Origin of the sequence: Sulfurimonas sp. NW9 (genome assembly GCF_051132275.1) — a bacterium.
In the GTDB taxonomy this organism is placed as follows: domain Bacteria; phylum Campylobacterota; class Campylobacteria; order Campylobacterales; family Sulfurimonadaceae; genus Sulfurimonas; species Sulfurimonas hydrogeniphila.
The window spans coordinates 681,603-912,288 of sequence record NZ_CP093236.1 but is presented as its reverse complement, the minus strand read 5'-3'; the positions used below and the strand labels follow the sequence as shown (position 1 = coordinate 912,288).

212 protein-coding genes, 5 tRNA genes, 3 rRNA genes and 17 pseudogenes (2 of these 237 only partly in view) are annotated in these 230,686 nt (G+C 36.9%); 68 read left to right on the top strand and 169 right to left on the bottom strand.

From position 1 onward, the window contains the following. Positions 1–800: the 3' portion of a chemotaxis protein CheW gene (locus tag MLC44_RS05245; RefSeq protein ID WP_418641267.1), read on the top strand. It extends 142 nt beyond the left edge of the window; the window shows 800 of its 942 coding nt (coding positions 143–942); the start codon falls outside the window, past its left edge; it ends in the stop codon at positions 798–800. 16 nt (positions 801–816) lie between these two features. Here the strand turns inward: MLC44_RS05245 and MLC44_RS05240 are convergent, their stop codons facing one another. From MLC44_RS05240 to MLC44_RS05195, 10 genes and pseudogenes are all read right to left on the bottom strand, one after another. Further along, complete coding sequence (locus tag MLC44_RS05240) at positions 817–1,983, bottom strand: sensor histidine kinase (protein WP_151900609.1); 1,167 nt, start codon at positions 1,981–1,983, stop codon at positions 817–819. Then, the gene (locus MLC44_RS05235; RefSeq protein ID WP_434658723.1) at positions 1,970–2,953 is read right to left on the bottom strand and encodes an ATP-binding protein; all 984 of its coding nucleotides are present in this window, start codon (positions 2,951–2,953) and stop codon (positions 1,970–1,972) included. Before MLC44_RS05235 ends, MLC44_RS05240 begins: the two co-directional genes overlap by 14 nt. A gap of 7 nt (positions 2,954–2,960) precedes the next feature. Further along, a complete protein-coding gene (locus MLC44_RS05230; protein ID WP_151900611.1) occupies positions 2,961–3,386 on the bottom strand; it encodes an STAS domain-containing protein in 426 nt (141 codons plus the stop codon). 9 nt (positions 3,387–3,395) lie between these two features. Next, a complete protein-coding gene (locus MLC44_RS05225) occupies positions 3,396–5,060 on the bottom strand; it encodes an EAL domain-containing response regulator (protein WP_434638050.1) in 1,665 nt (554 codons plus the stop codon). A gap of 19 nt (positions 5,061–5,079) precedes the next feature. Further along, positions 5,080–6,372, bottom strand: coding sequence for a methyl-accepting chemotaxis protein (locus tag MLC44_RS05220; RefSeq protein ID WP_151900613.1), 1,293 nt, complete (start codon positions 6,370–6,372; stop codon positions 5,080–5,082). After that, positions 6,344–6,829 carry a PAS domain-containing protein gene (locus tag MLC44_RS05215; protein WP_151900614.1) on the bottom strand — a complete coding sequence of 162 codons (486 nt, stop codon included), beginning with the start codon at positions 6,827–6,829 and terminating at the stop codon, positions 6,344–6,346. Before MLC44_RS05215 ends, MLC44_RS05220 begins: the two co-directional genes overlap by 29 nt. Positions 6,830–6,896: 67 nt before the next feature. Next, positions 6,897–7,601, bottom strand: a complete 705-nt coding sequence (locus MLC44_RS05210; protein ID WP_434658722.1) for a response regulator transcription factor — start codon at positions 7,599–7,601, stop codon at positions 6,897–6,899. Between the two features lie 274 nt (positions 7,602–7,875). Further along, positions 7,876–9,203 (bottom strand): annotated as a pseudogene (locus tag MLC44_RS05205) (sodium ion-translocating decarboxylase subunit beta). A gap of 4 nt (positions 9,204–9,207) precedes the next feature. Then, positions 9,208–11,020, bottom strand: a pseudogene (locus MLC44_RS05200) (biotin/lipoyl-containing protein). 8 nt (positions 11,021–11,028) lie between these two features. Further along, positions 11,029–11,271, bottom strand: coding sequence for an OadG family protein (locus MLC44_RS05195; RefSeq protein WP_193151606.1), 243 nt, complete (start codon positions 11,269–11,271; stop codon positions 11,029–11,031). Positions 11,272–11,466: 195 nt separating this feature from the next. Between MLC44_RS05195 and MLC44_RS05190 the strand changes: the two genes are divergently transcribed. After that, entirely contained in the window at positions 11,467–11,772 is a 306-nt protein-coding gene (locus tag MLC44_RS05190; protein WP_151900619.1) for a hypothetical protein, read from the top strand. A gap of 9 nt (positions 11,773–11,781) precedes the next feature. After that, positions 11,782–11,952, top strand: a complete 171-nt coding sequence (locus MLC44_RS05185; protein ID WP_188109962.1) for a hypothetical protein — start codon at positions 11,782–11,784, stop codon at positions 11,950–11,952. Between the two features lie 22 nt (positions 11,953–11,974). Here the strand turns inward: MLC44_RS05185 and MLC44_RS05180 are convergent, their stop codons facing one another. Both MLC44_RS05180 and htpG read right to left on the bottom strand, forming a co-directional pair. Next, on the bottom strand, positions 11,975–12,484 hold the full coding sequence (locus tag MLC44_RS05180) for a hypothetical protein (protein WP_434658720.1): 510 nt from the start codon (positions 12,482–12,484) through the stop codon (positions 11,975–11,977). A gap of 98 nt (positions 12,485–12,582) precedes the next feature. Further along, a pseudogene (gene htpG, locus MLC44_RS05175) lies at positions 12,583–14,472 on the bottom strand (molecular chaperone HtpG). Positions 14,473–14,599: 127 nt separating this feature from the next. Here htpG and MLC44_RS05170 point away from each other — a divergent pair. Beyond that, positions 14,600–14,914 carry a hypothetical protein gene (locus tag MLC44_RS05170; protein WP_346388599.1) on the top strand — a complete coding sequence of 105 codons (315 nt, stop codon included), beginning with the start codon at positions 14,600–14,602 and terminating at the stop codon, positions 14,912–14,914. Here the strand turns inward: MLC44_RS05170 and MLC44_RS05165 are convergent. The 4 genes from MLC44_RS05165 to MLC44_RS05150 are packed head-to-tail and all read right to left on the bottom strand — an operon-like array spanning position 14,911 to position 15,844. Further along, on the bottom strand, positions 14,911–15,135 hold the full coding sequence (locus MLC44_RS05165; RefSeq protein ID WP_434658719.1) for a hypothetical protein: 225 nt from the start codon (positions 15,133–15,135) through the stop codon (positions 14,911–14,913). The genes MLC44_RS05170 and MLC44_RS05165 overlap by 4 nt on opposite strands. Beyond that, on the bottom strand, positions 15,132–15,356 hold the full coding sequence (locus MLC44_RS05160; RefSeq protein ID WP_434658717.1) for a hypothetical protein: 225 nt from the start codon (positions 15,354–15,356) through the stop codon (positions 15,132–15,134). Before MLC44_RS05160 ends, MLC44_RS05165 begins: the two co-directional genes overlap by 4 nt. A gap of 37 nt (positions 15,357–15,393) precedes the next feature. Beyond that, entirely contained in the window at positions 15,394–15,609 is a 216-nt protein-coding gene (locus MLC44_RS05155) for a hypothetical protein (protein ID WP_434658716.1), read from the bottom strand. A 46-nt stretch (positions 15,610–15,655) separates the two neighbouring features. Continuing rightward, complete coding sequence (locus tag MLC44_RS05150) at positions 15,656–15,844, bottom strand: hypothetical protein (RefSeq protein ID WP_434658714.1); 189 nt, start codon at positions 15,842–15,844, stop codon at positions 15,656–15,658. 101 nt (positions 15,845–15,945) lie between these two features. Here MLC44_RS05150 and MLC44_RS05145 point away from each other — a divergent pair, with 101 nt between their 5' ends. Genes MLC44_RS05145 through MLC44_RS05135 form a run of 3 tightly spaced genes read left to right on the top strand, consistent with a single transcriptional unit; the run spans position 15,946 to position 18,743 of the window. After that, complete coding sequence (locus tag MLC44_RS05145) at positions 15,946–17,895, top strand: ABC-F family ATP-binding cassette domain-containing protein (protein ID WP_434581432.1); 1,950 nt, start codon at positions 15,946–15,948, stop codon at positions 17,893–17,895. Continuing rightward, positions 17,888–18,385, top strand: a complete 498-nt coding sequence (gene queF / locus MLC44_RS05140; RefSeq protein ID WP_434658713.1) for a preQ(1) synthase — start codon at positions 17,888–17,890, stop codon at positions 18,383–18,385. Before MLC44_RS05145 ends, queF begins: the two co-directional genes overlap by 8 nt. A 1-nt stretch (position 18,386) precedes the next feature. Continuing rightward, entirely contained in the window at positions 18,387–18,743 is a 357-nt protein-coding gene (locus tag MLC44_RS05135) for a hypothetical protein (protein ID WP_434658711.1), read from the top strand. Positions 18,744–18,827: 84 nt separating this feature from the next. On the opposite strand, the pseudogene MLC44_RS05130 reads toward MLC44_RS05135, so the two are convergent. Beyond that, a pseudogene (locus tag MLC44_RS05130) lies at positions 18,828–20,178 on the bottom strand (class II 3-deoxy-7-phosphoheptulonate synthase). Between the two features lie 120 nt (positions 20,179–20,298). On the opposite strand from MLC44_RS05130, the gene MLC44_RS05125 reads away from it, so the two are divergent. Genes MLC44_RS05125 through lysS form a run of 4 tightly spaced genes read left to right on the top strand, consistent with a single transcriptional unit; the run spans position 20,299 to position 23,848 of the window. Further along, positions 20,299–21,222 carry a GGDEF domain-containing protein gene (locus MLC44_RS05125; protein ID WP_151900629.1) on the top strand — a complete coding sequence of 308 codons (924 nt, stop codon included), beginning with the start codon at positions 20,299–20,301 and terminating at the stop codon, positions 21,220–21,222. Next, the gene (locus MLC44_RS05120; RefSeq protein ID WP_151900630.1) at positions 21,212–21,829 is read left to right on the top strand and encodes a CvpA family protein; all 618 of its coding nucleotides are present in this window, start codon (positions 21,212–21,214) and stop codon (positions 21,827–21,829) included. The genes MLC44_RS05125 and MLC44_RS05120 overlap by 11 nt, the downstream gene beginning before the upstream one ends. Positions 21,830–21,831: 2 nt before the next feature. After that, positions 21,832–22,317, top strand: a complete 486-nt coding sequence (locus MLC44_RS05115; RefSeq protein WP_151900631.1) for a Fur family transcriptional regulator — start codon at positions 21,832–21,834, stop codon at positions 22,315–22,317. Between the two features lie 16 nt (positions 22,318–22,333). Then, positions 22,334–23,848 (top strand): lysine--tRNA ligase, encoded by a 1,515-nt coding sequence (lysS, locus tag MLC44_RS05110; protein WP_151900632.1) that lies wholly within the window; start codon positions 22,334–22,336, stop codon positions 23,846–23,848. Positions 23,849–23,881: 33 nt separating this feature from the next. Here the strand turns inward: lysS and MLC44_RS05105 are convergent, their stop codons facing one another. The 17 genes from MLC44_RS05105 to MLC44_RS05025 form a co-directional block, all read right to left on the bottom strand. After that, positions 23,882–24,142 carry a hypothetical protein gene (locus tag MLC44_RS05105; protein ID WP_346388592.1) on the bottom strand — a complete coding sequence of 87 codons (261 nt, stop codon included), beginning with the start codon at positions 24,140–24,142 and terminating at the stop codon, positions 23,882–23,884. A 298-nt stretch (positions 24,143–24,440) separates the two neighbouring features. Next, complete coding sequence (locus tag MLC44_RS05100; protein WP_434658709.1) at positions 24,441–25,130, bottom strand: SAM-dependent methyltransferase; 690 nt, start codon at positions 25,128–25,130, stop codon at positions 24,441–24,443. Further along, positions 25,123–25,746 (bottom strand): ATP phosphoribosyltransferase, encoded by a 624-nt coding sequence (gene hisG / locus MLC44_RS05095; RefSeq protein WP_193151590.1) that lies wholly within the window; start codon positions 25,744–25,746, stop codon positions 25,123–25,125. Before hisG ends, MLC44_RS05100 begins: the two co-directional genes overlap by 8 nt. Further along, positions 25,740–26,378 (bottom strand): type III pantothenate kinase, encoded by a 639-nt coding sequence (locus tag MLC44_RS05090; protein ID WP_418641255.1) that lies wholly within the window; start codon positions 26,376–26,378, stop codon positions 25,740–25,742. The genes hisG and MLC44_RS05090 overlap by 7 nt, the downstream gene beginning before the upstream one ends. Beyond that, complete coding sequence (locus MLC44_RS05085; RefSeq protein WP_151900637.1) at positions 26,363–26,683, bottom strand: hypothetical protein; 321 nt, start codon at positions 26,681–26,683, stop codon at positions 26,363–26,365. The genes MLC44_RS05090 and MLC44_RS05085 overlap by 16 nt, the downstream gene beginning before the upstream one ends. 7 nt (positions 26,684–26,690) lie before the next feature. Beyond that, positions 26,691–29,021: an EAL domain-containing protein gene (locus MLC44_RS05080; RefSeq protein ID WP_434658708.1), complete on the bottom strand. Its 2,331-nt coding sequence runs from the start codon at positions 29,019–29,021 to the stop codon at positions 26,691–26,693. 6 nt (positions 29,022–29,027) lie between these two features. Further along, on the bottom strand, positions 29,028–29,240 hold the full coding sequence (locus tag MLC44_RS05075; protein ID WP_151900639.1) for a hypothetical protein: 213 nt from the start codon (positions 29,238–29,240) through the stop codon (positions 29,028–29,030). A gap of 17 nt (positions 29,241–29,257) precedes the next feature. Continuing rightward, positions 29,258–29,470, bottom strand: coding sequence for a hypothetical protein (locus tag MLC44_RS05070; protein WP_151900640.1), 213 nt, complete (start codon positions 29,468–29,470; stop codon positions 29,258–29,260). Between the two features lie 38 nt (positions 29,471–29,508). Continuing rightward, positions 29,509–30,009, bottom strand: a complete 501-nt coding sequence (locus MLC44_RS05065) for an HIT family protein (protein ID WP_151900641.1) — start codon at positions 30,007–30,009, stop codon at positions 29,509–29,511. Positions 30,010–30,333: 324 nt separating this feature from the next. Further along, positions 30,334–31,614, bottom strand: coding sequence for a TRAP transporter large permease (locus tag MLC44_RS05060; protein ID WP_434658706.1), 1,281 nt, complete (start codon positions 31,612–31,614; stop codon positions 30,334–30,336). Next, complete coding sequence (locus tag MLC44_RS05055) at positions 31,614–31,766, bottom strand: hypothetical protein (protein ID WP_434658704.1); 153 nt, start codon at positions 31,764–31,766, stop codon at positions 31,614–31,616. The genes MLC44_RS05060 and MLC44_RS05055 overlap by 1 nt, the downstream gene beginning before the upstream one ends. A 29-nt stretch (positions 31,767–31,795) precedes the next feature. Beyond that, on the bottom strand, positions 31,796–32,101 hold the full coding sequence (locus tag MLC44_RS05050) for a TRAP transporter small permease subunit (protein ID WP_434658702.1): 306 nt from the start codon (positions 32,099–32,101) through the stop codon (positions 31,796–31,798). Positions 32,102–32,110: 9 nt separating this feature from the next. Next, positions 32,111–33,556, bottom strand: coding sequence for a Mur ligase family protein (locus MLC44_RS05045; RefSeq protein WP_434658700.1), 1,446 nt, complete (start codon positions 33,554–33,556; stop codon positions 32,111–32,113). 13 nt (positions 33,557–33,569) lie between these two features. Beyond that, complete coding sequence (locus tag MLC44_RS05040) at positions 33,570–34,304, bottom strand: alpha/beta fold hydrolase (protein WP_434658699.1); 735 nt, start codon at positions 34,302–34,304, stop codon at positions 33,570–33,572. After that, positions 34,305–35,342, bottom strand: a complete 1,038-nt coding sequence (locus tag MLC44_RS05035; RefSeq protein WP_418641249.1) for a D-alanine--D-alanine ligase — start codon at positions 35,340–35,342, stop codon at positions 34,305–34,307. Positions 35,343–35,355: 13 nt separating this feature from the next. Further along, positions 35,356–35,925, bottom strand: a complete 570-nt coding sequence (gene ruvA, locus MLC44_RS05030; protein ID WP_151900647.1) for a Holliday junction branch migration protein RuvA — start codon at positions 35,923–35,925, stop codon at positions 35,356–35,358. A 2-nt stretch (positions 35,926–35,927) separates the two neighbouring features. Beyond that, positions 35,928–37,847: a flagellar assembly protein A gene (locus tag MLC44_RS05025; RefSeq protein ID WP_434658697.1), complete on the bottom strand. Its 1,920-nt coding sequence runs from the start codon at positions 37,845–37,847 to the stop codon at positions 35,928–35,930. Between the two features lie 100 nt (positions 37,848–37,947). Between MLC44_RS05025 and murJ the strand changes: the two genes are divergently transcribed. The 8 genes from murJ (at position 37,948) to MLC44_RS04985 (ending at position 47,041) form a co-directional block, all read left to right on the top strand. Further along, positions 37,948–39,354 carry a murein biosynthesis integral membrane protein MurJ gene (gene murJ, locus MLC44_RS05020; RefSeq protein WP_434658696.1) on the top strand — a complete coding sequence of 469 codons (1,407 nt, stop codon included), beginning with the start codon at positions 37,948–37,950 and terminating at the stop codon, positions 39,352–39,354. Beyond that, entirely contained in the window at positions 39,341–40,741 is a 1,401-nt protein-coding gene (gene cysS, locus MLC44_RS05015; protein WP_434658694.1) for a cysteine--tRNA ligase, read from the top strand. Before murJ ends, cysS begins: the two co-directional genes overlap by 14 nt. Then, positions 40,742–41,656 (top strand): class I SAM-dependent methyltransferase, encoded by a 915-nt coding sequence (locus tag MLC44_RS05010; RefSeq protein ID WP_346388582.1) that lies wholly within the window; start codon positions 40,742–40,744, stop codon positions 41,654–41,656. 6 nt (positions 41,657–41,662) lie between these two features. After that, entirely contained in the window at positions 41,663–43,912 is a 2,250-nt protein-coding gene (locus tag MLC44_RS05005) for an EAL domain-containing protein (protein ID WP_434658693.1), read from the top strand. 81 nt (positions 43,913–43,993) lie between these two features. Further along, the gene (locus MLC44_RS05000; protein ID WP_346388580.1) at positions 43,994–44,221 is read left to right on the top strand and encodes a DUF4492 domain-containing protein; all 228 of its coding nucleotides are present in this window, start codon (positions 43,994–43,996) and stop codon (positions 44,219–44,221) included. A 1-nt stretch (position 44,222) separates the two neighbouring features. Then, the gene (locus tag MLC44_RS04995) at positions 44,223–45,752 is read left to right on the top strand and encodes a cytochrome ubiquinol oxidase subunit I (protein WP_434658691.1); all 1,530 of its coding nucleotides are present in this window, start codon (positions 44,223–44,225) and stop codon (positions 45,750–45,752) included. Further along, complete coding sequence (gene cydB / locus MLC44_RS04990; RefSeq protein WP_434638029.1) at positions 45,753–46,874, top strand: cytochrome d ubiquinol oxidase subunit II; 1,122 nt, start codon at positions 45,753–45,755, stop codon at positions 46,872–46,874. Between the two features lie 8 nt (positions 46,875–46,882). Continuing rightward, complete coding sequence (locus MLC44_RS04985) at positions 46,883–47,041, top strand: hypothetical protein (protein WP_188109963.1); 159 nt, start codon at positions 46,883–46,885, stop codon at positions 47,039–47,041. 3 nt (positions 47,042–47,044) lie between these two features. On the opposite strand, the gene MLC44_RS04980 is transcribed toward MLC44_RS04985, so the two are convergent. The 5 genes from MLC44_RS04980 to MLC44_RS04960 form a co-directional block, all read right to left on the bottom strand. Then, positions 47,045–48,169, bottom strand: a complete 1,125-nt coding sequence (locus tag MLC44_RS04980) for an HD-GYP domain-containing protein (RefSeq protein ID WP_151900656.1) — start codon at positions 48,167–48,169, stop codon at positions 47,045–47,047. Positions 48,170–48,192: 23 nt separating this feature from the next. Further along, positions 48,193–48,699 carry a Rab family GTPase gene (locus MLC44_RS04975; protein WP_434658690.1) on the bottom strand — a complete coding sequence of 169 codons (507 nt, stop codon included), beginning with the start codon at positions 48,697–48,699 and terminating at the stop codon, positions 48,193–48,195. Then, on the bottom strand, positions 48,689–50,488 hold the full coding sequence (locus tag MLC44_RS04970) for an OmpA family protein (RefSeq protein WP_434658688.1): 1,800 nt from the start codon (positions 50,486–50,488) through the stop codon (positions 48,689–48,691). Before MLC44_RS04970 ends, MLC44_RS04975 begins: the two co-directional genes overlap by 11 nt. A 4-nt stretch (positions 50,489–50,492) precedes the next feature. Further along, a complete protein-coding gene (locus MLC44_RS04965) occupies positions 50,493–51,083 on the bottom strand; it encodes a hypothetical protein (RefSeq protein WP_434658686.1) in 591 nt (196 codons plus the stop codon). Positions 51,084–51,194: 111 nt separating this feature from the next. Further along, a complete protein-coding gene (locus MLC44_RS04960; RefSeq protein WP_151900660.1) occupies positions 51,195–51,755 on the bottom strand; it encodes a DJ-1 family glyoxalase III in 561 nt (186 codons plus the stop codon). Between the two features lie 90 nt (positions 51,756–51,845). Between MLC44_RS04960 and MLC44_RS04955 the strand changes: the two genes are divergently transcribed. The 11 genes from MLC44_RS04955 to MLC44_RS04905 all read left to right on the top strand — a co-directional run bounded on the left by MLC44_RS04955 (position 51,846) and on the right by MLC44_RS04905 (position 65,450). Next, positions 51,846–52,766 carry an ABC transporter substrate-binding protein gene (locus tag MLC44_RS04955; RefSeq protein ID WP_434658685.1) on the top strand — a complete coding sequence of 307 codons (921 nt, stop codon included), beginning with the start codon at positions 51,846–51,848 and terminating at the stop codon, positions 52,764–52,766. Further along, positions 52,688–54,754, top strand: coding sequence for an EAL domain-containing protein (locus tag MLC44_RS04950; RefSeq protein ID WP_434658683.1), 2,067 nt, complete (start codon positions 52,688–52,690; stop codon positions 54,752–54,754). The genes MLC44_RS04955 and MLC44_RS04950 overlap by 79 nt, the downstream gene beginning before the upstream one ends. A 28-nt stretch (positions 54,755–54,782) precedes the next feature. After that, entirely contained in the window at positions 54,783–55,844 is a 1,062-nt protein-coding gene (locus MLC44_RS04945; RefSeq protein WP_434658681.1) for a quinone-dependent dihydroorotate dehydrogenase, read from the top strand. A gap of 38 nt (positions 55,845–55,882) precedes the next feature. Beyond that, positions 55,883–57,133, top strand: coding sequence for a M16 family metallopeptidase (locus tag MLC44_RS04940; protein WP_434658679.1), 1,251 nt, complete (start codon positions 55,883–55,885; stop codon positions 57,131–57,133). Positions 57,134–57,256: 123 nt separating this feature from the next. Next, complete coding sequence (locus MLC44_RS04935) at positions 57,257–58,006, top strand: outer membrane lipoprotein-sorting protein (RefSeq protein WP_434658677.1); 750 nt, start codon at positions 57,257–57,259, stop codon at positions 58,004–58,006. Positions 58,007–58,008: 2 nt separating this feature from the next. Then, positions 58,009–58,386, top strand: a complete 378-nt coding sequence (locus tag MLC44_RS04930; RefSeq protein WP_434658676.1) for a hypothetical protein — start codon at positions 58,009–58,011, stop codon at positions 58,384–58,386. An 8-nt stretch (positions 58,387–58,394) separates the two neighbouring features. Next, positions 58,395–59,669: a hypothetical protein gene (locus MLC44_RS04925; RefSeq protein WP_434658675.1), complete on the top strand. Its 1,275-nt coding sequence runs from the start codon at positions 58,395–58,397 to the stop codon at positions 59,667–59,669. 14 nt (positions 59,670–59,683) lie between these two features. Further along, on the top strand, positions 59,684–61,990 hold the full coding sequence (locus MLC44_RS04920) for an efflux RND transporter permease subunit (RefSeq protein WP_434658673.1): 2,307 nt from the start codon (positions 59,684–59,686) through the stop codon (positions 61,988–61,990). Between the two features lies 1 nt (position 61,991). Continuing rightward, positions 61,992–63,740: a GNAT family N-acyltransferase gene (locus tag MLC44_RS04915; RefSeq protein ID WP_434658672.1), complete on the top strand. Its 1,749-nt coding sequence runs from the start codon at positions 61,992–61,994 to the stop codon at positions 63,738–63,740. Positions 63,741–63,785: 45 nt separating this feature from the next. Further along, the gene (gene dapA / locus MLC44_RS04910) at positions 63,786–64,679 is read left to right on the top strand and encodes a 4-hydroxy-tetrahydrodipicolinate synthase (RefSeq protein WP_346388571.1); all 894 of its coding nucleotides are present in this window, start codon (positions 63,786–63,788) and stop codon (positions 64,677–64,679) included. 3 nt (positions 64,680–64,682) lie between these two features. Continuing rightward, positions 64,683–65,450, top strand: coding sequence for an enoyl-ACP reductase (locus MLC44_RS04905; protein WP_434638003.1), 768 nt, complete (start codon positions 64,683–64,685; stop codon positions 65,448–65,450). A gap of 359 nt (positions 65,451–65,809) precedes the next feature. Here MLC44_RS04905 and serA read toward each other — a convergent pair whose 3' ends face one another. Genes serA through pheS form a run of 7 tightly spaced genes read right to left on the bottom strand, consistent with a single transcriptional unit; the run spans position 65,810 to position 75,032 of the window. After that, a complete protein-coding gene (gene serA / locus MLC44_RS04900; RefSeq protein ID WP_346388570.1) occupies positions 65,810–67,396 on the bottom strand; it encodes a phosphoglycerate dehydrogenase in 1,587 nt (528 codons plus the stop codon). Then, positions 67,397–67,876, bottom strand: a complete 480-nt coding sequence (locus MLC44_RS04895; RefSeq protein WP_346388569.1) for a hypothetical protein — start codon at positions 67,874–67,876, stop codon at positions 67,397–67,399. A 14-nt stretch (positions 67,877–67,890) separates the two neighbouring features. After that, positions 67,891–69,549 carry a 30S ribosomal protein S1 gene (locus MLC44_RS04890; RefSeq protein ID WP_151900672.1) on the bottom strand — a complete coding sequence of 553 codons (1,659 nt, stop codon included), beginning with the start codon at positions 69,547–69,549 and terminating at the stop codon, positions 67,891–67,893. 50 nt (positions 69,550–69,599) lie between these two features. Then, on the bottom strand, positions 69,600–70,430 hold the full coding sequence (locus tag MLC44_RS04885; RefSeq protein ID WP_346388568.1) for a 4-hydroxy-3-methylbut-2-enyl diphosphate reductase: 831 nt from the start codon (positions 70,428–70,430) through the stop codon (positions 69,600–69,602). Continuing rightward, positions 70,427–71,710 carry a 3-phosphoshikimate 1-carboxyvinyltransferase gene (gene aroA, locus MLC44_RS04880; protein WP_346388567.1) on the bottom strand — a complete coding sequence of 428 codons (1,284 nt, stop codon included), beginning with the start codon at positions 71,708–71,710 and terminating at the stop codon, positions 70,427–70,429. The genes MLC44_RS04885 and aroA overlap by 4 nt, the downstream gene beginning before the upstream one ends. After that, on the bottom strand, positions 71,707–74,043 hold the full coding sequence (pheT, locus tag MLC44_RS04875; protein WP_434637999.1) for a phenylalanine--tRNA ligase subunit beta: 2,337 nt from the start codon (positions 74,041–74,043) through the stop codon (positions 71,707–71,709). Before pheT ends, aroA begins: the two co-directional genes overlap by 4 nt. Then, positions 74,040–75,032: a phenylalanine--tRNA ligase subunit alpha gene (pheS, locus tag MLC44_RS04870; RefSeq protein WP_151900676.1), complete on the bottom strand. Its 993-nt coding sequence runs from the start codon at positions 75,030–75,032 to the stop codon at positions 74,040–74,042. Before pheS ends, pheT begins: the two co-directional genes overlap by 4 nt. Positions 75,033–75,132: 100 nt before the next feature. On the opposite strand from pheS, the gene MLC44_RS04865 reads away from it, so the two are divergent. Beyond that, positions 75,133–75,489, top strand: a complete 357-nt coding sequence (locus tag MLC44_RS04865; RefSeq protein ID WP_151900677.1) for a histidine triad nucleotide-binding protein — start codon at positions 75,133–75,135, stop codon at positions 75,487–75,489. Between the two features lie 13 nt (positions 75,490–75,502). On the opposite strand, the gene MLC44_RS04860 is transcribed toward MLC44_RS04865, so the two are convergent. The 34 genes and pseudogenes from MLC44_RS04860 to MLC44_RS04695 all read right to left on the bottom strand — a co-directional run bounded on the left by MLC44_RS04860 (position 75,503) and on the right by MLC44_RS04695 (position 109,458). Beyond that, complete coding sequence (locus MLC44_RS04860; RefSeq protein ID WP_151900678.1) at positions 75,503–75,967, bottom strand: OsmC family protein; 465 nt, start codon at positions 75,965–75,967, stop codon at positions 75,503–75,505. 3 nt (positions 75,968–75,970) lie between these two features. Further along, complete coding sequence (argH, locus tag MLC44_RS04855) at positions 75,971–77,353, bottom strand: argininosuccinate lyase (protein ID WP_151900679.1); 1,383 nt, start codon at positions 77,351–77,353, stop codon at positions 75,971–75,973. A gap of 113 nt (positions 77,354–77,466) precedes the next feature. Next, positions 77,467–77,802 carry a cytochrome C gene (locus MLC44_RS04850; protein ID WP_346388565.1) on the bottom strand — a complete coding sequence of 112 codons (336 nt, stop codon included), beginning with the start codon at positions 77,800–77,802 and terminating at the stop codon, positions 77,467–77,469. A gap of 100 nt (positions 77,803–77,902) precedes the next feature. Then, positions 77,903–79,717, bottom strand: a complete 1,815-nt coding sequence (locus MLC44_RS04845) for a menaquinone biosynthesis decarboxylase (protein ID WP_434658671.1) — start codon at positions 79,715–79,717, stop codon at positions 77,903–77,905. A 73-nt stretch (positions 79,718–79,790) separates the two neighbouring features. Beyond that, positions 79,791–81,350 carry a glucose-6-phosphate isomerase gene (locus MLC44_RS04840; RefSeq protein ID WP_434658669.1) on the bottom strand — a complete coding sequence of 520 codons (1,560 nt, stop codon included), beginning with the start codon at positions 81,348–81,350 and terminating at the stop codon, positions 79,791–79,793. Further along, on the bottom strand, positions 81,347–82,297 hold the full coding sequence (locus tag MLC44_RS04835) for a UTP--glucose-1-phosphate uridylyltransferase (protein WP_434637993.1): 951 nt from the start codon (positions 82,295–82,297) through the stop codon (positions 81,347–81,349). The genes MLC44_RS04840 and MLC44_RS04835 overlap by 4 nt, the downstream gene beginning before the upstream one ends. 231 nt (positions 82,298–82,528) lie before the next feature. After that, positions 82,529–84,697 carry an STT3 domain-containing protein gene (locus MLC44_RS04830; RefSeq protein ID WP_434581408.1) on the bottom strand — a complete coding sequence of 723 codons (2,169 nt, stop codon included), beginning with the start codon at positions 84,695–84,697 and terminating at the stop codon, positions 82,529–82,531. 45 nt (positions 84,698–84,742) lie between these two features. Next, positions 84,743–84,817 (bottom strand) — tRNA-Asn (locus MLC44_RS04825). Between the two features lie 55 nt (positions 84,818–84,872). Further along, complete coding sequence (locus MLC44_RS04820; RefSeq protein WP_434658667.1) at positions 84,873–86,603, bottom strand: polysaccharide biosynthesis protein; 1,731 nt, start codon at positions 86,601–86,603, stop codon at positions 84,873–84,875. A 238-nt stretch (positions 86,604–86,841) separates the two neighbouring features. Further along, positions 86,842–87,729: an MraY family glycosyltransferase gene (locus MLC44_RS04815; protein WP_434658665.1), complete on the bottom strand. Its 888-nt coding sequence runs from the start codon at positions 87,727–87,729 to the stop codon at positions 86,842–86,844. Continuing rightward, positions 87,726–88,535 (bottom strand): DNA ligase, encoded by an 810-nt coding sequence (locus tag MLC44_RS04810; RefSeq protein WP_434637987.1) that lies wholly within the window; start codon positions 88,533–88,535, stop codon positions 87,726–87,728. The genes MLC44_RS04815 and MLC44_RS04810 overlap by 4 nt, the downstream gene beginning before the upstream one ends. Next, the gene (locus tag MLC44_RS04805; RefSeq protein WP_434658664.1) at positions 88,532–89,422 is read right to left on the bottom strand and encodes an NAD-dependent epimerase/dehydratase family protein; all 891 of its coding nucleotides are present in this window, start codon (positions 89,420–89,422) and stop codon (positions 88,532–88,534) included. The genes MLC44_RS04810 and MLC44_RS04805 overlap by 4 nt, the downstream gene beginning before the upstream one ends. Continuing rightward, positions 89,423–90,565: a glycosyltransferase family 4 protein gene (locus MLC44_RS04800; RefSeq protein WP_434658663.1), complete on the bottom strand. Its 1,143-nt coding sequence runs from the start codon at positions 90,563–90,565 to the stop codon at positions 89,423–89,425. It lies immediately after the preceding gene. Next, a complete protein-coding gene (locus MLC44_RS04795; RefSeq protein ID WP_434658662.1) occupies positions 90,562–91,380 on the bottom strand; it encodes an SDR family oxidoreductase in 819 nt (272 codons plus the stop codon). Before MLC44_RS04795 ends, MLC44_RS04800 begins: the two co-directional genes overlap by 4 nt. After that, entirely contained in the window at positions 91,373–92,173 is an 801-nt protein-coding gene (locus tag MLC44_RS04790) for a glycosyltransferase family 2 protein (RefSeq protein ID WP_418641225.1), read from the bottom strand. The genes MLC44_RS04795 and MLC44_RS04790 overlap by 8 nt, the downstream gene beginning before the upstream one ends. Before the next feature lies 1 nt (position 92,174). After that, the gene (locus tag MLC44_RS04785; RefSeq protein ID WP_151900690.1) at positions 92,175–93,080 is read right to left on the bottom strand and encodes an NAD-dependent epimerase/dehydratase family protein; all 906 of its coding nucleotides are present in this window, start codon (positions 93,078–93,080) and stop codon (positions 92,175–92,177) included. After that, positions 93,070–93,477 (bottom strand): WxcM-like domain-containing protein, encoded by a 408-nt coding sequence (locus MLC44_RS04780; protein ID WP_151900691.1) that lies wholly within the window; start codon positions 93,475–93,477, stop codon positions 93,070–93,072. The genes MLC44_RS04785 and MLC44_RS04780 overlap by 11 nt, the downstream gene beginning before the upstream one ends. Beyond that, a complete protein-coding gene (rfbG, locus tag MLC44_RS04775) occupies positions 93,465–94,565 on the bottom strand; it encodes a CDP-glucose 4,6-dehydratase (RefSeq protein WP_151900692.1) in 1,101 nt (366 codons plus the stop codon). The genes MLC44_RS04780 and rfbG overlap by 13 nt, the downstream gene beginning before the upstream one ends. Positions 94,566–94,567: 2 nt before the next feature. Continuing rightward, a complete protein-coding gene (gene rfbF, locus MLC44_RS04770) occupies positions 94,568–95,344 on the bottom strand; it encodes a glucose-1-phosphate cytidylyltransferase (protein ID WP_151900693.1) in 777 nt (258 codons plus the stop codon). After that, positions 95,341–96,534 (bottom strand): glycosyltransferase, encoded by a 1,194-nt coding sequence (locus tag MLC44_RS04765; RefSeq protein ID WP_434658661.1) that lies wholly within the window; start codon positions 96,532–96,534, stop codon positions 95,341–95,343. Before MLC44_RS04765 ends, rfbF begins: the two co-directional genes overlap by 4 nt. Next, a complete protein-coding gene (locus tag MLC44_RS04760; protein ID WP_434658660.1) occupies positions 96,527–97,294 on the bottom strand; it encodes a class I SAM-dependent methyltransferase in 768 nt (255 codons plus the stop codon). The genes MLC44_RS04765 and MLC44_RS04760 overlap by 8 nt, the downstream gene beginning before the upstream one ends. 1 nt (position 97,295) lies before the next feature. Continuing rightward, complete coding sequence (locus tag MLC44_RS04755; RefSeq protein ID WP_434658659.1) at positions 97,296–98,783, bottom strand: lipopolysaccharide biosynthesis protein; 1,488 nt, start codon at positions 98,781–98,783, stop codon at positions 97,296–97,298. Then, positions 98,773–99,888 carry a hypothetical protein gene (locus MLC44_RS04750; protein WP_434658658.1) on the bottom strand — a complete coding sequence of 372 codons (1,116 nt, stop codon included), beginning with the start codon at positions 99,886–99,888 and terminating at the stop codon, positions 98,773–98,775. The genes MLC44_RS04755 and MLC44_RS04750 overlap by 11 nt, the downstream gene beginning before the upstream one ends. A 250-nt stretch (positions 99,889–100,138) precedes the next feature. Beyond that, the gene (gene pseI / locus MLC44_RS04745; RefSeq protein WP_434658657.1) at positions 100,139–101,161 is read right to left on the bottom strand and encodes a pseudaminic acid synthase; all 1,023 of its coding nucleotides are present in this window, start codon (positions 101,159–101,161) and stop codon (positions 100,139–100,141) included. Further along, a complete protein-coding gene (gene pseH / locus MLC44_RS04740) occupies positions 101,148–101,642 on the bottom strand; it encodes a UDP-4-amino-4,6-dideoxy-N-acetyl-beta-L-altrosamine N-acetyltransferase (RefSeq protein WP_188109967.1) in 495 nt (164 codons plus the stop codon). Before pseH ends, pseI begins: the two co-directional genes overlap by 14 nt. Then, positions 101,639–102,319 (bottom strand): PIG-L deacetylase family protein, encoded by a 681-nt coding sequence (locus tag MLC44_RS04735; protein WP_434581395.1) that lies wholly within the window; start codon positions 102,317–102,319, stop codon positions 101,639–101,641. Before MLC44_RS04735 ends, pseH begins: the two co-directional genes overlap by 4 nt. Beyond that, complete coding sequence (locus MLC44_RS04730; RefSeq protein ID WP_434581394.1) at positions 102,312–103,010, bottom strand: methionyl-tRNA formyltransferase; 699 nt, start codon at positions 103,008–103,010, stop codon at positions 102,312–102,314. The genes MLC44_RS04735 and MLC44_RS04730 overlap by 8 nt, the downstream gene beginning before the upstream one ends. Beyond that, a complete protein-coding gene (pseG, locus tag MLC44_RS04725; protein ID WP_434581393.1) occupies positions 103,007–103,876 on the bottom strand; it encodes a UDP-2,4-diacetamido-2,4,6-trideoxy-beta-L-altropyranose hydrolase in 870 nt (289 codons plus the stop codon). Before pseG ends, MLC44_RS04730 begins: the two co-directional genes overlap by 4 nt. Before the next feature lie 2 nt (positions 103,877–103,878). Beyond that, positions 103,879–105,192 (bottom strand): aminotransferase class III-fold pyridoxal phosphate-dependent enzyme, encoded by a 1,314-nt coding sequence (locus MLC44_RS04720; RefSeq protein WP_434658656.1) that lies wholly within the window; start codon positions 105,190–105,192, stop codon positions 103,879–103,881. Next, positions 105,185–105,952: a cytidylyltransferase domain-containing protein gene (locus MLC44_RS04715; RefSeq protein WP_434658655.1), complete on the bottom strand. Its 768-nt coding sequence runs from the start codon at positions 105,950–105,952 to the stop codon at positions 105,185–105,187. The genes MLC44_RS04720 and MLC44_RS04715 overlap by 8 nt, the downstream gene beginning before the upstream one ends. Further along, positions 105,949–106,857: an aldo/keto reductase gene (locus tag MLC44_RS04710; RefSeq protein ID WP_434658654.1), complete on the bottom strand. Its 909-nt coding sequence runs from the start codon at positions 106,855–106,857 to the stop codon at positions 105,949–105,951. Before MLC44_RS04710 ends, MLC44_RS04715 begins: the two co-directional genes overlap by 4 nt. Further along, entirely contained in the window at positions 106,854–107,981 is a 1,128-nt protein-coding gene (gene pseC, locus MLC44_RS04705) for a UDP-4-amino-4,6-dideoxy-N-acetyl-beta-L-altrosamine transaminase (protein WP_434658653.1), read from the bottom strand. Before pseC ends, MLC44_RS04710 begins: the two co-directional genes overlap by 4 nt. 1 nt (position 107,982) lies before the next feature. After that, positions 107,983–108,968: pseudogene (gene pseB, locus MLC44_RS04700) on the bottom strand (UDP-N-acetylglucosamine 4,6-dehydratase (inverting)). 133 nt (positions 108,969–109,101) lie between these two features. Next, positions 109,102–109,458: a MarR family EPS-associated transcriptional regulator gene (locus tag MLC44_RS04695; protein WP_151900715.1), complete on the bottom strand. Its 357-nt coding sequence runs from the start codon at positions 109,456–109,458 to the stop codon at positions 109,102–109,104. Between the two features lie 371 nt (positions 109,459–109,829). Here MLC44_RS04695 and MLC44_RS04690 point away from each other — a divergent pair, with 371 nt between their 5' ends. Continuing rightward, complete coding sequence (locus tag MLC44_RS04690; protein WP_434658651.1) at positions 109,830–110,078, top strand: ComEA family DNA-binding protein; 249 nt, start codon at positions 109,830–109,832, stop codon at positions 110,076–110,078. A 129-nt stretch (positions 110,079–110,207) separates the two neighbouring features. Here MLC44_RS04690 and MLC44_RS04685 read toward each other — a convergent pair whose 3' ends face one another. The 8 genes from MLC44_RS04685 to MLC44_RS04650 all read right to left on the bottom strand — a co-directional run bounded on the left by MLC44_RS04685 (position 110,208) and on the right by MLC44_RS04650 (position 117,574). Next, positions 110,208–110,756, bottom strand: coding sequence for a Uma2 family endonuclease (locus MLC44_RS04685; protein ID WP_434658650.1), 549 nt, complete (start codon positions 110,754–110,756; stop codon positions 110,208–110,210). A gap of 98 nt (positions 110,757–110,854) precedes the next feature. Next, positions 110,855–110,930: transfer RNA gene (locus tag MLC44_RS04680), tRNA-Phe, on the bottom strand. A gap of 586 nt (positions 110,931–111,516) precedes the next feature. After that, positions 111,517–112,290 (bottom strand): glycosyltransferase family 2 protein, encoded by a 774-nt coding sequence (locus tag MLC44_RS04675; RefSeq protein WP_434637933.1) that lies wholly within the window; start codon positions 112,288–112,290, stop codon positions 111,517–111,519. A 254-nt stretch (positions 112,291–112,544) separates the two neighbouring features. Further along, entirely contained in the window at positions 112,545–113,582 is a 1,038-nt protein-coding gene (gene mqnE, locus MLC44_RS04670; RefSeq protein WP_434658649.1) for an aminofutalosine synthase MqnE, read from the bottom strand. A gap of 169 nt (positions 113,583–113,751) precedes the next feature. Continuing rightward, on the bottom strand, positions 113,752–115,314 hold the full coding sequence (gene lsrK, locus MLC44_RS04665) for an autoinducer-2 kinase (protein ID WP_434658647.1): 1,563 nt from the start codon (positions 115,312–115,314) through the stop codon (positions 113,752–113,754). A gap of 190 nt (positions 115,315–115,504) precedes the next feature. Beyond that, a complete protein-coding gene (locus MLC44_RS04660; RefSeq protein ID WP_434658646.1) occupies positions 115,505–116,014 on the bottom strand; it encodes a transposase in 510 nt (169 codons plus the stop codon). 93 nt (positions 116,015–116,107) lie between these two features. Continuing rightward, entirely contained in the window at positions 116,108–117,283 is a 1,176-nt protein-coding gene (locus tag MLC44_RS04655; RefSeq protein ID WP_434658645.1) for a class II aldolase/adducin family protein, read from the bottom strand. Positions 117,284–117,286: 3 nt separating this feature from the next. Next, positions 117,287–117,574, bottom strand: coding sequence for a putative quinol monooxygenase (locus MLC44_RS04650; protein ID WP_151900724.1), 288 nt, complete (start codon positions 117,572–117,574; stop codon positions 117,287–117,289). 262 nt (positions 117,575–117,836) lie between these two features. Here MLC44_RS04650 and MLC44_RS04645 point away from each other — a divergent pair, with 262 nt between their 5' ends. The 3 genes from MLC44_RS04645 (at position 117,837) to MLC44_RS04635 (ending at position 124,370) form a co-directional block, all read left to right on the top strand. Further along, positions 117,837–120,350, top strand: coding sequence for an HD domain-containing protein (locus tag MLC44_RS04645; RefSeq protein WP_434658643.1), 2,514 nt, complete (start codon positions 117,837–117,839; stop codon positions 120,348–120,350). Between the two features lie 9 nt (positions 120,351–120,359). Continuing rightward, positions 120,360–122,174, top strand: a complete 1,815-nt coding sequence (gene glmS, locus MLC44_RS04640; RefSeq protein WP_434637923.1) for a glutamine--fructose-6-phosphate transaminase (isomerizing) — start codon at positions 120,360–120,362, stop codon at positions 122,172–122,174. A 348-nt stretch (positions 122,175–122,522) separates the two neighbouring features. Further along, positions 122,523–124,370 carry a GGDEF domain-containing protein gene (locus MLC44_RS04635; protein ID WP_346388523.1) on the top strand — a complete coding sequence of 616 codons (1,848 nt, stop codon included), beginning with the start codon at positions 122,523–122,525 and terminating at the stop codon, positions 124,368–124,370. 54 nt (positions 124,371–124,424) lie between these two features. On the opposite strand, the gene MLC44_RS04630 is transcribed toward MLC44_RS04635, so the two are convergent. Both MLC44_RS04630 and thiC read right to left on the bottom strand, forming a co-directional pair. Continuing rightward, positions 124,425–125,582 (bottom strand): Mrp/NBP35 family ATP-binding protein, encoded by a 1,158-nt coding sequence (locus MLC44_RS04630; protein WP_151900727.1) that lies wholly within the window; start codon positions 125,580–125,582, stop codon positions 124,425–124,427. Between the two features lie 211 nt (positions 125,583–125,793). Continuing rightward, complete coding sequence (gene thiC / locus MLC44_RS04625) at positions 125,794–127,194, bottom strand: phosphomethylpyrimidine synthase ThiC (RefSeq protein ID WP_434658641.1); 1,401 nt, start codon at positions 127,192–127,194, stop codon at positions 125,794–125,796. A 218-nt stretch (positions 127,195–127,412) separates the two neighbouring features. Here thiC and MLC44_RS04620 point away from each other — a divergent pair, with 218 nt between their 5' ends. Genes MLC44_RS04620 through MLC44_RS04605 form a run of 4 tightly spaced genes read left to right on the top strand, consistent with a single transcriptional unit; the run spans position 127,413 to position 131,109 of the window. Further along, a complete protein-coding gene (locus MLC44_RS04620; RefSeq protein WP_346388520.1) occupies positions 127,413–128,537 on the top strand; it encodes a bifunctional 2-C-methyl-D-erythritol 4-phosphate cytidylyltransferase/2-C-methyl-D-erythritol 2,4-cyclodiphosphate synthase in 1,125 nt (374 codons plus the stop codon). A 1-nt stretch (position 128,538) separates the two neighbouring features. Next, positions 128,539–129,426, top strand: a complete 888-nt coding sequence (locus tag MLC44_RS04615; protein ID WP_151900730.1) for a response regulator — start codon at positions 128,539–128,541, stop codon at positions 129,424–129,426. Beyond that, positions 129,404–130,594: a sulfate adenylyltransferase gene (locus MLC44_RS04610; RefSeq protein ID WP_346388519.1), complete on the top strand. Its 1,191-nt coding sequence runs from the start codon at positions 129,404–129,406 to the stop codon at positions 130,592–130,594. The genes MLC44_RS04615 and MLC44_RS04610 overlap by 23 nt, the downstream gene beginning before the upstream one ends. 8 nt (positions 130,595–130,602) lie before the next feature. Then, the gene (locus MLC44_RS04605; protein WP_151900732.1) at positions 130,603–131,109 is read left to right on the top strand and encodes a phosphatidylglycerophosphatase A family protein; all 507 of its coding nucleotides are present in this window, start codon (positions 130,603–130,605) and stop codon (positions 131,107–131,109) included. 124 nt (positions 131,110–131,233) lie between these two features. Here MLC44_RS04605 and MLC44_RS04600 read toward each other — a convergent pair whose 3' ends face one another. The 3 genes from MLC44_RS04600 to gdhA all read right to left on the bottom strand — a co-directional run bounded on the left by MLC44_RS04600 (position 131,234) and on the right by gdhA (position 134,622). Beyond that, positions 131,234–131,428 carry a YwbE family protein gene (locus tag MLC44_RS04600; protein ID WP_151900733.1) on the bottom strand — a complete coding sequence of 65 codons (195 nt, stop codon included), beginning with the start codon at positions 131,426–131,428 and terminating at the stop codon, positions 131,234–131,236. After that, positions 131,421–133,205, bottom strand: a complete 1,785-nt coding sequence (locus MLC44_RS04595; RefSeq protein ID WP_434581378.1) for a mechanosensitive ion channel family protein — start codon at positions 133,203–133,205, stop codon at positions 131,421–131,423. The genes MLC44_RS04600 and MLC44_RS04595 overlap by 8 nt, the downstream gene beginning before the upstream one ends. Before the next feature lie 67 nt (positions 133,206–133,272). Then, a complete protein-coding gene (gene gdhA, locus MLC44_RS04590; protein WP_434581621.1) occupies positions 133,273–134,622 on the bottom strand; it encodes an NADP-specific glutamate dehydrogenase in 1,350 nt (449 codons plus the stop codon). A gap of 181 nt (positions 134,623–134,803) precedes the next feature. Between gdhA and MLC44_RS04585 the strand changes: the two are divergent. After that, a pseudogene (locus MLC44_RS04585) lies at positions 134,804–136,154 on the top strand (methyl-accepting chemotaxis protein); the annotation flags it as partial. 46 nt (positions 136,155–136,200) lie between these two features. After that, positions 136,201–136,692: a CZB domain-containing protein gene (locus MLC44_RS04580; protein ID WP_434658640.1), complete on the top strand. Its 492-nt coding sequence runs from the start codon at positions 136,201–136,203 to the stop codon at positions 136,690–136,692. Between the two features lie 32 nt (positions 136,693–136,724). Here the strand turns inward: MLC44_RS04580 and MLC44_RS04575 are convergent, their stop codons facing one another. Next, on the bottom strand, positions 136,725–137,096 hold the full coding sequence (locus MLC44_RS04575; protein WP_151900736.1) for a hypothetical protein: 372 nt from the start codon (positions 137,094–137,096) through the stop codon (positions 136,725–136,727). Between the two features lie 78 nt (positions 137,097–137,174). On the opposite strand from MLC44_RS04575, the gene MLC44_RS04570 reads away from it, so the two are divergent. Then, positions 137,175–137,573, top strand: a complete 399-nt coding sequence (locus tag MLC44_RS04570; RefSeq protein ID WP_151900737.1) for a rhodanese-like domain-containing protein — start codon at positions 137,175–137,177, stop codon at positions 137,571–137,573. A gap of 129 nt (positions 137,574–137,702) precedes the next feature. Here the strand turns inward: MLC44_RS04570 and MLC44_RS04565 are convergent, their stop codons facing one another. After that, on the bottom strand, positions 137,703–137,936 hold the full coding sequence (locus MLC44_RS04565) for a hypothetical protein (RefSeq protein WP_434658639.1): 234 nt from the start codon (positions 137,934–137,936) through the stop codon (positions 137,703–137,705). A 314-nt stretch (positions 137,937–138,250) separates the two neighbouring features. Between MLC44_RS04565 and MLC44_RS04560 the strand changes: the two genes are divergently transcribed. Next, a complete protein-coding gene (locus MLC44_RS04560) occupies positions 138,251–138,958 on the top strand; it encodes a DUF445 domain-containing protein (RefSeq protein WP_434658638.1) in 708 nt (235 codons plus the stop codon). 4 nt (positions 138,959–138,962) lie between these two features. Here MLC44_RS04560 and MLC44_RS04555 read toward each other — a convergent pair whose 3' ends face one another. Together MLC44_RS04555 and MLC44_RS04550 are read right to left on the bottom strand one after the other, a co-directional pair. Further along, positions 138,963–139,169: an RNA-binding S4 domain-containing protein gene (locus tag MLC44_RS04555; protein ID WP_151900740.1), complete on the bottom strand. Its 207-nt coding sequence runs from the start codon at positions 139,167–139,169 to the stop codon at positions 138,963–138,965. Next, entirely contained in the window at positions 139,159–139,419 is a 261-nt protein-coding gene (locus tag MLC44_RS04550) for a GIY-YIG nuclease family protein (RefSeq protein WP_151900741.1), read from the bottom strand. Before MLC44_RS04550 ends, MLC44_RS04555 begins: the two co-directional genes overlap by 11 nt. Positions 139,420–139,578: 159 nt before the next feature. On the opposite strand from MLC44_RS04550, the gene MLC44_RS04545 reads away from it, so the two are divergent. Further along, positions 139,579–140,331 (top strand): response regulator transcription factor, encoded by a 753-nt coding sequence (locus MLC44_RS04545; RefSeq protein WP_151900742.1) that lies wholly within the window; start codon positions 139,579–139,581, stop codon positions 140,329–140,331. On the opposite strand, the gene MLC44_RS04540 is transcribed toward MLC44_RS04545, so the two are convergent. The 5 genes from MLC44_RS04540 to pepN form a co-directional block, all read right to left on the bottom strand. Next, positions 140,328–142,622 carry a hybrid sensor histidine kinase/response regulator gene (locus tag MLC44_RS04540; RefSeq protein WP_418641192.1) on the bottom strand — a complete coding sequence of 765 codons (2,295 nt, stop codon included), beginning with the start codon at positions 142,620–142,622 and terminating at the stop codon, positions 140,328–140,330. The genes MLC44_RS04545 and MLC44_RS04540 overlap by 4 nt on opposite strands. Positions 142,623–142,632: 10 nt before the next feature. Further along, on the bottom strand, positions 142,633–143,451 hold the full coding sequence (locus MLC44_RS04535) for a peptide deformylase (protein ID WP_434658635.1): 819 nt from the start codon (positions 143,449–143,451) through the stop codon (positions 142,633–142,635). Positions 143,452–143,508: 57 nt separating this feature from the next. Beyond that, positions 143,509–143,685 (bottom strand): hypothetical protein, encoded by a 177-nt coding sequence (locus MLC44_RS04530; RefSeq protein ID WP_188109968.1) that lies wholly within the window; start codon positions 143,683–143,685, stop codon positions 143,509–143,511. A gap of 15 nt (positions 143,686–143,700) precedes the next feature. Continuing rightward, positions 143,701–145,170, bottom strand: coding sequence for an NAD(P)/FAD-dependent oxidoreductase (locus MLC44_RS04525; protein WP_434658633.1), 1,470 nt, complete (start codon positions 145,168–145,170; stop codon positions 143,701–143,703). Positions 145,171–145,339: 169 nt separating this feature from the next. After that, complete coding sequence (gene pepN, locus MLC44_RS04520) at positions 145,340–147,901, bottom strand: aminopeptidase N (RefSeq protein WP_434658631.1); 2,562 nt, start codon at positions 147,899–147,901, stop codon at positions 145,340–145,342. Between the two features lie 210 nt (positions 147,902–148,111). On the opposite strand from pepN, the gene MLC44_RS04515 reads away from it, so the two are divergent. Further along, entirely contained in the window at positions 148,112–149,920 is a 1,809-nt protein-coding gene (locus tag MLC44_RS04515) for an EAL domain-containing protein (protein ID WP_434658630.1), read from the top strand. Here MLC44_RS04515 and MLC44_RS04510 read toward each other — a convergent pair. Beyond that, the gene (locus MLC44_RS04510; RefSeq protein ID WP_151900748.1) at positions 149,917–151,191 is read right to left on the bottom strand and encodes a DEAD/DEAH box helicase; all 1,275 of its coding nucleotides are present in this window, start codon (positions 151,189–151,191) and stop codon (positions 149,917–149,919) included. The genes MLC44_RS04515 and MLC44_RS04510 overlap by 4 nt on opposite strands. 157 nt (positions 151,192–151,348) lie before the next feature. Between MLC44_RS04510 and MLC44_RS04505 the strand changes: the two genes are divergently transcribed. After that, a complete protein-coding gene (locus tag MLC44_RS04505; RefSeq protein WP_434658628.1) occupies positions 151,349–153,199 on the top strand; it encodes an EAL domain-containing protein in 1,851 nt (616 codons plus the stop codon). Positions 153,200–153,278: 79 nt separating this feature from the next. Further along, a complete protein-coding gene (locus tag MLC44_RS04500) occupies positions 153,279–153,767 on the top strand; it encodes a DUF2062 domain-containing protein (protein ID WP_346388508.1) in 489 nt (162 codons plus the stop codon). Positions 153,768–153,851: 84 nt separating this feature from the next. Here the strand turns inward: MLC44_RS04500 and lgt are convergent, their stop codons facing one another. From lgt to MLC44_RS04470, 6 genes are all read right to left on the bottom strand, one after another. Beyond that, positions 153,852–154,637, bottom strand: coding sequence for a prolipoprotein diacylglyceryl transferase (lgt, locus tag MLC44_RS04495; RefSeq protein WP_434658626.1), 786 nt, complete (start codon positions 154,635–154,637; stop codon positions 153,852–153,854). A 1-nt stretch (position 154,638) separates the two neighbouring features. Beyond that, positions 154,639–155,922, bottom strand: coding sequence for a (Fe-S)-binding protein (locus tag MLC44_RS04490; protein ID WP_434658625.1), 1,284 nt, complete (start codon positions 155,920–155,922; stop codon positions 154,639–154,641). A 2-nt stretch (positions 155,923–155,924) separates the two neighbouring features. Continuing rightward, a complete protein-coding gene (gene hemN / locus MLC44_RS04485; protein WP_434658624.1) occupies positions 155,925–157,295 on the bottom strand; it encodes an oxygen-independent coproporphyrinogen III oxidase in 1,371 nt (456 codons plus the stop codon). Positions 157,296–157,413: 118 nt separating this feature from the next. Continuing rightward, positions 157,414–158,700 carry a 3-deoxy-D-manno-octulosonic acid transferase gene (locus tag MLC44_RS04480; protein WP_434658622.1) on the bottom strand — a complete coding sequence of 429 codons (1,287 nt, stop codon included), beginning with the start codon at positions 158,698–158,700 and terminating at the stop codon, positions 157,414–157,416. A 184-nt stretch (positions 158,701–158,884) separates the two neighbouring features. Beyond that, complete coding sequence (locus MLC44_RS04475) at positions 158,885–159,256, bottom strand: GtrA family protein (protein WP_434658621.1); 372 nt, start codon at positions 159,254–159,256, stop codon at positions 158,885–158,887. Further along, positions 159,246–160,178 carry a glycosyltransferase family 2 protein gene (locus tag MLC44_RS04470; RefSeq protein WP_151900756.1) on the bottom strand — a complete coding sequence of 311 codons (933 nt, stop codon included), beginning with the start codon at positions 160,176–160,178 and terminating at the stop codon, positions 159,246–159,248. Before MLC44_RS04470 ends, MLC44_RS04475 begins: the two co-directional genes overlap by 11 nt. A 71-nt stretch (positions 160,179–160,249) precedes the next feature. Here MLC44_RS04470 and MLC44_RS04465 point away from each other — a divergent pair, with 71 nt between their 5' ends. After that, positions 160,250–160,918 carry an acyltransferase gene (locus MLC44_RS04465; protein WP_346388504.1) on the top strand — a complete coding sequence of 223 codons (669 nt, stop codon included), beginning with the start codon at positions 160,250–160,252 and terminating at the stop codon, positions 160,916–160,918. Here MLC44_RS04465 and MLC44_RS04460 read toward each other — a convergent pair. Genes MLC44_RS04460 through MLC44_RS04450 form a run of 3 tightly spaced genes read right to left on the bottom strand, consistent with a single transcriptional unit; the run spans position 160,915 to position 163,554 of the window. Further along, positions 160,915–161,463, bottom strand: coding sequence for an acyltransferase (locus MLC44_RS04460; RefSeq protein WP_346388503.1), 549 nt, complete (start codon positions 161,461–161,463; stop codon positions 160,915–160,917). The two genes, MLC44_RS04465 and MLC44_RS04460, sit on opposite strands and share 4 nt — an antisense overlap. After that, positions 161,460–162,539 (bottom strand): glycosyltransferase family 4 protein, encoded by a 1,080-nt coding sequence (locus tag MLC44_RS04455; protein WP_434658618.1) that lies wholly within the window; start codon positions 162,537–162,539, stop codon positions 161,460–161,462. The genes MLC44_RS04460 and MLC44_RS04455 overlap by 4 nt, the downstream gene beginning before the upstream one ends. Beyond that, a complete protein-coding gene (locus MLC44_RS04450) occupies positions 162,529–163,554 on the bottom strand; it encodes a glycosyltransferase family 9 protein (RefSeq protein ID WP_434658617.1) in 1,026 nt (341 codons plus the stop codon). The genes MLC44_RS04455 and MLC44_RS04450 overlap by 11 nt, the downstream gene beginning before the upstream one ends. Positions 163,555–163,612: 58 nt before the next feature. Here MLC44_RS04450 and MLC44_RS04445 point away from each other — a divergent pair, with 58 nt between their 5' ends. From MLC44_RS04445 to MLC44_RS04435, 3 genes are all read left to right on the top strand, one after another. Further along, on the top strand, positions 163,613–164,353 hold the full coding sequence (locus MLC44_RS04445; RefSeq protein ID WP_434658615.1) for a lipopolysaccharide kinase InaA family protein: 741 nt from the start codon (positions 163,613–163,615) through the stop codon (positions 164,351–164,353). Beyond that, on the top strand, positions 164,343–164,666 hold the full coding sequence (locus MLC44_RS04440; RefSeq protein ID WP_434658613.1) for a glycosyltransferase: 324 nt from the start codon (positions 164,343–164,345) through the stop codon (positions 164,664–164,666). Before MLC44_RS04445 ends, MLC44_RS04440 begins: the two co-directional genes overlap by 11 nt. 134 nt (positions 164,667–164,800) lie before the next feature. After that, positions 164,801–165,115 (top strand): hypothetical protein, encoded by a 315-nt coding sequence (locus tag MLC44_RS04435; protein ID WP_434658611.1) that lies wholly within the window; start codon positions 164,801–164,803, stop codon positions 165,113–165,115. 193 nt (positions 165,116–165,308) lie between these two features. Here MLC44_RS04435 and MLC44_RS04430 read toward each other — a convergent pair whose 3' ends face one another. Next, entirely contained in the window at positions 165,309–166,274 is a 966-nt protein-coding gene (locus MLC44_RS04430; RefSeq protein ID WP_434658610.1) for a glycosyltransferase family 9 protein, read from the bottom strand. 190 nt (positions 166,275–166,464) lie between these two features. Here MLC44_RS04430 and MLC44_RS04425 point away from each other — a divergent pair, with 190 nt between their 5' ends. Then, positions 166,465–167,754, top strand: coding sequence for a glycosyl hydrolase (locus tag MLC44_RS04425; RefSeq protein WP_434658609.1), 1,290 nt, complete (start codon positions 166,465–166,467; stop codon positions 167,752–167,754). Between the two features lies 1 nt (position 167,755). Then, a complete protein-coding gene (waaF, locus tag MLC44_RS04420; RefSeq protein ID WP_434658608.1) occupies positions 167,756–168,730 on the top strand; it encodes a lipopolysaccharide heptosyltransferase II in 975 nt (324 codons plus the stop codon). Here waaF and MLC44_RS04415 read toward each other — a convergent pair. From MLC44_RS04415 to rfaD, 3 genes and pseudogenes are all read right to left on the bottom strand, one after another. After that, positions 168,727–169,302, bottom strand: a complete 576-nt coding sequence (locus MLC44_RS04415; protein ID WP_151900765.1) for a YfaZ family outer membrane protein — start codon at positions 169,300–169,302, stop codon at positions 168,727–168,729. The genes waaF and MLC44_RS04415 overlap by 4 nt on opposite strands. Next, a complete protein-coding gene (rfaE1, locus tag MLC44_RS04410; RefSeq protein ID WP_434658606.1) occupies positions 169,296–170,726 on the bottom strand; it encodes a D-glycero-beta-D-manno-heptose-7-phosphate kinase in 1,431 nt (476 codons plus the stop codon). Before rfaE1 ends, MLC44_RS04415 begins: the two co-directional genes overlap by 7 nt. Continuing rightward, positions 170,727–171,731: pseudogene (rfaD, locus tag MLC44_RS04405) on the bottom strand (ADP-glyceromanno-heptose 6-epimerase). It lies immediately after the preceding gene. Positions 171,732–171,843: 112 nt separating this feature from the next. Between rfaD and MLC44_RS04400 the strand changes: the two are divergent. Continuing rightward, the gene (locus tag MLC44_RS04400) at positions 171,844–172,131 is read left to right on the top strand and encodes a c-type cytochrome (RefSeq protein ID WP_151900768.1); all 288 of its coding nucleotides are present in this window, start codon (positions 171,844–171,846) and stop codon (positions 172,129–172,131) included. A 40-nt stretch (positions 172,132–172,171) separates the two neighbouring features. Here MLC44_RS04400 and ccoS read toward each other — a convergent pair whose 3' ends face one another. From ccoS to aroQ, 19 genes and pseudogenes are all read right to left on the bottom strand, one after another. Next, positions 172,172–172,414: a cbb3-type cytochrome oxidase assembly protein CcoS gene (ccoS, locus tag MLC44_RS04395; protein ID WP_151900769.1), complete on the bottom strand. Its 243-nt coding sequence runs from the start codon at positions 172,412–172,414 to the stop codon at positions 172,172–172,174. A 3-nt stretch (positions 172,415–172,417) separates the two neighbouring features. Beyond that, a pseudogene (locus tag MLC44_RS04390) lies at positions 172,418–174,756 on the bottom strand (heavy metal translocating P-type ATPase). A gap of 43 nt (positions 174,757–174,799) precedes the next feature. Next, positions 174,800–175,303: an asparaginase domain-containing protein gene (locus tag MLC44_RS04385; RefSeq protein ID WP_230973246.1), complete on the bottom strand. Its 504-nt coding sequence runs from the start codon at positions 175,301–175,303 to the stop codon at positions 174,800–174,802. Beyond that, positions 175,287–175,697, bottom strand: a complete 411-nt coding sequence (locus MLC44_RS04380) for a D-glycero-alpha-D-manno-heptose-1,7-bisphosphate 7-phosphatase (RefSeq protein WP_434658604.1) — start codon at positions 175,695–175,697, stop codon at positions 175,287–175,289. The genes MLC44_RS04385 and MLC44_RS04380 overlap by 17 nt, the downstream gene beginning before the upstream one ends. Continuing rightward, positions 175,673–175,798, bottom strand: coding sequence for a hypothetical protein (locus MLC44_RS04375; protein WP_434658910.1), 126 nt, complete (start codon positions 175,796–175,798; stop codon positions 175,673–175,675). Before MLC44_RS04375 ends, MLC44_RS04380 begins: the two co-directional genes overlap by 25 nt. A gap of 3 nt (positions 175,799–175,801) precedes the next feature. Next, on the bottom strand, positions 175,802–176,395 hold the full coding sequence (locus MLC44_RS04370; RefSeq protein WP_346388491.1) for a D-sedoheptulose-7-phosphate isomerase: 594 nt from the start codon (positions 176,393–176,395) through the stop codon (positions 175,802–175,804). A 120-nt stretch (positions 176,396–176,515) separates the two neighbouring features. Then, positions 176,516–176,631 (bottom strand): 5S ribosomal RNA (gene rrf / locus MLC44_RS04365). A gap of 213 nt (positions 176,632–176,844) precedes the next feature. Then, positions 176,845–179,736 (bottom strand): 23S ribosomal RNA (locus MLC44_RS04360). 285 nt (positions 179,737–180,021) lie between these two features. After that, positions 180,022–180,098 (bottom strand) — tRNA-Ile (locus tag MLC44_RS04355). Between the two features lie 285 nt (positions 180,099–180,383). Beyond that, positions 180,384–181,903: ribosomal RNA gene (locus tag MLC44_RS04350) — 16S ribosomal RNA — on the bottom strand. Together the 16S, 23S and 5S rRNA genes with 1 tRNA gene alongside form the textbook arrangement of a ribosomal RNA operon. Before the next feature lie 559 nt (positions 181,904–182,462). Further along, positions 182,463–183,487, bottom strand: a pseudogene (mnmA, locus tag MLC44_RS04345) (tRNA 2-thiouridine(34) synthase MnmA). Between the two features lie 20 nt (positions 183,488–183,507). Next, positions 183,508–184,392 carry a flagellar motor switch protein FliY gene (fliY, locus tag MLC44_RS04340; RefSeq protein WP_418641174.1) on the bottom strand — a complete coding sequence of 295 codons (885 nt, stop codon included), beginning with the start codon at positions 184,390–184,392 and terminating at the stop codon, positions 183,508–183,510. A 3-nt stretch (positions 184,393–184,395) separates the two neighbouring features. Further along, positions 184,396–185,495, bottom strand: a pseudogene (fliM, locus tag MLC44_RS04335) (flagellar motor switch protein FliM). Between the two features lies 1 nt (position 185,496). Further along, positions 185,497–186,183: an RNA polymerase sigma factor FliA gene (locus MLC44_RS04330; protein ID WP_151900776.1), complete on the bottom strand. Its 687-nt coding sequence runs from the start codon at positions 186,181–186,183 to the stop codon at positions 185,497–185,499. Then, on the bottom strand, positions 186,180–186,449 hold the full coding sequence (locus tag MLC44_RS04325) for a hypothetical protein (protein ID WP_434658602.1): 270 nt from the start codon (positions 186,447–186,449) through the stop codon (positions 186,180–186,182). The genes MLC44_RS04330 and MLC44_RS04325 overlap by 4 nt, the downstream gene beginning before the upstream one ends. An 84-nt stretch (positions 186,450–186,533) precedes the next feature. Then, a pseudogene (locus tag MLC44_RS04320) lies at positions 186,534–187,410 on the bottom strand (P-loop NTPase). Then, a complete protein-coding gene (gene flhF, locus MLC44_RS04315) occupies positions 187,407–188,687 on the bottom strand; it encodes a flagellar biosynthesis protein FlhF (RefSeq protein ID WP_151900779.1) in 1,281 nt (426 codons plus the stop codon). Before flhF ends, MLC44_RS04320 begins: the two are co-directional and overlap by 4 nt. Next, positions 188,684–189,171, bottom strand: a pseudogene (folK, locus tag MLC44_RS04310) (2-amino-4-hydroxy-6-hydroxymethyldihydropteridine diphosphokinase). The gene flhF and the pseudogene folK overlap by 4 nt, the downstream one beginning before the upstream one ends. Positions 189,172–189,179: 8 nt before the next feature. Then, on the bottom strand, positions 189,180–189,659 hold the full coding sequence (gene aroQ / locus MLC44_RS04305; RefSeq protein ID WP_151900781.1) for a type II 3-dehydroquinate dehydratase: 480 nt from the start codon (positions 189,657–189,659) through the stop codon (positions 189,180–189,182). 93 nt (positions 189,660–189,752) lie between these two features. On the opposite strand from aroQ, the gene mqnF reads away from it, so the two are divergent. Both mqnF and sppA read left to right on the top strand, forming a co-directional pair. Beyond that, positions 189,753–190,976 (top strand): aminofutalosine deaminase family hydrolase, encoded by a 1,224-nt coding sequence (mqnF, locus tag MLC44_RS04300; RefSeq protein ID WP_434658600.1) that lies wholly within the window; start codon positions 189,753–189,755, stop codon positions 190,974–190,976. Continuing rightward, positions 190,977–191,845: pseudogene (sppA, locus tag MLC44_RS04295) on the top strand (signal peptide peptidase SppA). It abuts the gene before it with no gap. A 10-nt stretch (positions 191,846–191,855) separates the two neighbouring features. On the opposite strand, the gene MLC44_RS04290 reads toward sppA, so the two are convergent. The 20 genes and pseudogenes from MLC44_RS04290 to nadA form a co-directional block, all read right to left on the bottom strand. Further along, on the bottom strand, positions 191,856–192,293 hold the full coding sequence (locus MLC44_RS04290; protein ID WP_434658599.1) for a hypothetical protein: 438 nt from the start codon (positions 192,291–192,293) through the stop codon (positions 191,856–191,858). Beyond that, the gene (locus tag MLC44_RS04285) at positions 192,275–192,454 is read right to left on the bottom strand and encodes a hypothetical protein (RefSeq protein WP_434658597.1); all 180 of its coding nucleotides are present in this window, start codon (positions 192,452–192,454) and stop codon (positions 192,275–192,277) included. The genes MLC44_RS04290 and MLC44_RS04285 overlap by 19 nt, the downstream gene beginning before the upstream one ends. Continuing rightward, positions 192,451–193,703: pseudogene (gene xseA / locus MLC44_RS04280) on the bottom strand (exodeoxyribonuclease VII large subunit). Before xseA ends, MLC44_RS04285 begins: the two are co-directional and overlap by 4 nt. 14 nt (positions 193,704–193,717) lie before the next feature. Next, positions 193,718–194,008 (bottom strand): type II toxin-antitoxin system RelE/ParE family toxin, encoded by a 291-nt coding sequence (locus MLC44_RS04275; RefSeq protein ID WP_434658595.1) that lies wholly within the window; start codon positions 194,006–194,008, stop codon positions 193,718–193,720. After that, positions 193,998–194,240, bottom strand: a complete 243-nt coding sequence (locus tag MLC44_RS04270) for a type II toxin-antitoxin system Phd/YefM family antitoxin (protein ID WP_434658594.1) — start codon at positions 194,238–194,240, stop codon at positions 193,998–194,000. The genes MLC44_RS04275 and MLC44_RS04270 overlap by 11 nt, the downstream gene beginning before the upstream one ends. 245 nt (positions 194,241–194,485) lie before the next feature. Beyond that, positions 194,486–195,220: a bifunctional demethylmenaquinone methyltransferase/2-methoxy-6-polyprenyl-1,4-benzoquinol methylase UbiE gene (gene ubiE / locus MLC44_RS04265; protein ID WP_418641168.1), complete on the bottom strand. Its 735-nt coding sequence runs from the start codon at positions 195,218–195,220 to the stop codon at positions 194,486–194,488. A 57-nt stretch (positions 195,221–195,277) separates the two neighbouring features. Then, positions 195,278–196,234 carry a bifunctional diaminohydroxyphosphoribosylaminopyrimidine deaminase/5-amino-6-(5-phosphoribosylamino)uracil reductase RibD gene (gene ribD, locus MLC44_RS04260; protein WP_434658593.1) on the bottom strand — a complete coding sequence of 319 codons (957 nt, stop codon included), beginning with the start codon at positions 196,232–196,234 and terminating at the stop codon, positions 195,278–195,280. Beyond that, a complete protein-coding gene (locus MLC44_RS04255) occupies positions 196,225–196,677 on the bottom strand; it encodes a ribosome maturation factor (RefSeq protein WP_434658592.1) in 453 nt (150 codons plus the stop codon). Before MLC44_RS04255 ends, ribD begins: the two co-directional genes overlap by 10 nt. After that, complete coding sequence (gene rbfA / locus MLC44_RS04250; protein WP_151900790.1) at positions 196,674–197,042, bottom strand: 30S ribosome-binding factor RbfA; 369 nt, start codon at positions 197,040–197,042, stop codon at positions 196,674–196,676. Before rbfA ends, MLC44_RS04255 begins: the two co-directional genes overlap by 4 nt. Positions 197,043–197,051: 9 nt before the next feature. After that, a pseudogene (gene infB, locus MLC44_RS04245) lies at positions 197,052–199,711 on the bottom strand (translation initiation factor IF-2). Continuing rightward, positions 199,695–199,958: a DUF448 domain-containing protein gene (locus MLC44_RS04240; RefSeq protein ID WP_151900792.1), complete on the bottom strand. Its 264-nt coding sequence runs from the start codon at positions 199,956–199,958 to the stop codon at positions 199,695–199,697. Before MLC44_RS04240 ends, infB begins: the two are co-directional and overlap by 17 nt. A 30-nt stretch (positions 199,959–199,988) precedes the next feature. Continuing rightward, positions 199,989–200,870 (bottom strand): homoserine kinase, encoded by an 882-nt coding sequence (gene thrB, locus MLC44_RS04235; protein ID WP_226068627.1) that lies wholly within the window; start codon positions 200,868–200,870, stop codon positions 199,989–199,991. Positions 200,871–200,878: 8 nt separating this feature from the next. Next, the gene (locus MLC44_RS04230; protein WP_151900794.1) at positions 200,879–201,337 is read right to left on the bottom strand and encodes a hypothetical protein; all 459 of its coding nucleotides are present in this window, start codon (positions 201,335–201,337) and stop codon (positions 200,879–200,881) included. Continuing rightward, positions 201,330–202,214, bottom strand: coding sequence for a UDP-3-O-acyl-N-acetylglucosamine deacetylase (lpxC, locus tag MLC44_RS04225; protein ID WP_151900795.1), 885 nt, complete (start codon positions 202,212–202,214; stop codon positions 201,330–201,332). The genes MLC44_RS04230 and lpxC overlap by 8 nt, the downstream gene beginning before the upstream one ends. 10 nt (positions 202,215–202,224) lie before the next feature. Next, a complete protein-coding gene (locus tag MLC44_RS04220) occupies positions 202,225–203,592 on the bottom strand; it encodes a M23 family metallopeptidase (RefSeq protein ID WP_151900796.1) in 1,368 nt (455 codons plus the stop codon). Position 203,593: 1 nt separating this feature from the next. Next, a complete protein-coding gene (locus MLC44_RS04215; protein WP_434658591.1) occupies positions 203,594–204,262 on the bottom strand; it encodes a DHH family phosphoesterase in 669 nt (222 codons plus the stop codon). A 29-nt stretch (positions 204,263–204,291) separates the two neighbouring features. Then, on the bottom strand, positions 204,292–205,344 hold the full coding sequence (gene flhB / locus MLC44_RS04210) for a flagellar biosynthesis protein FlhB (protein ID WP_346389548.1): 1,053 nt from the start codon (positions 205,342–205,344) through the stop codon (positions 204,292–204,294). A gap of 9 nt (positions 205,345–205,353) precedes the next feature. After that, positions 205,354–205,482 (bottom strand): hypothetical protein, encoded by a 129-nt coding sequence (locus MLC44_RS04205; protein ID WP_269138895.1) that lies wholly within the window; start codon positions 205,480–205,482, stop codon positions 205,354–205,356. Between the two features lie 12 nt (positions 205,483–205,494). After that, entirely contained in the window at positions 205,495–206,310 is an 816-nt protein-coding gene (gene nadC, locus MLC44_RS04200; RefSeq protein ID WP_434637856.1) for a carboxylating nicotinate-nucleotide diphosphorylase, read from the bottom strand. Then, positions 206,307–207,304 (bottom strand): annotated as a pseudogene (nadA, locus tag MLC44_RS04195) (quinolinate synthase NadA). The gene nadC and the pseudogene nadA overlap by 4 nt, the downstream one beginning before the upstream one ends. A 104-nt stretch (positions 207,305–207,408) precedes the next feature. Here nadA and plsY point away from each other — a divergent pair. The 6 genes from plsY to MLC44_RS04165 all read left to right on the top strand — a co-directional run bounded on the left by plsY (position 207,409) and on the right by MLC44_RS04165 (position 212,285). After that, on the top strand, positions 207,409–208,023 hold the full coding sequence (gene plsY, locus MLC44_RS04190) for a glycerol-3-phosphate 1-O-acyltransferase PlsY (protein WP_151900800.1): 615 nt from the start codon (positions 207,409–207,411) through the stop codon (positions 208,021–208,023). Between the two features lies 1 nt (position 208,024). Beyond that, entirely contained in the window at positions 208,025–208,357 is a 333-nt protein-coding gene (locus MLC44_RS04185) for a dihydroneopterin aldolase (RefSeq protein ID WP_151900801.1), read from the top strand. A 100-nt stretch (positions 208,358–208,457) separates the two neighbouring features. Further along, the gene (hsrA, locus tag MLC44_RS04180) at positions 208,458–209,129 is read left to right on the top strand and encodes a homeostatic response regulator transcription factor HsrA (RefSeq protein WP_151900802.1); all 672 of its coding nucleotides are present in this window, start codon (positions 208,458–208,460) and stop codon (positions 209,127–209,129) included. Between the two features lie 52 nt (positions 209,130–209,181). Further along, positions 209,182–210,483: a sensor histidine kinase gene (locus MLC44_RS04175; protein WP_346389545.1), complete on the top strand. Its 1,302-nt coding sequence runs from the start codon at positions 209,182–209,184 to the stop codon at positions 210,481–210,483. 79 nt (positions 210,484–210,562) lie between these two features. Continuing rightward, complete coding sequence (locus MLC44_RS04170) at positions 210,563–210,814, top strand: YfhL family 4Fe-4S dicluster ferredoxin (RefSeq protein WP_151900803.1); 252 nt, start codon at positions 210,563–210,565, stop codon at positions 210,812–210,814. Positions 210,815–210,818: 4 nt separating this feature from the next. Continuing rightward, positions 210,819–212,285, top strand: coding sequence for a Ppx/GppA phosphatase family protein (locus MLC44_RS04165; RefSeq protein WP_434658590.1), 1,467 nt, complete (start codon positions 210,819–210,821; stop codon positions 212,283–212,285). Here MLC44_RS04165 and bamA read toward each other — a convergent pair. Beyond that, positions 212,282–214,543 (bottom strand): outer membrane protein assembly factor BamA, encoded by a 2,262-nt coding sequence (gene bamA, locus MLC44_RS04160; RefSeq protein ID WP_346389543.1) that lies wholly within the window; start codon positions 214,541–214,543, stop codon positions 212,282–212,284. The two genes, MLC44_RS04165 and bamA, sit on opposite strands and share 4 nt — an antisense overlap. Positions 214,544–214,641: 98 nt before the next feature. Between bamA and MLC44_RS04155 the strand changes: the two genes are divergently transcribed. Further along, complete coding sequence (locus tag MLC44_RS04155; RefSeq protein WP_151900806.1) at positions 214,642–215,472, top strand: prephenate dehydrogenase; 831 nt, start codon at positions 214,642–214,644, stop codon at positions 215,470–215,472. On the opposite strand, the gene MLC44_RS04150 is transcribed toward MLC44_RS04155, so the two are convergent. The 9 genes from MLC44_RS04150 to MLC44_RS04110 form a co-directional block, all read right to left on the bottom strand. Beyond that, entirely contained in the window at positions 215,469–216,905 is a 1,437-nt protein-coding gene (locus MLC44_RS04150) for a BatD family protein (RefSeq protein WP_434658588.1), read from the bottom strand. The genes MLC44_RS04155 and MLC44_RS04150 overlap by 4 nt on opposite strands. 111 nt (positions 216,906–217,016) lie before the next feature. Next, positions 217,017–218,828, bottom strand: coding sequence for a VWA domain-containing protein (locus MLC44_RS04145; RefSeq protein WP_434658586.1), 1,812 nt, complete (start codon positions 218,826–218,828; stop codon positions 217,017–217,019). Beyond that, positions 218,825–219,757, bottom strand: coding sequence for a vWA domain-containing protein (locus MLC44_RS04140; protein ID WP_434658584.1), 933 nt, complete (start codon positions 219,755–219,757; stop codon positions 218,825–218,827). Before MLC44_RS04140 ends, MLC44_RS04145 begins: the two co-directional genes overlap by 4 nt. Further along, complete coding sequence (locus tag MLC44_RS04135; RefSeq protein WP_346389541.1) at positions 219,750–220,157, bottom strand: hypothetical protein; 408 nt, start codon at positions 220,155–220,157, stop codon at positions 219,750–219,752. The genes MLC44_RS04140 and MLC44_RS04135 overlap by 8 nt, the downstream gene beginning before the upstream one ends. Then, positions 220,158–220,988 carry a DUF58 domain-containing protein gene (locus MLC44_RS04130; RefSeq protein WP_346389540.1) on the bottom strand — a complete coding sequence of 277 codons (831 nt, stop codon included), beginning with the start codon at positions 220,986–220,988 and terminating at the stop codon, positions 220,158–220,160. A 10-nt stretch (positions 220,989–220,998) separates the two neighbouring features. Then, positions 220,999–221,946, bottom strand: a complete 948-nt coding sequence (locus MLC44_RS04125) for an AAA family ATPase (protein ID WP_151900811.1) — start codon at positions 221,944–221,946, stop codon at positions 220,999–221,001. 70 nt (positions 221,947–222,016) lie between these two features. Continuing rightward, positions 222,017–222,493: a hypothetical protein gene (locus MLC44_RS04120; RefSeq protein ID WP_434658582.1), complete on the bottom strand. Its 477-nt coding sequence runs from the start codon at positions 222,491–222,493 to the stop codon at positions 222,017–222,019. Further along, a complete protein-coding gene (locus tag MLC44_RS04115) occupies positions 222,490–223,008 on the bottom strand; it encodes an LPP20 family lipoprotein (protein WP_434658581.1) in 519 nt (172 codons plus the stop codon). Before MLC44_RS04115 ends, MLC44_RS04120 begins: the two co-directional genes overlap by 4 nt. After that, positions 223,005–224,006 (bottom strand): CsgG/HfaB family protein, encoded by a 1,002-nt coding sequence (locus MLC44_RS04110; RefSeq protein ID WP_346389538.1) that lies wholly within the window; start codon positions 224,004–224,006, stop codon positions 223,005–223,007. The genes MLC44_RS04115 and MLC44_RS04110 overlap by 4 nt, the downstream gene beginning before the upstream one ends. A 154-nt stretch (positions 224,007–224,160) precedes the next feature. Between MLC44_RS04110 and MLC44_RS04105 the strand changes: the two genes are divergently transcribed. From MLC44_RS04105 to MLC44_RS04090, 4 genes are all read left to right on the top strand, one after another. Further along, positions 224,161–224,236 (top strand) — tRNA-Lys (locus MLC44_RS04105). A 98-nt stretch (positions 224,237–224,334) separates the two neighbouring features. After that, positions 224,335–224,409 (top strand) — tRNA-Glu (locus MLC44_RS04100). 77 nt (positions 224,410–224,486) lie between these two features. Then, complete coding sequence (locus MLC44_RS04095; protein ID WP_346389537.1) at positions 224,487–226,082, top strand: Na/Pi cotransporter family protein; 1,596 nt, start codon at positions 224,487–224,489, stop codon at positions 226,080–226,082. 26 nt (positions 226,083–226,108) lie between these two features. After that, positions 226,109–226,279, top strand: a complete 171-nt coding sequence (locus MLC44_RS04090) for a rubredoxin (protein WP_434658579.1) — start codon at positions 226,109–226,111, stop codon at positions 226,277–226,279. 5 nt (positions 226,280–226,284) lie between these two features. On the opposite strand, the gene MLC44_RS04085 is transcribed toward MLC44_RS04090, so the two are convergent. From MLC44_RS04085 to MLC44_RS04070, 4 genes are all read right to left on the bottom strand, one after another. Next, positions 226,285–227,076 (bottom strand): energy transducer TonB, encoded by a 792-nt coding sequence (locus tag MLC44_RS04085; protein ID WP_434658577.1) that lies wholly within the window; start codon positions 227,074–227,076, stop codon positions 226,285–226,287. Positions 227,077–227,084: 8 nt separating this feature from the next. Beyond that, a complete protein-coding gene (locus tag MLC44_RS04080; protein WP_346389535.1) occupies positions 227,085–228,260 on the bottom strand; it encodes an ammonium transporter in 1,176 nt (391 codons plus the stop codon). A gap of 448 nt (positions 228,261–228,708) precedes the next feature. Further along, on the bottom strand, positions 228,709–229,047 hold the full coding sequence (locus MLC44_RS04075) for a P-II family nitrogen regulator (RefSeq protein WP_151900817.1): 339 nt from the start codon (positions 229,045–229,047) through the stop codon (positions 228,709–228,711). A gap of 81 nt (positions 229,048–229,128) precedes the next feature. Then, positions 229,129–230,439, bottom strand: coding sequence for an ammonium transporter (locus tag MLC44_RS04070; RefSeq protein ID WP_151900818.1), 1,311 nt, complete (start codon positions 230,437–230,439; stop codon positions 229,129–229,131). A gap of 198 nt (positions 230,440–230,637) precedes the next feature. Between MLC44_RS04070 and gyrA the strand changes: the two are divergent. Then, positions 230,638–230,686, top strand: a pseudogene (gyrA, locus tag MLC44_RS04065) (DNA gyrase subunit A) (it continues 2,432 nt past the right edge of the window).

Below are 230,686 nucleotides of genomic sequence, written 5' to 3'. Positions count from 1 at the left end.
CTAAAAATCATTTTTTGACACAGATACCCTCTGCTCATCCCTTGTTTGAAGGGACAATCGTTCTTCGGAACCTGCAAATACCCATTTTAAATCTTCCTGCATGGCTGGATGTGACATTAAATGAAAATGAAATTTCTCATTCCAAAATTTTAATTTGTGACTTTAACGGTATTATTATAGGACTGAGAATTATGTCCGCCTACAGAGTGATCAAAAAGAACTGGAATGAGATGCACGCACCGGACAGTTACAGACTCAAAGAAGACGGTGTAGTCATGAATGACACAAGGCTTGAAGATGGAAGCCTCTGTCTTATCCTGGACTATGAAAAACTTCTTGCTGATGTCTTACCGCAGGCACTTGTAAATGTAGACAAAGATATAGAATTTTTAAAAGATATTGTCATTCCCGATAAGCTGAAATACGGAACCGTCCTCATTGCAGAAGATTCAAAAACAGCACAGCGACACCTTATACAGCTTTTTCAAAAAGCAAACATCAATATCAAACTTTTTGACAATGGTAAAAAACTGATTGACTACATTAAAACGCTCGGCGAATCTGCAAAAGAGATACCGGCAATAATTACAGATATTGAAATGCCGGAAATGTCCGGTTTTACCGTCATTCAAAATTTAAAAGCCAATCTGCTCACAAGAGATATTCCTGTAATTGTCAACAGCTCAATGACAGGAGACAATAACAAAAGAGAAGCAGAAGATTTAGGCGCAAGCGGTTTTATAGATAAAACAAAAAGTCATAATGTCATCCCTTTGATTGTTTCGGTAATGGAATCATAAAAACAGTACAAGTTTTTCAGTTAGTCTTTTCTCTTAAATCTAGCATAAAACAAACTCCATCATCCCTGTTTTTAACAGTAAGTTTTCCGTTGTGATGTTCTTCAACAATTATTTTAGACATATAGAGTCCAAGTCCTGTACCATTTTTTTCACTCTTAGTAGAAAAATAAGGGTCAAAAATATTTTGTAGGATATTTTCTGAAATTCCCCCTCCATTATCACAGATTGAGAGTACTTTATTATTAACTGTTATATCAATACAAGGGTTTGAAATATTTTTTTCCCGAAAATTATCCTGTGCATTTTTTAAAATATTTAGAATAACCTGCATAATTTCGCTGTCATACATTTTTATTTTTTCTAAACGAATATAATTAAAAGTCACTTGAATATTATTATTTTTCAAAGATGCAAGAATGATATTTAATGATTTATCAATAACTTCTTCAAACGTGCATAAAATTGACTGCTTGTTTGGTTTATAAAAATTTCTGAAATCATCAATGGTATTTGTCAGGTTTTGAACAAGATTTTCAATAACATTTAGCTGTTGTAAAAAATAATTTTGACACGCTTCCTGCTCTTGTAAATTATTCAGATTATAAGATTCCAGCTCTATTTTCATAGATAAGTTAACAGATGTACTGGCAATGGCACCAAGAGGCTGTCTCCACTGATGTGCAATCATTGAGATCATCTCTCCCATTTGTGCCAAACGGGATTGTTGTTGGAGTTGCTGATCCTGTTTTCTGTTTTTCGCTACTTCTTGTTGAATCCGCTCTTCGAGTGTTTTGTTTAACTCTCTGAGTTTCTTCTCCTGCTGGACCCTTTGTGTAATATCTTCTATAATAAAAATCGTCCCGTCAAGCATCGCTCTCATTTTTATATTCAAAATTTTATCTTTAAAAGAAAACTGTTCTATATCAACGCTTAGTTGATTTTTCTGAATCATTTTCTCCACATAGATATCAATAATTTCCGGAACCTCAAAAAAAAGTTTTTTGTAATCTTTATCTATATAATTATGTAAATTTTCTTCGTTGATTTCTAAAATTTCTAATATATTACTGTTGAGCATACTAATTTCTGAATTTTCTGAAACAGTAAGAATCCCGTAGGGAATATTTGTAATGATGCCACTTAAATATTGATGCAGGGCGAGGGACTGCTTAGTTTCTGACATTGTTCTCTTCCCTCTTTACAGCTATTATCGTTGAAGCATCATCAAGATTATATTTATTGAAAATATCTGTTGCCAACTCTAAAGTTGATAAATTACAGACCTCTTTATTTAAAAAATCATTATACTCAATACCGTCACTTGCCAGTACAATACAAAACTGCTCAGGAAGCAACTCTTGTTGTACTGATAAATCTTCAGGCAATTTCAGGCAGGAAGCTTGCGTATATGCTTGAAATTTCATCTCAGGATAAGAGAGAATAAAACCATTTCCCAAAATCAGATATTCAAGTTTATCAGGCAACAAACGCAACAGCACAAGAGTGATATCTTCAAAAGCATCATTATTCGAAAGCATAAGGTTGATATACCTTACAATGTCTTTTAAGGGCAACCGGTACTCTTCCAACAGAAGTCCTTTTACACTTTGTACGGTTTTATATGCCGACAGATCATCTCCTTTGCCTTCAATAATAGCAAATAAACTTTTATCTCCATCATAATGTTTAATAAAATATGCATCACTGTTAAACTGACTTGCCTCTTTTTTTACAGAAACTGGAGAGTATTCATATGTAGGTTCATCAATATATTTTCTAAGAATAATTGATGTTCCGCTTGTATCACTTTTTTCAATCAAAAACTCATCAACCGATCTTTTTGCAGCACCAAGCCCTAATCCCAGACTGTCTTTTGCAGAAGAGTTACCATCTTGTAAGGAGTGTTGAATATTTTTTATACCTTTGCCTTTGTCTTCAATATAAACTTCCAGCCCTTTGTTGTTTTGTGTATATCTGCAACTTACTTTGACATCCTTTGCATAGCGAATACTATTAATAACAATCTCTGTAACTGCAATTGAAAACATGCCTGCATCAAACCGGGAAAAACCAAACTCTTTCGCTATTTCGTTTATTTGTCTTGCACACTGATAGGCTTCAATCTCATCTAAAATATGGAAAACAAGTGACATAATACAACTATTTTTCTGTTTTTATAAGTTCATACCCTGTAACTTTAAAACTCACAAGCAGTGCATCTTGCAAATTTCTGATTATCTGTATTCCGCTAAACTGAATATCTGTTTTTACCATCTTCTCTGCCAACTCTGCTTTAATACCGCATATAATAGGTTCAATACCCATCAGTTTAAGTATATTTCCCAATCTGTTTATATATCCGGCAACTGCTGTATCAATTGCATCAACATTGTATAAATCTAATATTACGCATACAATTTTGTCTGATTCACTGATTTTGGTTATTTTTTTTGAGACATCTTCTATACGAGCTGAATCCAACAGTCCAAATAAGCTTACATAAATACACTCATCTGTTAATTTGTTTGCAACCATAGAAGTTTCAAGTCCGATTTGCTTCTTGCTTAGTGCCATTTTTTTATCCATTTTTTTCTCCTAAATTATTTTTTCATTTGGTTCATAAAAATAAAAACCTTGATAATCATCCACCTGAAAAGATTTTAATATTTCAAAAATCTTTTTAGAGTGTACAAATTCAGCAATTACTTTTATATTGAGTTTATGAGAAAACTCCACTATCGCTTCTACAAGAATAAAAGATTTTTCATTTTTGTCAATATCTTTTATAAGCGAACCATCTATTTTAATATAGTCTGGTGCTATGTTTAAAATATTTTCAAAATTTGAAAATCCGCTGCCAAAATCATCAATGGCAAATTTTACACCATATTTCCTAAAACGATTAATAAATATTTTTATATCATCAAAATTTTCCATACTCTGACTCTCAGTAATCTCCATAACAACCAATGAACCGACATCAGGATTCTTTCGAATATAGTCCTCAATCTCATCGATAAAAAGTTTGTTTTTAATATCATTGACTGTAAAATTAATGCCAATAGGTGTTTGTATCTCTTTTATCTTTTTCAGACTCGTAAATATTACATACGAAGAGAGTTGCGGGTAGAGTCCTGTTTTTATTGCAATATCCAAAAAAAAGTAAGGAGAGATCAGCGTGCCATCCTCATCACGAAGTCGCATGAGTGCTTCATATTTGACTACTTTTTCTTCCTGATTGACGATACCTTGGTAAACTGTAACAATATCATTATTCTCAATTGCATTTTTAATCTTGTCTTTCCAGATAAGAATATCCTGTTTTGCAGATCGGTTATCAATAGTATTGGAATACATCATATACTGTTTTTTATGTTTTTTAGCATACTCCAATGCAATTGTTGCATATTCGTACGAATTATATTGTGAAGTTGATATACCTACAGTAACTTCTATGGAAATTATGTCCTGCTCAGTTACAACCCGAAAAGATGCAAACTCTCTGAAGAAGTCTTGTAGAAAAATTTCATATTTTTCAAAGTCAATATATTCACAGTCATCCAAAACAACAAACTCATCTGCAGAAATTCTATAGGTTTTATAGTTTTTACCTGCAGTAAAATGTTGTAAAAAATGAGCAAACTCTTGTAATACAAAAGAACCTGTCTCTGCGCCATAAATTTCATTAATAGATTTAAATCCATTGATATCTATAATAAAAATAATTGGTACCGTAATTTTTTTTAAATCTTCAAACAAAGCATAGCGGTTGCACAAACCGGTTAAATCATCAAAATATAGCTTATGCCTCAACTCCTGCGTTTGTTTTTTAATTTCTCTTTCAAGGTGTTCTTGATAATTTTTAGCAAGTGTCTCCAGGTGAATCTTTTCCAATGCTTTTTTTAAAACTGTAAGAAACTGTTGATAGATAAGCGGTTTTATAATAAATCCGTCAATCCCAAGCTGAATCGCTCGTAAAATATATTCTGCATCATTATAGGCAGATAAAATGAAGATTGGAATTTTTGTATCTTGTTGGCGAATTTGTTCTATCATATCAAGACCATTCATTACAGGCATATTTATATCTGTGATAATTATATGAAATTTTTCATTTTTAAATTTTTCTATTCCCTCCTGACCGTTTGTAACGACTGTAATATGGGTAAAGATATTTTTCAACATCTCAAATGTGCTTGTTCGCGCATCTAAATCATCTTCGACAAAAAGCAAGTGAAGTTCTTTGGCGTAATTTTTCAACTCCTGCAGTGGCACTATTTTACTCCTCTATCATTAAATCAAGTAAATTAAAAAGCTCATTACTTGCATTTTCCATAACAGTAAAGTTTTTGATAATCTCTTCTGTGTTTTCAGGGAAAAGAGCTGTTTTACTCTCGGCAAACTTCATGTTTTTTATGGCAGAGTCATGAACTGCTTTGTGGTGGGCATCAAGTTTGTTATACACTTTTGTTTTGCCAAACTGCTTTTTACCGTCATTAAGATACCATTTTCCAAAACGGCATGAAAGATGATCTGCTAACGGTTCCGAAATATTCTGACTTAAGAGTGTCGAATATGCTTTTGATTTAAAGACTATATGATCAATTTTTGCAACGGATACAAGGAAAATATTGTTAATATGATTTGCATTATCGGCAGTTTCTTTTGCTGATTTGTTAAAACTTTTCAGTGTCGTATATAAACTCTCCAGATATTTTTGAGACTCTTTTGCTAATTCATACATTGTCTCAGACTCTTCCGATATTTCATTGGTTTCTTGTTTTAGAGTTGAAATAGTCATAGATATCTCTGTCGTAGCTTTTTGTGTTCTTTCTGCCAGTTTTCTTACTTCATCGGCAACAACGGCAAAACCTCTGCCGTGTTCACCGGCACGTGCGGCTTCTATCGCAGCATTGAGCGCAAGCAGGTTTGTCTGTTCTGCTATATCTTGAATCAATTCAACAATGGTAGAAATTTCTAATGACTGTTGATTGAGGGCATCAATCCCTTTTACTGTTTCAGTTATGCTTTCATCAAGTTTTTCAAAATTCTTTTGAACAGATTCTATCGATTGGATACTGTCCTGCGATGCTTTGCTGGTATCTTTTGATGTTTGTAAAATTGTCTTGGATATCTCATTACCAAACTCTATATCTTTTTTCACCTGTAAAACACCGCCAACACTGCCGCCTCCGATTTCATTAAATTTTTTCGAAAGATTTCCCTGTGTTTTTAACTGTATTCCTGACTTAATACCCTCTAATGATTTATTAATCGGCTCAACTGAACGGGCAAATATACCTTTAAATCCATCTTGAAACATCACTATACTGTTATCACCATTAGTTGCAAGTTTTATAGCAGTTTCACTGTCACGCATGAATGCCTCAACCTGGTCTAATAAATTATTGTAATTCCATGCCATATTATAGTATTTAGAATCTTCCGGAATATTGGTAACTCTTTTTTCAAGGTTGCCGTTTGCCGCGTCTGCCATGACACTGTTTATCTGATCCAGTAGTGCTTCATCACTTTTTCTTTTTTTATTTTTGAAGATTGAGAATAAATTCATCGTAGTTTTTCCCTTCTTGTTGTAATTGTTTTTCCAATATTTTCAATGAAGCACTTATGCCGCCACTCGCTTCAGCTTGACGTAACTCTCTATAGAGTTTTTCAATTATATGTACACCTCTTGCAGAGGGAGCTCTTCTAACCGAATAGTAGCCTACAATATTTCCATGGACATCTAAAGATGCAGTAACATTTGCAAAAACCCAATAATAATCTCCGTTCTTTGTAAGGTTTTTCACATAAGCATTGATATACTTTTTGACTTGAATACGATCCCACAAAAGTTTAAAAATGACACGCGGCATATCGGGATGTCGCAAAATATTATGTGGAGCATTGAGTAACTCTTTTTCTGAATAACCGGATATTGAGATAAAATATAAATTACCATAAGTAATCCGCCCCTTCGTATCTGTTTTTGAGACAATAAGCTCATCTTGCTTCATTTGTATTTCCATAAAATATCCTAGTAAAATTCTATTAGAAAAATTATATTATTTAGAAGTGTCAAGAAAGTGTCAAAAACTAGATACTCAGAGAATAACCTAAATCTTTGTGTGTTTGTATTGAGGATGAAGGGATTTTTTTTCTAAGGCGCTTAATAAAGCTTTTTATAGAATCTTCCGAAAACTCTTTCGTGTCTTCAAAAAGATAAAGGTGTAGATCAATAGCAGAAAAAACAGTATTAGGATAGCTTAAAAACAGATCTAAAAGTTTAGTTTCATTGGCACTCAATGTAATCTCTTTCCCTTCCAAAAAAAGTTTTTTCAAATCTCTATTCCATAAAAATCCATCTTGAAAGGGGAGAATTGTTTCATATTCCTCTTTATAAAAAAGAGATACAGTAGTTAAAATATTCAACAGTTCTTGACGCTTAATAGGTTTTTGCAAAAACCCTATAACAGCTCCAGTATTAATAAGTTCAATAAAATAGCTTGTTTCATTATAAGCAGATATAACGATAAATTTTTGTTCTATATTTATAGATAATATTTCTTTTGTAAGTTCTATGCCGTTTAAGTGTGGCATCAAAATATCTGTGATTACAAGATCGATATTCGCAAGATTGTTCTTATATGCCGCTAAAGCTTCCCTCCCGTCAGATGCAGTATATACATGAGAGAAAAAATTTTTCAATAAAGCAGTTGTACTTTTTCTCATCTCTAGGTCATCTTCCGCATATAAAACAGTAAGTTTTTTTGTTGTAGATAATAATTCTGTATTTGTCACCTATTCGCCTGATTTAATTAGTTACAATTTATTATATTTTTATTCTATATAGTGAATATTCAAAAATGTAATTGTTCGATACAATTATGCGAATATTATTTGATATGTCAGCCAAACTTCATACTTATGCATAAATATTTTCAGCTGTTGTTTCAAGTTGTAACAGCAGTATTGGGGTTTAAGATAGTAGAAATTAAGAAGGAAGTGTATTCATAGTACGGGAAGAGGAGATAACGACGCAATTGCGCCGCTATTTGAATTTCGTGCCGATTAATTACTGAAAAAGTGAAATAAGCACACCAGCTGCTACTGCTGAACCGATAACTCCTGCCACATTCGGACCCATTGCATGCATTAAAAGCATGTTTGTACGGTCATATTCCATACCGACCTTATTTGACACACGTGCCGCCATCGGAACGGCAGAAACACCTGCTGAACCGATTAACGGATTGATTTTGTGCCCAGGGAAAAGGTTCATAAATTTCGCCATCAATACACCTGCTGCAGTTCCTACAGAAAATGCAATAATTCCTAAAACCATAATAAACAAAGTTTCAGGTACAAGGAACTGATCAGCTGCAAGCTTCGAACCGACACCAAGTCCCAAGAAAATAGTTGTAATATTGATAAGGGCATTTTGTAATGTATCATTCAAACGTTCAACAACACCTGATTCTTTTAAGAAATTACCGAACATAAATGCACCGATAAGCGGTGTAGATTCCGGTAAAACCAAAATTGCCAGCATCAAAACAAGGATCGGGAAAACAAGTTTTTCCAAACGGGAAACATGACGAAGTGTCGTCATCTTGATCTTTCTCTCTTTTTCGCTTGTCAGTGCTTTCATAATAGGAGGCTGAATAATAGGCACCATCGCCATATAACTGTATGATGCAACCGCAATAGCTCCCAAAAGTTCCGGTGCAAGTTTCGTTGCGATAAAGATGGATGTAGGACCATCCGCCCCGCCGATAATCGAAATTGCAGAAGCCTGCTGCAGGGTAAAATCAACAAAGCCGTAATGTGCAAGCGCAACAGCACCCACAAGTGTTCCAAAAATACCAAACTGAGCCGCTCCGCCAAGCAGTGCTGTTTTAGGGTTTGACAACAGTGGACCAAAATCAGTCATTGCCCCGACACCCATAAAAATGATAATAGGAAAAAGCTCATTTGAAAGTCCCATATTGTAAATTACACCAAGGAAACCATGTTCTCCTGCAATACCGGCTATAGGAATATTTGCCAGCAGTCCGCCAAAGGCAATTGGCAAGAGTAACAATGGTTCAAACCCTTTTGCAATTCCAAGATAAAAAAGCAAAAAGACGATAAGAATCATAATCACACGGCCCAGACCTTTATGAAAATCACTCATTTTTTGCCCTGTTGCACTCATTCATCATCTCTTGGACTTACAAGAGCGACAATTCCTGTTGATTTGAGAAAATTTACTATCATTTCACCCATTGGTTTTGGATGATAGTTTTCTTCTTTATGTGTTGATTGTGCTTCTTGAGCAACTGTTGCATGCTCTGATGCCATTGCATTTGAAAATGCAAAGAGCATTATAAGAGCTAAAAACTTAAGTACAATTTTTTTCATTCGCTTATCCTAATACTGCTACGACTTGACCTTCTACAACTTTATCGTTTGTAGCTACATTAATAGACTTAATAACACCACCGCGAGGCGCCACAACATCTATTTCCATTTTCATAGATTCTAAAATCATGATTACGTCACCTTCGTTAACACTTTGACCCGGATTTGCGACAATTTTCCAAACATTACCCGGAAGAAGTGCTTTGATTTCTACATCATTTCCTGACACAGCAGGTGCTGCCGAAGTTGTTGATGGAGCAGTGCTCTCACCATTTACTGCTGTTACCTGAATATCTGCATCACCCTCTGCTACTTGAACACTAAACTTTTGACCATCTACTACTACTGTATAATTTCCGCTTCCCATTGAACTTCCTTCACAATCTTTTTCTGTTTCTTTTTTCATTTCTGATATTTGTACGAACGTTTAACTCACCTTCACCTTTAAGGAAAGTGATTCCTTTTTCCTGGCATGCAGCCGCTATAAAAATATTTTCTTCTGTTATTTCTATACCTTCTTCTTTAAGTCTGTTAATCCAGTTCTCTAAAGATTTTGCAGGATCTGCATCTGCCAAATCAAGTGCTTTTTTTGTTGTCGGCTCAAGTTTTAACTGCTCTGAAGCAATTTTAACAATTTCCGGATCCGGTTCAACCGGAGTTTTTCCGAAGTATCCTAAAACCATTTTTCCGTAACCAGGGGCAATGGCTTTCCATGGTCCCTGCATTACATTGTTAAGCGCCTGTTGGAAATAAAACTGAGAAACCGGCGTTACCGATGTACCGTAACCGCCTTTTTCTACTACTTCCTGCATTGCCGCGATAACATCCGGGAATTTATCCATGATGCCGTTGTCGCGCATCATTTGCGTATTTGCAGTCAAAGCACCGCCAGGCATTGGTGAAAATGGAATAATCGGAGAAACCATTGTCGCTTCAGGAGGCATAAAATAATCACTCAGACATGACTGTAACTCTTTCTCATAAGTAAGAATTTTACCAAGTTCAAGTCCGCCAAGGTCATAATTCATTCCCTTTGTTGCATGAAGCATTGTCAAAATATCAGGCTGAGATGTTCCACCGCTTACAGGAGAAGCCGCCATATCTATACCGTCAACACCCGCCTCAAGCGCAGCCATATAAGCAGCTACAGAAACACCGGCAGTCTCATGTGTATGCAGACGTATGTGTGTATCTTCTCCTAAAAGTTTTCTTGCCATTGTAATGGTCTCAAAAACTTTTTGAGGATTTGATGTCCCGCTTGCATCTTTAAAACAGATACTGTCAAACGGAAGACCGCTGTCCAGAATATCACGAAGTGTTTTTTCATAAAACTCGACATTATGAGCACCGTGACATCCCGGTGGTAAGTCCATCATAGTGACAACCGCTTCATGTTTCAAGCCGTGATGTTTGATTCTTTCAGCAGAATACTTCAGGTTTTCCACATCATTGAGTGCATCAAAGTTACGGATTGTCGTTGTTCCGTGTTTTTTAAACATTTTTGCATGCAGGTCTATCAGTTCTTTTGAACCGGTATCCAGCATTACAGTATTTACTCCGCGGGCAAGTGTCTGCAAATTTGCATCCGGACCTACAATTTTACGGAACTTGTCCATCATTTCAAATGCATCTTCTCTCAAATAAAAGTATAATGATTGAAATCTTGCTCCCCCACCAAATTCAAAGTGGTTAATCCCTGCCATTTTTGCGGCTTCTACTGCCGGAAAAAAATCTTCCATCAATACACGTCCGCCAAATACTGACTGGAAACCATCCCTGAAAGTTGTATCCATTACATCTATAAATTTCTTAGCCATTATAATCCTTAACCTTGTTTATGGTGTGCAATTGCAGCTGTTATTGCTGCAATTATCTTTTTTTTGTCTTGTTGTTGCTGTGTTGCATTCCCAGAAACAGTCTCTTCAGCTGCCTGTGGTTCAGGAAAAAATTTATGTATTATCAATGACATCAGATTGACTGAAAGAATCATTATAATTAAAAATACGAACACTGTTCCCATTCCTAAAAACATAAATTTAACTCCCTCCATAATGAGGTTTGCTTCCATAAAATTACCCTTTATTCATAATTTGTGGGCTTAGTATAGTATAAAGATGTTTAAATAAAGTTGTTGAAAAAACTTTATTTTTAAATTACTGCACAATTGTTACTTTTTGGTGACTTAATTTCATCACTTAAACTAAACACTAATTGTTTTTAGCTAAAATGTTTTTGACAGATAAAATATTAGGATGTTTTTCAGATGATAGCAGGTATGTACGAACAGAACTTCATGGCTTATATAATTTTTGGTCTTATCTTGAATTTTGTATTTTCAATTATGTTTGGAATATATTTAAGTAACAATATCGGCATGAAAGAGATGATAGAATCCAAAGGAGACAAAGAACAGCCATTACTCATACGCTTAAGTCTTTTTATTCCTTATGCAAAAATGCTTGTTACTCTTTACAGAGTTACAATTTTACAGCTCTTTTTTCTCAACAAAGGATATACACACAAAGAGTTTTGGATTTATATGACGAATGAGCAAAAAGAAAACTCCTAAAGGAACAATATGAAAGATTTTAAGCTTAAACTTGTCCTTACTGCTTTAAGCGCAATTGTTTTCTCATTTATATTTATACTTTTGGCATTTGCCTTGCCCATACACAAAAAAGAAGAAAAAATATCCATCAAGCCAAAAGGGAAACTTGAACAGATTTCTCATTCCTTAAAAAACAGATAACTATGTCAAAGACGCCCTTTATTTATAAAGAACTTTTCACTTCAATAAGCTTGAGTGTATCATAAGCACACTTTGGACTCAGTTTGATGGCGCAAACCTTTAAAGCCTCCAGACAGGCAAGCAAATAGTCCAGGTTGTCTTTTTTCATTAATTCATAAAGAAGTATTTCTGCATCTTTTATGCGTAAATTTCTTGCGACACCGAGATTTTTATGTGCCAATTCTCTCAATGGGGTGTAATCCAAATTGTCATGATTGTCCTGTGAATCCTGAAGTGCAGCCAAATAACTCTCAAACTGCACAATTGCCTTGATTACCTGAGCAACATAATCATCAACCAGTTGAGAGACCAACTCTGTGTCTAATCCTAATTCGCGTACGGCAATCGAAATATCATACCGGTAACCGTCAATTTCCAAATCACGCAATACCCCTGTTCCCAGTAAAGTGCATACCCGTTTGGCTTCATGCAGCAGTTGATCAACAGATTGTCTGTCCGATGGTTTTAAAAAGAATTTTAATTTTTTTAACATAATCATAAGATATCATATAATTTGTGTGAAACAGATAAAAAAGAAAAATAAAAGAAGAGAGTTTGGAGGAGTGCTACGATTGCACTCATCCAAAAAAGTTATAATGCTTTTGCTATAATTCTGTTGAGTCTCATTGCAAAATCTGCAGTATCATCAAGTTCTCTGCCATCAAAGAGTTTTGCCTGATCAAACAATACATGCGCTGCATCTTCAATCAGATTCTGATCACTCGAATCTTTTAATTTTGCAATCAATTCATGTTTAGGATTGATTTGTAAAATAGGTGCCGGCTCAGGCACTTCACCGCCCTGTCCCATCTGTTTCATCATCTGTGCCATCATGTAAGAAGGGTCTTCTTTGTCTGTTTTTAAAGCAACAGGAGATTCTGTCAACTCCGTTGTCACTTCAACTTCTTTTATAGCTTCACCCAGTGTCTCTTTAAACTCTTTTGCAAGGCCTTCAAACTCTTTTTCAAGTTCTTTTTTGCTTTTTTCTCTTCTTCACTCTCTTCAAATTTCGCATCTGATGCAGGAATAAGTTTATACTCTTTATATTCTGTCACCATCGGGAAAATGATAGTATCTACCTCTTCATTTAAGAGAAGCACATCGATACCGCGCGCCTTGAATTTTTCGAGCACAGGAGAGTGTTTGAGCATGTCAACAGAGCCTTTGTTCGCAAGATAATAAATCTCTTTTTTCTCTTCATCGACATTTTTCACAAACTCTTCGATAGTCGTCATTTCATCAGAATTTAACGTATGGAACTTGAGTAATTCTAAAATCTTTTCTCTGTTGGCAAAATCATTGTAAAGTCCTTCTTTAAGTACATTTCCAAACTCTTTATAGAATGTGTCATATTTTTCAGGCTCTTTTTTCATCATTTTAGCAAGTTCGGAAAGCACTTTTTTCACCGAAGCGTTTTTGATTTTTGCCATCACCGGATTTGACTGTAAAATTTCACGACTTACATTTAACGGTAAATCTTTTGAATCAATCACACCGCGTAAGAAACGCAGGTATGTAGGCATTAACTCTTTGTCATCATCTGTAATAAAGACACGGTTAATATAGAGTTTGATACCAGGCTGATAATCAACTCTGTAAATATCCATCGGTGCCTTGCTTGGGATATAAAAGAGTGTCGTGTACTCTATAGCACCCTCTGCTTTATGATGCATCCATTTTAACGGTTCTTCGTTTGAGTGTGCAAGTGTTTCATAAAAAGCTTTATAGTCTTCATCTTTTAATTCACTTTTGGCAATCGTCCAGAGTGCATTTGCAGAGTTAATTTGTACATTTTCTATTTCAGTGCGTGCAGGCTCTGTCTCTTTGCCCTCATCATCGGTAACAGCCGGAATATGCTTCTCTTTGTCCATAAAAATCGGGAACGGAATATGGTTGGAGTATTTTTTTACAACAGCCTCTATGCGATACTCTTCCAAAAACTCCTCTTCACCCTCTTTTAAATGAAGAATAATTTCTGTTCCGTGTCCCTCTTTTGTTGCTGCTTCTACTTCAAATTCACCATTTCCGGTACTCGTCCATTTGTAAGCCTGCTCTTCCCTGCTTTTTTCGTGATGACCTCAACGCTGTCAGCCACCATAAATGCAGCATAAAAACCGACACCAAACTGACCAATCAGGTTAGAGTCTACTTTTTGATCCCCTGTCAGATTCTCCAAGAATGCTTTTGTTCCTGATTTTGCAATTGTTCCGAGATTATTCAAAAGATCTACTTCGTTCATACCGATTCCGGTATCTGAAACAGTCAAAGTTTTTTCTCTTTGTCTCTTTTGATATCTATTCTCGGATCAAACTTTATGCCTTTGTATGCTTCATTTGTTAAAACGAGCATATTCAGCTTGTCAAGTGCATCCGATGCATTGGAAATAAGTTCACGAAGGAAAATCTCCTTGTTGGAATAAAGTGAATGAATCATAAGTTGTAAAATCTGATTTGCTTCTGTTTGAAATTGATGTTTAGCCATAATAGTAATCCTTTTTTAAAATTTGACAGTATTTTACCAAAAAAAGTTAATAGTTGCAAGTTTTATCAATATTCTTTAGTCATTTTAACTCAAGTTTATAATATTTTTATTTTGCTATAATAACTTTATGAAAAATGATTATATAGATTTAATAGAACCTACTCCTGTTCTAAAGACAAAAAAATGTCAAATCATCGCTTTTTTACTAAAATTTTTATTGCAGTTTACTCCTGTGTTTACTGCTCTTATCGTCTGGTACATGTATGATTATTTTATAGCAGGCGCTACTTTGTTGATTACATTTATAGTTGTTGGCATTGTAAGAGCTAAAATGAGAAACAGTGTCATCCCTCTTTCTCAAAGAGAATATCACTATAATGATGAAGGGATAGCAAAATGGTTTACGGCAAAAGAATTATGCCCGAAAGAGAAAGATTATTAAAGCATTGCGCGAATCATAATTGCATAATGCAGAACAAAAAGATTTAAAAAAAATATGAGCAGGGAAGTTCCGCGTGACAAAATATTTTGTATTTTCGTTCGCTCTTTCCCGTTTGTGCGAAATGCAATAAAAAAATGAACTATTGTTGCCACGATTATAACAGCTACAATTATGAGTTTTTTGCGTAACTCCTGGACTATAATATTATCATCATGGGTCAAAGCATATGGTACAAACCATTATCTACAATCATCACAGTACCGGTCAACAGTAAAACAACAATGGAAACCAATTCAAAGTAACCGAAAATAGGCCCTATTACCGGATAAACCTGTTGTTGTTTTTCTTTATCAAGCAGTGTAATACCCAAAATAAACATAAATATGGAACCGCCTATCCAGGCAATGGCAGCAATAAGATGAATATGTATAAATAAACCCAAATAAAATCCTTTAAATGAGTCCGTATAATATTATAATTTAAATAACGAAGTCTTGATATACAACAATATTTTTTAAATTATTCTCTAAAGCATCTTCCAATCTGCAAAACAGTTCATATATCATATTTGCATAATCTTTTGCTTCATATTCTTTAGAGTGAATCGTACTTATATAATAGTCATTATTTGAGTTTAGATGCAAGAGATTGTAGTTTATATTTTCGGCGGCTTTGATATAATGTTCCTCATCCACAGAATCCTGAATGATACAATGAAGTTTATCATTTAAGGTAATAAATTTATCGGTACTTCTTAATCTTTTTTAATTCGTTAAAATCTATTGCAATTTTACATTCACAATATATTGCAATGAAGGAAAACTCACTGCCATATCGCTCTTTTCTGTAAAAGAACTCTTTTCCTTCTTCTTTAAGAACTTCCATATACTGATGTTCATTTTTTCTTATTTCTGCTATTACCTGTAACATGATTCTACTCCTATGACATACAAGATTATAATCTATTAAAATAAATAAGCCCTTATTAATGACCAAAATGCTATTATCTCTATTAAAAAGTAAACTATATTATGGCATTAATTGATCTACAAAAAATCAGCAAACACTATTCGGCACAAAAAATTCTCACTGAGGTTGACTTTCATGTGGATGCAGGTGAGCGTATAGTCATCATCGGAAAAAACGGCAGTGGAAAATCCACCTTGATGAAAATACTCAACGGGACACTCATACCTGATGGCGGACGCCGTATCATCAAAAATGATTTGGAAATCAAAATGCTGGATCAGCGTCCGGCATTTGAAGAAGGCCACACTGTCCGTCAGGCAGTTGAAGCAGGTCTCAAAGAGCTCAATGCCGCAAAAGAACGCTATAATGAACTCTCACTGCTTTTAAGTGAAGATTTTGAAAACAAACTGCTTTTGGAAGAACATGAAAAACTCTCTCGCTATATTGAACATCATAATGCCTGGAATCTGGATGATAAAATAGAGCGTATCATTGGGCATTTTCAGCTCAAACCTTATGAAAACAAGCCTGTTATGCTCTTAAGCGGAGGCGAACAGCGGCGTGTGGCACTTGCTTCACTCCTTTTGCAAAAACCGGATGTCCTGCTTCTTGATGAACCGACGAACCACCTTGATGTTTACATGGTTGAATTTTTAGAAGAGCTGATTCTCAAAGAGAAATTCACTCTTGTTTTTATCTCGCATGACCGATATTTCATTGACCGAATTGCGACAAAGAGTGTTGAAGTCGAAGACTGCATTTTGCGTGAATACAAGGGCGGATACAATGACTACCTCACACAAAAAGAGGAGTACCTAAGAACCCTGCAAAAGCAGCATGACAATCTGCTGGGCATTCTAAAAAGAGAAAACGAGTGGTTTGCCAGAGGGGTGCGTGCAAGGCTCAAACGAAACGAAGGGCGCAAAGAGCGTTTGATGCAACTGCGCGAAGAGGCGAAAACAAATCCTGCCAAAATCAGAAAAATGTCTGTAGAACTCCAAAGAGAAACAAAACATTTTAACCGTGACAAAAGCGTCAACAAACAAAAAATGCTTTTTGAAGTCGAAGATCTGTCTCTCAAACTCGGTGACAAAGAGCTGTTACACGGCTTTACAACACGCATACTCCAAAAAGATGTCATCGCCATTGTCGGGCCCAACGGCAGTGGAAAATCAACACTGCTAAAAGCTCTGCTTGGACGCATAGAGCCGACAAGCGGCAAGATAAAACGCGGAGAATTCAAAGTAGGCTATTTTGACCAGCACAGAGAGATGCTTGATGATGACAAAAACCTCATAGAGACTTTTTGTCCGCACGGCGGAGACCGTGTCAATGTACGAGGCAGTGATTTACATGTATACGGCTACCTTAAAAACTTTCTCTTTCCGCGTGAATTTTTAGACAAAAAGATAGGTGTACTCAGCGGCGGCGAGAAAAACCGTGTTGCCCTTGCTCTGCTTTTTACACAGGATGTTGACATCCTCATTTTGGATGAGCCGACCAATGATCTGGATATTCCTACGATTAATATTTTGGAAGAACAGTTGACAAATTTTCCCGGTGCCGTCATTATTGTATCGCATGACAGATATTTTGTTGACAAAATCGCCAAAAAACTCTTTATTTTTAAGCCTGATAAAACCATTGAAGAGTCACATCAGCAATACTCCGAGTATCTGGAGATAGAAAAAGAGCTGCAAGAGCTGAACACTATGGAAAAAGAGGCGACAAAAAAAGAGGAAAAACCGCGTTTACATGTAACGCAAAAACCAAAAACACTCAAACTTACTTTTAAAGAAAAAATAGCCCTGGAAAAACTTCCGGCCGAGATAGAAGAACTAGAAGCAAAAATAGAAGAAAAAAACACCTGTTTATCCGATCCGAAATGTTATGAGGAGACAGGTCTGAGCAAACTTGCCAAAGAGTTGGCAGATATGGAAGCGTTGTATGAGCAAAAAGTTGAAGAGCTTTTAACAATTCAGGAAAAAGAAGAAGAGATTAACAATGGATGAACAAGAGTATAAAGAAAAACGCGCCCAAGAGGTCAGCCAACTCGGAGCCGGACATACAGAGTACAAATATGAATATGCACCCGAGCTTTTAGAAACTTTTGAAAATGTTCATCCTGAAATGGACTACTGGGTGACACTCAATGCAGACGAATTCACATCACTTTGCCCTAAAACAAATCAGCCGGATTTTGGAACACTCATTATCAACTATATTCCTGATGTAAAAATGGTGGAAAGTAAATCACTCAAACTCTATCTTTTTAGTTTTATCAACAGTGGTGAGTTTCATGAAGACGTCGTCAATAAAATAGGCAAAGATTTGGTCGCCTTGATGCAGCCGAAGTATCTTGAAGTTGTAGGTCTGTTTTACCCACGAGGCAATATCAGCATCCATCCGACTTTCAGTTATGCAAAAGAGGAAGAGAAGTACAAAGAGATAGAAAAACACAGATTTTTAAACAGAAATCTCAATCCGCAAAGAGTAGGATAATATGCAATTAACACCTTTACATGTAAAAGAAAATACAGGCATACAGTATATGTCTCGTGAACTTCTGTTTCTGGCACACAGCGGACAGCCTTACAGAGGAACTGTTTACATCAACTTTACCAGCAGTGGTGAGACCTTTGATTTACGTGATTTTAAAAGATACCTGACCTCACTCAGAGACAAAAAGTTTACTGCCGAAGATATTGCTTTTGAAATCTATGAGACGATTACACAAAGTATACAGACAAAAAATCTGGGTGTAGTAGTTGATTTGAGCGCACGCGGAGGTTTGCAACAGCGACTCTGTTACGGAGCAGACTTTATACCTGTAAAAAAAGAAAATATCTTTCAGGTATGATAAAAAAGACGCACAGCCCAGACTGCAGTGACTCTTCGGAATCGGCACTTCCGTGCCGACTGTTCCAACTTAGGGAAAAACTCCTTATTTATTCGCATCCTGTAAAGAATCAGCGATTAAAAATGCCAACTCTAATGACTGATCAGCATTAAGACGCGGGTCACAGTGTGTATGATAACGAGAACTTAAATCCTCTTCTGTTACAGTAAATGAACCGCCGATACACTCCGTAACATTTTTTCCTGTCATCTCCAAATGAACTCCGCCGGCAAATGTACCCTCAGCCTTATGTACCTGGAAGAACTGTTTCATCTCGGTTAATATAGCATCAACAGGACGTGTTTTATAGTTGTTGGATGATTTTATAGTATTTCCGTGCATTGGGTCACATGACCAGACAACGTTGAGTCCCTCTCTCTCAACAGCACGAATCAATGCAGGCATATGCTCGCCGACTTTGTTCGCACCCATTCTCACAATGATATTGAGACGCCCTGCTTCATTTTCAGGATTTACCGCCTGAGCCAACCGTACCAGATCATCCGGGTTCATAGTAGGTCCTGCTTTAATGCCTATAGGGTTTTTAATGCCTTTCATATACTCAACATGCGCACCGTCAAGCTGGCGTGTTCTATCTCCTATCCATACCATGTGTGCTGCAGTATTATACCAGTCACCTGTAAGAGAATCCTGTCTTGTAAAAGCCTCTTCATACGGTAAAAGCAGTGCTTCATGGGAAGTGAAAAAAATCTGTTTCACGCAATGTTCTGTATGTTTTAGAAGTTACACCACAGGCTTCCATAAACTTTAATGATTTTTCTATATCCTCTGCCAATGCTTCGTATTTCTCACCCACTTCACTTTTATGGGCAAAATCCAGGTTCCACTTACTGACCTGATGCAAGTCAGCCAATCCGCCTGATGCAAAAGCACGGAGCAGATTTTGTGTAGCCGTTGCCTGGTTATAGGCTCTTATCATACGTTCCGGATCCGGTGTACGTGACTTTTCGTCAAAGTCTATACCGTTAATAATATCCCCACGGTAAGAGTCAAGAGTAATATCCCCTTTTGTTTCCGTATCTGAGGAACGCGGTTTTGCAAACTGACCGCCGAGACGTCCTACTTTTACAACAGGAAGTCCGCCGGCATAGGTCATAACAACCGCCATTTGCATCAAGGCTTTAAAAGTATCGCGAATATTATCTGCATGAAATTCACTGAAACTCTCGGCACAGTCACCGCCTTGCAGTAAAAAAGCCTTTCCCTGTGACACATTGGCCAACTGTTCTTTCAATGAACGTGCTTCTCCTGCAAATACCAATGGCGGGTAGCTTTTCAACTCTTTTAAAACAGCTTCAAGTTTTGCTTTATCAGGATATGTCGGTTGTTGTAATATCGGTTTTTCTCTCCAGCTAGACGGGCTCCAAGTGCTCATTATCAGACCTTATATATTATTGTTTTTGGAATTTTATCAAAAAATAGCTAAAATTGCTATGAGAAAAGCTTTTTTTATGCTTAAATTAGTATAATTGTGAATATTTTTATTTGGAGATTTATGACAAAAAGTGACTTAAAATCATTAGTAACTCAAATGTATCATGAGCTGCTTGAAAATATTGACACACAACAAGAGCCTAACAAGGAACAGGTTATCACCTATTTGCAGGATGCTGTGATGACTATTCAAAATATAAATGACGGGGATATAGACTCAGTAGAACATGCAAAGCTGGCATTCACCAACACTTATAAAGAAATTGCAAATAAAACACTTTTATCATATCAACATACAAACAACAAATTTGCCAAACTGACTCAAATTCATGAAGAGACTATTCACAGCTATGAAAATCAGCTCATAGATATGCCTTCAATAAAAGAAAAGTTTGATGAGATTCAAAATCACATGGCAAAAGAGGTACAACGCGCAAATCAGGTTATATCAGAGTTAAGCACACAGGTAAAAAAACTTGAAGAGAGCTCAAACCTGGATTCTTTGACAAAAATATTCAACAGACGGGCACTTGATACATACCTTCAAAAACTCTGTGCAAAAAAAGAATTAGAGTATGAACTGCACATACTTCTTCTGGATATAGATGATTTCAAACATATCAATGACAAATACGGACATATTGCAGGTGATAAAATACTGATTTTTGTTGCCAGACTTTTAAGAAAAACATTGCGTGACGGTGATAAAGTTTTTCGTTACGGTGGCGAAGAGTTCTTGATTATACTCAATAGAATAGATGCACAAACCTGCCAAAAAATTGCAAGAAGAATTTTAACGCTTATCAGTTCAAATCAACTCTTTTATCAGGGAAAATCTTTGAAAGTAACCATGAGTCTGGGTGCGACAATGTACTATCCTGGCGATACGGCGGAAACACTTATAGAAAGAGCTGACAAGGCACTGTACAAATCCAAGCAAAACGGAAAAAATCAAATGCATATGGAAGTGAAAAATGGAATTTAACTATTTTGACATTATTGTAGGAGTTGTCATTCTGCTCCTGGGTTTAAAAGGAATACTGAACGGGTTTTTTAAAGAAATTTTCGGACTCATTGGTATCATAGGCGGTATATTCGTAGCATCCAGATTTGGTGATGATGTCGGACTGTATCTGAGTAATACGATATTTAAATTTTCAAACGAATCGGCTATAAGTTTTACAGGTTTTCTGGTAACACTGGCACTTTTTTGGCTGGTAATGGTTCTTATAGGGTTTGCATTTAAAAAGTTAAGCGCAGTAAGCGGTCTTGGTCCGATAGACAAAATTTTGGGATTTATCGTAGGTTCAAGCAAGTTTTTTCTTATAGCAGCAGTTATTGCTTATGCGGTTTATAATGTCAAGGCAATAAGAACGACACTTGATTCTGCACTCAAAACAAGTATACTCTTTCCTGTTTTAGTCGAAACAGGAAAATATATTATGAAAATAGACCCTACGGATATCTCAAATGATATCAATACAACAATCTCACAGGGCAGTGCTGATATGCAACAAAAAATTGAAGACAACATCTCAGCAGCAGCCTTGCAGCAAATTGACACTATTAAAAACCAAATAAAAGAGAAATAATTATGATACATGTAACGACAAACTTCAACAATAAAACCATGGAATATGAAGAACTGCTGAATGATTTCAAAAAATTATTAAAAAAGAATAATCTCAAATTTACGATTCAGCGTGAAGTGATATTGGAAACTCTGTACAATTCGGATGAACATCTGACTCCTGAAGATTTACATCATCTCCTGCAAAACAAATACCCGGAACTAAAAACAGGTATAGCAACTGTTTACAGAACACTTTCGCTTCTTGAAGACTCCCAGGTTGTTACCTCACTTTCATTTGGAGCACAGGGAAAAAAATACGAACTTGGTGTAAAAATACATCACGACCACCTCATCTGTACAGAATGTGGAAAAATCACAGAATTTTTGGATGATGAGATAGAAAAGCGCCAACATATAATCACAAAAAAATTCGGTTTTAAAATGACTGACCACTCTATGCAGATATATGGCGTTTGTAAAGAGTGCCAAGAAAAAGAAAACAACTAAGAAAGAAGGAAAACTATTGATTTTTGAAAATAAATACATACAGCAAAGAATAGAAAAAGCAAATGCATTAAAAGATGCAGGGTACAATCCTTATGCAAATGATTCACAAAGAAATACAACTATCGAAAAATATTTGAATGTCAACTCTGATGTGGCCGAGATGGAAAACAAACGTGACGAAAAGCGTCACTACATTGTAAGCGGGCGTATAAAGTTTCTTCGTATTATGGGAAAAGCAAGTTTTGTAAAGATTGAAGATGAAAGCGGTATGCTACAGGTTTATATTACACGCGACAATCTTCCTGAGGGTTTCTACAACACTATGTTTAAAAAAAACATAGAAGTCGGAGATATCATTGAAGTCGGCGGTTTTCCTTTTGTAACAGGACAGGGAGAACTCTCTTTGCATGTAGACAGTTTCAAACTCCTGACAAAAGCCATCTCACCGCTTCCTGAAAAATTTCACGGTATTACTGACAAAGAGATTCGTTACAGAAAACGCTATCTTGATCTGATTATGAATGCGGAAGTCAGAAAAACTTTTCAAATCCGTTCCCGCGTTATCTCTTTGACACGCCGTTTCTTTGAGGACAAAGGTTTTTTGGAAGTGGAAACACCTATGATGCATCCTATTGCCGGCGGGGCCAATGCCAAACCTTTTGTTACACATCATAATGCACTCGGTGTTGACAGATACCTCAGAATTGCACCGGAACTTTACCTTAAAAGGCTCATTGTCGGCGGTTTTGAAGCCGTTTTTGAAATCAACCGTAACTTTAGAAATGAGGGGATGGATGCAACACATAACCCTGAATTCACCTCTATAGAGTTTTACTGGGCATACAAAACATACAAAGATTTAATCGAAATCACAAAAGAGTACTTCCAGTACCTTTTTGAACATTTAAATCTGCCGACACTCTTGCCTTACGGTGATTTGGAAGTCAATTTTGCAAACTTCCAGGAGATTCCTCTTATAGAGTCTTTAACAACGATTGGCGGAGTTCCTGCAGATGTTACAAAAGACAAAGAAAAAATCATTGCCTATTTGAATGAAAAAGGTATTACGGTTAAACCCGGAATGAATTTGGGGCAGCTTCAGGGTGAACTTTTTGATGAGTTTGTTGAGAAAAAACTGATAGACCCTACTTTTATTACAGAGTATCCTGTTGAAATTTCTCCGCTTGCTCGCAGAAGTGATGCACATCCTGAAATTACAGAGAGGTTTGAACTCTTTATAGCAGGCCGTGAAATTGCCAATGCTTTCAGTGAGTTAAATGACCCAATAGACCAACTTGCACGTTTTGAAGGACAGATGGCTGCAAAGGAGAGCGGAGATGATGAAGCCCATGAAATGGACAGTGATTTTGTTGAAGCACTCAGCTATGGCATGGCACCAACAGCGGGACAGGGAATAGGAATAGACAGACTTGTAATGTTGCTGACAAATGAGCACAGCATAAGAGATGTTTTACTGTTCCCTGCTATGAAGCCTGTACAGGAAGAAAACACAAAAGAAGAGGAAGAGTAAAAATACTCTTTCCTCCTCCCCCTCTTCTGCTGATTACAGCTTTTCTGGAGTCAGCCCTGCACTCTCTAAAAAATGACGCAGTTCTACCACTATCTCTTTTGAAATATTTGTATCTTGATGAGGAAGAGGCATAACATACTCTTTGTCATTTAAAAATATTTTTACATGATGATTTTTTGTCATCTCTGTTTTTGCACCATAATGTTCTAAAGCATGTATTAGTTTTTTATAATCAATATTAGATGAAAGCGGATGCTCAAATACTTTTTCTATTTTTGCTTTGTGTTTACTCATGGGTAAATCCTTTTCTTTTTTATTTATAGTGCTATTATAACATGCAGACAGAGAAACTTTTGCTACTTAGTTTGCATTTTTTTCTAAGTCATGCTTTAACACAGAAAGTCCGGGTTCCAAAATATTCCGGAATCGGTACTTTAGTGCCGACTGTTGTTACATCCTTGTCACTCTCAGCCCACCCTAAAGGATGGATTCCAGAAAATAATATGCTTTTTCCCAACCTAATGCATCAAGACTGGAGTCCGAGGGTTCCGAAATATTCCGGAATCGGTACTCTGCTTTTCCTCCTTCTTTGCTACTCTGTTCTTTTTTTAAAGATAAGCAGTGTTTTGTCTTGTGTATCATAAAGAGAAAAAGTCTGTTTTTCTACAAGTTTGAGTTTTGAAAGTTTTTGAAATATCTGTATTTTATGAAAGTACTGCACAATTATATCTTGCTGTTTTGTATAACATCCATCTTCTTTTTTTTTAAAAAGTGTGAATTTTGTATGCAGTTCATTGTTTTGAAATATGGCATCGACATTTAAAAACTCTTTCTCGTTTTCACTGCTCATCGTCCCTTCAGCCACATCACTGAAACCATAAAGCGTATTGATATCAGCGATAAAAACACCCTCATCATTGAGTTTGTCCGCAACCGATTCCAAAAAAGAAAGAAGACTCTCTCTGTCCATAAAATTTAAAACATCAAAAATACTTACAATGGCATCAAATTTGCCATCAACCTCTTTTATATCAATGCACTCGGCGTCAAATCCCCGCTCTTTACATTCAGCAACCATTACAGCACTCAAATCAATGCCTTTACATGTAACACCGTCGCTACTCATTCGCTGCATAAATCCGCCACGACCGCATCCAACATCCAGCAGTGTTTTTACACTATATTCATCCAGTTCCGAGCGGTATAAATCATAGAGTGCCTCTGTAGCCTCTTCTATACCTAAAAGATGTTCTGCCTTGGCATAAAGATCAAGATTAGTCATTTTCTGCTTTTATAACTTCATTAATTTTTTCGTAAATATCCAAAACTTCATCTTTTTTGGCAATATAACTGTTCTTGTTTGCTATTAAATAGGTCGAACTTGTCATAATGTCCTGCACAACTTCCAAGCCGTTTTGTTTCATAGTCGTTCCCGTTTCAACAATATCTACTATCATATCTGCAAGACCGATTAACGGGGCAAGTTCTATAGAACCGTAAAGCTTTATAATTTCTACACTTACAGCCCGTTCTTCAAAGTAACGCTTTGTAATGTTGACCATTTTGGAGGCTACTTTAAGCTCAGGTTTTGTCAAATCAAACTTTTCACCCTTTCTCATGCCTATCGCCACTTTACAAATGCCACGACGCAAATCGAGCAGACGGACAACATCAAGTCCCTGTTCTTCCAGGGTATCAAGCCCGACAACCCCAATATCAGCTGCCTGATGGTATACATAGGTTGCCACATCTTGATTACGCACAAGTAAAAAACGAAATTTCGGCGTCTCAAGAATTAGTTTTCTGTCATCAAATTTAAAACTGTCACCAAAAATAGTTTCAAAAATTTCCAAAGTTTCTTTGGCTATACGACCTTTTGGCAGTGCAACTGTTAGCATAGTCTATCCTCATTCTGTAATATAATCTTTTTCATAGAGTTGAAAATCAGTTTTTCATCGACTTTTGCATCTCTAAATATCTTTTTAAATTCCAAGGCATCGCCACCTGTCAAGATGACCGGCAGGTTATGGGACATTACTTCACTATAGAGTGTTTTTAAATATCCGTAACTTATGGCATCTTGTGAATTTTTTGGCATTATATCCAAGTCACACTCAAAGTTAAATGAATATGCCAGCGCAGGAGAAATATTCTCATAGGTTTTTTGCATTGCTTTAATTCCCGGGTAAATAAAACCGCCCATGAATTGTCCGTTTTTTACAACATCAACAGTCACAGCACTCCCCGCATCAATAATAATACCGTCGGAAACAGACTCTACGGCAAAAATTCTGTCAATTCCCATAGTCTGATAATATTTTTTTTTATCAATATATTCAGATAAATCTATCCAGTTTGACAAAGACCGCAAGTTTACATGCAGAGCCTTGTTCACACAAATATAATAGACTTTTTCTTTTATACAGGAGGGGTCAAAACTCTTTACATGTTCTTTATAGTCTCTGTTTTCATCATAAAAATGATAGGAAGTGTTGCCTATATCACACAAAAGCATTATTGGATTTTCCATCCTGCTTCTTTAAAAGCTTTTTGGGCTTTTGAGCATAAGGGTGCATCTATAAACAAAATCTTATGTTTAAAATTGTGTTCACAGTAGAGTGTCAACTTTGCATAAATCTCTTCAAATTTATGCACATCTTTCATCAATATTCTGCTCTTTTGGCTCACAGCAAAAATTGCCCAAAAATATCCGCGTATATCTGTTGCCTTATAAATTTTTATCTTATTTCTTATACCCAAATCTTTTGGAGAAATCTCCTGCATCTTTTTAAATATTTTACCCTTGTGTCTCAAAGAGTCTACAATCATTTGCATAGAAATACTATACTCCTTTGTTTTTTGCAATTATAAATGCTTCACATTCATCTACAGGTAACGGCTTGGAGAAAAAATACCCTTGAATGTCATAACATCCCTCTTGTACTAAAAAGTCCAGTTGTTCTTTAGTTTCAACACCTTCAGCTATTATTTGCAAGCCTAAATTTTTTGCCAAAGATATAATTGTTTTGACAATTGCAACATCATCTTTGTTTTTTGGAACATCTGTAATAAAACTACGGTCTATCTTGATTTTGTTTACCGGCAGTTTTTTCAGATAGGACAATGATGAATATCCTGTGCCAAAATCATCTATAGAAACGGAAATACCCAAGTTTTGTATTTTATTTAAAATATCTATAGATTTTTGAGGATCTTTCATAATCTGACCTTCAAGAATTTCAAGTTCCAAAAGAGCTGTATCAAACTGCAAACGCTCAACAGTATAAGCAAGCTCTTCAATATAATTACCGCTTTCTATCTTTTTAGTAGACACATTTACAGAAACCTTTCCAAATTCAAGACCCTTTTGCTGCCATTTCAGTATCTGTTTTATTGAGTGCGTCAGCATGTATTTGTCAATTTCGAGAATTAAGCCTGTTTCTTCACAAAACGGGATAAAATCATTTGGATTAATCAAACCTTTTTGCGGGTGTATCCAACGAATCAATGCTTCTAATCCTACAATTTTTCCGTTTCTTGCATCTATTTTCGGTTGAAAATAACTTACAAATTCTCTGTTTTTCAAGGCTTTGCGTATATCTGCATCGAGTTGAATTTTCTGCAGTGTCATCTCTGTCATTTTTTTCTCATAAAACTGATAAGTGTTCTTACCGCTGTCTTTTGCTTTATACATGGCAGTTTCGGCATTGCGTAAAAGCTGGCTCGCTTTTTTGGCATCTTGAGGATACAGGGCTACACCAATACTGAATGTAGTATATATTTCTATATTTTTTATATTAAACGGTTTTTTCATCTGAATCAAGATAGATTCAATCAGATTTATTGTACTGAAATGAGTTGTATTTCTGTGCAATATGGCAAACTCATCTCCGCCAAGCCGTGCCAGAGTATCATCATTTTTTATACACTTTTGCAGCCTTTTGGTAATTTCTAACAGCAATTCATCGCCTACTTCATGTCCGTAGGTGTCATTGACATCTTTAAAGCTGTCTAAGTCTAAGAAAAATATACTCAACTGTTCGCCGGTTGCTTTGTAGTGTTTTATAGCCTCTTCAATTCTGTCTAAAAGTAACACTTTGTTTGGCAGTTCTGTCAAATGGTCATGATGCGCAATAAATCGCAAAACATTTGACTGCAGTTCCAGCTCTTTGGTTTTTTCCTCTACACTTTGTTCGAGTATCTCATTTTGTTCTTCTATAAAGCGTTTGTAATTTACATTATAAGCATAATACAAGAGCACAATGATCAATAAAAAAATGAGCAGTGTTACTTCCAAAATACTGTTTTTAGCCTGTTCAATATCTGAAAGATCAATCAGTCTCAAATCTTTTGCAATGATAAAATAGCCCATGGATTTTGCATTCAAATCCGGCAACCGGAAGGTTGTAATCAAAAGAGAATGCTCTTTGTCTACTCTATATTCAGGAATATCAAGGTATTTTGTAATTGACGAACTTTTGACTATTTCAAGCAGCCTGTTGCTCTTAAAGGGATTGACTATATAATAATTTTCAACAAAAGTATTTGAATAGGCTTCACTCAACTGCTTTTTATAACTTTTGTCAACAACTATCAGCAGATCATTGCCACTGCGTTTCATTTTTTCACTTATGGAGTCAAATTTTGCGATAGTCTCAACAATACCTATGAACTTGCCTCTTTCATAGATCGGCACCATTGCTTTAAAAGTCATATCAAATTTTCCGGTACTGACGGTGGAGATAACTTTAGGATCATGAATAGCCTGCTTTACATCCTGTCGCACAAAAGAGAGATCATCTCCTCTTTTGTCACTCCAGCTTCTGTAAATACTTCTCCCGTCGGGTGCGATAAACTGTATCCAGATATTTTTTAAAGAGGAGTAGCGTTGCAGAGTTGTAATTAAATTATCAAGATAAAGACTGCTGTGATTTTTCTGTTCTAACGCATTTTTTATATTCTGATTTGCAGAAAGTGCCAAAGTCACCAGCAAAATCGCCTCAGATTTTTCTTTAATCAGACTCTGCAGTTCATTTTTCATATCTTTACTGACTTCAAAATACTTTTCATTTTTTAAAGTCTCTACTTTATTGGTCACATAAAGATAGCTTCCTGTCAAAAAAACTGTAATTAACAATACAGCTATGACAATGATTCTTAAAAACTGCGTCATAAAAAATTATTTACTCAAACCTAATTCTGCAAATAAAACTTCAAAATATTCACTGATATTCAGAAGCTCTTCCATAAGCGTTCCAAATGCTTTATCCTCTTCTATCCACTCTTCAATTCTTTTGACACTGTCACTTTTTTGGCTCTCATCCAGCTTGTCACTGTTGACAACTGCATCTTTGATTTTTTCTAAATGTTCTTTGTGTTTATGTGCGCTCATTTCTTTTTCCTTTGTAATTAATAATTTTCGTATTTTCCGGCTTTTACATCTTCTCTAAGCTGTTGAATCTTTTTTTCCATAATATTTAAAATAATATCTGCCGCCTCTGTATCATCCGCTTCAGGAACATCCCAGTCTGTTATTTTCATATTCATTTTAAACAGTAATTCCAACTCTTTTTCTATTTCAGCCTTTCTTTCCGCCAATTCCTGTATAACTGCATCTGACATTTTCAATCCTTACTTTTTCTTTTAGTATACATCAAATTTTATTTAATATCTATATACTTTGGAATGAAACTTTTGATTTTTTTGTAAATCCTTTCAAAATCTGTTGAGTAGACTCTTGTATGAGCAACAGCAGTGATAAAGTTCGTATCTCGCTCCCATCTTGGAACAAGATGCATATGAATATGCTCGGCTATTCCGGCACCCGCTGCCTTGCCCAAATTCATACCGATATTTACGCCGTTTGCACCTAATCCTTCTTTGAGCAGTTTGACACTCTGCTGTGCAAGTTTTGACATATTCAGCCAAACTTCACTCGGCAGCTCTTCAAGTTTGTCCGTATGCATATGGGGGATAATCATAAAATGCCCCGGAGTATAAGGATATTTGTTCATCACCATAAAACAGTGTTCATTTCTGTAGAGTACATGTAAAGACGCATCCTCTTGCGGGTGTGTACTGATATGGCAAAAAACACACCCTTTTATTTTTTCCTGTGTAACATATTCATCCCGCCAGGGAGCATATAAAATATCTTCCATTCATTCTCCTTCAAAAATTATAAATTGCTATGGCAACAGTAATAAAACCAGCCTAAAGCCCGCACTGAAGTACGGGTTCCGAAAAAAGCACAGACTCACCCGGAATCAGTACTTCAGTGCCGACTATTGCTACTTTCTTGCCACTCTCAGCCCGCACTGAAGTACGGGTTCCGAAAAAAAAACACAGACTCACCCGGAATCGGTACTTCAGTGCCGACTATTGCTACTTTCTTGCCACTCTCAGCCCGCAGTGAAGTACGGGTTCCGAAAAAAATACAGACTCTCTAGGAATCGGTACTTTAGTGCCGACTGATGGCGACAGCATTACAAAAATGCAAAAACCAGATCAGGAAAAGCCACGACAAGCCCCAGACCTAACAACTGCAAAGCGATAAAAGGGATAATACCTTTGTAAATATCCATCGTTGTAACACTGTTGCCTGCTGCCCCTTTTAAAAAGAAAAGCGAAAGTCCAAACGGCGGTGTTAAAAATGATGCCTGCAAATTCATGGCTATTAACACGCCAAACCAGATGGGATCTATTCCAAAAGCAGCCATAACAGGGACTAAAATAGGTACAATAATGAAACTTATTTCTATAAAATCTATAAAAAATCCGAGTATAAAAATACTCAGCATTGCCACAGCTATAAATACCCAAACATTTCCTATGTCTTGCGAGAAAAATTCCAAAATCAAATCAGTTCCGCCGAGTTCGTTAAAAACAAGACTAAAAGTTGTCGCACCGATTAAAATCATAAAAATCATACCGCTGAGCTTCATCGTCTCAAACAGAGCATATTTTATCATTGCAAACTTAAGTGTTTTGTTATATGCCGATAAAATGACGCCACCGAGTACGCCAAAAGCCGCTGATTCTGTCGGAGAGGCGATACCTGCAAATATACTTCCAAGAACGGCAAACATCAACAAAAGCGGTGGGATAATGGCAGTTACAACATCAGTCAGCGTTGTTTTTTCATCGCTCATCAGTGCCGGGGCATCTTCTTTGTTCACGAAAGCACGAATGAGAATATAGGCTATATAGAGTGAAACAAGTGTCAGTCCCGGCAAAACCGCACCTTTGAACAAATCACCGACACTGACGCTCATCACATCTCCCAGCACGATAAGAATAATCGAAGGCGGTATAATCTGTCCAAGCGTTCCGCTTGCCGCTATAGTTCCGGATGCCAGACCTTTGTTGTACCCGGCACTGAGCATCAAAGGCAGAGCGATCACGCTCATCATCACCACAGAAGCCGAAACTATTCCCGTAGAAGCTGCCAAAAGTGCGCCGACCAGAACAACGCTTACACCCAAACCGCCGCGAACACTTTTAAAAAGCGCACTCATCGAAATCAGCAGCTTTTCCGCCATACCTGACTTTTCGAGAATCAGTCCCATCATAATAAAAAGCGGCACTGCCATAAGCGTTGTATTGCTCATAATGCCGTAAATTCTAAAAGGCAGTATATTAAAAACATCAAATCCCAAAGAAGGAATGAAAAAGGCAAAAAACATTGCCACACCGCCAAAGGCAAAGGCAACAGGGATTCCCCAAAGTAAAAGTGCAAGCGCCACACCAAACATTACAAATGCCATTAGAGTGATTTCCATTTTTCAATATCGCTTACAAGCTCTTTGAGTGCCTGCAACACCAAAAGAACAAAAGCAAACGGCATCAAAGATTTGACAATCCAACGGTATTGCAAACCGCCCGGATCTGAAGAGGCTTCATGCTGCACAAAGCTCATCTCTACAAATCCTATTCCTATATAAATAATCAAAATTGAAAGAGGGAGTACAAAAAAGAGAGCCGAGACAATATTATGAGGGCCTGTGTCTTTGGCGAAAATTTTTCATAAAAAATATCAACACGGACATGGGCATTATGACGCAGAGCAAAGGCAATACTGAGTAAAATAACCACATCAAAAAAATGCCACTCCAACTCCTGCAGTGCCGTAGAACCGTGAGAAAAAAGATAGCGGCTTGTTGCATCAAATACAACCAAAACAACCAGTAATGCCAGAATCACTGCAGTCAAATAAGATATATACTTCATAAATTTATCGACAGCATTTAACATACAAAAATCCTATATAAAATTCGGTGCATCATTGGCAAAGAGTATGATGTCGCCTGATTTTGTCTGACTGGCCAAAATGTCAACCATTGATGCTTTGTCTTTGAGTATTATTTTGTTCTTTACATGTAAATGCCTGTCAAAAAGATCTGCATTTAAGGAGCCGGTAACAATCACTATGTCAAAGACTTTGTTGATTGCTTCAATCAGCTGCAGATTCAATTCATCCGTACTTTCAACAAGTCCCGGTGTAACGATGACTTTTCTGCCCTCATGCAGTGAACACAAACGTATACCCTCAAGCATACCGTCAATATTTCCGTTATATCCGTCATCAAGAATGATTTTTCCACCGGCTTTTATGAGTTGGAGTCTATGCTCAACCGGTTCGAGGTTTTTGACAGCCTCAACTATCTCTTCATCACTCATTCCAAAACTTTTTGCTATTCTTACCGCTACGGCAATATTCATCGTCTGAAAAGCACCCAGAATATCTGTATGCAGTTGTAAAGTTCTCCCATCTGATTCAAGTTCAAAATCAGTACCTTCGAGCGTTGCCTGTACGTTTTTTATCTCATCACCGAAAAAAGTCACCTTTTCATGCGGTTCATCTGTCACAGAGGTATGAATAAATGCCTGTTCCAACCTTGGTGATTTAATAATTTCGAGTTTTGTAGCGATAATATTTTTCAAAGATTTAAAATACTCTATATGTGCCTCACCCACACGCCCGACCACAACTCTCTGCGGTTCCAGAAAAGTTGTAATTTCATAAATGTCTCCGCGCTCTCTTGCGCCTGCTTCACATACATATATCTGTGTATCTTCAGAAAGATTATTGTTTATATCCGCAACAATTCCGCCTAAAGTGTTTACACTTCTTGGTGTTGCATAGACATTAAATTTATACGAGAGAATCTTGGCTGTAAAGTTTTTGATACTTGTTTTGCCGTAACTACCGGTAATGCAGACAATCTCTAAATCCTTCATAGATTGCAACTTTTTCTTCGCCTCTTTCATATAGACTTTGAAAAGAAACTTCTCTATTATATAACTGCCGATATAGGCAAGTGCCAAAGGCATAAAAACACCGTATGTTGCACAGCCCTCTTTAAGCGTACACAGTACATCCTGAAAGAGTGTCAGAGAAACCAAAAGAATCAAAAATCTTTTGACACGCCATGTCAGAACCAGCTTTTTATCAAGCTTTTTATACCAGATAATAATACTCGGGACAAAAGCAAATATAAAAAATATAATAAAGAACTTCCCTGTTGTGTAATAGGCGATAAAAGGAATAATAAAATACAAAATATGCCAATGCGGTTTGTGATGTCTGAAAATCACTCTCTCAATTTTATAATCATACCACTGCAGGTTTGTAATAAGGTACCAGCCTAAAAGTGTGACAAAAAGAACATTGGTTACAAAGGCCAGCAGTGTTTCATACTCTTGCATTGCATACTCCCTTTTAGTGTTGCATTGTTTCTAAAAACGCAGTTTGAATTTTTAAAGAAATATCCTCTGCATTTTTCATAAAAAAATAATGATCGCCATTATATACTTCCAAAGCAGAATCATTGATAAGCTCTTGGATTTTTCTTCCCGAATCAAGTGGTGTGGCACTGTCCTCTTTACCCCAAAAAAGCAATGCTTTTTCTTCAAATCTTGAAAATTCATCACTAAAATCTTCATTGACCACATTTTTAAAAGTCTGATACATGTATTCGCTGAGTTGCTTGGCATCATCTGCCACAAAGAGCGAACGGAATTTAGACAAACCAAGAACTTTCAATGTCTTAAAAAGTGCTATTTTTGCCTGTACTTTAAAAGGCTTTGGTATATAAATACCGGCACTTGCAACCAAAACAAGCAGTTTCGGCTCCAGCAACAAAGCAACTTTTCCGCCAAAAGAGTGCCCCATTACAATATCTTTTGAAGCATTCATATAAATCATCAGCAATTCTACAATTCTTGCTACATCAGCAGTTGTTAAAGCATCATTACATGTAGAATTACCAAAACCCGGCAAATCTATATAGATGTGGCGAAAAGTGTCCATATAGGGAGAAAATGTCTGTTTCATCAGATTTTTATTGCTTCCCCAGCCATGTAAGACTATCAGGTCTATCTTGGCATGAGGATTCACTATTTCATAACTAATGTCAAAAGTATGCTGATTATACTGTATTGACTTTACCGCCATCTATTTGCCTTTGGCCTGAGAAATAGAGTGAATATAATCATAAGTCACTTTTGGACGTTTTGAATGAGGCAAAGAGGAGGCAAGTTCTTCAAGAGAGGCTGCAAAATCTTCAAAAAGATAATTTGCCATAGAACCCGGAATAGGGTTGATTTCATTGAGCAATACTTCATCATTGAAAACAAAAAAGTCACATCGTATCAAAGCACCTTCAAACAAACCACGATAGACTTTTTCAAAATTTGTTTTCAGACGCAGTGCCAACTCTTCACTGACATCCGCCTGAAGCACCTGTTCACTTCTTGAAAAATCCATATACTTTTTCTCAAAGTCTAAAAATTCTTCTTTTTTCGGTTCTTCGACAATGGAGTAATGCATCATACCGTTTGCGTAATATCCTGCCAGATTATACTCTTTGACACCCTCTAAAAACGGCTCTGCAATGAGTGTGTCATCAAATTCAAAAGCAACATCGAGTGCATAATCAAGTTCACTTTCATCTTTGACTACACTTACCCCGATTGAGCTGCCAAGAGAAGCAGGTTTGACTATAAAAGGATACGGTATCGTTATATTGCAATGTTCATTTTTATGAATAACTTCATATTTGACATATTTGACACCTGTGGCTTCACACAAATATTTTGTATAACGCTTGTCATAAGAGAATGTACAGGCATCCACACGCGGACCGATGTATTTTACAGAGTAAAAATCAAACAGTGCGGCTATTGTCCCGTCTTCTCCATCCGCCCCGTGAATTAAATTTAACACGATACTGTTGTATTGACTCTTTGAAAACATGCTTTTTTGTACAAAAGAGCCCTGTGCGAGTGTAAGGAGAGGCATCTTTTTATATGCACCTTTTGAAAAAGTGACTGCTTTCATTTTTGCAGGTTCTATGAGATAAAAAGTATGATCACTGTCACAAAATACAAATGTCAAATCAAAACCTGCTAATTTCTCTTTTAATGTTATGGCACTGACAATGCTTATTTCATGCTCGAAACTTGCACCGCCAAATAAAATTGTTAATTTCAATAGATATTTCCTTTTAAATTGTTTGGAGTTGTTTAAGGGCACCTTTTACAAGTGAAGCGGTATCGTCTCCCTCACATGCGCTCAATGCCTTTGCTATTTTATCTTTTTTAAAGCCTAAAGCTTCCAGTGCTTCACTGGCTTCGTTAAATGCCTGTGAGGCCTGCGGTGTTGCATTGTCACCGAGTATTTCAGCATCAAAACCGTTAAGTTCCACTAAAATTCGCCCGGCACTTTTAGGTCCTATTCCGGGTACCTTTTTGACACCGTTCACATCTTTGTTATTTATAATCGCAGCAAACTGCGAAGGTGTATAGGTAGAACAGATTGCCATAGCAACCTTGGGACCGACGCCGTTGATTTTGATCAAACGGGAAAACATTTTTTTCTCTGCCATATCCATAAAACCAAAAAGCAGCTGTGCATCTTCGCGAATGATGTGTGTTGCAAACAAAGAAACATTTTCTTTTGGCAAAGCAGAAAATGTGTGTAAAGAGATAAAAACCTCATATACAATTCCCTGTACGTTTACATGTACATATTTTGGTTCTTTATATTCAATTTTTCCGTGTAAGCCTACTATCATATTTATTTCATTTCCTCTTCATTTATAGGACGTATGGCATATTCGCCTTCGTCCAGTTCAACGAGTCCAAAAACCTGTTCACGGGAACCTTCCATAGGTTTATAAACCAGTTCCACAGGAGGGTCAACCAGTTTAAATCTAATTTCGTTGTACCCTATCCACCTGTCTCTGTTTATAATCCTTGCATCAAAAATATTTTCTTGAAAAGAAGAAGTTTTTGTTGTTAAAAGGTTTAACGCATCCTGTGTCACTGAAACTTCGGTCTTTAAATTCTTTACATTTTCCTGCATGACCTGAAACTGTTTGTATTTTTTTACAAAAGAAGCAGGCATTTTCACTCCGTTTTTTTTGTAATGCAAAAGTCTTTTTTTAATTTCTATAAAAGCCGGTGTTGCTTCTTTGAGCAAATGCATCTGTTTTTTTAATTCTTCTCGTAATTCTTTGAGCTGCAGCTCCAGTTTTTCTATTTTTTGCTGATTCTCGTCCAGGCTTTCTTTGGCTTCTTTTTGCAACAAAGGATCAATCGTAAAAATGTTTTCACTGCCCTGAAGTTTTTGAATTTCAATGCGTTTTGTTGCAATTGCTTTGACATGAGAAGTACAAATTTCTATATCTATTTCCCGGCCTCGAATTATACCACCTAAAGCTTGTGCAACCTTTACCTGCTCACCGTCAATTTCACCATGTTCGAGTCTCGTAACCCGGATATTTTTCCCATAGGCTTTCCCCTTATGGACATTTATTTCCAAGTTGTCTGCTTTGATAACAGCAGTTTTATGCGTTTGTCCGTTTACAGTAGCCTCTTTTGCTATAACTTTTGCATTGGAGCCGACATTTCCTTCAATTTTTATTTTACTTACCTCAACAGTCATACCTGTTCCAACAGCATCTTTGACGGCATCTGTCTCTTTTACAGACATCTCCACATCAGAGTCCACACCGCTTTTGATAGATCCTGTCGTTTTGAAACTGACTTCTCTTACATCAACGTCATTTTTTATCACATAAGTATCGTTTTCAAAAGCAATATAGCCATTTTCATTGGCAATATATTTTATTGATTTTTCATCTTCAACGACTCGTATCGTACTGTCAACTTTAAAAGTCGGTTCATGTTTGACGACAGGCTCGGCAGGTTTTATATATTCGCCACGACAGTTACGCCCGGGTTTTCCGGGTTTTGGTTTGATATACTCTATAAGCACTTCATCTTTTTTGACACTTTGTATAAACCCTCTTAACGCATAATCAATTCTCTCATTTTCATCAAGCTCTTTATTTTTTTCAAAATAGAGTATCAAAGCATCATTTGTTGTAGGTGTCGGCTCAATCCCTTCTGCTATCAAATGTGTTTCATTTTGCAAAAATTCAAGGTGCTGCGCCACTCTGACTCGTGCAGAGATTTTTGAGACCACATCAGGAAGCATCTCATCAAAAATATGCACAAGAATTCCTGCCCGTATTTTTTTCTTATTTATAAGATCCAAAAAACTGTCTTCGAATCTCGGAGAATACTCAACACTTGATCCCGCTGCAATACTCAGATACACTTTACACTTTGTAGCATTGGCCCCAACTGCTGTTTTAAAATTTTTACAGAGTTCATCTTCATCCAGCCTTTTGGAAAAAATTTCCACCTCATATGTCTGTTTAATCTGAAAGTCAGGGTTTAAAAAGCTCTCTTCATTGTTGAGTTCACGCAGGGCTTCGGGTGTGACTTCTTCCCATTCACTCTCTTCTTTGTCTTTTTTTATTCTCGTATAAGTCTGAATATCAAGTATGTTAAAATCCAGCAATTCCGGCTTTATATCGTATGATTTTGCAATGTTAAAAATCTCTTTTGCAACATTTTGCGTTCGTACGACAGTCGGACGAACTTTTCTCACTGTTTTAGTCTTTTTATCAGAACCAAATAATGCCATAATGAAATTACCATACTTTTTTTAATTTTTTTTATGAAAGATTTTAACCAAAGATTTGTTAAAATTATGTAAAACTTATATTATATCGACAAAGAAGCCTATGTTTAAAGCAATTTTCACCAACAGTTTTGGAATTCTCATCTCCCGTGTATTGGGATTTTTCAGAGACCTTTTAACCGCATCCGCACTTGGTGCAAACATATACAGCGATATATTTTTCATCGCCTTTAAACTCCCCAATCTTTTTCGCAGAATTTTTGCAGAAGGTGCTTTCAGTCAGGTTTTTATACCTGCGTTTACACGAAGCAGACACAAGGCGCTCTTTAGCATCAATATACTCCTTGTTTTCACTTCTGTCATACTTATACTCACCCTTCTTGTCAATCTCATACCGCAGCTTTTTACAAAAGCAATCGCCACAGGTTTTGATGCGGACACCATTGCCCTCGCCGCTCCCTATGTTGCCATCAATTTTTGGTACCTTCCGCTTATATTTTTTGTCACATTTTTGAGTGCTATGCTGCAGTACAAACACCATTTTGCAACCTCGGCATTTGCAACCGCCCTGCTCAATCTTTCACTCATTGCTGCTTTGTACCTCTCTCATGACAAAAGCCAAAGTGAAATTGTTTACTATTTAAGTTACGGGGTCATTATTGGCGGAGTGTTGCAACTCGGCGTCCATCTGCTGGCCATATACAAACTCGGACTGGCAAAACTGCTTCTTGGCGGCGTGAAGTATTTTGGAGTCAAATCTAAAAATATAAAAGAGGATACCAAAAAATTTCGCACAAATTTCTTTCCGGCGGTCTGGGGAAACTCTACCGCACAGGTTTCTGCTTTTTTGGACACTTTTTTAGCCTCGTTTTTAGTCACCGGTTCTATCTCCTATCTTTACTATGCCAACCGCATTTTTCAACTGCCTTTGGCACTTTTTGCCATTGCCGTATCTGTTGCGCTGTTTCCAAGAATCGCACGCTATTTAAAAAACAATGATGAAGCAAAAGCGCTTGCAAATCTGCAAAAGGCTTTCTGGTTTTTGGCATTTCTGCTTACATGCAGTACTCTTGGAGGCATCATCCTTTCTCATGAAATCATCTGGCTTTTGTTTCAAAGAGGTGCCTTTGACGCCCAGGATACCCAAAACACAAGTGCCGTACTGCAAATGTATATGCTCGGACTTTTACCTTTTGGCATACAAAAACTTTTTGTTCTCTGGCTCTATGCAAAAGAGATGCAGGCAAAAGCCGCAAAAATAGCGACTGTTTCTCTTGTCGCCTACATTACTTTTGCCTTGGCTTTTATTGGCCCTTTTGGCGTGGCAGGTTTGGCACTGGCAAGTACCATCGGCGGCTATGTGAGTCTCTTTTTTACCCTCAAAGTTTTTGGGATAAAAAACTTTTTTGCTATACTTCGTTCAAAAAATCTCATCTATCTGGCTGTAAGTTCTGTTGTACTTATCGCATTACTACTCTATTTAAAGGAAATTCTCCGTGCATATATTTGATTCTGTACAAAAAACAAAACGAAAATTCATTCCGCTCAAAGAAGGAAAAGTCACACTCTATGTCTGTGGTCCTACCGTTTATGATGATGCCCACCTCGGACATGCAAAATCAGCGCTTGTGTTTGACTTGCTTACGCGTGTTTTGGAGGCAAACGGATATGAAGTCATCTATGCACGCAACATTACCGACATAGATGACAAAATCATCAAAAAAGCGATAGAGCAGAAAAAAGAGATACAGGAGATTACAGACTTTTATACAGAGGCATACCACAAAGAGATGGAAGCTATCGGTGTAAAAAAACCGACACTGGAGCCAAAAGCAACACAAAACCTTGAAGCGATGGTTGATTTGATACAAAAGCTCATAGACAAAGGACATGCCTACACAACACCTGATGGCGATGTCTATTTTGATACGGCAAGCGACAGTGAGTATCTGACGCTTTCACACCGCAGCCAAAACGAAGAAGACAAGCAGGAGCGGGTCGCGAGTTCTAGCTACAAAAAAAATCATGCCGATTTTGCCCTGTGGAAAAGTGTCAAGGACAACAGTGTTACCTTTTCTTCTCCTTTTGGTGCAGGTCGTCCGGGCTGGCATCTGGAGTGTTCTGCCATGATAGAAAAGCATTTGGCCTACAAAGATACGCCTTTTGCCATAGACATCCACGGAGGCGGAGCTGACCTGCTTTTTCCCCACCATGAAAATGAAGCGGCACAGACACGGTGTGCCACAAAACATGAACTTGCCAACTACTGGATGCATAACGGATTTGTCAATATTGAAGGCGAAAAGATGAGCAAATCACTGGGCAACAGCTTTTTTCTCAAAGATGCCCTCAAAGAGTATGACGGCGAAGTATTGCGGTTTTACCTCTTAAGTACACATTACCGCAGTAATTTTAATTTTAACACGCAGGATCTGGAAGCTTCCAAAAAGCGTCTTGACAAACTCTACAGACTGAAAAAACGTCTTTTTGGTTTGTCTGCGTGTAATGATGAAACACCCTTTAAAAAAGAGCTTTTAAAATCTCTTAATGATGATATGAATGTCTCAACGGCTCTGGCCCTTATTGATGAGATGATAAGTAAAGCCAACGAAACACTCGACACTGCAGGAAAACACAAACTGCTCAAGCGTGAGACTCTGGCAAATTTGGCATACATAGAAGAAATTTTGGGCTTTGGTGTACAAAATCCTTTTGAGTATTTTCAGTTTGGCATAGATGACAATACAAAAGAGAAAATAAATACCCTCATAGAACAAAGAGACAGCGCAAAAAAAGAGAAAGATTTCGCGCTCTCGGACAAGATTCGAGATAAAATTCTTAGCCTTGGTGTTCATCTAATGGATACCCCGCAGGGAACTTTTTGGGAAAAAGTATAAATGACACTCAAAGAACTCCAACAGCATCTTGAGAAAAACGCCCTTACATGTAATGAAGAGTTTAAACGCCTGTTTCATGGTCGTGGCGGACTTTACGAGGAGTGGAAGCATCTTACAGTAGACTCCATTGACACTATTTTAAGTATTGCTTTGTATTTTGAAAAAAAGAATGAGACAGAACTTTTAGAGATGCTCAAAGCCTTTACATGTAACACGCGATATACAACACTTGTAATACAAAGACGATATCTTAAAGATGCACCGAGTGAAGTGATTACAGGAGAAATTCCGCAGGATTTACATGTAACAGAAAACGGCATGCAACTCAAAATCAACCTTCTCTCCAACAAAAACAGCGGTTATTTTCCCGATATGAAGAACGGGCGTGCCTTTGTACGCGAAAATGCCAAAGGCAAACACATTTTAAATCTCTTTTCCTATACCTGTGCATTTAGTGTTGCGGCAAAGCTCGGAGGTGCAAAGAGTGTTGTCAATGTCGATATGAGCAAAGGTGCCCTAAAAACAGGAATGGCAAACCATGCTTTAAACAATCTCGACCCAAAAGGTGTGAGCTTTCTCTCATACAACATACTCAAATCATTCTCTTCACTCAAAAGAAAAGGTCCTTACGATATGATTATCATCGATCCGCCGAGCTTTCAAAGAGGCAGTTTTGAAGCGACAAAAGATTATGAAAAACTCATAAAAAAACTGCCGCAGCTTGCAAGCCAGAACTGCATACTTTTGGCATGTCTGAATTCTCCTGAGTTGGAAAGTAACTTCATTATAGAGATGATAGAAAAATTCGCACCGAGTTTTACATTTGAAAAACGACTGGAAAACCTGCCCGAATTTGCAAGTAATGACGAAGAAAAAAGTTTGAAAAATCTTGTTTTTACAAGAGTTGCTGTATAATCAGTTATGAAAAAAGAGAACCAAATCAAATATGAACTGATGCGACTGATGGCATTGGATTCTTATGCCTCTTCTGTTTCATTGCTTTTTATAGTTACCGTAGTTGCCGCTCTTTTTTGGCAAGAGACAGCACTGAGGGTTCCGCTTGCTGTTTGGTTGCTCTCTCTTTATACTGTTCTTATAATCAGAAGCTACTATGTAAGACAGTTTTTACATAATAAAACAAACCTTCAAAAAGCACAAACAATTTTTAATTTTTCCACCATTTTTTCAGCTCTGCTCACCAGTGCAGGTTTTTTGTTTTTATTTACAGTTGCTGATCATGTGCATCAGACATTTATTATAATTATTATTTCCGGAACTTCAGCCGGTGCTGTCATTACACTCTCTTATTTCAAAAAACTGAGTATCAGTTATTTGTTTGTCCTGCTGCTTCCGCTTGTTTACACTCTTTTGACACATAAATCGAATGCTTTTAATGCACTAAGCTATCTTATCATTTTGTTTTTGGTTATGCTCTCCATTTTTTCGGCAAAATACAATAAAAATATTGTAACAACATTAATAAGCAAATATAAAATTTTAGCAACAAAAAAAGCACTCGAAGTTTCAAAAAACAATTTTGAATCAATTTTCAAAGAACTTCCTATCGGTGTTTTCACCTACAGCAAAGATCTTGTGCTGACCCAGGTGAACAAAGCATTTGCAAAAATTATACAGGTTCCTCAGGAAAAACTTTTCAACCTTGACATGAAAACACTCAAAGACAAATCTATACTAGAACCCCTGCAAAAAGTTTTCAAAAATGAAAAGGCAGCTTATGAAGGCACTTACCATACAACACTCACAGATTTGGATTTGTGGATACGCCTCCATGCAATTCCCATGTACGATACCCAAGGCAATATCATTTCCGGACTGGGTATGCTCGAAGACATTACAACAGAGGTACAGAATCAAAAAAAACTGGAGTACCAGGCTTTTTATGATTCTCTGACCGGTTTAACCAACAGAGCCTCTTTTCGCAACTATTTAGAGCAGTTTATGAAAAAAATTCACCGCTCAAAAGAGTATGGTGCCCTGCTGTTCATTGATCTGGATGACTTTAAGAATATTAATGATTCTATCGGACATGATGTCGGTGATTATGTATTGCAGATATTTGCACAAAGAATCAGAAAAGTTCTCAGAGCAGAAGATATTTTTGCCAGACTCGGAGGGGATGAGTTTGTCATTCTCCTTTCGCAAACTGATGCAAATCTTGCAAAGATGCATGAAACAGCTCTGTACTTATCGGAAAAAATTCATACAACCCTCAAAGAACCGATACACAAAGAAAATGAAACACTCTATATATCACTCAGTATAGGCATAAAAATACTCACACCCGAAGAGCTTGATACTACCACTATACTCAAACATGCAGATATAGCCATGTATGAATCAAAAAAAGGAGGAAAAAACAAAACCTCTTTTTATGACAGTGCAATGAGCAGACAGATACAGGAGCAACTGCTTTTACACAATGAACTCAAAATTGCCATACAGGAAAAACAGTTTGAACTCTACCTGCAGCCTATTGTAGAGACAAAGACAGGTAAAATTGTTTCTGCCGAAGCATTGATACGATGGAATCACCCGACAAAAGGGCTTCTGTTTCCAGATGCTTTTATAGAGTATGCAGAACAGTCCAGCCTTATCATCAACATAGGCAGTTGGGTGATAGAGAACGCTTTTGCAATGTATAAAGAACTCGAAGATACGCTTGAAAATATTGCTGTAAATATCAGCTTGAAACAGTTTTCCCAGGATAATTTTGAAGAACTTTTGCTTGCGAGTGCAAAAAAACACAATGTACATCCTCGCTGTATCAAACTTGAACTTACAGAATCTGTGATGCTAAACAATCTGGAAAAGACCATTGACAAAATGCTCCATATCAAAGCGCACGGATTTGCATTTTCCATGGATGATTTTGGCACAGGCTACTCTTCACTCTCCTATCTGAAAAATCTGCCGTTTGACTATCTCAAAATCGATCAAAGTTTTGTACGGGATATGCTTGAGAATGAAAATGACAAAAAGCTTGTCAAAATTATTATTGATGTGGCAAAACAGTTTGATTTTTCAGTAATAGCCGAAGGGGTAGAAACAGTCGAGCATGCTCACTTTATAGAGGAAAACGGATGTGACTACTATCAAGGCTATTTGATATCCAAACCTGTTCCTTTGGCAGAATTTAAAAAACTCCTCTAAAAGACTTATTATTATGTAAGTTAATAAAATTAATAACTTACATTTATTAATTGTTAATGCTGATTGGAATAATATTCCGCCATGAAAACACATATCACAAACTTTTTTCGATCCGTTTTCTATCTGTACTATGATGGTTTTGTAAATATGAGAACAGGCAAAACCCTTTGGATTCTCATAGCTGTAAAACTATTTGTTATGTTTGCCGTTATAAAATGGCTGTTCTTCCCAAATATATTGCAGGAAAACTTCAAAACTGATACACAAAGAAGTCAATATATTTTGCAACAACTCACAAAGGAAAAATAATATGGAACACACTGACGTGCTTGTTGACTGGTCACGGGCGCAATTTGCTCTTACAGCACTCTATCACTGGCTTTTCGTACCGCTTACACTTGGTCTGACATTTATCGTTGCCATTATGGAAACTCTTTATGTCAAAACCGGCGATGAAAAATGGAAACAGACAACAAAATACTGGATGGGACTTTTAGCCATTAACTTTGCCATAGGGCTGGCTACCGGTATTATTATGGAGTTTGAGTTTGGTACCAACTGGTCGAACTACTCCTGGATTGTCGGCGATATTTTCGGTGCACCGCTTGCTATTGAAGGGCTTATGGCATTTTTCATGGAATCGACATTCTTTGCCGTTATGTTTTTCGGCTGGGACAAAGTCAGCAAAAAAATGCACCTGACCTCCACATGGCTTGTTGCGATCGGTTCAAACCTCTCTGCACTGTGGATTTTGGTAGCAAACGGCTGGATGCAGCACCCTGTTGGTATGAAATTCAATCCCGATACGGCAAGAAACGAAATGTTGAATTTTTGGGAAGTATTTTTCAACCCGAATGCAGTCAGCAAGTTTTTGCATACAATAAGCAGCGGTTATGTACTTGCTTCACTTTTTGTTATAGGAATCAGTGCCTGGTATCTGCTTAAAAAACGCGATACACAGTTTGCACGACGCAGCATTATTGTAGCCTCAAGCTTCGGGCTTATTACCTCACTTTTTTTGTTAACCACAGGTGATGAATCAGCCCACCAGGTAGCCCTCAACCAGCCCATGAAACTTGCCGCTATGGAAGGTTTGTATGATGGAGAAAAACGCGCCGGAATTGTTGCCTTTGGTGTACTTGATACCGCAAAAGAGATAGGTGACGACTTAAATCCCTTTCTTTTCAGTTTTGAAATCCCGGGTGCGCTTTCTTTCCTTGGCTACCATGATTTGAATGCTTTTGTACCGGGTATAGACAACCTGATGCAGGGAAGCGAGAAATACGGCATTATGTCCATACCGCAAAAAATGCAAAAAGGAAAAACTGCCGTGGCCGCTTTAGGCGCCTATAAAAAGTTCAAAAAAGAAGGCAATCTCGTTGAGGCTGAAAAAGCACTCAAAACTTTTGAAGCAAATCAGGCTTATATGGGCTACGGTTATTTGAAAAAACCGCAGGATGCTGTCCCCGATGTTGCACTGAGCTTTTACAGTTTTCACACAATGGTAGGGCTTGGCACATGGTTTTTGGTTCTTTTTATGGTGACCCTTTATTATGCCATGACCAACGAAATGCACAACAAAAAGTGGCTGCTCTACCTCGCATTGGCAACCATTCCGCTTGGATATATCGCACAGGAAGCCGGATGGATAGTAGCAGAAGCAGGACGTCAGCCCTGGGCTATTCAGGATCTGCTTCCGGTAGGCATGGCAGCTTCCAACATTGCCTCAACAAGCGTTATGATTACTTTTTGGCTCTTTGCAGTGCTTTTTACAGCACTCTTAATAGCCGAAGTAAAAATCATGTTAAAACAGATAAAAATCGGGCCGGAGGGACATTAAATGTTTGACTTACTCACTTTACAACAATACTGGTGGTTCTTAATCAGTCTTTTAGGAGCACTCTTTGTCTTTATGACCTTTGTACAGGGCGGACAGACACTGCTGTATACTCTGGCAAAAACAGAAGATGAAAGAGATGTTTTAGTCAACTCTTTAGGGAGAAAATGGGAACTTACTTTTACAATGCTTGTCATGTTCGGCGGTGCGCTTTTTGCCGCAATGCCGCTTTTTTATGCAGTAAGTTTCGGCGGTGCCTATTATGTCTGGATGGGCATCCTTTTTTGTTTTATTATTCAGGCTGTCGCGTATGAATACAGAAAAAAACCGGACAATTTTTACGGGGAACGTTTTTATGAGACCCTGCTCTACATCAACGGCTCCCTCGGGATATTTTTAATCGGTGTGGCAGTGGCGACACTCTTTAGCGGCGGTAATTTCATTGTCAATGAAAACAACCTCTCACACTGGACGATGCAGAGCTACGGGCTTGAAGCACTTTTAAACCCTTTTAATGTTGCCTTTGGATTGATGCTTGTTTTTCTTTCACGATTTCAGGGTGCTTTGTATTTTTTAAATAATGTCGATGTGCCGACTGTTACGGCAAGAGTCAAAAAGGTTGTTATTGTAAACTTTGGAATGTTTCTGATTCTTTTTCTTTATGTTTTGGCAACAATATTGTTTATGGACGGTTTGCGTTATGATCCTGATACCCTTGTTGTCAGTGTTGAAAGTATGAAGTTTTTACACAGCTTTATGGATATGCCGGCTTTAGCAGGTTTACTGCTTGTCGGTGTTCTCACATTGTTATACGGAGTAGTTATCGCAGTAACGAAAAAAGCACAAAAAGCCATCTGGTTTAGCGGATTGGGCGTTATACTTACAGTGCTTGTATTGTTTTTGATTTTGGGACTGGACGCTTCGGTTTTTTACCCGTCACTTGCAGATATACAAAGTTCACTCACCATACAAAACAGTTCAGGAAGTCACTACACACTTGAAGTGATGAGTATTGTCTCTGTCCTTGTTCCGGTTGTCCTGCTTTATATTATATTTGTATGGCGTTCAATGGACAAATCACAAATCACAATAGATGAAGTCAAATCTGACCCGCATCATTACTAGGAGAAATTATGGAATATTTAGCAGAATCAATTTGGTATTTAAGCTGGCCGGTCATTATTTATCTCTCATATAAATTTGTCAGTCTCAACCTGCATCACTACAAAAAGATGGAAAGACTCGAAGAACTTGAAGAAATACATACTGAGAACTCACTAAAAATCTCTTGATTTTTAGGAGTGTTCCAGCATACCTTTTTCTTTGTTTTTGTAACGCTCTTGAATATCTGTAAAAACTTGTATATTTTTTAAAAAATTTTCCACTAAAAATGGATCAAATTGTTTTGCTTTACCAGATTCAATATAATTCAAAATTTTATCAAGTGGCCATGCTTTTTTATACACTCTGTCATGTCCCAATGCATCAAAAACATCTACTATTGCTATAATACGCCCATAAATATGAATGTTTTCGCCTTTTAGACCTCTTGGATATCCGCTTCCATCCCATTTTTCATGATGTTCATATGCAACAATTGCTGCAGTTTGTAAGAGTTTTTGTTGAGAACCGCTTAACATTTCATAACCCAGTAAAGAGTGTTGTTTCATAATTTCAAACTCTTCTTCTGTAAGTTTTCCCGGTTTGTTTAAAATAGCATCTTCAATCCCTACTTTTCCAATATCATGCATTGGTGCTGCCATTCTTAGTTCTTCTGCTTCTTCAGAAGAGAGTCCAATTATTAATGCCAATGCTTTTGCATATTCACCGACTCGTAAAACATGATCACCCGTCTCCTTTGATCGTGTCTCACCAATTGCTCCCATCGTTGCAATAACCTCACGTTGTGTTACAATAATATCATTTGTGAGACGCACATTTTTTTCAACCTCTTTTTCAACCAGTTCTGTTATATGTTTATTGTATTTTGCAAGCATTCTATTCGCTTTATCAAGTTCCAAAACAAGCAACTCTTTATCGTTTCTGTCTTGAATAGATTTCTGTTGCATCTTCACAAAGTCAGTCACATCTTCAAATAAAATAATAATTGTTTCGATTGCTTCAAATTTGTTTTTTCTTCCTGCTTGAACACTAATGGTAACATAATCACCATTCTTGTAAATCAATGGTAGTTCTAAATTTGCTCTTTCTCCTTTTCCTATTTGCATCAGTTCTTTCTCTAAACCAATCAATTCAGGAATAAGTTTCATAATACTGACATACATTTGTGAAGCTTCTTCTATATCAATATATTTTATAACTTTGTCAGAGAATTCAATACATTGCATATTCATATCTGCCACTATATATTCATACTGATGCCGTTCATAAATAGCATTAAAGACCTCTTGTATATGCATTTGAACCTCCTTTTTCAACTCTATTATTTTAGTATAGCTTTACTCAGTGAGAGAAAAAGTTCTTCCACATTCCTGCCATCTTTTGCAGAAGTTTCAAAAATTTCTTCTACTTTTTCAAGAGAGTCGCGAAGTTGTGAAACTGTACTTTTTATTTGAGTATTTTCTATAAGCAAATCAGCCTTATTCAAGGCTACAACAGCAGGAACATTTTTCAGTAAATTTTGTGCTAACTTTAGATGCAAAGATATGTTGTCTATACTTGATTGGCGTGTAATATCTCCCACAACAATCACACCATGTGCTCCTAAGACATAGGCAGGATTTGTATCTTTTACATCTGTCCGCCCTTCAATATCCCAGATCATAAGCTGTAACTCTAATTCTTCTGAAACTTGTACATATTTTTTAGATATTTTAACACCTATAGTTGTAAGGTAATCATCACTGAACTGGTTATCAACATAACGACGTATTAAACTTGTTTTTCCAGTTGCAAAATCGCCGATTAAGACTACTTTTTTAGTTATCATTTTTTATCCATTTAATCTGCACTAAGCGTCCTTCATGATTTTTTTTATTCTCCATCTCTGCTAAAGGAACAGGCGAAGCAATAAAACTTATCCTACTAGACGGTATCCCTTTTTCTATAAGATAATTATACACATTTTTTGCTCTTTCTTGCGCATAATATATATTTTTTGAAGAAACACCTCTTCCATCTGAGAAGCCCATTACCAAGAGATTTAAATCATTATAAAGTTCTAAAGTTTTCTTCATTTTTGAAGACTTCATCCATAAATCAATAAGCTTCATCTTTTCCTGAGTCAACTTGGATTGAGAAACCCCATAATAAATTTTCAGTTCATCTTGGGAAAAACTATACTCAATATCTGAAATAATTTGCCTAATACCTTTTATAGAACTTACTTCTTTTAATAAATCATTATAGCTTTTTTTATTTTTTATTATACCACGTATCATAAGTATACCATTATGGAATTTATATCTCAATCTGTTTCCACTGTCCAAATTAAGCATTGCAAATGCAATCGACAACTCTTTATTTATTTCTTCTTCGCTTAAAGGTGCATGCGCTAAAACAATTTTATCTTCCAATACTCTTCTTGTCAGAAGTGGTTTGATTGTCTGTAAAATATTTGTATGAAGACTTTCATAAGGAATCTTACCTTGAACTAAGACGTTTTTGTAGTTGACATCCACGTTGATATTATAAAGATTAAGATAAGGATTTTTTTGCAAATTTTGTTCAATTTTCTCTTGTAATACTTGATTACTGTAATTTATGTAAGAATATAGAGATAATCCGGCTAATGCTGATATTCCTACTATCCAAAGAAAAGTATAACTTTGTTTTTTTTCTTCTTCTTCCAATATTTCGCTTTCATTTTCAAGCAAGGTATCAAGCTGTTCATTAATCTCATCAAGATTGAGTTTATCCATATCTCCTTCAAAATGCATAATTGCATCAGAATGTTTTTTGACTAAGAATTCCAAAACAGATGTAATTTTGTCTTGTAACTTACGATTACTTGTACCGCTTAAAACAACAGCCAGATAACAACAACCTGCCACCTCTAAATAAATAGTATAATTTCCAAACTCTATTTCATTTAACTCTAAACTATCACTGTTCTTAGAAATCCAATCATTCACAAAACTTCGAATCGCACTCAACATTGAAGCGACCATCTCAGGTTCTATAGATTCATGATTTTTAATGCTTCGTTCACTAACTAAAAGTCCACTCTCCTTATGAATTAAAAAAACACTCTCTACTTTATTTAATTTTGTAGAACTTTGCAGAAGCAATTCTGTCTCTGATATACCTTTAATTTTAGCAACGATTTTTCTTTTGAGTGTTTCATATGAGAATGTTGTTTGTACTTTTGTATTTATCTCATCAATCATATCTTTAAAAGATTGTGAAACAAACTTACTAATCATATTACCAATAACAGGATAAAGTGCATCTACTATCTCATCTTTTTCATTTTTAACTTGATCTTTAATTGCCAGGGAAATTATAGGAGACATTACTTTTGCTATTTTATCACTCGAGTCTTGAATGGTGCTCTGTAACATATCACCAATAAGTGGAGCAAAAATAGCAATAAATTCAGCTTTATTTTTTTCAATGGTTTTTGAAAATATATCACTTAAAAGTGGTGAAATTTTTTCAACAATAACAGTAGCATCACCACTTTCTTTGATAGCCTTCTGAAGAAGCAGTTCAAGTTCATCTATTTTATGGCGTTCTTCTTCAAACAGCAGCTGTTTTAGTTTTTCGTAATCATTCATCTAATTACTTACTTTTTTCTTCCTCTTTAGGTATGCTCTCTTCTATCATCATGTCAAAATTCTCTGCTATGGTTGTATCTTTTACCTTCATGGCTAAATCAAAAAACATACTTGAAAGATTATCTTTTGAAACTTTTGCGCCCTCGAGATTTTCAACCTGTTCTTTAAGAAGTTTTATAATAGATGTTTCAATTTCTTTTAGTTCATTATGAAGTTCTTCTTTATTTTGGATATTTTCTCTTTTCATTGCATCAACTTGTGACTCAAATACTTTTTGAACGTCATCAAGCGCATTGTTTGCTTTTCTTTCTTGGCGAACAAGCTGTTCTTTTAATTCAATACTTTCATCCTGCAGTGCGTTTGATACAGTTTTAATCTTTTGTTCCAGAAGTTGCACATTTGAAGCATGTTCAGCAGTCAGTTTTTTCTCTAATAATATTACTTTTTGACTTAACTCTTTAGCAACAACATTCATATTTTCTTGAAGTTTGCTCAATTCTTCTTCAAATTTACGAATTTGCGGACCAAACATAAGCTCTCTTATTTGATCCATATTTCCTAATTGCCCTATTGAATTTTCTATTTTCGTTGCCATTTTCTAAACCTTTCATTTCTTCAGTTGCACCATAATAACATAATACATATAAAAATGTAATATCACTAAATATTTACAATAAAGCTTTTAGATACCGGGCAACTTTAGAGTCTAATTGCAGTAAGTTGCCAAAAGCCCTGCTTTGAGTGCATTGTACGTCTCTTCTCCTTTGAGTTTTTTCACGATTTTCAGACCAAAGCACAACGCCGTACCCGGTCCGCGTGAGGTCATCACATTTTGATCTTCAACGACCATTGCTTTGTCTCCCATATATCCTTCTTGGCGTATCTGTTCTTCTACAGACGGGTAGCAGGTATATTTTTCTTTTAAAACACCCGCTTTGTTCAGGGCAAACGGGGCTGCACAGATAGCTCCGATATTTTTTCCTTTGGCATCCATCTCACGCAAAATTCTCTGTACATTTTCATCATCAGCCAGAGCATAGGTACCGTCCCATCCGCCAGGCAAAACGACCATATCAATCATGTCGGCATTGACATCCTTTACATGTAAGTCCGCTTGAATGACAATATTGTTCGCTCCTTTTACAAGCATCTCATCACTTAAAGATGCAACCAAAACTTCAATCTCTGCACGTCTTAAAACATCTATGATGCTCACCGCTTCTATCTCTTCAAATCCGTTTGCCAACGGGACTAAAACTTTACTCATAAACTACTCCTTTCCCAAGAACTTTTTATTATTCTAACACGACTTCAGTAACAAAAAAATTAAGTACAATCAAAGGTCAAAGAGATTAAAATGTTCACTAATAAAAGTTATAATGTGTTAATATTAAATACTGGAGATATTTTGACAAAATCGCTGCTTATACTGTTACTGCTTCTTTTGAGTGCCTGCTCTTCAAAACCACAAAAGCAGATTGTCATCTCTACAAATCAATGGATAGGCTATGCACCTTTGTTTTATGCCTATGAAACAGGAAAACTTGATTCTTTGAACATAAAAATAGTTACCAGCGTCTCTCTTGCAGAAGCAGCCGATTTGTACAGTATCGGCAAGGCGGATATGGTCACGACTACACAGCATGAATACAATGTTTTAAAACAAACCACCCATGATATCAAAGCGGTTATTTTGATAGACCGCTCAAACGGCGGCGATATGATTTTGTCAAACAGAACACTTGAGGCACTCAAAAAAAGTACAAAAATAGATGCCTATCTTGAAGTTGATTCCATCAATCAGGAAATTTTACTTGATTTTCTCAAAAAAAATGCCATCAGTAAAGAGAAGATAAACTTTATAAACAAAGATCAGCGGCAAATCCAGGATGTGGAAAATGACCCCCAAAAAGCCATACTCATTGCCACCTACACGCCTTATGAGATTGCTTTGAAAAAAAAGAATTTCAAAGAGGTTGCCTCAACAAAAGATATTAACAGTATTATTGTCATAGATGCACTGTGTGCAAGAGATACTCTTGTAAAAAATGACAAGCAGAGGCTTATACAACTCAAAAAAGTGATAGACAAAGCTATAACAACCATAGAAACAAATCCAAAAGCATCCTATAAAGTTATTTCCAAATACTTTTCACATGTAAGCTATAAAGAGTATCGTCACTCCCTGAGTCTTATCAAATGGATAAACAAGCCCTCACAGGAGCTTTTGGAATATATACAACAGTATGGATACAAAAAGGACGATATCATTTTATGAACTCCATTTCCATAAAGAGTTTTATTCTTTCGATTATATTTGTTGCGTTTGCACTCGAAGGGTATATTTTTTATAATTTTTTTGAAAATTCAAAAGAGACGATAAGCAAACTGCTTCAGACAAGCATACAGACCGATGTTTTAAATCTCAAGCACTTTATGGAAAAAAATTTAAAACAAAAAGACATCAACTTTATTGCCTCTCATATTGACAATATTATTATCATTAATCCCACTGTCAAAGATATACATATTCTTGACAGCAACAAAAATATTATTTACCATGCAAATATCAGATATGAAGATTACAATCACTCAACACAAAAGTGTCTCCCGATTTCCAAAATTACAAATACGAATATTTTCACACAACAGTGTTACTCTTTTTCCATTAAAACTTTTCATGGACTCCAGGCAAAATATTATTATGCAAATGTATATATTGATGAAGCCTATACGCATGGACTCATTGCACAACAGATAAGAAAAATTCTTGTCGCCTTTCTTGTAAGCGCTTTTGTCTTTATACTGTTTTTATGGGTATTGTCAAAAATCTACATCATCACACCTCTTGAGAAACTGCGCCAGTATGCCTACTACAGTCGAAATCCTCCAAAAAACTTTTTTGTCAAAGAGATAGAAAGTATCCGCTACTCCCTCAATATGACATTCAAAAGGCTGCAGCAGGAACAGGAAGAACTCTATAATTTGTCGACAAAAGACCCTTTAAGCGGTCTGTATAACAGGCTGAGTCTTATAGAAAAAATCAATTGGCTGATTGCAAAAAGCAAAAGAGACAAAAAAGAGTTTGCCATTATATTTTTGGATCTGGATAATTTTAAAAATATAAATGATTCAAAAGGACATGCCTTTGGTGATAAAATTCTTTTGCACATTGCTCAGGTTCTTTTAAAAACAACCCGGGAAAATGACATTGTCGCACGTCTGGGAGGCGATGAGTTTGTAGTAATTCTGCCTGATTTTTCAAATGAAAATACAATTATAGAGATTGCCCAAAGACTCAAAGAAAAACTCTCATTGCCTTTTAGGATTGAGGATGAGGAGTACCAGATCACTGCCAGCATGGGGATTGCCATCTATCCCAAAGACGGCAGGGATGTTCAGACACTGCTAAAAAATGCAGATATTGCAATGTACAAATCAAAAGAGCTCGGAAAAAACAATTTCCAGTTTTTTACAAATGCCATCAACAAGGCGGTTCAGGAAAAAATACATATGCAGCAAATCATAAAAGATGCTTTGCAACACAATCATTTCAAACTCTATTATCAGCCAAAAGTAGATATAAAAACCAAAAAAATAGTCGGATGCGAAGCACTTATCAGACTTATAGACCCTGTAGAGGGAATCATTCCTCCTTACAGGTTCATCGGTATTGCTGAAGAAAACAGAACGATTATTCCTCTTGGAGAATGGATTATTCAAGAAGCTGTTGCTCAAATAAAAAAATGGGAGCAGACTCCTTTAAAAAATATAAAAATCTCTGTCAATCTGTCTGCTGTGCAATTCCAAGACCCAAAACTCTTGCAAAAGATACAAAAATATACACAGGACATAGACAGAAGCAAATTTGACATAGAATTGACAGAATCTGTCCTTATACAACATTTCAAAGAACGGTTAAATATTATCAAAAATATTAAAAAACTGGGAATCACTCTCTCTTTGGATGATTTTGGCACCGGCTATTCTTCTTTGTCTTATCTCAAAGATATTCCTTTTGACACCCTTAAAATAGACAAAGCATTTATAGACAATATCTACACAAAAGATGATTTGACTTTTATCAATATGATAGTGGGTATTGCCGATGACCTGCATCTCAATGTCGTCGCCGAGGGTGTCGAGACAAAAGAACAGCTCAAACTTTTAGAAGAAATCAGCTGTAAAGAGTACCAGGGATATTTGTGTTCCAAACCGGTACCGCCAAAAGAGTTTGAGAAGTTATTTAGCTTAGATTGTGTATAATAATCCAATTTTATACAAGTGGACAGTTATGTTAAGTTATGAATCTATAAAACCTTATCTTTTTAAATTCCAGCCGGAAACTGCACATCATATTGCCGAATGCGTTTTACGCCTGCCAAATATTTGTCAGATTCCCTTTAACTTCTTTTTGGAATCTCATTTCATCAATGATGCAAGTCTGAAGCAGGAAATTTTCGGACGTACCTTTTACAACCCGGTAGGACTTGGCGCCGGCTTTGACAAAAATGCAACAATGATACGCGGTATGCAGATTTTGGGATTTGGTTTTACCGAGATCGGTACAGTCACCCCAAAACCCCAGGCCGGCAATCCGAAGCCAAGAATGTTCCGCCATGTGGAGGAACAAAGCATTCAAAATGCCATGGGTTTTAACAATGACGGCGCCTATAAAGTCATAAAACGCCTCAAACAACGCACTCCGTTTACTACACCCATTGGTATCAATATCGGAAAAAACAAAACAACACCTGAAAAAGAGGCTCTTAATGACTATACGCATCTTATCAAAGCTTTTGACGGGTTGGGCGACTATTTTGTAATTAATATTTCCTCACCAAATACACCCGGATTACGGGATTTGCAAAATGAAGCGTTTATTACAAACCTTTTTACACAGGCAAAAAAACTCACACAAATGCCGATCCTGCTAAAAATTGCACCGGACATGGAAATACAAGACGCCGTAAATTTAACAAAAATGGCAGTTCAAGCCGGAGCTGACGGTATCATAGCGACCAATACAACTATAGACTACTCACTTGTCAAACATCCAAAAAATATAGGCGGGCTCAGCGGTGCCGTCCTTAAAGAAAAAAGCTTTAAAATCTTTGACGCTATTGCAAACGAACTCTATGGAAAGACAGTACTTATTTCCGTCGGCGGTATTGATTCTGCGGAAGAAGCATACAAACGCATACGGGCAGGCGCATCACTGGTACAGATTTTAAGCGGATTGATTTTTCACGGTCCCGATATGATTATGAATATAAACAAAGAACTCATACAACTGCTCAAAGCAGACGGTTTTGACAATATTGCACAGGCCGTCGGAGCTGACAGAAAACAATGAAAACATTACTTACACTACTCTTAACACTAGGAACACTTATGGCGACATCACTCCCAAAATATGAAACAAAAATACTCAAAAACGGACTGCAGATTGTAGTCATCCCTTTGAAGAACCATTCAAATGTCATCAGTACGGACATTTTTTACAAAGTCGGCAGTCGAAATGAGGTCATGGGCAAAACAGGCATAGCCCATATGCTTGAGCATATGAACTTTAAATCCAGCAAAAATCTCAAAGCCGGCGAATTCGATAAAGAGGTCAAAAGCATCGGAGGGGTGAACAATGCCTCTACAAGTTTTGACTATACGCACTACTATATCAAATCAAGCACAGACAATTTAAACAAATCCATAGAACTCTATGCCGAACTGATGCAAAATCTCAATCTCAAAGATGATGAGTTTCAACCCGAGCGTGATGTTGTTACAGAGGAGAGACGCTGGAGAACTGACAACAATCCTTTGGGATATCTCTATTTCAGACTTTTTAACAATGCCTACATTTACCACCCGTACCACTGGACACCTATCGGGTTTATGAATGACATCAGAACATGGACCATCAAGGACATAAGAGATTTTCATGCGACCTACTATCAGCCGCAAAATGCCATTTTAATGGTAACAGGGGATGTCGATCCAAAAGAGGTCTTTAAAAGTGCAAAAGCCGCTTTTGGCAAAATAAAAAATCATGGGAAAATCCCAAAAGTAAAATTTGTAGAACCGAAACAGGACGGTGCAAAAAGAGTGATCGTGCATAAAGAGAGTGAAGTGGAAATGCTCGCTATTACTTTTCATATTCCTGATTTTAAAGACCCTGACCAGGTCACACTCAGCGTTATTTCCGAAATTCTCTACTCGGGGAAAAGTTCACGGCTCTATAAAGAACTTGTAGACAAAAAACGTCTTGTCAACTCTGTCTATGCATACAATATGGAAAACACCGATCCCGGACTTTTTATCTTTATGGCTACATGTAACCCCGGTGTCAAGGCAGAGACGGTAGAAAAAGAGCTTATCAGACAGATAAATCTTATGAAAGAGACAAAGGTGACAAAAGCAGAACTTGAAAAAGTAAAAATCAACACAAAATCAGATTTTATCTATTCGCTTGAGAGTTCTGCCTCTGTGGCTAATCTTTTTGGCAGCTACCTTGTACGGGGAGACATTGAACCCCTTTTACATTATGAAGAAGAGGTCAATAAAGTCACAGCAAAAAAGGTCCAACAAGTTGCCCAAAAGTATTTTAATTTTGACAAATCGACAACCCTTATTTTAAAGAAATAATAAATACTTATAACATAAAGTTACATAAAAGTAATTCTTTTGTAACTTTATCAAAAAAATATCACAAAAAATAAGTTTCTGTGCTACCATTAGTAAAAATAATACTATGCAAGGTTCTTATTCGTGTCAAAAACTCTCTTCTTTCTCCTTATTTCATCCGCTCTTTTTGCCATTTCAAACCAGGAAGTTGCCAACAAATGTGAAGCTGTTATGAACGGTTTCAAAGACTCCTCCTCAACTATGAAAATGACGCTCATTAATGCCAACAATCAAAAACGTGAACGTCATATGAAAATGATCATTCTTGAAAAAGCATCCGGAAACAAATCACTGATGACCTTTCTTTCGCCTGCGGATGTAAAAGGAACAAAGTTCCTCAATTATGAGCATATCAACAAAGATGATGACCAGTGGCTCTATCTGCCGGCATTAAAACGTGTAAAACGGATCGCTTCAAAAAACAAATCGGGCTCTTTTATGGGTTCGGAATTCTCTTATGAGGATCTCAGCTCTTTTAGTGCGAAAAAATACACTTTTACAGGTGAAGCCAAAGAAGAAATGCTCAACGGCAAAAAATATTATGTCGGCAAAAGAGTGCCTGTGAGTAAAAACTCAGGCTATACAAAACAGATCTCATGGGTGAATGCAAAAACATTTTTGATAAAAAAAGTGGACTATTACGACAGAAAACATGAACTGCTTAAAACAGCTTTTTTTGATGACTATAAAAAAATCAAAGGCGTGTGGCGTGTAGGCATGATGAGAATAAAAAACCATCAAAACGGCAAGAAGACCATTTTAGTCTGGGAAAACGAAAAGATAAAAACCGGACTCAAAGAGAGAAATTTTCATAAACGCGTCTTGAAAAAATAATTATGAAACTGCTTTTTTTACTGCTTGTTTGCATAAGTATCCTTTATGCAAAATCTGATGATACCTGCTACTCCGTACAACTGACAAGTTTTAAATTCAAAAAGAATTCGACCTATGATTTTGCAGCACACAATTACCCAAAAACATGCAGACTTATCTCTTTTAGCAATATCAACAGTGTACGCTGCGGGTGTTATGAGAAATACCGTGATGCCACAGCAGCACTCAAAAAACTCTCAAAAAAATATCCAAAGCCTATTATTGTAAATACATATAAATACAGATTTCAAAAGTTGAAAAAGTTGAAAAAGTTGAAAAATTACAAAAAAATTACAAAAAAATTACAAAAAAGCCGCAAAAGAAAAATATTCCAAAAATAAGTCCGGTGTTGCATGAGCCTTTGCGTGTAAGCGAAGAAGTAATACAAAAAGAAACAGCAAGTTTCCTCGATGACATCAGCTATCAGGGCAATATCAACCTGACACTGCAGTCCTATATGAAAGCTCCTGCAGGCAAAGAGAAACAAAATGCACTGCTGTCTGCCAATTTTGAAGCAAAATACATCAAAGAAAACTTTACAGGGTTTGCAAAAGCCAGAGTACAACAGGATTATTATGATTTGCAAAAAACAGCGAAACATACCAACAGAAGTTTTATCCGTTTGGATGAACTTTACGGCAGTTATGATTTTGAAAATGATTCCATCCTTCTTGGAAAAAATATTTTGTTCTGGGGTGCACTTGAAGTACGCAATATTGTCAATGTTTTTAATCCTGACGAACTGCGGTCTGACCCTTTTTACACAGACAAACTCGGTGTCATCAATGCCGCTTATACGCATTACACAGAGAGTGGAGAGTTTTCTGCCATTATAAAACTGTATGAACAAAACAGGAAAATGCCTGCCTATCCTTATGTCTATTACTATTTTCCCGCTACACTCAATGTAGCGCCAAATGTTACTCTGCCTTTGGTATATAAAGAAAAACTCAGAACAAAAGCCAGCCCCTACCGACCAAGTATTTACCTGAAATATTCAGACAGCACAGACACCCAATATGCACTTGATTATGCTTTTGTCTTTGAAAACGGGTACGACTCCCAACGCTACTATACACAAACACTCCAGGCTGACAATACTGTTACAACAGAAGAAAATGCCTATTTGGTTAACAAGTTTATGACCTATGACACGCTTGTAATAGGCGCAACACTCTACAAGCTTGAAGCCACCTTTGCCGACATTCTTGATGATACACTTGTTTCTGATTATATACATGTAGGCATTGGTGCAGAACATACGCTCTCGCAGGTTTACAAAGAGGCTGATCTGGGATTGCTTGTGGAATACTACCGTTATATTACACTGCAAAGCGGAAAAAAAGATGATCTGGCACTGTTTGAACTTTTTCAAAATGACCTTTTTTTAGGGCTTCGTTACAGTTTCAACCAGGGCAACGATGCAAGTATCGTCGGCGGCGGCATATTTGACCTTGATTATAATGAACAGGTCTACTATATGGAGTATCAAACCCGTGTTATGGATACTTTCAAACTTAATTTTGACTACAGATACATATCTCCGTCAAAAAATTACAATACGGCTTTTAAACTGATGGGTGCGCATGAACGCATCAGTCTAAAACTCGGTTATTATTTTTAATATAGAGGAAAAAAATGAAAAAATTTGTAGATTTCATCATCAGATTTCGCTGGTTTATTGTCACACTGATTCCGCTTATTACTGTTGTCCTTGCCTATCAGCTCAAATATGCACAGTTTGACGGCTCCTACAGAATCTGGTTTGGCAAAGAGTCACAAACACTCAAACAGTATGATGCTTTTAAAAACACCTTTGGCAATGATGACTCCATCATCATAGTTTTTCGCGATGAAAACGGTATTTTTAACAAAAACGCGTTACATGTAATAGATCAGCTCACCCAAAAACTCTGGCAGACAAAATACATAGCAAGAGTAGATTCGCTTACAAATTACCAATATGTCCATCAAAACCCGCAGGACGAAGATGACATTCTCATAGATAATTTTATAGAAGATATAGACGCTTTACATGTAAATGATTTACAGAAGAAAAAAGCAATTGCTTTGGATGAAGATTTGATTGTCAACCGTATCATATCAAAAGATGCCAAAACTACCATGATAGTCGGGCGTTTGACACCAAAAGCAGGCAACACCATTGGGGCTTCCAAACATATTATGCAGGATATAAACAGATATATCCAGGAGGAAAAAGAGAGCGGTTACAAATTTTATCTCGCAGGCGGACCTGTTGTCAATACAACATTCAGTTCCCTCGGTCAGTATGATGTCAAAACCTTCACTCCGCTTGTTCTTTTGATAGCTATGCTTCTGCTGTGGATTATTTTTCGTAAAATTTCCGGTGTATTTCTGACAATAGCCGTTGTTGTTTTTACCTTTACTATAGTTTTGTCACTGCAAACAGTTTTTGGCTACAAACTCAACAACTTTACGGCAAATATGCCCGTATTTATCATTGCTATCGGCATTGCCGATGCAATGCACCTTTTTTGGATCTATCTGCTTGGCAGAAAAGCAGGACTTGACAATTATGCGGCAATTCATGATACTTTGGAGAAAAACCTCCTGCCTACTTTTTTAACCTCCATAACAACCGCTGTAGGTTTTGCTTCTTTGGGTATTTCAGATATTGTTCCCATCAAGACCTTAGGTCTGGCAACAGCAAATGCCGCCATATTGGCCTTTGTCATTACGATACTTTTTGTTCCCGCAGCCCTGGCAATTTTAAATATAAAGGTCAAAGTCACGCAAAAGACGGCTGTCCAAAACAGACTCGGTTCCTTTGCCAAAAAATATGCAAAATTCATCATAAAGCATGACAACAAAATTATCATTGCCACACTTTTGCTCTTTAGCTTTATAGCTTTTGGACTGACAAACCTCAAAGTGGATTCCAATGCGGTCAGATATTTCAGAGAGGATGTTCCCTTTCGTCAAACAGTCAATGTGATAGAAAAAAACCTTACCGGTCCTATGAGTTACGAAATTGTCATAGATTCAAAAATCACAGACGGGATTAAAAATGCAAAATTCATGCAAACAGTTGACAGATTCTCACAGGCGCTCAAAGAAAAATTTCCTGATGCCAGACATACCTCTTCGCTTGTAGATGTTGTCAAAAAATTCAATGAGGTCATAGATGCAAACAAAAGCATTCCAAACAACAACAATCTTATTGCCCAATATCTTCTGCTGTATTCACTCTCACTGCCGCAGGGTATGGAAATAAATGATAAAATGGATGTCAACGAACGGCTGCTCAGACTCACTGTATCTATGAATGTCGTTGATACCTCAAAAGATCTGCAGATGATAGAGTGGATTGAAAAGTGGTGGCAAAACACGCCTTATACTGCACAGGTTAACGGTCAGACCCAAATGTTTGCACATATGCAGGCTGATGTCACAAAAACTCTTATTGAATCTATATTGCTTGCCATTACCGCTACTTCTCTGCTTATGTTTTTTATTTTTAAAAATATAAAAATGATACCGCTCTTTTTAATTCCCAATATCTTGCCTATTGTCTTGGTCATAGGTGTTATGGGCTGGCTCAACATTAACATAGATTTGGGTGTAGCCATCTCAGGTGCCATCATTCTCGGTATAGCCATAGATGACACAATTCACTTCTTAATCAAATACAAAGAAGCGAGAAAAAAAGGATTTGATTTTGAAAATGCCCTGGCCTATGTTATGCAGTATGCAGGTTTGGCAATGGTACTGACCACTGTCGTTTTAAGCAGTGCATTCATAGTCTTCCGTCTTTCACAGTTTATGCTCAATGCAAATTTCGGACTCATTACAGCCATTGCTTTACTCATCGCCCTGCTGGTAGATCTGCTCTTATTGCCGGCACTTTTGAAAAAGATTGACGGCAAAACAAGAAGCATACTTATAGAAAAGGAGAAAATATAATATGTTAGACATAGAAAAAGCCTACAAAACAAATTTTAAAAAAGCCGTAAAATACCTGCCGGCATCTGTTAATAATTTTTTTATACAAAGACTCAAAAAAATATTTCATGAAGAAAAATATAATGAAATTCATGAAAAAAACCATTATCTGCATGGACTGGAGTTCGTTGACAGCATGCTTGAACTTTTGGATATAGACTATACCATCAAGCCAAAGGAACTTAAGAACATTCCCTCAACGGGCAGAGTACTGGTTGTCGCAAATCATATCACAGGGGCCTCGGATGCCTTTGCACTGGTGCAACTCATCGCCAGTGTAAGAGAAAACAAAAAAGTAAGACTGATGGTAAACGGCATGCTTATGGGAGTGACACAGGCAAGTGACATCATCATTCCCGTTGACAACATTACAGGAGCCATTACAAAAACAAGTATCAAAGCCATCAATGAAGCTTTGGCAAACGAAGAGGCGGTAATCATTTTTCCCGCAGGTGTTGTCAACAGATTTTCACTCAAAGGGATTAAAGATACCCCGTGGAAAGCCAGTTTTTTAAAAATTGCAAAAAGAAATAAAACACCGATCCTGCCGGTAAGAATCGAGGGTCGCAACAGCTTTTTATTTTATTTTGTCTCGCTGATACTTCCCAAAAAGCTCAGCGGTCTGTTAATGCTCCCGCATGAATTTGTCACAGCAGGAGATAAAAAACCGCTAGTATTTAACATAGGCAGAGTTATTCCTCTCAGCTCTTTTTCTGATGAAAATATCAGCATTGCCGAGTATCTCAAACTTTTCTACCGGCATCTTTATACCCTTGGAACAAAAAAAGAATGTGTATTGCAAACTGAGACTACCATTACGGCGGCACACAACAAAATGCTTCTGCGTGCAGAGGTAAACAATGCCGAAGTTTTGGGACATACACTTGACGGCAAAAAAATCATTCTCGCCCAGGCGGATGAAGCACCCTTTTTAATGCAGGAACTCGGACGCGTGAGAGAAATTTCTTTTCGTGCAATCGGCGGCGGGACAGGCACAGCAAAAGACAATGACCTGTATGACAACTACTACAAACACCTGATACTCTGGGATGAAGAAGATCTTGAAATTGTCGGAGCCTACCGCATAGGAGAAGTCGCACAAATCATAAAAAACCGTGGTATGAAAGGACTGTATACCTACAACCTGTGTGATTTCAGTAAACATTTTCAAGACTACTGCAACAACTCTGTAGAACTCGGACGCAGTTTTGTGCAGCCAAAATACTGGGGCTCACGGGCACTTGACAATCTGTGGCAGGGCGTCGGTGCCTATTTGGCAAAAAATCCGCATATCATTTATACCTATGGCACAGTTACCATTAATGCAGACACACCAAAACAGGCCGTTGCGGCACTCGTTTACTTCTACTCTCTGCATTTTTCCTGCAATACCGATATGATGAGTGCAAAAACACCCTATTTTATGAGCTATGAACAAAAACAGGAGTTTGACATGCTTTTTAAATACAGATCCTACAAAGAGGGGTTTGTTGTTTTAAAAAAATATCTCAAAGAGTTGGGAACGGCTGTGCCGACTTTGTTTAAACAGTATGCAGAACTGTATGATGAGGGGGCTGTCCGCTTTTTCGATTTTAGTGTCAATGAAGGACTCCATGGTGTGGTCGAAGGATTTATCATTGCAGACAATTCAAAAATGAAAGAGGCGAAAAGAAAACGCTACATTAAAAACTTCGAATCTGAAAAAATTTAATACTTTTTAGCTATAATTAGCCATTATTTTTAAAGGCTATTTAGAATGAATTTAGTAACAGGTTCTTCAACCGCACTGATAACTCCGTTTAAAAACGGAAAACTTGATGAACAGACCTATGCTGCGTTAATACAACGCCAAATAAACAACGGTATGAATGCAGTATGCCCTGTCGGAACAACAGGCGAAAGCGCCACACTGACACATGATGAACACAAACGCTGTATAGAAATTGCCGTAGAAGTCTGTAAAGGCACGCAGACAAAAGTTTTGGCAGGAGCAGGCAGCAATGCAACACATGAAGCGATAGAAATTGCAAAACATGCGCAAAGCTGTGGAGTCGACGCTATCTTTTCTGTTTCGCCTTACTACAACAAGCCTTCGCAAGAGGGTCTGTACCAGCACTATAAAGCTATAGCAGAAGCTGTCAGCGAACTGCCGTTTATGCTTTATAATGTTCCCGGACGTACAGGTGTGGACATTTCTGCAGACACGACTATCAGACTTTTTGATGATGTCAAAAATATTTACGGAGTCAAAGAAGCGACAGGCAGCCTGGAGCGTACTGTAGAACTGCTTTCGCGCAGACCCGAATTAAAAGTATTTTCAGGGGATGATGCGATTGACTATCCTATTTTGGCAAACGGCGGAGCAGGAATCACTTCAGTTACATCCAATCTTATGCCTGACCTGAAATCAGAACTCGTCAACAAAGCGCTCAGCGGTGATTTTATAGGGGCAAAAGCCATCAATGACAAACTCTACCCTTTGAACAAAGTGATGTTTTGTGAGTCAAATCCTATTCCGATAAAAGCGGCAATGTATATAGCAGGACTTACAGAGACACTCGAGTACAGACTGCCTCTTGTTGCTCCAAGCAAAGAAAACATGAAAAAGATTGAAGAAGTAATGAAAAATTACGATATTAAAGGACTCTAAAGTATGAAAAACAAAACTCTCTTTGTAAGCGGCGGAACTCGCGGAATCGGCAAGGCAATTGTGTATGCTTTTGCAAAAGAAGGCTGTAATGTTGCCTTTACCTATGCTTCAAGCGCTGATACCGCAAATGAAATTATTAAAGATATCGAGACAAATTACGGAGTAAAATGCCGTGCCTACAAACTGGATATATTAGAGCCAAACACATATAAAGATGTTTATAAAGATTTTGACGAAGATTTTGACAGACTTGACTACTTCATATCCAATGCAATCATCTCAGGACGTGCTGTAGTCGGCGGATTTGGACCGTTTATGCGCCTCAAGCCAAAAGGTCTCAACAATATCTATACGGCAACAGTTGATGCCTTTGTCGTCGGTGCGCAGGAAGCTGCCAAAAGAATGGAAAAAACAGGAGGCGGCAGCATTATTTCCATGAGTTCTACAGGAAACCTTGTTTATACGCCGAATTATGCAGGTCACGGAACAAACAAAGCTGCTGTTGAGGCTATGGTACGTTATGCCGCAGCGGAACTCGGTGAGAAAAACATTCGTGTCAATGCCGTAAGCGGCGGACCGATTGATACCGACGCACTCAAGGCATTTCCAAACTACGAAGAGGTAAAAGCTGAAGTTGTCAGACGCTCTCCGCTTTCTCGTATGGGTGTTCCTGAGGATTTAACAGGTGCATGCAAATTTTTGTGTTCAGATGAAGCATCCTGGCTGACAGGACAGACAATAGTCATTGACGGCGGAACTACTTTTCAGTAAACACTTACGGCTTATGAAACTCTAAAGAGATCAAGCCCGTACTTTAGCATTAAGAGTACAGGTTCAGAAGAACATATCGGAATCGGTACTTCAGTGCCGACTGTTAAAACATTCCTGCCACTCTCTGCCCACCCTGAAGGATGGGTTCCAAAAAGCCATACATTCCTCGGAATCGGTACTTCAGTGCCGACTGTTAAAACATTCCTGTCACTCTCCGCCCACCCTAAAGGATGGGTTCCAAAAAGCCATACATTCCTTGGAATCGGTACTTCAGTGCCGACTGTTATTACTTACTTTTACGCCACTTTCAGCCCGCACTAAAGTACGGGTTCCAAAAATTTGTAAAAGAGAAGAAAATTTTACAAACGAGCGTAGTTAACACTTATGCAGGCATCTAAAGATGCCAATTCATTCAAGGTAGTATCATTTACCGCATTGTCTACCAAAATCACAGCAAGCGCTTCTGACTGCTCGTTTCTTGCCAATGAAAAATCTGAAATATTTACATTATTGTCTGCAAGTATAGTTCCTACACTGCCAATGACACCGGGAACATCAGAGTTTTTAAACAGAACCATATCACCCTTGAGAGGGAATTCAATGTCAAAACCGTCTATTGCAACAATACGCTGTACTCCGTCTTCAAAAATTGTAGCCGAAATTGATGTTGTCCCCTCATTTGTTGTGATTTTCACAGTGATAAGGTTCTTGTAAACTTTTGAGTCTCCCAAATTAACCGCTTCAACTTCAATAGCTTTTTCTTTGGCAACAAAGTCTGCATTTACATAATTTATAGTCTCTGAACTGTGGCTCAATGCCCCAACCGTCACAAAAGTTGCAAGAGAATCAACATAGTTTGCTATTTCTCCCTGCCCTTTTACTTTTATAGAGATGATTTTAGACTTATTAATCTGAGACTCCAGAAAACCGATTTTTTGTCCCATTTCCAAGAATGGCTTTACAAAAGGAGGTATTTTACTCTCATCTATCGGCAAATTCATCGCATTAGGATAGGCTATTCCTTTCGCCGCGGCAATTGCATTTTGTGCCGCCTGTGTTCCGATATTGTACTGAGACTCATAAGTATTTGCTCCCAAGTGAGGAGAAACGACAATATTGTCCAAATCAAGCAGTTTATTGTTAATTGCAGGCTCTTTAACAAACACATCGATGCCGGCAAAACGAATTTTACCGGATTTCAGTCCGTCATACAAAGCATCTTCGTTATAGAGTCCGCCACGTGCACAGTTGACAAGCACAACGCCGTCTTTCATTTTTGCAATTTCTTCTTTATCGATAATATTAATTGTCTCTTGGTTTTTCGGTGTATGTATCGTGATAACATCACATGCCAAAATATCATCAAAGTTCTTGGTGTAGGTCATGTCCAAATCAGTTACCTTTGAAGGGTCGATATACGGATCATAGGCAACTATATCCATCTCAAATGCTTTTGCGCGTTTCGCAACACGGGAACCTATATTTCCAAAACCGATAATACCAAGTTTTTTACCTTTAAGTTCATATCCGTACCACTTTTCACGCTTCCAGATTCGCTGGTTTTTCAAATGGTCATGAGAATACGGAAACATTCTCATACATGAAAGCATATGTGTCATAGTAAGTTCTACCGCAGCAATTGTATTGGCAGTCGGTACATTCATTACAATGATTCCTTTTTTGGAGCACTCGGGAATGTTGACATTGTCAACACCGACACCAGCACGAACAATAGCTTTCATATTTGTTGCATGTTCTATAAAAAATTCATCAACGTCCGTTGAACTTCTTGTGATGGCAACATCTGCTTTTGGAATAATTGTTTCAACAAGCTCTTTTTTATCCACATCCGCTGCCATGATGAAGTTGATATTTTCATCTTCTTGAAGCATTTTCAAGCCGGCTTCATGGATATGGTCACACACAACTACTGTATATTTCTGCATTTAATCTTCCTTTTTATAAGGCGTAACAGTGGCCTTAATTTTATAATTTTTTAGCACTTTTACCAATTTGTTTAATTTATCTACATTTTGTGAATAAATAAGTAAATCTATACCTTTAGTATCTTTTTTTAAAAAATACTTTAATTTATGTCTTTTCAACTCTTCTTTGAGACAAAAAAGCTGATAGGGATCTAAAAGTTTTGCTGACAGTTTATAGGTAATAGTTTTAGTTATTTTTTCATTCAAATCAAGTGTAATATACACTTCATTCACAGGATAAAAATAACCGAGCCTCTCAGATTTTGAAAAATGATTCAGCCACAGTTTTTCCGGTTTTTTAAAAACAGTTTCATTTTTTAAAACCAGAGGTTGCGTATCTATCACTTCATCCTGTGAGTTTATAGATACTAGAAAAAAGACAATAAACACGGCTACCCCTAATGCTAAAAGCGGGGCAAACCATTTAATTATCTTTTGCATTTAAAAGCTTGAGCTTATTTAAATTTATCTTTTATCAAGTCACCGAGAGAGTGTGATTCTGTATCATTAATCTCTTCAAGCATTGCCTGATTTTTGATATAATCCAATTTTTTAACAGATAAACGGATACGGTCACGACGGGTATCAATGTTTGCAATTGCAGCTTCTATTTCCTGACCCGGCTCTAACTCTTCTTTTACCAGTGGCGCCAAATCTTCATCACGAATAAGTGCATCAACACCGTCTTCGAGAGAAACAAATACACCAAAGTCTTTAATGTCGCGAATAGTCCCTTTGACTACAGAGTTTACTTTGTGTGTTGTGGCAAACTTGTCTATAGGTGACTCCAAAAGTGTTTTACGGTTTAAAGATATTTTTTGGTCTTCTTTGTTGATTTTGGCAATTTTTACTTCAACTTCTTCACCGGATTTCAAAACATCTTTTGCTTTTGTATTTTTGTCCCATGAAATGTCCTGATTGTGTAAAAGGCCTTCAACACCGTCTATACGGACAAATGCACCAAAATCAGTTAAAGATGTAACTGTACCGGTCACCACATCACCTTCATGATATTTTTTAACAAATTCATCAAATGGTTTTGGTAATAGTCTTTTTAATGAAACACGAAGTTTATGTGTTTTAGAATTGATTTCTATTACTTCAACATCGATTTCCTGTCCAACTTCCAGATAATCATTTGGATTTTTTACATTTTTGTTCCATGTGATTTCTGAAATATGCAAGAAACCTTCTATATCATTTCCAAGATCAACAAAAACACCGTATGCTTCAATATTTGAAACAGTAACAGTAATTGTGTCGCCCTCATCCAGTTCACTTTCAACTTCTGCCCAAGGGTCAGGCTGAACAGCTTTGATAGATAAAGAAAGATGACGCTTGTCTTTGTCATAAGAGATTGCTTTGACAGTTACAACATCACCCTCTTTATAAAGTTTTGACGGATTTACCGGACCTTTATAAGAGATTTCATTGTAGTGTACCAAACCGTCAACACCGCCGACATCTACAAACATACCGTAACTGGTGATTTTTTTGATAGTCCCTTCAACAATAACATCTTCAGCCATGAGCTGGTCAATGATTTCTTTTTTCTTTTTGCGCTCTTCATTGAAAAGTTTACGACGTGAAAGAATAATCGAATTTTCAGCCGGATCAATTTTCACAACCTGTGCTTTGATTTTACGCCCTACAACATCGTCAGTCTCTTTGAATGCTGCTAAAGAACGCGGCATAAAGAATGAAACTGCATCAGCCTCAACAACATATCCGCCACGATTTTTCTTCGTAATGACACCTTCAACAACCAGGTCTTCAAAATCCTCTTTGTGTGCATCAATAAACTCTATAGTTTTTTCCTGCTCTAAAACTTTCTTGTATGATATTTTGGGACGCTCATTGTAGTACCCCATTTGCATAACTTTAATTTTATCACCGGTATTAAACTTCAACTCACCGTTTTCATCACGGATTTCGTCAAGGCTTAATATACCTTCGAGTTTATCACCTACACTTACTAATGCTCTGTTCTCATCAGCCTGTATCTCTACTATTTCACCTTCTACGATGCGACTTGTTTCTTGCTTTTTTTCGCTTGCTGCGAACATCTCTGCAAAATTTTCTTCTTCTTCAAATGATTCGTTATCGAACGCCATTGCCTATCCTCTGTTACATAAAAATTGTCGTGATTATAACAAAGTTATGATTAATTTATACTTTTTTCAATCGAATTGATAACATTTTGTATAATCCAGTCCGGAGTGGAGGCACCTGCAGTAACACCACAATGTTTTTTATCCAAAAACCACTCGCTCTCTAATTCGTTTTCATCTTCAATATGATGACTGTTTGGACAGTTTTCATAAGATATATTAAAAAGCTGCTTGGTATTTGATGAATTTTTTCCACCGATGATTATCATGACATCTGCTTTTTTAGAAAGTTTTCTCACAGCTTCCTGATTTTCAAATGTTGCATTGCATATCGTGTTAAAAACACGTACCTCTTTGTGGCGGGGAATCAGATAATTTGCAATCTCCATATAGTCTTCGACTTTTCTTGTTGTCTGGGCAATCAGTGCTATACGTTCATGAAACTTCAGATTCTGTAACTCTTGAACGCTTGTAACAACCGTTGCACCGTGTGTTGCATAAGACTTTACTCCTTTTATCTCAGGGTGTGACTCATCCCCGAAAATGACAACATCATACCCCTTTTCACTCATCTCCTGAGCTATCTCCTGTGGCTTTGTCACAAACGGACAGGTGGCATCCACCACTTCAATGCCATTTTCTTTGAGTTGCGCAAGTTCATCTTTGACTATACCGTGTGTCCGAACGATTGCTTTATCTCCCGGCTTGAATGTTTGAAAATCTTCAACGAGGCCTACTTTAAAATCTTTATCCAGTCTTGCTATCTCTTTAGAGTTGTGAATCAACGGACCATAGGTTGCTGCATTTGTATTTTCTTCTGCAATTTTAATCGCCCGTTTCACACCAAAACAAAAACCGTAGTTTTCTGCAAGCTCTATTTTCATTCTGTAAACTCCGTTTCAGTTATTTTGCTTAAAAGTTCAAAAAAGTTTGGAAAAGAGGTGTTTATACACTCCAAATCACTCACTTCCATCCCGCATTTCACTCCTGCAATAATAAAACTCATAGCAATCCTGTGGTCTCCGTCACTCTCAACCTTGGCTTTTTTCAATGCTCCGCCAGTAATTTTGTACCCGTCTTCATATTCGTCAACTTCAATACCGCAGGCTCTCAGACCTTCAACAACCGTAGAAATTCTGTCAGACTCTTTGACCCGCAACTCTTTGGCATTTTTGACAATACTCTCGCCATTTGCAGATGCCATAGCTATGGAGAGTGCCGGCAGTTCATCAATCAACCATGAGATATTTTCCTCAATGACAATTGAGTGCAAAGGCGCATACTTTACATGTATATTGCCAACAGGCTCATACCTGTCATCTGTTAATTCGTAAGAGATATCCGCTCCCATACGTTCTAATGCCTTAAAAGCTTCTATTCTTGTAGGATTTAGTGTAACACCTTCAAGTATTACCTGAGAACCCGGAACAATCGCAGCCGCAACTGCAAAGAAAAAAGCAGAGGAAGGATCAGCAGGAACTCGAATTTTTAAAGGTTCAAGAAGTTTTTTTAACGGCGTAACAGTCGTTGTCAAACCATCTACTTTGATATCTGCCCCCATACCTTTGAGCATTCGTTCTGTATGGTCACGTGAAAGTTCCGGCTCGCGATACCTGCACACCCCGTCTGCCCGCAGTGCTGCCAGAATCATTGCACTTTTCACCTGTGCTGAGGCAATTTTACTCTCATAATCAAAAGCTTTCAAAGAGGCGCCGCGAATTGAGAGCGGCGCTAAATCTCCGTTTTTTCTGCCGTCAAGTTTTGCACCGATGCTCATCAATGGTTCCGTAACACGTTTCATCGGGCGGCGACGAAGATATTTGTCTCCCGTAAGAACAAAATGTCCGTTTGCAGAACTTAACAGTCCGCAAAAAAGGCGCATACCTGTTCCCGAATTACCGCAGTCAAGTATTTCAAACGGTTCCTGTATGCCGTTTGAGGATATTTTAATGATTTTTCCGTCATCTTCGACATTTGCACCAAGATTTTTTACAATTTCCAAAGAGTTCATCGTATCTTCGGCCCGTAAAAAATTTTCTATCTCACTGACACCTTTGCTTAGCATTGCAAACATAACACTTCGGTGTGAAATAGACTTGTCCGGGGCAATTTCTGAAATTTTCAGAGAAAAAGACTCAGCAGGAGAAACAACTACCGTACTCATCGCAGACCAATTCCAAGTTTCTTGTTTAATGCATCGAGGATAGAATCCATTGCCGCTGTGATATCTTCTTCTTCCAAAGTTTTTTCATCAGACTGCAGTACAAAGCGCAGAGAAAGGCTGATGTTCTCACCCAATGATTCATCACTGTATTTGTCAACAGGATAAAAGCGCACAACTTCTTTGCGCGCATGTGTATGAATCACATCTTTGACTCTCTCATAACTCATATCTTTTGGCATTATGATGCTCAAATCTCTAAAAGAGGCCTGATATTTTGATCTCTGCTGTGCGGTTTTCAATGCATAAGGAATTTTTTGCAAATCAAGTTCACACATATATGTTCTATGCAGATCATAGGCTTTTTCAACTTCAGGATGCACTCTGAAAAGTTCTCCGATCACTGCATTGTTCAACAAAACCTCTGCTGACTGATAGGTATGGGAAAGGGCATGTTTTGTCGTATACTCACGCAACTCTATATCACCAACTACATCCGCTATCTTCTGCACAAAAAAGGCAAAATCGACCTTTTCAGGCTTACCGCTGTTGGCAAGATTTTCATTCTCTTTGTCCCCGCTGAAAACAAATGACATTTTGTAAGACTCTTCCCTGGTCGGTGTAAAAACAGAACCTATTTCAAAGAGCCTGACAGAAGCGTAGCCATTTTTAATATTTGAAGATGCTGCTTTGAGCAGACCTGTTAAAAGTGTAGGACGCAGAGTGTCTAAAGTCTGTACAATCGGGTTTAAAAGTTCAAGGTCTTTTTTTGTTGTTTCAAATCCGTAAGACTCTAAAATCTTTTTCTCATCAAAAACAAAATGAACAGATTCAAAAAATCCGCTCTGTGCACACCTGTGTCTAAAGACAGAACGCTTTTTGTATTCAAAATAGTTGTCTTCAAGTCTGTTTGCTTCTTTGAGAAGAAAGGGCTTGGAAGGGATATTGTCTATCCCGACCATCCGTACAATTTCTTCTACAATATCCTGCTTGTTTGTAATATCGTGACGAAACTGCGGTATGGAAATTACAAACTTGTCAACTGATGACTTGGAAACATCAAAACCTAAATTTTTCAAAATCTTTGTAATAACGATTTTGTCAATATTTGCACCAATTATCTCATCAATTTCCTGCTTTGTGACAATCACATTCTTTTCTCTGAATGACGTAGACAACTCTATACTGCCGCTGAATGTTGATGAAACAGAGTTTGATTCTATCAGGTCAATACAGTATGAAAGTCCGCCATTCAACTCTGGTTCACTGCCCCGTGATGTTTTGTAAAACATTGGACCTGATTCAATTTTTTTCTCGGCCATTTTTTTAGAAATAATATCAGGCGGAATATAACTGGCTTCCAAAAGAACAATTCCCTCGTTTTTTGTCACTTTGGATTCATCTTTTTGAATAATACCGACTATGGAAGCAATTTGCCCCTCCTGTGTTTTGATACAGGCATATCCGTTTTCATCTTCGCCAAGAATAATCTTCGCCATCACTTCATCATCTTTTGTAAAGAACTCATGTCTGTAGGCTCTCAAAATCACACCTGTAGCATGCGTCACATAGAGTGTCATTGCTTCAACATCACATTTTCGGGACTCTTCTATCTGCCCAAGACGGAGTTTGACAACAAAAGGCAGAACCAGTTCTTTTAAATCTATGGCTTTGTAGCGCAAATTTACATCCAAATCTTTTTCATGCGTTAAAGAGAGAATACGTCCTATTCCTCTTTTTTCATCATTGTCAGTTTGTTCGTACTCTTTTACAGGTCTGTCAAACGCAGCGCTCAAGTCTCTTGCAACACCACGAATACTTAAACAGTCTCCACGGTTTGCTGTCAATTCTATTTCAATCAAATCATCATTGAAAAGAGGATTTTCATTGACTTCCTGTCCAAGCGAAAAGGTTCCTACACTTGCATCAAGTTCAATAATACCTTTGCCCAAATCAGGCAGACCGATTTCTGACGCCGAGCATATCATCCCCTCTGAATCTACTCCGCGAAGTTTGACAGGTTTTATCACAAGTCCTGACGGCATTACAGCCCCAATAGTTGCCACGACTACATGTAACCCTGCTCTTACATTTGAAGCACCGCATACAATTTGACGGATACACGACCCTATATCAACCTGGCAGATATTGAGTTTGTCTGCATCGGGATGTTTTTCACACTCTAATACTTTTCCAAAAACTATTTTTGCAGGTACACGATATTCGTGAATCCTGTCAACCTCCAGACCGATAGCGTTAAAAGTATCAGCGAGTTCCTTTGTCGAAATTCCTTCCAGGTCAATCCATTCGTTTAACCAACTCTTCGTAACTATCATTGAAACTGCTCCAGTAACTTAATATCTCCCTCAAAAAGTGAGCGAAGGTCACCTATGTGATGAATCAGCATTGCAAAACGCTCTACTCCCAAACCAAAAGCATACCCGCTGACATTTTTGTAATTGACCGCTTCAAATACATTTTCATCTACAATACCACAGCCAAGTACTTCCAGCCATCCCGTATGAGAGCAGACACGGCAGCCTTCTCCCTGACAAAACACACAGGAGATATCCACTTCCGCAGAAGGTTCCGTAAAAGGGAAAAACGAAGGGCGAAAACGAACCTTCACATCACCAAACATATACTTTAAAAAATCTTCCAGAATGAACTTTAAATTGGCAAAAGAGACTTTTCCCTCTTCATCAACAAGCAATCCCTCAACCTGATGAAACATCGGGGTATGTGTCAAATCATAATCGCGGCGAAAAACCGCACCCGGTGCGATCATACGAATCGGCGGTTTTGACTCCAGCATTGTTCTGATTTGTACAGGTGAAGTATGTGTGCGTAAAAGCATTTCGTCTTTAAAATAAAATGTGTCTTGCATATCTCGTGCCGGATGGTATTTTGGAAGGTTGAGTGCTTCAAAATTATGAAAATCATCTTCAACAATCTGCCCTGTTTTTACAGAAAAATTCATACATGAAAAATATTCTACAATTCTGTCCATTGTTTCCATCACAGGATGCAGTGCCCCTGCTGAAGATTTTGTGCCAAACATTGACACATCTATGGCCTCTTCTTTCATAGCACGTTGCAACTCTTGCGTTTGCAAGGCAATTTTTTTTGCAGTAAACTCATTCATCAATGCACTCTTGTGCTTGTTTAAATCTTTTGCGATTTGAGATTTTTGCTCATTGGGAGCATCTTTCATTTTAGCAAATTCGGCAGCTAATATGCCTTTTTTTCCAAAGACAGCAATTCGAATCTCTTCTAAAGCTTCTACACTTGGTGCTTCTTTTATTTTATCATACCACTCTTTCAATAGAGTCTCCGTAGTTATTTAATTTTGTAGTGATTATACTGAAAAATTTGTTATAAATAGCTTTTATGTGCTACAATAATAAGAAATGAAGGAAAGAATTATGTGTCTTTTTTGTAAAATCGTAAATAAAGAAATACCCGCAAATATTGTTTTGGAGAATGAAAATTTTTTAGCTTTTCATGACATCAATCCTAAAGCACCTGTGCATATTTTGGCAATACCAAAGTTGCATATAGACAGCTTTAACGAAGTTACCGGTGAGACTATGGCAAAGATGACAGAGTTTATTCAGGAAATTGTCAAAGAGGTCAAGATTGAGACCTCAGGATACAGAGTCATTACAAATGTAGGAGAGAACGGCGGACAGGAAGTCAAACATTTGCATTTTCATATTCTGGGTGGAGCAAAACTCAAATGGGGCCATTTCAGTGATGCCGATCCAAAAGATTTTTTATAGCTAGAGAAACTCTCTAGCTTGGGCAAGACTCGATTTCGCCCATATCTATTTTCGCTCCGCCGCCGCTGATCATTTTTTCATTTTCACGAATCAGCTTGCCGTTATGTGTGATGGAGTAGGAAATCTCTGTTGTATCTCGAATAGTGTTGATAGTAGAACAATACGTTTCAACCGAAGCCATTACCCATCTTGCCGCTGTTACATCATCTGCATCCGAATTAAAACTGTAGGTCAAATGCAATTTTACAAATTTACGAGGATGATCCTCCGCACGAACCACATCACCGTCTACCACTAAATCAGTGACTGTTTTTCCCTGATTTTTCGGTATCAGTATCAAGTCAGTTGCACTGCATGTAATGATACCTGCCAAGAAATACTCAACAGGTGAAATTACCGGACAGTCTATAATAAAACTGCTTTTCTCGGTTTTTGCCTCAAACTTCATTCCTTCTTTGTGTGATACGCTTACTTTCATTTTTTATTGCTCCTCCAAATATTTTTTAAAATAGTCCAGTTGTTCCTGTGTTCTTAGTGTTGCCGTACCGCCTTGGGATTTTCTGGCATTCATAGAATTTTCCAGCACAAGAAAATCAAGGACATCTTCAGAAATTCTCTCATCAATTTCCTGCAAATATTTTAATGCAATTTCACTTAAATCAATGCCAAGTTCTTCACTTTTGGCCACTGCTTTTCCTGTAATAAAATGGGCTTCACGAAACGGAATATTGCATTTTTCAACCAAATAGTCAGCCAGGTCTGTTGCCGAGAGATGCCCTACCTTACAGGCAGAATGCATATTTTGCGATTTTACCTGCATTGTTTTTATCGCTTCTTTTAAAATTTCCAAAGAGATTTCAGCCGTCTCTACTGCGTCAAATACACCCTCTTTGTCTTCTTGCGTGTCTTTGTTGTAGGCAAGAGGCAGACCTTTCATAACCGTCAAAAGTCCGACCAGTGCACCATAAACACGGCCTGTTTTTCCGCGAAGCAGTTCTGGAACATCCGGATTTTTCTTTTGCGGCATTATTGAACTTCCTGTGGAATATTCATCACTCAGTTCTATAAATCCAAATTCATAAGAGGACCAGAGAACCAACTCTTCACTCAAACGGGAAATATGCATCATCATCGTCGATATATTAAAAAGAATTTCAAGAGCAAAGTCTCTGTCACTCACGGTATCGAGACAATTGACACTCACACGTTCAAAACCCAAAAGTTCTGCGCTGTATTGTCTGTCAATATTATGCGGTGTTCCCGCAAGAGCGGCACATCCAAGCGGTGACACATTGTTTCGTTCATACGAACTTTCAAACCGCTCAATATCACGTTGAAACATTGCCAAATACGCTCCAAGATGAAACGCAAAGTTAATAGGCTGTGCATGCTGCAAATGTGTCATACCCGGTAAAAGCGTCTCTGTATGTTTTTCTGCGACACCCACAATCTCTTTCATTAAAAGTTTCACAAGTTTCGCAATTTCAAGATTTTTTCGCAGAACATAACGACGAAAATCAACAGCAACCTGGTCGTTTCTGCTTCTTGCTGTGTGCAACTTCTTCCCGGTATCTCCTATAATTTGCGTCAGGCGTTTTTCTATGCCCATATGCAAATCTTCGTCAGAAATATTCCACTCAAATTCGCCTGACTCAATCTCTTTTTTTACCTGAGCCAAACCTTCTTGAATCTGCCTTAGTTCATCTTGCGTTAATATACCCTGTTTTGCAAGCATCTGGGCATGTGCAAGGGAGCCCTCTATATCTTCACGGTATAACTTCCGATCATACATTATCGAGGCATTAAATTGATCTAAAAGATTTGAAGCAGATGCCGAAAAACGGCCTGACCACATTTTTTCCATAGTTTTTCCTTCGTTTGTTTCATAAATAATATTAAAAAGTTTGCTATTTTATCTAAAAAGAAGAGTTTTACAAAGAGAGAAAAATAAAATGAAGCGATTATGCTTCATTTTATTTAGTTACAGGCAGGAACATTCCCGCTGTCTTTGGCATATTCAACTAAAAACTGTTTCAAATGTTTTGATTTTCTGGCATATTTTTTACTCTTAAAATATTTCCATGATTTTTTGGCTTTTTCACTTTTCAGGTGGATTTCTGCCAAAGCTTTGCCTTTCTTTCGCATAAGCTTTTTCCATTTTTTCATTTTATACTTTGCAACAAAATTCTGTCCGGAGTCATGACACTTTAAACATTTTTTAATAAAAACACGCTGCCCTTTGTAAATAGCAGCATTTGACGAAGAAAGCGTCAAAAAAGCCAAAGAAAGTGCAATTAATAAAATTTTTTTCATATACTTTTCCTGAAGTGAAATATCTTTCATTGATATTACATTAGAAATTATTATATATTCCTTACAGTGATAAAATTTATCACATAAAACACAAAAAATTCTATAATTGAAACTTACCGACGAGTTTTTCGTCCAGACTCCAGACTCCTTTTTCTTTTAGCTTTTCAACAACACTCTGTGTACATTCGACATCATCAGGCCATTCTCTTGTAAAATTATCCAAGGAATTTTTATTTGTACCGTCAATACCTACCATGAGTCCCGATGTATATACATCACGCAGTGCATCCATATTGTTCGTGACACGCCAAATCAGCATATAAGAGTTCCGTATGTCATTTTTTTCAGCATCAACAAATACAACCACTCTTACATGTGTACTCAATACCAGCAAATCATCAAAATACTCTTTTACATTTCTTTTTTTATCTACACTGATGACTGTAACAGGGTTGTTTGTGCGCTGCATAAACTGATGCAAATCTACAACATCAGGAATGAGCTCTTTTACTCTATTGAGAAGTTCTGCATCTCCCAAAAGCTGAGGCGCTTCAACGCTGTCTGCACCAGTAGCATCTATGCCAAGCTTTCCGCCTACCAAAGTCTCAGGAGATGAGTGGTCAAGCGCATCCAGGATACCTTCTGTAATAAATAGTGATTTAGGAGTAAAACGATTCAGAACATATGTGGCAAAAGCTTCATAGTTCTCCAGTTTTGGTGCTTTTTCATCAACAAAAATGGCATGTTTGACAAAGCTCATCTGTCCGGCACCCCAAAAAGCATGCATAAACTGTTTTGCATGTCCTTTGTAAAGTGGCTGCATTTTTGCAAGTATCAGGTTGTGAAAACCTGCATTTTCCGGCATGTGGTAATCCAGCAAATCAGGAGCAGTTGTTTTAAGCAAAGGAAAGAAAATTTTTCCTGTTGCCCAACCCATATATTTGTCTTCAAGCGGCGGTTTTCCGACAACAGTAGCTAAAAAAGTTCTTTTTTGCTTCATCGTTATCGCTGAAACTTCCATCACAGGGTAAGGTTCTTCCAAAGTGTAGTATCCTGTATGGTCACCAAACGGACCTTCAATTTTCAGATTATCAGGATCAACCCAGCCCTCTATTACATAATCCACATCTTTGGGAATATACAAAGGCGTTGTCAAAGATTTTACAAGCTGTGCAGGCTTTTTGGTAATCAGTCCATACATTAAAAGCTCATTCACGCCATAAGGAAGCGGTGCCGTTGCGCACCAGGTATACAAAGGATCTCCCCCTACAGCTATACTTACAGGCATTTTTTTGCCGGCTTTTTGATACTGGTCAAAAAAGTGTGAAGAATCCTTATGTATCTGCCAGTGCATGCCCAAATGATTTTTATCATATACCTGTAATCTGTACATACCAAGGTTTGCCATTTCGCCGTCAAGGCTTTGTGTATAGACCTGACCCATTGTTATAAATGGTCCGCCGTCTTGTTCCCAGGTTGTCAGGACCGGTAATTTATATAAATCTATTGCATCTTTTAAATATTTTATCTGCTGGCATTCTCCCTCGCCTTTGAGACGTTTTGGAAAAATATTTTTGAGTGAAAAAAGTTCACTTGCCATAGAAATTTTCTCTTTGAAGCCTACGGGCGGTTTCATATGCAGCAGTTTTGTAATTTCATCTGCCACAGACTCAATAGTTCGTCCAAAAAGCAGCTCACAACGCCTGTAAGATCCAAAAAGGTTCATCATGACCGGTTCTTCAAATTTTTTACCGTTTTTTTTATCAACAACATTGGTAAAAAGCAGTGCTTTGCCGCCGTCTTCTTTTTTTACTTCGGCATAAGCCAGATGCGGAATTTCAAGATATATATCGAGTTCAGTATCTATTGTTGTGAGTTCATCATTTTTTTGTAAAAGTTTTATTGTTTTTTGCATATATCCTACTCAAATATTTTTTCCTGATTGTAGCATATAAAAACTGAGTGTATAAAAAATCAGCCTCTTGTTTTTATTGCAAGCTGTCATCATTTCTGTCTTGTTTTAATTTTTTTTTCAAAATAATTTTGCCGTTTTCAACACCGGGTTGATTGTAGGCATCAATATACATCAGTTTTGCACACAGGGAAGTCAACAGTTCATATTCATACATCAAAGCGGCAATGGCACTTTCACAAACACCGTCTATTGTTATCACATCACACGGGATGTCTTTTTGATTGTTTATTGATTCTATCGTTGCATCCGCCTGTTTGTTTATCAATTCGGAAAAAGGAATATTATTAAGATATTGTAACTCTTCAAGCCCTTCCAGTTTTACATCCGGAATTTTCAAATCATTGTCAAAATTTTCCACCTTGATGACAGTTACCGTTTTATCTCGTCTGCCTTCGATGATAAGCTGTAAAAACGAGTGCTGATCAATCGGACCGATAATACCGATAGGTGTCAATCCCTGACGTGTATTGTTTATATCAATTTTACCGAGACTTTCTCCCCAAAGCTGAATATACCACTTGTTGAAACCTTCAAGGCGTGAGGAGTAGGAAAAGACTACATTTATGTTGTAATTGTATTTGTATTCGACTAAAAATCGGGCTTTTTTTAAAAGGCGTTGTTTAATATTTATGCCATTGTCAGCCGGCACTGAAGTACCGGTTCCGGAGATATTACCTGTGTCATCTTTGTGGAGAGGCACTGAAGTAGCGGTTCCGGAGATATTACCTGCGTTATCGTTGTGGAGGGGAACTGAAGTAGCAGTTCCGGAGATATTGCCTGTGTCATCGTTGTGGAGGGGAACTGAAGTAGCAGTTCCGGAGATATTGCCTGTGTCATCGTTGTGGAGGGGAACTGAAGTAGCAGTTCCGGAGATATTGCCTGTGTCATCGTTGTGGAGAGGCACTGAAGTAGCGGTTGCAGAGGTACCCTGGAACCCGTACTTCAGTGCGGGCTGCTCTTTATGAGTCCCAAAAAACTCATCATGTACTTTTCTCGCACCGGACAACAATGCATCTATGTCTATACCCACTATCGCCAAAGGTAGTAAACCGACTGCACAAAACACAGAAAAGCGTCCTCCCACATTTTTCGGAATCTCAAAAATCTTCATGCTGTGTATACGGGCATAATCACTTAATTTGGAATCGTTCTCACTGACAATCACGCTGTTTTCTCTGTTACATGTAACCAAAGAGTTTATATACTTAAACAATGCAATTGTTTCCAAAGTTGTCCCGGATTTTGAAATCACTATAAAAAGTGTATCTTCCAAATCAATATTTTCAATCTTGGACTTTATATCAATAGGGTCTGTAGTTTCAAGAAAAAAAAGTTTTTTCCTTAAATCTTTTGAGTGTTTTAAAAATTTATAAACAGCATAGGTACCAAGGGTACTTCCGCCGATACCGATAACGGCTATATTAGTTTGTTTCACTGTTTTGGCATACTCTTTATAAACAGATGTATCTTGAAGCGGCAGTGTATAATAGCCGATAGAGTTCTTTTCTTTTACAATTTCAGCAAAAACATCTTCATCTGAGATAGTCGGATTGAAATTATGACTATAGTTCATGAACAACTCTTGTTGTAAAAATAATTTGTAGCTGCAACAAAACCGTCTACACTGCCACAGTCAAAGCGTTTTCCTTGAAATTTATAGGCAATTACTCTGCCTTGTTTCGCCTGTTGCAGCAGTGCATCGGTTATTTGAATTTCTCCGCCTTTACCCGGTTTTGTTTCACGCAAAATATCGAATATATCCGGAGTAAGGATGTACCTGCCTATAATGGCCAGATTGGACGGAGCGTCCTGCGGGGATGGTTTTTCTACCATATCTGTAATTTTAAAAGCGTTATCGCCCAGACTAAAGTCTGGGTTCCGTATCTCACCTTCAATATCCTTGTCGCCCAGACTAAAGTCTAGATTCCTTGTCTCACCTGCATCTGATTCATCTTCCCGGAACCCGTACTTCAGTGCGGGCTGCTCTTCTATTGCTACCACACCGTATTTGTTAGTATCTTCATAAGGTACTTCTTCGACAGCAACGATAGAGCACTTGTATTTTTCGTAAAGTTCTACCATCTGTGCCAAAACACTCGCACTCTCATTATCACACAAATCATCCGCAAGTATGACGGCAAAAGGTTCTTTTCCGATAAGAGTTTCACCTGTCAGTATGGCATGTCCAAGCCCTTTCATCTCAACTTGTCGCGTATAGGAAAAGGTGCAGGTTGTTATTACTTTTCTTATCTCTTGCAAATAACTCTCTTTTGCAGTACCTTTAATCTGATGCTCGAGTTCATAAGAAACATCAAAGTGATCTTCAATTGCACGTTTCCCACGCCCCGTAACGATTGCCATAGTAGTAAGCCCCGCTTCTATTGCTTCTTCCACCCCGTATTGAAGAAGCGGTTTTGTAAGGACGGGGAGCATCTCTTTTGGTATCGCTTTTGTAGCCGGCAAAAATCTTGTCCCGTAGCCTGCCGCCGGAAAAAGACATTTTCTGATTGTTGTTTGCAAGAGAATCCTTTGTTTTTAGTGAAATGATTATAGTAAACCTTTGATTATATTTACTTAAATTCAGCCCGTACTGAAGTACGGATTTCGAAAAAGCTGCACATCTCCAGGAATCAGTACTTTAATGCCGACTGTTGTTGCTTACTGTCACTCTCAGCCCACCCTAAAGGATGGGTTCCTAAGTACTGAATACTTCCCGGAATCGGTACTTTAGTGCCGACTGTTCTTTAATTCTTATATTTTCAATTTATATACTTTAGCCTGTGGTGTTAATATCACAGGTTCAAAAAGTTTTTTATCATAATTTTCCAGCACCATCAGTTGTATATAGAGTGAATTATATGTCTGTTCATCCACTATTAAAAAAGTATTATAGTTTTTCATAAAAATAATATTTAAATTTGAGGAAAGATTAACAACCTGTACCTGTTTGTGTAGTTTCATATTTTTGTCATAGTAAGTTTGCACAAAACGTCTTATCGGCAATGTTTTATTTCCAAGAGTAAGCTGCAGATTTCTTTTGTCTAAAAACACATTTTGTGCCAATTGAATTTTGTTGCCAATATCTTTAAAATTCCTGCTTACAAAGAAAAATGGCTGCCTGCCTTTGTCTCCGTTCATTAAATTCAAATTTGAGAAAAGTGTTACCGTCGGATAAATGTTTATCATTCTGAAAGGCAGATAAAAGTAGATATCTCTTGTTTTTTTCGGCAGTTTAATATCAGACTGCAAACTCTTTAAAAATTCGTTTGTATCTTTGTATCCGTAATCTTTTGTCATCTGTTCGATATTTGAAAAAACTGTAATATTTTTGTCTTCTATCTCTTTCTTGTTTTTATCTCCAAAATCGTATGTTTTTTCCGTATACTCTACATCAAGCCGTGCCATTTTTGCAGCCTCTTCCTGTGTGTGCGTCAGCATAAAGCTTAGTGGAAAATTCACGCTTCCACTGTGTTTTCCGCCATCGGCCAAAGTTTTGACATCTGCATAGTATCGAATTGGATAGCCATAGTCCCACCATGCTACAACATAATCTTCACGACTTGCTTTTTTTCCCAGGGTAGTTAAAACTTTCACTTCATTCGCATTAAAAACAGTAGGTACTTTATACGCCTCTATATGTTTATAGTTTGGATACAGTGCCAGCAGAGTAAAAGCACTCATGCTTAAAACTTTCAACTTCTGCGTAGGCATTTTTGAAGCAATCTGCGTAATTAAAAAGGCAATGCCGAAAGCTAAAATCGGTACGGCATAGATTGTAAAACGAAGTCCACCGACATAGGCTAAAAATCCAAGCCCGACAAGAGGCAGTGAAAAGAGCATAATACGGTGTTTGTACAGCAGATACATGTAACCAAGCAAAGAAATGACAAATGTAACAGTATTGCCACTGATACGATTTGCAAAAGTCTCAAAAGGAATATGCCCTGCTTCTCGGACTGTTTGCATTACCGTGAAAAAATGAAGTCCCAGTCCTTTAGTCCCCGCACTGACACTCTCTCTAAAAATATAGCCTTTTAACTGCGACCAGATCGGATCAAATCCACCGGTTGCAAAAAATGCAATAATTGAAGTCCCTAAGATATAGTAAATATACTTATCATATTTTTCCTGCTTAAATGTATAAAAAGCGGCTAAAACAAAACCCAGACGAACCAATCCGTCTGTATTCATCATAGCAAACAGCATAATGGCAAGCAGTTTATAATTAAATACATTTTTTCGATCAAACACCAAAGTATAAAAAAGAATCAATCCGAAAAATGAAAACTCCAAAGAGTAAGACTGAGGGTACCACCATCTGTAAACCAGGATATCTAAAGCGGTAAAGAGCAGATATATGTCTTTATTGGTTTTAATCGCCCAAATAACAGACCAGAGCAAAAACATAGGAAGCACAATGTTGAGCATATCGGTATCATAATACCCTGCCATTGTACGGTTATAATAACTCCATGCAACAGATGCAAATATTGCGGCAATAAACCCCATCTCAAGATTTTTCAGCGCTTTAGCTATCAAAATGATGGGAATAACGACAAGAGAACTCAAAAATACCGGTAAATAAAAAATAACACTCTCAAAAGAAAAAGGCAGGATTTTTGCAAAGAATGCTGTAAGTTGGGAAGCAGCACTTGAAACAGGTGAGAGGTCATGCAACTGATGAAATTTATCAAAATACTCTTTTGCATCCGGATTTGTTCCGGTTCCGGAAAGTAAATCACGAGCACCTTCCGCCCAAACATAACCATCATTGGTATTAATCATAAACTGCCCGTTAAAATAAAACGGTGCATATCCGTTAAAATGATATACCCAAACAAGGCGCATACCAATAGAAAAAGCAAAAGCTATAAAAATATAAAGAAGTGTTAATTTTGTTTCATGGGAAGTATCTGTCAAGTTTTAGTCCTCTAAAAAGTTGAGGAATTATAACATAAAAAGAAGTGGCTCCGGATACTGGATTCGAACCAGTGACCAAGTGATTAACAGTCACCTACTCTACCGCTGAGCTAATCCGGAATGTATGGCAGAATTCTATCCAAACAATTTTAAAATAACCTAAAATTTTGATAATTTAGGAATTTGTTTGATGATTAAACTCCGGCACTATCTCTTTGAGTTTTTTCAGCGTATCATTACATGTAAGCAGTGCTTCTATATCTTCATTCAATCTTTTCAAATCATACGGTGTAGGTTTTCTCACGGTTATGGATTCATATTCTGTTTTTGTGTCACTCTCGTCTATCAAAAGCTCTTCATAGAGTTTTTCACCCGGTCGTAAACCTGTATATGTAATGTCAATGTTTTGACTTCCGCTCAGGTCAATCATTTTTTTTGCCAAATCAACTATCCTTATCGGTTCACCCATATCAAGTATGAAAATCTCACCGCCGCTTCCTATAGCACCTGCCTGCAAAACCAGTTCACAGGCTTCGGGTATCAACATAAAATATCGTGTGATATCAGGATGTGTTACGGTAACAGGTCCGCCTGCTTCTATCTGTTTTTTAAATTTTGGAATAACACTTCCGCTAGAGCCTAAAACATTACCAAACCTCACAGCGACTATGTCTGTTCCCTGTCCATTTGAATTTTGGGCATACAGTTCGCAAATACGCTTAGTCGTTCCCATAACATTTGTAGGACGCACTGCCTTATCGGTAGATATCATCACAAACTTTTGCACGCCATGCTTTATAGACGCATCTATAACATTTTTAGTGCCTATGACATTATTGACGATGCCTTCATATATGTTTGATTCAACAAGCGGTACATGTTTGTATGCTGCGGCATGTATAACTATCTGAGGTTTATACTTTTGAAATGTTTCATCTAAAAGTTCCGAATTTACTACACTTTGCATAACAGGTACAGCATCCACATTCTTAATCTCTTCCAAAATAGCATACAAATTGTATTCGCTGTGGTCTAAAAGTATAAGTTTCTTCGCTCCGTATTTTTCACATTGACGACATATTTCACTCCCGATGCTCCCACCGGCACCTGTAACCAAAACAGTTTTGTCTTTTATGAATGCTTTTATCTTTTTTTTGTCCAAATCTTTTGGATGGCGTGCAAGCAAATCTTCTACAGAGAGATCTTTTAACTGTGTCGAAAGATTTTTTCCCGTTAAAATTTCATCAATAGAAGGAAGAATCTGAATAACTTCAAAGTAATTTGAGAGATTGTCATATATCGTTCTGATACGCTCTTTTGGAACAGACGGCATGGCAATAACAAGCAAATCATACTTTTTATCTTTCATAACTGTTTTGAGCTGTTGCTCAGAAAGTATATTTACAGAATCTACAGAACGGTTTTGCAAAGCCTTGTCATCATCCACAAAATATTCTATTTTATACTTAGAATCATGAAACTCGGATGCCAGTTTTATTCCAGCCTTCCCTGCACCGTAAATTACCACTGATTTTGTCTTCTTTACTTTTGATTTGTTGGTAAAATAATAATATGCATACATCAAAAAATTAATGCTAAAAAGATATAAAAAGAGTTCTGATGCCAAAAATGACAAACGAACCTTGCCATAGAATATAGGCACATAGACAAAAAATGCGGCGAAATAAACAACACTTTTAATAAGAAAAGTCTTTTGTGAGGCTTTTGACCAAGAGAGAGAGTAGTCTCGCAGTATAAAGCGTGATGCAAGCATACGAATGACGATGACGCTTGCCACAACCTCAAACTCAAACGGCATATGATAGATAAAAAATGTCCACCAAAACGTAATAAAAGAGAGTACTATAATTACTAAAAAGTTTAATATTTTTTTATCTATTCGCACTGTTTATTATTCTCTGGATCTTTAAGTTTTAATACGCTCATACTATACTTTCCTCTCTTATTATAAACATCATTATAACACATTTGTAAACTCACAGTTTTCACTCTATATGTGCAGCGCACCATAAAGAGTGGGTTCCAAAAAACTGTACACATTCACAGAAATCGGTACTTTCCTGGCATTCTCGCCCGCACTGAAGTACGGATTCCAAATGCAACAATTTCTCGGAATCGGTACTTCAGTGCCGACTGATAAAATACGCCAAGACAAATAAAACCATATTCGCCCCCATAGCCATAAACACAACTCTGTCATGGGAAAATCCGGCCTGCGTCAGCCTTTGGTATAGATGCTTTTTATGTGCCACCAAAAGCCTTTCTCCATTGAGGTACCGCTTGACTAAAGTATACGTCGCATCAAACCAAAACACGCCAAATAAGATAATCCATATCCATAAATTTACAGCATCTTGATTTGCATAATATATAGCAAAAATCGCCACAGTATACCCAAGCAAAGTACTCCCGACATCTCCCATAAATATCTTCGCTCTATGCCAGTTCCAGACCAAAAATCCTAACACAGACACAATCAAAACTAAAAAATGCACCCCGCCAAAAAGTAAAAAACCGGCAACTCCAAGAAAAACGGCTTCACTTCCGGCATAGCCGTCAATTCCGTCTAAAAAATTGTAAAGATTGATAAACCAGATAATCGCCACAAAAGCAATGATATTAGCAACCAGTTGATTTTCAATGCTAAAAAGCCAAAAGTCCAAGCTACCTAAACCACCCAGAGCCATTAACCCACCAACAGCGACACTGCTCTGTGTGACAAGCCTTACTTTAGGAGAAAGTTCATACAAGTCATCCAAGTAACTTACAACAGCAAGCACAACCCCCACCATTAAAGCATAATACAAAGATGAAACAATCTCTCCCCTGAAAAAAAGATAACTCAACCCCATAAACCAAGTAACAGCTATAGCAATCCCCCCACCATGAGGCGTAGGCACCGTGTGAGAACTCCGTTCATTTACCTCGGCAACCAAGGATTTTTCAATGGCATAATTCTTGATAAAATAAGTGAGCATAAATGACAATAAAAATAAAAATATATAGATCACAGATCGCTTCCTTTATATCTAACTCTCAAAAACACAGGAAATCTTGGCTTTTTGTATTTTGTAAACTCTTGGTACTTAAATGTTACAATATCACCGACTTTAGGAGGATCCATTCTCTCTTTATTTGTAAATCCACTGCCTATTTTAAAGGTTGCGTTGTTATCTAAACGACAGGTTAGCGATCCCATCATATTTGCAAGTTTTCCTTTACCATGGTTGACAGCGACAACTCTGCATTCGGCATCTTTAAATGATTTTACTTTTAAGGCTTTTGATGTTCTTTTGTCTATATATGCCATATTTGGGTCTCGCACCACAACACCCTCACCGCCTTTTGATTCTACTACGGATAAAAATCTAAAAAGTTCATCTTTTGAATTCACCTCTCTTTGAACTATTACATGTAAGATATCACTTTCATATGGTTTTACTTTTTCTAAACGCTTCAAAAGACCTTCTTTTGCATGAGGTACTTCAAAAATGTAATATGTAATTTCTTTCCATTTTTCAGATGGTACTTTATCTCGCACTATAGAAGATATATTTTCAAAATCATCCCTTTTGCTCCACAACTCCCCATCTAATTCAAAAGGGGGGAAATCTTTTATAAAAAACTTTGGAGCATAAATATGCTTTCCTCCACGACTTATAAGTTGTTTCCCATCCCAGTAAGCACGGATTCCATCAAGTTTTTCACTCATTACCCAATTTGTAATATTTTGATCTTTATAGACTTGCAAAAGTAAAAGTTGTGGTTTTTGCGCAAACAGTACAAATGGCAGGAGTAATATTAGGTACAGTTTCATATCATTAAGTCCTTTAAACTTTTCTCACCGTTTATCATAAAATCAATCCCTTCTTCCGCACCAAACGGAAGCGATGCTTCAGCCTTGCCAAAAAGTTTTTTCATTGCATCCTTATTGTCAACTTCCAAACTCCCATAAAGCCTCTTATGAAACGATGGCTTTAAAACCTTCAACAAACTCTCAAAAAACGGCACCCGAACAAGATAAACTTTTTTTCCTAAATTTTCAGCTATCAGCTCTATAAGTTTTATGGTACTAAACGGTTTATCATCGCTCACTAAAAATATGCCATCTTTTTGTCGCTCAATGACAGCATCCATAAAAAAACATAAATTCCCAATGTAGATCATACTGCGTCTGTTCTCAATTCCTCCAAAAGGCAACACAGGCACTTTGCGAACCAAATTAATAAGATTTTTTATGTTAGCTTTCACCCCATACCCATAAACAATAGGCGTTCTTATAATAGAAACAATAAAATTATCATCTTCGATTTTTTGAAGTTCCTGCTCGGCTTTTAATTTACTTTTACCGTATTCATCCTGAGGGTTACATGGTGTACTTTCTGTATAACAAACATCACTCTCTTCCCCATATACTTTCACACTGCTCATAAACACAAAATGCTTCACGCCAGATGCTTTTGCTTTTTTAGCCAGATCCAAAGTTTGCGTAACATTTATCTTTTCATACGCCTCTTTACTCGCTCCACCCATCTGATGTACCAAAGCAGACAAATGTACAACAACATCAACGCCCTTTACATGTAGAGCATCAAAATTCTCCTGTAAAAAAGAAAAAGTTCTTATCTTATAGTGTTGAGAATATTTTAACTGGAAATAACTCCCGATAAAACCTCTTACCCCTGTTAATAAAATAGTTTTCATCTATATATCCATGTCTAGTTTCTTTAACTCACCTAACAGTTCATTCCAAAAATATTTTTGATCATATTTTTTGACAATACTATCTCTTACATTGCATCTAACAAAATTGTAAAATTTTTCATCTATAATAAATTTTTCCATTGCATGGAACAAAGCTACTTCATCTTTTTTCTTTACCAGCATTCCATTTATATTGTGTTTTATTACTTCATTACACCCATTTATATCAGTTGCAAGCAGTGGTATATTAAAACTACCTGCTTCTATGAGAACATTTGGCAGTCCCTCCCTGTATGAAGGAAGAACAAATAGGTTAGTAATGCAAAGATATTTTCTTATATCATCCTGAAATTCTATATATTTTACAGAATAATTTTCTTTTATTATTTGATGGCTTTGTTTAGAAATCGGGTCTGATTCATTTTTATAATCACCTATCAATAATAATTTAATTTTAGAATATTTATTACTTAACAAATCAAATACACTTAACAACTCATTAATACCTTTATCTTTTACAATTCTTCCTACAAAAGTTATTATAAAGTCATCTTTCTTAAGCTTTAAATTATCCTTGATTTTATTTTTTTGACTCTCCGAAAACTTATCTTTAAAAAACTCGGTATCAACACCGTTAACTGAACCATTTCCAATTATAGCAACCTCTTTCGCTGTCATGTTTTTAACTGTTGCAGTCAAAATTTTGCTATTACAATATATTTTAGAGGAAAAAAAATATGTAGTCTTTTCTGTTATTGTCAATATTTTTTTTCTTATTCCTGTCGCTTCCAAATGAGGAAGGCCCACAACACTGTGCAGTCTATGCGGAACTCTAGTTATCCATGATGAAATCATTCCAAGTAATCCGGCTTTTGGAGTAAGTGTATAAACAATCAAAGGCTTCTTTTTTAACAGATACCCTGTAAGCTGTATCAAAACTTTTAAATCTTTAAAAATATTAATTTTTCTATTAAAATCCACTATTTTTACAGATACATTTTCATACTCTTTAATACTTTGGATTTTATCTGAATATGATGTAACTATTTCAACTTCATAATAATTAGATAAAAATTTTGCCTGTCCTTTTAGCCAAGTTTCCAAAACAACAGGAACAGTAACCATTATTACAATTTTTTTCATAAATTAAATTCTTGTTGTAAATATTCTTTCACATTGATAAAATCATTTTTTTGAATTACTTCAACCAGTAATCTTGCATCAGAGGTTGAAACTTTTAACTCATCTCTAAATATATTGCTTGTTTTAATTTCGATCTGATTATTTGACAAAAATTCCAAGATCCCTTTTATTGAACTGCCAAAACCAGTACCTACATTAAGTATTTTAATATTTTGTATCTTTAACAGTTTACTATATATAAAAACCACATCATCAATATGTATAAAATCTCTAATGGCATTTCCATTGTTTACTATTTTTATTTCTTGATTGTTTTTATGAGCATTTATAATTTTACTGATAACAGAAAATTTATCATTTCCGCCATACATGTTAAAAATCCTGGTAATCGTATAGTCTATCTTATACTCATTACAATATTTTTCAATCAATTTCTCATTTGCAACTTTTAAAGAGGCATGCAAGTTCATAGGTTTTAATTCATCTGATTCATTACATAAAATATTATTTCCATATACAGAACTGCTACTTGTGTATATTATTTTGTTGATGTCTGCATTTTTAAAGTAATCAAGCACTAAAGAAGTAATTAAAATGGCATTAGTGATGTAATTACTACTGCTATCGAAATTATTTAGCTGTGTTGCAGGTTGAAAGTTATTAAAAATAATATTAATTTTTTGATTTTTATACTCTTGTAAAATATTTATATTTTCCAATATTTCTCTTGAAGACAGTAATATGGAATTATCTATATACCTATTCATTCTTTTAGAAAGATTACTATTTTTCCCAATAATTAAATTTTTAGGCATAACTGTATCTCTTAAAAATAATCTTACAAATTTGTAACAAAGAACTAAATACATAATGTCTCATCGGTATCTCTTTTTTTAAAAAAATCAATGAAAGCAAATACAATGCTTTTCTGTAACCTATATCTGTCTCTCTGTTTGAAATTGAAGCATTATGAACTCTATAATTCAACAGCTTTTCTTTGAGTAAAACAATTTTTTTTTCATTTCTAATTAATTTTATCCAAAGTTGCCAATCTTCTACCGCAATCAAATTTTTCTCTTCTTCAAAATTAACTAAAGCACTTTTTTTTAACAATACAGAATTTACATTTATATAATTGATATAATAAATAATATTTTTCATACTTATAACAGTTTTTAAAAAATTAACCAGTTTTTGATTATCAAAATTTCCTTGTAATTCAGATTTTTCATCAATTTCATATGCCAATGTATGGACTACGTCAGCATGATTGTTTTGTAAAAATGCTAATTGTTTTTCTAACTTTTCCGGTAACCATACATCATCAGAATCCAAGAAAGCTATATATTCACCTTTTGCAATTTTTAAACCCTCATTTCTAGGATAAGCGGGTCCGCCTTTGTTCATATTCAAATTTACAACCTTGATCCTTTTATCTTGCTGCTGATATTCCTCAATAATAGAAACACTTTTATCTGTTGAATTATGATTTATAAGCAGTAGTTCAAAAACCTCATAAGTTTGCTTCAACACTGACTGTATTGTTTCATCTAGATAATTTTCTGCATTATATATTGGAATAATGACACTAATCAAAGGATTTTTCATATTAAATTTTATCCTTAATATATTTTTTCAAACCACTTTCCAAAGAAATATTCACTTTATAATTCAACTCTTTTTGCGACATTTCTATATCTGCACATGCTCTGATTGTATCAATTTTACGACTTTTATTCGCACCCCATGCAATATTTGCTTTTTTATTTGTAATACTTTCTAAAGTCTTTACCAAATCTCTTATTGATATACATTTTCCTGTTCCCACGTCATAGTCAATTTTAGAAGCTTTAATATTATTAAAATCAAGAATAAGGTTATAATAAAGGTTTACAACATCATCTATATGTACAAAATCCAATATCTGCTTACCATCACTCATATTAACAGCCTCATCCGAGTCTAGAGAATCTATAGCATAATCAATAATCTTTTTATTGGCATTTTTCTTTCCATAAACTGTAAACAAAATCATATTTAAAAATTTAAAAGAGTTCTTTTTGGCATAGTACTCAATTATATATTTTGCAGAAGTTTTTGTAGCAGAATAAAAATATGTTGGGCTTATTATATTGTTGATATGATATTCGGAAAAAGAACCTGTATTTATAAACAATTGCAACTTGCAACCTGATAATGCAATTAACAGATTAGAGGTAAATACAATATTTGATTCTATTAGCTTAACTATATCTTTTGGTTCATCTGAACTTGTTGAATATGCAGCCAGATGAACTACAATTTCAGGTGAAAATTGTAAAACACTGTCATTAAACTCAGTTAGGTTATTACATTCGATATATATAACCGCATTCCCAAACATTTTTATGGCACTTTTTGAATCTCGAACAACCAGTGCAATTTCTATGTTATGATTGATTAAAAGTTTATTCACAAGATCTGAACCAACATAGCCGGTTCCGCCAGTTACAAGAACTCTTTTTTTACCATTCATAGTTTATCTCATTAATATCTAAATTTATTGCTTCGTCTGGATTATGCTCAATTGAAGCGATATTTAATAACATACTGCTTTCGCTTAAACCTTTAAAAGCCATCCACAAATTTGGTTTTACAGTAAGTCTTTGGTAATTTTTTTGAGAAAGTTTTACACTAAAAAACTCTTTATTTATTTCATCATACACAACAAATTCTATTTCTCCAACAACCACTACAAGATTTAAAGTCATTTGAGTATGTTTCTTCCATCCCTTGATATCATTTAGGTATATAGTTGAAAAATAAGCTTCTCCAAATCCATCAAACCCCTCATCACTTTTTTTCATGGCATGAAAAATATCACCTTTTGGATTATAAATCTGTTTTAGCGGTGTTAAAATTACTCCGTCCATTGCAAACCTCGCGTTTTTGCCATACTTTCATATTCATTTATCTGTTCCAAAGTTTTTTCTAAAATATTGTTATTATTGTTATAAAAGTCATAATACCACTCACTGGTAAATCTAATAGTATCTTTATACTCTAAATTTGCCTGCCATTTCAGATAAAAGAGAGCTTTGTCACAATTGAGTTTTAGCAATCCTGCCTCATGAAAAGGTATGTTCCCTGTAATAGTAAAAGCATCTTTGGCATTTGTAAAATGCCAATACTGACTTAAATCTGCAAGCAATTGTTTAACTGTGTGATTTTGTTCTGCCCTTGGTCCAAAGTTAAACGCTTCCCCATGCAAAGAGTTGTTTTCATACAAAACCTGCCCTAGATTTAAATATCCACTTAAAGGTTCAAGCACATGCTGCCAAGGTCTCGTAGCTTCTGGGCTTCGTATCTCCACACTTTGATTTTTACTCCAAGCGTGCATGCAGTCAACTACAATCCTGTCTTTTGCCCAATCTCCGCCACCTATAACATTTCCGGCTCTACCAATGGCTAACTTAACATTACAATTGTCTTTTTTAAAAAATGAGTGATAATATGATTTTATAATAAGCTCAGCAGCACCCTTGCTACCACTGTAAATATCTTTACCACCCATTTTATCATCCTCTTTGTAGCCCCATACCTGTTCTACATTGGCATACGCTTTATCACTTGTGATAATTATAACGCTGCATTTATGATTTGAGTTTTTAAGAGCTTCTAAAATATTTGCCGTTCCCATTACATTTGAGGATATTGTGTCAATTGGATTTTCATAAGATGTTGAAACTATCGGCTGTGCTGCCAGATGAAAAAGAAACTCCGGCGCTTCTGCGGCTATAATTTCATTCATTTTAGATAAATTTCTTATATCCTCTTGATAATGCTTTATCTTTTTTTGTAGCTGTAACTCTTCAAACATTGAAGGATTTGTCGGAATATCTTTTGAGATGCCTATAACTTTTGCCCCAAGTTTTAAAAGCCACAGAGTAAGCCATGTGCCTTTAAATCCTGTATGCCCGGTAACAAGTACTTTTTTATCTTTGTATACATTTTTGAACATTGCTATTCCCATACCTTCCAAGGGGCAACACCTTCATCCCAAAGTTTATTAAGATCATTTTTATCTTTTAAGCTATCCATCGGCTTCCAAAAGCCTTCATGTTTGAAAGTAAATATTTCTCCATCTTTAGCAAGTTTTTGCAGTGGTTCTTGCTCAAAAACAGTTGCATCTCCACCTGTAATGTAGTCAAAAACTTTCGGTTCGCAAACAAAAAACCCTGCATTTATCCAACCACCGTCACCCTTTGGCTTCTCTAAAAAATCTGTTACCTGATGTGATTCAGAGATATTAAGTGCACCAAAACGTCCATCTGGTTGAGCAGAGGTCATAGTCATTGCTTTACCGTGTTTTTTATGAAATGCTACCAATTCTTTTATATTTACATCACTTACCCCATCTCCATAAGTGAGCATAAACGCTTCATTACCAATAACTTTTTGTGCCTGTTTAATTCGTCCTCCTGTCATAGAGTTCAGCCCTGTATCAAGCAATGTTACCTTCCATGGTTCACTTGAATTATTTAACACTTCCATTTTACCATTTGACATATCTATAGTTATATCACTTTGATGTAAAAAATAGTTTGCAAAATACTCTTTAATATAATAGCCTTTATATCCTAAGAGAATAACAAAATCATTAAAACCATACTCTGAATATATTTTCATAATATGCCATAAAATAGGCTTACCCCCTATTTCAACCATAGGTTTTGGCCTTATGTCTGTCTCTTCACTGAGTCTTGTTCCAAAACCGCCTGCTAACAGTAATACTTTCATTTGTCATCCTCACTATATAACTTGAAAAGTTTATCATTCATATTCTTAATAGAAAATTCACTTTTGACTCTTTCATAGGAAAAATCTACAAAGGCATCTCGTTGATTTGTATTAAAAATCAAATAATTTATTTTTTTAGCCAAATCATCAATATCATTTTTATCAAGAAGCAAACCACCTTTATTCTCAATAATTTGTTCTGATATGCCACCTACATTACTTGCAATAACAGGAACCTTATAAGACATTGCTTCACTTACTACATATGGTAGACCTTCTTGATCTGAAACAAAAACATTTATATCTGAAAATAGATACACATCCATAGCATCCTCAATCCAGCCCAAAAAAACAACTCTTTCATTCAAAGATAAATTATTTACTAAATTTTCTATTTTTTTACGATTCGGTCCATCCCCTGCTATTATAAGTTTTACATTATCATCAAGTTTTTTTAAGGCTTTTACCAAAATATCTTGTCTCTTTGTTGAACCAATCAAAGCAACCATAGAAATCCAAATATAATTCTCTTTTTTAATAGTTGTATTAGCAAAATTAAGCTCATTTTTTTTATTTACAATAGCGTCAACATCCACACCTGTATAAACCACATATATCTTTTTTGAATTTATCTTTACTATTGATATCAATTCAAATTTTATTTTTTTACTATTTGGAATATAAAAATCTATTAAATCATCACAATACAAATCAATAATATGTTGAAAAAAACGAAATATCCTATTCTTATAATTTGATGATGGTGAGCTTAAAATAGATAATCCGACTTTTTTAAATCCGACTTTTGAAGATGCTTTTACAGCAGAAAATGAACTTAGTGCTGCAGGATAACCGCCATTTATAATCATTATATTTTCATACTCAACCAAGGAACTAAAAACTTTTTTTAACTTAAAATAATTTGGCACAATAGAGAAATAATACATTATGAAATTAAATAATTTTATAAAATTATTTAAAAAACTGTTTTTTATAAAACTTAATTTTATTTTACTTAATTTTACTGCACTATAGTCAATATTTCTTTTTTTAGCAAAAGTTATTATCCGATCGTTTTCACTATTTACCACTATATGAATATCAAATTTACTATTATCAGCAAAATCAAAAATAAATCTTTCTAGCCCTCCAGGAAAATAGTTTTCAGTATATAAAACTAATTTAATCATTTTTTACTACAAATATTAAATAGCTTGAAATATATTTATTTTTTATATTAGAGAAAATTATTGACAGTGCTTTACTACTTACCTTTAATATAAATCTAAGAAAAATATTTTCAACTTTATTAATATTAAACAATGCAGGTTCAAAGCCACCAATATAATCCAGATAAACTAATTCTTTTTTAGAAGACTTAATCATCTTTTCCATCAGTACTTTATCCATCATTTTAATATTATGGTTCTTTATAATACTGCTTCCTGAAATTCTATCAATAAATAGTTGAAGATAATAGTTGATACCTCTGAAGTTTGGAAACCCTGTAACTACATATCCATTTTTTTTGCAATATTGAATATGTTTTTGATATATATCATCATAGTTTTCAAAGTGTTCAATAAAACCAAAAGACATCACCAAGTCATATTTTGGATCAGGTGATTGAGTTAAAAAATCAGCAGTGATTACATTGAATCTGTTTTCTGGAATATGACAAAGTTTGAAATTCTCTTTTGTTTTTTCTGCTGCCACATCAACATATTCAAAACCATCAATATCATAATTTAAATTTTCATAAACCAATGTCAGCCACTTTCCTGGAGCGCAGCCTATTTCTAATGCTTTTTGATCATTATCAACTTTTGGAACAAATTTTAAAATTGTTTCTGCAATAACTCTATCATTTTTAAAACTAAAATTTACTTTTTGTGGTAATAGTATTTCTCCCCAATATTGTTCCCAAAAACTTTTTTCTGTTATTTTCATTTTAACTCTTTTTAAACATGTTTTTTAAATTAACATTATTCTTACTCAATCCAAAAAGTATCGGCACAGTTAATGTTGTAACTATAACTAAAAATGTGTATAACACACCTGATAATAAAAACTCCATAAGTTTATTTTCGAATTTCAGCATAACTGTATTTGTCAAATATGCTAAAAGAACAAAAACAAAGAGTGAAAAGATTTGATGATATACAAATTTACTGAACTTCAAATTTAAATATTTACTGTTAAAATAAAGTTGTATATTTACACTTATAACTTGAATAACAACCATTTTCCAAGCTAGTCCTACAGCATTCAGTTTTAGATAATATATCAATACTACAGTTATAAAAAAACCTATTAATGTTGAAAAAATCCCTATATTCCGTACAAGTTTAGTTTGATCTGTGACATAAAACACAGACCCGCTCAATTGTCCATAAGTTTGATGCATTGGGTAAAATGCCATAATAATTAAAACTGGATATGCTTCTTGAAATGTTTCACCTGTAAAAATCATCAATAAATTTTCACTCTCAAAAGATATAAAAACCCCGAAATAAGCTGCTACTGAATATAACATGGGTATATATTTAGAAAATAATTTCTTCATCTCCTTCAAATCGTGTTTTTCATAAGATTTAGCAAACTCTCTTGTAACTATAGGGGTCATAGAACTAGTAAACAAGAAACACATAGCCGCAATAGAATAAGCTAAACCATAAAAGCCAACTTCTTTTGAACCGCCTATTTTTTGTAATAACCAAATATCAAATAATCCAAAAACAGTGGCAACGACATTAAATACAAAAAGTGGTGATGAAAAAGTATAAAATTCTTTAATTAAACTTTTTAAATTAATCGAACTACTAAATATAGAATATGTCAATATATTTTTTCTTACAAATAAATAAATAATAAATAAAATAAATATTATTAAACTAATATAGTAATAGTAATAGTAATTAGACAAATCAAAAGACAAATAATTGATAAAGACAAACAGTAAGAATAAAGATAAAATTTTGTGAATTATTTTAAATGATTCTACTGACACAGTTAAAGCATGTGAATCGGATATGTAAACAAAAATAGTTGTAAACCATATCAAAAAAGAAAAACCAACTGCCAAATATATATATTTTTTCGATATACCAGGAAATATATAAGACAAAAGTTCTAAGTTGTCTAAAAAAAATATACAACTCAGTAAAAATACTAAAAGTGTACCTGCATAATAAAAATAAAATTTTATTAATTCTCTTCTAAAAATATTTTTTGAAAGTTTCGTAAAAAAAGCAGTGGAGGTTCCTGCATCCAAAAAACCTATCAATTGCGTAAAAAATTGTTGAAGATAAATAAATTGACCATAAGCTAAAGGTCCTAATGCTCTAGGCACTATAGCAACCATTACCATATTAATTATACCATTAACAATATTTGCCAAAAGTTTAATTGCATATCTCTTTTTTAAACTATCTTCCAATTAACAACTCTTTTTCAATAATTTCAAATACTTGATCAGTTTCATCCTTATAGGTTAAATAATTATACTTAAAATAACTATATTTATCTGTGTTAAGTAACTCTTCTTCTATCAATTCTTTATTTATATTTCCTAAATCATCGACATAAAATATTTTTTTTCCAAATTCTTTAGCATAACTACATGTTGTTTCCAGAAAAAAACTAGTCTCTTGCATCGTGAAAAAAAACATTGGTTTATTAAAATAAACTGCAAAAGAAACAGCAGTTGTACCCTCACTGAATACAAAACTACAATTTTTCACTAAAGCAGCAGAATTATTATGTACAACCTTAAACCCATTAAAATTATCTCTGTTCTGTAATATTCTTGATTTTGGATGAGCAGAAATAACAACATCCATATACATAGTGTCTTCCAAAAATTTGAAAAATTTTATTAATTTTTTATAATAATTATCTATTTTTTTTTCTGCTTTGTTTTCAAATATCACATAATCACTGGCATTAATAATATCAGTATCTAAAAAGACACAATACTTTTTTTGGTGAATATTGCCATCTACATTCTTACATACTTCATAATCACGGGAATGTGTATATATCTTTTTTGTATTTTTCCCTATTAAACATGGGTATATAATTTCATCTTTTGGTGCCCCGAATGCAATAATGTCAGTTTCAAACTTTTTATCAATTATAGATTTAACGATAGGTCTAATTTTTGCTTTAAGTCTCTTCAGTAATCCACATGGTGATGATGTGGCCGGAACACTTCCACTTATATATGTAACAAATGTCGCTTCTGTTACTTTCCTGATGTTATTTAATAAATTAACAGCTTCTTTCCCACCCAGATAATAAAAAATATAATCATTTTTTGACAAACTGGATAAAATATTAAGTAATTCTTCCATGGTATGTGGTTCTAACATATTTTGATAGTTATAATAACTGATGTTAACCTGTATTTTATAATGAGGAAGAAGAATATTATGAGGTGCTACAACTGAAACATCATAACCTTTTGCATGAAAATACTCTACCCCTAGCATTTGATAGTCTCTATAAGTTAAGGGCAACATAGGCATAAAAACTATTTTCATTTATTTTTCATTTATAACAATAATATTTTGTAGATAAAATAAACCATTTTTTAGATTATTTTTATCCAGTACCTTTTTATTTAAACACTTTTGTTTATAAACATTTAAATATAATGCAGCCTGATTGAAAAACATTCTAACTAGACTTATAATATTTATTTTGATGTTCATTTTTTTTAAATTGCTTATAATCAGAATTAATCTTTTACTCAAAAACTTAAATCTAATACCAACTATATACAATATTCTTTTATTCAAATCTATCTCCAAACTTAAAATCCCTTTCAGCCACTTTACCTAAAATATCCTTCAGATATTTAGGATGAATTCCGTACCCAGGTCTAACACTCCGTACATTCTCTTGAGTAAACACCTCACCTTTTGTTATATCTTTTGCAACATAAAGACTTCTAGAAAACTGTCTCGATTTTTTCTTTTTTTCTGTCATTGTATAGTTAATTTTACCTAAAAGCTTTTCAGTGTCTCTAACAGCTTGCACCATAGCTTTAAATTCTTCTTTATCCATAGAAAATCCAGCATCAGCACCTCCAATAGCTTTATTTAATATAAAATGCTTCTCTATAACTTTTGCACCTAACGTTACGGCAACTATAGGTGCTGTACTACCAAGAGTATGATCTGAAAAACCACTGACAACATCAAATGTTTCTGCAAGGTTTGGTATCATTTTTAAATTGGCTTCATCTGGTGGTGCTGGGTAAGCAGAAGTACATTTCAATAAAACTATATCTTCATTTCCTTCTTCCCTGCAAATATCCACAGCATCCTGAATCTCATCTATTGTTGCTATCCCTGTACTTATAATAACAGGTCTGCCCGTAGAAGCTGTATAGCGTATAAGTTCGTAATCTGTTATCTCAAAAGAAGCTATCTTATACGCTGATGGATTAAACTGTTCTAAAAAGTCAACCGCCGTTTTATCAAAAGGAGAAGAGAAGATGTCTATACCTATCGCTCTTGCATATTCAAAAAGTTCTTTGTGCCACTCCCATGGGGTATATGCTTCTTTATACAAATCATACAGTTTTTTTCCATCCCAAAGAGTGCCACCTTTTATGATAAAATCTTCTTTATCTGAGTCTAGTGTCATACTATCTGCTGTGTATGTTTGAAGTTTAATAGCATTTGCACCTATCTCTTTTGCACCTTTAATAGTATCAAGTGCATTTTGTAATACACCATTATGGTTTGCACTAAGTTCTGCTATTATATAAACTCCATCTTTTTCTAAATCAAAACTACCTATTTTCATTTTTCAACTCCATACAAATTACATCTTTGTTATGCACTATTTTTACTCCAACTTCTTTAAAATTGAATTTTTTATATAAATTTATAGCTTTTTTATTATCTTTAAAAACTTCAAGTTTTAGTTTTTTAAACTTTAAGTTTTTAAAGACATAATTAATGCATAATTGTTCTAAAACTTGACCCACCCCAGCTATTTTTTCAAAAGGATTAGCATATAGTCCAAAATAACATTCTCTCTTTTTATAGTCAATATCGGTAAAATAAATTACTCCAAGAAAGATATCATTTTTTTTGACTAAAAAATACTTATCCTTTTTTTGTTCTAAGAGGTTAATATGTTCTAAATGTTCATATAAAGAAATCTCTGTATTACGATACATCCATTTTTTTACATCCAAATGATTCCTCCACTGCAAAACCATTTCTTTCTCTAAATCTGATAAGTCAGGAAATGAAATTAACTGATAGCTACCCATCTTCATCGTATATTCCTCACACATTTAAAAGCCTCAACATACTCTTTGCCTATTCTCATACCTCGATGCTTAGCATTTAGTTCAATTCCTTCTAAACTCCTGGGATGAGGATATTTACACAATTCGGAATCATACGCTTTCATTGCTTCTATTTTTAAACTTAAAGTCGTTGAGATATCATAAAAAGTATCAGGACTAAAAGAAAGTGGATAGTTCCATTCAGTGGAAGATAAAACCTCAAAGCTATATATCTCCTTAACAGATTCCTCTTCCATAGGTCTAGTAGCGGTAATGACAGTTTGATAGGTTATTCGATGGTCAATATTTAAATCATTTTCATAATGAGTAAAGATAATATCTGGTTTAATATCTTCTTTAACTTTAGAGACAACCTTGACAATATCTAACAAATCAACACTATCAAAACGATTATCCGGAAAACTTTCAACAAAAACTTTTTTAATACCTATAATGCTATTTGCTTTTTTTATTTCACTATTCAGTACCCATAACTCATTTTTTTTATTTTCTATCTCTCTTTTTTTATCTCTACTTGTTTTTCCCTCTCCAAGAATAAGTGTATATGCTTCATATCCTTCTTTTATAAGTCTTGCAACTGTTCCAAAACAACCCAATACTTCATCATCAGGATGCGCTGCTATAATTAATATCTTTTTATTCATTTTCTTTTACCTCAAACCTTCCGACCAGTTCATTCTTTTTTAAATGAACTTCACTAAATTCAATTTTTAAATTATTTACCTCTATATATGCTTTAGGATAGCCTTCAGCATCCAACATCCTTATAAAATCATACATTTTTTTCATAGTTGTAATTTGTTCATTAAGTATATTACTCTGGTTGGGAGTTCTTCTTTTAAATGTTGTTATTTTACCTTTTTGTGGTATTGATTTTATTGGATGATTCAAAAATTGTGGAATCATTTTATTAAAAATAATATTAGACAATTCTATAAAATTTTCTTCTGCACTTCCAAGGGAGATATTAAAAGGTTCTTTTAAATAAATATTACCTGTATCAAGACCTTCTTCAACTCTTATAGCAGATACTTTTGTTTCATATATTTCAGATATTATTAAATTTTGGAAAGGACTTCCGCCTCTTCCAAACGGTAAATCAGTCATATGAAATAAAATTGATTCAAAATTTTCATATATCTCTTTAGGTATTAACCAAGACCAATGAGGGAAAAATATATATTTAGGCTTTATTTTTTTTAACTCTTCATAGTTAAGCTCTTTGGGTGTTGTTATTAACATAAAATCAAATTTATTTTTATATTTTTCTGCCAAAAGAAAGTATTGTTTAATATTCCATTCCTTAATAGTGGCAATGATAATTGTATCTTTCATATCAATCCTTTAAATATGTCTATATTATCAATAGTTTTATATCCATTACTTTTAAGATAACTATAGATTTCTCCTTGATTATCAGCCGTCTTTATAACCACAAAATCAACACCTAAAAAGTATACTTCATTCACCGTTACACTAGGAGTTATTATAGCTAATTGACTCTGATTCATAAGCTTTGCTATCCTCTTTGAGTTTATGAAAAGTGAGATATTTACTTTATCTTTAACATACTCTTGTAACTGGGTTAGATTTTTATTCGCAGTTGTTGTAACAAGTGCCACTTTTTTATCTTTTGGTAAAATTTCTAAAATTTTTATATTTAGATTAGCTGTATCTGCTCCACCCATTGCAATAAAATACTCATAAATTTTTTCTCGTTTTATCTTCTTTTCTTCTATAAATTCATCACGCAAAAGTGTATAGTCAGCCCCACATCTTATCTCACAAAAAGAAGGAACTAAACTTTTATATCTACTTTCATCAGCACTTATATTATGATTTAACAGTATATCACAATAGTGCTTTTCATAAGTATCATCAAACGAAAGAATTTTTAATGTTGGATTTTTGGTTTTTAATGCTTTTTCAGATACTTCATCTATTTCATAATGATCAATAACCAACAAGTCTATTTTTAACTTTTTGATCAAACTGTGTAATTCATTGAGCGTATTAGATTTTAAAAGTTCTATGGCATATCCTGCCTCTTCTATTCTTTCATTTGCATTCCCTTCCAGGTCCAAAGTGGCAAAAATAATATTGGCATTTTTATACTGCTGTGCCAATACTAAATCACGCATAATATGCCCTGTTCCTATGTTTGAAGATGAATCTACACGAAAGAGGATATTTTGATTCATACTTAATTCAACCTTTTGAATCCGCTGTGACAGACATCAGTTTCTAATAAATTTTTAATTTTTTTATTTCCCAGTTCACACTCTTTGATAATCTCAAAAATCGGTTCTAATTTCTCAAAATATTCATTTACAATATCCTTTGTATGTGCAATGGAAGCATAAAAAACATTAGAAGCTAAAAATCCTTTTTTTAGCATCTCTTGTGTAATATAGGTTTTATATTCTAATGCATCACTGCTCTCTATCATAAATCCACCCAACGGTTTAATACCCCAAGTATTTATTTCTAACTCATATTTTAATGCTAAATCTTTCCATCTTGTTGTAACATCTGAACCAATCTTGCTAATCTTCTCCCAAGATTTTTCTTTTTCCATAATTTCAAGTGTTTTTAGTGCTGCTGTTGGACCAATTCTTTCTGTCCAAAAAGTACTGCTAATAAAAGTATCTTGTGTGGCTGTCATTATTTCTTTTTTACCGATACAAGCTGAAATAGCATAACCATTTCCAAGAGCTTTTGCAAAAACTGCCATATCAGGTTCAACACCAAAATTTTTATGAAGCCCTCCATAGCTCTCCCTGAATCCTGAAGTACACTCATCAAAAATCAAAACAATATTATGTTTAGTTGCTAAAGCTCTCACTTTATGTAAAAAACTGTCATTAGGACCTTCATTTCGTGAAACTTCCATTTTAATAGCTGCAATCTCATTTTGATTTTCTAAAATGATTTTTTCTAAACTTTCAATATCATTATAATTAAAAGGTAATGTTGTTCCGACCAATCCTCTTGGAACTCCACTAGGTTTTAACCCTGGAAGGAGATGTCCATCCAGGTTCTTATCACTGCTAAGATTTGTAGAAAGGTACCAGTCATGCCAGCCATGATACCCGCAAATAGCTATTTTATCTCTACCTGTAGCACTTCTTGCTATCCTAATAGCTATTGAATTTATTTCACCACCTGCTCGTGCAAATCTTACCATATCTGCCCAAGGATGAAGATTTATGAGTTTTTCTGCCAAATAAACCTCTTCAGGACAATTGAAAGTGGACATATTACTTTTATAAGTTACTTCTCTTACAGCTTCATCAACTTCATCATTTGCGTATCCCAAAGTATTTGTGCCAATACCCATAATAGACATATCTATATATTTTTCATCATCTAAATCCCAAACTTCACACCCTTTTGCTTTGCTGTAATATGCGGGCCATAGATCGGGTAAAAACATCTCTGGTCTTTTTGAAAGAAGTTGTGTTCCTCCTGGAATATACCGTTTTGCTTTTTTGTATAATTTTTGAGATTTACCCATTTTTTTGATCCTCTTGTAATGATTTTAAATAGCCCTCATTACGATTAATTTCACTATTGAGTTCTAAAATATCTAAATTATGTTCCAGAAATAAAATCATTTCTTCAAATGTAAAATCATTTGTTTTGAAATGATTATAAATTTTCTCTATAACTGTAAAATCACTTGGTTCGTCTACTGTTAAACGCCAATTATTATAAATAATATCTTTTTTTAAATCCATAACCTTGAATTTACCGCTATTCCTAATATAAGGTGTTACATGCTCTTTTTGAGATATTTTAGTTGCTTCATAATATGCTTGTTTTAATGTTTTAAAAGTAAAAACTTCAGCATCAAGTCCATCTGGATAGATTGGTTTTACACAATTTGCCATATAATCACAATCAGCTATTAAAAAAGCATCTATTAATTCATCTATAATCTTAGCATCATGTACAGGACAATCTCCTGTTAGCCTGACAACAATATCGCTATCTTTTAAATCTAACTCATTACAGCATTTATAAAATCTCTCTAAAACATTATTTTTTGAACCACGATAAACTGAATATCCAAATAATTGAACTGTTTTTGCCAATTCATCATCGTTTTTTTCCAAACTCGTTAACAATATTAATTTATCTATTAATTTAGATTTATCTGTTCTTTGCAACTGATGAATAATCATAGGTATACCCAAAAGAGGTTTCAATACTTTTTTAGGTAATCTAGTAGAATCTGTTCTTGCTTGTAAAAGTGCAACAATTTTTCTATTCATTGCATATTCCATCTACTTGGATTAATTATATTTTCTGGAATATTTGAAAAAGCTCTGTTTATATTATTTAAAATTTCTTCCTTTAATTTAGGTAATTTACTGTAAGTTTCTATATTTTCTTTTGCCTGAGTTAAGCTGTCACATCCAAATAAAACAACAGCATCATCTGCTATACTTTCTACATATGCCATTGCAAAGTCTGCTATAGACAAACCCAGTGTTTCTCGCATACTATTCATCTGCTTTAAATACCCCTTAGCTTCCATAAGTGTCCCTGTTAATTTTTCTATCTCCATAAAAAAAAGACCCTGGAGAAATACAGAACGAATAAAAATCAATTTGTTAGCCTCTTTTGCTTTTTGAAACCAACTATTATTATTTGCCCTTTGATCAAACAGATTAAAAGGAATTTGAATAATTTCTATTGAAGTATTCTCTATTGCCAAATCAAATTCTTCATTGGTATAAATAGAAACGCCAAAGTGATTAATTAGATTATACTTTTTTAATCTATCAACTTTATCTCGATATTCATCTCTCCATCGAAAAAGTAACTCCCCATCATGTAGCATAAAACCAAATAACTTTGAAGAACCTAATCTATCCAGTGAGCGAAACAGTATCTTTTCCACATCTGAAAGAAAAATATCTGATTTTACTTTTGAAACAATGTGACAACTTTTTTTTTGATTTAATGCTTTGCCTAAAACGATTTCACTATCTCCATAAGCAACAGCTGTATCAAAACAATTAATACCACTTTGTGTTACAAATCCAACAATATCATTCACCTCATCTTGTTTCGGTTTACCACTACTGTTTGAAATACCATAATTCAGTCCAAATTGAACTGTACCTAAAGAGAGTTTGGAAATTTCATTCCCATTGAAATTTATATATTTCATTTTAACATCTCAAACAAATTCTCTATAATATATTCTTGTTCATCATCACTCAGTTTAGGAAACATTGGTAAAGAGAAACACTCTTTGTAATAGTTATCCATATTAGGCGTGTATTCATCTCCATAACCTAAACTTTGATAATAAGGTTGCTTATTAATGGGCATATAATGCAACTGAATACCAATATTTTTTTCTCTAAGCCTATGAAACAATTCTTCTTTTGAAAGAGTAAGTTTTGAGAAATCAACTTGCACTACATAGAGGTGATACGATGACTTGCCATCAAAAAAATAAAGAGGCTTGATAATACTCTCTTTAAAAGCTTCGTCATACCTTTTTACTATCTCTGTTCGCCGTTCTATAAAGCTATCTAGTTTATTAAGTTGAGAAAGACCTAATGCACACTGCATATCGCTAATACGGTAGTTAAATCCAAGTTCCCGCATCTCATATTCCCAAGGTTTCATATCGGGGGTTTTAACCATTCCATGACCTCGCAATGTAAGCATCTTTTCATAAAGCTCTTTTGAATTTGTAGTAATCGCTCCACCTTCAGCCGTAGTCAAATGCTTCACAGGATGAAAAGAGAAGATAGAAACATCAGAGTTTGTACAACTCCCTGCTTTGATGCCATTATACACGGCTCCAATAGCATGAGCATTGTCTTCTAAAATTCTAATACTGTAGGTATCTTTTAGATATTTCAACTTCTCTTGATTGACCATGCGACCTGAAAAGGAAACAGCATATATGGCTTTGATAGAACTGTCTTTTTTAAGCTCCTCTTCACACAGATCCAAATCAATATTCCCGTCTTTTGCAATATCGACAAAAATTGGTTTAGCCCCTGCATACAAAATAGCATTGGAAGTAGCCAAAAATGAGTTTGGTGTAGTTAAAACTTTTTCATCCTTATTTAATAAAACCAATGAAGCCAAATGTAAAGCAGCGGTACCATTAGCAACAGCAATACAATATTTCGCTCCACAATAATTACTAAGAGCCTTTTCAAATATTTTTACTACCGGACCCGTTGTTAAATAGTCTGATTTTAATACATCTACGACAGCATCAATATCATCTTGCTCTATAAATTGTTTACCATAAGGAATAAATTGTTTCATCTTATAAACTTTGTTCCATTGCTAAAAACTCTTTTTTACTTATCCATTGTGTATTGTTTAATGAGTTATACTCAAACCCTATACCTATATCTTTACCTTCCTCACCCAAAGCATTAGCTGTATAATCAACATGATGGTTAAATTGAATTGTTGGGGTAATAACATAATAGGTTTCATATTCGACTACCCTGTCATCAGCTGTTATCATCACCTCATGCATCTTCTCCCCGGTCGAATACCTATAATCTTATGTGGCAAATTTGGAGCTAATGCTTTGGCTAAATCAGTCATCTTCATTGAAGGAATTTTAGGGATAAATATCTCTCCTCCATGCATTCTCTCAAAATTATTTAAAACAAACTGTACACCATCTTTAAGGGTAATTAAAAATCTTGTCATATCGGCATCGGTTATAGGTAATTCAGATGCACCTGTCTCAATAAGATTTTTAAAAAAAGGAACAACTGAACCCCGACTTCCAACAACATTCCCATAACGAACTACTGCAAATCTTGTTTTTCGTTTTCCTACTATATTATTTGCAGCTATAAAAAGTTTATCAGACGCCAGTTTAGTTGCTCCATAAAGATTAATTGGACTCGATGCCTTATCCGTAGAAAGTGCTATTACTTTTTCAACCTCATTTTTAATAGCAGCATTTATCACATTTTGAGCACCATCAATATTTGTTTTAATACACTCTGTTGGATTATATTCAGCTGCAGGAACATGCTTTAAAGCAGCCGCATGAATAACATAATCAACACCATCCATAGCATATTCAACACGCTGTGCATCGCGAACATCCCCTATAAAATACCTCATGCAATCATCATTAAAAGATTGTGCCATTTCATACTGTTTTAATTCATCACGACTAAAAATAATTATTTTGTTAGGTTTGTACTTTGCAAGTATCATTTCTGTATACTTTTTCCCGAAACTACCTGTTCCGCCTGTGATTAATATATTTTTATTGTTAAACATTTTGTTCCTTTGTTCTCATAATATTAAATTACATATTTGTATAGTTTACTAAGAGTTTTTCGTATTTTTTATAAGAGCAGTACTCAGTATATCTAAAATTTGAATTGTAGTAAAAAATTTATTTCTTATTATCTTAAAAGGTGAAAAATTTTCTGTTAGTATTACATAATCTGTTTTTTCTATTGCTATTGTCATAGACTGTTTCCAACTCTCTTTGCAGTTCTTCATACTCAGCTTTTTTTCTGGCGATAAACTTTTTTGTAAGGTCTATTTTGGTTTTTATGCCATCTTCTGTCAAGAGGTATTTGTACTGGTTTTTATGTTTGTTAGCGAAAAAGTTTTCGGCTTTTACCAAGCCTTTTTCTATGAGGGCTTTAAGAACATAGTTTACTTTTCCTACACTGTATCCCAATTCATCAGCCAAAGATTTTTGACTTCTTGAGCTTTCTATCTTTCTAAGTACATTCAGTATCAATTCATCATTTTGCAATACGGTATTCCTAAAATTCAATTTTTGAATTATAATCTTTTTTTACTTATATAGTTATAAAATGTTCTCTTTCATTTCAATTTTTCTGGAATCTGTACTTTCTATGCTAAAACAAACTACAGAAAAAAACTAAATTTTTTTCTGTAGTGCCGACTGTTGTTTTTGTCATGCCACTCCCAGCCCACCCTAAAGGATGGGTTCCAAAAACAATAGCTTCCCGGAATCGGTACTTCAGTGCCGACTAACAATTCCAGGTTACAAAAATACCCATTACTATTAAAAGCACACACAATATTCTGACAATTTACAATAAAATTAGCTAAATAATATTTTTTTATGTACACTGTATTCAAATCAAAAAAAGGATTTCCATGAAATTTTTAGCTATATTAGCCATAAGTGCTACACTGCTTTTTAGTGCAATAGATATAAACAATGCAAGTAAAACAGAGTTGACAACACTAAGCGGCATCGGTGCGAAAAAAGCTGAAGCAGTTTTAGCCTACAGAACAAATCACTGTTTTAAAAATGTAGATGATTTAACAGCAGTCAAAGGTATAAGTACTAAAACTGTAGAAAAAAACAGAGCTAATTTAACAGTCGGAAAGTGTAAAAAATAATTTAATTCTTAGATTAAGAATATTGGCTAATAAACCATACAGTCTCAGCTGTTTGAACTTTTTTGCCACTCTCGCCCGCACTAAAAGTACGGGTTCCCAAATACTGTGAAATCGGTACTTCAGTGCCGACTATTTCCAAATTTTACTAAAATCAAACGGCAGTTCTTTGTTGCATTCATCAATTTTAAATGTCACAATCCCATCGCTAATATCACACATTTTTATATATTTGCCATTTTGAAGCTGGTACACTTTTGCATTTTCTTCTTGAGGATCAACCATGATGTAGTAGTTCACCCCCTCTTTTTCATACAAATCATATTTTATGCCTCTGTCTTTTTTGGCAGTTGCCTTGGACAATACTTCAAAAATAATTTTTGGCGCCTGTGTAATGTAAGCATCATTTTTGGGTTCATGGCATATCACACTGTTGTCTGGCTGAACAACAGTATCTTCTGCAATTTTCCAATCAACAGGAAGCAAAACCTGACATTTTGGACAGTCTTGAAAAATACTTTTCAATTCCCATCCAATATTATTACTTATTTTCTGATGTTTAATCATAGGAGCAGGAGACATAGCGTACGGATACCCAGCTATCAGTTCCCACTTTCCATCCCATAATTTATAATCATCATACGTATATCGTGGTATTTCTTCTACTTTTAAAGCACCCATAATAAATCCTTGTAAAATTATTGTTCATTATAACAAAGTTTTACTTTTTATTTGAATGAGATATTGATAATATTTATTTTGTAATGATGTTCATGAGGTGGTGGCCTGTCTCGGAATCGAACCAAGGACACAGTGATTTTCAGTCACTTGCTCTACCGACTGAGCTAACAGGCCTTTGTGAAAGAGTTGGAATTATAGTCATACTTAACTGAATAGTTGCTTAGTATGAAGCTCTTCAGCGGTTTTTTTCTTTTTTCTTTGTCCCAACAGCTTTTGTATAGTTTTTTTAAAACAATATTTCTGTATTTATCCAGATCTTTTGTAAATACACACTGGCATTATCTTCTACATATTTACCGTTGCTTACCAACTTTCTTGCTACTATCTCAACCTACCCTGCAGGATGTGACATTCGGAATCGCTACTTTCTATATTAAAGCATGACTTGTGAGAAAAAAACTTGATGTTTTCTTGGAACCTAGGTTTTAGTCTTGAAAGACACAAAGCCCGCACTGAAGTACGGGTTCCGAAAAAGCCGCTTAACTTAATGGCATTGCCCTAAAGGATAGGTTCCGAAAAACTGCACATCTCTCGGAATCGGTACTTCAGTGCCGACTGTTTCCAAATCTTGCTAAAATTAAACGGCAGTTCTTTGTTGCATGCATCTATTTTAAATACTACAACCCCGTCACTTACATCACACATTTTTATATATTTGTTATTTTGAAGCTTATACACTTTTGCATTTTTTTCCTGCAGGTCAACTGTGATGTAGTATTTTATGCCTCTGTCTTTTTTGTTGCTCTAAAATTTTTCCATCTAACTCATACTGAATTAAAAGCCTTTTTTCTTCACTATTACATGTAAGCAGCAGTTTTTTGAGCACTTTTATTCTGTATACATCCATATTTTTTCGAAATCCGAGTTGTGCATCATGCCCGGCATATTTTATAATAAGTGTTTCATCTATAAGCCCTATTTTATGCTTACATGTAATACGAAGCCACAGGTCATAATCTTCACAGACTTCTAAATGCTCATCAAAAAGTCCTACTGTTTCGAGTAAACTTTTATGAAGTATTACGGATGACGGAGCAATATTACAATATGACAGATTTTCTAAAAAAGCATCTTTTCCTATTTTTCTATATTTTTTAGGTATTTTTACCGTAATTCCGTTTCTCACCCATTTTTCGTGCGTATAACTCATTAAAATATCCAGATTATGTGTATGAAAATCTACTTGTTTTTGCAGCTTTTGAGGGCAGAATTCATCATCTGAGTCCAAAAAAGCTATCCATTCGCTTTTGGCGATTTCTATACCTTTGTTCCGGGCAGCAGAAACTCCACTGTTTTTTTGGTAAATGTATATAATGTTTGGAAAATCATTTTGTATGTTACATGTAGTATCGGTAGAACCGTCATCTATCACTATAATTTCTTTTGGTGTGTATGTTTGAGCGAGTACTGATTTTATGGCTCTTTTTAAAAGTTTGTATCGGTTATATGTTGGAATGATTACCGATATGTCCATTTTTCACTCTCCTGCCACTCTCGCCCGCACTGAAGTACGGGTTCCCAAATAACTGCATATTCTTCGGAATCGGTACTTTAGTGCCGACTGTTGTTTCTGTCGTGCCACTCTCAGCCCACCCTAAAGGATGGGTTCCAAAAACAATAGCTTCCCGGAATCGGTATTTTACTCTCCTGCCACTCCCGCTCGCACTGAAGTATGGGTTCTGGAATAACTGCATATTCTTCGGAATCGGTATTTTAGTGCCGACCAGTTTACCAGACCTTTATCTCATTATACACACTGTCACGCTCAACAGGAATAAAGCCAGAATTTGTTATCAATCCCGTAAATTCTTTCACATCCACCCCATTGGCACTCGCGGCTCCTGCTGCAGAGTTGATGGACTCTTTTTCTATCGTCCCATCCAAATCATTTGCCCCGAATTCCTGTGCGACAAGTGCAAGATTCACAGTCGATGTCACCCAGTACGCTTTTAAATTCGGCACATTGTCAAGAACCAGCCTTGCAATGGCATAGGTTTTGAGTATTTCATTTGCCGTAATCGGTTTGTCAATATTAAGGTAATTATTTTCTGTCTGATAGACAAGCGGTATAAAAGCGTTAAACCCACCCGTTATATCTTGCAACTCACGAATTCGCATCATATGATCTATACGGTTTGCACGAGATTCTACATGTCCAAAAAGCATAGTAACATTAGATTTTTTCCCGCGTTCATGCCATTTACGATGAATTTCAAACCACTGATCTGATGTCACTTTGCCTTTACAGATGTAATCTCTGACCTTTTCATCAAAAATCTCCGCTCCCCCGCCGGGCATAGAATCTACACCGTTTTCTACCATCAAATCAAGCACTTCATCATATGTAAGTCCATGATGACGAGACAAGAAGTCCACTTCTGCAGCAGTCAATGCCTTTACATGTAAGGCTGGATACTTCTCTTTGATTTTTGTAAAAATACCCAAATACCAATCGAGCGTTACATTAGGATTATGGGCAGAAACTATGTGAACCTCTTTTGCATCATGTGCCACTATGTTGTCGACTATATTCATAATTTCTTCATGGCTCATTGTATACTGGTTAGGATTTTTGCGTGTTGCCGAATAGGCGCAAAATTTACAAACATCTGCACAGACGTTTGTAGGGTTTATATGCCGGTTAATATTAAAATATGTCTTTTTACCATGTAATTCCTGACGCTTTGCATCGGCAAGTTCACCAAGTTCAAAAAGGTCTCTTTCATAAAGTTTTATTGCATCTTCAAAATTTATTCTGTTATTCATTCTTTTACCTGTTTTTTTAGCGCTTGCAGCCCACTCCAAGAATGGCTCCGGAATCGGTACTTCAGTGCCGACTGTTTGAACTTTCTTGCCACTCTCGCCCGCACTGAAGTACGGGTTCCAAAAGGCAGAAACTTCTCGGAATCGGTACTTCAGTGCCGACTTTACTTCTTCAAAGTCCGGGGGCTTTCCACATTGAAGTCGTGATATTATCATCAACTAGCTTTAATTGCACTTCATACGCTTTTTGCCATCTTTCTTTTAACTTTGCATAAACTTCTCTATTCTTCTCGTTGGGCATATATTTTTTATCCCAGACCACCAACTCTTTTGCCGCTTCTGCTAAACTTTTATAAACACCGACACCTACACCTGCTGCCATTGCCGCACCAAGTGCGGTTGCCTCGGTCACTTTTGGAATCTTCACCACACAGCCCGTTACATCCGCTAAAATCTGTGCCCACAGTTTTCCTTTGCTTGCCCCGCCTGCAAAGACAATCTCTTTTATTTTTATACCGCTGAATACCTCTATATTTTGCAAATTAATGCTTGAAACAATGGCAGCATTTTCCTCCAAACTCCGAAACATTGAGATATGATTATATTTCTCGGCATCAAGTCCGAGATTTAAAAAACTCGGCGCGGCATGGTACCACTTGCCGTATTTCATCACATCTGAAAATATCGGTAAAATATCATAAGAACCTGCGGGAATTTTCTGTGCTTTTTCTTCTAAAACTTCATAAACATCTTTACCACACAGACTTGCCTCTTCTTTTTCCCTCTGACAAAAAGCGTCGCGAAACCAGCGCATAACAAGCCCAGAAAAAAATGTTATGCCCTCCGCCTGAGAAAGCCCTTCTATAACATGCGGATTGACGCGTATACTCATATCTTTTGGCGGTTTGACACTGCTTGGAATATTGACCACCTGTTGCCAAAAACTTCCACCCAAAACTGCCACATCACCCTCTTTGACAACCCCGAGTCCGGCAGAACCAAGCTGCACATCTCCTCCGCCCATCACAACTTTCGTCAACGGGCTCAGTCCTGTTTCATCTGCAACTTTTTCACTTACATTGCCAAGAATCGTTCCCGTTTCCAATACAGGAGGAAATATCTCCTCTTTTATACCGACTTTTAGTGCCATCTCTTTTTCCCAAGTACGAGAAGCAAGAGAAAAAATTCCTGTAGTGCCGCCGTTACTCGGGTCAACGGCTATTACTCCGCTCAAACGTGCCAAAATCCAATCACCTATCATAGAAATATTTGCCACTTTTTCATAGATTTTTGGTCTCTTGTTTTTAAGCCACAGCAAACGGGGCAAAGCACCTAGAGCAAAGGTCTGTCCGCTTTTTTGGTAAAAATCTTCTTCGATTTCCGGAAATTTTTCTTTTAAATATTTTACTTCTTTTGAAGCACGGGCATCAACATTGGCAACGCCCCAGAGTTCCTTGCCGTTTTTGTCATACAGGACAATTCCCTCACGCATACTTGTAGCACTGAGTGCCAAAATATCTGCAGGATTAATCTTTGATTTTGCAATGACATTTTTGATACAGTTACATGTAAGCAGCCAGTTCTTTTCAAAATCAAAAGCCATGGAGTTTGCTACACCCTCTTCTTCTAAATGTGTCCATTCTTTTTGCTCTGCGGCAATTTGCTTCCCCTGCGTATCAAAAAGTACAGCACGAATACTTCCTGTACCTGCATCTATTGCTAAAAGATATGCCATATTTTTCCTTTTCATTAACTTTCCTACCACGCTTGCCCGCACTGAAGTACGGGTTCCAAAATGCAGTGTCTCCTCGGAATCGGTACTTCAGTGCCGACTCTTTGAACTTTTTTGCCGCTCCCGCCCACCCTAAAGGATGGGTTCCGAAAAATAGTGACTCCCGGAATCGGTACTTTAGTGCCGACTTTTGTTACTCATATTTACTAAAAACCCGCTCATCTGTGAATCCGGCTTTGAGAGGGTTATTTTTTATGTAATTATAAACTTTTACATAATGTTCTTCATCTCTTATAAGTTTGTCATAATACCCGTCTGCCCAAAATTTTCCTGATTTTTGCAAAAGTTTATTGAGTGCAACCGCACTTTTACCTTTGATATATTGCATAATTTTACCTAAATCCTCATTTTGCTTGAATAACAAATGAATATGATTTGGCATAACTGCCATCATTTCCACATCATAAAGTTTTTCGTCTTCTTCCAAAATTACATCTACAAAGACATCAATAGCTTCATCAAACAAACAGGCACCATTTTTTGACATGTCCAAATAACTGTCTATTTGAAATTGTTTTATATGTTCTTTTTCATCATTTGCCAGAATTTTTTCTACATAAGCATCTACGCTGTCTTGTGTACGAAATGTTATAAATTGGTAATGTTCTTTCAGACTGATATGATGCAGTTTTGTGTGGTTCATTTTTTATTGTAAAGCCCTCTTTAAATTTTTACTCAGTTTAGCCCGCACTGAAGTACGGGTTCCGGGATAAATTACGCTTTCGTGCTGCCTTTGTTACTTTTTCAATTTCGCCTGTTCCAGTTCCCAGTACTCCATCGCAAAGCTCTCTTTTTCACTGATGCTTTGGTAGCCGCCTAATTTGTCTGCCCGCAATACTGCCAACATGGTATGGTTGACTATATCATTGATAATTGCCGCTTCTTTTCTGTCTTTTCCAAAAGAGATGACTGCAAGATTTTTTATAATCATATAATTGGGTGCAGGATTCAGCATCACCTCATCAGTGGCATATTTTTCAAAATAGGATTTATACTCTTGCATATATTTTTCCACTGCTGCTTCCAAATTTGTATCTTCCATCACAAGCGGTACTCTTTTTGTGCGTATGATATGCTCAGGAGTCAAGACACCGCGCGATGCAAACTCTTTTAAATTCGGCTGTGACGCATAATATGCTGCCAAAGGCGACTGATTGATATTGATAGAGACTTCATAGCCTTTCGCGGCAGAAAGTACCTTTGTTATTTTTCCGATATCACAGTCACTGTGGACATAATTATGTTCAATATGCACAACAGCCTGTTCGTCCAAAAAATTTTCTGCTTTTGTGACGGCTTCTATCATTTTGTCATAAGATTTTTTGGCATCATTGTCGAAAGTAAAAATCCCGTGATGATGCAAAATGATGCCGTCTATACTCTCCCAGTCCAAATCTTTTGTCATTTTATAAATTGTATGTGCCAGTTCAAAGCCCGGCATAATATAATCAACAATTAAAAAATTTGGAAAAAGCTTGACAATATGCTCATCCCCGTTCACTGAATTTGAAATCGTTACAATAGCATCCGCATGGGTATGGTCCACAAATTTGTAGGGAATCAGTGCATGCAGTATCGCTTCCACCGAAGGATTCGGCGCAGATTTATCCGTCATCGCCTCTCGTTGCAGGTGTACCATTTCACTGTCACTCAAATGCTCACGTTTTGCCATTTCTAAAAGTACATCCAGTTTCACAGGTGCAAAACCTTCTGCTTCTATGCTTGCCAAGTCCCAGCCACTTCCCTTTACATGTAAGACATCTTCGCCGTTTATTTTGCTTTTGAGTGAGGTATTGCCGCCTCCGTGCAGTACCAGTTCATCATTTTGTCCCAACAGGTTTGAGCTGTATACCCTCAAATCCAAATCACTTTTACATGCAGCCGCTTTTTTTTCATTCCATAAATTGTCCATGATTTAGCCCAACACTTCTAATTCATCTGTGTATTTGTCTTCACAGTATGGCTCGTATGAAGATTTATATACTTTATAATGGGCAGAGGCTTTATGCCCGTTCAGTGCAGCTTCATTTTCCCAGGTCTCAACTGCCATAAATCTTTTTTTATCGTTTTTGTATTGAAATATTTCATAAAAAATACAGCCTTTTTCTGCCTTGCTCGGTGCTACCATTGCAGACAGCAGTTCTTTCATTTTTTCTTCACAGCCCTCTTTTGCTATGAATGTTACGCTTTTTGTAATTGTCATTTTATTTTCCCTTTTTATTTTTACTGCCGCTCTCAGCCCACCCTAAAGGATGGGTTCCATTAAGTTAAGCGGCTTTTTCGGAACCCGTACTTCAGTGCGGGCTTTGTGTCTTTCAAAACTAAGGCCTAGATTCCGAAAGAATATCGAACTTTTTTTCTTAACCTAACGGCATTGACCCTCCAAAAATAGGTTCCATTGCCGGCTGTTTTTGCTTTTTTAAATTTTAAAGATAAATTATAGCAAAAATTCAATATAATCAATTATGAATTTACTTTTAGAAATAGAAAATGTATTAGAAAAAAAAGGCTCAGACTTTGAGCTGTCCAAACTTTTTAAACAATACATAAAAGAGTATAAAGAGTCCCTGCCGGAACTTTTTACAAAAAACCAGGGCAAAGACTTCCTTGTCCGCCATACAAAAAAACTCGACTCCATCATCGAACTGATGTATAAAACTGTCCTGCGTCGAGCCTTTGGCAACTACCTGCCTATGCGCAGTTCCATACCCATAGCCATTATAGCCCTTGGAAGTTATGGCAGAGAACAGCTCTGTGTACACAGTGATATTGACCTGCTCATCGTTTACCAGGATGTTGAAGGGTACAACTCTGAACTCATTATCGAAAAACTGTTTTATCTTGCCCTTGATGCAGGGATGAAACTCGGACACAGAGTCCACGAGGTTGACGACCTCTTTAAAGCAAGCATACAGGATATAACCATTAAAACCTCTTTAATGGAATCCAGGTTTATCACAGGATCTCCCTTTACCTGGCATGCAACGCAGAGAGAACTTGGCAAAATTCGTCTGCATGAACAAAAAGAGTTTCTCCTTGCCAAAATAGAAGAAGCACAAAAAAGAAGAAAAAAATACCCGACTTCTATGCAACCAAACATAAAAGAGAGTGTTGGAGGCTTACGGGATGCCCACCTCATCTACTGGGTAGCCAAAACAATTTATGGCATTAACAGTATCAAAGAACTCAGCGGTACTGTTTTCAGTGATGAAGAATACAAAGAGTTCCGTATAGCCCTTGAACTCCTCTACAGAGTCAGAAGCGCCCTGCACCTCATAGCAAACAAACAAGAAGACAGACTGCTTCTTGAGTATATTCCTCAAGTGAGTAAACTATTAGGCTTCAAAGACCAAAAAAAACTTGCCGGTAAAGTTTTGGAAGCCGGATGGCGTATCAATAACTTCACACAGATTTTTGTAAAAAAAATGGTACGTCCGTATATCTATGATGCCAAACATATAGCATCTTTCAAACGAAACAGGCTCAAAAAAGGTTTTTATCAGTACAATGCAAGGCTTTATGCTTCCTTCAAGCTGCCTCAGCAAAAAATTTCCGATTTACTGCAACTGCTTCTTGACCTGGAAGACAAAGACTACCGTTTTGATGCCGGCTTTTTGCATCAGTTTACTGTTGCAAAAGTTTCCCATCCACTGAGTGAAAAAACCTATTTTCTCATAAAAAAACTCTTTACAAAAGCCCATATAGCTTCCTTTTTAAAACTTTTTTATGATGCGGGAATCCTTCCAAAAATTTTTCCGAATTTTCGAAAAGTCATGCATCTGCCACAGTTTGACGGCTACCATCACTACCCTGTTGATATTCATTCCATCAAATGTGTCCAAGCCCTGGAAAACATTACAGAGCCTTTTTTGCAAAATCTTTTTGATACACTGAGCGAAGAAGAAAAACTGATTCTCAAAATTGTCGTATTTTTCCATGACAGCGGCAAGGGAAGAAGACAGGATCACAGTGAAGTCGGCGCAAAACTTGTTGTGCAGTTTGCAAAACATATTCATTTAAATGAAGAGCAGACAAAAAGAGCGGTCACTCTTGTTCGGCAGCATATTCTTATGAGCAGTGTAGCCTTCAAAGAAAACATACACAATGAAAAAACACTCTATAAATTTATGTCAAAAGTGGGCGATGCCAAAAACCTTCAACTGCTTTACATCCTCACCTATGCCGATATCAGCGGTGTCGGCGGAGATATCTACAACGCTTTTAATGCAAAACTTTTACATGATTTGTATTTAAGTGCTCTTGAGATTGCCCAAAACACTGGAAGAATTACCGATGCAAAAAAAAGACTGCTCATAGAAGCAAGAGTCAGAAATCTTGACGAGTTTAAAGAACTGCCGAGTCTGTTGCAGAAAAAAGTTTTAACAATAGAATCCAATCTTTTTTTCTTTAAACATGCACCCCAGGACATTATCAGTATTGCCAAAATTGCAAAAGAGACAAAAGAGTACAGTTTTCGAGTCAAAAACATCAACTCTTTGAGTATAGAAATTTATCGTCGTATCCCTTTAAATATCGGTTATCTTCTAGCTACCCTGGCACATCTCAATGTTGCTTCGATGGAGATTTTCACTCTCTTTGACGACATTAAATATTTTAAAATCGAGTTTATACAAAATGTAGACTCTAATGTACTCGTTGAAATTCAAGACACCATTGACAATGCTTTTGACATGAGTAAAGAGGTCAAACTCAAAAAAATTCACATTAAAAGAGAAGAGATTGCCATTGACTGTGAACACTCAATGACGCATGCCGAACTGACAATTCATACGGCAAACCAGATAGGGCTTTTGGCCTATGTCATGCACAAGTTTGAAGAGCTGCATATCAATATCATCACAGCAAAAATCCACTCAAGCAAATACAAAGTCCGAGACAGTTTTTTAATGGAAAAACAAAATAATATATGTAATAATGTTGAAAAAATCTATGAATTATTATCAGAAAATACAAAATAAAGGGTCTGCATGTGCGGAATTGTCGGATATATAGGAAACAAAAATACAAAAGAAATTTTATTAAACGGTTTGAAAGAGCTCGAATACAGAGGTTATGATTCTGCCGGGATTGCAGTGTTGAGTAATGGAGAATTTTCCAATTTCAAATCCGTAGGCAAACTTGTCAACCTTGAAGAAAAAACAAAAGATTTTGTGACCGACAAATTTGCAGTCGGTATCGGACATACCCGCTGGGCAACACACGGCAAACCAACAGAACTCAACGCCCATCCCCATACCGGAATACACTCTTATGTCGTGCATAACGGCATTATAGAAAACTATGCGGAGTTAAAAAAAGAACTCCTCAAAGAAGGTAGCATTTTTTTAAGCCAGACAGATACCGAAGTGATTGTACATCAATTTGAAAAAAACCTGAAAAATACCAAAAATGCTTTTGAAGCCTTTGAAAAAACAATTTTTGAACTCAAAGGGGCCTATGCGATTCTTTTAGTCACGAAAGAAGAAAAAAATAAAATATTTTTTGCAAAAAACGGTTCTCCCATGCTTGTAGGCATCAACGAAGCAAATGAAAAATATTTTGCATCCTCGGACACACCGCTTATCGGACAGTGTGGTGAAGTCAATTACTTTGAAGACGGTGATTACGGCTATGCAACACATGATGAGCTTGTTATTTTTGACAAGAACCGTGAAAAAAAAGAACCTCATTTCATACAGCTTACAAACAACAAACTCTCCGCACAAAAAGAGGGATACCGTTTTTTTATGGAAAAGGAGATATATGAACAGAGTTCTGTTGTTGCCGATACGCTTTTAGGACGTTTGAGTGATGATGCAATCATTTTTGATGAACTGGGAAAGGATTTTTTCGAAGGTATCAACGAGATAAAACTATGTGCCTGCGGTACTTCATACCATTCGGCCCTGACAGCCTCCTACCTGTTTGAACGCTATGCAAAAATAAAAACTTCTGTTGAAGTTGCTTCAGAGTTTCGCTACCGTTCACCTCTCATGAGTGAAGATACACTCTTTGTTGTTATATCACAAAGCGGTGAGACTGCAGATACACTTGAGACACTCAAAATGGCCAAAAAAGCAGGATTAAAAACGCTTGTTATATGTAATGTTGACAACTCTTCCATGGTCCGCATTGCCGACAAAACGATACTCACGCGGGCAGGCATTGAAAAAGGAGTGGCTTCGACAAAAGCCTTTGCAACTCAGGTCACGGTTTTTTGGATGCTTGCTTTACATGTAGCACAAAGCAAAAAAACACTCACCAAAGCTGCAATAGCACAACATATACACCATCTGCGCAGCATTCCTGCAAGTGTAAAAGTCAGTGATACCCTGCATGAACGCATCAAACGGTTGTCAAAACGCTACTTGCACGGACACGGTTTTTTCTTTATCGGCAGGGATGTCTTTTTTCCATTGGCCCTTGAGGGTGCTTTAAAACTCAAAGAGATCTCTTATCTGCATGCCGAAGGATATCCAAGCGGAGAGATGAAGCACGGACCTATTGCTCTGGCCGATCCGGAGCTCTTCACCATTGCCCTGCTTCCGCAGCATATGCTTTATGAAAAATCAAAAAGCAATGCTGAGGAGCTGAGTGCAAGAGATTCTACTATCTGTGCCATCAGTCCTTTGGAATTTGACAAGGCGGATGACTTCATCCAGACAAAAAAACATGAACACTATATGCTGGAGTTTTTTGAAATGATGGTTGTTTTACAACTCTTATCCTTAGAAATTTCGATTCGTCTTGGAAATGATGTTGATATGCCAAGAAACCTTGCAAAAAGTGTTACGGTAGAATAGATATTTCTTGAAATCGGTACTTTCTCTGCCTGCAAGCCCGCACTGAAGTACGGGTTCCGAAAAATAGTGACTCCCGGAATCGGTACTTCAGTGCCGACTCTTTGAACTTTTTTGCCACGCTTGCCCACCCTAAAGGATGGGTTCCGAAAAATAGTAACTCCTCGGAATCGGTACTTCAGTGCCGACTGTTGTTACTTTTTTGCCACTCTCAGCCCGCTCTGCATTGGTTCTTCAAAACCTCTGTTTTATCACTAAAATGTAACTTATAGACAAAAATAACATTTTTCACTTTAAATTAATTTGTTTCTGGCTAATATATTAAAAACAATCCTATTATAAGTGAACACTATGCAAACAAAATCAAAACTCCTACTCTTTGTCGCTTTAATGCTTTTGGGTCTTGGCCTGGCCACTATCGTAAATGTCTCTTTAAATTTCAGGGAATACAGTATAAAAGATGCCACACAAAAAGCTACAATGGCTGCAGCTATCGTCAAAGACGGGTTGACAGCACATATGGTCAACGGTATTATGGACAAAAGAAGTTATTTCCTCAACCAAATCAGCTCCAACAATGATAAAATAAAAAACTTGTGGATTGTCCGATCTGATAAAGTCATCAAACAATACGGAAAAGGCTTTAACAGTGAAACAGTAAGAGATGCGATTGATGAAGAAGTTTTAAAAACAGGAAAGATGGTTCAAAAAATTTCAGAATCGACTGAAAACTCTATGCTTAGAATTACTATTCCCTATAAAGCCACAGTTGCAAACGGTCCAAACTGTCTCTCCTGTCACAATGTTCAGCGAGGAGATACACTCGGAGCCATCAGTATGGAGTTTGACATTACAGATATGCGTAATGCAGGGATGTTTACCATTTTGAAAATACTTGGAATAAATCTTCTTTTCATTGTCATTGTATTACTGCTGATCAACCATTATGTAACACCCTATATGGAGCTTTTCTCCAATATGCAAAAAGGAATAAGAAAAGCCTACAAGGGAGACTTTTCCTATGAATTTACCACAAAAGTGAAAGGTGATGCCAAAAACATTGTCGATCAGCTTAATACGCTCTTTAGAAAAATGCAAGAGACCTTTGGCGACATAAAATACAACCTTGCAACATTTATTCCCCAGGGATGTGTCTCTTCAAGTGATCCTCTTCAAGAGGCAAAAACCATCATCGGAGAACTCTCAGATATATATAAATTTAAAAAGACGATTGAACATGATCTTACAAAAGAGATAGTCTATCAAAGAATTGTAGATGTACTGAGTAATAAATATGAGCTTTCGCATTTTGCATTTTATGAAATAGATACACTCAAGGCTGCAAGAAAGCTTATTTACATCTCCAACGGCAAAAGTGTCTGCAATGACAAAGTGGACGAAGATGCATCATTATGCAGAGCACACAGAACAAATACGGCAGTAATCTCAAGTGAATTTGTCAATTTATGCCGAGAATGCAGTTGTGAAGGATTGGAGTATATATGTATTCCTTTTACCATTAATGATGAAAACTCCCTTGTCATTTCTATTACAACCAAAGAAAAAAATGAATTAAACAGAGTCAATAGTTTTATTAAAAGTATTGAAAACTATCTTGAAGCGGCTAAACCGGTTATAGAGAGTAAAATTTTAATGTCCAAACTCCGTGACACCTCTCTCAGAGACGCAATGACAGGACTTTATAACAGAAGATTTCTCGAAGAGTTTATAGACACTTTTGCAAATCAGGCAAAACGGGACAATACAACATACAGTGTTTTAATGCTTGATGTTGATTTCTTTAAAAAAGTCAATGACACCTACGGGCATGATGTAGGAGACAAAGTCATTGCCAAAATAGGAGAAGTACTCCGCAGCAGTATCAGAGAATCAGACCTGGCTATTCGATACGGCGGAGAAGAGTTTGTTGTCCTGCTGCACAATGCCACAGATGAAGGAACAAAAATGATCGCTTCAAAAATTCACTCTGAATTTTCAAAACTTGTTTTTGATGTCGGCAACGGAAAAACCATACAAAAAACCATGAGTATAGGTATATCCAAGTTTCCCAAAGACGGTGATACTATTTGGAAATGTATCAAATACGCAGATACTGCTTTGTATGTGGCAAAAACGACAGGAAGAAATAAAATTGTTGAGTATAAACCGGAGATGTCAGAGGATGAGCACTTACGATAAACAGATATAGAGGAAGCTTAAGCAACGCAAAAAGCGTTGCTTGTTTATAAGTTTTTAGCTACAGCCGCATCCGCCGCCGCTTTGCTCTTTAGGTGCAGAAGCAGCACCTGTTGAACATGCACTTACACCCGGTGGTGTTGTCGGCTGAACAGACTGATTGTCCACTCCGCCGTTTGCATTGATCTCTTCAATTGTACTCCAGATAGATTCAGCAGCTTTCATATAACGTTTTGCTGTTTCTGATGACGGGTCTGCAAAAATAATTGGTTTTCCTTCATCTCCACCGGTACGGATAGCCGGCTCAATTGGGATTTCGGCAATTATTTTCGTATCAAACTCATCCGCCATTGGCTGAGATGTGCCTTTTCCAAAAATATCATACTCAACACCGGTATCAGGTGCAATAAATCCGCTCATATTTTCAACAATTCCGGCTATAGGAATGTTTAATTTTCTAAACATATCAAGTGAACGGCGTGAATCATCAAGTGAAACAGACTGTGGTGTTGTTACAGTCAGACCCGCAGTTACAGGCACAGCCTGTGCAAGTGAAAGCTGTGCATCACCAGTTCCCGGCGGCATATCAATCACTAAAACATCCAGTTCTGACCATAAAATATCACGCAAGAACTGCTCTATCGCTTTCATAATCATAGCACCACGCCAGATTAACGACTGCCCTTCTTCCATGAGTGAGCCCATAGACATAACTTCAATACCGTATGCTTTCATCGGAAGCACTTTATTTCCGGTTACTTCCGGTTTTTGATCAGAAATACCTAACATACGAGGGATATTCGGACCATAAATGTCAGCATCCAAAAGACCTACTTTTTTGCCTTGTTGCGCAAGTGCAATTGCAATATTTACAGCAGTAGTTGATTTTCCGACACCGCCTTTACCTGAACTCACCATCAAAAAGTTTTTGATTTGCGGTGCGATGTTTTTGCCTTGAGACGAACTTTCTTTTGGCATTTGCGGTGCTTTTATATTTACAGTAACATTTTCTGCCCCTGCTGATTTTAAAGCTTCTGTAGCTTCATCTTTAATTTGTTGTGCTACTTCCGGAGCTGATGATGTAATTTCAACAGTGAAACTTACATCATTTCCGTTTATTGCTATATCTTTTACAAAACCAAATGTTACGATATCTTTGGTAAATCCTGGATACATAACTTTTGAGAGTGCCGATTTTACAATTTCTTCAGTCATTCGTTTTCCTTTAATTTATTTAATTTTTTTGCCATTCTCAGCCCGCACTAAAGTGCGGGTTCCCAAAGAGTCGCTTAACTTATTGGCATTGACCCTAAAGGATAGTTCCGACTATTTAAACTTTTTGACAATTTTTGCTTTAAAAGTGTACTATATCTAAATAAGATAAATATTGTCTTGTTTAAAATCAATTTCTTTATTAAGCCAGACTTTAAACTAAAGCTTCTGCTTCAGCCTCTGCCGCTTCTTTATCTTTGTTGTCTTGAATAATTCTTTCTATTCCTTCAGGGTTGTCCATAATTTCCTGTGTAATTTTGTATGAACAAAATTTAGGCCCGCACATAGAACAGAATTCTGCTTCTTTAAATACATCCTGAGGCAGTGTTTCATCATGGTATTCGCGAGCGCGTTCGCTGTCAAGTGCCAATTCAAACTGTTTTTCCCAGTCAAATGTATAACGTGCATCGCTCATAGCATCATCAATATCACGGGCACCTTTACGGCCACGGGCGATATCAGCAGCATGTGCCGCAATTTTATAAGCGATAATTCCCTCGCGGACATCATCGGCATTTGGAAGACCAAGGTGCTCTTTTGGTGTTACATAACAAAGCATGCTCGCACCGTGCCATCCGCCGACAGCCGCACCGATTGCAGAAGAGATATGATCATATCCTGCTGCAATATCAGTGACCAACGGACCTAAGATATAAAAAGGTGCTTCGTGGCAGAGTTCTCTTTGTATCTTCATGTTACGCTCAATCTGGTTGATTGGAACATGTCCCGGACCTTCAATCATAACCTGTACATCTTTTTCCCAGGCACGAAGCGTTAAATCTCCAAGCACTTTGAGTTCACCAAGCTGTGCTTCATCAGACGCATCTGCCAGACAACCGGGACGAAGAGAGTCTCCTAATGAAAGAGAAACATCATACTTTGCGCAGATATCCAAAATATCATCAAATGCCGTATAAAAAGGGTTTTCTCTGTGATAATGCATCATCCAGGCAGCCATTAAAGATCCCCCGCGAGAGACAATACCCATTTTACGCTTTGCAACTTTAGGCATAGTCTCAAGCAGGAAACCCGCATGAATTGTAAAGTAAGAAACCCCTTGTTTTGCCTGACGTTCCAGCACTTCAAGCATAACCTCTATAGTCAAATCTTCGATTTTATTCCCGACATCATGCAAAATCTGATAAATAGGCACTGTTCCGATAGGAATCTTTGAAGAAGCAATAACAGCTTTTCTGATTTCATCCAGGTCGCCGCCGGTTGAGAGATCCATTGCTGTATCTGCCTTATAGTGTTGAGAGACCTCCATCTTTTCTACTTCACCCTGTACATCAGAGGCAATGGCAGAAGAACCGATATTTGCATTTATTTTACATTTACTTGCAATTCCGATAGCCATTGGTTCCAATGAAGTATGATTTATATTTGCCGGTATAATCAGTCTACCGCGTGCTATCTCGCTACGAACCAGTTCAGGAGACAAATCTTCTACTTTTGCAACATACTCCATTTCTTGTGTGATGATGCCTTTCTTTGCGTAGTGCATCTGTGTTCTTACAGAATCACCCTCTCGCTCTTTTACCCATGAAGATCTCATAAGTTACTCCTCAATATTATATTTTCATTCTTTATATATGATGGAAATATAATCAAATAAAGTTAATCTAACATAAAGTGAAACAATTGATGAGATTATTTATGTAAGTGCTTAGTCAAAAAATGTGAACATAAAAATGACAAATTTACACATTCAAGATAAAAAAAAGCTTTCTATGTGTATAATTTCGTAACACTTTTATATATGTAGGAGACTATTTGTCTGATTTAACGCTTGTACTATTGTCAGCCGGTAGTTCTAGTCGCTTTGACACCTCTGTAAAAAAACAGTGGTTGCGGATACAGCACAAACCTTTATGGCAGTTTGTAGCAGACAGGTTTGCTCACAGCGGGCTTTTTTCAAAAATTATTATTGTTTCATCCGAAGAAGATATTGCCTTTATGCAAAACTATGCCGATTACTCTTTTGTAAAAGGAGGCAGTTCCAGACAAGACTCTTTGCAAAATGCCTTACTACATGTAAAGAGTGAATATGTTCTTGTCAGTGATATAGCAAGAGCCTGTATCAGCGAAGATTTGCTTCAAAGAATACTTGCGCAAAAAGAAGAAGCTGACTGTATCGTTCCTTTTTTACCCGTAACAGACACCATAGTATATGAAAATACGACAATAGACAGAGACAAAGTCAAAAAAATCCAAACACCCCAACTCTCCCGCACTAAAATACTTCAAAAAGCCCTGCAGACACCTACTGAATTTACAGATGAGAGCAGTGCCATTGTTGCCTACGGAGGAACCCGCACCTTTGTTGCAGGGGATGAAGATGCCTGCAAGATAACTTTTACCCATGATTTAAACAGGCTTCCATGCCTCGAAGCACCATCAAGTGACATTTTAAGCGGCAACGGTTTTGATGTCCATGCTTTTGACGAAAAAGGAAAAATGTTTCTTGGTGGTGTAGAGATAGATGCTGATTACGGATTTAAAGCCCACAGTGACGGAGACGTTGCTCTGCACGCACTTATAGACGCCCTTTTAGGGGCTGCAGGCATGGGTGATATAGGCATGCTTTTTCCGGACAACAACAGTGCCTACAAAGGTATAGATTCAAAAGAACTGTTACGGACAGTCGTGACAAAAATCTATAACTACGGTTTTGAAATTGTCAATGCAGACATTACAATAGCCGCACAAAAACCAAGACTTGCAAACTATAAAGATGCAATGAGAAAAACTATTGCAGAAATACTCAAAATCGACAAAGCAAGAGTCAATGTCAAAGCAACAACCACAGAGAAACTTGGTTTTATAGGCAGAAGTGAAGGTGTTGGAGTCATTGCCAATGCAAATTTAAAATATTTTAACTGGAAGATAATAGGATAACATGAAGATATTAATTATAGAAAATGAAGTGTATTTAGCCCAGAGTATTGCAACAAAACTAGGTGAACTTGGTCACACATGTGAAATGTGTACATCCACCAGAGATGCCATCGGGAGCAACAACTATGATGTTGTTTTACTCTCGACAAACATCAACGGACAGGATTTTAACCCGCTTATAGAAACATTTAAGAACTCTATCGTTATTTTAATGGTTTCCTACATTAGCAATGACACGGTTTCAAAACCACTGAGTGCCGGGGCAAAGGACTATATCCTCAAACCTTTCATGATTGAAGAGCTTGTACGGAAAATTGACCATTATCAGGATTATGAAAAACTCAAAAAACGCACTGAAGCCTATGAAAAATATCTTGCACACACATTTTCCAATACAAAACATGAACAGAATTTGGATGAAATTGAGTTGCCGCTTTTCGTATCATCCAATTTTCAAAAATATGCGGATGCATTCGCCTTTGAATATGCCCAAAAGAAAAATCTTCCCATACATTTTTTATCATTAAGTGATTCAAAAGCATTAAATGAGATAGCTTCGCTGCCACAAAATTCAATTATATATATCATTGATTATCAGGCACTCAAAAAAAGTGATAAAAAACGTTTTTGTGACCTGATACAGGGGAAAAAAGCCATTATCGCCAGCAGCGATAAAATTGAGGAAGTCGCCTACCCTGTTATAGAGATAAAAAGTGACAGCAATGTTTTTGACAAAGGAGAAATCCTGCCAATAGAAGATTATGTCAAATTTATTGTTTTAAACTATCAAGACAAATATCCGGATACAGAATTGTCAAAAAAACTTGGGATAAGCCGCAAGAGTTTATGGGAAAAAAGAAAAAAATATGACATCATCAAGAAAAAATAAAACAATTTATATAGACAAAGAGGCTGCTTCTGTTCTTGAACTCGTTGCAGAAGGCCTTTTGGCCCCTGTAACAAAACTTATGAATGAACAGGAATCCAAGGAAGTCCTGCAAACCGGTCTTGTAAACGGTCAGTCTTTCCCCTTCCCTTTCATATTGGCTCCTTCGGGCAAAAAAAATGAAAAAATCATTCCTACCTTGGAGCCGGGCGAAGAAGTTACTATTATCTGCAATGGTAAAGAGTTTGCTGTGCTGTGTGTCGAAGAAACTTTTCAAATTAATCCCAAGGAACGGGTAAAGCATATTTACGGCACTGATGACCTCACCCATCCGGGTGTCATGGCCACCATTAAAAGAATAGGCACCTGGGCACTTAGCGGAAACTATACCATTCTCAGTAAAACAAAACACAAAAACAAAATAAAAATTCAAAAAGCAAAAGAACTCATAGGAGCAAAACACACCTCCTCTTTGATGATGGGAGTCAACCCGCTTCACCGTGCCCATGAAAGGCTGATTCGCCAAACACTTGAAAGTACCGATCTGCTTGTTATATTTTTACTCAAACCTTATGACAATGCAAATTTAAAGTATGAAGTACGAAAAGAAGCATTAGAGTATTTTATCAATAATTTTCTTCCTAAAAACCGGGTAATTATTATTCCTCTTGAAAACAGCTATATCTTTGCAGGCTACAATGAAATTATTGTCGATGCAATTGTCGCAAAAAACTATGGCTGCGACAGACTGACCATTGGCCGTAATCATGCCGGTTTGGGCATGTTTTATGACTGTAATTCAAACAAATCGATCATAGACAAAGTTACAGGCATAGATATCGAGATTACCGTTGCAAGTGAGTATGTGTACTGTGATGAGTGCAAAACGCTTGTGAGCAAAAATACCTGTCCTCACGGACAGCATCATCAGATCTCTTACCATGCGGACTCAATTTTGGCACTTTTGGAGGCAGGACTTTTACCTCCTGCTGTTCTTATACGGAAAGAAATTTCATCATTTTTACTTTCTAAACTCTTTCCGAACAGGTTTAAAAATCTTGAAAAACTCTATTATGACACTTTTCCGGTAAAAGGTTTGCTTGAAGAACATACAGAAAAAGATTTTTATCTTGAGTTAATGAAACTCTATCAAACAACATCACTGACATAAGGAAAACAATGAACTGGTTTTTTCTCACTTTAGGCTACAGCGGACTCTCTCCTAAAGCTCCCGGAACTATGGGAACACTGGCTTCACTGCCGCTTGGTATGGCAATACTTGTCTACTTTGATGCAACTACACTTTTTTTGGCGGCACTGCTTATTTCGATTATAGCCATTAAAGTTATTAACAAATATGAAGATGAAACAGGCAATCATGATGACCAAAGAATAGTGATAGATGAACTTGCCGGGATGTGGTTTGCACTCAGTGTTGCACCCGCTGTCGGTGTTGCAAGCACTGAGATAACGGATCTTCAAAATGGGTTTTTGGTGCAGGCACTTCTCTCTTTTGTTCTTTTTCGATATTTTGATATAACAAAACCCTCTATTATAGGGAGAATAGACCGTGAAGCAAAAGGCGGCGTCGGCGTGATGGGAGATGATATTATTGCAGGTTTTGCGGCCGGAATCTCCTCAGCTGCGCTTTGGCAGGGATGGCTCTACATCAGTAAAATGATATAAAACATCCCCCGTCAATGCCATTAAGTTAAGCAAATCAATACTTTCTCGGAACCGGTACTTCAGTGCCGGCTGTTACAATAGTCTTGCCACTCTCAGCCCGGACTAAAGTCCGTGTTTCGAAAAATCAATATATCTCCTTTACCCGTCCTACTTCGCCACTCATCAAACGGACTTTAATACCGTGAGGGTGTGTTGCAGATTTTGTAAGAATATCTCTGACAATCCCGTCTGTTAAATAGCCGCTTTCCTGATCCTGCTTTAAAACAATGGCAACAGAAGCACCCTGTTTGATATCTGCTCTTTTCGTACCCTTATTCATGTTCATCCTTTGTTTCATTATAAATTGAGAGAGACGGAAAGGCAAATTCTAAAGAGTTTCTTTCAAAAATTATCATTATTTTTTCCATAACATCCTGCTTCGTCTTCAGCCACTCTTCCCACTCCACTGATTTTGAAAAACAGTATACAAGTATGTTAATGCTTGAATCTGCAAACTCGTCAAGATACACAAGCAGTGTCTTTTTGACACCTTCAAGATCATCTTTAGAAACAAGTTTTGCTATATGTCCATACTCAATCTCATGCTCATATTTTGTATTTTTTGTTGCAATTTTCGGATGATTTTGCAGCATTTCTCTGATTTCTTTGATGGCATTTTTAATATCTTCCTGTTTGGAGTCATATTTTACACCCAGTTTCATCTTTATTCTGCGTCCAAGTTTTCTTTTGTTCCAGTTTTTTATATCTTTGGATGCAAAGGTGCCGTTTGGAATGGCAATAAGAGCATTATCAAAGGTTCTTAGTGTTGTCACACGCAAACCGATTTCAACAACAACACCCTCTTTGCCGTCAACTTCTATCCAGTCGCCTTGTGAAAATACATCGCTGAAAAGGACAGAGAGTGTTCCAAAAAAGTTTGAAATTGTATCTTTTGCTGCAAAAGCAACCGCAAAACCACCAATTCCAAGACCAGAAAGTACAGCGGTCAAGTCAACACCGGCAAAATACAGAACAATCAGCAAACCGATAATAACAATAAAGAAATTGATAATTTTCAATCCGACATTAATCAGTTCGCTTTTTATATTTGATTTTTCTTTTTCAAAAGTATTGAGCTTGATAATGGCTGCCGTATTGACAATAATATAAATAATATATGTAAAATAAAAGCCGTATATCATGTTAAATATACGACTTACTTCCTCTATGGAGCTGAAATTATTGTAAACATATATGACCATGTTTACATTAATAATCAGGATGAGGATCTCTATACTTTTACGCAGTTTCTCAAGAATCTGTTCAGAGTATCTGCTTAAAAAGTCTATTTGAAGAAACAGTTTTTGCAATGCGATATAAAAAACTTTTCTTAAAACATAAATTACCAAAATCAGCAAAAAGATAATAATAAGCTTCACAACACTCAGTCCGTACGACTCTAAAAACCCATCTACAGCTTTCACCACCGTAAAGGAGTTAATAAAAACAACAGGCTTGATTATATGGTATTTGACATATTTGTTCAGTCGGTAGAGTTTATTCTCTGCTTTGTATAAAAAGGCTATAAAATCACTGTTTATCTCCTGCAGCGCATAGTATTCCTCTATATTTTTTTTTGCCGCTTTTAAGATGGGAGAAGGATCTTTGAGTGCCAAAATATGTTTATAGTCTTTTGCTGTAATTTTACTCAGGGCTTCTTGATTCTGTGCCGTATAAACATTTAATTTTTCTTCAAAATCCTGAATATTCGGTACATCCAACGACAAAAGTACATTTTTAATCAATATGTTCTGATTTTTGACAATTTCATACGACTTCAACTGTGCCTCATCTCTGATTACGGCATATCCGTTACCCAGCCGTCTGTTAATCGCAATGATTTTTTTCAGTGAAAATATTTCCTTGCTGAAATCCTGCACATTCTCAATATACTGCTGTTTGTTTGAGATGATAGTATTGAGTTCCTGATCATACATGTACTCCTGTTTTTGCAGTAAATTTTCTATCTGCTCCTGGGAGAGATTTGCATCATTCATCTGATACACCAGCTGTAACTGTGCATCTATAAACTCTGAGTATTTTACCTTTGCACTCAATGTGCCGGCAAATATAAAAACAAAAGCCAGTAAAATTAATTGAACTTTTTTAATTGGAAATCCTTTATTATATACCTTCAGCTATCATAGCATCAGCTACTTTTTTAAATCCTGCAATATTTGCACCATCAACATAATTCCCCTCTACGCCATAGTCTTTTGCCGTAAGCGCCACCCGTTTACAGATCATCTGCATCGTCTCTTTTAATTTAAAATCTACCTTTTCATAACTCCATTTACTCATAGAAGCATTTTGACTCATCTCAAATTCACTCACAGCCACACCCCCTGCATTGGCCGCTTTAGCCGGTGCAAAGCATACTTTATGCGATTGCAGCAAAGCAATAGCATTTGGAGTCGATGGCATATTTGCACCCTCAGAAACACTCACACAGCCGTTTTCTATAAGATTTTGCGCATCCGCTTCAAAGAGTTCGTTTTGCGTAGCGCACGGAAAGGCCGCATAACACGGAATATTCCAAACAGCATGCTCCCCTTCAGGGTACTCTGATACAGGCGTATATTTTGCCTCTGTATGTGTCTGTACATACATTTCCAAAGAATTGCTTCGATTCAGTTTTAACTCTTTTACCAGAGCCAGGTCAATCCCTCTTGGATCATACACTGTCCCGTGAGAATCCGAACATGTCACTACAACAGCACCAATCTCCTGCAGCTTTTCGATTACATGTAAAGCAACATTTCCCGCACCGCTGACTGTGCATATTTTCCCCTCAAGCGGTTCTTTGTTTTCAATTTCAAGCATACTCTGTGTAAAATAGACCACCCCGTAGCCTGTTGCTTCGGGACGCATTAAAGAACCTCCGAAAAAATAGGGTTTTCCGGTCAAAGCACCTTCGTATGAAGATGTAATCTTTTTATACTCTCCAAAGAGATAGCCGATTTCCCGGGCACCGACTCCAATGTCACCGGCAGGGACATCTATGCGCGGCCCGATATATTTATGCAACTCTGTCATAAAGGCTGTACAAAACTTCATAACTTCAAAGTCACTTTTTCCTTTTGGATCAAAATCACTCCCCCCTTTGGCACCACCTATAGGTAAACCCGTCAGTGAGTTTTTCAAAATCTGCTCAAAACCCAAAAACTTCAAAATCCCTTCATTCACACTCGGATGAAAACGGAGTCCTCCTTTATAAGGTCCGAGTGCGTTGTTAAACTGTACTCTGTATCCTGTATTTACCTGTATTTGATTATTGTCATCCAGCCAGGTCACTTTAAACTTTATAATCCTGTCAGGAACGACCAATCTGTCTAAAATTCCGAATCTGCTGTATCTCTCATCAGACTCAAGCAACGGGGCAATCGAGTAAATCACCTCCTCCATCGCCTGGTAAAATACATTGTTTTCAGCACAGTTACCATGCTCAAATTTTTTAATTTCTTTCTCTGCTATCGACAAAAAGAATCCTTTATAAACTACTATTGTGAAGGAATTGTAGCACAAGCTGGAAAAAAAGTAAAAACTATTGAAAAAAGTCACAAATTTATCATAAAAGCCCTTGCTTTAAGTCAGTCATAATATATAACATATTATTATGTGACAATCTTGTGATTTACTTATAAGGAACATATTCATGTTTAGAAACAAAAGCATAAAAGAACTGATGTGGCTATTAACAATAGTTATTGTTGTATCTCTCGTCGGTGCAGCCGGATTTACATATTATGCGCTTAACAGCATAGAAAAAGAGTTCAATGAGATAAAAGAGAGTTCCATTGACACATCTCTGACTATCTATGATATAGAAAAAAGAATGAACTATATCAGCAGAAATGACAGAGATGTTATGCTCGGCGGTGATATTGAAAAAGACAAAAGAGAGCTCAGAGAAAATATCAGTGCAATTGCAGAAAATTTCAAAAAACTTGAAAAAGTTTCCAAAAACAGTTCCAACGAAGCACTTCTGAAAAAGGCAAAATATTCAACGCTGAAATTTATCAATGAAGCCTACAAATATATAGATTCTTTAAGCACTGATGATATTAAAAACAACAAAGAAGGCATTTACCACGTATATCATCAAAAGCTTTCACCTTTGGCTGTTGAGTCACGAAAATATTTTAAAACATTTGTAAAAAACAAAAAAGAACAATTTATAAAAGATATGAAGGCCATGAGAAGCGCCATAACATTTTACAAATTATTTGTACTTGGTTCAAGTCTCCTTATTATCATTATATTATTTTTGCTCACTACAAAAATCAGAACTTCCATAGTTTCGGGTATCAACAGATTCAGATGTCTGATAGAGACTGCTTCCAATGGTGATTTCAGCAAAAAGAATGAAATCAGAACACAGGGAGACACCGAACTTGATGCTATGGGCAAAGCACTCAAAATCCTTATAGAACACACTGAAAATATGATTCATGAAGTAAATACTGCTATAACAAATGCCTCCCAGGGTGACTTTTCCAAACCTATCTCTACTGAAGGAATGCACGGAGAGTTCCTGGTTGCTATCAGAAATGTCAGTAAAAGTATAGATTTTATGCGTGAACAGTATCAAAAAGCACAAAGAGACTCTTTTAACTCAAAACTGAGTGTAAAAAGCGTCAATGTATCCGAATCTCTTACCGTTATTCAATCTGATTTAAAAACAAATATAGAAAAAATCAAAGAAGTAACACATGCTACAGATTCTGCTGCAAAACTTGCAAATGACTCTCGGGCAAATATCAACACTGTTGTCAATGGGCTGCATGAACTCAATGAACAGGTAGGTACAAACCATTCAAATATAGACGAACTTGCTTCACAAACAAATAATATTACATCAGTTATCGAGCTTATTACCGATATTGCCGATCAGACAAATCTTTTAGCTCTTAATGCTGCCATAGAAGCAGCCCGTGCAGGTGAACATGGTCGAGGATTCGCAGTTGTAGCAGATGAAGTCAGAAAACTTGCAGAACGTACGCACAAGGCTACAAGCGAAATTTCATCTCTATAAAATCACTCCAGCAGGGTATGAGCGAAATTCAGACAAGTTCTGAACTGATGAAAGAGACAGTAGATGCCTCTACCGCTAAAATAGAAGAGTTTGAAACGACACTCATTGAACTGAGTGACTCCTCAACAAAAATTGTAGACCAGTCATACTATATGGAAAACAGTATATTTATTGTACTGGCAAAAATAGATCATATTTTATATAAATCACGAGCATATAACTCTTTGATTTCTTTGAAAAAAGTACTCAAAGCAGTCTCTTCTCATGAATGTAATCTTGGAAAATGGTATGATCATGAAGGAAAAGAACGATTTAGCAATACTTCGGCTTATCCGCAAATAGCACAACCTCATAATATTGTCCATGAAAATGCAAACAAAATCTTGCATTCCTTGATAAAACAAACGCGCAAGAAGAGGTATTGGAACATGCTCAGGATATTTTACACAACTTCGAAGATATGGAAAAAGCATCAGAAGAACTCTTTATACTTCTTGACACTATGCTGAGTCAAACACAAAGAGAAGAATAAGCTCTTTGTTTACTCCCACTCCTCATATTTGGAGTGAGAGTGCTTGTCTTTTTTATACCGTTTGGCATTTTTACTTTTCTCCAACTGGTTTATACTGTAAAGCAGTTCTTCTTTAATATTATCAATATCTTCATCAGAATCTTTATAGCCTATCATTTTTTTTACGAGCTGTTGCAGATCCTGCAGTTCACCCTTGTACAGTTGCACCTCTTCCACCCGATTGAGCAGTTTCAGCGCATTGTCAATCTTTTTATTGTACTTTTCATGGTCCAGGGCATCGCTGTTTAGCAAGTAGGACAAAATACTTTTTTTAAATCTTTCCAGTGCTCGGATATACCGAAGCCTGTTTGCATTCTCGATTGCTTTTTTTGATGCTGCCATTGTAAGCCTATTATTTATTTATGAGTATAATTATACAAGAGATTTCTAAGAACTCGAACAATATTTGGAGAAAATACCATGAAAAAAGCAATTTTACTGCTGATGCTCTTTGCTCTGTCCTTAGCAGCAGAAGTAAAAAATGAATATATTTCACAAGAATTACTCAAGCAAAATATTCCTATTGTAGATATCAGAACACCGGGAGAATGGAAAGAGACCGGTCTTTTAAAAGGTGCAATTCCTATCATGTTTTGGGATGCAAGAGGAAACTATGATGTAAGAAAATTTTTAAATGAATTACATAAAAAAGTTGACACCACAAAACCTTTCGCCCTTATCTGCCATACAGGCAGCAGAACTTCCATAGTCGCGCCGTGGCTTGCAAAAGAGTTTGGGTATAAAGTAATCAACCTCAAGGGTGGAATGGAGTATGCAACCAAAGGGTTACATCTCAAAACAGTATCCTACAGGCAATGAGTCGATTAAAAACAGTTTTAAAATTTCTTCTTTTTCTGACACTCCGAATTGTGATAACATTCGGAGTGCTTGGATTGCTGATTTTTCTTCTCTGGGGTGCTCTTTATCTTATTTTTTACTAAATCCGAATCAGAGTAATGATTTTATAACATTACTGACCCCTTGGTGCAGATTATAATTGGCTATTGGAAAGTCCAGACTTTCATTTTCCAAGTTCACCGTATACCTGCTTAAATATGTCCCTAACTCATTCAAGTCTATCGGTGTGTACTGCTCACATTTCTCCTCTTCAAGTTTTGTCCGTACTAATTTATTTGCCTCATTAGAGTGTGCAAGGGTAAAAGCCAGTGTTTTCAAACTCAAAAAATCACTCCATCGAAGAAAAATTTCGGGAGTCAACGTCTCTATATACTCTCCTTCCGGTGTAAACAACAGATCATTGTCCCGCAAAGGAACCAGTACCGATAAAATTGCACGTGAAAAGGGGCCACTTTATCACTCCAAAATGGTGACTCATTTCTTGTTTTGAGCTCTTTTTCAATTTCATTTACTATCGTATCTAGACTTTCATTTTTAAAAAGTTCATATGTTTTTTGTTTCATACCCTCATCCATGTAATATTTTTTATAATCATACACTTTTAGTATATAATTTCACATTTAAAAAGGAGCAATAGTATGAAATTACATAAAAGTTTTATCACAAACCTCACTGCGCTGTTTCTTGTTGGAATATCTTTTATAGTGCCTTTATACAAAGAAGCTTTATTATATGCAGGTCTGTTTGCACTCTCTGGTGCCTTGACAAATCAGTTGGCAATTCACATGCTCTTTGAAAAAGTACCTTTTTTGTATGGTTCCGGTGTTATCGTAGAGAGATTTGAAGCATTTAAAAGTGCTATAAAAAATCTTATCATGAATGAATTTTTCACAAAAGAACAGCTGGAAAAGTTTTTTGCCAATGAAGAAAAAAAAATAAACCTTGTACCTATCATAGAAGAGACAGATTTTACACCTGCTTTTGATGCTTTAAGCAAAACAGTAATGGAGTCCTCTTTTGGCGGCATGTTAGGGATGTTCGGCGGAGAAAAAGCCTTGAGCACTTTAAAAGAACCTTTTACAAACAAACTCAAATCAGCAGTCATAAAAATAGTCACATCCAAAGCATTTAATGACACCCTGCAACACCACCTTAGCCATTCATCCTTAAATGACGATATGATACAATCAATCGAACGGGTTGTAGATGCAAGGCTGAGTGAACTGACGCCTCAAATGGTCAAAGAAATCGTACAAAAAATGATACATGAGCACCTTGACTGGCTGGTTGTATGGGGTGGCGTATTTGGAGGAGTTATCGGACTACTGAGTTCTTTTATACTATAGAAGTTTAAACAACTTCTATAGTTACATCATCACCTACACTCAACACATCGCCTGCTCTTATTTTGGCTCGTTTACGCAGTTCAACTTCTCCATTACGGGTCACATATCCATCAGCTACAATCATTTTTGCCTGTGCGCCGCTGTCTACAAGATCTAACACTTTTAATAATTTATACAACTCTATATACTCATCTTTTAACTCAAATTTCATCTACTCTCCTCTTTATAATTTTCAGTTTTTCTGACCGTGATAATTTTTTTATTTCATATTCACGCTTTGAAGCACTGCTTCTGTTTGTATGTTCTTCATTATATACCAATCTTACCGGTCTTCTGATTTTAGTATATTTTGCACCTTTTTCTGAATAGTTATGTTCAGAAACCCGTCGTTTCAAATCTGTTGTTATCCCTGTATACAGGCTATTATCACTACATTGTAAAATATATACATAATATACCATTTATACGTCCTTTCATCAAACTATATCATAACTACAGTATCATTTTGTAACAATTTCTTAAAAATATATGAATTTAGTTGTAAATAACAAAAAGTTATAATATAATAAAGACTTAATTTATCACAAATTGGTCACTTTTTTTTAATATAGGAAAAGAACATGGAAAAACAAAAAGTAATAATAGTCGAAGATGATGAAATCACATCACTTAACTTAAATATGTCTTTACAAAAGCACGGATACAGTGTGGTGGCGATGTGTGATAATGCTCCTATGGCAAAAAGTAAAATAGCTACACACAATCCGGATGTCATTATTATTGATATCTCTTTACAAGAAAGCAATGACGGAATCGAACTTGCAAAAACTATAAAAGAAAAATATGATATTCCTTTTATTTATCTCACTTCGTACAGTGATGATGACATTATTGCCCAGGCAAAACTTACTGAACCTTATGGATATATTGTAAAACCTTTTGACCCCGGATCTCTGCATGCAACTATTCAAATGGCTTTGTTCAAATACCAACAGGAAAATGAGAGAAAAGAGAATATCAATTCACTCAAAGTAGATAAACTGAATCTGGAAAAATTACTCTATTCCAAGCGTTCACAAGACAAACCAATTGTTCCGTTCGGGGGTGGTGATTACCATCTTGACATCAGTATATGCGAAACCTTTTACAAAGGGAAAAAAATCAAGCTTACAAAAAAAGAAAATGCTTTTTTACGCCTTCTTGTTGCCCAACTTGGTTTGGTTGTATCATTTGAGCAGGCAATGAACTATGTCTGGGACGAGCACGGTGCTACAGAAAACAGCGTCAGAACACTGGTTTGGAGACTGCGGAATAAACTTGAAACAGACATTATAAAAAATGCCTCAGGAATTGGCTATTATATAGAAGATTAATTTATTTTAATGGATGCAATCTTTTCTTCTATTTCTTTCAGGGTTTGCTCATAATTATAGTCTGCATTTTCAAGTTTTGCCATTCTTTCCATTTCAGTTGCATTTTTTTGTAAAATTTCAATTCTGAAATTTCCACTTGACCCTTTAATACTATGAGCCAGAAGTGCTGTTTTTTTATAATCTCTTGCAGCAACCGCTTTTGCCAAGTCACTCAGGGTCGTTTTCATTTTTTTGATAAAAAGTGTCAAAAGCATAATAAGTTCATCTTCATTCAACATCAACTCTTTCATCAGTTTCTTCGCATCCAACCCTGTAATCTTTTGGTTGTCAGTGGAAGATATATCTGTTTTATCTTCCTGTATAACACTGTAGGAATCCAGTTTCAGATATGCCATAAAAACACGTTCCAATTCTTTTAAAACCAGAGGCTTCCCTAAAAATGTGTCAAATCCGTTCAGTAAATCTCTCTCTTTACTCCCCTTTAACACATTGGCCGTCAGGGCAGAGATTGGCGTATGACTTAAACCGTTTTTTTCCTCGTATTCGATAATTTTAATGACGGCATCTGTTCCGTTCATAACAGGCATCTGTTCATCCATAAGAATCAAATCATATTTGTTTTTTTGATACAGTGCAACCGCTTCTTTTCCATTGTGAGCCAAATCAAATGTCAAGCCATATCTGTTGAGGACAATCTTCATTAATTCCTGGTTTGCCTCATTGTCCTCAGCAACCAGGATATGTCCCTTAAATCTATTGGATATTTTTTTATTATGAATTAATGATAATTCAGGGTTGAGCAGCTCATTGAAATGTTTATGAATTTTTGAACAATACAGAGGAAAACTCATCGCTTTGATGTGCGCATAGTGTTCATATGTATCATACTCTTTGCTCATAAGTGCTATATATTTTTTCCCAGAGTAGATAATCTCTTTTTGTATGTTTATGTCACATGTCTCATGTACAAATATACATATGTCAAACTCGCAGTCCAGCGTCTCTACAACACTGATGTTCATCGCAAAAATTTCAGCATACTTCAAAAAGGATTCATGTCGGAAATCCAAAACTTTGTCTTTTGCATAAAGTACCATTTTTAGTTTCTGAAAATCGCTGATATCTTTAAATACCTGACACTCATTATTTTGCACTGCAACAGGAATATCCAGCCAAAAGGTACTGCCCTCTCCCACCTGTGATTCTACATGAACACTTCCATTCATTAACTCTGCAAGCTGGTGTGATATACACAGACCCAGACCCGTTCCCTCTTTGTTGTTGTTTTGGCTAAACTGTGCCTGTGTAAATGCTACAAATATACTTTCCATATCTTTTTCGTTTATGCCGACTCCGTTGTCTGTTACACTGATTTTCAGTTGGTTGTCATGACAGCTTGCTTCAACCTTTATCACACCGCCGTCGGGTGTAAATTTTATGGCATTACTTAAAAAATTTGAGACTATCTGTTGAATTCGAAGGACATCGCCAAACAACTCTTTTGGAATACGAGGATCTATAAATGAAGTAATGGTAATATTTTTTGAATTTGCACTGGCTACAAAAAGCTCCATCGTATGGCTCAGCTCTTCATGCAGAGAAAAAATCTTTGGTTCAATCGTAAACTCACCGCTTCTCAGTTTTGAAAAGTCCAAAATATCATTGATAATACTCAGTAAGTTTTCGCCGCTGCTTAATATAATATCTAAATAATTTCTGTGTTTATTGCTTATATCTTCATCCATCAAAAGGTTTACAAACCCTAAAATAGCATTTAAAGGCGTGCGAATTTCATGAGACATATTGGAAAGAAAGTACTCTTTTGCCTGAGAAGCACGCAGTGCTTCCTGTCTTGCGTCAATAAGCTTTTGAAAAATACTGTCTGTATAATACTTTAAAATACCTTTAAAATTTTTATCAAAAATATAAGAAATCTCTTCAAAGATCTCTTTTGAATTTATTTTCGCATCATAAGTGAACTCTACCATAGAACGACGAAAATTACTGCATATCTCAAACAGCTCGTCAGCACTGATTTCACGATGTTTCAAATAGGCCAAAAACTCCTGCATAACAGGACAGTCACCGATATCTCTCTCACCCGCGATTACACCCATAAAGTAGTCAAATACACCGCTGGCATATTTTTCTATAAATTCTTTTTCATCTATCTTATGTAAATGAAGGATCTCTTTTACAGAAGCATACAATATCCATTGCTGTAATATATCTGACTTTGAAGATACAAATACGCCTTTTACTGCTCTTAAATGGATGCTGCCTTCTTTCATTGTTATACCATTATCCTACATGTAACAAAAAGTATGACGCAACTGTAATGACAAACAGTTTCACCAAAGATATTGCAGTTGTTCCGACAATATTGCCCAATTGGCAACTACTGCATGCGACATAAAGTTTTCCTTCATACTGAGCATAAAAAAAGTAAACTATGTTTAACCCGAGGACTCCGTATATCGTATAAAGTTGATATGTCCATAAAGTCTGTAACGTCTGCTCCTTATCAATAAAGAAAGATGCTACAAGCGGAAGAAGCATAAAAAACATAACGACATTTATGAGTTTCAAAATTTTGTCTCTGAAAAAGACCGTAGGACAGTAATCGGCATTTGTAGTATTTATACCATTTTCTAAATTTTTTTCAAACTTCTCTTTTTCTTCTTTGGACATTTTTTGCACAAAAGTAGCGCCAAAGGTATAGTCTATTTTTCGCTGAATTCTTACAGAAAAATTTCCACTTGCCTGCAGTGATTTATCATTTCCGTTTCTGTCTTGATAAACAACGCTGATAGTTTCAAACCGTTGTATCTGTGCTGTTTTTCCAGGATAGTACAGCGTTGATTCTGTAGCCGTGACAGTACCCTTATGGTTTATCAACCGGGGGTTTATCATCTCTATCAGCTTCCCTTCATCATCTTTTACAATAATCAGGTTATAGTAACTCCCTATCTGATAAGCACTCAAAGCATCCAAATTATTTTCATTGATAGTATCTTTGAGATCTTCTATCAAGGCAAACAATTCATCATCAAATTTTCTTATGTCTACAGCGTATTCTATACTCAGGGGCGTAGGATGCGTTATAATCTCTCTTACCATTATTTTTTATACCTTATACACGAAAGAGTCTTGAATAAAATTTCAAGACTCTTCTTGTTAATGACTTTTACCTACAACTATAATCATTTTTATATTGATTATTATAAATCTGATAAACTGCCAGATTACACACGTACGCATTTTTCTAGCAAATGCCCCCGGTATCATTGTTAATGTAAACTGATCATTCTTTTGAAAATTTACCTCTTCTTCAACATGTTTTACTTCGCTCATAATATCTCCTCTTTTTTATTCTGGAATTAATGTCCAACCTGGATTTAGTTTTGCTTTATAGATAAACAGATAGTGTAAAATATGTTTAATCCAGTGTCCAGCAAGACCTATTTCACCAAATGTATAGTCTGTATCACGCCCTGTTCCCGGATATTTTTCAAAATCAGGAACAACAGGATAGACTGTCATAGCAGCCGCAGTCCCGTCAAACAAACCTTTTCCGGCACTTGCAACACAGGCAGCACCCATTTCAGCCATTGACGCTTCATGCAGGTGGGCATTTTCGCCTTTTGTAATCATATCACAAACAGAGTGTGCAACCGCTTTTCCGATAATACCAGAAGGCATACCCGTTCTTGGAGGCGTCGGATTAATCGGTGTTCCGTTTGGTGATTTCATCGGTTTAGAGATAAGATGTGGCGGAGCAAAAGCAATACCTGCAGCAAACATATTTTTATAAGTAGGATTTTGGTATGTTCTTGGCCAGTCACTTGCTTTCCACTCTTCGTATGGCTTTGGCGTATAGTCCGCATCCACTTTCATGAAGCCGTTTGGAGCAAATACCGTATCAGTAATATCTTCACCGGCTTTGTTGTAGGCTTTTAAACCAACACCCGCAAAAGGAGGAATAAGCATTGCAAAATCAAACTCTTCTTCACCAGTTGAACCGTCAAGCAGTTCATACTCAACTTTTCCGGCTTCTACTTTACTTGTATGTGCACCGATAAGCCAGTCAACATTTCTTTCGGCAAAAAGGGATTCTGCAAACAGTTTGGAAGAAACAACATAGCCGCCAACTTTCATATGCAGTCCGCCCATACCGAAGTCACCTAAAAAAGATTCATTGGAAATCCATTTCATATCTGCCATGTCACGCACACCGGCTTTTCTTAATTCATGCTCAATATTGAAAATATACTCAAATGCAGCCCCCTGACATGTACACATTCCGTGTCCTGTTCCTATTAGGAATTTTTGACGGGTACCGCCTTTCATTTTTTCAATGGCTTCATTTAATTTTTCTGAAGCATGGACTGCATGGTCAGCTGTACAGACAGAAACAGTATGCTCACCCAATTGACTACCTTCGCCTAAACCCGGAGTAGCTCCGAAATTCAGCTTTGGTCCTGTCGCATTGACAATATAATCATACTCTATATTTTCAGTCTGTCCTGCTTTGTCAGCACTTGTATACTCAATAGTCACAAAAGGTTTATCACTTGACTGCGAACCTTCCGGATTTAAAGAGAGCGCTTTTGCCTGACGATAATCAATACCGGCTTTTGCATAAACAGGCGCTAAATCAAATGTCACATCCTCTTTTTTCATTTGGCCGACACCCACCCAGATGTTTGACGGAATCCAGTTCCACTTGGCATTTGGAGTGATAACAACAACTTCATGATCTGAGCCTAACCATTTTGCAGCGAATGTAGCTGTTGTATGACCAGCAACACCACCACCTAATACAACTAATCTTGCCATATAATTTTCCTCTATAATTTAAGTTCTTGGTAACTTTATCAAAATAATATCACAATGTTATCACATGATTTTCTTTCTTTTTTAGATAAATTTTAAAAGCAAAAGACACAACAGCCTGAAAATGCCTAAAACAGGGCATTTGTAAAAACAGTAACTCCACAAATTAAGTTTATTTTAATATTTTATCAATAATTTCAAAACTGTTTTTTGAAAGCCCCTGTGTAGAAATTACACGCGAGAGTTCTTTTTTTATCAGTTCTTGATTATGTTTGTTCATTTTATCACAGACTTTAAAAGCACCGCAGAGCCCTGAAGCTATTTGCGGATTAATTTTATCTATTTCTATGATTTTGTCAGCCAGAAATTTATACCCGCTTCCGTCTTTGGCATGAAAATGTTTATGGTTTCGCGCGAAAGAACCGACTAAAGAGCGGACAAGATTAGGTACTTTTTCATCATATACTTTGTCTCTTTGAAGTTTTTCAACACGTTCGAGCACATCATAACGGCTCGAAGATGCCAAAATTGCAAAATATTTGTTCATGACGAGTGTTTCATCTTTATATCTGTTATAAAAATCCTGCAGTGCAACTTCAGCATACGATACATGTAAGTTTTCCAAAACATCCAAAGCAACAATACGGTCAGTCATCGTAAGTGATTCTTCATACTGCTTTTGTGCCAACTCTGCGACCTCACTATTTTTCAAAATAGAGAGAATTTTCAATGCTCTGTTTTTTATAGCTCGTTTTGCAATATGTTTTGCTGCTAAACTTCCTGATGCAGGCAGATGATTTTGCTTATAAATATCTAACAACTTCTCTTTGTATTTTTGCGCTATATGCAACAACAGTTGATCCTGTGCATCATATATCACGTCAAAATCTATCTCTTTTTGCAGTTGCATAATTGCTGAAACAGACGGCAGTTCCAAAAGCAGTGCTTTGTAAGACAAGTCGACATCCAAATCAAGCAAATGTCCATAGGCATCTACAAAATCATTATTGATTGCATTCGACTCTATAATTTCATTGATTGTCCGGAGTGCAAAATTCTGTGTTGCCTCATACTGCGTAAAACTGTTTGTATCATACTTCATTAAAAAGGCATAGTTGTTTTCTTCCTGTTCTACAATTATCGGTGCAGAAAAATCCCTGTTTATCGAAAGTACCGGTTTTTCTTTTAAATTATCAAATACAAAAGTTTCACTTTCTTTCGATATTATCAAAGTTTCTGCCAAAATCTCATTACCATCTCTATCTAAAAGCCCCATCTTTAAAGGGTAATAATAAGGCTTTTGTTTTTTTCCATCAACATCATCTGGAACTTTTTGTGTTAATAATATGCTATATGTCCCGTTTTCAAACGACTCCTTTACATGTAAACGCGGTGTACCGCTTTGTTTGTACCATCTTTTAAAAAGTTCCAAGTCAAAATCACCGCATTGATGCATCGCCCATAAAAAGTCATCAGTGGTAACCGCCTGTCCGTCAAAGGTTTCAAAATACAAATCCATTGCCTGTCTGTAGTTTTTCTCACCCAAAAGTGTATAAACCATGCGTATCACTTCTGCACCCTTTTCATAGACCGTAGCCGTATAAAAATTGTTCATAGATATATAAGACTCCGGCTGAATAGGATGGCGTGTCGGGGAAGCATCTTCGACAAACTGTCTTTCTCTGAGTGCTTTTACATCTTCAATGCGTTGCACCTGTACTGAATTCATATCTGCTGAAAAGCACTGGTCGCGAAAAACTGTCAGTCCCTCTTTGAGTGTGAGTTGAAACCAGTCTCTACATGTAATGCGGTTTCCTGTCCAGTTGTGAAAATACTCATGCGCTATCACAGACTCTATTCCCATAAAATTGGCATCAGTGGCTGTATCGGTATCTGCCAGTACATAGGCGGAGTTAAAAATATTGAGTCCTTTGTTCTCCATTGCACCCATGTTAAAACTGTCAACCGCTACAATATTGTATATATCCAAATCATAGGCACGCCCGTATTTCTCTTCATCCCATTTCATAGAGGCTTTCAGCGAGTGCATGGCATGATGACACTTCTGCTCATTTCCCAAATCGCAGTAAATATTCAATGCGACTTTATTGCCTTGTATTGTTGTAAATTCATCACTTATACTGCCAAGATGCCCTGCCACAAGCGCAAAAAGATACGAAGGTTTTGGATGCGGATCCTGCCAGGTTACCCCATGGCGTTCATTGAAATCATCATGACATTTAATTTTGTTGCCGTTACTGAGTAAAACAGGATACTTCTTTTTGTCTGCAAAAATCGTCGTTGTAAACAGACTCATGATATCCGGACGATCAAGGAAAGGTGTAATACTTCTAAATCCCTCAGGCTCATTCTGGGTACAAAAAATATCGCCTGATTTATACAGCCCTTCAAGTTCTGTATTGTCTTGCGGATATATTTTGTTTTTTATTTTTATCTCAAATGCATCAGGAACATTGAGAACAGTCAGGTGTTCCTCTTCGATAATATAACGGCTCTCCTGCAACTTTAAGGCGTTTAAAGAAAGCTCTAAAAGTTCCAGATTCACAGCATCAAGAGTTAAATCATTCACACTTGCATCTATTTTTTTTATCTGCATAGTATTTGTCACAAGTGTCTCTTTTTCAAATAATTCAAACAACAAATCAACACTTTCAATTGCATAGGCGGGCTTTTTATAATCTTTTAGATATTTTGCTTTTACTTCTGTATTCATTATTACTCTTTCATTTTTAATACTGATATTTTACTTAAATTTTCCATGAAAATTCATTAATTTTAAAGTATAAGAAAGTTTTATACAATATAATTCCACATGTTCAATTCAAAATTAATAAATTTCAAAAACTTACTTGTTTTTATCCTCATATACACACTCTTTTTCTTTCTTTACGGATTATATTCTTACAGTACGGCCGAAAAAGCCTTGCATGCAAATATTAAACAAGAACTGCTCCATGGTGCAAACAGTGTCCCTTTGATTCTTAAAAGTACCTACCATGATGATAATTTGCTTGCAAAGAAACCTTCGTATGCACAAGATTTTGAAAATATTAAAAATCTTACTCAGTTTATCCGTAATACCCATCTTGCGTATGTATACTCCTTCGTCCGGGATAAAAACAATATCATCAGATTTTCAAGTTCAAGTGCCAAAGAAAAAGATTTGGAACAAAACAGCAGTGACATCTACTCTTTTGATACATATACAGACCCACAACTGCAAGAGCTTTTTAACACTGCAAACTTCAACCAACCTCTTTTTAATCATTCAAAAGACAAATGGGGAGACTTTTACAGTGTCTACATCCTTAAACAGACAAAAAACGGTAAAAAATATGTTGTCGGTGCCGATTACAATATTGAGGACATCATCACACTCAAACATATACTTTTAAGTAAAATTCTGTATTTGATTGTCCCTGTATTTTTTATCATTCTGTTTTATATGTTTTTCAACTTCATCGTTGTCAAACGTTTAAACAGTATTGTGACACAAAAAACAGACGAAATTGAAAAGGCTTACAATGTTGATGCACTTACGCAGCTTGAAAATGCCAAAAAACTTGTTTATGACTTAGCTAAAAAACACAATGACATTCCCTTTTTTATTGCCATTTTGGATATTGAACATTTTGGTATGCTGAATGATATTTACGGTTATGCCTACGGAAATGAATATCTGAAATATGTTGCAAAACTGCTGCAAAAAAATATCTCTTTGGACCTGAAACTGTATAAACTCCATGCAGACTTGTTTTGCATAGTCAACACACAGACAATGCCGGTAAAAGCATTTATGCAAAAAACAGAAGATATACTCTCTACTTTGCATCACCAAAAATTTACCTATGAGGGATACAAAACTACACTCAGTATGAAAGCCGGCATAGGAGAAGTTGTTGAAAGTTCCAATCCATTTATTCATGCCGAAATAGCCTTGAAGTTTGCAAAAAAACACAATATGCTCTTAGCCCTGTATCATGAAAATATGAATCACAACAAAAAAAACAAACGTATTTTGGATGATATAGATTATGCCCTGCAATATAACAAGGTCTACAGCTATCTGCAACCCATATATGATGTCAAACAGCACAAAATCATCAAATATGAGACACTTATGCGCCTAGAGAGACAAAACGGAGAGATTGTTGCTCCATGGTATTTTTTGGATGTAGCCAAAAAGACACCTCTTTATCATAAACTCTCTCTGCAAATGTTTACACAGGTTATTCAAATAGCCAAAAAGAACCCTTCTTTAAGCTTTTCTTTTAATATTTCCGCTTTGGATATTCAAAATTCAGAATTCTGCGAAGCCATTTTTACGCAGGCGGTCCAAGAAAATATTGCCCGGCAGTTAACCTTGGAAATTTTAGAAAGTGAGGAGTTTGACAATTTTGATGCACTCTGTAAATTTATACAAAAAGCAAAAGATGCCCGGATCACAATTGCCATGGATGATTTTGGAAGCGGATATTCCAATCTTTCAAATGTCATTAAACTGAATCTCAATTATCTTAAAATTGACGGTTCCATAGTCAAATATATTGCATCAGACATACATTATGAAAAACTCTTTAAAAATATTATCAATTTGGCAAAAGAGCTTGACCTTATAACCATTGCTGAGTATATAGAAGACGAGACGATACAAAACAAGGCTATAGAACTTGGGATTGATATGCTCCAGGGCTATCATATAGGAAAGCCTCTGCCCGATATTTTAGACTAGTCTCTCTTGGTTGTCTTACGCTTTTTCGGATTTCGTTTCGTCTGTATGCCTGTGGTATTTTTACTGTAGTGACGAATTCTTTTACTTTCAGGCTTTTTATGCTCTGCTTTGAGTTTGACTTCATCCACATCTTTTCTTCGTATCGTCGGGTCCGGTTCAAAACCTTCTACCACTTCTTGAGGAATTTTTTGTCCTATAAGCTTTTCTATATCTTTTATGTCATATTTTTCATAAATATCAATGAGAGAAATTGCCTCACCTTCACGTCCTGCACGCCCCGTACGACCGACTCTGTGAACATAATCTTCAGGAATTGAAGGCAGTTCGTAGTTAATGACATAAGGCAACTCTTCTATGTCCAAACCACGTGAAGCAATGTCGGTTGCCACCAATACTCTTGTTTTACCCTCTTTAAACTGCTTGAGTGTTTTTAAGCGGTTTGCTTTTGTTCTGTCTCCGTGAAGAATCCCACATTTTAGTCCGTCTTTTTGCAGTTCCTCAAAAAGTCTGTCGGCACTTGCTTTTGTTCTTGTAAAAACCAAAACCTGAGGAAAGTTTCTTGAACCGATGAGATACGCCAAAAGCTCGGCTTTTCTTGCAGTATCCACAAGATAGGCCACCTGATTGATTGTATCTACCGTTGTATTTTTCTTCGCTGTTTCTATAAATGCCGGTTTGGTCAAAATCAGTTTGGAGAGCCTGCGTACCTTGTCACTGAATGTTGCCGAAAAAAGAAGTGTCTGATGTCTCTTTGGCATAAGCGGATGAATTTTTCGAATATCTTTGGTAAAACCCATATCTAACATTCTGTCCGCTTCATCAAGCACAAAGATTTCCACATCTTTGAGGCTCAGACCGTTTTCTATATGTTCCAAAAGACGTCCGGGCGTTGCAATAACAATCTCCGTCCCCTTTTTCAAGGCTTCACGCTGCTTTTGCAAATCTTTGCCGCCAACCAGAATCGTTGTCCGAATCTCCATATATTTTGATAAAGCCGTAATATCATCATGTATCTGTATACTCAACTCCCGTGTAGGAGAAAGTATAACAGCACGGACTCCTTTGCCCTGTACAGGTTTTCTCAGTTTTTGCAGTATCGGCAAAACAAAAGCGGCTGTCTTGCCTGTTCCCGTCTGTGCTGTTGCAAAAACATCTTTTTTTGCCAGTACCAAGGGGATAGCCCTTGTTTGCACCAGAGTAGGCTCTGTATAGCCCAAATCCTTTATAGCATCCAGTAACGGCTTAAAAACTCCCAGCTTTTCAAATGACATTTTCTTCCCTCAATCAATTAATATATCTAATTTTAGCATATTTTCTTCCCTTTGTATCACATTTTGTTTATAAATCAGATAATAAAATTTAATAGCTGTTTCAGCAATACTTGTGATAATTTTGTGATATAATTACCAAAAAATTAAAAGTTAGCGAATGATTCAAGCCTATAAACATTATTTACATATACTGCTTAACACTGAACAGGTCAGTGAAGATGAACTCAAAGAAGCATCTATTATTATAGTACCGATGATTATAGGGCCCATAAGCCTTGTCTGGGCTCTTATTTATATCGCTTTTGAACAGTATATTCCGGCACTCATCCCTCTTTTTTACTCTTGTGTCTCATTTATAAACCTTTGGTGTTACAGGCGAAATAAAAATTTGCTAATCATTCAGAAAGTCCAAATGTTACTGGTCCTCATTTTACCATTTCTGCTCATGTGGACCTTAGGAGGCTTCGCACAGGGAAGCTATGTCATGATTTGGGCATTTTTTGCCCCTATTGCCTCGCTTATTCATGAAAAAGAGCAAAAGTCTCAGTACTGGCTCTATTCATTTGTAGCCCTGGTGGTGTTGTCAGTAATCATAGATCCTCTCCTGATTACACATTACAATCACACCATACCGCCGCTTGCACAGGAAGTTTTTTTCTTTTTGAATGTTACTGCCGCTTTGTGCGGTATATATCTTTTACTCAAATATTTTATTCGCAAAACAGATATCAACACAAAAGAAAAACTCAAAGAAAAACACAATGAACTCATGGAATATACCCAGGATGAGTTAACCAAAATGTTTTACACAGACTCTCTGACAGGTTTGCCAAACAGACGGGCCCTGATAGAAGCAAAAAAGGAGATACACAATTTCTCGCTTCTTTTGATAAACATAGATACTTTCAGTCAGATCAATGATCTTTATGGTGAAAAATTCGGAGACAAGGTTCTTATAAAATTTTCTGAATTTTTGCAGGAAAATCTTAAAAAGAATCCGGAATGCAAACTGTTCAGACTCAGCGGAGACGAGTTTGTTTTACTCTCCAAAGAGAAAAACCGCGACACACTCAAAAATAATCTCACAAAACTTATAGAGGAGATACACAAACATCCTCTTACAATTGAAGACCATGATATCTATTTAAACATAACCGTCGGCATCTCTTTTGAAGAAACAGAACTTCTCCTGCCAACTGCAAATATGGCACTCAAACTTGCAAAAAAAGAGTCAAAAAATATCGTTTTTTACAGTGATGAAGCCTCACTCAACGAAGAATATGAAAATAATCTAAAATGGATTCAGGAGATAAAAGATGCCATCCTTGAGAACAGAATTGTTATGTTTTTTCAACCTATTATGGATAACAAAACGCGTACAGTTACCAAATACGAATCACTGATACGGCTTGTAGACAAGAAAGGCAATATTATTACACCATGGCACTTTTTGGAAATTGCAAAAAAAGCCAAACTTTATAAAAAACTGACAAAAATTGTGATCAGAAAGAGTTTTGAAGCTTTTAAAGACAATACCTATGATTTTTCCATTAATTTAACCATTGAAGATATTCTGGATCACAATATGAATGAATATATTTTTCAAATGCTGCAAAACTATGGCATAGGGAAGAGAGTTATTTTTGAAATTGTCGAGAGTGAAAGTATAAAAAACTTTGACACCGTTGAACGCTTTATAAAGAAAGTGAAATCCTACGGATGCCGTATTGCCATAGATGATTTTGGCACAGGGTACTCAAACTTTGAATACCTTATGAAACTGCAGGCAGATTTCATCAAAATAGACGGCAGTATTATCAAATCCATTCTAAACAACAAAAGTTCAGAAGTTTTGACCTCCGTCATTATTTCCTTTGCCAAAGAGATGAATATAAAAACAATAGCAGAATATGTTGAAACGAAAGAGATACATGAAAAACTCATAAAAATGGGTGTAAACAAATCACAGGGTTATTATATAGACAAACCGAGTGCAGACCTGCACTAAAACATTTTTCACTGCTGTTTATAAGTTCTCTCCTGCTATAATCGTGGTCAAATATAATTTATATAAAACAAGTACAGAGATGATAAGAAAAACTTTAAAAAAAACCTCCAAACATAAAAAACTCAGAGATTTAATAAAAAAATATAAAATACCCCCAGAGTATCTTGCAACAAACCGTAAAATGATTTCACGCGGTGTACTTATAGGTCTCTTTATAGCATTTATTCCTATGCCTATGCAGATGGCAGCCGTTTTGCTTTTTGTACCCTTTATAAAATTCAATGTACCCGTAGCTCTTGCCATGTGTTGGCTGAGCAATCCTTTGACAATGCCTCCAATGTACTATATGGAGTACCTGACCGGTTCATTTTTGCTTGGCATACAACCGGAACCTGTACAAATGACACTTGAATGGTTTTCAAACAACTTAGACAATATTTTTATACCTCTTTATTTTGGTACTGCGATCTATTCTGTTTTTGGTTCCATTGCAGGGTACTTCTTAGTAAACTTTCTTTGGAAACAATCTGTTGAAAAGGAAAAAAAGAAACATTATTCAGACAGGTAAACTGCTTTGTTTTTGCTTCACCTTTTAGTCTTTAAAGACGCATAGTCCAGACTGAAGTCTGGATTCTAAAAGAGATATTAAGGCTTAAACCTTTTGACTCTTTTTATAACTCCACGCCATTAGGCCAATGCCTACAATCAAAAAGGGAATACTAAGCAGCTGCCCGGTTGTCAAATCAATTCCTAATGAATAATCAGCTTGGCGAACTTTGACAAATTCAATTAAAAATCTTGCACTGAAAACCAACACAAGAAAAAGCCCAAACAAAAAGCCCTTTTGCAGCTTCTTATAGTTTCCTTTATAAATCAATGTCAATACAAAAAAGATAAAAAGGTACGACAAAGCCTCATAGAGTTGCACAGGATGTCTTGGAATCATATCCACCCTGCTAAAGACAACAGCCCAGGGCAGGTCACTCGGTTTGCCTATAATTTCGGAATTTATAAAATTTCCCATGCGGACAAAAAAACCAAAAAGTGCCGTGGGGATTACAAGCCGGTCAATCAGCCATAAAAAGTCTGTTTTATACTTTTTACATCCGTAATACAGAGCAATCAAAACACCCAGTCCACCACCGTGAGAGGCCAATCCGCCTTCCCATACGGCAAAAATCTTCATAGGATGTGCCAGATAATAATCCGGATCATAAAACAGGACATGACCGAGTCTTGCTCCTATAACTATTCCGACGACCGCATACAAAAAAAGCGGTTCAATCGTGCTTTCATCTTTGTTTTCCAAACGATAAACCCATTTCATAAACTCCAGACCCGAAAGTATCGCTGCAGCAAACAACAGCCCGTACCAATGTACCTGTAAGGGTCCAAATGAAAGTAAAATAGGGTCAGCGTTCCAGACAAAATGATTCATACTACTCTTTTAACGCCTCTACTATAAGTTCAATCGGATTTTTAAAAACCGTCTCAACCCCAGCATTGTGCATAGAGTTGTTTATCTGCATACGACAGGCACTGCACTCTGCACTGACAATCTCCGCCTTTGTTTCTTTAATCATGGCCGCTTTTGGCACACCTGCAGCTTTTGCAAAATGATACTTTTCTGTCTGCATGGTCACACCGCCAAATCCGCAGCATAAATTCGGATCACTCATTTCCACTATTTTATAGTTTTGGCGAATCAGATTTCTCGGTTCTTCGTGAATGCCCTGCATCTTTTTCGCATGACAGGGGTCATGGTAGGTTACTATCGGACCTGCTTTTTTCTTGGATGCCAGGAGATGTTCCAAATGGGTATGGTGCTGCAGCCACTCCGTAGCCATAAAAACCTTCTCCATAACCGCTTTGGCACGGGCTTTCCATTCCGGCTGGTCATGAAAATAGTGTTCATAATCTATCTTGAGCATTGCACTGCATGTAGCTTCAGGAACGATAATAGCCTCAACATCTTTGGTAAAACTCTCAAAGTATTCTATGTTAAACTTTGCATTTGCATCAACTGTATCAAAATCACCTGTAAAATACGCAGGCGCAGAACAGCATTTTTGACTTTTTGCCAAAAATGCATCAATTTCAAGCACTTCTAAAATTTCTAAAAGAGAATCTCCTATGTTTTTGTAATTGTAATTTGCCAAACAGCCTATAAAAACAGCTACTTTTCGCTTTCCGCCGTTGTTTATATTTTCAGGATGAGAATTTAAAAAAGATGTTTTTGTCAAACTCGGCATCAATCTGTCAGATTTTATAATCGGCAGATTGAAGCGTGATGTCATAGAATTAATATCATCTTTGATTTTAAATCCGCAGGTCTGAAAGGTATACCCAAGCTTAAATGCAATGTCATTGAGCCATCTGTGACGCAGAAGCAAAAAGAAGGCTTTTTTGTACCATGCTATACCGAATTTTTGTGCAATGTCACTGCGCACCTGCTCTATTATCATATCTGTCGGCAGTGACTTGGGGCACACTTCAACACAGGCCGTACATAAAAAACAGCTCTCAAATATATCTTTTGCCGTCTTGTCCAGCTCCAGATTTCCGCGTTTGTATGCGCCCAAAAGGTCTATAAATCCACGTGGAGAAGTCACCTCATCCGCATTGACATTATGAATGGTACACACAGGAATACACTTCCCGCATTTGACACAATCATCAGCAATCTCATTAAAATTAAAAATATCTTCTGGTTTTTTACTCATACTTACACCGTCTTTGAAAATGTTTTGTCACTGCCGGCATGACGCTTCATATAGGCATCAAAAGGCATGGCAATATTTCGAATGAGCAGGGTGCCTGTTGGGGAACACTCTATATACTCATTATTCATTGTTATTAATTCTTCTTCCATAAAAGGTTTTAAATCCAAAAGTGCATCTTCAAAATACTTTTTAAATTCCAACCCAAACATGGCTTCAAATCTTTTAACATCAAGCTTGAAATTACTCATGAGTTCCATAATGACATGCTGGCGAATCATATCATCTTCACTCAAAGCCACTCCCCGTTCAAACGGCAGTTTGCCTGCATCAATTGCTGCTTCATACGAAGGCATATCTTTAAAATTCTGAGCATAGTAATCAACTCCTTCTCCGATGGAAGTCAGTCCTACTCCAATCAAGTCTGCTCCGCCTTTGGTGGTATAGCCTTGAAAGTTTCTATGCAACTCACCCTTGTCTATGGCTTTAAAAAGTTCATCTTCTGGTTTCGCAAAATGATCCATACCTATCATTTTATACCCGTTGTTTGTTAAAAAGTCAATTGTGTACTGCATAATCTGCAGTTTTTCATCAGGACGCGGCAGTGTTGTTTCATCTATCTTGCGCATTGTCTTTTTCAGCCATGGCACATGTGCATAGTTAAATACCGCAAACCTGTCAGGATTTAACGTCAATGCCAACGAAAGCGTCTCTTTGAATGTATCAAGTGTTTGAAAAGGCAGCCCGTAAATCAAGTCAACATTGACTGAGTCCATATTGTATTTGCGTGCCAGATCCATTGCATCTTTTGTGATATTGTACGGCTGGACGCGATGCACAGCAACTTGCACTTTTTCATTGAAATCCTGAATACCAAAACTTACACGGTTAAATCCGTGTTCACTCATCACACGCATTTGCTCTTCATTGATATGGCGCGGGTCTATTTCACAGGAAATCTCTGCATCTGCGACAAAATTCGGAAAATAGGACTTGATTTCAGTTATGATTTCATCTAGTTGTGCAGCAGAAAAAAAAGTAGGCGTACCTCCGCCAAAATGCATTTGAATCACGTCTCGCTTACAATCCAAATGCTCTGAAAGAATTTTCAGTTCACGCTTGAGATACTCCATATACCGAATCATTTTATCTTCTTTTGAGGTAAAAACAACATTGCACCCACAAAAATAACAGGCATTTTTACAAAATGGTAAATGAAAATAAAGGCTCAAAGGACGAGAAGAGTCCTGTGTTTGCAGTTTTTTTATATATTCGTCATAACCAAAGGCATCATTAAATTCCAACGCTGTAGGGTACGAGGTATATCTTGGTCCCGGCTTGGAGTATTTTGTAAATTTTGCGAAGTCTAATTCCATCTGTTGCTTCCCTCTGTCAATAATTCATTGGATTATCTCCAAAAAGTGTTGAAGAACTCATAAAAGCATGTGAGTTTCGAATGAAATCTAATTTTCATTTTATATTTAAAGCCAACACCTATTGAATGACACTCTTTTTGATATACGCTTCAGTATCTTGGATGTAATTGGTATTGATAGAGTATTTTCGACTGTCTAACGCACCCATTATGTTGATAAAAGTAAAATACAACATGATAAAAATTAATATTTTTGTCATATACTTTTGTCCATATTCTTTAAGGTAAATCACAACAGGAAGAATGGCAAAAGGAAAAACAATGATAAGGTGCCAGTAGCTAAAAATAATCGGCGACAAAACAGAACTGACAAACACCCCGACAAGTGCACCAAACACATACAGAAGCAGCCATTCCTGTTTTGTTTCTATGGGTTGATGTCTTGTAAATAATTTTTCTTTGACAAGTGTGTAAAAATATCTGTTTGCTTTGTAAGATATGTAAATTGTAAAAGCACCTACTGAAAAAACAAGTGCTTTATACCCATACACAAAAATCATCTGCACAAAATGCGAAGCCCCCAGCCAGTCAAAATGTGCACTGGCAATGAGCTTGTTTGGAAAGAAAAAAGAACCGTATCGCAACCAGTAGATAAAAGATTTTAAAACAGGATAGACATGCACACCGCCCCAGCCTATATACCGTCCCGTATCATCAGCATGATGGATTATTGCACTGTTTTGCATCACGGTCAGCAAATAAGGCACCAAAGAGATACCAATAACAAGCGTTCCAAAAAACACGCCGTACCAATTTACTTTTACCATGTTTCTATAAAGCAGATAGAGTGAAATAAGCGCAAGTATAATCCACGAATAATGAAACTGCAACGCCAACCCTATAGCTGTTACATGTAAAAAAGAATAAACAAAAGAACTTTTCTCACGCTGTTTGTAGGCAGTCCAAATATGCAGGGCAGAAAAGAAAAAAAGATATGACGGATTGTATAAAATGTTTTCAAATAAAAACCAGGGATTGAGCCAGTACAGCACCAAAAAGATCAAACGAACATCTGTTTTGTATATATCTTTGAGCACACTGTCCAAGAGAAAATAAGAAGCAAGATGCAAAAATATCAAAAAAAGCATCGGTGACATCGGAGAATCATAAAGCATCACAGGCAGTGCTACCACATACGAAATCATACTCCCAGGTACATTACCGACCGCACTTGCGGCATTTCCGTAATTTATCCAGACATGTTTATATGCCCCCATATATCCTTTATAAAGCATTTGCGTCTGATCACCGGTGAGGATTTGGTGCTGTGCATAAAACCATGCCAAAAACAGACCCAAAACAAGTAAACTTATCTGAATAATTTTAAATCTTTTTTCTAAAAACAAATCAACTTCCTTTTTTAAATATTTGCAACCTAAACTTTAAACTTGAAAAGAGCACAAAGCCATTTAATCGGAATCGGTACTTTAGTGCCGACTGAGAGTGGAAAGACTATTGCAACAGCCGGCACTGAAGTACCGGTTCCGAAAAAGCATTAATTTTCTTAACTTAATGGCATTGACAAAAAAATTATTTAAATGTCCAAAACTTATGAACAACAAATGTTATAAACGGCATTATAGCAACTATGAGAAGTGTGTGCAAATAACTGTTTTGTACGGGAAAAGCATCGGAAAGAAAATACGAAGCTAAAAAAGTTCCATACTGCACCAAAAAAAATTTCATAAATTTTTTAAAATGAAAAGTGCTGTGAAATACATAAAGCGTCTGAAAAACATAAGAAAAGACAAACGCCGTAAAAAATGCAAAGGTATTGGCAACAAAAACAGAGGCCGCAAAAAAGTAAATAATTGCCCAGGCAGTCAAAAGATGCACAAGCGTTGCTATGACTCCAAAAAAGCCGTATTTTGCCAACTGAAGTATATGACTTTTAATATTCATCTTCTACTATATAAATCGGTCGGTTTTTTGATTCTACATAAATTCTGCCGATATATTCGCCGAGTATGCCTATGCCCATCAGCTGAATACCGCCTAAAAAGAGTACAACCGTAATCATAGAAGCATACCCGGGAGTATCTGCGCCAAACAAAAGCGTTTTTAAGATAATCCATGAACCGTAAATAAAAGAGATAAAAGCAAGCCCCAAACCTATATATAGCCACACACGAAGCGGTGCCGTTGAAAAACTCGTGATACCGTCAAGCGCGAAGTTCCACAACTTCCAGCCGTTAAAACTACTGTCTCCGGCAATACGCGCATCTCTTTTGTACTCAACAACCGCCGTTTTAAACCCAAGCCAGGCAAAAAGCCCTTTCATAAAACGCTGACTCTCAGGCAGTTTTTTCAGTTCTTCAACCACCCGTCGTGACATTAATCTGTAATCACCGACATTATGAGGAATCTCAATATCTGAAATTTTATTATGAATTTTGTAAAAAAATTCGGCACTGATACGTTTGGCAACACTGTCTGTTGTACGATCGACACGCTTACCAACGACCACATCATAGCCTTCTTTGTATTTTTTGATAAAATCAAGTATCAACTCAGGCGGATCTTGTAAATCAACGTCTATAGGAACGACAACTTCCCCTTTGGATGCATCAATCCCGGCTGTAAGTGCCGCCTCTTTGCCAAAGTTTCTTGAGAGATTTATTACTCGTACATTGTCATACTCTTTGGATTTTTCTTTGAGCACAGACAAAGTACTGTCACGACTCCCGTCATTTACAAAGACTATTTCAAAATCTTCACCGGTGTACGCCAAAACAGAGAAAATTTTGTTCAGAAATACATCTATAACATCTTCTTCATTATAACAGGGAACGACTATGGATAAAAAAGGATTACTATTTTTCATACACTAATTATACCTTTTTTAATTTTATTTGTGTACACTTTTCAGATAAATAAAGAGGTGCTTACAAAATCATGAACATTGACAAAATAGTAAAACTCATACGATATACTGCAGGACTTCCAAAAAGTATTTATGTCAACCTGAGACTTTTGCCACTTTCACAGGCAGTTCTTCTGCCTATAATAGTTTCCCGTAAAACAAAACTGCGTTCGTTATCTGGAAAAGTGCAACTTTCCAAAGTAAAAACCGGCATTGTTCGCATAGGTTTTGGTGGAACAGATATGATGGATTATGCTTATGAACGCACTATTTTAAAAATTACAGGAAAGATTCATTTTCAGGGCAAAACAAAAATTGGCGTAGGTGCAAAAATAATGGTCAGCGGAAACCTTACTTTAGGAGACAGGTTTGATATCACCGGTGACGCCACCATAATCTGTGCAAAAGAGATTGAAATCGGGAACAACACTATGATAGCGTGGCAAAGTATCCTTATGGATACCGACCAGCATGCTATTTATAATGCGCAGCATACTGTTATCAATCAAGATAAAAAAATCACTATTGGCAATAATGTCTGGATAGGGGCGAGAAGTTTGATACTCAAAGGGTCTGTAATTCCGGATGGCTGTATTGTCGGTGCAAATACAACAATTACAAAATCTTTCACTACGAAAAAAAGTATTATTGCAGGCAATCCTGCTGAAATTTTAAAAGAAAATATAAGTTGGAATCATTAATGCATCCAGTTCGTGATACCTTTTTTCACAACAACAGCCGGATTTCCGACAGCGATAGAAAAAGCAGGAATATTTTTTGTCACAGTAGCATTGATGCCTAACACACTCCCGTCCCCTATATCTACTCCTTTCAAAACAGTAACGTTATCAGCAAGCCAGACGTGTTTGCCTACTGCAATGTCTTTACCTTCATTGATAACAGCAGTGTCGACATAAATAAAATGCCCGTCTGAAGTCATAATTTTCACATTTCTAGACAACATACACTCATCCCGAATAATTAATTTTTTGCCTTCTTTTGCTGAGAGATAGCAACCGTGACCCACAATAGTATTTTTACCTATATGTATGGAGCAGTTGTCTCCTAAAATTTCTATCTGTGTGTATCGTATCGTTACACCGTCTTCAATAGTCAGGCTGTTATTTTTTCCTTTTATGGAAATATCACAGTTGGTAATTTTTGCGTTTTTTGAAAGCGACAAAACGACGCTGCCTTTGATTCTTATTTTATTGCGGAGCTTCTGAAGGAGTGTAAATTTTTTCATCTTATTACTCTGTAGAGTTTCTCAAGCTGTGCAGTATAATCAAACTTTTCTTTTACTTTTTTAAAAGCTGCTTGAGCAATTCCTTCCTTTACATGTAAATCATTATATAAAAATCGGATTTTCTCTCCCAAGTCATCTACACTTCCGTCAAACAGCAGTCCATCCACACCCTCATCTATAATTTCCAATGGCCCCCCTTTGCATGTAGCTATGACCGGAATTCTGTTTGCCATCGCTTCAATGACTACAAGGCCAAAGGTTTCGTTTTCTGTGGCAAGCACATTCACGTCAAAAAGTTGCATATGTTCGTTCACATCTTTTGTAAAACCGGTAAAAATCACTTGTTGTTCTATGCCCAACTTTTTTACATACGCCTGCAGTTCCTGTGCATAATTATCATCCATAAAAGCTCCCACAACAACTGCTTTTAGATTTGCATCTTTTAAACCAACGACAGCTTCTAAAACTTTATACTGTCCTTTGCCTTTTTCTATTCTGCCGACAATTCCGACAACAAAAGCATCTTTAAGTTGATATTTTTGTCGCAATTGCGCCACTTTATCTGCATCTGTCTCCGGAGTTTTTACGCCAAGATAGACCATTTCAAGTTGCGGTCTTACTTCTGCAGGAATGAACTTTTCAAGCTGTTTTTTCACCTGCAGGGTTACCGCATGTATCATATCAATATTTTTATAAAGCCATTTATGGTAAAAATCATCTTTAAATCGTGTCATTCCCATATGTCGGCTCTGCACCAGCTTTGGTTTTTTTCTGCTCAGTACTTTAGCCAAAACAGCCGTTACGATATCTTTACTCCAGTGAAAATGTACTATATCAATGTCATTTTCATCTATATATTTAGCCAGTTGCAAAGCCGGTATAAATGGAAAAAATTTATTTCGTTTAAGATAAAATTTGTCATTGATATCAAGATAGTCATCAAGTTTGCTTTGCGGTGCTACAACCACTTTACATGTAGTCTTTTTAGAAAACTCTTCATAACAACTTGCCACAAACATTTCAAGCCCACCCAGTCCGTGTGCCAGACACAATTCCAAAATATTTTTATTTTTCATACAGTTTGTCTATGAGTTGTTTTGTAACGGCGAACACATCCGCAACTTCCGGTGAGGTATATTCAACATTAAAAACACAGTCATGCTTCTCTTCGCGTGGCCAATACCGAAACGGCGGTATATGAAAAAAGATGCCTACTGTCGGAATCTCCAATGCAATGCCCATATTTCGTACACCGGTGTCATTAGAAACAAGGCATCGACTGTTTGCCAAAAAGTGCATTACTTCTTTTATGGGCATAACTTCTTGAAGTTTTATGTTTTTTCTCTCTTTGAGCGGTTCGTAAATTTCATAAAATTTTTCATCTTTGCCGATACCTTGAAGAATAACATGATCATAATCCTGATAGTTTTGGGACATCTTTGCAATTAACTCCCGAAACTTATCTTCCTCCCAACACTTGCTTTTTGTCGAAGCACCGGCAAAATAAACGATTTGTTTGAGATCCTCTGTTTTCGGGTATAGTTTTTCCAATCCGTAATGAAGCGGAAACTCTGTTTTTGCCCCTAAAATATTGAGCATATGTTCCACAGAAACAGCCTCCACAACAAAATCACTTCTGAGTGTCGCTATATCAAAAAACATTCTTCTGATAGTTCTATACGGGTAACCTATTTTTAATTTTGCCTGAGACAAAAAAACCAGTAAAAGGCTCAAAGTACTGTCTGTCAAATCAAATATAATATCCTGAGGAGGCAGTTCTTTTGCCTCTTTTATCCGCGTAAGAAGTCCTGTTTTTGAACCATCTTCTTTATATCTGCTCATTACATGTAATGCATCTGTCAGATCCTCTGGAATGCCGTACATATAATGTTTTACAACACTTAAAGTAATTTTTGCATTGGGGAAAAATTTACGAAGTTCTATCAAAAAAGGACGTATGTTCATAAAGTCGCCGATAGCCGCATGACGGATAACTGTTATACTTTTTATATCTTGCGGTTTTTTGTCTTTTAAATATTCTCGTGCTTTTTGAGATGCAAATGCACTGCCTCTTCTAAAATTTAACTTCAAGCTAATGCCTTTTTTTGTATAATTATTTTTATTATACAAAATTATTTATGAGAGTTCTATGAAATACAAACTAAATCCGTCTTTTGAAAATGAGTTTAAAGATTTTTTGCTGCACATGCAAAAATATTTCAGGGATAACAAAAACTCTATTCACAAAGCCCGCAATGAACTAAAAATAATTTCTTACAAAGAGATACAGACTGTTGTCAAATCTTTTAAAATTCCAAACTTCTTTCGTCGCATTTTTTATACCTGTTTTCGGGATTCAAAAGCAAAAAAATCGTATGACAACTCCATAAAAGTAGGCAATTTTGCACCTGAACCTATCGGGTATATTGAGTTTTACAGACAGGGACTTCTGGCTGAGAGTTATTTTGTGGCAAAAAAATTTGATTATGATTTTACAATCCGAGAACCTTTACTCGATAGAAATTTTCCAAAAAGAGAAAAAATTCTAAAAGCCTTTGCCCGCTTCAGTCTGCAACTGCATAATGCCGGTATATTTCACAATGACTATTCTCCGGGAAATATTTTGATCAAACAAGAAGCTGAAAACTATATATTTAAAATAGTAGATGTTAACCGCATGGATTTTTGTTCCCTAAATGAAAATAAAAGAGCAAAAAGCTTTGCAAAACTCTGGGCAAGCAATGCAGATTTACGGATCATTGCGCAGGAGTATATGCAACACCGCAAAGTCAAAGAAGATTTTGTACAAAAGGTTATAGAGTATTCTGTTCAAAACAAAAGACGAAAAAACTTCAAAAAACGACTCAAAGGAAAAGAAATTGATTGGTAATATCTCTGCTGTCGTATTAGCAAAAAACAACGAAGCAACTATACAAAAAACACTCCAATCTCTGCGCGAATTTGAAGATGTTGTGGTGTATGACAACGGTTCTACTGACAAAACAATGGAGATTGCAAAACAGTTTTCAAATGTAAACTTAGTCCAAGGCGAATTTAAAGGTTTTGGCTGGAGTAAGAACAGAGCGGCAGGTTTTGCCAAAAATGATTGGATTCTCATCATCGACAGCGATGAAGTCATCGATGATACTTTGAAAAGACACTGCAACAAAAAAAGCTTGATGCGCACACTGTCTATATTCTAAATTTTCGAGCTTTTTACAAAAATATAGAAGTCAAACACTGTGGCTGGAACAATCAAAAAATCAAACGCCTCTACAATAGAACCGTCACAAAGTATAATGACAATGATGTCCATGAAGACATCATCACAGAGGGTTTGCATACAGAGATTTTAGACGGCAACGTACTGCATTACAGCTACCAGAGCATAGAGCAGTTTATAAACAAAGCCAACACCTACTCCACTCTTTTTGCAAAAAACAATGCAGGAAAAAAAAGTTCTTCTCCGGCAAAAGCTTTCTTTAACGGAGCCTATTCTTTCATTAAAACCTATTTTTTCAAACAGGGATTTCGAGACGGCTATGTGGGACTTGTCATCGCCTGTTCGCATATGGTGACGAATTTTTATAAATATATCAAACTCTATGAACTCAATAAAGAACAAAAAAACAAAAAACCCGGTCGGCACTAAAGTACCGATTCCAAAATATTTCTCGGAACCGGTACTGCAGTGCCGGCTGTTAGAACTTTCTTGCCATTTTCAGCCCAGACTACAGAAAAAATTTAGTTTTTTTCCAAGTTATGCTTTAGCATTAAAAGTCTGAGTTCCAAAGTGTTTCTCAGAACCGGTACTTCAGTGCCGGCTGGTGTATGCCTGAATATTTTTATACGTTTAGCAAATCATGTTTCACTGCTTCAAACATCTCTGCACGCTTGGCTTTATCACTCGGCAACATATAATGTGTTTGCAGTTTTTCATCCCCAACGGCTTTCCATCTCTGCGCACTTGCAAACTTTGAGTCACCAAAAAATGTCATCGTCGGGGTTCCTGCTAAAGATGCCAAATGATAGGTACCTGTAGAAGTAGAGATAAAAAGTTTAAAACTGCTGATAAGTCTTGCAAAATTTACTATGCCGTCATTTGAGAGATAAAAAATAGCATCAGTATCTTGCAGACGCTTTTGCATCTCTTCTTCTAGGCTTTTTTCATCCGGACCAAAAGTTAGTACTACGCTATACCTGTTTACATGTAAGGTTTCACGAATCAGTATTTCATACTCATCCAAATTCCAGTTGGCATCCGAAGAACCGCCAAAACCTACATGAAAAGCTATAACATCTTTTGTTATATTATACTTTTGGCAAAACTTTTCATACTCCTTTTGGGCATTATCAAACTGAAGCAGTGGTTTTGGATATTGCAGTTTAATATCCGGAAAAAGAGTTTGTGTCAGTGCAAGATTGTATTCAAACTCAGCCATTTTAACTTCACTGCGTCTCTGTTTTATTCGTTTGTTATAAAAGATCTGCGCTATTTTTGTTGCGGGAGCAATTCTTGTTGGTATGCCTGCTAAAAACTGTGCAAGCGCCACTCTTGTATTTGAAAAAAGCGTGACTGATGCATCAATATCTGAATGTTTGAGCTTTTTGGCAAGTGAAAAAACAGAGCTTCTTCCATCATCTACAATAACCTCATCTATAAAGTTACATGTAAGTGCCAAAGCTTTGTTCACAGGAGCGACAAGTGCTATGATTTTATTTTTAGGATTATGCTGTTTAAGGAGATACATTGCCGGCAACGCTGTTATAAAATCGCCTAGCTTGTCTGTACGCACGACCAATATTCTCATTCCGTATTATCCTAACAAAAGAATTCAAAACTAATTTTTATTTTTTTCGGAAACGATGCTTTAGCTTCGTCTTTTAGACATATAAGCAAATCAGCCCAGGTTAAAATCCAGGTTCCAAAAAAAGTACATAATTTTTATAATCTGTCTCAGTTTTTATGTATTTTATCCTAAAAAGGATATAATCCTACTTATGAAAAAACCTTTTACCTGGGATGACTATTCCGACCAACCGGCACCGCTGCAAGATAAGAGATACAAAAAGTCTATGCGTAAAAAAGAGAAATTTTCTTTGCTTTTCACATTTGTCTCTTCTTTGATTATTCTTCCCTTGAGTATTTTGATGATGCCATTTGTCAAAAGAAAAGAGGTTAATACAGCAAACTTTTTCTCTTTAGGTGTCGACTGGCAGAGAAACACTCAAGAGACACAGGCAATGCTTGAAGAGTTGAAAGTAAAAAGCATTCTTGTCCGTTTTAAACTTTGGGAGATGGACCGACTCAATGAACTTGCAGCATTTATAGAGCAAAACAGAAATAAGCAGATTATACTTAAAATCCTGCAGGACCGTGAACATATAGAAGATTTACAACTCCTTAAAAATAATTTACATGTAATCTTTACAAGCTTGGGCACCTCTGTAACACGCTATGAAATCGGTTCAACACTCAACCGTGCAAAGTGGGGATTTTTCTCCGTACGCGAATATCTTGATTTTTATAAAGTTGCATATGATTTGAAAAAAAAGGAATTTCCCGACATTCGACTCCTTGGCAGCGGTGTTATAGATTTTGAATTTTACTTTACTGTACACACTCTTTTTAACTTTTGCAAATGCAGATATGACGGCATTGCGGCACTTTTATATGTTGACAGACGCGGTGCTCCTGAAAATACACAGCTCGGATTTACCCTAAGCGATAAAATTGCCCTGCTGAGCACTCTGGTGTGGCTCTCTTTAAAAACAAAACAGGAGTTACATGTAACCGAAGTGAACTGGCCTCTCTCAAATACGGCACCTTATGCACCGACAAGTGAGTATGAATGTGTCAGTGAAGCACTCTATGCTGATTATATGCTGCGCTACTATCTTTTGACTTTTGCTTCCCAGCAGGTCGATTCTGTCTCCTGGCATCAGCTCATAGCTCCTGGCTACGGTCTGGTTGACAACAGAGAAGGGATTAAAAAAAGAGAAGCTTTTTATACTTACATGTACATGCTTCAAACACTTGAAAATGCGCAGTTTTTACGCATGGATATTAAACGAGGCTACTACACAATGCAGGTACTTGTCAATGACAAGATACTTCAAATCCACTGGTCACTCAAAGAAACAACCCTCCAAAATCAAGACTTTTTTGATGTTTACTCCAAAACCGGTGAAAAAATAAAAGATGAAACCTTGACTGTCGGCTCTTCTCCTTTGTATATTTTCATTACAAAAGAGGTAGGAAAACAGGTCAATGCAAGTGAGCGCATCTAATATGAAAATTTTAATCATTTTGCCAAACTGGCTGGGTGATGCCATCATGGCAACTCCGGCCATAGAACTTTTGGCTTTAAAATATCCCAATGCACAGTTTACTTTTGTCGGCAGTTATGTCAGCATAGAAGCACTCAAACACCACCCTTTATGTGAACGCGCCATTGTTGATGAGACAAAAAAAGCATCTTCGCGTCTTGTGGCAACCTACAGACTGGCAAAAGAGCTGGGAACTTTTCATCTGGCAGTCAGCTTTCGGGATCAAATCCACTCTACACTGTTACTGCGTTTTACAAACACCGTCATCTGCTGTGCAAGGGCTTCGTGGCATTCAAGACTGCTTCTTTCACACACACCGAAGATCAGAACAAACCAACACTTGGTAGAGCAGTACACACAAATTGCCATGGTCAATGTAGATAATTTTACCCAGGAAATTCCACCGCTCAAACTATATATAAAGGCAAAAAGTTTTGAAAAACCGACACTTGGTATCAATGCCGGTGCAACCTACGGCAGTGCAAAAAGATGGTACCCCGAACGTTTTGCCAAAGTTGCGGCTTATTTTAGCAAACAGTATGACATTATAATATTCGGCGGGCCCAATGAGGTCGAAATGGCACAAGAGATAGAAGATAATCTCAAAGCTTTACATGTAAACAACTATATAAATTTAGCCGGAAAAACAAATATAGAGGAGTTGTGTGCAAATATCGGCGGCTGTTCTCTTTTTATTACCAACGACAGTGGACCTATGCATCTAGCTGCCGCGTATCAAGTACCCACAGTAGCTATCTTTGGACCGACAAGATATAAAGAGACTTCGCAGTGGAAAAATGAAAAGAGTATCATCGTACGGCATGAACTCGACTGTAGTCCGTGTATGAAGCGGGAATGCCCACTTAAGCATCACGACTGCATGAAAGGCATTACAGCTTCTGAGGTTATAGAAGCTGTAAAACAGTCAGCAGTTTAAAATTCAAATTTAAACCCTATATATCCTGATGCATTGTATGTGAAATTTCCTCTTAGATCATCATAATCAGTTCTGATGTGCCGGTATCCAAGCACAACATGACCATGATCGATAACCTCGGCATCACATTCCACTCTGTATTCAAAATATTTATTTGCTTTGTCAAAGCTTAAAACTTTTGGCGCATAATAAACATCTGCGTGTAAAGCCATAGGGACGACTGTTGCCGAAGGTAAAGCATATTCAAATACAATTCCCAAAGGCAAAGCTCTGTAATCCTTTGTATAGTTCGCTTTAATACCCAAACCAACAGACAGGTCACTCTCACCCACCTCTTTTTTCATTAAAAAACTAACTTCATACAGTGCTTCATTGTTTACACGATTTGCATTATCAGCATCTAAAAATCGAACTCCCACAAACATTGTTTCCGGTTCAACATTCTCATTAAACTGTCCAACATCAAGATTTGCATTTAATTCTAAATCTTCATTGTTTATATTGATACTTGCACTGTTCATTGCAAATACAGCCACAGCCGAAACTGCCATTAAAGTGATTTTTTTTAACATGTTTTTCCTTGTATTTTTTCTATTGTTTTTGTTGTACTTTTGCCATCGACAAAATCAACCAGTCGTAACTCACCAGCAAATTCCGTACCTATAACCTCTTTTCCTGTATAATCCCCTCCTTTTACAAGCACATCCGGCTCTATCATTTTAATCAGTTCATAGGGTGTATCTGCTTCAAAAGGCACGACAAAATCGACCGCTTCAAGTGCAGCCAGCAAATAGGCTCTGTCCTCCGCAGGATTTACAGGACGGCTCGGACCTTTGAGACGAGAAACCGAGGCATCAGAATTAAGCCCGACAATCAAAACATCCCCAAAACTTTTGGCAATTTGCAAATACTTTACATGCCCTACATGCAAGATATCAAAACAGCCATTTGTAAAGACTATTTTTTTACCGCTTTTTTTGTATCTTTGCACAATGGCATCGATCTCTTCAAAATTTTTAATATGCGCATCCGAGGTACTTTTATGCAAAGAAGCCTCATAATCTTCTATCTCATCAATGGTTACTGTAGCCGAGCCTATTTTGCCAACCACGACACCTGCTGCAAGATTTGCAAATGCTGCTGTCTCTTCAAGACTTTTGCCGACACTTAAAGCAAATGCAATAGAGGCTATCACCGTATCACCCGCACCTGTTACATCAAATACTTCTTTGGCAACGGTAGGAAAAATTTTTACTTCCTCTTCATATGTTGCTATTCCCTCTTCTGAAAGTGTTATCAAAGAAACATCCAAATCACACTCATTTTTCAGTTTCAAGAGTGCTTTTTTTAAAGATGCTTCATCATTTATATCAATACCTGTTGCCAAAACCGCTTCTTTTTTATTTGGTGTCAGCAGATAAGCTCCACGATATTTTGAAAAATCTTTTCCTTTTGGATCAACCAAGACTTTTACATTATGTTTTTTTGCAAGTTTGATGATGCCCTGTGAAAGTTCCTGTGTCAACACGCCTTTGCCGTAGTCGGACAAAATCACTGCATCATAGGTATCAATACTTTTTGCAAGGGAATCTAAAATCTTTTGTACACTTCTTGGAAGTATGTCATTTTTACTCTCTTTGTCATATCTGAGAATTTGTTGGGAAACGGCAATAACACGACTCTTTTTTGATGTTTTTCTGTTCTTCTCTATAATTAAATTTTGCGTATTGACATTAATAGCATGCAACATTTTCACAAGTTCTTTACCATTGTCATCATCACCCATCACACTGCTGACACTGACATTTGCACCCAAAGCTTTTAGATTGTTAACCACATTTCCCGCACCGCCTAAAACTGTCGTTTCTTTATTGATATCCACAACCTGCACAGGTGCTTCAGGAGAGATTCGTTCACAACTTCCCCAAAGGTAGTGGTCAATCATCAAATCGCCCAGAACCAAAATGTTTGGTTTTGCCTCTTTAAATACCTGCATCTATTTTACTTCTGCCTCATATATACGTTTAATTTCAGGAATATATTCTTTTATGCCCTCTTCCATCTCATAAGCCGGTGTATAGCCCAAAGCCTCTTTCGCTGTTGCTATATCTGCTTCTGTATGAAACTGATACGAACCGATAAACGGGTTTGGAATATATTCGCATTCCAAAGAGGTACCCAGCTCTTTTTGCAAAATATCAACAATATCCTGAAAACTTCTCGCCTTTCCTGTTCCGACATTGTATATACCGCTTGTATTTGGCTGCATTGCTTTTATATTGGCCTGTATAATATCTTCTATATAGATAAAATCTCGAAGAATTTTATCACTGCCTTCAAAAAGACGGGATTTTTTCTGCAAGTATCTGATGTCCAAACTGCAACACCATCGAAGCCGTTGTGTTTTTAAAATATTCACGCGCACCGTACACATTAAAATAACGAAGCCCTACTATATTGATATCGCACTCTTTCATATACTCGCGGCTTAAATGATCCATAGAGAGTTTTGAAAAACCGTACACATTGTTTGGAGCTTCTCGTCCTACCGCTGCGGAGACTCAGCATTTCCGTATGTTGCGGCAGAAGATGCATATATCATACTGGCATTATGTGCCACTGCCAAATCAAGCAGATCTTTATAGGCATTGACATTTGTTTTTATCATCAAATCCTGTTCCTGTGCCGTTGTATCAGAAATGGCCGCTTCATGGAAAATATAATCAAAGTCATAATTTACTTCCAAGTCAAGCAGTAAATCTTTATCGTTAATATCACCGCTGATAATTTCACCGTTAAAGCCTATGAGATTTTTAAAATGTCCGAAACTTTTTAAATTTCCGTTACTCAGTGTCTCTGTGCTTCGAAAACTGTCAAGTACCACAATTTTGGCATCCGGATGGTTTTCTTGAAAATAAAATGCTAAATTTGAACCGATAAATCCCGCACCGCCTGTAATAAGTATTGTTTTGTCTTTTAAGTCATCTTCTATGTATCGCATCTTCCCATCCGTCTAAATAAATTTTAATAAAATGATACCTTTTAATTCATTAACAAGTATTTAAGACTTTACCCATTATAATATAAATTGAATTCGAAATTAAGGAAACAAAATGAAAAAAATCGTAATCGCTTCAATCGCTACATTAGCATTAGTTACAGCTGCATCTGCTGCAGTAAACGGGAAAGCTTGTGCTGCATGTCATGGTGCTAACTGGGAAAAGAAAGCAATGGGTAAATCTAAAGTTGTTGCTAACATGACTCACGCTGAAATTGCTGAGGCTCTTAAAGGGTATAAAGCTGGAACTTTCGGCGGACCAATGAAAGGTATCATGAAAGGGCAGGTTGCTCGTTATTCTGACGCTGATTTAGAAGCTTTTGCTCAAACAATCGGTAAATAGTATTTTTAGAGTTACCTTTTTGGGTAACTCATTCTTACCGTCATTCAGGTCTGTAATCTTTCTTTCGCAGACTTTCTTTCTTTTTATCTTTTAACTCTTTTACTCTTTGCTCTTTTTCATAAGCATCATTTAAATCATCTGTTCCGTCAAATTTTACCGCATTTAAAAAATGTTCCGAATCATCAAACTGCCCTTTCTTTATCGCCCATATCAAAGCCACAACAGCTATGCTTCCTAAAAAAATAGACACTCCAAGCATCATACCTATTACCCAACTGCTCATACTCTAATCCTTATACCCAAATTTGATTCTCATTGAATTTCCTACTACTATTAATGAACTTACACTCATGGAAATCGCTGCAATAAGAGGAATAATATATCCTGCCATTGCCAACGGAATTGTAATAGCGTTATAAATAAAAGAGAGTGCAAGATTCTCTTTTATCATTGTAAATGTTTTTTTAGAGATTTTAAAACTGTCATAAAGTGAACTGAATGTATCATTTAAAAGCACTACATCACTCACCTCTATGGCAATATCACTTCCGTTGCCCATTGCTATTGCAATATCTGAACCTGCCAAGGCTAAAATATCATTCACCCCGTCCCCGGCCATAACGGTTACTTTGGCATCTTCATGCAGGTTTTCTATAAATACGGCTTTGTCCTGAGGTGTCAGTTCATATTTGTACTGTTCAATTCCAACGAGTTGCGCTACTTTTTTGGCACTCTCTTCATGGTCTCCTGTGAGCATAATTATCTCTATACCCATTTTTTAATTTTGGCTATAGCCTCTTTTGCATCCTCACGCGGTATGTCAAAAAGTTCATATTTAGCCAAAAGTTCTCCGCCGTACGCAAAATAAAATTCACTGTTTTGGCTTGAACTACAGACGTCAATCCCTATGGTTTGCATGAGTTTCGCATTCCCGCCTGCAAGCATCTTCCCGTCATACATCGCGCTCAAACCCTGCGAAGGTATATTTTGAAAGCTTTCCAGTTCTAAGGGATCCAAATCCTCATCAAAAATATATTTTTCCACACCTTTGGCAACAGGGTGTTTTGAGTTAAGCAATAACGAATAAAGCATAGACTTGTGAAACGGCAGAAATATTTCCTCTTTGACAACCTCAGGTCGACCTTTTGTAATCGTTCCTGTTTTATCAAGTAATAAAACATCTGCCTTTGCCATTGTCTCAAGCTGAGCAGCTTCTTTAAAAAGTATCCCCCTTTTTGAAGCGATAGAGAGACCGACCAGTGTTGCGACAGGTGTCGCCAGAGCAAGGGCACAGGGACAGGCTATCACTATAACGGCAATACTGATCATAAAAGACTGCTCAAAATTGGATGAGTAAAGATACCATCCGATAAAAGTTATAAAAGAGAGTGCCAGTATCACTTCGGAAAAATATTCACTCAGCCTGTTTGCCAACTGCTGAATTTTTGGCTTGTTATTCATTGCATTTTCCAGCAAGGCTACAATATTACTCATTGTGGAGTGTGCAAAATCTCTCGTAACTTTATATTTGACATCGGCATCAATACTTACCGTTCCACTGATGATATTCTCTCCTGCAGTTTTAAAAACAGGCTCACTCTCACCGGTCAGGCTTGATTCATCAAAATTTCCGCTTCCTTCTTGTATCTCACCGTCAAGAGCAACACGTTCTCCTGAATTTACCAAAACAATTTCGCCTACAATGACATCATTGACATTTTTCGTACTAATCTTTTTATCCACAACAACTTTAACATCATTTGGCAGATGATGATTCATAATATCCAAAGTATCGGCAATACTTTTTTTACTTAAAACCTCTAAGAATTTTCCAACCAGTACAAAAGTAATAATCATCGTCACCGAATCAAAATAGGCTTCACCACTGCGCGTAACAGTAATATAAATAGAGTATATATAGGTTAGTATCGCCCCAGTAGCAACAAGTGTGTCCATATTTACTGTTTTTGTCTTCATCCCGTAATACATTCCGCGAATGAAAGGCCATCCACTGTAAAAAAGTACAGGAGTTGCTAAAACCCACTCTCCGATATTGAGTATATGTTTGATATTTTCAGATATACCACTGAAATAACCGGCATACTGCGCAACCATAATCGTCATCATGTTCATCGTCGCAAAAACAGCAACAGCCATCCGTGTGTAATATTCCTTTCGCTCCTTATCTGCTTTTTGTTCCTGCAGTGAAGCATCATAAGGGTATGCATCATATCCGATGGCACGAATCATATCTATAATTTTGGAGAGTTTGACCGTATCATCATCCCAGACAATCTTTGCTTTGTTGTTTGTATAATTGATGTTCGTAGCAATAACACCTTGCATATTTGTCAAAGCTTTTTCGTTCAGCCAGACACATGCAGCACAGTGAATACCCTCAATAACCAAAGAAACTTCACAGAAGCCATCTTTATTGAGTGTAACAAAGCGTTCATAAAATGCCGGCGAATCAAAATTTAAAGAGTCTTCGTACTGCTGTGAAGGCGGTGCAAGTTTATTATTGCCCAGCTTATCATAAAAACCGTCCAATCCTTCATCTGAAAGTAAATGAAATACACCCTGACAGCCGTTACAGCAAAAGTAATGTTCATCCTCTTGTATCATTACATCTTTTGAAAATTCTAAATGACAGTGATCACAGGCTATTTTATCTGACAACTTCAAACTTCCCTATATTTCTGTTTTTTTGAATGTTTTTCCAAGGTTCGACTAAGCCGCTCATACATATATAAACACCATTTTTTTCTACCGCTTTTGCATATCCGATAGCCATACCAAGATTTAAGGATGCTTCAATATTGTCAATTTCAAACGGTTTCATAGCGCCCGTAATAATGATTTTTCTGTCATCAAATACTTCATCCAAAAACTCGGCACTGAGCTCCATAGTGTCGGTGCCGTGCACTATCACAAAAGTATCTTCTGTTGATTCCCGTATAATATCAGCAAGCATACGTCTGTCATTACTGTCCATCTCCAGACTGTCTTTGTAAACGACTCCTGCAAGATTGTACACTTCCTGAGCACTGAATAAAATTCTTTCAATAGCTGCATTGTCATAAGGAACTTCAAGTTCTCCGCTTATTTCATTGTATCGTTTGTTAAATGTACCACCACTGTTGAGTATCAGCATTTTATTTCCATATTTCATCAAGTTTACTGACTGTTTTTGTTGCTTTGGAACTTCTGATCTGATTTATTTCATCAAATAAATATGTTTCTGAAATACCGGCATTTATGGCAGCCTCAATATCCCGTTCCTTATCACCAATCATTAAAGAATGTGTTAAATCCAAATTAAATTCTTTTTGTGCTTCCAAAATCATTCCCGGTTCAGGTTTTCTGCAACTACATTTTATATTAATATCCGGATGATGCGGGCAATGATAGACTTTTGCAATATCAATATTTCTCTTTTTAAACTCTTGTATCATCCAGTCTGTAAGCAACTCAAAATCTTCTTCTGTATAATATGCTCTCGCTATACCAGACTGATTTGTTACAATAATAATCAAATATCCTAAATTCTGATAATGTTTACACAAATCAAATATACCATCAATAAATTCAAAATCTTCTCTCTTATAGAGATACTCTTTTCAACATTGACAACACCGTCTCTATCTAAAAAAAGTGCCTTTTTCATCTCTTATCTGCCAACACCCTCACCAAATATCTCTTTCTCAATGATGTCGCAAAGAATATGTCCTATCAATATATGAGCTTCCTGAATTCTAGGTGTTGCATTTGAAGGAACAATAAGGGCAATATCAGCCATTTTTGCCATTTCACCACCATCACGACCCGTGAGAGCAACTGTCATAATCTTTTTTTTCTTTGCAGACTCAAATGCCTTAATAATATTAAGTGAATTACCAGAAGTTGAAATACCGATAAAAATATCACCTTCTTGTCCCATTCCTTCAAGTTGACGGGAAAAGACCTGATCATATCCGTAATCGTTGCCAATGGCAGTAAGATTTGATGTATCTGTAGTAAGCGCCAATGAAGGAATGGAAGGTCTGTCAAAACCGTACCTGCCCACAAGTTCCGCAGCAATATGCTGTGCATCCGCAGCACTGCCTCCGTTTCCTGCAAGAATTGTTTTTTTGTTTGTATGACGGTATATATTCACGCACTCATACGCCACCTTTTCTATCTTAGAAAGTAAATCATCATTTTCATAAATAGCCTGTTTTGTTTCATATGATTTTTTAATTTGATCTTTTATATATTTTTTCATATATCATCCTAAAATTATATATAAAATAATATCATAGAATTACTTAGTAAAAGGTAGATTTGGTAAAAAAGTCAGTTGTTTGATTAAAATGATTAAAAGTTAGGAAGAAAAATCTGATCAACTAGGCAGCGACCTACATTCCCACAAGTGAAACCTGCAGTATTATCAGCGATGAGAGGCTTAGCTTCTGGGTTCGGAATGGGGCCAGGCGTTTCCCTCTCTCTATAGCCACCTAGACAAGATCAGATATAAAGACATCTGACTGATGTATTTATATCTGATCTTACAAGGACCAGTTGAGTGAGTTAATGATTGCTCATTAAGTTAGAATTGGTAAAATCAACAACAGCCGGCACTAAAGTACCGGTTCCAAATAACTACTAACATATCTCTTATTAGTTATATACACTAAATAAGGTAGTGAAGCAATTGTGTTCATTTAAGAACTTGGTAAAAAGACAAACGTACTATTAGTACTGGTCAGCTAAACACATTGCTGTGCGTACACATCCAGCCTATCAAGCTTGTAGTCTTCAAGCGTACTTCAGGGAACGTTCATCTTGGAGTTGGCTTCCCGCTTAGATGCTTTCAGCGGTTATCTCATCCGTGCGTAGCTACCCAGCTATGCCCTTGGCAGGACAACTGGTGCACCAGTGGCACGTCCAACCCGGTCCTCTCGTACTAGGGTCAGCTCTCCTCAACGTTCCTACGCCCACGGAAGATAGGGACCGAACTGTCTCACGACGTTCTGAACCCAGCTCGCGTACCGCTTTAAATGGCGAACAGCCATACCCTTGGGACCTGCTCCAGCCCCAGGATGCGATGAGCCGACATCGAGGTGCCAAACCTCCCCGTCGATGTGAGCTCTTGGGGGAGATCAGCCTGTTATCCCCGGCGTACCTTTTATCCTTTGAGCGATGGCCCTTCCACACAGAACCACCGGATCACTATGACCGTCTTTCGACTCTGCTCGACTTGTATGTCTCACAGTCAGTCCGGCTTATGCCATTATACTCTACGAAGGATTTCCAACCCTTCTGAGCCGAACTTTGTAAGCCTCCGTTACTTTTTAGGAGGCGACCGCCCCAGTCAAACTACCCACCAGACATTGTCCTCGCACGAGATAATCGTACGGAGTTAGCTATCAGAATATTCAAGGGTGGTATCTCAAGGATGCCTCCTCCAGAACTGGCGTCCTAGGTTCAACGGCTCCCACCTATCCTGCACATGAATATCCCAATAGCAGTGTCAAGCTATAGTAAAGGTGCACGGGGTCTTTCCGTCTTTCCGCGGGTAGGAGGAATTTTCACCTCCACTACAATTTCACTGGATCCCTTGTTGAGACAGCTCCCATCTCGTTACGCCATTCATGCAGGTCGGTATTTAACCGACAAGGAATTTCGCTACCTTAGGACCGTTATAGTTACGGCCGCCGTTTACTCGGGCTTCAATTCATGCCTTCGCCGAAGCTAAGCAATCCTTTTAACCTTCGAGCACCGGGCAGGCGTCACACCCTATACATCCACTTACGTGTTAGCAGAGTGCTGTGTTTTTGGTAAACAGTCGGGAGGGACTCTTTGCTGCGACCCGTCAGTGCTTTGGAGAGTAAATCTCCTAACACTTAGGGCACACCTTATACCGAAGATACGGTGCTAGTTTGCAGAGTTCCTTAACAAGGGTTCATCCACGCGCCTTAGAATACTCATCTCACCCACCTGTGTCGGTTTACGGTACGGGCAACATTACATCTCGTTTAGAGGCTTTTCTCGGCACGACAGTATCAAGGGTTCTGGTCGCTCTCCGAAAAGATTGACCAGCCTGTCAGATCTCGGTCTCATGTAGCGCGGATTTGCCTACGCTACGACCTACGTCCTTCGAGCCACTATTCCATCAGTGACCCCCTTTAACTCTATGCGTCCCCCCATCACTCAAACGATGTAATGTCGGTATCGGAATATTAACCGATTTGCCATCGTCTACCCCTTTCGGACTCGACTTAGGTCCCGACTAACCCTACGATGACGAGCATCGCGTAGGAAACCTTGGGTTTACGGCGAAGAAGATTCTCACTTCTTTTCTCGCTACTCATGCCTGCATGCTACTTCCATCCGCTCCAGTACTCCTTACCGGTATACCTTCAGCGCTGAATGGAACGCTCTCCTACCACTTACAGTAAACTGTAAATCTAAAGCTTCGGTGTTTATCTTAGCCCCGTTATATTTTCGGCGCAGAATCGCTAGACCAGTGAGCTGTTACGCTTTCTTTAAAGGATGGCTGCTTCTAAGCCAACCTCCTGGTTGTCACAGCAACTCCACATCCTTTTCCACTTAGATAAAACTTTGGGACCTTAGCTGTTAGTCTGGGTTGTTCCCCTCTCGACATAGGATTTTATCACCCTACGCCTGACTCCCGAGGTTACACGTATAGTATTCGGAGTTTGATAGGGTTTGGTACCGCGGTAAGCAGCCCTAGCCCTGTCAGTGCTCTACCCCTATACGCTAATGCTCGAGGCTATACCTAAATATATTTCGGAGAGAACCAGCTATCACTGAGTTTGATTGGCCTTTCACCCCTATCCACAAGTCATCCCAAGAATTTTCAACTTCTACGGGTTCGGTCCTCCACTGGCTCTTACACCAGCTTCAACCTGCTCATGGATAGATCACTCAGTTTCGGGTCTGCAGCATCTGACTATGTCGCCCTATTAAGACTCGCTTTCGCTACGGCTTCTCGTTCGATTAACCTTGCCAGATACCACAACTCGCAGGCTCATTATGCAAAAGGCAGTCCGTCACACTTATTTAATAGTGCTCCGAATGATTGTAAGCCATAGGTTTCAGGTTCTATTTCACTCCGCTCACCGCGGTCCTTTTCACCTTTCCCTCACGGTACTTGTTCGCTATCGGTCTAGTAGTAGTATTTAGGGTTGGAGGGTGGTCCCCCCATATTCAGTCAAGATAACACGTGTCCCGACCTACTCGTTCCATACCTTAGTTCCACATAAATGTTTTCGCTTACGGGAGTATCACCCTCTATGCTCATCCTTTCCAGAATGTTCTGCTAACAAATATGCTAAATGTATGCGCCCTATTCCAATTTCGCTCGCCGCTACTCTCGGAATCTCGTTTGATTTCTCTTCCTTTGGGTACTGAGATGTTTCACTTCCCCAAGTTCGCCCCACCCGAAGGTGGTAACACGAATCGCTCCGTGCTGGGTCGCCCCATTCAGAAATTCCCGGATCAAAGCTTCTTGGCAGCTCCCCGAGACTTTTCGCAGCCTAGTACGTCTTTCATCGCCTCTACTAGCCAAGGCATCCACCTATGGCCCTTAATATCTTTTTATTCTATGTTGCGTTCACTACCTTATTTAATGTAATACATTAAACAAGATGAATGATCTGTTATTGTAGTTATTTAGTTTTTAATTATATCTCTATAATTAAAGTTGTTGACTTTAACAATTGTAATTTAATGATCGTTTGGTTTTTAAACCAAATATAAATTCTTATGACTTTAAGAACTTATATTTAATTTAGAAACTTGTTTCTTAGATGAGTTGTGCTTAAAAAAGAAGCGAAGCATACTTTAGTATGTGAGTTTCTTTTTTAAGTGCAAATCGCTAAGAAATGGTGGGCCTACCAGGACTTGAACCTGGGACCTCACCCTTATCAGGGGTGCACTCTAACCAGCTGAGCTATAGGCCCTTTCTGGTGCTTTTAACTTTATTCTGCGTCAGAACCTTTACTTCAGTTGTCACGTACAGTTTATACGCTCCGCCTTCAGCAAAGAACCTTCCTTGACTAAAGCTAAAATCCCTCAGAAAGCAAAGCCCTCTCAAGGTTACACCTTTGACATAATCGTAATTCAAATGAACACAGATCACTGAAAACTAAGCAAGTAAGTAACTTTTGAAACAACTAATAAACTATTTCTCGTGTGAGATTTTCTTGTGTTGAGCCACTCAATCGAATGAGTGCTCTTTACTCTAGAAAGGAGGTGATCCAACCGCAGGTTCTCCTACGGTTACCTTGTTACGACTTCACCCCAGTCGCTAATTCCACCGTAAGCGGTAGCCCCCCGAAGGTTGGCTTCCCGATTTCGGGTGAAATCAACTCCCATGGTGTGACGGGCGGTGAGTACAAGACCCGGGAACGTATTCACCGTAGCATTGCTGATCTACGATTACTAGTGATTCCAGCTTCATGGAGTCGAGTTGCAGACTCCAATCCGAACTGAGAGACGCTTTAAGTGATTAGCTCCACCTCGCGGTATCGCAACACTCTGTACGCCCCATTGTAGCACGTGTGTAGCCCTAGCCATAAGGGCCATGATGACTTGACGTCGTCCTCACCTTCCTCCTCCTTACGAAGGCAGTCTCCTTAGAGTGCTCAGCTTAACCTGCTAGCAACTAAGGACGAGGGTTGCGCTCGTTGCGGGACTTAACCCAACATCTCACGACACGAGCTGACGACAGCCGTGCAGCACCTGTTTTCGAGCTCCCGAAGGGCACCCCGCCATCTCTGGCAGGTTCTCTCAATGTCAAGGCTAGGTAAGGTTCTTCGCGTATCTTCGAATTAAACCACATGCTCCACCACTTGTGCGGGTCCCCGTCTATTCCTTTGAGTTTTAATCTTGCGACCGTACTCCCCAGGCGGTTCACTTAATCTGTTAAGTGCATCACCGCCCTGACTAGCAGAGCGACGACTAGTGAACATCGTTTAGGGCGTGGACTACCAGGGTATCTAATCCTGTTTGCTCCCCACGCTTTCACGCCTTAGCGTCAGTTATGTTCCAGGAGATCGCCTTCGCTTTCGGTATTCCTAGTGATATCTACGGATTTTACCCCTACACCACTAATTCCATCTCCCCCTCCCATACTCTAGGTCGGCAGTTTCAAATGCAGTTCTACAGTTAAGCTGTAGGATTTCACATCTGACTTGCCAACCCGCCTACGCGTCCTTTACGCCCAGTGATTCCGAATAACGCTTGCACCCTCCGTATTACCGCGGCTGCTGGCACGGAGTTAGCCGGTGCTTATTCATATGCTACCGTCATTTTCTTGACATATAAAAGGAGTTTACACACCGAAATGCGTCATCCTCCACGCGGCGTTGCTGCATCAGGGTTTCCCCCATTGTGCAATATTCCTCACTGCTGCCTCCCGTAGGAGTCTGGTCCGTGTCTCAGTACCAGTGTGGCGGATCATCCTCTCAAACCCGCTACCCGTCATAGCCTTGGTAGTCTCTTACACTACCAACTAGCTGATGGGATATAGACCGATCCCTTGGCGGAATCCATTTCCCGACTTATCTTGTGATAAGAAGGAGTATCCGGTATTAATCATCGTTTCCAATGGCTATCCCGGTCCAAGGGGCACATTATCTATATATTACTCACCCGTGCGCCACTCGTCAGCATAGTAGCAAGCTACCATCTGTTACCGTTCGACTTGCATGTGTTAAGCACGCCGCCAGCGTTCATTCTGAGCCAGGATCAAACTCTCCATAATTGAAACGAGAAGAAATAAAGTCCCTTCTCTGCGTTAACACTGGGTTTCACTCAGCGTGAGGCTCGATGCACTAGTGCATCTTCTCTCTTACTGATTGAAACTCTGCAATTAACTATTATGAAAAGATAAGTAAACTTATTACTGATCTTTTGCCCAAGATTATTAAATCATTGGCTTTGTTATTTTAAGTCTTAATAAAACTGCTTAAGGTTCTATTACTAGACTGTATAGTTATCTATTACTATTAAGGGAACCATACAGGCAAGCCTGTATGGATTTCAAAATAGAATAGACGGTTGTTGTTTATTAGTTATTTCTAAGTAATTTATCTCTTTAACTCTAAAGTTAAAAAGTCTCTTACTTGCTTAGTTTTCAATGATCTCAAACATTTTTAAAAGCTTCTACTTGAAGTCTCTTCAGGCCTTTTAAACAAGGTCTCTCTGTTTGTGGATGGGAATTATAGGGGAGTATTGCTTAGAGACTGCTTAATGTTTGGTGGGTTTTTTAAAAAGTTTTTGAAGTTTTTTATTTGTTACTTTTTATAGAAGTTTGTTGGCAGCTAAGACTCTATAATCCAGCCGCCGCCTATAAGTTTATCATCATCATAAAATACCGCGGCCTGTCCGACTGCAACACCGAATACACTCTCTTCGAGTTTCAGATAGGCTACATCTGCTTCTATTTTTACATGGCACTTGACTGCTTTAGTTCTGTAACGCAGTTTCACTGTTGTGTCAAACTCTTTTCTGTCATCAAACATATTGAGATTATTGAGTTTTACATCATAACATGCCAGATCTTCTTTTTTCCCGACAACTATTTGATTTTTTTTCGGATTAATACTCAGTACAAAATGAGGATCATGGGCACCATGTACTGTAAAGCCTTTACGCTTTCCAATCGTATAGTGCATATATCCCTTATGTTCACCTATAACATTGCCATTTTGATCAAGAACTTCTCCCGGCTGATCAACCTGAACATAGTCTTTTAAAAGGTCCGTATATGTTGTTTCCACAAAACAGATTTCACTTGATTCTGCCTGAGATGAAAATGATTCCAATCCTTTTATGGATGCAGCCAACGCTTTTATATTTTTTTATGTCTTTCACCTAATGGAAATTTTAATCTTGGTAGAATTTCTCTGTTAATATAAAAAAGAAAATAACTTTGATCTTTTGTATCATCATCTGCAGAGTAAAGATACTTTCCATCTGTTTTAATGTAATGTCCGGTTGCCAAATACTCTGCACCGATTTCATCAGCGAATTTTATCATTTCACCAAACTTAAGATTTCTGTTGCACAGGGCACACGGATTTGGAGTTTTTCCTTCAGCGTATGTATCAATAAACGGTTGAAATACTTTTTCATTAAATGTTTTTTGTAAATCCAGTACATGCAATTTAATACCGACAAAGTCAGCAGCTTTTTGTGCACGTGCCTGGTGAATTTCATGATATCCGGGTTTTGAATGAAGTTTCATATATAATCCTTCAACTTCATACCCTTGCTCTTTTAACAATAAAGAAGTAATTGTTGAATCAACCCCTCCACTCATTCCTACTAAAACTTTTTCTTTCATTATGTCCTCAAACTTTCTTATTAACCTTTAAGCTGTGTTAATCTTTCTTTTTTCGTGCCTATCGTTGTTACTTGTATTCCAAAGTTGCCATCTACAATAACTACTTCACCCTGTGCTATCACATGATTATCTACCAAAATATCCAACGGATCATTTGCCAATTGGTTTAATTCAATAACCGAGCCGATATCCATATTCAGTACATCTTTTAGCAACATTCTTTTTTTCCCGATTCTTACCTTTACAGGAAGTTTTACATCCATAATAAGAGCAATGTTTTTCATCTCTTCACTGCTCAAGGTAATATCTTCTTCACAATTTGATATTACATGTTCCGAAGTATCGGCACTGCTCGCATGGTCATGTGCATTTACTGTTTCTTCTGAAGATTCTGCTGGAAACAGGACATTTTTTAATTTTTCATCTATAATAAACATCAGTAATGAATGCACGGATTCCAGGTTAAACTTATATACATACATTCTGCTGAAAGCTTCGAGACTTACTTCATCATTATCGCCGACCAATTCTATATTTTCAATACTGAAAGACAAAACAGGCAACTCTTTTTGAGCAGAAAGCGTATTTGCAATAGCACCAAAAATATTTGATACTATCTCTTTTGTAGCATCCATATCGTCTTCGCTTACATCTTCTCTCTCACTGGCTTCTTCACCCATCATCATATCTGAAAGTGATGCTGCCAGATTTGGTGGTAACGCTACCATTGCCTCTGCATCCACATCTCCGCTTACCTTGATTTTCACCAAAACAATAGGCGGAACAATGTTTGAAATGATGCTTAATTCCTGTTCTTCTTTTAACTCTAAAGTTGGAGCAGTTCCAATAAGTGCTTCAATAGTACCAACTGTTTCATCTTCAAATAGTTTTATAAAGTCACTCATTTTTTACTCCTCATATTTGTTTTCAAATTCCGTTTCACCTTCATGAATTATATCTTTAACCCCGGAAATTTTTTCGTGTCTTTGTTTTTCTAAATTCTCAAGTGCACGCTTGACGGTATCTTTTTCTGTTTCAATAATTTCTGTAATACTAATTGATTTTCTGAACCTCCGCAGTCCTATTTCACCACGAAATCTCTCTTTTCCATCTACTGCAACAGTCACAATGTCATCTGCAGCACTTGAGAGCCTGATTACATCACCGATTTTCAATTCAAGTATATCATGCATAGTTAAATCTGCATCACCCAAATTTGCTTCTACATTTACTTTTGCCCCACCGAGAAGAACCTTCAGCTCCATATTTCTGCTTTTTTTAGAACTTGTTTCGTTTAACATTAAATCACGGCTTGCAAGTTTTGGCAAAACAGGTTCCAATGAGATAACAGGATAGCATATATTCATCATACCGGAACTGTGCCCTATGATGATTTCCATTACCACCATAACAACAATTTCGTTTTGTGCAACAATTTGAACGACATTCGGAGAAGATTCTTTGGATTCTATTGCCGGATAAATTTCCATAACAGGAGCCCATGCCTCTTTAGCGTGCTCATCATAACACGAAGTATTGTTTCAAACAGGCTGAGTTCTATATCTGAAAATTCCCGACTTGCATCGAAAGGTTCTCCTTTTCCTCCAAGCAATCTGTCAAGCATAGGAAAAGCAATGGAAGGATTGATTTCTATAATGCCGCTTCCCTCAAGAGGCTTCACCGAAAATACATTAAAACTTGTAGGGTTTGGCAAACTCATCAAAAATTCACCATAGGTCATCTGATCAACAGAGTGAAGCTGTATTTCAACAATAGAACGCATAATTGAAGATATCTGAGAAGCCAGACTTCTGGCCATTTTGTCATGAACACCGCGAAATGCACGAAGCTGCTCTTTTGAAACCCTGTTTGGACGTTTAAAATCATAGAGAGTTACCTGCCGTTGAGGCAAAAGAGCATCTTCATCACTCTCTAAGACATTTTCACCTTCATCTTCAACAACATCCAAAAGCGCATCGATTTCTTCCTGTGATAGTATATCTGCCATGTTATGCTCCTATACTCTCTTTAATTTTTTGGATTACAGACTTGTGAATTTGTGAGATACGGGACTCAGTTATATCTAAAATATCACTAATTTCTTTTAAAGTCAACTCTTCAAAGTAGTATAGCTGAATTATCATCTGTTCTCTCTCTTTATAAGAGGAAAGAACTTTTTTTATTACGCCAATCAACTCTTCTTTTTCAATTTGAACAAGCGCTGCACCCTCATCACCAATTTGCAACTGATCATGCAGAGGCATGACTGTATAAATATTTGAAGCGATGCGTGCTTCATGAACTTTTTCAATACTTTCGCCCAGTATATCTGCCAGTTCTTCATCACTCGGTTCTTCGTCATGTGTCAGCATATATTCCTGAACTGCATAATCTATAGCTTTTACAAGTTTACGGCTGGCACGGCTTAAAATATCCAGACTTCTCAAATAGTCAAGCATTGCACCATAAACTCTTTTTTTTGCATAGCCCCAAAAAGAGTCATTGAGCTTTTCATCATATCGCCTTGCCAGTTTTATAAGTTCTTCTGTCCCGATTGCTGAAAGATCACTAAAATCCACCGAACTTGGAAGCCGCTCTTTGAGCCGAAAAGCCATTGCTTTTACGGCAGGAAGATATTGCAGTGCCAGTTCATCTTCTTTGTGTTTGAGATCTTGAAGGTAGGCATTTTTTGTCATAATTTTTGTCCGGCTACATCTTCAGAATTCATTTTGACAGCAATATCTGTAATTTTACACGCTGAGTCTATCAGTTTTTCTCTTTTGTTTATCTCTTTTACAAAAACATCTAGTTCTGTTTCATGGGTTTCTTTTGGAAAATTATAGGCTTTAACCGTTATCGTTCTGTAATAAAGTGCAACAATTACATGTGAAAAAAGATAAAAAAAGATGGTAATAAAAAATGTATAAAGTAATAACCCTTCAGCATCAAAAGATTTTAACAACCCAAAGATTATTCCTACAAAAAACCCTTGAACAGTAAAAAAATAAACAAAGTTTTCACCAAACATAACTACCCCAAATAAGACTTAAAAATGATCCATTAATCTTTTAAACAGACCTGACAATCCACTTTCATTGGATGTAACCAGCACATTTCGTTCCAGCTTTTGTGTAATTTTACGCACAATTGCATCTATGTCTTTGCTCGGCTGTGATGCAGGATAAAGCATTCTAAAAAGTGCACGCTGCTTTACGATGTTGAAACTTTTGCATCAGCATTCATTTTCCCAATCAACTGCAAATCCAGTTTTTCACCTATATTTGCCTTGGCAACTTTTTTAATTTTTTCAAAAACACCAAAAGCCTCTTTTTCATTTTTCACCTGATTCATTATCATAAATACATCATTTCTGAGTGTCGCAATTGTTTTAATCGTTGCATATGCATCGGTAATTGCTGCAGGATCGGGAACGGTTACAACAATTACATCATCTGCCGCATTTAAAAACATTTGAATATGCTCTCCAATCCCGGCTCCCGTATCTATAATCATTACATCAAGTTTGTTCAAACCTGTGCTTCTTGCATAAATCTGTCAAACAGTGCCATATCGGAATATTTTAATATTTCATCACCACTCTCACCAGGAATCAGAATAAGATTACGGGTAATAGGAATTAAAATATCGCTAACCGTCGCTTCACCTTTGAGTACATGTAAAATGTTTTTTTTGATTTTTACATTAAACATAACATCCAGATTGGCCAGTCCTATATCTGCATCAAATATTCCCACATTCAAACCCTGCTGAGACAACGCATAGGCAAGGTTTGAACTTATAGTACTTTTGCCTACCCCGCCTTTACCGCTTGTAATTGCGATAAAACGTGTTTTTTTTGATTTTTTCTTTTGGGAATTTGAAGCAACTAGTTCTTCAAGCTTTTGCGCCTGATTCCCAATCATACCTTACTCCTGTTAAATCCGTTCAGAAGACACTCAATTAAAAAATCACTGCTCGCACATACTAAATCTTCCGGTACTTCCTGACCTACAGAAAAATAACTTATCGGTTTTTTTGTTTCATAAGCCAGCGAAAAAATATTTCCAAAACCCATTGTCTCATCCAGCTTTGTAAACATCAGTGTATCTACACCCAGTGTTGAAAAGCTGTCATAGGTCACTTTTAAGTCTTCATATTTAATTGAACTTGGCATTACCAGCACTACATCCACATTGTATTGCGTGTTGTTTGCATTCAGACACTCATATATTTTTTCAATTTTCACTCTGTCATAAGGACTCGATCCCATTGTATCAATCAATATATAATCACAATATTTGAGAGATTCCAGAGCGCTTGAGAACTCCGGAGGATCAACAACTGTTTCAATTCCAAGTTTCATCATTCGTGCATACTGCATCAACTGCTCGACTGCCCCTATACGATAGGTGTCAAGCACAACCAGTCCGACTTTGTACTTTTTTTCCATTAAAAAAGAGTATCTGGCAGCAAGTTTGGCAATAGAAGTTGTCTTTCCCACACCTGTTGGTCCGACAAGCATAATAACTTTTTTCGCACCTATATTAGGCAGTGTTTCTCTTCGGATAGGAACCATTTTTCGAAGTATTGTTTGAAAATACCTTTTTACGGTGGAAGAGTTTTCTCGCATTTTCAACGGCATATGTTCCAAAGTAACCTGCATAAGAGTATCCAGATGTTCCCTGTTCATTCCGCTTTGTGAGGCAAGACGATAAATTTCAGAAAATTCCGACGGAATTTGACTTGAAAGATTTGGTGACTTTTCATCCCAAAACATATTTTGAATAATTTTTACCTTATCTGTCAGTTTATTGATTTCAGATTTTATCTCTTTTAGCTCTTTGGGTTCAACAGAAGCAGCTGTTTGTTGTAACGGTGAAGGCTGATATAGGTTCTCCAAAGGATCGGTCACATTTGAAATTTTAGAAATTTGTTGTGCCGCATTGGAAATATCAAAAAGTATTTCCCGACTCTCTTCTTTGAGCGGTTGCTGTTTGGAAAGCGGTTTTTTTGTTTTTTTATAAGTAGCCGGAATCATTTCTTCATCTATACCGATTACTATCTCATAGAGGGCTTCTCTGCCTAAAGCTTTTTTTTGAATCTCTTTGGTTTCAATGAGCATCCCCTCATCCCCAATTTCCATTTTTGCTTTTTTGAGTGCCTCTGACGGACTGCGCCCGGTAAATGTCAATATTTTCATCTACCAACACCTGACAAAGGTATCATTACACTTTCTCTTTGCGTATAAAAAGGATGTGGCACAATTAAATCTTGTGTATGTATTGTACGGTTATCAAAAAATATAATATCCAAATCTAGCGTCCTTGGTGCATTTTCAAAAGTTCTTTTTCTGCCAAATTTTTTTTCCAATCCAGTAAATAGCGTAAAAAAACTCTTGGCTGCATTGAAGTTTTTAAAACAAGTATTGAGTTGAAAAAATCATCCTGGTCTGTATAGCCAAAAGGAGGATTTTTTAAAATCAATGATGTTTTTACTACTGATACTCTTTTGTCTTTTTGCAACACCACAAGAAGATGTTCAAATCTTCGACGTACATCTCCGACATTTCCACCAATACCTACAACAGTTTCATATCTATGCCGACTTTTGCCACGGGCAGTATAAGGGAAATGCAAGTTGTAAAAAGAGGTCAATCTTTTGTTTATCTTGCATTTTCTGTACATGTAAAGACTTAGGCCTGTTTCTGTGCTTGCGCCTGCGCTTCTTGGGCCGCTTTGATTTCGTTCATAATCTGAAGCATACCCATCATAGCCAAATGGTAGCCAAAAGGTCCGAAACCGACAACAGATGATGTGCAGACAGGTGCAATCATATTTTTTTGTCTAAATTCTTCACGTCGGTGAATATTGCTGATATGTACTTCTATGGTAGGCAGGCTTACGGCAGAAATCGCATCACGAATTGCAATAGAAGTATGCGTATAGGCAGCAGCATTGATAATCAATCCCTGTGCTTCACCGTAGCACTCCTGAATTTTATCTACAATTTCACCTTCGAGGTTGCTTTGAAAAAATTCTATTTCCACACCGTTTTGGGTTGCTACATCTTTCATCTGTGCATGAATCTGCTCTAACTTCATCGGACCGTAAATATTTTGTTCACGGATTCCGAGCATGTTTAAATTTGGACCTTGAATAACTACTATTTTCATTTTTACCCTTATTATGATGATTTATCTTCTGAAGGACTATTTTATCCAAACTAATATTAAAAAAAGTGTATAATTTGAAAAAAAGAAAAAAAGATGACAATACTCGTTCCCAATTATATTTTAACACCGGATATACTCCTTACAGACAAGGCAATTGCATTTGACAAAACTATCCGCTGCATAGGTGTTTTAGAAGAACTGGAGCAGAAATTTCCAGAAGCAAAAATCATACAGTTGCAAAAAAATTCTCTGCTTATGCCCGGCCTTATCAATGCTCATGTACATGTAGAGTTCTCTGCCAATAAAAACCAGCTCAGTTACGGTGATTTCTTAAACTGGCTCTACAGTGTTATAGAAAATCGTGAAGACCTTATCGCAGGCTGTGACCTTACATGTATGGACAAAGCAATAGATGCCATGCTTACAAGCGGTATCACAACCTTTGGTGCCATAAGTTCTCATGCCATGGATCTTGAAGCATGTATAAACGCTCAACAGAATGTTGTATTTTTCAATGAACTTATCGGTTCACAGGCAGGGATGGCGGATGCTCTTTTTAGTGATTTTCTTGCGCGGCTAGATGCCTCAAAAGCTGTTCAAAGGGAAGGATTTTATCCTGCAGTTGCCATTCATTCCCCCTACTCTGTTCACCCGATTCTTATACAAAAAGCTCTCGAGATTGTTAAAAATGAAAATCTAAAACTTACGGCACATTTTATGGAAAGTGAAGCCGAACGCAACTGGCTTGATTCAAGCAGCGGTGATTTTAAGGAATTTTTTAAAACACTGCTCAAACAGGACAGAAGCATCAGTGATGCCAAAGAGTTTTTGAACTATTTTGACGGTTTTGAAGCACTGCTCACACATGCGGTCAAAACAAATGAAGAAGAGTTAGAAAAGATTGCCGAGCAGAATCACACCATCATTCACTGTCCTATATCCAACAGACTCCTTGGCAATCCTACACTCAATATCAAAAAACTAGATGAAAAAAAGATTCGCTGGATTGTTGCGACTGACGGTTTAAGCTCAAACTATCAGCTTGATCTGTTTGAAGAGATGAAAATTTCTCTTTTTATGCACAGTAATGCGCCTCTCTTGGAATTCGCAAAACAACTTATAAAAGGAGTCACCGTCCATGCCGCTCAGGCACTGGGACTCAATACGGGAGAAATTTTAGAAGGCAAAAATGCAGATATGCTTGTTCTTGACCTGGATGCCGAACCAAATGAAGAGTTAGCCATTCATTTAATACTGCATCGCTATAATATCTCAAAAGTTTTCATTAACGGAAAACTTGCAAAAGGAAATGAATAAATGGAATTACTGAAAAAGATATTTTCTCCCATCGCAGCAATTATGAACTATATCCAAAATCATTTCAAAGCCATGCTCTTTGTGCTGATTTTGATTTTACTTTTGCTCCGGCAAGTGAAAAAGAGTTCACAAGCTATAATTTGGAAAAAATCAATCTCAGCGGTCCGATTATGGATGCCGGAGAAGTTGTACAAAAAATAAATAAAGCCGCAAACAACAGTGCTGTAAAAGGTGTCTTGTTCATTGTCGATTCTCCCGGTGGTGCCGTTTCACCTTCTGTCGAAATCGCGTATGCCATCAAAAGACTAAAAGAGCAAAAGCCTGTCATAGCCTATGCCAAAGGCACCATGGCAAGCGGAAGCTATTATGCAAGTATATGGGCTGATAAAATCATAGCAAACCCAGGCAGTATGATAGGCAGCATCGGTGTGATTATGCAGGGTGCCGATTTAAGCGGCATCATGCAAAAACTCGGTATCAAAACACAGGTAGTAAAAGCCGGACGCTACAAACAGATAGGCACACCTGACCGGCCATGGAAAAAGTATGAAGTCGCTGAGTTAAACAAGGTCATTCAAGGAACATATGATATGTTTACGAAAGATGTTGCCGATGCAAGACATTTGGATTTTAACAAAAGAGACACCTATGCAAATGCCCATATATTTACGGCAGTACAGGCAAAAAAAGTCGGTCTCATTGACAATATCGGGGTTGAATATGATGCAAAAAACGCCTTGGCAAAGCTAAGCGGTGTTTTGCATCCTGTATGGAACAAAGAAGACAAGTTTGACAAACTGCTCAAAAAACTCTCCGCCTCAACGGCTGTAATATTAAATACCTACTTCCCTGATCTGATTTTAAAATAAGTTACAGAGTTTACAACTCCGTAACTTCGACGACTTCTTCTAAGTTTTCAAAAATTCTTTTTACTCTCTCTTGCCATAATTCACCAAAATGTTTGATTTCTTCAGGACTGGCTGCTCCGCTTGTCAATTTTTGCATTAACGGCATCATATCCGGTGAAGCCGGTACCGTCGAAGGATTATAATTTACATCTACACTTTTTCCCGTATCTGCTCTTGTAAATCTTGCAGATGCGTCTATATTTGCATTGAAAAACATCAAAGAATGGCGGGCAAACTGTCCGTTTAATCCTTTAAATCCGCTTTTTTCCGTTGCACCTGTAATATGTGAAATAACATTGCCTATCACTCCGGCAACGCCCTCTTCTATAGACTCTTTAAACTCTACTTTTATAGTACCGCGCACGGCTCGCTGATTTGGATATAAAGCTTTTAAAGCCTCGCTTGCCATAATGTAAGCACCGGCACTGTCGGACAGGAGTGTCCTGCTGCTTTGACAACTTCTAAGTATGTTATTTCATATTCTCCGTTTTCAAAAGCGCCTAAAACCTGCGCCAAAGGGTCTTTGAGTGGTATACTTTGTACGGTATCAAAAAATTGTGGATAATTCATCTGATTTTTTCCTTTTTTAAGACTTTTGCACTGACTATGTATGTATCACTCTGAGCTTCAAATACATCATCTACATTGAGTGAAGACAAATCCACTACCTGTGAATCCTTTACAATCTGTGCAAAGCCTTTTTTATTTTTGTATTTTGGATTATTGGATTCTAGCATTTTTTGCAGGTTTAAAAGTTGATTTTGCGCAATATTTAACACGCTCTGAATTGTTTGCGGAAATCGTTGCTGTAATGAATCCACTTCTTTTTTATAATTTTGCAGACGAAAGGTAATTGCCTGCGCAAAATCTTTTTGCAGTTTTTTAATCTCATCAACGCGATATTGTAATTTTTTTTCCACTGAATGTTGGAGATAAGAGTTCTTTACATGTAACAGTTCTTGCTGTAGATTATATACTTTATGGGTTATTTTTTGGGTTAACTGTGTTGATAAAGAGTCTAAATACTGATAGAGTTCATTGGTGTCAGGCAGTATCATCTCCATAGCAGCACTGGGTGTCGGGGCACGCAGGTCTGCTACAAAATCACTGATTACCCAGTCAATTTCATGCCCGACAGCCGAGACTACCGGTGTTTTTGCATGAAAAAGAGCATCAGCAACACTCTCTTCATTAAATGCCCACAAATCTTCAATACTTCCGCCGCCGCGACCTATGACTATAATATCATACCCTTTTGTATCGGCGATTTTGAGAGCATTTACTATAGAAAATGCAGCACCTTCGCCTTGAACAAGCACATCATAGACATCAATTTCAAAAGTCTGTATCGTGAATTTGCTACGCGCAGCATATCTTGCAGTGCTGCACCGGTCCCTGAAGTAATCAGAGCAATGCGAGATGGAAATTTCGGAAGTTCTTTTTTTCTCTCTGGAGCGAAATAGCCTTGTGCAGAGAGCTTTTGTTTGAGCTGTTCATATGCCAATGCCAAAGCCCCTTGTCCGGCAGGTTCAATGGAAAAACAGTTAATTTGATAACTTCCGCGCGGTTTATAGAGTGTCACAGCTCCATCTATGATAACCTTCATCCCCTCTTCAAGACGAAATCTCAGCTTTGAAGCATTTCCCCGAAACATCACACAGCTTACAGCCGAGTCTTTGTCTTTGAGTGTAAAATAGATATGTCCTGAGTTGTGAAAAGTAATGCGAGAGAGTTCACCCTCGACAAAAACACGTTCAAAGGTGCTTTCAAGAACAGTTTTTATCTGTTCGTTGAGTGATGAAACGCTGAGTGTATGCATATTATATTCCATTTTCAAGGTAAGTTTTCTCTGTAAAGTGTCAATATATAAACAATATGATTTTCTTCATCATAACTATATATGATTGAATAACTTTGATAAACTAATTTTCTCGTATTTTTATAGATTTCATCAGCAGGGCGTCCTGCTTTTGGAAAATTTTGTAATGTAGAAGCAAGAAATTCACGTAATTTTTTTAAATAATTCCGTGTTAATTTCTTTGATTGGGTTTTTTCATAAATATAATCTGCAATCTTATCAAGCTTATGTACTGCATTTGAAGTAAATAAAACTTTAATCTTCATATTTTACAAAAACTTTTTCAAATGCCTCATCTACACTAAATAAATCACCATCTTTTATATTTTGAAGTGATTTTTTAATCTCTTCTTTTATTTGATTATAATGATTAAGAGGTATCAATACCACATTTTGATTATTTTTACTTGTGATGAGACATTCTTCATCTTTTTGGCATATCTCAGAAATAATAGATTTTAAATTATTCCTTGCATAAGAGTAATTTACAGCTTGCATAATCAATCCTTTATAAAATTGTACAATATTTTGTTATATTTTACAACTCTATAAAATGACTGTATATACAATCCAGACAAAAGTTTCACTACCATTAATTAAGAAAAAAACTTAATATTTCCTTGGAATTAGGTTTTAAACGCTAAAGTGTAACTTAGAAATACAAAGCCCGCACTGAAGTACGGGTTCCAAAAAATTTGCATAACTTCAGGGCATTAAAACAAAAGTTTAGATTTTAATAGTAACTACTTTTTACGAGCAATGAGCAGTGTTGAGATATCCATGGAAAAACTTTGGGTGTGGAGCATTTCAAAGCCTGCATTCTCCAGTTCTTTTTGCATGCCCTGTATGGTTACAAAGTTCTCAATAGAGTCCGGTAAGTAGGTGTAAGCTTCCAAATTTTTGGAAATTGCACCGCCCACATAGGGAAGAATTTTGTGCATGTAAATATCGCGGATTTTTTTAAGAATGTTTTTGTTCTCATCTTTCATAAATTCTAATATGACAACAAGTCCCTCTTTTTTAAGGACACGATTAAATTCATCAAATGCTTCTTGACGCTCAACAACATTGCGAATGCCGTAGGTGATACTTAAAAAATCTGTACTTGCATCTTCAAGAGGAATTTGGGTTGCTTTTGCAATGTGATACGAAAAATCTGGAAATTTTTTACGGGCAACATCGACCATACCGTTGGATGGATCAACACCTACAAATTCACTGATATTGACACCGGATTTTTGCGACTGTTTCTTCCAGTAACCCATCATATCTCCGGTACCGCAGGCAACATCTACAATTTTATCAATACTTTTTTTGCCGTAATACTCAAAAGCCAGATCACAGGCTTTTTTGCGCCATGAAATATCCACACCCATGCTCATCACACGGTTTGCCGTATCATACGTTGCTGCGATGTCATCAAACATAGAGACGATTTTTTCTTGTTTCACATCACCTTTTTGGTCTAAAATGCTCATAAATTCATATCCTTCTTTTCATCCACAATATTATATCTTCTGCTTCTTTGCTTGCATTTAAAATATCAAATTTATCTTCAATATTTTAAAACCTTCTTTTCCGCCAAAATTAGGAGCAAGATAGCATAAATAATAATCAACAATATCACGGCTGAGTTCGTACATTTTTTCACTTCCCTCTATCATAATATTTTTATAGTTTTTGAGCACTGAAAAATCACTTGCTATAGTTACTTTTCGATTTGGCACACTAAAAAGAGGAATGGTTCTGTCAAAATCTTTTTCACGTGAAAGGATTAAAATATCAGGTGCTTTTCCATTCACAAGTCTCGCATCAAGTGTCGGTCTGTCACTGCGGACCGTATTGCCGCCGATGACGAGCAGATCACATACATTACGCATAGCATGGACATTTTTTCTTGATGCCTCAGAACTTACAATTCCCCCATCTGTTGTGCCGTTAAGCCTTTGTGCCCACTTGAAAAAAACAAAATTATTTTTCATAAATTTCAAAAAGGGCAAAAGCAAATCTTTACATCTTTGTGCTTCTACATGTATGGTTACATGTAACCCGCTCTTTGCTAAGATTTCATTGCCTTTGGCTGCAACGGCATTTATGTCTTCTGTCCCGATATAAATATTTTGGATACCGAGCTGTGCTATTAAATTTGCACATGAGGGTGTTTTTCCTACATGAGAACAAGGCTCTAAGGTAGAGTAAAGAGAGCAGTTTTTAAAAATATTTTTATGGTTTTTGAGTAAAAAGCTATGAATTTTTTCAGAGTCGTGAAGTTTGAGTATTGCTTTGTTTTGAGTAAGTTTATAATATGCAGATTTAAGAGCGTTTACTTCAGCATGAGGCTCACCCGCTTTATGATGTGATTCAACCGCTAAAATTTCACCGTGTTCGCCTCTTACAGTGCAACCGACTGCAGGGTTGGGATAGGTTAATCCTTGGTATTTCCAAGCCTCGTTTATTGCGAGGCTCATATAAAAATTATGATCTATTTCCATTCAAAATAAGTTTTTGCTTTTTTTATGGCATTAAAATCAACTTCGTGCATTTCTCCATCTTTTTCAATAAAGATTTTACTTCCCTCAACCTTGACAAGTTTCCCTTTGAGTTTTTCTTTTTCATCTAAAAGTAATGAAACATTTTCACCAAGAGATTTTTTAAAATGCTCAAGCGTCGTCAGTTTTCGCTCAATTCCCGGACTGCCCACTTCTAATCTGTATTCACCGGAAACAGGAGGAGTGACATCAAGCAATGGTGAAATTAAATGTGTTAACTCTACGCAGGCATCAAGACTGACCCCTTTGCGTTTGCCGTTTTCTATTTCGGAAGAAATGACGCTTACCCTGAAAATTGTTTCATCATTTTCATTCACAACAACCGTGTCATAAAGTTCCAAATCTACTGATTTGACTACGGATTCTATATCACCTTGCAAACTCATGATGCTTCTCCTTTATGCTCTTTGGCTATTTTTTTAAACAAATCTTCAATATTTTGAGATTTTTTCAACTGTTCGTCAAATTCAAATGCCAGTTTTGGGCATCTGTACCACCCCTGGTCTTTCAAACAAAAATCTTCTACCAAAGGGCGGGCTTTTCTTAACTGCTTCAGGTAGGCTTTCTTTTCTTCTTCGCTGAAATTACTCGGGTCAATATAAACTTTTGCGTCGCTTCTTCCTCGGGAACATTTCACTTCAATGACACTGAGTTCATGCAAACGGTTGTCATTGAGCTGGCTGAGTGCTTCGGGAATAAGTTCGGCTAAAAGAGCTTCCGTTCTTTTCAGCTTTATCTGTGCTTCATTCATTTGTCTTCTTTACAGGGATACTTTTTGTTCGACTTTCTTAAATGTTTCAATCACATCACCGACTTTTACATCATCATAGTTAGAGATAATCACACCACATTCATACCCGTTTCCGATTTCTTCCACATCATCTTTAAAGCGTTTGAGTGATACAAGCTCACCCTCGTATGCAACAACACCTTCACGAATAACACGCACAAGTCCGCCGCGAATCAGTTTGCCGTCAACTACAAGACATCCTGCAACCATCCCTTTTGGTGATTTAAAGACATCTTTTACTTCTGCCTGACCTGTATTTTCTTCTGTAAATTTCGGTGCCATCATACCTGTAAGCATTCCAGTCATATCATCAAGAAGCTGATAAATAATAGAGTATGTTCTGATATCTACATTTCTCTGTTTTGCAAGTGCTTTTACCGAACCTGTCGGACGGACATTAAAACCTAACAACACACAGTTCTCAGAGTTGCTTACCAGTTCGACATCACTCTCTGTAATACCGCCGACACCGCTTGAAATAACATCAATTTTCACTTCGTCATTTCTGAGTTCTGTCAATGAACTTCTAATCGCTTCAAGTGAACCGTGAACATCCGTTTTAAGAACTACTTTAAGAGATTTGAGTTTGCCTTCTGCAATCATAGAAGTCATATCTTCCAATGTAGATTTCGTTGATTTCGAAAGCTCTTTGTTTCTCTCATATTCATAACGTTTCTGTGCATACTCTTTGGCTTCTTTATCGCTGTTCATTGCCATCATAATTTCACCGGCTGCAGGAACTTCATTCAGACCCACAACGACTGCTGTATGTGATGGTCCGACCTCTTTAATCTGTTTGCCGTTCTCATTGATAAGAGCTTTCACACGACCGTACGAACTGCCACAGACTACATTGTTACCGACTTTTAAAGTTCCGTTTTGCACAATTACAGTTGCAACAGGACCTCGTCCTTTTTCCAGAGATGATTCAACAACTGCTGCTTTTGCCGGTGCTTCAGGGTTGGCTTTGAGTTCTAAGACCTCTGCAGTCAGAAGAATGTTTTCAAGTAAATCATCAATGCCCATACCTGTTTTTGCAGATACAGGAACAAATTCTACGTCCCCGCCCCAGTCAACAGGAGAAATTCCGTGTTCAGCCATTTGACCTTTACCAGATCAGGGTTTGCCGTCTCTTTATCCATTTTATTGAGAGCCACAATAATCGGTACACCTGAATCTTTGGCGATTTTTATGACTTCAAGTGTTTGCGGTTTCACACCGTCATCAGCAGCAACAACAATAATAACAATATCTGTAATATCCGTACCGCGTTGACGCATAGAACTAAAAGCAGCGTGTCCCGGTGTATCTATGAATGTAATTGCTTTGCCTTTTTGTTCAATCGTATAGGCGCCTATATGCTGTGTAATTCCACCGGCTTCACCTTGCGTTACTTTTGCTTTTCGTATAGAGTCAAGCAATGAAGTCTTACCATGATCAACATGTCCCATAATTGTTATAATAGGCGGTCTTTCAACAGCGTTAGGATCCTCTTCTTCATTTTCCTGAACATAATTAAATTCATCTTTAGGATCAATGACAGTCACTTCAACGCCAAACTCTTCAGAAAGTATTTCAATTTCATCTGCGCCCAAAAAGTCGTTTTTCGTCATCATCATACCCAGATCAAAAAGGACTTTTATAATGTCTGACATCGGACGTTTTAGTTTTTCGGCAAACTCATAGACGCGAATATCTTCAGGAATTTCCACATGTGTGACAATTTCCTCTTCATGAGATGCTTTTGCATATTTTTTTCTTTTGTCACGAGAAACTTTTCTTCCACGCGGTGCCTGTTTTTTGTTTGCATTTCTACCGGCCGGTTTCGGCGCTCTTGGTTTTCTAGGTTCTTCCGGAGCTATTGGAGCGCGTTCTGTTGCATTTAAATCCAACAATGTTACCTGATCATCCATATCCATGGATACTTCAGCCAATGAACCGCCAAAAATATCAAGTTTTTTTCCTTGGTCTTTTTTTGATGTCGGTGCCTGTTTTGTAGTAGATTTCTTTTTACGAGCCAGTTCTTCAAGTGCTTCTGCGCTCATTTTTCCATAAGAAGATACTGATGCCTGTTTTTGAGGCATACTGTATGTTTCTTCAACTTTCGGTTTTTTCTTTTTAACAATCTTTAAACCTGATTTTTTAATAGCAGGTCTGAGTGATGGCGACACAACCTTTAATGTCGTTTTTTTCACCTCTTTTTTCGGTGCTTCTTCTTTTTTGAGTGTTTTCTCTTCAACACTTTTCTCTTTTTCTTCTGCACTTTCAGCTTTTGTCTCTTTTTCAACTTCAGCTTCTTTTTGGACTTCGGTCTGGGTTTTGGCTGTACTTTGTTGTTCGGTTGCAGCTTCTTCTTGTGCTACAGGTCTCTCTTGCTCATCTTTTTTTGTTTCTTCAGGAGTATCATCATTAACTTTTTTAGATGTCTTTTTTACAACTTTTGGTTTTTGCGCTTCAGCAGTATCATCACCATTCATTATGTAATTTGCTAAACTTTCTGCTTGTTCCATTGTTACTACACTCTGTGCAGATTTCACTTCAAGACCCATTTTTTTTGCTTTTTCTAAAACATCTTTAGAAGCTATTCCCAGCTCTTTTGCAATTTCGTGTACTCTAACTTTTTCTATCATCAGTGATGATCTCCTTTAATTTATTCATAAGTTTATCTTTATCTGGGCTTTTGCATTGACGCATTAAAGCTCGAAGAAGTTTTTTCTCTTCTTTTAGACAACTTTGACATAAATAAAAACTTCTTTTCGTCCCGTCAAATGCTGTCAATTCACCATTAAAACATTGCAGTCTCAATAGATTACATTGCGGTTCTCTTATTCTGCAAGAAACGCACATTCTCGTTGGTTGATGAAATTTTTTTGCCATTATATCTAAATCTTACTTTATTTAATAGAGTTATCGCTCTATTATAAGCCCATCATTATCAAAATTCAAAACTTTTACATTAAAGTCAGGAAATTTCTGCTTCATTCTGTTGGCAATCATCGCAGAATCTTCATCATAAACAAGTGAAAAAAATGTAGAACCGCTCCCTGAAAGGGTACTCATCAATGCTCCGCTTTCATAGGCTACCTTTTGTACAGAAAAAAGTTCCGGCAGTGTTTTCATTCTTGCTTTTTGATGAAATCTGTCCTGTGCTGCAAGTTTCAGCATTTCCCAGTCTTCATTAAAAAATGCAGCTACAGTCAAGGCTGCATGAGAAAGGTTGTAAACCGCATTCTCTTTCGAATAGGATTTAGGAAGCACGGTCCTTGATTTTGAGGTATTCATCTGCTTGTTCGGAATGACAACTACAGCTTTGAGATAATCCGGCAGATGTTTTTTTTGAGAAAACACTTTGTTTTTTTCAACTGTTGCAACATTAAATCCACCCATCACAGCAGGTGTTATATTGTCAGGGTGCGACTCATACACAAGTGCGTGATTTAATATACGGCGTTTTGAAACCCTTATACCCGCCGCTTCATGCGCAGAAGCAATCGCTGACACTATGACAGCAGAAGAGCTTCCAAGCCCACGGGACATTGGAATTTGATTGTAAAATGTAAATTTGAAATTTTGTTTGTTTTTTGTCAATCTTGAATAATGATCATTAAAAATACTGATAAAAAGATTGTTTCCTTTGAGTCTCGGGTTGTTTTCACCCTCACCTTTTATACTCACACTGAAAAATTTCGAGGGATGAAACTCAACTCTGTTTCTCAAATCTACTGCCAAACCCAGAGTATCAAAACCTGGTCCGAGGTTTGCAGATGTTGCCGGTACACTTATTGTCACTGATTATCCTATCCAACTGCACCTATCATATAAAGGGGCGCTGTATTTGTGCTAAACTCTTTATAATCCAACACATCCGGCAATATAAAATCTGCCTGCGGTGCTGTTTCTATTTTTTGAGTTTTTATCTCTTGGTTAATTTTAACAAAATATAGCTTTCCAATCGCTTTGATAGGCTGATTTTTATTAAAATAAAAAGCATCTGTTGCAAAAAGCGGTATTTTTTTTAATATACTCAGTGATTTTAGAAATATATAGGCTACTTTGATGGACATAAAACTTCCCGGTCCATTGGCATACAAAAGTTTTTTCACACTATATTTGTCAAATATCTCTTTATAGATTAAAGGCAGGGCATCCGAACTTTTTTCATGGCTCTGTATCGTTTCTATAAGTCTATTCTCTGCATATATACCAATAAGAATCGGTGAACCCAATGCTATACATAAAATATCAACCTTAGGCATAGGCTTTTTCTAACTCTCTGGTTTTTTCACCGACAAGTTCTACCACTTCATAATTGTCGGCATCTTTAAGCAGAGCCAGTGTCAATTTATGATTGAGATCATGACTTCCTGCCAATGCTTCGTAATTTCCTATGAAATTCATTCCAATCAGACTCATATCTCCAATTGCATCTAAAATTTTATGCCGTACAAACTCATCACTGAATCGTAAACCTTCAGGGTTAAGTATCTTTTTATCATCCAAAACCACTGCATTTTCCAGTGAGCCTCCCAAAGCAAGTCCTTTTGAACGCAAGTACTGTACTTCATGTAAAAATCCGAATGTTCTTGCACGGGCAATCTCATTTTTATAGCTTTCTTTGGTAAATTTCAATACATATGCCTGTGTCTGAATAACAGGATGAGGAAATTTAATGGTAAAGTCATAGTTCAAATCAGGAGAAGGAGAAAGTTTTACATATTTTTCCCCTTCTTTTATCTCTACTTCTTTTTTAATCATCATTACTTTTTTTGGAATATCGAGTTCCTGTATGCCCGCTTCATCCAAAAGCATACAAAAACTTGCACTGCTCCCGTCCATCACGGGTACTTCATCCGCATCAACAACAACACGAAGATTGTCAATGCCATATGCATATACCGCGGACAAAAGATGTTCTATTGTAGAAATAACATAATTATCTTTGCCTATAACTGTCGCCATTTTCGTATCAACAACATTCGCAGGAACCAAGGGAATAGAAACATCCACATCACTTCTATAGAACACAATACCGCTGTTTGACTCCAAAGGTTCTAATCGTAAGCGCACAGGAGAACCTTTATGCAAGCCTATCCCGACAAGCTCCACACTTTTTTTGATTGTTGTTTGATACATCTGTTATCCTTTATTTGCCGTCAATGATTTTTTTAGCACTCTTAATAATATCATTAATATTAAGTTTTATCCACTTTTTGTCCATCCACTCTTGAGGACGGACTTCTATACCTTGCACCAATACACCAAAATGTAAATGATCTCCCATCGCATAACCGGTTTTTCCTGTTTTTGCAATAACACTGTTTGGTGCTACCTCATCACCCGCGGAGACCTCCAGACTTGAGCAGTGTCCGTAGAGAGTATAAAGCCCCAATCCGTGTGCAATAACAGGTGAATTCCCATACAGTCCGTTATAATCTGCAAATACTACATTCCCGCCGTTTTGAGTACGTACAGGAGCCATTGCATGACTGGCCATATCCAAACCCAAATGGTAGGCTTCGCTGATAAACCGACCTTTATAGTAGTATTTTCTATGATCTCCAAAGTATGCCACAACCTTTCCGTTTTTCAAAGGATACATTTTTTTAATTTTAAAATCACTGATCATTTCCTGTGGAACATCTGACGTGAGTTTATGTATCAACGCCTCATTTTTTTCTCGTATATTTTCATTAATAATTTTAAATCTTTCCAGAGGATCCTCTACTCCCTGAGTCTCATCAAATTCTTCAGCCAGTTCGGCAATTTTTCCGTTTAAAAACTTATCGGAAATTGTAATTTTTGAAAGCCTGTATGTTTTGTTTTTCAAATAAAGCGGAACATAGGTTTTTCTTACATTTCCCGCAGAATCTTTTGCTACAACTGTTGCTTTGAAACCTTCATCCTGCACAGGCCAGGCAAGCAAAGCTATATAATATCCCTCTTTATAAAAAGGTTCTACCTTAAAATGTTTATTGTGATTTGATTTTATGTACAACTCTTTTAAGTTTTCATCTTCCGCTTTAAAAATCACAAGGGCCGCACCTCCCCGGGATATTTTATACGAATTGTTCACAATGTTTACCTGCGGTCTTTTTTTGTCAATTCTCAGTTTAAAAGATTTTACCGCCGTATTGCCATTTAAAAAATTCCATTTACTCGCATCCTGTGCCTGTACAATAATTTCAATATTTTTGTCTTTGATTGCTGAAGCACCTCTTGGCGGTTCCAATTTCAAACTAACTGCTTTTTCGGGATACAGCAGTTGATTGTATAACAACTCACTCTCACCATTTTTGGTTCGTAAAATAACTTTATATGATTTGATACCGCTCTCATCTTCTATCTGTAACGGCAATGGCTTCTTGAGATTCCAGTAACCATTTGTCTGCAGTGTAATTACAGGGGCATTTCTTTCAAACATTGCAGAAAAATAGACATATGCTCCTGCGCCTATAAGAAGGGCCGTTATAAAAAATCCGCCAACCGAAGATCTGTTTTTTTTGTTTCTCAAATTATATTTCCTTAATTGATTTTAATATTTTGTTATTGTCGTCACTTTTATAAAGCCTGACTTCTTTTACATGTACTGTTTTCAATACTTCTTTCATTATTTCTTCTGCATCTTTCAACCTTGCACCGCTTGATTTTAAATCTTCATCTGAGACATACATATTCATAACCTGCGCATTATCACTCTGCAGCATCTTTTTATACAGTATAGATTTCAAACGAAACAATGACAAGGGTTCTCTTCTTTGTAAAAACTCTTTACATGTAAACTGATCAGCTTTCAGTTCTATAAGCTCAGCAGCCACAGCAAAAGCTGTACCCGTGCATTTTGCATTTGAAAATCCCTGTGTAAATTCCAAAAGAGCCCCAAACAGTGCTGTTGCCATTTTTGGATTGATAGAAACACCTTCTTGTTTTAATGCAAAATAGAGTTCTGTTGCATCAGGTTTTGCTTCTATTATGCAGTCTGCCTGCTTTGGTACAGTTTCACGTACGCGGGTAAACCACGGTAAAAAAGAAAACTTCTCATCAATTTGTTCGATAGCAACCAGGGAGACTTTTTTATGCAGAGTCAATACATAAGAATACAGAGCATTTGCATTTGCAAATGAAAGGTTGTCTGTTTGAATTACTATATGTTTTGCATTTTTTATATCATCAAAAGCTCTCAAATGTCTACTTTTTTAAATATAATTATATACTATTTTTTATTCATCTTGTAAACATAGGCTAAAACTTCGGCTACAGCATGAAACAATGCTTCGGGAATAGGCTTGTCGACATCAACTTCTTTGTAAAGACTTCTGGCCAAAGAGGGGTTTTGTACAATATGAACATGATTCTCTCTGGCTATTTTTTTGATTTGCTGTGCTATATGATCCATTCCTTTTGCAATGACAATCGGAGCCCGTGCCTTTGCCTCGTCATATTTTATGGCAACAGCGTAATGTGTAGGATTCGTTATCACCACATCGGCATTTGGAACTTCTGCCATCATCCTTTTTCGAGAAGCTTCCATTTGAATCTGTCGGATTTTTGATTTTATGAGTGGATCACCCTCCATATTTTTCATTTCATCCTTAATCTCCTGTTTTGACATTTTCAACCCGTCAAAATACTGTTTTCTTACGATAATTATATCTATTATTGCAAAGATAAAGATAATAAAGAGCATCACAAAAGCAATAATTATCATTTTATCTTTGAGCCAGACAAGCTGATCATGCAGTCCGAAGAGTGCAACTGTGGGCAACTCTTCAATAAAATAGAAGAAAAACAGAAATCCGACACCCAGGGTTGTAAAAGATTTCAGTGTTACTTTCACACCTTCAATAAGCTTTTTTAAAGAAAAAAGATTCTTTGTTCCTTTGATGGGATCAATCTTTTTAAAATCCGGCATAATAGCCTTTGTAGTAAATAGAAACCCAAACTGCGCAAGTGCAGCCACTACACCGGCAATCGCCACAGCAGCAGCCAGAGGAATGACCATAAGCAAAAACTCCCTTATAGTAACAATGGCAATATCTATTGCAAATAATTTGTCTACAGGCATGCCTATGAGGGAAAAATAGTATTGAAAAAGACGGATCATATGTGTTGCCATATAAGGAAAAAGCATTAAAATACCAAGTATGGCAACAAAAAGTGTTATCACTCCCGAAGTGTCCTGGGACTTTGGAACATTTCCCTCTTTTCGGGCATCTTCTATTTTCTTGGGGGTGGGTTCTTCTGTTTTTTCAGCATCATCAGCCATACATATCTCCTAGAAGAACTCATAAAAATCTAAAATAGATTTTTCTTTAGTGCCGCAGTGGCTAACGCAGAAAAAGAAATGTATTCCTTTTTTGTTGGGAATAATGATCTCTTCTGTTTTTTCAGCATCATCAGCCATAGATTATGACCTCTAATCCATTTTCATTGACAAATCAATCCAGTTGGCCTGATGCACCAATGAACCTGAACTGATAGCATCTACTCCTGTTTTTGCATAAGACTCAATGGTCTCCAAAGAGATGTTTCCACTCGCTTCTAAAAGGATATGCGGATAGTTTTCGTTTCTAAAAGCCACAACCTCTTCAACCTGAGCCGGTGTCATATTGTCACACATAACGATATCTGCCTGCGCCTGCATAGCCTCTTGTGCTATAAAAAGAGTATCGGCCTCTACTTCAATTTTTGCAGTAAAGGGAATAACCTTTCTTGCATTTTCTATATAGCTTTGCAGATTTTGAATTGTTTTGAGATGGGTGTCTTTTATCATCAGAGAGTCATCAAGTCCCATTCTGTGATTTACAGCACCGCCACAGCGTGTTGCATACTTTTCAAATATTCGCAATAATGGTCTTGTTTTTCTTGTGTCCAAAAGTTTTACCTTATACGACTCTGTTATTGCAACATATCTTCTTGTCAGTGTAGCAATAGAACTTGCGTGTAAAAGCATATCCAAAACTGTTCTTTCACAGCGAAGCAGTGTATGCGAATCTGCTTCCAAGACCGCAATCGTTTCTCCACTGTGAAATGACTGCCTGTCAGATTTTAACCATTGAATAGAAAAGTTTTCAAGCTTTGCCAAAACGTCTATATACTTCTGTCCCGCGACAACCCCATCACTTTTTGCTATGATTTTAGCACTTGCAGGTACCGCAGGCTCTACGAGTGCATATAAATCACCACGCCCCACATCTTCAGCCAAGGCTTCTTTTACAAACTGTTCTATCATAATGCCAACATTCGCTCTAATGCGATTTTTGCCCATTTTTGCGTTTTTGGATCAACTTCTATCTCATTTATCGGCGCACCCTCATCTATCGCTTTGAGTGTCAGGTAAACATCTTCAAGCGTTGTTTCATTCATTGTCGGGCATTCCGGTTTTGTAGAGCTTAACACATAGGTATTTTTTGGTCGCAGTCGGTTTACCATATTAAACTCTGTACCGACTGCCACTTTTTGATCTTCGGGCAACTCTGTAATATATTTGATAAGCTGTGAGGTTGAACCTACAAAATCACTGGCATCACAAACAGCAGGATCACATTCAGGATGTGTTGCAATTTTTATACCCGGAAATTTTTTACGGTAAAAAGCTATATCATCCAGTGTAAAAAGCTGATGCACCGAGCAAAAACCGTCATAGCAGATAATGTCTGCCTCTTTGGGATCACCAGCTTGTCCAATCACCATAGATTTAAGTCCCATCTGGTTGGCAATATTTTGTCCAAGACATCGATCAGGAACAAAAAGAATTTTTTCCCCTCCGCCAATGCTGTTGTAATGATTTTTTTGGCATTTGAACTTGTACAAACCATTCCGCCCATCTCTCCTACTTTTGCTTTTACCTCAGCATTGGAGTTTATGTAGGTGATTGGCAATATGTTTTCTCTGGAAATGCCGTTATCTTCTAAAAATTTCACAGAATCATCATAATAAAGCGAGTCAATCATACGAGCCATTGCACAACAGGCAATTTTTGGCATAACGACACGCTTGTCCGGTGAAAGAACTTTCACACTCTGTCCCATAAATCCGACACCGCAAAAGAGTACAAATTCTGCATCATCTGCCATTGTTCTCATAGCCAATTCCAATGAATCACCTGTAATATCAGCAAGTTCAAACACTTCATCACGCTGATAAAAGTGCGCAACAACTGTGACACTCAGTTTTTCTTTGAGCTCGGAAATTCGTTTTTTTAATTCATCATTTGTTAACTGCAAAAAATCATCCTGTATTTCATAATTTTATTATTATGCAATTATATCAAAATATATTTAGCATAAAAACTGTAGAATGCTGTCACTCAAATATTTTAAGGTAATTTATGGATTTTTTATTTAATATCAATGTACAGTTTTATATTGCTGCATATCTCATTGGAGGTATTCCCTTTGGTCTTTTGCTTGCAAAGAAATTTGCAGGTGTTGATGTCAAGTCGGCAGGAAGCGGCAGTATTGGTGCTACAAATGTTTTACGCGTTGTCAAGGAAAAAAATCCGGACCTGGCAAAAAAACTCGGTATTGCAACCCTTGCATTGGATGCACTCAAAGGTGTCAGCGTTTTAGCTGTTGCTTACTTTATGGGGCTTGACGAATCCGTTTTATGGGCTATTGCTGTTTTGGCAGTTCTTGGTCATTGTTTTTCCCCCTATCTTGGATTTGAAGGAGGCAAAGGTATCGCAACAGGAATGGGCGTTATGATGTTTCTTTTGCCGCTGGAGACAACAATTGCTCTTGTTGTGTGGCTTGTTATGGCTAAAACAGTCCGTATCTCATCCGTCTCTTCCCTCACGGGTGTTTTATCTTTGCTTGTTACAAGTTTTGTTCTTCATCCGAATATGCCGCATGCACCGGTTGTATTTATTGTATTTATTCTGTTTTATAAACATATCCCCAATATCATTCGTGTCATCAAGGGTGAAGAAAAAAGAGTCATATAACTTGAAAATTCATATAGAAGAGTTACGCTTTACATGTATCATCGGTATTTTGGAACATGAGAGACAAAATGAGCAGGAAGTCATTATTGATGTTGCAATAGAATATGATTTTGAGGACAATGTTTTTATAAACTATGCGGAGGTGGCAGAATTTATAAAAACAGATATGCAAAACAAAAAATTTTTACTTATTGAAGATGCACTTCATGATTTGAGCAGAGAGCTTAAAAATAAGTTTTCAAAAATAAATACTCTATATCTAAAAATAACAAAACCCTCCATTTTACCCGACTGCAAGGTCAGCGTAAGCAATATTACAAACTTCCAATCTTAATCCTAACTTCATTTTTTTTTAAAAAAAATTGAAAAAAACTTTAAAGTAACCTAAATTTATGCTATTATTCCACCAAATATTTAAGCACAGGAAAGAATTAATGCGTATATTAATTATAGAAGACGAAGTAACATTAAACAAAATGTTAGCAGAAGGACTCAAAGAATTTGGTTACCAAAGTGATGTAGTAGAGACATTAAAAGACGGTGAATACTACTTAGACATCCGTAACTATGATTTGGTTCTGATGGACTGGATGCTTCCAGACGGAAATTCAGTGGATATCATAGGTGATATCAAAACAAAAACTCCTAAGACAGTTGTTGTTGTTATTTCAGCCAGAGATGACAATGAAAGTGAGATCGAGGCACTGCGCGCCGGTGCTGATGACTACATCAGAAAACCTTTTGATTTTGACGTATTAATCGCTCGTATTGAAGCGCGTTTGCGTTTTGGCGGAAGCAATATTATAGAGATTGAAGACTTGACAATTAACCCTGAAGAAGAAAAAATTACCTATAAAGAGACTGAAATAGAGCTCAAAGGAAAACCTTTTGAAGTACTGACTCACCTTGCACGTCATCGTGATCAGATTGTTTCCAAAGAACAGCTTCTTGACGCTATCTGGGAAGAGCCTGAACTTGTTACGCCAAATGTCATTGAAGTAGCAATCAATCAGATTCGACAAAAAATGGACAAACCATTATCAATCACTACTATAGAAACTGTACGTCGTCGAGGCTACCGCTTCTGCTTTCCAAAAGAAATCTAATAAAATTTTAAATAATGATATAATTTCATAAAAATATTTATGGGGTTATATCATGTTCTCTTCACGAAGTATTCGGACAAACTTTTTAATCAAACTGATATTCTCATCACTGACACTCATTATCATCTTTTCATCTCTCTTGTATTTTTATATAGAAAAATCAATATATGATGAAAAAAAAGAGGAATTGGTACAATATGCCAAAAATATTTCTGCATACAAATCAGTTTTTCAGACAGATGAATCAATGGGAGAAAACTTTTTCTCTTTAAATGTCGGCATCATTAATTTGAAAAATTCTCATACCGGTATGGATATTTATGAAACTTCTCAGAATAATCATACTTTTTTAACGCTCATCTATCCCTTTAACCTTGATGATAAAAGCTATCTGAAAATTACAAAAGATATTACACAGACAAAGCATCTTCTGAAAAAGATTCAAAGATATATCTTTGTTATCAATATAGCAAGTATCCTGCTTGTTATTATCTATGCTATTGCCTTGTCCAAAATGCTTATTGCTCCTATTCAGACATTTTCAAACAAACTGGCAAATATGAATGAGCACCTCATCACAGAGATAGATATGAAAAAACTTCCTAAAGAGTTTGAACCTTTGGGGGCAACGCTCAACCATCTGATTTTAAGAATTGAAAATTTTGTCAAATATCAAAAAGAGCTTTTTATAGGGACCGCACATGAACTGAAAACTCCCTTGGCGGTTATAAAATTAAAAAACCAGGTAACTCTCATAAAAAAACGCTCACCCGAAGAGTATATAGAAGCTATCAAAACAACCAACAAAACTGTCGATGAAATGAATATAATTATAACAAACATACTCAACATAGGCCGTCAGGAAGGTGCACAGCTTGACAGACCTGTAGAGGTGGATGTCATAGCATTTTTAAAACAAAAAGCGAATGACTTCAAACTTCTTGCCGAAAACGAAGGCAAACAGCTGCATATGGATTTTAAACCCGACGGATTTATGGCAACACTGCAGATAAGTCTTTTAAACCAGATTCTGCAAAACTTTTTGCAAAATGCCATTAAATTTACGCCCAAGGACAAATCTATCATACTCAGAAGTTCACAGGATGATGTCGGATTACTGATAGAGGTTGTAGATGAGGGATGTGGAATTGATGACAGTATAGATTTATTTGCACCATTTAAGCGTCAAGGAAACAAATCCGGCGTCGGTCTTGGTCTTTTCCTGGCAAAAAGCGCCGCAGATGCCTTAGGTGCGAAAATAAGCATAAGAAACAGAAAAGACGGAATTGACGGAACAGTAGCATCTTTGCAGCTTAATTCTAAATTATCCTGTATAATTCCAAAGAAGAGGTAATCTTTCAAAAATAATAAAGCTTTAATTTGCTATAAATCGTCAGATTAAAAAATAAATATAAAATATAAGGTTTTTGAATATGGCTTTAATAATAAATGATGAATGTATAGCATGTGATGCATGTAGAGAAGAATGTCCTACACTGGCAATAGAAGAAGGTGATCCGATTTATTACATTGATCCCGACAGATGTACTGAGTGTGTCGGCATATATGATGAACCTGCCTGTATATCTGTTTGTCCTGTTGACTGCATAGTGCCGGATAAAGATAATGTTGAAACTGTGGCAGAACTGCAGTTTAAATATAAAAATTTAGAAATAGAAGAGTAGTTCTTTGGCAAAGCGTGTTGCAATCATAGACATAGGCTCCAATTCAGTGAGAATGGTGATATATGAGAAAGTGTCACGTTTTGCTTTTCATTTGCTTCATGAAGAGAAGTCAAAGGTCAGAATTTCTGAAGATGCCTACAAACACGGAGGAGCTCTGCAAGAGACTCCTATGCAAAGAGCTTTTGATGCACTGAGTGACTTTATACAGATCAGCAACTCTTTTAAGACAAACAAACTCTTTTGTGTTGCAACTTCGGCACTCAGAGATGCCCCCAATAAAAAAGATTTTTTACAAAAAGTAAAAAAAGAACTCAAACTCAATATAAAAATTATCAGTGGCGAAAAAGAAGCGTACTTCGGAGGCATTGCCTGTGCCAATCTTTTGCCAATGCAGGAAAATGCACTCAGCATAGATATAGGAGGCGGTTCTACTGAGCTTGCCTATATAGACAAAAACAATGTCTCCCATCCTCTATCTCTAAAACTTGGAACAGTACGTCTTAAAGAGCTTTATTTTGATGCTGATGACATAGAAGGTGCCATCAGGTATATTGACGAACAACTCCAAATGCTTCCTGCGATGAAAGTTGAAACACTCATCGGAATCGGCGGAACATTTCGGGCAATATCCAGTTCTATCATGAAGAGAGAAACATATCCGCTGAATAAACTTCACGCTTATGAATTTAAGGTCACTGTCTTGCAGGAGTTTATAGAAGAACTGCTCGATGCAAAAAGCAACAAAGAACTCAAAAGCCTTTTTATCAACAGTAACAGATTTGATGTCATTAAACCCGGTACGCTTATTTTACAAAGACTTATCAAAAAGATAAATATCTCAAAAGTGATTACAAGCGGTGTAGGTGTACGAGAGGGTGTATATCTGAGTGATTTGCTAAGGAACTCCAAACATAAATTTCCGCACAATTACAATACCTCCGTGCGCTATATTATAGATTCGCATATAAAAGACAGACAGTTTTCAAATAATTTAAGCTTATTGGCTAAAAAACTCTTTGATTTAACCCATGAATATTTTGGTATAGATTACAAATACAGATACAATCTTGCCTTAGCCGCAAAACTATATCCCGCAGGAAGCAGTGTCCATTTTTATTCCCAAAACAAGCATACCTATTATTTGATAAAAAGTGCCCTGGAGTTTGGTTTCAGACATCACGACATCATGCTCATTGCCACATTGACAAAGTACGCTAAAAACAAACTACCATCGAGTACCCATTTGCAACTCTACAAAAAACTTCTTCCCAAAGAACAGATTACGAAAACACTCAGTTTTCTGCTCTCTTTAAGTATAGCACTCTTAAGCCACAGGCCAAGAAACCTGGATTTTGAGTTAGTGTTTGAAAAAAATACATTACATGTAAACTCTTCAAAAAAACTTTATCTCGCCAAAGAAGCCGTACTGAAACTAGAGTGTGAACATAACAGTTTTAGCGTAAAATTCTAAAATCTCTGTCCCATTGTAAATTCAAAGTTTGCAGTCTGGTCGCCATCCTGAGGGTTTATCGGACGGGCAAACATTAGCTGAATCGGGCCGACAGGTGAGAACCACTCCAGTCCAAGCCCGTATCCGGCTCTTGAAATATTGTTGGTTAGTAAATTATCTGTTACATTATCCGAAATCATTCCCCAGTCTGCAAAAGCCACTATACGCATTTTTGCTTTTGGTATCAAAGGCATACTCAATTCTATATTATTTGAAAAAGTTTGTGTTCCGCCCACTCTTCTTATTCCATCCACTGCAGTAGCATCCGCTACAGTCGGAGAAAGTGTATATGCCTGGTACCCTCGCACACTTCCAATCCCGCCCATATAAAATTTTTCGGCAAGCGGAATGTATCCGTTGTCTATAATTGCATAATATCTGGCTTTGTATCTAAAAATAGCATCAAATCCAAGCAGATCCTGAAGTCCATAGTATTTGGCAAAATTTGTTCTTGCCTTTATAAAGTCAGCCGTACCGCCAAGCCCTGATTTTTCAAGACTCTGGGACAGTTCAAATCCTTTACGAGGAAGATAATAATCATCAGTATTATCCCATTTTATACTCACAGAAACACTGCTTTTTGTAAAAGCTTCAAACGGATTGATCCCGCCATATACAGAAGCATTGAAGTCATCTCCAAAAGTATAACTGTTACTTGAATAAGCATATCCCAGATAACCGCTGATATAGCGTGTAAACCTGTGTCCTATTCCCATACTCAGACCATTGCTTACAACAGAATAGTCAATATAATCAAAAGCTGACTGATAAATAGAAAAGTTTCCACTGAAATCACTGTCATTGAGACGAGGATTGGAGATATTGAAAGAGTAGTTTTGTGTTGTCTGGGACTTTTCAGCCTTAATGCCGACATTAATACCCGACCCCCATATATTTCTATCATTTACCCCGATACTCAGCAACAGTCCTCCATAACTTCCGTATCCGCCTCCCAACTGAATATTCCCGGTTGGTGCTTCTTTGACTTTTACAATCAAATCCATAGTCTTGTTGTCAATTCTTTTTTCCTCAATTGTATTGCTGTCAAAAAAACCAAGCCTTCCAAGTGCTGCACGGGAATCTGTCAAATCCGTTAATGAGTATATATCATTCGGTCCCAAATACAACTCTCGACGTATTACCCTGTCAAGTGTTCTGTTATTACCTGAAATCAATACATTTCTGATTCTTACTTTCTCGCCGGGCATAACTTTGAACACTACTTCGACTGTATGGTTTTCTTTGTCTTTTTTCAAGTCAGGCACTACCTGAACAAAAGCATAACCAAGGTCTGCAACAAGTGTTTTAATCTTTTTTGAGTCCTCTCTAAAAGTTTTGATATTGAAAGTTTCATCTTTTTTCAGCGAGATGGCATCTCGTAATTTTGCATCATCTGCAACATGGACAAGTTGATTGACAGAAATTTTGCTTATTTTATATGGTTTGCCTTCTGAAATCAGATAACTCATATCAGCACTGTAGTTGTCAAAATCAACCCGCACAAAAGGTTCATCTACTTTCGCATCCAGATACCCGTACTGCATATAATAGTCACGTATTCTCAGGTTATCGTATTCCAAATCTCTCAGACTCATTTTACCGTCATTCTGTCCCCAGAACCAGCCCATGAATTCTTGCTCTTTATTGGCTATAACATCATCAAAATCATCCGGATCCAAACCGTATACACCACTGTATTGTAATTTTTTGATAATAATTTCTTCGCCTTCGTTCACAACAAAAGTAACTTTTACACTTCCGTTTTCCAAATATGTCGTTTCAACTTCTACGACACTGTCAATTTTACCTTCTTGTGAAATTGCGTCAATGATTCTTTTTTTGGCAGCTTCAATTTTCTTTTCATCATATAACGACCCTTTTTTGATTTGAATGACAGACTCTTTGACTTCATCATCATCTTCTTTCCAGCCCTTGAGTTCCACCTTGGAGATAATTGCTTTTTCTTTAAAATAAAAAGTCAGTTTTCCCTTTTCATCAAATTCTGTCCAGATATCATTAAAATAGCCTTGATCAAAATATTTTTTAATCGCTTTGTCAACCATCTCTTTGTCTATGTCATCACCTTCGCCAAATCCTAAAATTCTCAAGGCAACCGGCTTGGAAAGGTGGATTAATCCATTATAGTCAATAGTTTTCACTACACGCGCATATATATTAGTTGTCAATACAACCAGCAAAAAAGACAAAAGTATTTTCATTCATATTCCATTTAAAAAATTAGTAAAGATTTTACCCATTATGTGGTTAATATTAAGTAAATTCAGTATAATTTTACAAATTAACACAAAGAATAAACATGAATATAGCAATTATTGGATTAGGTTTGATGGGAGGTTCCCTTGCCCTTTCATTAAAAAAACAAAATTATGTTGACTCTATTGTAGGTTATGATCATAATCAAAAGCATACACAGGATGCCCTTTGCCTTGGACTGGTAGACAAAATAGTCTCTTTTGAAGAGGTGAAAAAGTGTGATGTTATTTTTCTTGCCATTCCTGTCAATGGTGTAATTAAAATATTAAAAGAACTGACGGATGTCGGGCCAGATACCACCATTATCGACCTGGGAAGCACAAAAGAAAAAATTGTAGCCTCTGTCCCGCCGCAGATACGCAAAAACTTTGTAGCCGCACACCCTATGACCGGAACAGAAAACTTTGGTCCGCATGCCGCGGTTGAAAATCTTTACTACGACAAGGTTGTTGTATTGTGCGATCTTGAAGAGAGTGGAGAACTGCAGACAAAGGTTGCCAAAAAAATATTTAAATCGCTGCATATGAAAAAACATTTTATGAAGTCTCAGGAGCATGACCGTCATGCCGCTTTTATTTCACATATGCCCCATGCCATCTCTTATTCTATTGCCAACACTGTGTTAAAGCAGGAAAACAAGCACACAATTTTAGCCTTGGCTGCAGGTGGGTTTCGTTCCATGAGTCGTCTGGCAAAGAGTTCTCCCTATATGTGGGAAGATATTTTCAGACAGAACAAAGAGAATCTGCTTGAAGCTATAGAACTTTTTGAAACAGAGCTTACAAATCTCAAACAAAACATTCAAAACGAAGAGTGGGACAAAGTCCATCAAGAGATGGCCAATGCCAACAAACTGCATGATATCCTGGATTAGGATATATCATATTTTTTCAGCAGTTCTTTTACAAGCTTTTTATCTATCTTTTCTTTTTTTGAAGAGTAAAGATTAGCTTCCAAAATATCTACAACTTTTTTCACTTCCTTATCTTTGTCTTTATACGGCAACAGTTTTATAAGCAACAGTTTTTCATCATTGAGATTCAATACTCTTTCTTTTTTCAAAAATTTCACCGGTTTTGCAAATATCATAATCAATATTCCAATGATAACTCCTGCAACAAAAGCTATACCTATAGAAAGTTTGTCATAGACTTTTGCTCTGTCCTTTAGATGTAAAGGCTGTTCAGGAGTTTGAACAGACTCTTCTCTTTGTATTTTCAATGCTGTTTTTTTCACCGCACCGTTTACTTTGATATGAATGGGCTGTGTAGAGATTTTTTCTACCCGTTTTGTTTTAAGATTGTAAAATGCCAGTGAAAAAGGCGGAATTGTGAAATCTTTATCTGAAACAAAGGCTAACTTTTGTGTCAGAGTATTGCCTTTGATATTTATTTTTTCATCAAAAACATTTACACCCGGTATATAGGGTTTAAAACTCTTAATATCTTCCAAATTACCTTCACCTGTCACTTTGACGGTAACATTCACTGCTTCATTAGGATTAATCTCCAATTTGTCGGCAGTCGCTTCAATTGTAAAGTTACCGACTATTTTTGCATTATTAGGCAAAGGCTTTACATGTAACTCCACCGGATTTGAAAAATAGCTCTTCCATTTTATCTGAGGCATAAAACCTCCCCAGACATCCCTTGAAGAAATTCTTGTCGCAATTTTAAGCTGTGCCGGTTTAATTGTAAGATTTCCTTCTCTTTGCGGAGCCAGTCTGTAGCTTGCTTTTGTGATGACATACCCGTCTTTTTGAGTTCTTGTTGCCTGTGATTCGCCTTTAATCCAGAAGCCTTTAAAATCCGGCGCTATAAATTTACTGTCAACGGCTTCGGCATCTTCTTTTTGTTTCAGCACCAGATTGAGCGTAAACGGTTCCCCCACAAACAACTCTGTTTTTGAGGGAATCAAATTCAGTACAAAATCGGCATTTTTATCCTGTACTGCCGGTTTTACCGTTACTTTTACACTGTTGGATTGCTCTGTTTTTCCATCTACTTCAACACTCACCGGTGAAATCACACAGCTTTTTTGCGGCATAAACTGATAACTCAGTACATAGCTTTTTTTATAATCATTGTTTATCATCTCAATACTTGTCTGAGAACTTGTCCCCAATACATTGCTGCCGCATATTGTACTGATAAGCGGTTTATTGACTTCGCCGCCTGTAATTGTCAGAGTATAGGTTGCGACTTCTCCGCTGACAACGCTTTTAGGATATACCTTTGCCACAACCTTTGCATATCCTGCCGTTGCGAGCAGGCTAAAAATTATTATTATTTTACCAAGGTTTTTCATTACTGTTTTCCTTCTTCTTGTTACTTTGGTTTAATCTGTATAAATACGTACTTTGATCATTATTAAGGCTTTTGAGCCATTTTGCCTCTTCTGCATCACTCATCCTGTTTTTCATTTTTTCTGCCTGTGCAGCCGATGCGAAAGCAGACTTCTTTTTGTCTTTTTTTGTTTTTTCTCCGCACTCTTTTGCTGAGATTTTTGCTGCTGTTCTTTTTTCTTTTGCTCTTTTTGTTTCTGATTTTTTTGTTGTTCGCCATTCTTTTCTTGCTGCTTTTTCTCTTCTTCGCTCGGCTTTTGAGATTTTCTCTGCTCACTCTTTTTGTCTTTTTTGCCTTTGGAGTTTTTGGAATCTTGCTTATTGTTTTGCTGCTGGTTGTTCTTTTGGTTGTTCTTATCCTGCTTTTTTCCGTTCTTTTTGTTATCTTTATTCTGCTGGTTCTGCTGTTTTTTCTGATTCTTCTGCTGCTGTTTTTTCTGATTTTTGTTCTTCTGATTTTTGTTTTTCTGCTGTTGTTTCTTCTGCTCTTTGTTCTTTAAGGCTTTTTTTACGGCTTCAAGGTTTTCTCTTGTATCTTTGTCTTCATGAAGTTTTAAAGATTTTTCATAAGATTCTATCGCCTTTTTCAAATTTGCTTCATCACCCATTTTTGCATAGGCATTACCCATATTTGAAAAATTTTTCGCACGTGCAGCTTTGTCATCAAAAGTTGCTTTTTCATAATTTCGAACCGCTTCTTTGTACTTTCCGGCCTTGTACAGGGCATTGGCTGCATTATAGTAACTTTCACTGTGGTTGCTCTTTTTTGCATAACTGTCATATATTTTTGCCGATTTTTCATACTCCTTGTGTTTGTAGGCATTTTTTGCCTCATCCAGATGCATAAAGTCCAGCAATCCCGCATATGACGGAGCAGGATTTCCGAGCAAAATGGCTAAAACAAACAATCCCGGCACCTCGACTTTTACCCGTTTACTCATAGAAGATGTCGCTATAAGCAGTAGCAGAAGTGCCAGTCCCAAAGGATAATAAAACAATGGTATATATTTTTCAATCTGCTCTGATTTGAGCTCTTTTTTCTTACTGTGACGCTCAATCTCTTTAAGCATTGCTTTGACATCGGCATCAGAATTGACACTTTCAATATAAACACCACCTGTTTTTGTTGCCAAGTCTGCAATTTTATCATTGAGTTTTGAAACAATGATTTTTCCGTTTTGTTTGATAAATTCTCCATTTTCAAGCTTTATCGGTGCTCCCTGCGGTGTGCCTACACCAAGCACAAATACCGCTATGTCATGCTTCTTTGCAAAAGCAGTCTCTTGAGAAAAATCTTTTTTGTCTCCGCCGTCACTCAATATCAACAAATATTTTTTTGCATCTTTTTTTATACTTTTATCGACAACCTGCAGCATCGACATAAAGTCTGTGCCCTGTTCTGTTATAGAATTCGTGTTAAGTTTTTTCAGTAAAAAAGCAACAGCTTCATGATCAAAACTCAAGGGCGATACCAGATAGGAATTTTTTGCAAATGCAATCACACCGATGCGCTCATTTGGTGCCAGACGCAAGAGTTCAAGAGCCTTTTGTTTTGCCAGTTTTAATCTGTTTGGATAAACATCTTCTGCCAACATAGAATCTGATATATCCAAAGCTATCATAATATCAGCACTCTTAGCCGTCACTTCAATCTTTCCGTCTTTGATAACAGGACCTGCCAAAGCAAGTGTCATCAATACAGCAATCAGAAAAAAGAGTGCATTTCTTGCTTTGAGTGTCAAGGTGTTTGAAGAGACTCTGAGTCTTTGCATCACCTCGCTTGAAAAAAATGTTGCATGCGATTCTTTTTGTGTGAGCAACAATCCAAAGAGTATAACAATTAACGGTAACATATAGTAAAGAAATTCCGGATGTAAAAAACTCATATTACACTCCCTCTTTTATTTCGTAAATAGACATAAAGCAGCAGAGACAACAATGCTATAAACAGCGGATAAAAATAGTAATAGTTTTTATAGGAAAATGTTTCATTTTTTATCTCTGATTTTTCCAGTGCATCAATTTTTTCATAGACCTCTTTAAGCTGTGAGGCATTTGCAGCACCAAAGGCAACACCGCCTGTCTCTTTTGCAATTTTCATAAGCACGGCTCTGTTGTACTCATCAGGAGCGCCTATCCCTATCGGATAAACTTTTACCCCCTCTTTTTTGGCAATATCCAGTACCACATCCAAAGGAATTTTATCCACTCCGGCTGTGGAGTAGCCGTCTGTAAGCAAAATAGCAACTTTTGATTTTGCTTTGCTCATTTTTAACAGGTTCACTCCCTGTGCCAATGCTTCATACAGGGCTGTATATTTTCCCGCCATTCCTACTTCAAGCTGAGCAACAATGCGGGACAGTATATGCTTGTCATATGTCAACGGTGAAGCGATAAAAGAGTAGGAACCAAAAACGACAAGTCCCATATTGTCATTTTCTCTTTTGTTTATAAAATCCCGTACAATTGATTTCACAACATCAAAGCGTGATGCAGCGGGATTGAGCGGGTCAAATCCACGCTCTTTCATAGAACCCGAAGCATCCAGAATAAGGGCTATCTCATGCCCGTGTTTTGGCTTCAACTCATACGGTTCGTCTTTTACCGGCGACATAAGTGCCAAAATCATCATAACAATTGTGAGCCATTTTAAAAAGAAAAGCAGTTTTGATGCAGAAACATTACTCTTCATAAACTGTGAAGCATGCGGAAAGTAAATTGAAGGCAGCTTCATTTTACAAAGTGTTTCACATGCTATAAAAAAGAATATAACAAACAGTAATTTTGGAAATTCGAAATATATGCCGTCAAACATCTATCATTCCCTTATATAACTCTATTACATGTAAAGTATCTGTATCAAAATTTTCTACATTTTTTTTATATTTGTATTTTTGGAGTATTTGTAACATATTTTCATAGGCTTTTAAATGACGTTCACTGTCATCTTTAAAAGTTGCTCCGTAAAATGTCAAATCATATGCCGCTTTTTTCGGATTTGAATAGTCTACCGAAAATAGCCTCTTGTAATGCTCTGCTCTTTTGTTGTATTTTTTTCTGTTTTGCATCCATTTGTATGCCAAATATATAAAACCCGAAAGTATCAGAACAACTAAAAGGCTTACTCCGATAAGATAATATAAAGAGTACTCATGTATCTCTATAAGCGGCTTAATATCATGCAAAGGAATTTCATTTTGTTGTAGGTTTTGCATCTATCTGCCCTCAAATAATCGTCGTAAGGAAACACCGATTTTTCCGTCTGTATAAACTTTTGTAAATCGAATCTGGTGTTTTCTGAATGTTGCATAAAGTTTTCTGTCATGCACTAAAACTTTTTTCGCATACTCTTTGACTGTTTGTGCATTAAAATCACCTTCTAAAACAGCACCGCTCTCAGGATCTACCAAAGAGGTAAAGCCCATCTCCGGCGGTCTCTCTTCAAGTCTGTCACGTACAATGACAGCCACTACTTCATGTTTTTTTGCCAATACTTTAAAATCAGGGATTTCAAAAAAATCTCCGACAATGACAATCAAAGATTTTCTTTTGAGTCTTTTAAACAGAGTATCTGCCAAAACTTTATAGTCTGCTTTTTTGTTCAAAGGATCAAAATCCAAAATTTCATTCGTACTTTTATGGACCTGAAAAAGCTTTTTACTCGGTTTTAAAAAAGATTCCAGCTTATCACTGAAGATATAGGAACTCAGCAAATCGCCGTTTTTTATCGTCGAAAAGCTCAGCATGGCTGTAATTTCTGCAATAACATCCTGTTTAAACCGTTTGGAGCCAAAATAGACACTGCCGTTGAGCATTGATGCCACGACTACATTCAACTCTCTTTCTTCACGAAATATTTTAATATAAGGCTTTTGCAGTTTTGCCGTGATATTCCAGTCAATATGTCGAATGTCGTCACCGGGCATATATTCACGCAATTCTATAAAGTCATAGCCCTCGCCTTGAAAAATAGACGGATTGTTTCCAACCATCTCACTAAAAACCTGACGGCGGGCCCGTACAAGTATTTTTTGTAGTTTGCTCATTATGGCGGCCTTATGGTATCGCTACAGTTTCAAGCACTTTTTGAATGATTTCATCTGTCGTGATACCTTCAGCCTCAGCCTCGTATGTAAGCACAATACGGTGACGCATCAACTCTTTTACGATATAAGCAACATCAACAGGAGTAACAAAGTCTTTGCCGCGCATAAATGCCATCGCCTTCACGGCTTTGAACATGTCTATACTCACACGGGGAGAAGCTCCGAACTGAATGTACTCTTTGACCTCTTCGAGTCCGTACTCTTCAGGATGTCTTGTTGCATTGACGAGTTCTATCATGTACTCTTCCACTTCTTCGTCTACATGTATATCGCGTACAACTTTTTTCAGCTCTTCAAGTTCGCTTTTATTCAAAACCGGATTGATTGTCTCAAAATTTCCGCTTGAAATTCTTCTTGCGATTTCAAGCTCTTCTTTTTTTGTGTTGTATCCGACGACAAGTTTAAGCATAAATCTGTCAAGCTGCGCTTCAGGGAGCTGATAGACGCCCTCTTGTTCTACCGGGTTTTGTGTTGCCATGACAAAAAACGGCAGATCAAGTTTAAATGTCGTATCACCGATTGTCACCTGCTTTTCCTGCATCACTTCAAGCAAAGCAGACTGCACTTTTGCCGGAGCACGGTTAATTTCGTCCGCAAGCAAAAGATTCGTAAAAATCGGACCTTTTTTGATTTTAAACTGATTGTTCTGCGGGTCGTATATTTCAGCCCCCAAAATATCCGAAGGGAGTAAATCCGGTGTGAACTGTGCCCGCTTAAAGTCAAGCCCCAGAGCTTTTGAAAGTGCATTGACCGTTGTTGTTTTTGCCAGTCCAGGAACACCTTCTATAAGGATATGCCCTTCACACAACAGTGCAATCAGCAGAGAATCTATCATCTTTTCCTGCCCGACAACTACTTTTGCAACTTCTTTTTTTACCTCTTGTATTTTATTAATCATTTTTATACCTCAGTTATTACTATTTCTTTTTATTATTATTGCAAGTATATTCCCAAGAAGTAAACGGTTACTAAATACCAATATTTAACACTTTTGAAATGCCCTCTTTTTGTATGAGCGAATGAAGCTTTTTGACAAGATTCTGCCTGGCTATTTCATAACCCTGGGAAGACTGTCCGGTTACATGTATGACATTTTCTCCTAACACTTCCCCTTTATAGTTTTTCGTTACAAAAGATATTTCACTGCGGGCAAGCGTAAAACCGTACGCGCTTGCCTTTTTGATTTTTGCATGAATAAAAACAGTATAGTGCATGTTTGATTTCACATTTTTTATGATAAATTTTTGTTTGGTCAGGGCACTTCTGAGTGGTTCAGCCAGACTTTTCACATTGGAATTTACCCAAAAGCTGATATGTTTCAGAAGATAATCATACTCTTCATTTACTTTACTCATCCATGCTATGTATTTTGTGTCGTCAAAGCCTTTATGCAGCACTTTCATCACTATCAGAGCATTCTGTATATATGTAAATGATTTTTTCATCTTTTTATAATATGCCAAGCGTTTGAGGCATCACATTTTTGTAAATTTTTGACTTTGTTCCTGTATATTTTCAGTTTTTGGTCCAGTTCATTTTTTAAGCCTTGAAACAACTTTTGTTTATTGACCTTTATAAGCACCGCATATCTTTTAAAGCCGAGTTTTTTTGTATGGAGTATTTCATATTCGCTGATTTTTATTTTTTCAACACTGCTTTGTGTTTCATTGATGTATGTTGCCTCGGAGCTGTTGACACTTCCCTCTTTTACAACTGTTTTTGCATGAAAATTTGATAAAACCGTTACATGTAATGTCGAGGCTAAAAGGCTCAAGGCATTCGTAATGGCATCTTGCTGGTTTTCACCTTCCCCCAGTGCATAAAGCGTAGAACTGTCAGACTGTGGAGGTTGCATATACCATGACGGAAGCTCTTTTTTTGCAACAACAACTCTTTGCTTTGCAGCACAACCGCCTAAAAGCAGCCCTGTAATAAGAAAGAGTAGGCTTAATTTGTTCATCTGTTTAACTGCTCAAGTGTTTTTTTTCTTTTGGAGATAAGAGAGTTGATACGGACAACAGCCTCATTAATCTCCTCAACCGGCTCTATCATCAAATTGTCCGCATATTCATAGTACTCTTTCGCCTCTTCATATTTCCCCTGTGCCTCTTTTATCACACCCAAATCATAAAATGCCACATAACTTTTCATATTTGTCGCATCAATCAACTCTTTCAAAAATTTTTCTGCTTTGTCATAACGCCCCTGCTCAATATATTTTAAAGAGATTTTCAAAAGTTTCTCTTGTTCATCTGTATAATCCAAATCAGGATCCTCAAGTAATTTTACATGAAATTTTCTGTAATGCGGAGTCAGCTTATAAATAAATGTATCTGCTATATCATCGGCAAGCTTTTGCGCCACCATCATTTTTGACGGGATCGCCCGCGAATCATCAGCACAGTGCTTAAATGAACTTGTTCTGCCTAAAGTATCAGCATAAATGATATCGCCTTTGGCAACATCCACTATTCTTACTTCTGCAGAAAGTCCTATAAGCCGTTTCATACAGCGCACACGGTATGTTTCGAGTTCTGTACATTTTCTATTTGCACAACGGACACGAGCCTCATAAAAATAACTGTCTTCTTTGGTAACAGGGCTTACATTTCCCGAAATAATAGCCTGCGCGCCTATCAGTTCTCCAACCTGGACAATCTTTTCATCATTGACAAGACCACTGTTTTGCAGTTTTTGCTCTGCTATAACTTTATTTATATCGTTTCTGCTGACAACAGTAAAATATTTTTTATTGTTTATCTCAAAATTAGAAAGCTTTGCCTCTATTTTTCTCGAAAGTCCTACTCTGTCATGTGTGAAATCTGTCACTGCTATTACTTTTGTTTGCGATATTCTGTCAATTTGTGCAGGCTCAAGTGCCTGTACAGTCACTTTCTGAGAACATCCGCTCATAAAAACAATAAAAAAAGCCATTAGTATATTTGTAATATTTTTCATAAAACTCCTCTTCGTGAAACGATTGTAGTTAAAAAGCATTTAATTGTAAATAAATCTATGCTTTCTTATAAAATTTATAAATTTTCACTCTTTTTTCTTGACATATCAATTGTATTTGTCTATAATTTCGACCTCTTAACAATAAGAGGCAAGAGTCCTGTTAGCTCAGCTGGTAGAGCACGTCACTTTTAATGATGTGGCCGATGGTTCGAATCCATCACAGGACACCATTTTTTTGTTATTTGCACCTCAGATTAAAGTTCACGTACCTTATGTACGATTCACTTTAAACTTCGGCACAACTAATCAAAAAACAACTACAAAAAGTGGCCCCGTCGTCTAGCGGTTAGGATCCATGGTTTTCATCCATGTTACAGGAGTTCGATTCTCCTCGGGGTCACCAACTTTACTCACTTTCAAACAATCATTAGAAATTTATGTCATAATAACATTATCCTATAAAGAGGGAACAACATAGTTATGCATTCATGGACTACACTTTCCCAGGCATTTGGGGGCATCGGTATTTTTATACTTGGTATGATTATCATGACCCAGGGTTTACATGCTCTTGCCGGAGATACTATCAGAAATGCTTTAATTCGTTTTACAAAAACACCCACTACCGGAGTTATAACAGGAGCTGTCAGTACCGCTGTTTTACAGTCATCAAGTGCTACAACAGTTGCCGCTGTAGGGTTTGTATCTGCAGGATTATTAACATTTCCCCAAGCACTCGGTATTATCTTTGGCGCAAATATCGGTACCACTATTACAGGATGGATGGTAGCACTTCTCGGATTTAAACTCAAACTGGGCACTCTGGTTTTGCCTTTTATACTTGTAGGGTCAAGTTTAAAACTTTTTTCAAAAGGAAAAGCAGCGGATATCGGTTTTGCCATTGCCGGATTTGGTCTGATTTTTGTCGGTATCAGCTTTATGCAAGAGGGCATGTCTGTCTATAAAGACATCATTTCACCTGAATACTTTCCGGGAGATTCTTTTTTTGGCCGATTTGAGCTCTTCTTACTTGGGATTCTTGTCACAATTATCACACAGTCATCAAGCGCAGGTGTTGCCGCGACACTCACAATGATTTACGGAGGTGCCATCAGTTTTGAGCAGGGAGCAGCCTTGGTAGTCGGCATGGATGTAGGTACAACAGTTACAGCGGCTTTAGCAACCATAGGTGGCTCTGCAGAAGTAAAAAGAACCGGCTTTTCACATGTTGTATACAATATATTTACCGGTATTGCCGCGCTTTTTTTAATAGCACCCTACACTCTGTTCTTTGAATCTTTCGCGCCCGGTTTTTTCATGCAACAGGCTGAAATTGTCTTAGTACTGTTTCATACTTTTTTCAACTTTTTAGGTGTCATTGCAATTATACCTTTTACAATACCTTTTGCGCATCTTATGGAAAAAATCATACCCGAACCAAAACAAAAGTATATACAGGATTTTGATCCTGCATTACTTGAAAATATCCCTTTGGCTTTGAGTGTTGTGCAAAAATCTCTTGAAAATGAATTCAAAACGTTATTGCGGTATATGCTCTATTTACTTGGAGCGAAAAAAAATGCACACAAAATCAATCTGCATACTTTTGACAAGCTTTTAGATGAAACACAGAATTTCTTAGACAAAATTAATTTAAAAAATACACAGGATGCAAACTGGCAACGGCTTATCAGTCTCATTCATGTTATTGACCATCTGCAACGGCTTTTTGACCGATGCCGTGAAGATGAGCACAAAGCACTGTTTCTTCAATCATCACCCTTGTTGGTATTAGAAAAAAATCAATTTATTGGGCTTATTCAAACAAGTCTGCAACTCCTTGAAAAAACATCCTTACAGGAACTAGCCAATTATACACAGCAGAGCAACTATGACATTGACAGGAAAACAGAACAAAAGAGAGAAGAAATAACACTGTTAATGGCCGACGGGACAGTTAGCATAGATGAGGGCACCTACCACTTAGAAGCAATTCGGTGGCTGCAACGTTCATCGGTACACATTACACGTATTGCATATCATCTGCAACAGGCACTGCTCAATGCAGGAAAATAAGATATAATAAGTAACAGGAGCCAGTTATGGATAAATTGCAAAAATATAAATGTGTGTTTTGCGGTCATATTTATGACCCGAAAACCGGTGATGAAAAAAGTGGCATTCCTCCCGGAACAGCTTTTGAGGATCTTCCTGAGAACTGGAAATGTCCGGGTTGCGGTGCCCAAAAAGAGTATTTCAAGCCTGTTGAGTAAAACTGTTATTGGAGAGAGTATCGAATCGGTACACTCAACATTATATCTGTTTTCGGCTTTGGAAACTTTCCTGAAAGCTCAGCGATTGTTTTAATCGCCGCACGCGTCAAGATACCACTGCTTGAAGATATTGTTGTAATTTGTATAACAGTAGCATCTTTTAACAGCATAAAGCGAACAGTAACAGAACCCTGTATGCCTCGCTTACGTGCCATTCGCGGATAGTAGAGGTTTTCTTTTATCAATTGGGCAATCTGTGCCAGATTTTCCTGCAAATACGCTTCTTTCTCACTCACCTTTTTTTCAACAGTTTTTTTTGTCCTCTTTTCCCTGCGAAGATTTTCTTCTGCAACAGGCATGTTTTTCACGACTTCTTCTACTTTTTTTTCCGGTTTCTCTTCTGCTGTTTGTTCTATTCTTTTTTCCGGTTTTGTCTTTTCTTCAATCTTTGTCTCTTTTATTGTTTCTTCTTTCTTTTTAATCTGTTTTTTTAAAGGAATTTTTTTCTTAATTTTCTTGGGTTTTTGTTGGGTTTTTTGTTTTTTGGGAGGAATCACTTTTTTATGTTGCGGGATTTTTTTCGCTTTTTTTTCAGAGATAACTTTTTTTCTCTCTTTTTTCTTCTTGTGTGTTTCTTCAGCCTGTTGTTTGATACATCTCAAATTTACACACACTCTTTTTTCTTCTTCAACAAATGCGGCAGGTGAGACCACATACTTATAAACACTAAACAGGCTCAGCAGAATAAGCGCATGAACGAGCAAAGAAAGAAAAAGAGACTTTGAGTGATTAAGCATACATTATTTTAAATGGCGCGTTTAAATTCAGGATAGGCTTCAACGCCAACCTCATTGACATCAAGCCCCTCTACCTGAATATCATCCTCTGCTCTGAATGCAACAATCTTGTTGATAATGTAAATAACAATATAGGAACTCACAAATGCAAAAACTCCGATGACTACAATCCCTTTGAGTTGTGAAACCAGTGACACTTTATCAACAAAAATACCAACAGCGAGTGTACCCCAAATTCCGTTGACAAGGTGAACAGAAAGTGCACCTACAGGATCATCAAGTTTTAATTTGTCAAACATTGGTACAGCAAAAACAACAAGTGCACCGCCAATGGCACCAATCAAGATTGGTGTGTACATGTCATACAAATCAGGTCCTGCAGTAATTGCAACAAGCCCTCCAAGCGCACCGTTTAATATCATTGTGATATCTAAAAGCTTATAGCGTGCATACATGATAACAGCTGCAATGATTGCACCCGCCAAACCTGCCGTATTTGTATTCATAATCGTTTTTGCAACCGTATCGGCATTTTCGATACTTGAAATAGAACCGACACTGCCACCGTTAAATCCGAACCATCCTATCCATAAAAGAAGTGCTCCAAGAACCACAAGCGGTACATTTGATGCAGGTATCACTTTTATTTTCCCGTCTTTGTATCTGTCTTTTCTTGGTCCCATAATCAAAATCGCAGCCAGCAATGCCCAGCCTCCGGTGGAGTGAATAACAGTTGAACCTGCCAAATCATACATGTCAATATCCAACACTGTTCCCGCAAGAAGATCAGCGCCCCAGCTTACATTAACAATCAAAGGATAAATAACAGCACCCATAACAACCGTAAATATCATCAGTGGTATAATTTTTACACGCTCACTCACTCCACCACTCATAATATTTATAGTTTTGCCGACAAATGCCATCTGAAACAAAAATGCCGCCCATATACTCATAGAAGAGTTTTCCCAGGAACCAAATGCAAGAGAGTAACCGACAAGTAAAAATGCCATAGATGCTACCGCATAAATCATGGTATTTACCGTCAAAACAGAAGAGACATTTTTTGTTCTTACCAGTCCGGCTTCAAGCATGGCAAAACCCGGAACCATTAAAATAATCAAAACCATAGAAAAAAGTGTAAAGAAAGTATCCAGTATGTATTTGAAATCAGCTTCAGACATTATAAACCTTTAACCCGGATTATGCAACAGAAAACTCAAGAAAGTCTCTATCATTGTACCCAAGGCACATTCATAAAATTATTGACCAACCAAAAAGGTTGGCACAACAATTTTCTAAACATCCCTTGGACACAAGCATAGAACCTACTTATTATTTTCTATTGCATAATTCGGGTTTAAATTGAACTTAAAAGCTGAGTGTAGCAAAATATTTATATTTTAAAAATTAAATCATTATTTTTAAATGCCAAAGAAGTCAATATGTGGATTTTCTACTCCTTGTAAAGGAGTCGGCTTGAGTGCCATAGCGGCCAGCGAAGCCAAAGGGGGTGGGATACCGCCATTAAGTTAAGCATTTTTTTGCAACGCGGACTTCAGTCCTGGCTGAAAGTGGCAAGACATTGCAACAGCCGGTACTGAAGTACCGGTTCCGAGAAAGCATTATTGTTTAGATAGCTTCCTCGTCAGTTTCACCTGTACGAATTCTGATAATTTTTTCTATGTCGCTTACAAAAATCTTACCGTCTCCGATTTTACCTGTACGTGCTGCTTCAACAATTGTTGCCGTAACCTGTTCTACCATGTCTGCTGTAACAACCATTTCCATTTTTATTTTCGGTAAAAAATCAACCACATACTCGGCACCGCGGTACAATTCGCTATGCCCTTTTTGACGGCCATAGCCTTTTACTTCACTTACTGTCATACCGTCAATACCGATTTCTGCCAGTGCATCTTTTACATCTTCCAGTTTAAATGGTTTGATAACCGCTTCTACTTTTTTCATTATCACTACTCCAAAGTTTTATTATTTATCAATTGTAACCATTTTTGATTACAAAATCAATACACTAATCCCAAAAAGAGATTAGTTATTCATGTATCTTTCACCTTGAACAGATTCATCCAGACCCATTGTTTCTTCATCTTCACTTACACGTGAACCACCAGTCAATGCAGTAGCAACATAGTAAACAACAACAGTACCGATAAGAGTGAACAGTCCAACAATAACAACAGACTCAACCTGAACAATAAACTGTCCTATTCTGTCACCTGATTCTTTCAGCGGTCCGTCCCATAACAGGTCATTGTCTTTTAAAGCCAAAAGACCGGTTGCAAGTGCACCAAACAAACCAGCTAAAAAGTGAACACCGAATGCATCCAAAGAGTCATCATAACCAAGTTTCTTTTTAAGCACAGTCACACCCCAAAAAGCGAAGAGCGTTCCAACGATACCAACGATAAAAGCACCACCCACACCAACAAATCCGGCAGCAGGCGTAATAGCGACAAGTCCAGAAACAGCACCTGTAGCAAGTCCCAGCAATGTAGGCTTTTTATAAATAACCCACTCAGCAAGCATCCATGTAATAGCAGCTGCGGCAGTTGCTATCGTTGTAGTCAGGAGTGCTACACCGGCAATGGCATTCGCTCCAAATGCAGACCCTGCATTGAATCCGTACCAGCCAAACCATAAAAGAGCTGCACCAAGCGCAGTCAAAAGCACTGTAGCAGGTTTCATTGCAGACTTAGGATATCCGACACGTTTGCCAACAAGAACAGCAAGAACCAAACCGGCCAGACCACCGTTCATATGTACAACTGTACCACCGGCAAAGTCTAAAGCACCTAAATCAAAGAGATAGGCACCGTCTCCACCCCAAACCATATGAGCAACAGGAGCATACACGACAAGTCCCCAAAGAGCCACAAATACCAGCCATGTAGAGAATTTAATACGTTCTATAACCGAACCTGCAGCAATAGCTACCGTAATAGCTGCAAATGTACCCTGAAATGCCACAAATACATAGGTAGGATATGTTCCGCTTAAATCATGCCAGCTGATTCCGTTTAAGAAGACATTACCGAATCCACCCATTACATTCTGAACAGCGGCAGACTCTGCTGTACCAAATGCTATAGAATAACCGGCAGCAATCCAAACGACAAATGCAACTACAAACGCTCCAAAAACCATAGCGTATGTATTGAGTACATTTTTACTTCTTGTCATACCTGCATAAAACAGTGCAAGACCTGCAGGTGTCATCAATAATACTAATGCAGTTGACATCATCATCCATGCTGTATCACCTGTATCAAGTGTTGCTGTATCCTCCGCAAATACGAATGTTGGTAAAGCAAATAAAAATGCTAATAACCATTTCTTCATGTGAATCCTTTTGTTGAATATTTTCAAAACAAAGTATAGAATAATTACATCTTTTTTTTCAGCTTAAACTGATTAATTTTTAAGCAGCTTTTACAATTCCTCTATTATTTATTCAATTACACAAAAATTCATCAGTTTTAAACATTTTATTAAGCGACAATAAGATAATATATATAAATTTAAATTTTAGGTGTTTCAATGAGCAACTTGTTAAACAATGGTGATATACAAAGTATAAATATAGAAG

Bases quoted from the DNA above. Each gene is read 5' to 3' on its own strand.
- MLC44_RS04540 (WP_418641192.1), bottom strand. From the start codon at position 142,622: ATGAAAGAAGGCAGCATCCATTTAAGAGCAGTAAAAGGCGTATTTGTA.
- MLC44_RS04690 (WP_434658651.1), top strand. From the start codon at position 109,830: ATGAAATTTTTAGCTATATTAGCCATAAGTGCTACACTGCTTTTTAGT.
- MLC44_RS04385 (WP_230973246.1), bottom strand. From the start codon at position 175,303: ATGAAATATGGAAATAAAATGCTGATACTCAACAGTGGTGGTACATTT.
- MLC44_RS04840 (WP_434658669.1), bottom strand. From the start codon at position 81,350: ATGAACTATAGTCATAATTTCAATCCGACTATCTCAGATGAAGATGTT.
- MLC44_RS05135 (WP_434658711.1), top strand. From the start codon at position 18,387: ATGCAATTAACACCTTTACATGTAAAAGAAAATACAGGCATACAGTAT.
- MLC44_RS04795 (WP_434658662.1), bottom strand. From the start codon at position 91,380: ATGCCTAAAAATTTAATTATTGGGAAAAATAGTAATCTTTCTAAAAGA.
- MLC44_RS04675 (WP_434637933.1), bottom strand. From the start codon at position 112,290: ATGGACATATCGGTAATCATTCCAACATATAACCGATACAAACTTTTA.
- plsY (WP_151900800.1), top strand. From the start codon at position 207,409: ATGGATTTTTTATTTAATATCAATGTACAGTTTTATATTGCTGCATAT.
- MLC44_RS05010 (WP_346388582.1), top strand. From the start codon at position 40,742: ATGACACTCAAAGAACTCCAACAGCATCTTGAGAAAAACGCCCTTACA.
- MLC44_RS04555 (WP_151900740.1), bottom strand. From the start codon at position 139,169: ATGAAATTTGAGTTAAAAGATGAGTATATAGAGTTGTATAAATTATTA.
- pseH (WP_188109967.1), bottom strand. From the start codon at position 101,642: ATGAAGATGGGTAGCTATCAGTTAATTTCATTTCCTGACTTATCAGAT.
- MLC44_RS04080 (WP_346389535.1), bottom strand. From the start codon at position 228,260: ATGTCTGAAGCTGATTTCAAATACATACTGGATACTTTCTTTACACTT.
- MLC44_RS04885 (WP_346388568.1), bottom strand. From the start codon at position 70,430: ATGAAAATAGAGCTTGCAGAAAACTACGGTTTTTGTTTTGGTGTGAAA.
- MLC44_RS05190 (WP_151900619.1), top strand. From the start codon at position 11,467: ATGATAGCAGGTATGTACGAACAGAACTTCATGGCTTATATAATTTTT.
- queF (WP_434658713.1), top strand. From the start codon at position 17,888: ATGGATGAACAAGAGTATAAAGAAAAACGCGCCCAAGAGGTCAGCCAA.
- MLC44_RS04460 (WP_346388503.1), bottom strand. From the start codon at position 161,463: ATGAAAAAATTTACACTCCTTCAGAAGCTCCGCAATAAAATAAGAATC.
- MLC44_RS04140 (WP_434658584.1), bottom strand. From the start codon at position 219,757: ATGTTTGACGGCATATATTTCGAATTTCCAAAATTACTGTTTGTTATA.
- MLC44_RS04490 (WP_434658625.1), bottom strand. From the start codon at position 155,922: ATGAGTAAAAAACCAGAAGATATTTTTAATTTTAATGAGATTGCTGAT.
- MLC44_RS04090 (WP_434658579.1), top strand. From the start codon at position 226,109: ATGGATAAATTGCAAAAATATAAATGTGTGTTTTGCGGTCATATTTAT.
- MLC44_RS04710 (WP_434658654.1), bottom strand. From the start codon at position 106,857: ATGAAATATATAAATTTCAATGGGAATGAAATTTCCAAACTCTCTTTA.
- MLC44_RS04760 (WP_434658660.1), bottom strand. From the start codon at position 97,294: ATGAAAATAACAGAAAAAAGTTTTTGGGAACAATATTGGGGAGAAATA.
- MLC44_RS04635 (WP_346388523.1), top strand. From the start codon at position 122,523: ATGCAAACAAAATCAAAACTCCTACTCTTTGTCGCTTTAATGCTTTTG.
- lpxC (WP_151900795.1), bottom strand. From the start codon at position 202,214: ATGTATCAAACAACAATCAAAAAAAGTGTGGAGCTTGTCGGGATAGGC.
- MLC44_RS05170 (WP_346388599.1), top strand. From the start codon at position 14,600: ATGAAAAATGATTATATAGATTTAATAGAACCTACTCCTGTTCTAAAG.
- MLC44_RS04370 (WP_346388491.1), bottom strand. From the start codon at position 176,395: ATGAAAAAATATATAAAAGATCAAATTAAAAAATCATATGAAACAAAA.
- bamA (WP_346389543.1), bottom strand. From the start codon at position 214,543: ATGAAAATACTTTTGTCTTTTTTGCTGGTTGTATTGACAACTAATATA.
- MLC44_RS04110 (WP_346389538.1), bottom strand. From the start codon at position 224,006: ATGAAAAATATTACAAATATACTAATGGCTTTTTTTATTGTTTTTATG.
- MLC44_RS04785 (WP_151900690.1), bottom strand. From the start codon at position 93,080: ATGAATGGTAAAAAAAGAGTTCTTGTAACTGGCGGAACCGGCTATGTT.
- MLC44_RS05230 (WP_151900611.1), bottom strand. From the start codon at position 3,386: ATGGATAAAAAAATGGCACTAAGCAAGAAGCAAATCGGACTTGAAACT.
- MLC44_RS04270 (WP_434658594.1), bottom strand. From the start codon at position 194,240: ATGCAAGCTGTAAATTACTCTTATGCAAGGAATAATTTAAAATCTATT.
- MLC44_RS04995 (WP_434658691.1), top strand. From the start codon at position 44,223: ATGGAACACACTGACGTGCTTGTTGACTGGTCACGGGCGCAATTTGCT.
- MLC44_RS04735 (WP_434581395.1), bottom strand. From the start codon at position 102,319: ATGAATAAAAAGATATTAATTATAGCAGCGCATCCTGATGATGAAGTA.
- MLC44_RS04530 (WP_188109968.1), bottom strand. From the start codon at position 143,685: ATGAGCGAAGTAAAACATGTTGAAGAAGAGGTAAATTTTCAAAAGAAT.
- MLC44_RS04070 (WP_151900818.1), bottom strand. From the start codon at position 230,439: ATGAAGAAATGGTTATTAGCATTTTTATTTGCTTTACCAACATTCGTA.
- MLC44_RS04750 (WP_434658658.1), bottom strand. From the start codon at position 99,888: ATGAAAATAGTTTTTATGCCTATGTTGCCCTTAACTTATAGAGACTAT.
- MLC44_RS04275 (WP_434658595.1), bottom strand. From the start codon at position 194,008: ATGAAGATTAAAGTTTTATTTACTTCAAATGCAGTACATAAGCTTGAT.
- flhF (WP_151900779.1), bottom strand. From the start codon at position 188,687: ATGAAAATATTGACATTTACCGGGCGCAGTCCGTCAGAGGCACTCAAA.
- MLC44_RS05105 (WP_346388592.1), bottom strand. From the start codon at position 24,142: ATGAGTAAACACAAAGCAAAAATAGAAAAAGTATTTGAGCATCCGCTT.
- MLC44_RS04455 (WP_434658618.1), bottom strand. From the start codon at position 162,539: ATGAAAAATAAAAATATTTTGGAATTGTGTCTGGCACACGGACTGGGT.
- MLC44_RS04415 (WP_151900765.1), bottom strand. From the start codon at position 169,302: ATGTTAAAAAAAATCACTTTAATGGCAGTTTCGGCTGTGGCTGTATTT.
- aroA (WP_346388567.1), bottom strand. From the start codon at position 71,710: ATGAGTACGGTAGTTGTTTCTCCTGCTGAGTCTTTTTCTCTGAAAATT.
- lsrK (WP_434658647.1), bottom strand. From the start codon at position 115,314: ATGGCATATCTTTTAGCAATAGATGCAGGTACAGGAAGTATTCGTGCT.
- glmS (WP_434637923.1), top strand. From the start codon at position 120,360: ATGTGCGGAATTGTCGGATATATAGGAAACAAAAATACAAAAGAAATT.
- MLC44_RS04240 (WP_151900792.1), bottom strand. From the start codon at position 199,958: ATGGCAAAAAAATTTCATCAACCAACGAGAATGTGCGTTTCTTGCAGA.
- hemN (WP_434658624.1), bottom strand. From the start codon at position 157,295: ATGGAATTAGACTTCGCAAAATTTACAAAATACTCCAAGCCGGGACCA.
- MLC44_RS05120 (WP_151900630.1), top strand. From the start codon at position 21,212: ATGGAATTTAACTATTTTGACATTATTGTAGGAGTTGTCATTCTGCTC.
- MLC44_RS04510 (WP_151900748.1), bottom strand. From the start codon at position 151,191: ATGTCATTTGAAAAGCTGGGAGTTTTTAAGCCGTTACTGGATGCTATA.
- mqnE (WP_434658649.1), bottom strand. From the start codon at position 113,582: ATGAATAACAGAATAAATTTTGAAGATGCAATAAAACTTTATGAAAGA.
- fliY (WP_418641174.1), bottom strand. From the start codon at position 184,392: ATGAGTGACTTTATAAAACTATTTGAAGATGAAACAGTTGGTACTATT.
- MLC44_RS04330 (WP_151900776.1), bottom strand. From the start codon at position 186,183: ATGACAAAAAATGCCTACCTTCAAGATCTCAAACACAAAGAAGATGAA.
- MLC44_RS04715 (WP_434658655.1), bottom strand. From the start codon at position 105,952: ATGAATAGAAAAATTGTTGCACTTTTACAAGCAAGAACAGATTCTACT.
- cydB (WP_434638029.1), top strand. From the start codon at position 45,753: ATGTTTGACTTACTCACTTTACAACAATACTGGTGGTTCTTAATCAGT.
- MLC44_RS04660 (WP_434658646.1), bottom strand. From the start codon at position 116,014: ATGAACCACACAAAACTGCATCATATCAGTCTGAAAGAACATTACCAA.
- MLC44_RS04505 (WP_434658628.1), top strand. From the start codon at position 151,349: ATGATTCAAGCCTATAAACATTATTTACATATACTGCTTAACACTGAA.
- MLC44_RS04580 (WP_434658640.1), top strand. From the start codon at position 136,201: ATGAGCGAAATTCAGACAAGTTCTGAACTGATGAAAGAGACAGTAGAT.
- rfbF (WP_151900693.1), bottom strand. From the start codon at position 95,344: ATGAAAGTATTACTGTTAGCAGGCGGTTTTGGAACAAGACTCAGTGAA.
- MLC44_RS05080 (WP_434658708.1), bottom strand. From the start codon at position 29,021: ATGACGCAGTTTTTAAGAATCATTGTCATAGCTGTATTGTTAATTACA.
- MLC44_RS04575 (WP_151900736.1), bottom strand. From the start codon at position 137,096: ATGGCAGCATCAAAAAAAGCAATCGAGAATGCAAACAGGCTTCGGTAT.
- MLC44_RS05220 (WP_151900613.1), bottom strand. From the start codon at position 6,372: ATGAATTTATTCTCAATCTTCAAAAATAAAAAAAGAAAAAGTGATGAA.
- pseI (WP_434658657.1), bottom strand. From the start codon at position 101,161: ATGAAAATAGGTAGTTTTGATTTAGAAAAAGATGGAGTTTATATAATA.
- MLC44_RS04255 (WP_434658592.1), bottom strand. From the start codon at position 196,677: ATGAGTTTGCAAGGTGATATAGAATCCGTAGTCAAATCAGTAGATTTG.
- MLC44_RS04445 (WP_434658615.1), top strand. From the start codon at position 163,613: ATGAAATACAAACTAAATCCGTCTTTTGAAAATGAGTTTAAAGATTTT.
- MLC44_RS04685 (WP_434658650.1), bottom strand. From the start codon at position 110,756: ATGGGTGCTTTAAAAGTAGAAGAAATACCACGATATACGTATGATGAT.
- MLC44_RS04570 (WP_151900737.1), top strand. From the start codon at position 137,175: ATGAAAAAAGCAATTTTACTGCTGATGCTCTTTGCTCTGTCCTTAGCA.
- MLC44_RS05000 (WP_346388580.1), top strand. From the start codon at position 43,994: ATGAAAACACATATCACAAACTTTTTTCGATCCGTTTTCTATCTGTAC.
- MLC44_RS04290 (WP_434658599.1), bottom strand. From the start codon at position 192,293: ATGGCAAGCGAGGCTTTAAAAGCTTTATATCCAAATCAGCGAGCCGTG.
- MLC44_RS04375 (WP_434658910.1), bottom strand. From the start codon at position 175,798: ATGAAAAAGGCACTTTTTTTAGATAGAGACGGTGTTGTCAATGTTGAA.
- MLC44_RS05085 (WP_151900637.1), bottom strand. From the start codon at position 26,683: ATGCAAATGATTGTAGACTCTTTGAGACACAAGGGTAAAATATTTAAA.
- MLC44_RS05060 (WP_434658706.1), bottom strand. From the start codon at position 31,614: ATGGCATTTGTAATGTTTGGTGTGGCGCTTGCACTTTTACTTTGGGGA.
- MLC44_RS04425 (WP_434658609.1), top strand. From the start codon at position 166,465: ATGAAAAAACCTTTTACCTGGGATGACTATTCCGACCAACCGGCACCG.
- MLC44_RS04115 (WP_434658581.1), bottom strand. From the start codon at position 223,008: ATGAACAAATTAAGCCTACTCTTTCTTATTACAGGGCTGCTTTTAGGC.
- argH (WP_151900679.1), bottom strand. From the start codon at position 77,353: ATGGAAAAAATGTGGTCAGGCCGTTTTTCGGCATCTGCTTCAAATCTT.
- MLC44_RS05055 (WP_434658704.1), bottom strand. From the start codon at position 31,766: ATGAGCTTTGTGCAGCATGAAGCCTCTTCAGATCCGGGCGGTTTGCAA.
- MLC44_RS04550 (WP_151900741.1), bottom strand. From the start codon at position 139,419: ATGGTATATTATGTATATATTTTACAATGTAGTGATAATAGCCTGTAT.
- MLC44_RS05180 (WP_434658720.1), bottom strand. From the start codon at position 12,484: ATGTTAAAAAAATTAAAATTCTTTTTAAAACCATCGGACAGACAATCT.
- pepN (WP_434658631.1), bottom strand. From the start codon at position 147,901: ATGAATACAGAAGTAAAAGCAAAATATCTAAAAGATTATAAAAAGCCC.
- MLC44_RS04430 (WP_434658610.1), bottom strand. From the start codon at position 166,274: ATGAGAATATTGGTCGTGCGTACAGACAAGCTAGGCGATTTTATAACA.
- MLC44_RS04810 (WP_434637987.1), bottom strand. From the start codon at position 88,535: ATGAAACTGTACCTAATATTACTCCTGCCATTTGTACTGTTTGCGCAA.
- MLC44_RS04465 (WP_346388504.1), top strand. From the start codon at position 160,250: ATGAACATTGACAAAATAGTAAAACTCATACGATATACTGCAGGACTT.
- MLC44_RS04975 (WP_434658690.1), bottom strand. From the start codon at position 48,699: ATGATAACTAAAAAAGTAGTCTTAATCGGCGATTTTGCAACTGGAAAA.
- MLC44_RS05065 (WP_151900641.1), bottom strand. From the start codon at position 30,009: ATGGAAGATATTTTATATGCTCCCTGGCGGGATGAATATGTTACACAG.
- MLC44_RS04500 (WP_346388508.1), top strand. From the start codon at position 153,279: ATGATAAGAAAAACTTTAAAAAAAACCTCCAAACATAAAAAACTCAGA.
- lgt (WP_434658626.1), bottom strand. From the start codon at position 154,637: ATGAATCATTTTGTCTGGAACGCTGACCCTATTTTACTTTCATTTGGA.
- MLC44_RS04720 (WP_434658656.1), bottom strand. From the start codon at position 105,192: ATGGGTAAATCTCAAAAATTATACAAAAAAGCAAAACGGTATATTCCA.
- MLC44_RS04800 (WP_434658663.1), bottom strand. From the start codon at position 90,565: ATGAAAAAAATTGTAATAATGGTTACTGTTCCTGTTGTTTTGGAAACT.
- MLC44_RS04765 (WP_434658661.1), bottom strand. From the start codon at position 96,534: ATGATTAAATTAGTTTTATATACTGAAAACTATTTTCCTGGAGGGCTA.
- MLC44_RS04955 (WP_434658685.1), top strand. From the start codon at position 51,846: ATGTTCACTAATAAAAGTTATAATGTGTTAATATTAAATACTGGAGAT.
- MLC44_RS05050 (WP_434658702.1), bottom strand. From the start codon at position 32,101: ATGTTAAATGCTGTCGATAAATTTATGAAGTATATATCTTATTTGACT.
- MLC44_RS04940 (WP_434658679.1), top strand. From the start codon at position 55,883: ATGGCGACATCACTCCCAAAATATGAAACAAAAATACTCAAAAACGGA.
- MLC44_RS04730 (WP_434581394.1), bottom strand. From the start codon at position 103,010: ATGAAAGATACAATTATCATTGCCACTATTAAGGAATGGAATATTAAA.
- MLC44_RS04560 (WP_434658638.1), top strand. From the start codon at position 138,251: ATGAAATTACATAAAAGTTTTATCACAAACCTCACTGCGCTGTTTCTT.
- MLC44_RS04175 (WP_346389545.1), top strand. From the start codon at position 209,182: ATGTTCTCTTCACGAAGTATTCGGACAAACTTTTTAATCAAACTGATA.
- ribD (WP_434658593.1), bottom strand. From the start codon at position 196,234: ATGGAAATAGATCATAATTTTTATATGAGCCTCGCAATAAACGAGGCT.
- ruvA (WP_151900647.1), bottom strand. From the start codon at position 35,925: ATGATAGTAGGCTTACACGGAAAAATTGAATATAAAGAACCAAAATAT.
- MLC44_RS05185 (WP_188109962.1), top strand. From the start codon at position 11,782: ATGAAAGATTTTAAGCTTAAACTTGTCCTTACTGCTTTAAGCGCAATT.
- MLC44_RS04600 (WP_151900733.1), bottom strand. From the start codon at position 131,428: ATGAATAAGGGTACGAAAAGAGCAGATATCAAACAGGGTGCTTCTGTT.
- MLC44_RS04930 (WP_434658676.1), top strand. From the start codon at position 58,009: ATGAAACTGCTTTTTTTACTGCTTGTTTGCATAAGTATCCTTTATGCA.
- MLC44_RS04850 (WP_346388565.1), bottom strand. From the start codon at position 77,802: ATGAAAAAAATTTTATTAATTGCACTTTCTTTGGCTTTTTTGACGCTT.
- MLC44_RS04920 (WP_434658673.1), top strand. From the start codon at position 59,684: ATGAAAAAATTTGTAGATTTCATCATCAGATTTCGCTGGTTTATTGTC.
- MLC44_RS04075 (WP_151900817.1), bottom strand. From the start codon at position 229,047: ATGAAAAAAGTAGAAGCGGTTATCAAACCATTTAAACTGGAAGATGTA.
- pseC (WP_434658653.1), bottom strand. From the start codon at position 107,981: ATGAAACAATTTATTCCTTATGGTAAACAATTTATAGAGCAAGATGAT.
- MLC44_RS05240 (WP_151900609.1), bottom strand. From the start codon at position 1,983: ATGTCAGAAACTAAGCAGTCCCTCGCCCTGCATCAATATTTAAGTGGC.
- MLC44_RS04285 (WP_434658597.1), bottom strand. From the start codon at position 192,454: ATGAATTATCCACAATTTTTTGATACCGTACAAAGTATACCACTCAAA.
- MLC44_RS04170 (WP_151900803.1), top strand. From the start codon at position 210,563: ATGGCTTTAATAATAAATGATGAATGTATAGCATGTGATGCATGTAGA.
- MLC44_RS04475 (WP_434658621.1), bottom strand. From the start codon at position 159,256: ATGAATATTAAAAGTCATATACTTCAGTTGGCAAAATACGGCTTTTTT.
- MLC44_RS04945 (WP_434658681.1), top strand. From the start codon at position 54,783: ATGTTAAGTTATGAATCTATAAAACCTTATCTTTTTAAATTCCAGCCG.
- thiC (WP_434658641.1), bottom strand. From the start codon at position 127,194: ATGAGATCTTCATGGGTAAAAGAGCGAGAGGGTGATTCTGTAAGAACA.
- MLC44_RS04470 (WP_151900756.1), bottom strand. From the start codon at position 160,178: ATGAAAAATAGTAATCCTTTTTTATCCATAGTCGTTCCCTGTTATAAT.
- MLC44_RS04205 (WP_269138895.1), bottom strand. From the start codon at position 205,482: ATGGCTGATGATGCTGAAAAAACAGAAGAGATCATTATTCCCAACAAA.
- MLC44_RS04790 (WP_418641225.1), bottom strand. From the start codon at position 92,173: ATGAAAAATCCTTTGATTAGTGTCATTATTCCAATATATAATGCAGAA.
- rfbG (WP_151900692.1), bottom strand. From the start codon at position 94,565: ATGTTCAAAAATGTATACAAAGATAAAAAAGTACTTGTTACCGGGCAT.
- MLC44_RS05125 (WP_151900629.1), top strand. From the start codon at position 20,299: ATGACAAAAAGTGACTTAAAATCATTAGTAACTCAAATGTATCATGAG.
- MLC44_RS04915 (WP_434658672.1), top strand. From the start codon at position 61,992: ATGTTAGACATAGAAAAAGCCTACAAAACAAATTTTAAAAAAGCCGTA.
- MLC44_RS04610 (WP_346388519.1), top strand. From the start codon at position 129,404: ATGACATCATCAAGAAAAAATAAAACAATTTATATAGACAAAGAGGCT.
- mqnF (WP_434658600.1), top strand. From the start codon at position 189,753: ATGACAATACTCGTTCCCAATTATATTTTAACACCGGATATACTCCTT.
- MLC44_RS04085 (WP_434658577.1), bottom strand. From the start codon at position 227,076: ATGCTTAATCACTCAAAGTCTCTTTTTCTTTCTTTGCTCGTTCATGCG.
- rbfA (WP_151900790.1), bottom strand. From the start codon at position 197,042: ATGAATGAAGCACAGATAAAGCTGAAAAGAACGGAAGCTCTTTTAGCC.
- pseG (WP_434581393.1), bottom strand. From the start codon at position 103,876: ATGAATCAAAATATCCTCTTTCGTGTAGATTCATCTTCAAACATAGGA.
- MLC44_RS05235 (WP_434658723.1), bottom strand. From the start codon at position 2,953: ATGTCACTTGTTTTCCATATTTTAGATGAGATTGAAGCCTATCAGTGT.
- ubiE (WP_418641168.1), bottom strand. From the start codon at position 195,220: ATGAGCATTTTAGACCAAAAAGGTGATGTGAAACAAGAAAAAATCGTC.
- MLC44_RS04120 (WP_434658582.1), bottom strand. From the start codon at position 222,493: ATGAAAAAATCATTTACATATATACAGAATGCTCTGATAGTGATGAAA.
- MLC44_RS05070 (WP_151900640.1), bottom strand. From the start codon at position 29,470: ATGTCAGATGCAGTTATACAGGAATTGGCGGAAAGAAAGGCTGAAATA.
- MLC44_RS05115 (WP_151900631.1), top strand. From the start codon at position 21,832: ATGATACATGTAACGACAAACTTCAACAATAAAACCATGGAATATGAA.
- MLC44_RS04960 (WP_151900660.1), bottom strand. From the start codon at position 51,755: ATGAGTAAAGTTTTAGTCCCGTTGGCAAACGGATTTGAAGAGATAGAA.
- MLC44_RS05150 (WP_434658714.1), bottom strand. From the start codon at position 15,844: ATGTTACAGGTAATAGCAGAAATAAGAAAAAATGAACATCAGTATATG.
- flhB (WP_346389548.1), bottom strand. From the start codon at position 205,344: ATGGCTGATGATGCTGAAAAAACAGAAGAACCCACCCCCAAGAAAATA.
- MLC44_RS04145 (WP_434658586.1), bottom strand. From the start codon at position 218,828: ATGAGTTTTTTACATCCGGAATTTCTTTACTATATGTTACCGTTAATT.
- MLC44_RS04890 (WP_151900672.1), bottom strand. From the start codon at position 69,549: ATGGCGTTCGATAACGAATCATTTGAAGAAGAAGAAAATTTTGCAGAG.
- ccoS (WP_151900769.1), bottom strand. From the start codon at position 172,414: ATGAGCAGTTGGGTAATAGGTATGATGCTTGGAGTGTCTATTTTTTTA.
- MLC44_RS04095 (WP_346389537.1), top strand. From the start codon at position 224,487: ATGCATTCATGGACTACACTTTCCCAGGCATTTGGGGGCATCGGTATT.
- MLC44_RS04980 (WP_151900656.1), bottom strand. From the start codon at position 48,169: ATGCATATACAAGAGGTCTTTAATGCTATTTATGAACGGCATCAGTAT.
- nadC (WP_434637856.1), bottom strand. From the start codon at position 206,310: ATGATAGAACAGTTTGTAAAAGAAGCCTTGGCTGAAGATGTGGGGCGT.
- waaF (WP_434658608.1), top strand. From the start codon at position 167,756: ATGAAAATTTTAATCATTTTGCCAAACTGGCTGGGTGATGCCATCATG.
- MLC44_RS04865 (WP_151900677.1), top strand. From the start codon at position 75,133: ATGTGTCTTTTTTGTAAAATCGTAAATAAAGAAATACCCGCAAATATT.
- hsrA (WP_151900802.1), top strand. From the start codon at position 208,458: ATGCGTATATTAATTATAGAAGACGAAGTAACATTAAACAAAATGTTA.
- MLC44_RS04805 (WP_434658664.1), bottom strand. From the start codon at position 89,422: ATGAAAACTATTTTATTAACAGGGGTAAGAGGTTTTATCGGGAGTTAT.
- murJ (WP_434658696.1), top strand. From the start codon at position 37,948: ATGTTTAAAGCAATTTTCACCAACAGTTTTGGAATTCTCATCTCCCGT.
- MLC44_RS05215 (WP_151900614.1), bottom strand. From the start codon at position 6,829: ATGGAAATACAAATGAAGCAAGATGAGCTTATTGTCTCAAAAACAGAT.
- serA (WP_346388570.1), bottom strand. From the start codon at position 67,396: ATGCAGAAATATACAGTAGTTGTGTGTGACCATATCCATGAAGCCGGC.
- MLC44_RS04860 (WP_151900678.1), bottom strand. From the start codon at position 75,967: ATGAAAGTAAGCGTATCACACAAAGAAGGAATGAAGTTTGAGGCAAAA.
- MLC44_RS04905 (WP_434638003.1), top strand. From the start codon at position 64,683: ATGAAAAACAAAACTCTCTTTGTAAGCGGCGGAACTCGCGGAATCGGC.
- MLC44_RS04645 (WP_434658643.1), top strand. From the start codon at position 117,837: ATGAATTTACTTTTAGAAATAGAAAATGTATTAGAAAAAAAAGGCTCA.
- MLC44_RS04615 (WP_151900730.1), top strand. From the start codon at position 128,539: ATGAAGATATTAATTATAGAAAATGAAGTGTATTTAGCCCAGAGTATT.
- MLC44_RS04630 (WP_151900727.1), bottom strand. From the start codon at position 125,582: ATGACTGAAGAAATTGTAAAATCGGCACTCTCAAAAGTTATGTATCCA.
- MLC44_RS05195 (WP_193151606.1), bottom strand. From the start codon at position 11,271: ATGGAAGCAAACCTCATTATGGAGGGAGTTAAATTTATGTTTTTAGGA.
- MLC44_RS04125 (WP_151900811.1), bottom strand. From the start codon at position 221,946: ATGATTAATAAAATACAAGAGGTAAAAAAAGAAGTTGCAAAAGTAGTT.
- aroQ (WP_151900781.1), bottom strand. From the start codon at position 189,659: ATGAAAATAGTAGTTATTCAAGGTCCAAATTTAAACATGCTCGGAATC.
- MLC44_RS04605 (WP_151900732.1), top strand. From the start codon at position 130,603: ATGAACTGGTTTTTTCTCACTTTAGGCTACAGCGGACTCTCTCCTAAA.
- MLC44_RS05005 (WP_434658693.1), top strand. From the start codon at position 41,663: ATGAAAAAAGAGAACCAAATCAAATATGAACTGATGCGACTGATGGCA.
- MLC44_RS05040 (WP_434658699.1), bottom strand. From the start codon at position 34,304: ATGGCGGTAAAGTCAATACAGTATAATCAGCATACTTTTGACATTAGT.
- MLC44_RS04970 (WP_434658688.1), bottom strand. From the start codon at position 50,488: ATGAATGATTACGAAAAACTAAAACAGCTGCTGTTTGAAGAAGAACGC.
- MLC44_RS05100 (WP_434658709.1), bottom strand. From the start codon at position 25,130: ATGACTAATCTTGATCTTTATGCCAAGGCAGAACATCTTTTAGGTATA.
- hisG (WP_193151590.1), bottom strand. From the start codon at position 25,746: ATGCTAACAGTTGCACTGCCAAAAGGTCGTATAGCCAAAGAAACTTTG.
- MLC44_RS04780 (WP_151900691.1), bottom strand. From the start codon at position 93,477: ATGGACGGAGTAATTTTAACACCGCTAAAACAGATTTATAATCCAAAA.
- MLC44_RS04155 (WP_151900806.1), top strand. From the start codon at position 214,642: ATGAATATAGCAATTATTGGATTAGGTTTGATGGGAGGTTCCCTTGCC.
- MLC44_RS04985 (WP_188109963.1), top strand. From the start codon at position 46,883: ATGGAATATTTAGCAGAATCAATTTGGTATTTAAGCTGGCCGGTCATT.
- MLC44_RS04845 (WP_434658671.1), bottom strand. From the start codon at position 79,717: ATGCAAAAAACAATAAAACTTTTACAAAAAAATGATGAACTCACAACA.
- MLC44_RS04525 (WP_434658633.1), bottom strand. From the start codon at position 145,170: ATGGCAAGATTAGTTGTATTAGGTGGTGGTGTTGCTGGTCATACAACA.
- dapA (WP_346388571.1), top strand. From the start codon at position 63,786: ATGAATTTAGTAACAGGTTCTTCAACCGCACTGATAACTCCGTTTAAA.
- MLC44_RS04230 (WP_151900794.1), bottom strand. From the start codon at position 201,337: ATGCCTAAGGTTGATATTTTATGTATAGCATTGGGTTCACCGATTCTT.
- MLC44_RS04655 (WP_434658645.1), bottom strand. From the start codon at position 117,283: ATGGACAATTTATGGAATGAAAAAAAAGCGGCTGCATGTAAAAGTGAT.
- MLC44_RS04950 (WP_434658683.1), top strand. From the start codon at position 52,688: ATGGATAAACAAGCCCTCACAGGAGCTTTTGGAATATATACAACAGTA.
- MLC44_RS05075 (WP_151900639.1), bottom strand. From the start codon at position 29,240: ATGAGCGCACATAAACACAAAGAACATTTAGAAAAAATCAAAGATGCA.
- MLC44_RS05145 (WP_434581432.1), top strand. From the start codon at position 15,946: ATGGCATTAATTGATCTACAAAAAATCAGCAAACACTATTCGGCACAA.
- MLC44_RS04535 (WP_434658635.1), bottom strand. From the start codon at position 143,451: ATGGTAAGAGAGATTATAACGCATCCTACGCCCCTGAGTATAGAATAC.
- MLC44_RS04135 (WP_346389541.1), bottom strand. From the start codon at position 220,157: ATGCAAAACCTACAACAAAATGAAATTCCTTTGCATGATATTAAGCCG.
- MLC44_RS04965 (WP_434658686.1), bottom strand. From the start codon at position 51,083: ATGGCAACGAAAATAGAAAATTCAATAGGGCAATTAGGAAATATGGAT.
- MLC44_RS04650 (WP_151900724.1), bottom strand. From the start codon at position 117,574: ATGACAATTACAAAAAGCGTAACATTCATAGCAAAAGAGGGCTGTGAA.
- MLC44_RS05045 (WP_434658700.1), bottom strand. From the start codon at position 33,556: ATGCAAGAGTATGAAACACTGCTGGCCTTTGTAACCAATGTTCTTTTT.
- MLC44_RS05025 (WP_434658697.1), bottom strand. From the start codon at position 37,847: ATGGCATTATTTGGTTCTGATAAAAAGACTAAAACAGTGAGAAAAGTT.
- MLC44_RS04545 (WP_151900742.1), top strand. From the start codon at position 139,579: ATGGAAAAACAAAAAGTAATAATAGTCGAAGATGATGAAATCACATCA.
- MLC44_RS05090 (WP_418641255.1), bottom strand. From the start codon at position 26,378: ATGGAAAATCCAATAATGCTTTTGTGTGATATAGGCAACACTTCCTAT.
- MLC44_RS04895 (WP_346388569.1), bottom strand. From the start codon at position 67,876: ATGCAAAAGATAATTAAATGGTTTGCCCCGCTTTTAGCATTAGGGGTA.
- MLC44_RS04150 (WP_434658588.1), bottom strand. From the start codon at position 216,905: ATGAAAAACCTTGGTAAAATAATAATAATTTTTAGCCTGCTCGCAACG.
- MLC44_RS04130 (WP_346389540.1), bottom strand. From the start codon at position 220,988: ATGAGCAAACTACAAAAAATACTTGTACGGGCCCGCCGTCAGGTTTTT.
- rfaE1 (WP_434658606.1), bottom strand. From the start codon at position 170,726: ATGCAGGTATTTAAAGAGGCAAAACCAAACATTTTGGTTCTGGGCGAT.
- MLC44_RS04400 (WP_151900768.1), top strand. From the start codon at position 171,844: ATGAAAAAAATCGTAATCGCTTCAATCGCTACATTAGCATTAGTTACA.
- pheT (WP_434637999.1), bottom strand. From the start codon at position 74,043: ATGATAGTTACGAAGAGTTGGTTAAACGAATGGATTGACCTGGAAGGA.